General features: G+C 52.5%; 184 protein-coding genes and 1 tRNA gene (1 of these 185 only partly in view). 97 read left to right on the forward strand and 88 right to left on the reverse strand.

Translation table 11 applies throughout. The features are described from left to right. Both ACYQ8U_RS04980 and ACYQ8U_RS04985 read left to right on the forward strand, forming a co-directional pair. Positions 1–444, forward strand: partial view of a molybdopterin-dependent oxidoreductase gene (locus tag ACYQ8U_RS04980; protein WP_459944416.1) — the end only. It extends 1908 nt beyond the left edge of the window; only the last 444 of its 2352 coding nucleotides appear in the window; its start codon lies off the left edge, out of view; the stop codon is at positions 442–444. Positions 445–583: 139 nt separating this feature from the next. Further along, a complete protein-coding gene (locus ACYQ8U_RS04985) occupies positions 584–931 on the forward strand; it encodes a cytoplasmic protein (protein ID WP_459944417.1) in 348 nt (115 codons plus the stop codon). Between the two features lie 73 nt (positions 932–1004). Here ACYQ8U_RS04985 and ACYQ8U_RS04990 read toward each other — a convergent pair whose 3' ends face one another. Next, positions 1005–2264, reverse strand: a complete 1260-nt coding sequence (locus tag ACYQ8U_RS04990; RefSeq protein WP_459944418.1) for a tetratricopeptide repeat protein — start codon at positions 2262–2264, stop codon at positions 1005–1007. Between the two features lie 1002 nt (positions 2265–3266). Further along, positions 3267–5438 (reverse strand): catalase/peroxidase HPI, encoded by a 2172-nt coding sequence (katG, locus tag ACYQ8U_RS04995; protein ID WP_459944593.1) that lies wholly within the window; start codon positions 5436–5438, stop codon positions 3267–3269. A gap of 438 nt (positions 5439–5876) precedes the next feature. Between katG and ACYQ8U_RS05000 the strand changes: the two genes are divergently transcribed. The 3 genes from ACYQ8U_RS05000 (at position 5877) to ACYQ8U_RS05010 (ending at position 9789) form a co-directional block, all read left to right on the forward strand. Beyond that, entirely contained in the window at positions 5877–6803 is a 927-nt protein-coding gene (locus ACYQ8U_RS05000; RefSeq protein WP_459944419.1) for a sigma-54 interaction domain-containing protein, read from the forward strand. A 449-nt stretch (positions 6804–7252) separates the two neighbouring features. Beyond that, positions 7253–9412, forward strand: a complete 2160-nt coding sequence (locus tag ACYQ8U_RS05005; RefSeq protein ID WP_459944420.1) for a multicopper oxidase family protein — start codon at positions 7253–7255, stop codon at positions 9410–9412. A 113-nt stretch (positions 9413–9525) separates the two neighbouring features. Beyond that, positions 9526–9789: a hypothetical protein gene (locus ACYQ8U_RS05010; protein WP_459944421.1), complete on the forward strand. Its 264-nt coding sequence runs from the start codon at positions 9526–9528 to the stop codon at positions 9787–9789. Between the two features lie 87 nt (positions 9790–9876). On the opposite strand, the gene ACYQ8U_RS05015 is transcribed toward ACYQ8U_RS05010, so the two are convergent. The 3 genes from ACYQ8U_RS05015 to ACYQ8U_RS05025 all read right to left on the reverse strand — a co-directional run bounded on the left by ACYQ8U_RS05015 (position 9877) and on the right by ACYQ8U_RS05025 (position 11752). Then, on the reverse strand, positions 9877–10878 hold the full coding sequence (locus ACYQ8U_RS05015; protein ID WP_459944422.1) for a hypothetical protein: 1002 nt from the start codon (positions 10876–10878) through the stop codon (positions 9877–9879). 177 nt (positions 10879–11055) lie between these two features. Continuing rightward, positions 11056–11472, reverse strand: coding sequence for a type II toxin-antitoxin system RelE/ParE family toxin (locus tag ACYQ8U_RS05020; RefSeq protein WP_459944423.1), 417 nt, complete (start codon positions 11470–11472; stop codon positions 11056–11058). Continuing rightward, complete coding sequence (locus tag ACYQ8U_RS05025; RefSeq protein ID WP_459944424.1) at positions 11459–11752, reverse strand: type II toxin-antitoxin system ParD family antitoxin; 294 nt, start codon at positions 11750–11752, stop codon at positions 11459–11461. Before ACYQ8U_RS05025 ends, ACYQ8U_RS05020 begins: the two co-directional genes overlap by 14 nt. Before the next feature lie 592 nt (positions 11753–12344). On the opposite strand from ACYQ8U_RS05025, the gene ACYQ8U_RS05030 reads away from it, so the two are divergent. From ACYQ8U_RS05030 to ACYQ8U_RS05050, 5 genes are all read left to right on the forward strand, one after another. Then, the gene (locus ACYQ8U_RS05030) at positions 12345–12953 is read left to right on the forward strand and encodes a TetR/AcrR family transcriptional regulator (protein WP_459944425.1); all 609 of its coding nucleotides are present in this window, start codon (positions 12345–12347) and stop codon (positions 12951–12953) included. A gap of 325 nt (positions 12954–13278) precedes the next feature. After that, positions 13279–14673, forward strand: coding sequence for a putrescine aminotransferase (locus tag ACYQ8U_RS05035; RefSeq protein ID WP_459944426.1), 1395 nt, complete (start codon positions 13279–13281; stop codon positions 14671–14673). A 41-nt stretch (positions 14674–14714) separates the two neighbouring features. Continuing rightward, positions 14715–16442 carry an aldehyde ferredoxin oxidoreductase family protein gene (locus ACYQ8U_RS05040; protein WP_459944427.1) on the forward strand — a complete coding sequence of 576 codons (1728 nt, stop codon included), beginning with the start codon at positions 14715–14717 and terminating at the stop codon, positions 16440–16442. Positions 16443–16452: 10 nt separating this feature from the next. Next, positions 16453–16692, forward strand: a complete 240-nt coding sequence (locus ACYQ8U_RS05045; protein WP_459944428.1) for a MoaD/ThiS family protein — start codon at positions 16453–16455, stop codon at positions 16690–16692. 260 nt (positions 16693–16952) lie between these two features. Further along, positions 16953–18455: a Na+/H+ antiporter NhaC family protein gene (locus tag ACYQ8U_RS05050; RefSeq protein WP_459944429.1), complete on the forward strand. Its 1503-nt coding sequence runs from the start codon at positions 16953–16955 to the stop codon at positions 18453–18455. Positions 18456–18703: 248 nt separating this feature from the next. Here the strand turns inward: ACYQ8U_RS05050 and ACYQ8U_RS05055 are convergent, their stop codons facing one another. The 4 genes from ACYQ8U_RS05055 to ACYQ8U_RS05070 form a co-directional block, all read right to left on the reverse strand. Then, positions 18704–20026 (reverse strand): DUF945 family protein, encoded by a 1323-nt coding sequence (locus tag ACYQ8U_RS05055; RefSeq protein ID WP_459944430.1) that lies wholly within the window; start codon positions 20024–20026, stop codon positions 18704–18706. A gap of 67 nt (positions 20027–20093) precedes the next feature. Beyond that, positions 20094–21509: an FAD-dependent oxidoreductase gene (locus ACYQ8U_RS05060; protein WP_459944431.1), complete on the reverse strand. Its 1416-nt coding sequence runs from the start codon at positions 21507–21509 to the stop codon at positions 20094–20096. A gap of 10 nt (positions 21510–21519) precedes the next feature. Next, positions 21520–25986 carry a glutamate synthase large subunit gene (gene gltB / locus ACYQ8U_RS05065; protein ID WP_459944432.1) on the reverse strand — a complete coding sequence of 1489 codons (4467 nt, stop codon included), beginning with the start codon at positions 25984–25986 and terminating at the stop codon, positions 21520–21522. Positions 25987–26246: 260 nt separating this feature from the next. Further along, positions 26247–26480, reverse strand: a complete 234-nt coding sequence (locus tag ACYQ8U_RS05070; protein ID WP_459944433.1) for a DUF1707 domain-containing protein — start codon at positions 26478–26480, stop codon at positions 26247–26249. Positions 26481–26763: 283 nt separating this feature from the next. Between ACYQ8U_RS05070 and ACYQ8U_RS05075 the strand changes: the two genes are divergently transcribed. Continuing rightward, positions 26764–29100 (forward strand): DNA topoisomerase 3, encoded by a 2337-nt coding sequence (locus ACYQ8U_RS05075; protein WP_459944434.1) that lies wholly within the window; start codon positions 26764–26766, stop codon positions 29098–29100. A 102-nt stretch (positions 29101–29202) separates the two neighbouring features. Here the strand turns inward: ACYQ8U_RS05075 and ACYQ8U_RS05080 are convergent, their stop codons facing one another. From ACYQ8U_RS05080 to ACYQ8U_RS05090, 3 genes are all read right to left on the reverse strand, one after another. After that, positions 29203–30369 carry a radical SAM protein gene (locus tag ACYQ8U_RS05080; protein WP_459944435.1) on the reverse strand — a complete coding sequence of 389 codons (1167 nt, stop codon included), beginning with the start codon at positions 30367–30369 and terminating at the stop codon, positions 29203–29205. A gap of 229 nt (positions 30370–30598) precedes the next feature. Continuing rightward, positions 30599–31129, reverse strand: coding sequence for a rhodanese-like domain-containing protein (locus ACYQ8U_RS05085; RefSeq protein WP_459944436.1), 531 nt, complete (start codon positions 31127–31129; stop codon positions 30599–30601). A gap of 70 nt (positions 31130–31199) precedes the next feature. Further along, the gene (locus tag ACYQ8U_RS05090; protein WP_459944437.1) at positions 31200–31661 is read right to left on the reverse strand and encodes a MauE/DoxX family redox-associated membrane protein; all 462 of its coding nucleotides are present in this window, start codon (positions 31659–31661) and stop codon (positions 31200–31202) included. 217 nt (positions 31662–31878) lie between these two features. On the opposite strand from ACYQ8U_RS05090, the gene ACYQ8U_RS05095 reads away from it, so the two are divergent. Further along, on the forward strand, positions 31879–32256 hold the full coding sequence (locus tag ACYQ8U_RS05095; protein ID WP_459944438.1) for a hypothetical protein: 378 nt from the start codon (positions 31879–31881) through the stop codon (positions 32254–32256). Positions 32257–32362: 106 nt separating this feature from the next. Here ACYQ8U_RS05095 and hypD read toward each other — a convergent pair whose 3' ends face one another. From hypD to galE, 9 genes are all read right to left on the reverse strand, one after another. Continuing rightward, a complete protein-coding gene (hypD, locus tag ACYQ8U_RS05100) occupies positions 32363–33466 on the reverse strand; it encodes a hydrogenase formation protein HypD (RefSeq protein ID WP_459944439.1) in 1104 nt (367 codons plus the stop codon). Between the two features lie 124 nt (positions 33467–33590). Next, the gene (locus ACYQ8U_RS05105; protein WP_459944440.1) at positions 33591–33833 is read right to left on the reverse strand and encodes a hypothetical protein; all 243 of its coding nucleotides are present in this window, start codon (positions 33831–33833) and stop codon (positions 33591–33593) included. A 273-nt stretch (positions 33834–34106) separates the two neighbouring features. Continuing rightward, positions 34107–35459 (reverse strand): Ni/Fe hydrogenase subunit alpha, encoded by a 1353-nt coding sequence (locus tag ACYQ8U_RS05110; RefSeq protein WP_459944441.1) that lies wholly within the window; start codon positions 35457–35459, stop codon positions 34107–34109. A gap of 1 nt (position 35460) precedes the next feature. Next, the gene (locus ACYQ8U_RS05115; protein WP_459944442.1) at positions 35461–36402 is read right to left on the reverse strand and encodes an NADH-quinone oxidoreductase subunit B family protein; all 942 of its coding nucleotides are present in this window, start codon (positions 36400–36402) and stop codon (positions 35461–35463) included. Positions 36403–36414: 12 nt separating this feature from the next. Next, complete coding sequence (locus ACYQ8U_RS05120; RefSeq protein ID WP_459944443.1) at positions 36415–36834, reverse strand: hydrogenase iron-sulfur subunit; 420 nt, start codon at positions 36832–36834, stop codon at positions 36415–36417. 110 nt (positions 36835–36944) lie between these two features. Beyond that, complete coding sequence (locus tag ACYQ8U_RS05125; RefSeq protein ID WP_459944444.1) at positions 36945–40007, reverse strand: FAD-dependent oxidoreductase; 3063 nt, start codon at positions 40005–40007, stop codon at positions 36945–36947. Positions 40008–40030: 23 nt separating this feature from the next. Continuing rightward, complete coding sequence (locus ACYQ8U_RS05130) at positions 40031–41485, reverse strand: 4Fe-4S dicluster domain-containing protein (RefSeq protein WP_459944594.1); 1455 nt, start codon at positions 41483–41485, stop codon at positions 40031–40033. A 14-nt stretch (positions 41486–41499) separates the two neighbouring features. Further along, on the reverse strand, positions 41500–41994 hold the full coding sequence (locus ACYQ8U_RS05135) for a hydrogenase maturation protease (RefSeq protein ID WP_459944445.1): 495 nt from the start codon (positions 41992–41994) through the stop codon (positions 41500–41502). Positions 41995–42310: 316 nt separating this feature from the next. Then, positions 42311–43324 (reverse strand): UDP-glucose 4-epimerase GalE, encoded by a 1014-nt coding sequence (gene galE, locus ACYQ8U_RS05140; RefSeq protein WP_459944446.1) that lies wholly within the window; start codon positions 43322–43324, stop codon positions 42311–42313. Positions 43325–43454: 130 nt separating this feature from the next. On the opposite strand from galE, the gene ACYQ8U_RS05145 reads away from it, so the two are divergent. Then, complete coding sequence (locus tag ACYQ8U_RS05145; RefSeq protein WP_459944447.1) at positions 43455–43643, forward strand: tautomerase family protein; 189 nt, start codon at positions 43455–43457, stop codon at positions 43641–43643. 68 nt (positions 43644–43711) lie between these two features. Here the strand turns inward: ACYQ8U_RS05145 and ACYQ8U_RS05150 are convergent, their stop codons facing one another. After that, a complete protein-coding gene (locus ACYQ8U_RS05150; protein ID WP_459944448.1) occupies positions 43712–45679 on the reverse strand; it encodes a helix-hairpin-helix domain-containing protein in 1968 nt (655 codons plus the stop codon). Positions 45680–45818: 139 nt separating this feature from the next. Between ACYQ8U_RS05150 and ltaE the strand changes: the two genes are divergently transcribed. After that, positions 45819–46841 (forward strand): low-specificity L-threonine aldolase, encoded by a 1023-nt coding sequence (ltaE, locus tag ACYQ8U_RS05155; RefSeq protein ID WP_459944595.1) that lies wholly within the window; start codon positions 45819–45821, stop codon positions 46839–46841. Here ltaE and ACYQ8U_RS05160 read toward each other — a convergent pair. The 3 genes from ACYQ8U_RS05160 to ACYQ8U_RS05170 are packed head-to-tail and all read right to left on the reverse strand — an operon-like array spanning position 46825 to position 50749. Further along, positions 46825–48177: a protein kinase domain-containing protein gene (locus ACYQ8U_RS05160; protein WP_459944449.1), complete on the reverse strand. Its 1353-nt coding sequence runs from the start codon at positions 48175–48177 to the stop codon at positions 46825–46827. The genes ltaE and ACYQ8U_RS05160 overlap by 17 nt on opposite strands. A 3-nt stretch (positions 48178–48180) precedes the next feature. Further along, positions 48181–48906 carry a metallophosphoesterase family protein gene (locus tag ACYQ8U_RS05165; protein ID WP_459944450.1) on the reverse strand — a complete coding sequence of 242 codons (726 nt, stop codon included), beginning with the start codon at positions 48904–48906 and terminating at the stop codon, positions 48181–48183. Between the two features lie 7 nt (positions 48907–48913). Beyond that, positions 48914–50749 (reverse strand): ABC-F family ATP-binding cassette domain-containing protein, encoded by a 1836-nt coding sequence (locus tag ACYQ8U_RS05170; protein ID WP_459944451.1) that lies wholly within the window; start codon positions 50747–50749, stop codon positions 48914–48916. A 263-nt stretch (positions 50750–51012) separates the two neighbouring features. On the opposite strand from ACYQ8U_RS05170, the gene ACYQ8U_RS05175 reads away from it, so the two are divergent. From ACYQ8U_RS05175 to ACYQ8U_RS05190, 4 genes are read left to right on the forward strand one after another with little or no spacing between them, the layout of a single operon-like run. After that, on the forward strand, positions 51013–51975 hold the full coding sequence (locus ACYQ8U_RS05175) for a peptidoglycan DD-metalloendopeptidase family protein (RefSeq protein WP_459944452.1): 963 nt from the start codon (positions 51013–51015) through the stop codon (positions 51973–51975). A 23-nt stretch (positions 51976–51998) separates the two neighbouring features. Continuing rightward, the gene (locus tag ACYQ8U_RS05180) at positions 51999–52412 is read left to right on the forward strand and encodes a bactofilin family protein (protein ID WP_459944453.1); all 414 of its coding nucleotides are present in this window, start codon (positions 51999–52001) and stop codon (positions 52410–52412) included. A gap of 16 nt (positions 52413–52428) precedes the next feature. Beyond that, the gene (locus tag ACYQ8U_RS05185; RefSeq protein ID WP_459944454.1) at positions 52429–52692 is read left to right on the forward strand and encodes a hypothetical protein; all 264 of its coding nucleotides are present in this window, start codon (positions 52429–52431) and stop codon (positions 52690–52692) included. Further along, positions 52689–53468, forward strand: coding sequence for an ATP-grasp domain-containing protein (locus tag ACYQ8U_RS05190; RefSeq protein WP_459944455.1), 780 nt, complete (start codon positions 52689–52691; stop codon positions 53466–53468). The genes ACYQ8U_RS05185 and ACYQ8U_RS05190 overlap by 4 nt, the downstream gene beginning before the upstream one ends. A 156-nt stretch (positions 53469–53624) precedes the next feature. Here ACYQ8U_RS05190 and ACYQ8U_RS05195 read toward each other — a convergent pair whose 3' ends face one another. Further along, positions 53625–53942, reverse strand: coding sequence for a TusE/DsrC/DsvC family sulfur relay protein (locus tag ACYQ8U_RS05195; RefSeq protein ID WP_459944456.1), 318 nt, complete (start codon positions 53940–53942; stop codon positions 53625–53627). Positions 53943–54510: 568 nt separating this feature from the next. On the opposite strand from ACYQ8U_RS05195, the gene ACYQ8U_RS05200 reads away from it, so the two are divergent. Further along, a complete protein-coding gene (locus ACYQ8U_RS05200; RefSeq protein WP_459944457.1) occupies positions 54511–56406 on the forward strand; it encodes a peptidylprolyl isomerase in 1896 nt (631 codons plus the stop codon). 61 nt (positions 56407–56467) lie between these two features. Here ACYQ8U_RS05200 and ACYQ8U_RS05205 read toward each other — a convergent pair whose 3' ends face one another. After that, entirely contained in the window at positions 56468–57190 is a 723-nt protein-coding gene (locus ACYQ8U_RS05205; RefSeq protein ID WP_459944458.1) for a recombinase family protein, read from the reverse strand. Between the two features lie 269 nt (positions 57191–57459). On the opposite strand from ACYQ8U_RS05205, the gene ACYQ8U_RS05210 reads away from it, so the two are divergent. The 3 genes from ACYQ8U_RS05210 to ACYQ8U_RS05220 are packed head-to-tail and all read left to right on the forward strand — an operon-like array spanning position 57460 to position 64239. Beyond that, a complete protein-coding gene (locus tag ACYQ8U_RS05210; RefSeq protein WP_459944459.1) occupies positions 57460–61629 on the forward strand; it encodes a DEAD/DEAH box helicase in 4170 nt (1389 codons plus the stop codon). 4 nt (positions 61630–61633) lie between these two features. Further along, positions 61634–62467 carry a substrate-binding periplasmic protein gene (locus tag ACYQ8U_RS05215; protein ID WP_459944460.1) on the forward strand — a complete coding sequence of 278 codons (834 nt, stop codon included), beginning with the start codon at positions 61634–61636 and terminating at the stop codon, positions 62465–62467. Continuing rightward, a complete protein-coding gene (locus tag ACYQ8U_RS05220) occupies positions 62464–64239 on the forward strand; it encodes a hybrid sensor histidine kinase/response regulator (RefSeq protein ID WP_459944461.1) in 1776 nt (591 codons plus the stop codon). The genes ACYQ8U_RS05215 and ACYQ8U_RS05220 overlap by 4 nt, the downstream gene beginning before the upstream one ends. Here ACYQ8U_RS05220 and ACYQ8U_RS05225 read toward each other — a convergent pair. The 4 genes from ACYQ8U_RS05225 to ACYQ8U_RS05240 all read right to left on the reverse strand — a co-directional run bounded on the left by ACYQ8U_RS05225 (position 64229) and on the right by ACYQ8U_RS05240 (position 67414). Next, positions 64229–64642 (reverse strand): cereblon family protein, encoded by a 414-nt coding sequence (locus tag ACYQ8U_RS05225; protein ID WP_459944462.1) that lies wholly within the window; start codon positions 64640–64642, stop codon positions 64229–64231. The genes ACYQ8U_RS05220 and ACYQ8U_RS05225 overlap by 11 nt on opposite strands. Next, a complete protein-coding gene (gene cobA / locus ACYQ8U_RS05230) occupies positions 64632–66176 on the reverse strand; it encodes a uroporphyrinogen-III C-methyltransferase (RefSeq protein ID WP_459944463.1) in 1545 nt (514 codons plus the stop codon). Before cobA ends, ACYQ8U_RS05225 begins: the two co-directional genes overlap by 11 nt. A 228-nt stretch (positions 66177–66404) precedes the next feature. Then, complete coding sequence (locus ACYQ8U_RS05235; RefSeq protein WP_459944464.1) at positions 66405–67085, reverse strand: adenylate kinase; 681 nt, start codon at positions 67083–67085, stop codon at positions 66405–66407. Between the two features lie 167 nt (positions 67086–67252). Next, on the reverse strand, positions 67253–67414 hold the full coding sequence (locus tag ACYQ8U_RS05240) for a hypothetical protein (protein WP_459944465.1): 162 nt from the start codon (positions 67412–67414) through the stop codon (positions 67253–67255). A gap of 18 nt (positions 67415–67432) precedes the next feature. Between ACYQ8U_RS05240 and ACYQ8U_RS05245 the strand changes: the two genes are divergently transcribed. From ACYQ8U_RS05245 to ACYQ8U_RS05260, 4 genes are all read left to right on the forward strand, one after another. Continuing rightward, entirely contained in the window at positions 67433–68737 is a 1305-nt protein-coding gene (locus ACYQ8U_RS05245; protein ID WP_459944466.1) for a homoserine dehydrogenase, read from the forward strand. Between the two features lie 19 nt (positions 68738–68756). Further along, positions 68757–69977 (forward strand): cofactor-independent phosphoglycerate mutase, encoded by a 1221-nt coding sequence (locus ACYQ8U_RS05250; RefSeq protein ID WP_459944467.1) that lies wholly within the window; start codon positions 68757–68759, stop codon positions 69975–69977. 23 nt (positions 69978–70000) lie between these two features. Next, positions 70001–70456, forward strand: a complete 456-nt coding sequence (locus ACYQ8U_RS05255) for an acyl-CoA thioesterase (RefSeq protein WP_459944468.1) — start codon at positions 70001–70003, stop codon at positions 70454–70456. Positions 70457–70500: 44 nt separating this feature from the next. Then, positions 70501–70577 (forward strand) — tRNA-Met (locus tag ACYQ8U_RS05260). Positions 70578–71810: 1233 nt separating this feature from the next. On the opposite strand, the gene ACYQ8U_RS05265 is transcribed toward ACYQ8U_RS05260, so the two are convergent. Beyond that, positions 71811–71987 carry a hypothetical protein gene (locus ACYQ8U_RS05265; protein WP_459944469.1) on the reverse strand — a complete coding sequence of 59 codons (177 nt, stop codon included), beginning with the start codon at positions 71985–71987 and terminating at the stop codon, positions 71811–71813. Positions 71988–72514: 527 nt separating this feature from the next. On the opposite strand from ACYQ8U_RS05265, the gene ACYQ8U_RS05270 reads away from it, so the two are divergent. Both ACYQ8U_RS05270 and ACYQ8U_RS05275 read left to right on the forward strand, forming a co-directional pair. Next, positions 72515–74116, forward strand: coding sequence for an ArnT family glycosyltransferase (locus ACYQ8U_RS05270; protein WP_459944470.1), 1602 nt, complete (start codon positions 72515–72517; stop codon positions 74114–74116). A gap of 46 nt (positions 74117–74162) precedes the next feature. After that, the gene (locus ACYQ8U_RS05275) at positions 74163–74360 is read left to right on the forward strand and encodes a hypothetical protein (protein WP_459944471.1); all 198 of its coding nucleotides are present in this window, start codon (positions 74163–74165) and stop codon (positions 74358–74360) included. 71 nt (positions 74361–74431) lie between these two features. Here ACYQ8U_RS05275 and ACYQ8U_RS05280 read toward each other — a convergent pair whose 3' ends face one another. The 8 genes from ACYQ8U_RS05280 to ACYQ8U_RS05315 form a co-directional block, all read right to left on the reverse strand. Next, positions 74432–77653 (reverse strand): type I restriction endonuclease subunit R, encoded by a 3222-nt coding sequence (locus ACYQ8U_RS05280; protein WP_459944472.1) that lies wholly within the window; start codon positions 77651–77653, stop codon positions 74432–74434. Then, positions 77650–79017, reverse strand: coding sequence for a restriction endonuclease subunit S (locus ACYQ8U_RS05285; RefSeq protein ID WP_459944473.1), 1368 nt, complete (start codon positions 79015–79017; stop codon positions 77650–77652). Before ACYQ8U_RS05285 ends, ACYQ8U_RS05280 begins: the two co-directional genes overlap by 4 nt. Beyond that, positions 79007–80575: a type I restriction-modification system subunit M gene (locus tag ACYQ8U_RS05290; protein WP_459944474.1), complete on the reverse strand. Its 1569-nt coding sequence runs from the start codon at positions 80573–80575 to the stop codon at positions 79007–79009. The genes ACYQ8U_RS05285 and ACYQ8U_RS05290 overlap by 11 nt, the downstream gene beginning before the upstream one ends. A gap of 650 nt (positions 80576–81225) precedes the next feature. Continuing rightward, positions 81226–82479 (reverse strand): hypothetical protein, encoded by a 1254-nt coding sequence (locus ACYQ8U_RS05295; RefSeq protein ID WP_459944475.1) that lies wholly within the window; start codon positions 82477–82479, stop codon positions 81226–81228. 92 nt (positions 82480–82571) lie between these two features. Further along, the gene (locus ACYQ8U_RS05300) at positions 82572–82838 is read right to left on the reverse strand and encodes a helix-turn-helix domain-containing protein (protein ID WP_459944476.1); all 267 of its coding nucleotides are present in this window, start codon (positions 82836–82838) and stop codon (positions 82572–82574) included. Between the two features lie 217 nt (positions 82839–83055). Continuing rightward, positions 83056–83241, reverse strand: a complete 186-nt coding sequence (locus ACYQ8U_RS05305) for a helix-turn-helix transcriptional regulator (RefSeq protein ID WP_459944477.1) — start codon at positions 83239–83241, stop codon at positions 83056–83058. 174 nt (positions 83242–83415) lie between these two features. Then, on the reverse strand, positions 83416–84042 hold the full coding sequence (locus ACYQ8U_RS05310) for a hypothetical protein (protein ID WP_459944478.1): 627 nt from the start codon (positions 84040–84042) through the stop codon (positions 83416–83418). After that, positions 84042–85256 carry a tyrosine-type recombinase/integrase gene (locus ACYQ8U_RS05315; protein ID WP_459944479.1) on the reverse strand — a complete coding sequence of 405 codons (1215 nt, stop codon included), beginning with the start codon at positions 85254–85256 and terminating at the stop codon, positions 84042–84044. Before ACYQ8U_RS05315 ends, ACYQ8U_RS05310 begins: the two co-directional genes overlap by 1 nt. A gap of 713 nt (positions 85257–85969) precedes the next feature. On the opposite strand from ACYQ8U_RS05315, the gene ACYQ8U_RS05320 reads away from it, so the two are divergent. Next, on the forward strand, positions 85970–86986 hold the full coding sequence (locus tag ACYQ8U_RS05320; protein WP_459944480.1) for a DUF1214 domain-containing protein: 1017 nt from the start codon (positions 85970–85972) through the stop codon (positions 86984–86986). 117 nt (positions 86987–87103) lie between these two features. Beyond that, entirely contained in the window at positions 87104–87940 is an 837-nt protein-coding gene (locus ACYQ8U_RS05325; RefSeq protein WP_459944481.1) for a M48 family metalloprotease, read from the forward strand. 42 nt (positions 87941–87982) lie between these two features. On the opposite strand, the gene ACYQ8U_RS05330 is transcribed toward ACYQ8U_RS05325, so the two are convergent. From ACYQ8U_RS05330 to ACYQ8U_RS05345, 4 genes are all read right to left on the reverse strand, one after another. Continuing rightward, complete coding sequence (locus tag ACYQ8U_RS05330) at positions 87983–88942, reverse strand: sulfite exporter TauE/SafE family protein (protein WP_459944482.1); 960 nt, start codon at positions 88940–88942, stop codon at positions 87983–87985. A gap of 16 nt (positions 88943–88958) precedes the next feature. Further along, on the reverse strand, positions 88959–90884 hold the full coding sequence (locus ACYQ8U_RS05335) for a GNAT family N-acetyltransferase (RefSeq protein WP_459944483.1): 1926 nt from the start codon (positions 90882–90884) through the stop codon (positions 88959–88961). A 46-nt stretch (positions 90885–90930) separates the two neighbouring features. After that, positions 90931–92055 (reverse strand): glutamate 5-kinase, encoded by a 1125-nt coding sequence (gene proB / locus ACYQ8U_RS05340; protein ID WP_459944484.1) that lies wholly within the window; start codon positions 92053–92055, stop codon positions 90931–90933. 112 nt (positions 92056–92167) lie between these two features. Then, positions 92168–94270: an AsmA family protein gene (locus ACYQ8U_RS05345; protein WP_459944485.1), complete on the reverse strand. Its 2103-nt coding sequence runs from the start codon at positions 94268–94270 to the stop codon at positions 92168–92170. A gap of 201 nt (positions 94271–94471) precedes the next feature. Between ACYQ8U_RS05345 and ACYQ8U_RS05350 the strand changes: the two genes are divergently transcribed. After that, the gene (locus ACYQ8U_RS05350) at positions 94472–95119 is read left to right on the forward strand and encodes a YiaD family glycine zipper/OmpA-like lipoprotein (protein ID WP_459944486.1); all 648 of its coding nucleotides are present in this window, start codon (positions 94472–94474) and stop codon (positions 95117–95119) included. Positions 95120–95238: 119 nt separating this feature from the next. Here the strand turns inward: ACYQ8U_RS05350 and ACYQ8U_RS05355 are convergent, their stop codons facing one another. Further along, positions 95239–96111: a DNA ligase gene (locus ACYQ8U_RS05355; protein ID WP_459944487.1), complete on the reverse strand. Its 873-nt coding sequence runs from the start codon at positions 96109–96111 to the stop codon at positions 95239–95241. 417 nt (positions 96112–96528) lie between these two features. Between ACYQ8U_RS05355 and ACYQ8U_RS05360 the strand changes: the two genes are divergently transcribed. The 15 genes from ACYQ8U_RS05360 (at position 96529) to ACYQ8U_RS05430 (ending at position 112496) form a co-directional block, all read left to right on the forward strand. Beyond that, entirely contained in the window at positions 96529–97749 is a 1221-nt protein-coding gene (locus ACYQ8U_RS05360; protein ID WP_459944488.1) for a response regulator, read from the forward strand. Between the two features lie 34 nt (positions 97750–97783). Next, complete coding sequence (locus ACYQ8U_RS05365; protein ID WP_459944489.1) at positions 97784–98224, forward strand: response regulator; 441 nt, start codon at positions 97784–97786, stop codon at positions 98222–98224. Between the two features lie 142 nt (positions 98225–98366). Then, positions 98367–98921, forward strand: coding sequence for a CBS domain-containing protein (locus ACYQ8U_RS05370; protein WP_459944490.1), 555 nt, complete (start codon positions 98367–98369; stop codon positions 98919–98921). Positions 98922–98968: 47 nt separating this feature from the next. Beyond that, positions 98969–100477 carry a DASS family sodium-coupled anion symporter gene (locus tag ACYQ8U_RS05375; protein WP_459944491.1) on the forward strand — a complete coding sequence of 503 codons (1509 nt, stop codon included), beginning with the start codon at positions 98969–98971 and terminating at the stop codon, positions 100475–100477. Between the two features lie 277 nt (positions 100478–100754). Beyond that, complete coding sequence (locus tag ACYQ8U_RS05380; protein ID WP_459944492.1) at positions 100755–102152, forward strand: sigma-54 interaction domain-containing protein; 1398 nt, start codon at positions 100755–100757, stop codon at positions 102150–102152. Positions 102153–102163: 11 nt separating this feature from the next. Further along, positions 102164–102520, forward strand: a complete 357-nt coding sequence (locus tag ACYQ8U_RS05385) for a NifB/NifX family molybdenum-iron cluster-binding protein (RefSeq protein WP_459944493.1) — start codon at positions 102164–102166, stop codon at positions 102518–102520. Continuing rightward, positions 102517–104238 (forward strand): sensor histidine kinase, encoded by a 1722-nt coding sequence (locus ACYQ8U_RS05390; protein ID WP_459944494.1) that lies wholly within the window; start codon positions 102517–102519, stop codon positions 104236–104238. Before ACYQ8U_RS05385 ends, ACYQ8U_RS05390 begins: the two co-directional genes overlap by 4 nt. Further along, positions 104225–104620 (forward strand): response regulator, encoded by a 396-nt coding sequence (locus ACYQ8U_RS05395; protein ID WP_459944495.1) that lies wholly within the window; start codon positions 104225–104227, stop codon positions 104618–104620. The genes ACYQ8U_RS05390 and ACYQ8U_RS05395 overlap by 14 nt, the downstream gene beginning before the upstream one ends. 31 nt (positions 104621–104651) lie before the next feature. Continuing rightward, complete coding sequence (locus tag ACYQ8U_RS05400) at positions 104652–105305, forward strand: hypothetical protein (protein ID WP_459944496.1); 654 nt, start codon at positions 104652–104654, stop codon at positions 105303–105305. 461 nt (positions 105306–105766) lie between these two features. Beyond that, on the forward strand, positions 105767–106234 hold the full coding sequence (locus tag ACYQ8U_RS05405) for a hypothetical protein (RefSeq protein WP_459944497.1): 468 nt from the start codon (positions 105767–105769) through the stop codon (positions 106232–106234). Continuing rightward, positions 106231–107790, forward strand: a complete 1560-nt coding sequence (locus tag ACYQ8U_RS05410) for a two-component system sensor histidine kinase NtrB (RefSeq protein WP_459944498.1) — start codon at positions 106231–106233, stop codon at positions 107788–107790. Before ACYQ8U_RS05405 ends, ACYQ8U_RS05410 begins: the two co-directional genes overlap by 4 nt. 1 nt (position 107791) lies before the next feature. Then, the gene (locus tag ACYQ8U_RS05415) at positions 107792–108151 is read left to right on the forward strand and encodes a response regulator (protein WP_459944499.1); all 360 of its coding nucleotides are present in this window, start codon (positions 107792–107794) and stop codon (positions 108149–108151) included. A gap of 71 nt (positions 108152–108222) precedes the next feature. Beyond that, a complete protein-coding gene (locus ACYQ8U_RS05420) occupies positions 108223–110337 on the forward strand; it encodes a molybdopterin-dependent oxidoreductase (protein ID WP_459944500.1) in 2115 nt (704 codons plus the stop codon). Further along, positions 110334–110786 carry a 4Fe-4S dicluster domain-containing protein gene (locus ACYQ8U_RS05425; RefSeq protein ID WP_459944501.1) on the forward strand — a complete coding sequence of 151 codons (453 nt, stop codon included), beginning with the start codon at positions 110334–110336 and terminating at the stop codon, positions 110784–110786. Before ACYQ8U_RS05420 ends, ACYQ8U_RS05425 begins: the two co-directional genes overlap by 4 nt. A gap of 33 nt (positions 110787–110819) precedes the next feature. After that, complete coding sequence (locus tag ACYQ8U_RS05430) at positions 110820–112496, forward strand: GAF domain-containing protein (RefSeq protein WP_459944502.1); 1677 nt, start codon at positions 110820–110822, stop codon at positions 112494–112496. Between the two features lie 11 nt (positions 112497–112507). On the opposite strand, the gene ACYQ8U_RS05435 is transcribed toward ACYQ8U_RS05430, so the two are convergent. The 4 genes from ACYQ8U_RS05435 to ACYQ8U_RS05450 form a co-directional block, all read right to left on the reverse strand. Then, positions 112508–113182: a hypothetical protein gene (locus tag ACYQ8U_RS05435; RefSeq protein WP_459944503.1), complete on the reverse strand. Its 675-nt coding sequence runs from the start codon at positions 113180–113182 to the stop codon at positions 112508–112510. A gap of 95 nt (positions 113183–113277) precedes the next feature. After that, positions 113278–114366: a protein-tyrosine phosphatase family protein gene (locus ACYQ8U_RS05440; RefSeq protein ID WP_459944504.1), complete on the reverse strand. Its 1089-nt coding sequence runs from the start codon at positions 114364–114366 to the stop codon at positions 113278–113280. Between the two features lie 95 nt (positions 114367–114461). After that, positions 114462–117017: a PEP/pyruvate-binding domain-containing protein gene (locus ACYQ8U_RS05445; protein ID WP_459944505.1), complete on the reverse strand. Its 2556-nt coding sequence runs from the start codon at positions 117015–117017 to the stop codon at positions 114462–114464. Between the two features lie 133 nt (positions 117018–117150). Beyond that, positions 117151–118335 (reverse strand): sulfite exporter TauE/SafE family protein, encoded by a 1185-nt coding sequence (locus tag ACYQ8U_RS05450; RefSeq protein WP_459944506.1) that lies wholly within the window; start codon positions 118333–118335, stop codon positions 117151–117153. 611 nt (positions 118336–118946) lie between these two features. Here ACYQ8U_RS05450 and ACYQ8U_RS05455 point away from each other — a divergent pair. Beyond that, the gene (locus ACYQ8U_RS05455) at positions 118947–120377 is read left to right on the forward strand and encodes a sigma-54-dependent transcriptional regulator (protein WP_459944507.1); all 1431 of its coding nucleotides are present in this window, start codon (positions 118947–118949) and stop codon (positions 120375–120377) included. 5 nt (positions 120378–120382) lie between these two features. Here ACYQ8U_RS05455 and ACYQ8U_RS05460 read toward each other — a convergent pair whose 3' ends face one another. Further along, positions 120383–121561: an MFS transporter gene (locus tag ACYQ8U_RS05460; RefSeq protein WP_459944508.1), complete on the reverse strand. Its 1179-nt coding sequence runs from the start codon at positions 121559–121561 to the stop codon at positions 120383–120385. A gap of 95 nt (positions 121562–121656) precedes the next feature. After that, positions 121657–123465 (reverse strand): SpoIIE family protein phosphatase, encoded by a 1809-nt coding sequence (locus ACYQ8U_RS05465; RefSeq protein WP_459944509.1) that lies wholly within the window; start codon positions 123463–123465, stop codon positions 121657–121659. 427 nt (positions 123466–123892) lie between these two features. Here ACYQ8U_RS05465 and ACYQ8U_RS05470 point away from each other — a divergent pair, with 427 nt between their 5' ends. Both ACYQ8U_RS05470 and ACYQ8U_RS05475 read left to right on the forward strand, forming a co-directional pair. After that, positions 123893–125089 carry an ABC transporter substrate-binding protein gene (locus ACYQ8U_RS05470; RefSeq protein ID WP_459944510.1) on the forward strand — a complete coding sequence of 399 codons (1197 nt, stop codon included), beginning with the start codon at positions 123893–123895 and terminating at the stop codon, positions 125087–125089. 93 nt (positions 125090–125182) lie between these two features. Beyond that, the gene (locus ACYQ8U_RS05475) at positions 125183–127927 is read left to right on the forward strand and encodes a response regulator (protein WP_459944511.1); all 2745 of its coding nucleotides are present in this window, start codon (positions 125183–125185) and stop codon (positions 127925–127927) included. A gap of 53 nt (positions 127928–127980) precedes the next feature. On the opposite strand, the gene speB is transcribed toward ACYQ8U_RS05475, so the two are convergent. Genes speB through speA form a run of 4 tightly spaced genes read right to left on the reverse strand, consistent with a single transcriptional unit; the run spans position 127981 to position 133194 of the window. After that, positions 127981–128871: an agmatinase gene (gene speB, locus ACYQ8U_RS05480; RefSeq protein ID WP_459944512.1), complete on the reverse strand. Its 891-nt coding sequence runs from the start codon at positions 128869–128871 to the stop codon at positions 127981–127983. Positions 128872–128883: 12 nt separating this feature from the next. After that, the gene (gene nspC, locus ACYQ8U_RS05485; RefSeq protein ID WP_459944596.1) at positions 128884–130062 is read right to left on the reverse strand and encodes a carboxynorspermidine decarboxylase; all 1179 of its coding nucleotides are present in this window, start codon (positions 130060–130062) and stop codon (positions 128884–128886) included. Further along, the gene (locus ACYQ8U_RS05490) at positions 130062–131252 is read right to left on the reverse strand and encodes a saccharopine dehydrogenase family protein (protein ID WP_459944597.1); all 1191 of its coding nucleotides are present in this window, start codon (positions 131250–131252) and stop codon (positions 130062–130064) included. The genes nspC and ACYQ8U_RS05490 overlap by 1 nt, the downstream gene beginning before the upstream one ends. A gap of 16 nt (positions 131253–131268) precedes the next feature. Then, entirely contained in the window at positions 131269–133194 is a 1926-nt protein-coding gene (speA, locus tag ACYQ8U_RS05495) for a biosynthetic arginine decarboxylase (RefSeq protein WP_459944513.1), read from the reverse strand. 449 nt (positions 133195–133643) lie between these two features. On the opposite strand from speA, the gene ACYQ8U_RS05500 reads away from it, so the two are divergent. Further along, positions 133644–134015 (forward strand): hypothetical protein, encoded by a 372-nt coding sequence (locus ACYQ8U_RS05500; protein WP_459944514.1) that lies wholly within the window; start codon positions 133644–133646, stop codon positions 134013–134015. Between the two features lie 86 nt (positions 134016–134101). Here the strand turns inward: ACYQ8U_RS05500 and ACYQ8U_RS05505 are convergent, their stop codons facing one another. Continuing rightward, positions 134102–134638 (reverse strand): gamma carbonic anhydrase family protein, encoded by a 537-nt coding sequence (locus tag ACYQ8U_RS05505; RefSeq protein WP_459944515.1) that lies wholly within the window; start codon positions 134636–134638, stop codon positions 134102–134104. 430 nt (positions 134639–135068) lie between these two features. Here ACYQ8U_RS05505 and ACYQ8U_RS05510 point away from each other — a divergent pair, with 430 nt between their 5' ends. The 9 genes from ACYQ8U_RS05510 (at position 135069) to ACYQ8U_RS05550 (ending at position 147010) form a co-directional block, all read left to right on the forward strand. Continuing rightward, positions 135069–136337: a metallophosphoesterase family protein gene (locus ACYQ8U_RS05510; RefSeq protein ID WP_459944516.1), complete on the forward strand. Its 1269-nt coding sequence runs from the start codon at positions 135069–135071 to the stop codon at positions 136335–136337. Then, on the forward strand, positions 136334–139846 hold the full coding sequence (locus ACYQ8U_RS05515; protein ID WP_459944517.1) for an AAA family ATPase: 3513 nt from the start codon (positions 136334–136336) through the stop codon (positions 139844–139846). Before ACYQ8U_RS05510 ends, ACYQ8U_RS05515 begins: the two co-directional genes overlap by 4 nt. A gap of 91 nt (positions 139847–139937) precedes the next feature. Beyond that, positions 139938–141944 carry a PAS domain-containing sensor histidine kinase gene (locus tag ACYQ8U_RS05520; protein WP_459944518.1) on the forward strand — a complete coding sequence of 669 codons (2007 nt, stop codon included), beginning with the start codon at positions 139938–139940 and terminating at the stop codon, positions 141942–141944. Between the two features lie 5 nt (positions 141945–141949). Beyond that, complete coding sequence (locus ACYQ8U_RS05525; protein ID WP_459944519.1) at positions 141950–142702, forward strand: PAS domain-containing protein; 753 nt, start codon at positions 141950–141952, stop codon at positions 142700–142702. Between the two features lie 31 nt (positions 142703–142733). Continuing rightward, positions 142734–144542, forward strand: coding sequence for a sigma-54 dependent transcriptional regulator (locus ACYQ8U_RS05530; RefSeq protein ID WP_459944520.1), 1809 nt, complete (start codon positions 142734–142736; stop codon positions 144540–144542). A gap of 133 nt (positions 144543–144675) precedes the next feature. Next, the gene (locus ACYQ8U_RS05535; RefSeq protein WP_459944521.1) at positions 144676–145437 is read left to right on the forward strand and encodes a DUF1538 family protein; all 762 of its coding nucleotides are present in this window, start codon (positions 144676–144678) and stop codon (positions 145435–145437) included. A 13-nt stretch (positions 145438–145450) separates the two neighbouring features. Next, positions 145451–146245 (forward strand): DUF1538 domain-containing protein, encoded by a 795-nt coding sequence (locus tag ACYQ8U_RS05540; RefSeq protein ID WP_459944522.1) that lies wholly within the window; start codon positions 145451–145453, stop codon positions 146243–146245. Then, positions 146235–146582, forward strand: coding sequence for a P-II family nitrogen regulator (locus ACYQ8U_RS05545; protein WP_459944523.1), 348 nt, complete (start codon positions 146235–146237; stop codon positions 146580–146582). Before ACYQ8U_RS05540 ends, ACYQ8U_RS05545 begins: the two co-directional genes overlap by 11 nt. Positions 146583–146605: 23 nt before the next feature. Further along, positions 146606–147010, forward strand: a complete 405-nt coding sequence (locus ACYQ8U_RS05550; RefSeq protein WP_459944524.1) for a CBS domain-containing protein — start codon at positions 146606–146608, stop codon at positions 147008–147010. A gap of 93 nt (positions 147011–147103) precedes the next feature. On the opposite strand, the gene ric is transcribed toward ACYQ8U_RS05550, so the two are convergent. The 3 genes from ric to ACYQ8U_RS05565 all read right to left on the reverse strand — a co-directional run bounded on the left by ric (position 147104) and on the right by ACYQ8U_RS05565 (position 148906). Continuing rightward, positions 147104–147820 carry an iron-sulfur cluster repair di-iron protein gene (gene ric, locus ACYQ8U_RS05555; protein ID WP_459944525.1) on the reverse strand — a complete coding sequence of 239 codons (717 nt, stop codon included), beginning with the start codon at positions 147818–147820 and terminating at the stop codon, positions 147104–147106. A 95-nt stretch (positions 147821–147915) separates the two neighbouring features. Further along, on the reverse strand, positions 147916–148524 hold the full coding sequence (locus ACYQ8U_RS05560) for a DUF6448 family protein (protein WP_459944526.1): 609 nt from the start codon (positions 148522–148524) through the stop codon (positions 147916–147918). Between the two features lie 61 nt (positions 148525–148585). Next, entirely contained in the window at positions 148586–148906 is a 321-nt protein-coding gene (locus tag ACYQ8U_RS05565) for a cupin domain-containing protein (RefSeq protein ID WP_459944527.1), read from the reverse strand. A 194-nt stretch (positions 148907–149100) separates the two neighbouring features. Here ACYQ8U_RS05565 and norR point away from each other — a divergent pair, with 194 nt between their 5' ends. Next, positions 149101–150660 (forward strand): nitric oxide reductase transcriptional regulator NorR, encoded by a 1560-nt coding sequence (gene norR, locus ACYQ8U_RS05570; protein ID WP_459944528.1) that lies wholly within the window; start codon positions 149101–149103, stop codon positions 150658–150660. An 80-nt stretch (positions 150661–150740) separates the two neighbouring features. On the opposite strand, the gene ACYQ8U_RS05575 is transcribed toward norR, so the two are convergent. Further along, positions 150741–151502, reverse strand: a complete 762-nt coding sequence (locus ACYQ8U_RS05575; RefSeq protein ID WP_459944529.1) for a MipA/OmpV family protein — start codon at positions 151500–151502, stop codon at positions 150741–150743. 429 nt (positions 151503–151931) lie between these two features. On the opposite strand from ACYQ8U_RS05575, the gene ACYQ8U_RS05580 reads away from it, so the two are divergent. The 14 genes from ACYQ8U_RS05580 (at position 151932) to ACYQ8U_RS05645 (ending at position 169823) form a co-directional block, all read left to right on the forward strand. Then, on the forward strand, positions 151932–154469 hold the full coding sequence (locus ACYQ8U_RS05580) for a molybdopterin-dependent oxidoreductase (RefSeq protein WP_459944530.1): 2538 nt from the start codon (positions 151932–151934) through the stop codon (positions 154467–154469). Further along, the gene (locus ACYQ8U_RS05585) at positions 154466–155140 is read left to right on the forward strand and encodes a 4Fe-4S dicluster domain-containing protein (RefSeq protein ID WP_459944531.1); all 675 of its coding nucleotides are present in this window, start codon (positions 154466–154468) and stop codon (positions 155138–155140) included. Before ACYQ8U_RS05580 ends, ACYQ8U_RS05585 begins: the two co-directional genes overlap by 4 nt. A gap of 2 nt (positions 155141–155142) precedes the next feature. Next, on the forward strand, positions 155143–156372 hold the full coding sequence (nrfD, locus tag ACYQ8U_RS05590) for an NrfD/PsrC family molybdoenzyme membrane anchor subunit (protein WP_459944532.1): 1230 nt from the start codon (positions 155143–155145) through the stop codon (positions 156370–156372). Beyond that, positions 156372–156899 carry a TorD/DmsD family molecular chaperone gene (locus ACYQ8U_RS05595; protein WP_459944533.1) on the forward strand — a complete coding sequence of 176 codons (528 nt, stop codon included), beginning with the start codon at positions 156372–156374 and terminating at the stop codon, positions 156897–156899. The genes nrfD and ACYQ8U_RS05595 overlap by 1 nt, the downstream gene beginning before the upstream one ends. Before the next feature lie 205 nt (positions 156900–157104). Continuing rightward, positions 157105–158301 carry an efflux RND transporter periplasmic adaptor subunit gene (locus tag ACYQ8U_RS05600; RefSeq protein ID WP_459944534.1) on the forward strand — a complete coding sequence of 399 codons (1197 nt, stop codon included), beginning with the start codon at positions 157105–157107 and terminating at the stop codon, positions 158299–158301. Continuing rightward, positions 158298–159512 (forward strand): ABC transporter permease, encoded by a 1215-nt coding sequence (locus ACYQ8U_RS05605; RefSeq protein WP_459944535.1) that lies wholly within the window; start codon positions 158298–158300, stop codon positions 159510–159512. The genes ACYQ8U_RS05600 and ACYQ8U_RS05605 overlap by 4 nt, the downstream gene beginning before the upstream one ends. Then, positions 159505–160233: an ABC transporter ATP-binding protein gene (locus ACYQ8U_RS05610; protein WP_459944536.1), complete on the forward strand. Its 729-nt coding sequence runs from the start codon at positions 159505–159507 to the stop codon at positions 160231–160233. Before ACYQ8U_RS05605 ends, ACYQ8U_RS05610 begins: the two co-directional genes overlap by 8 nt. Positions 160234–160399: 166 nt before the next feature. Further along, complete coding sequence (gene hcp, locus ACYQ8U_RS05615) at positions 160400–162061, forward strand: hydroxylamine reductase (RefSeq protein WP_459944537.1); 1662 nt, start codon at positions 160400–160402, stop codon at positions 162059–162061. Positions 162062–162164: 103 nt separating this feature from the next. Further along, complete coding sequence (locus tag ACYQ8U_RS05620) at positions 162165–163190, forward strand: uroporphyrinogen decarboxylase/cobalamine-independent methonine synthase family protein (protein ID WP_459944538.1); 1026 nt, start codon at positions 162165–162167, stop codon at positions 163188–163190. Positions 163191–163366: 176 nt separating this feature from the next. Continuing rightward, complete coding sequence (locus tag ACYQ8U_RS05625) at positions 163367–164383, forward strand: CoA transferase subunit A (RefSeq protein ID WP_459944539.1); 1017 nt, start codon at positions 163367–163369, stop codon at positions 164381–164383. A 56-nt stretch (positions 164384–164439) separates the two neighbouring features. Further along, entirely contained in the window at positions 164440–165327 is an 888-nt protein-coding gene (locus tag ACYQ8U_RS05630) for a CoA-transferase subunit beta (protein ID WP_459944540.1), read from the forward strand. 201 nt (positions 165328–165528) lie between these two features. Continuing rightward, complete coding sequence (locus ACYQ8U_RS05635) at positions 165529–167733, forward strand: cache domain-containing protein (protein WP_459944541.1); 2205 nt, start codon at positions 165529–165531, stop codon at positions 167731–167733. 45 nt (positions 167734–167778) lie between these two features. Continuing rightward, positions 167779–168426 carry a response regulator transcription factor gene (locus ACYQ8U_RS05640; protein WP_459944542.1) on the forward strand — a complete coding sequence of 216 codons (648 nt, stop codon included), beginning with the start codon at positions 167779–167781 and terminating at the stop codon, positions 168424–168426. Between the two features lie 464 nt (positions 168427–168890). Then, positions 168891–169823, forward strand: a complete 933-nt coding sequence (locus ACYQ8U_RS05645) for a CoA transferase subunit A (protein WP_459944543.1) — start codon at positions 168891–168893, stop codon at positions 169821–169823. A 279-nt stretch (positions 169824–170102) separates the two neighbouring features. Here the strand turns inward: ACYQ8U_RS05645 and ACYQ8U_RS05650 are convergent, their stop codons facing one another. The 16 genes from ACYQ8U_RS05650 to ACYQ8U_RS05725 form a co-directional block, all read right to left on the reverse strand. Continuing rightward, positions 170103–171074, reverse strand: a complete 972-nt coding sequence (locus ACYQ8U_RS05650; RefSeq protein WP_459944544.1) for an undecaprenyl-diphosphate phosphatase — start codon at positions 171072–171074, stop codon at positions 170103–170105. 226 nt (positions 171075–171300) lie between these two features. Further along, positions 171301–172806: an ATP-binding response regulator gene (locus ACYQ8U_RS05655; protein WP_459944545.1), complete on the reverse strand. Its 1506-nt coding sequence runs from the start codon at positions 172804–172806 to the stop codon at positions 171301–171303. Between the two features lie 85 nt (positions 172807–172891). After that, the gene (locus ACYQ8U_RS05660) at positions 172892–173278 is read right to left on the reverse strand and encodes a response regulator (RefSeq protein ID WP_459944546.1); all 387 of its coding nucleotides are present in this window, start codon (positions 173276–173278) and stop codon (positions 172892–172894) included. A gap of 55 nt (positions 173279–173333) precedes the next feature. Continuing rightward, positions 173334–174260, reverse strand: a complete 927-nt coding sequence (locus tag ACYQ8U_RS05665; protein WP_459944547.1) for a methylenetetrahydrofolate reductase — start codon at positions 174258–174260, stop codon at positions 173334–173336. Beyond that, complete coding sequence (locus ACYQ8U_RS05670; RefSeq protein WP_459944548.1) at positions 174260–174925, reverse strand: methylenetetrahydrofolate reductase C-terminal domain-containing protein; 666 nt, start codon at positions 174923–174925, stop codon at positions 174260–174262. The genes ACYQ8U_RS05665 and ACYQ8U_RS05670 overlap by 1 nt, the downstream gene beginning before the upstream one ends. Further along, positions 174922–175374, reverse strand: a complete 453-nt coding sequence (locus tag ACYQ8U_RS05675; protein WP_459944549.1) for a hydrogenase iron-sulfur subunit — start codon at positions 175372–175374, stop codon at positions 174922–174924. Before ACYQ8U_RS05675 ends, ACYQ8U_RS05670 begins: the two co-directional genes overlap by 4 nt. A gap of 41 nt (positions 175375–175415) precedes the next feature. Then, complete coding sequence (locus ACYQ8U_RS05680; RefSeq protein ID WP_459944550.1) at positions 175416–179063, reverse strand: FAD-dependent oxidoreductase; 3648 nt, start codon at positions 179061–179063, stop codon at positions 175416–175418. Then, entirely contained in the window at positions 179060–179926 is an 867-nt protein-coding gene (locus ACYQ8U_RS05685) for a CoB--CoM heterodisulfide reductase iron-sulfur subunit B family protein (protein ID WP_459944551.1), read from the reverse strand. Before ACYQ8U_RS05685 ends, ACYQ8U_RS05680 begins: the two co-directional genes overlap by 4 nt. Then, positions 179923–180486: a 4Fe-4S dicluster domain-containing protein gene (locus ACYQ8U_RS05690; protein ID WP_459944552.1), complete on the reverse strand. Its 564-nt coding sequence runs from the start codon at positions 180484–180486 to the stop codon at positions 179923–179925. Before ACYQ8U_RS05690 ends, ACYQ8U_RS05685 begins: the two co-directional genes overlap by 4 nt. Further along, on the reverse strand, positions 180479–182026 hold the full coding sequence (locus ACYQ8U_RS05695) for a two-component system sensor histidine kinase NtrB (protein ID WP_459944553.1): 1548 nt from the start codon (positions 182024–182026) through the stop codon (positions 180479–180481). Before ACYQ8U_RS05695 ends, ACYQ8U_RS05690 begins: the two co-directional genes overlap by 8 nt. 6 nt (positions 182027–182032) lie before the next feature. Next, a complete protein-coding gene (locus ACYQ8U_RS05700) occupies positions 182033–182911 on the reverse strand; it encodes a methylenetetrahydrofolate reductase (RefSeq protein WP_459944554.1) in 879 nt (292 codons plus the stop codon). 176 nt (positions 182912–183087) lie between these two features. Next, positions 183088–184125 (reverse strand): energy-coupling factor ABC transporter ATP-binding protein, encoded by a 1038-nt coding sequence (locus tag ACYQ8U_RS05705; RefSeq protein WP_459944555.1) that lies wholly within the window; start codon positions 184123–184125, stop codon positions 183088–183090. Further along, positions 184115–184819 (reverse strand): ABC transporter permease, encoded by a 705-nt coding sequence (locus ACYQ8U_RS05710; RefSeq protein ID WP_459944556.1) that lies wholly within the window; start codon positions 184817–184819, stop codon positions 184115–184117. The genes ACYQ8U_RS05705 and ACYQ8U_RS05710 overlap by 11 nt, the downstream gene beginning before the upstream one ends. Positions 184820–184986: 167 nt before the next feature. After that, a complete protein-coding gene (locus tag ACYQ8U_RS05715) occupies positions 184987–185880 on the reverse strand; it encodes an ABC transporter substrate-binding protein (RefSeq protein ID WP_459944557.1) in 894 nt (297 codons plus the stop codon). 3 nt (positions 185881–185883) lie between these two features. Continuing rightward, positions 185884–186822 (reverse strand): substrate-binding domain-containing protein, encoded by a 939-nt coding sequence (locus ACYQ8U_RS05720; protein WP_459944558.1) that lies wholly within the window; start codon positions 186820–186822, stop codon positions 185884–185886. 352 nt (positions 186823–187174) lie between these two features. Further along, positions 187175–187330 (reverse strand): hypothetical protein, encoded by a 156-nt coding sequence (locus ACYQ8U_RS05725; RefSeq protein WP_459944559.1) that lies wholly within the window; start codon positions 187328–187330, stop codon positions 187175–187177. A gap of 65 nt (positions 187331–187395) precedes the next feature. On the opposite strand from ACYQ8U_RS05725, the gene ACYQ8U_RS05730 reads away from it, so the two are divergent. Beyond that, positions 187396–188358, forward strand: a complete 963-nt coding sequence (locus tag ACYQ8U_RS05730) for a roadblock/LC7 domain-containing protein (protein WP_459944560.1) — start codon at positions 187396–187398, stop codon at positions 188356–188358. A gap of 26 nt (positions 188359–188384) precedes the next feature. On the opposite strand, the gene ACYQ8U_RS05735 is transcribed toward ACYQ8U_RS05730, so the two are convergent. Beyond that, positions 188385–188780, reverse strand: a complete 396-nt coding sequence (locus ACYQ8U_RS05735; protein WP_459944561.1) for a roadblock/LC7 domain-containing protein — start codon at positions 188778–188780, stop codon at positions 188385–188387. Positions 188781–188936: 156 nt separating this feature from the next. On the opposite strand from ACYQ8U_RS05735, the gene dtd reads away from it, so the two are divergent. Together dtd and ACYQ8U_RS05745 are read left to right on the forward strand one after the other, a co-directional pair. Continuing rightward, positions 188937–189386, forward strand: coding sequence for a D-aminoacyl-tRNA deacylase (gene dtd / locus ACYQ8U_RS05740; protein WP_459944562.1), 450 nt, complete (start codon positions 188937–188939; stop codon positions 189384–189386). A 33-nt stretch (positions 189387–189419) separates the two neighbouring features. Beyond that, on the forward strand, positions 189420–192338 hold the full coding sequence (locus ACYQ8U_RS05745; protein WP_459944563.1) for an insulinase family protein: 2919 nt from the start codon (positions 189420–189422) through the stop codon (positions 192336–192338). Positions 192339–192400: 62 nt separating this feature from the next. Here the strand turns inward: ACYQ8U_RS05745 and ACYQ8U_RS05750 are convergent, their stop codons facing one another. The 3 genes from ACYQ8U_RS05750 to ACYQ8U_RS05760 form a co-directional block, all read right to left on the reverse strand. Continuing rightward, positions 192401–192577 carry a helix-turn-helix domain-containing protein gene (locus tag ACYQ8U_RS05750; protein WP_459944598.1) on the reverse strand — a complete coding sequence of 59 codons (177 nt, stop codon included), beginning with the start codon at positions 192575–192577 and terminating at the stop codon, positions 192401–192403. A 150-nt stretch (positions 192578–192727) separates the two neighbouring features. Then, entirely contained in the window at positions 192728–192811 is an 84-nt protein-coding gene (locus ACYQ8U_RS05755) for a hypothetical protein (RefSeq protein ID WP_459944599.1), read from the reverse strand. 24 nt (positions 192812–192835) lie between these two features. Next, positions 192836–193075, reverse strand: coding sequence for a sigma 54-interacting transcriptional regulator (locus ACYQ8U_RS05760; protein WP_459944564.1), 240 nt, complete (start codon positions 193073–193075; stop codon positions 192836–192838). Positions 193076–193281: 206 nt separating this feature from the next. Between ACYQ8U_RS05760 and ACYQ8U_RS05765 the strand changes: the two genes are divergently transcribed. From ACYQ8U_RS05765 to ACYQ8U_RS05780, 4 genes are all read left to right on the forward strand, one after another. Beyond that, entirely contained in the window at positions 193282–193974 is a 693-nt protein-coding gene (locus tag ACYQ8U_RS05765; protein ID WP_459944565.1) for an iron-sulfur cluster assembly scaffold protein, read from the forward strand. A gap of 10 nt (positions 193975–193984) precedes the next feature. Continuing rightward, positions 193985–194983, forward strand: coding sequence for a GGGtGRT protein (locus tag ACYQ8U_RS05770; RefSeq protein WP_459944566.1), 999 nt, complete (start codon positions 193985–193987; stop codon positions 194981–194983). Positions 194984–195063: 80 nt separating this feature from the next. Next, on the forward strand, positions 195064–195834 hold the full coding sequence (locus tag ACYQ8U_RS05775; protein ID WP_459944600.1) for an ABC transporter ATP-binding protein: 771 nt from the start codon (positions 195064–195066) through the stop codon (positions 195832–195834). A 13-nt stretch (positions 195835–195847) separates the two neighbouring features. Beyond that, the gene (locus ACYQ8U_RS05780; RefSeq protein WP_459944567.1) at positions 195848–196654 is read left to right on the forward strand and encodes an ABC transporter permease; all 807 of its coding nucleotides are present in this window, start codon (positions 195848–195850) and stop codon (positions 196652–196654) included. Positions 196655–196689: 35 nt separating this feature from the next. Here the strand turns inward: ACYQ8U_RS05780 and ACYQ8U_RS05785 are convergent, their stop codons facing one another. From ACYQ8U_RS05785 to ACYQ8U_RS05795, 3 genes are all read right to left on the reverse strand, one after another. Next, positions 196690–196899: a hypothetical protein gene (locus ACYQ8U_RS05785; RefSeq protein ID WP_459944568.1), complete on the reverse strand. Its 210-nt coding sequence runs from the start codon at positions 196897–196899 to the stop codon at positions 196690–196692. A gap of 91 nt (positions 196900–196990) precedes the next feature. Beyond that, a complete protein-coding gene (locus ACYQ8U_RS05790) occupies positions 196991–197821 on the reverse strand; it encodes an amino acid kinase family protein (protein WP_459944569.1) in 831 nt (276 codons plus the stop codon). 35 nt (positions 197822–197856) lie between these two features. Beyond that, positions 197857–198063: a hypothetical protein gene (locus ACYQ8U_RS05795; RefSeq protein ID WP_459944570.1), complete on the reverse strand. Its 207-nt coding sequence runs from the start codon at positions 198061–198063 to the stop codon at positions 197857–197859. Between the two features lie 275 nt (positions 198064–198338). On the opposite strand from ACYQ8U_RS05795, the gene ACYQ8U_RS05800 reads away from it, so the two are divergent. From ACYQ8U_RS05800 to ACYQ8U_RS05815, 4 genes are all read left to right on the forward strand, one after another. Further along, positions 198339–199085, forward strand: coding sequence for a hypothetical protein (locus ACYQ8U_RS05800; protein ID WP_459944571.1), 747 nt, complete (start codon positions 198339–198341; stop codon positions 199083–199085). Between the two features lie 87 nt (positions 199086–199172). Beyond that, the gene (locus ACYQ8U_RS05805) at positions 199173–199991 is read left to right on the forward strand and encodes a molybdate ABC transporter substrate-binding protein (protein WP_459944572.1); all 819 of its coding nucleotides are present in this window, start codon (positions 199173–199175) and stop codon (positions 199989–199991) included. 539 nt (positions 199992–200530) lie between these two features. Then, entirely contained in the window at positions 200531–201058 is a 528-nt protein-coding gene (locus tag ACYQ8U_RS05810; RefSeq protein ID WP_459944573.1) for a class I SAM-dependent methyltransferase, read from the forward strand. A gap of 141 nt (positions 201059–201199) precedes the next feature. Further along, positions 201200–201721 (forward strand): hypothetical protein, encoded by a 522-nt coding sequence (locus ACYQ8U_RS05815; RefSeq protein ID WP_459944574.1) that lies wholly within the window; start codon positions 201200–201202, stop codon positions 201719–201721. A gap of 42 nt (positions 201722–201763) precedes the next feature. Here ACYQ8U_RS05815 and ACYQ8U_RS05820 read toward each other — a convergent pair whose 3' ends face one another. Next, positions 201764–202474, reverse strand: coding sequence for a succinate dehydrogenase iron-sulfur subunit (locus ACYQ8U_RS05820; RefSeq protein WP_459944575.1), 711 nt, complete (start codon positions 202472–202474; stop codon positions 201764–201766). 23 nt (positions 202475–202497) lie between these two features. Next, positions 202498–204234: a succinate dehydrogenase flavoprotein subunit gene (sdhA, locus tag ACYQ8U_RS05825; protein ID WP_459944576.1), complete on the reverse strand. Its 1737-nt coding sequence runs from the start codon at positions 204232–204234 to the stop codon at positions 202498–202500. A gap of 283 nt (positions 204235–204517) precedes the next feature. On the opposite strand from sdhA, the gene ACYQ8U_RS05830 reads away from it, so the two are divergent. From ACYQ8U_RS05830 to ACYQ8U_RS05870, 9 genes are read left to right on the forward strand one after another with little or no spacing between them, the layout of a single operon-like run. Next, the gene (locus ACYQ8U_RS05830) at positions 204518–204817 is read left to right on the forward strand and encodes an MrpF/PhaF family protein (RefSeq protein WP_459944577.1); all 300 of its coding nucleotides are present in this window, start codon (positions 204518–204520) and stop codon (positions 204815–204817) included. Then, positions 204814–205119, forward strand: coding sequence for a cation:proton antiporter (locus ACYQ8U_RS05835; protein ID WP_459944578.1), 306 nt, complete (start codon positions 204814–204816; stop codon positions 205117–205119). The genes ACYQ8U_RS05830 and ACYQ8U_RS05835 overlap by 4 nt, the downstream gene beginning before the upstream one ends. Before the next feature lie 45 nt (positions 205120–205164). Then, complete coding sequence (locus ACYQ8U_RS05840) at positions 205165–206190, forward strand: hydrogenase subunit MbhD domain-containing protein (RefSeq protein ID WP_459944579.1); 1026 nt, start codon at positions 205165–205167, stop codon at positions 206188–206190. Beyond that, entirely contained in the window at positions 206190–206540 is a 351-nt protein-coding gene (locus tag ACYQ8U_RS05845) for a sodium:proton antiporter (RefSeq protein ID WP_459944580.1), read from the forward strand. The genes ACYQ8U_RS05840 and ACYQ8U_RS05845 overlap by 1 nt, the downstream gene beginning before the upstream one ends. Before the next feature lie 5 nt (positions 206541–206545). Further along, on the forward strand, positions 206546–208045 hold the full coding sequence (locus ACYQ8U_RS05850; protein ID WP_459944581.1) for a complex I subunit 5 family protein: 1500 nt from the start codon (positions 206546–206548) through the stop codon (positions 208043–208045). Next, positions 208042–209544, forward strand: a complete 1503-nt coding sequence (locus tag ACYQ8U_RS05855) for a proton-conducting transporter transmembrane domain-containing protein (RefSeq protein ID WP_459944582.1) — start codon at positions 208042–208044, stop codon at positions 209542–209544. Before ACYQ8U_RS05850 ends, ACYQ8U_RS05855 begins: the two co-directional genes overlap by 4 nt. Further along, positions 209541–211298, forward strand: a complete 1758-nt coding sequence (locus ACYQ8U_RS05860) for a complex I subunit 5 family protein (RefSeq protein ID WP_459944583.1) — start codon at positions 209541–209543, stop codon at positions 211296–211298. Before ACYQ8U_RS05855 ends, ACYQ8U_RS05860 begins: the two co-directional genes overlap by 4 nt. Further along, on the forward strand, positions 211295–211786 hold the full coding sequence (locus ACYQ8U_RS05865; RefSeq protein ID WP_459944584.1) for a Na+/H+ antiporter subunit E: 492 nt from the start codon (positions 211295–211297) through the stop codon (positions 211784–211786). Before ACYQ8U_RS05860 ends, ACYQ8U_RS05865 begins: the two co-directional genes overlap by 4 nt. Before the next feature lie 54 nt (positions 211787–211840). Then, positions 211841–212350 carry a type 1 glutamine amidotransferase domain-containing protein gene (locus ACYQ8U_RS05870; RefSeq protein WP_459944585.1) on the forward strand — a complete coding sequence of 170 codons (510 nt, stop codon included), beginning with the start codon at positions 211841–211843 and terminating at the stop codon, positions 212348–212350. Positions 212351–212352: 2 nt separating this feature from the next. On the opposite strand, the gene ACYQ8U_RS05875 is transcribed toward ACYQ8U_RS05870, so the two are convergent. Continuing rightward, the gene (locus ACYQ8U_RS05875; protein ID WP_459944586.1) at positions 212353–212664 is read right to left on the reverse strand and encodes a hypothetical protein; all 312 of its coding nucleotides are present in this window, start codon (positions 212662–212664) and stop codon (positions 212353–212355) included. A gap of 302 nt (positions 212665–212966) precedes the next feature. Between ACYQ8U_RS05875 and ACYQ8U_RS05880 the strand changes: the two genes are divergently transcribed. Continuing rightward, positions 212967–213278, forward strand: coding sequence for a type I restriction-modification system subunit M N-terminal domain-containing protein (locus tag ACYQ8U_RS05880; RefSeq protein ID WP_459944587.1), 312 nt, complete (start codon positions 212967–212969; stop codon positions 213276–213278). 7 nt (positions 213279–213285) lie between these two features. Here ACYQ8U_RS05880 and ACYQ8U_RS05885 read toward each other — a convergent pair whose 3' ends face one another. Together ACYQ8U_RS05885 and ACYQ8U_RS05890 are read right to left on the reverse strand one after the other, a co-directional pair. Then, complete coding sequence (locus ACYQ8U_RS05885; protein WP_459944588.1) at positions 213286–213933, reverse strand: flavodoxin family protein; 648 nt, start codon at positions 213931–213933, stop codon at positions 213286–213288. Between the two features lie 105 nt (positions 213934–214038). Continuing rightward, positions 214039–214665, reverse strand: a complete 627-nt coding sequence (locus ACYQ8U_RS05890) for a DUF1294 domain-containing protein (RefSeq protein ID WP_459944589.1) — start codon at positions 214663–214665, stop codon at positions 214039–214041. Between the two features lie 174 nt (positions 214666–214839). Between ACYQ8U_RS05890 and ACYQ8U_RS05895 the strand changes: the two genes are divergently transcribed. Together ACYQ8U_RS05895 and ACYQ8U_RS05900 are read left to right on the forward strand one after the other, a co-directional pair. Beyond that, a complete protein-coding gene (locus ACYQ8U_RS05895) occupies positions 214840–215163 on the forward strand; it encodes a phage integrase N-terminal SAM-like domain-containing protein (RefSeq protein WP_459944590.1) in 324 nt (107 codons plus the stop codon). 66 nt (positions 215164–215229) lie between these two features. Next, the coding region (locus ACYQ8U_RS05900) for a NifB/NifX family molybdenum-iron cluster-binding protein (protein ID WP_459944591.1) at positions 215230–215618 on the forward strand (389 nt) is incomplete at its 3' end.

Genomic DNA, 215618 nt, shown 5'->3' on the forward strand with positions numbered 1-215618 from the left:
GAGTGGTTGGCTGAAATTACCCCAGAAAACGAAGAAAAGGCCCTCGCCCCTGACCCGGATTATCCATTCATACTCAATGCCGGACGACACAAACCGGAAAATGCCAATACCTTAATGCGAAAGCCAGACTGGAATAAAGGACGACGGACAAGCACATTGGCCATGCATCCGGAAGATGCTGCGCGGCTCGGTGCTATCGATGGTGAGTTTGTCAAGGTAACAACAGAAGCTGCATCTGAGAAGCTTGAGCTGGAAATTTCAGATGCGGTACGGGTGGGACAAATACTTATCCCCCATGGTTTTGGTTTGAAATATGCCGGTCTCGTCCATGGGGTAAATGTGAATAGACTCACCAAGAATACTCACCGGGATCGGCTGGCGGCTACTCCTCTGCATCGACATGTTCCGTGTCGAGTGGAAACGATCCCGGTTGAAAGTAGTTGAACCTCTGGCCTGGATTTTATCCTTTTGCTCTTCGGTGAATACAGACAACTTGCAGCTTACATTCCGATTGAGTAAACAGTGTGTGACACCGTCACTGAACCGGAATGATACCTAACAGGCCCAAAAAAGGAGTTACATCATGAGAAAATTCGCACTTTTTGTCTACAACGGTGACCCCATGTGTTTCATCCATGTGCTCTTAAATGCATTAGACATGAAGGCTAAGGGATACGAATCAAAAATTGTCATCGAAGGGGCCTCGGTCAAACTCCTTCCCGAACTGGCGAAACCAGGAATGCCTTTAAACGGCCTGTGGAAAAAAACTTTAGAGGCTGGTCTTGTTGCAGGTGTCTGTAAAGCCTGTTCAAGCAAACTCGGAACGCTTGAGGCAGCAAAAGAGCAAGGGCTGACAATACTCGACGATATGTCCGGCCATCCCAGCATGGTGGCATACCGAGACAAGGGATACGAAATTATTACCTTCTGAGGTTAATATTGACAAATCGAAGATTTGATCAATTCATTCAGCTCATTTCTTCTGTCATCCAGTGCCGGTGCTTTTATTTCATCGCCGGGGCAGGCCCAAGAGGGAGATCATGCTCCAATATCGGCGGGGGCAGCAGGAATGAGGAGCTCGGCAGGTTATCGTCGGTGTTGATTTTGGTGACACCGTTATCGTTCCACCCAAAAATCTCCCCGTTCAGGATGATTTTTTCTTTATTGAACCACACTGTCAAATCATCTGAATCCTGTTTATTTTCCTTAATCTCGATGCTTGGTGTGCCAACTTTGAAGAGATCATTGGTATACCTTATCGTTTTGGCTAATTGCTCGTCGGATCGAATGATTTGCGATGTGAAGACCATTTCTATATCGTAGCCTTCTGTTTCGCTTTTGTCCGCCGCGAGCTTTTCACGAATAAGAGCGATAGAGATCTGCGCAGAACGTTTTTTCTTTATAAAAGATTTGATCGGCAAGACATCTTTAAAGGTCAACACAGTCATTTCCGGCAAGTCGGGCATCACGGCCGCATCGGCAGGATAGAAATCTTTCTCCCCGGCCTCATCCTTTAAACGCAGGGTCACCAGGGAATTTTCAGCCATCCAGCGCGTAGGTAAAAAAAGTGTGATATTGTCGCCCTTAAAAACATTGAGGGGGTTGACAAGAGACTTATCTGCAACCTGCAGCAACACGCGGTCAAATTCAGGTTGTATTTTTTTTAAGATATCACTGTTGCGTATTTGCCCATAGAGCCACAGCAGGTCGTAATTCTTCACCTTATCGTTTTGCAGCACCATATCCATAATGCGATCGAAAACGTCGGGTCGAGCATTCAGCAGCAGAGCCGGACCGACCGTCCGAATCATATCAGGAGAGTCGATAAATGCGATATGCCCGTTATCCAGATTACGCAGAATCAGCTTGGCCGCCGTATCAGAATCTCCCATACGTCCATATTGCAGGGCCACAAAAAGAATATTCCCCCAATCGGCATCATCTGAATTGGCTAAAATCAGATCCAAATCGCTTTTAAGCATGCCGGGAACCGACTGTTCCACTTGTAACATGGTTTTGCACATGGCAACGGAGGCCGCATAAGGATCCTTTCTCAAGATCCTCTGATTGATTTGCTGAAATTGGTTGAAGCAGTCAATCGCCTGCTCATTTTTACCAAGTTCCTGGGCTGCTTGACCGCGGTAATACCAGTAGGGCGGGAATTTTTGGAAACTGTTTTCAATCCGTTCCAGTTTGCGATACCGCCGCTCAAGGTCGGCTTCCTTTAAAATATCGGTATAATCACTGAGCTGTTTTTCATTCAATCGCCATTCATCCGGCAATTCATATCGCCGCATCAACTCCCAGGAATATTTCAGCAGCTTTTTGTAAAAACTATTCAGTCCCTGCATGGTTTTTGCTTCAATTGCCCATTTCCCTTCCTCTTTCTCTTTAGCGTATGTATCCATCTGGGATCGGTAATTAAAATAGAAGGACCCGGTGGAAAGTACCGCAGATAAAATGCCCGCATAAGGGTTGAGAACCATATCGGTATCGAAAATGCGCGACCTCACTCTATTCTTGAGCTCGGTTTGGACATTTTTATCAAAGCGGCTCAAGATGTAGTTCCTTTCATGATCTTGAATTTTCGAACTTGTCAGCAGGTCCATGAGTTCCTGAAGCAAGGTGATGATGTCGGCGTCAGGAATATTGCTTAAATTCAAGTTATTGATGATGGTATTGTATTCCTGGTCAAGAACCACCTTGTCATTATAAGTCATGATATGGGTCAAAGAGACCGCAATCAGGTTTAAGGATTGCAATACCTGGAGTTGGGTCTGTTCCTTATTGAGGTCCGCCCGAATTTCCCTGGGGAGAAACACCCCAGACAGCAAAAAGCAAATAAGAACTATAACCGACTGTAAACTCATGATAAATCTTCTTTGAAGGATCCACATGTTCATTTTTCCATCTGTTGATGCATCGGCTTGTGCCGCAGCCGTTAAAAAGATCAAACCACATTCTATATGATTGGAATACGCTTTTTGTCAAGGGAATCCGCAAGTATAATCTGGCTGCAGCATGCGGCAACAGCCTTCTCATGGGTTGTGAATAACATTCTTTGAAGGGAGTGGATGGTTTCCTGAAAATCCAAGATGCCTAGAATGTTCAGCAAGAAGATCTAGCAGGCCAAAAAAGAGCGCGGCGTTTCAGTAAAATCAGGAACGCCGCGCTGATATGTTGCTGTTCGTCGCCAAAGATGTTCGGAGCAACTCCCGACGTATGATACCGGTTAAAAAGTCGTTCCTCGAGAACTTGTAATATGATCAGGCGAGGTCAAATCGGTCCAAATTCATGACCTTATTCCAGGCTGCAACAAAGTCATTGACAAACTTCTCCTGGGCGTCAGCCGCGGCATAGACTTCTGCCAGGGCACGCAGCTCCGAGTTTGAACCGAAGATCAGGTCGACCCGTGTCCCTGTCCACCTTGGTTCACCAGTCTTGCGGTCGCTGCCTTGAAAAACGTCTCCATCTGCAGAGGTCGGCTTCCAGACCGTGCCAATTTCGAGCAGATTGACAAAGAATTCATTGCTTAAAGTTTCCGGACGGTCGGTGAAGACACCGTGCCTGGTCTGTCCGAAGTTGGTGTTCAAGACACGCATGCCACCAACGAGAACCGTCATCTCCGGAGCCGTCAGCGTCAGCAATTGCGCCCGGTCAACCAGCATTTCTTCGGCCGGGACGCTGTATTTGGTTTTGAGGTAGTTGCGGAAACCATCTGCCTCAGGCTCAAGAACGGAGAAGGCCTCAACATCGGTCTGCTCCTGCGTGGTGTCCATGCGTCCCGGCGTGAAGGGAACCGTCACCTGGTGACCGGCGTTCTTCGCCGCCTTTTCAACGCCCGCACAACCGGCCAGGACGATCAGGTCAGCTAGAGAGACCTTCTTATTGAACTCGCTTTTAATGCCTTCGAGGGTCTGCAGCACCTTGGCCAGTTGATCCGGCTGGTTGACCTGCCAATCTTTCTGCGGGGCCAGGCGAATACGGGCCCCGTTCGCCCCGCCGCGCATGTCGGAGCCGCGAAAGGTCGATGCCGATGCCCAGGCGGTTGCAACCAGCTCAGAGACAGACAGGCCGGAAGCGAGGATTTTATCTTTAAGGACGGTAATGTCACTGTCATCAATCAGTTCATGATCGAGCGCAGGGACAGGGTCCTGCCAGAGCAGCTCTTCGGCAGGAACTTCCGGTCCAAGATAGCGTGCACGAGGCCCCATGTCACGGTGGGTCAGCTTGAACCAGGCCCGGGCAAAGGCGTCGGCAAATTCCTCGGGATTCGCCAGATAGCGCCGTGCGATCGGCTCGTAGATGGGGTCGAAGCGAAGGGACAGATCGGCCGTGGTCATCATCGGTCGGCGCTTTTTCGACGGATCGTGCGCGTCAACCACCATGTCCTCATCATCTACGTCCTTGGCCAGCCACTGATTTGCGCCGGCTGGGCTCTTTACCAGTTCCCACTCGTATTTGAACAGTACCTTCAGGTAGCCCATGTCCCAGGTCGTCGGGTTCGGTTTCCAGGCGCCCTCGATGCCGCTGCCGATGGTATCACCACCTTTGCCACTTTTGTAGCTGCTCTTCCAGCCGAGCCCCTGTTCCTCGATAGGCGCGGCTTCGGGTTCAGGGCCTACATGCGATGCATCGCCTGCGCCGTGACATTTGCCGAAAGTGTGCCCGCCGGCGACGAGCGCGACGGTCTCTTCGTCGTTCATGGCCATGCGTGCGAAGGTCTCTCGAACATCAATGCCGGAAGCGACCGGATCGGGGTTGCCGTTCGGCCCTTCCGGATTGACATATATCAGACCCATCTGAACGGCGGCGAGGGTATTTTCCAGTTGCCGATCGCCCGAATAGCGTTTGTCATCCAGCCAGATATCTTCCGACCCCCAATAGATGTCTTTCTCCGGCTCCCAGATGTCCTCACGCCCGCCACCAAAACCGAAAGTCTTGACCCCCATCGACTCCAGCGCAACGTTGCCGGTGAGAATATACAGGTCGGCCCAGGAGATTTTTCTGCCGTACTTCTGCTTGATCGGCCAAAGCAGCCTGCGCGCCTTGTCAAGGTTGACGTTGTCCGGCCAACTGTTGATAGGCGCAAAGCGCTGGCTGCCGGTCCCTCCGCCACCGCGGCCGTCTGCCGTGCGATAGGTGCCGGCACTGTGCCAGGCCATGCGGATAAAGAGTCCGCCGTAGTGTCCCCAGTCGGCTGGCCACCAGTCTTGTGAATCTGTCATCAACTTGTGAAGATCCTTCTTCACGGCATTGAGGTCGAGACTTTTGAACTCTTCAGCGTAGTTGAAATCTTCACCCATCGGATTGGACTTGGAGGAATGCTGGCGCAGCATATCAAGCTGCAACTGATTCGGCCACCAGTCACGGTTCGACTTTCTCGCTGCGTGCTTACTCTTGTGGCCTGTTACGGGGCACTGACTGTTGTCACTCATAATACGACCTCCCTGATTGTTGAAAATTATTCCTTGTACTGATGTGGGTGTTACAAACATATCTCTGAAGAACTTTTCGGTGAGTTCGGTGGCGTAGTCTTTAGACGTTTGCTGGTTATTGATAATCATTATCGACAGTTTAACAAGGGGTATCACTTGAATTAATTTATGCTAATGGTTTTCCAACTATATAACGCGACTTTTCCATGGCCAGTTGTCTCTGCCGGCATCCGGTGAGGCACAGGCAGCAAGCCTGTTTTTTAGTTTTATGTTAATATGTTATATTTATTTTTTCCTAAAAGATATTAACAGTATTCCTGACATTTCCTGAAAGATGTCATACATTGTCAATGCAACTTCAGGGCTGATTCTTGGCAATGAATAAGCAAGAGAAAGGCACGACTTTTACTGGTCAAATGGTTGAAGCGGTAGGCAAAGATGGAAAGAATCATTGGCAGCAGCCACGCTCTGCAGTACCTGTTTTTTAAAATCAAACAGATCAGCAGCAGCGATGTAACTGTTCTGCTGTTTGGGGAAACTGGTACCGGCAAAGAGCTGTTTGCCCGGGCAATTCATGATTCAAGCCCACGAAAAGATCACGCCTTGATCAAGGTTAATTGTGCCATTCTGTCGGAAAGCCTTTTTGAAAGTGAGCTGTTCGGTCACGAAAAAGGCGCTTTTACCAGCGCTGATTCCAAGAGGATCGGCAGCTTGGAGCTTGCCCATAAGGGAACTCTCTTTCTCGATGAGATCGGCGATCTGCCACTCACCCTGCAGCCAAAACTGCTGCGGGTACTGCAGGAAGGCGAATTGCAAAGAGTGGGGAGCTCGACGACCATCAAGGTTGACGTCCGGGTCATCGCCGCCACCAACCATGACCTCTCTCTAGATGTGCGCAACGGCCTGTTTCGGAAAGATCTCTGGTACCGACTGAACGTCTTTCCAATCACTGCTCCGACGCTACGCGAAAGGGCTGAGGATATCCCCCTTCTCGTTCGCTATTTCCTCGATAGATTTGCTTTCAGATACAACAAGAAAATTACAGACATCCCGAGCGACGTTATGCAGCAGCTGGAAAATTACCACTGGCCGGGCAACGTCCGCGAACTGCAAAATGTCATTGAGAGGGCGGTAATCAATACCCACGGTGAAACTCTCGCCCTGGCCGATGCACTATTCCGTCCATCCGGAACCACCAGGCGACAGCTCCAGACCCTGGCAGAAGTTGAGCGAAACTATATCATTGAAGTTCTTGAAAAAACCAACTGGAAGATAAGCGGCAAAAACAGCGCTGCCGAGATCCTCGGACTAAAACGTTCCACCCTGCGGGCCAGGTTGAACAAACTCAACATCGACAAACCATGATTTTTTGTGCGGTTTTTTGATAAAAAATCACGGCACAGGCTGCCAGAGCACAATTCCGCAACAACGATATTTTTCCGCAATAACGGTCTGTTGGCTAAATTTGGCCTAAAAATGACGCGCAAAATAAGCCCCGGAGAAGTGTTTCCCTCCTCTGTTGCCCTCTAAAAGTAGCGCAATCTCTTGATAACACGAGAATACCAATCGGCTGGTACCACATCGTCACACCCTGGCATAGAATTTGTAAGAATAGTTCTCAAGACGTTTGGCCGACTTCTGTTCCCGCTTCAATCGTCGCTTCGGTCTGCAACAGGTGGTGCCACGATCTGGGTACCTTGCAGTCAATACTCCGCCGATGCCACAGCGGCTACTGAAGCTGGCTGAGTCTTATGAGTAATCAAAAGACACCTACATGCATTCAGCTGTTAAATAATAATTGGGAGCGGAGAATCATGAAAAAGAACCAGAAAGATACCCAACTGGGTCGTAAACTCGAATTGACCCGCCGAAAATTTTTGAAGATCAGTTTTATCGGCGGTGCGGCGATGTTCATTCCATGGCATTACAAGCTGCCGGAGGCCCTTGCGGCGATTCCCGGCGGTACTCTGGAACCTGATGACATTCCAAAATATCAGACGCCGATGCTCATCCCGCCGGTAATGCCACGAGCCGGAACGATCAAACTGCAGAACGGCAAAAACGCCGACTATTACGAGATCTCGATGAGACAGTTCAAGCAGCAGATTCTACCGGCTTCACTCCCCCTGACACCCGTCTGGGGCTATGGGGCGGTAGCCACGGCCATAAAAAAGGGCCTCCTCCTGCACAACGCCCCATCTCTGACCATTGAGGCCAAATGGAATCGGCCGGTGCGGGTGAAGTGGATCAACGGCCTGGTTGATGCTAACGGGAATTATCTGCCGCACCTCTTGCCGGTCGATCCAACCCTGCACTGGGCCAACCCGCCTGGCGGTGAACTGGGAAGAGATAGCCGTCCTGATTACACCGGACAACTGACACCGGACAGTTATGATGGGCCGGTACCCATCTGCACCCATGTACACGGGGCAGTGGGGGTGGGAGATGAGAGCGACGGCTACGCCGAGACCTGGTATCTGCCGGCGGCTGACAATATTCCTGATGGATATGCCACCGAAGGACGCTGGTACGCCTTTTTTGCCGGCAAAGCGGCCGCTAATTTTGAGGCCGCCTGGGGACCCGGTTATGCCATTTTCCAGTACCCCAACGCCAATCGTGCCTCGACACTCTGGTACCATGACCATACCCTGGGCATGACGCGGGTCAACGTCTATGCCGGGCCGGCTGGTTTCTACCTCGTCCGTGGCGGCCCGGACGGCGATGATGCCGTTCTCGACTCCCGCAATCTCTCACCCGCCGTGCTGCCGGGACCGGCACCGAATGAGAACGACAAGTTCCCGCCCAACAAAACGTACTACGAGATCCCTATCGCCATCCAGGACCGTGCATTCAATGAAGATGGGTCACTGTTCTATCCCGACACGCGTGAGTTTTTTGACGGAATTGTCGGCGAGTTCCTACCGGATGGAGAGTTTTCACCGATCTGGAATCCCGAGTTCTTCGGCAACACAATGATGGTAAACGGCAATACCTGGCCGTTCCAGACCGTCGAGCAACGGCGTTACCGCCTGCGTTTTCTGAACGGCTGCCAGTCGCGTTTTCTTATCCTCGATTTTAGCGAAATCCCCGGGGTAGAGGTGTGGGCAATTGGCAACGAAGGAGGCTTTCTGGCAGCACCTGTTAATCTCACCGCCGACCATGATAACCGTCTGCTCATGGGCCTGGCCGAGCGCGCCGATGTGATCGTCGACTTCACCAATGTAGAGGTGGGCAATTACGTGCTGGGCAATGTGGGGCCGGACGAACCCTTTGGCGGGGGTGTGCCGGGTGCCGATTTTAACGTGGCCGACCCATTATCCACCGGCCAGGTGATGGAATTCAGAGTGGTTCCTGCCTTAGCGGCGGATCCGACCACTCCACCACAGTTCCTGCAATTGCCGGCCATCACCCCCCTGCCGGCAGCAACCGTCACCCGTCAGCTGGCCCTGATTGAAATGATGGGCGAGGGCGTCGACGCTAACAACAACGAAGTTGAAGGCCCGATCGAGGCGCTCCTCGGCACCGTTGGTCCCGACAGCATCGATCCAGCTACGCCAGATGGGGTTTGGACGGAACGGAAATGGATGGAACCGGTTACCGAGAACCCGGATGTCGGTGCCACCGAGATCTGGGAGTTCTACAACACCACGGGGGACGCCCATCCGATGCATGTCCATGAGGTGGTCTTTGAAGTGGTGAACCGTGAAGGTCTTGTTTTAAATGAAGACGATGAAGTTGTCTCCCCGATTCAACTCGACGGCAACGTCACCCCACCCGAACCGTGGGAGACCGGGTTCAAGGATACGGTTATCGCCTATCCCGGCCAGGTCACTCGCATCAAGGCCCAGTTCAACACTCCCGGCCAGTTTGTCTGGCACTGCCACATTGTCGAGCACGAGGACAACGAGATGATGCGGCCCTACCGGATAGGACCAGAGCAACCCGGGCAGCCCGGGAATTCGGAAACAATGTAACAGTCTGTCGCGGGGTATACAACCCAAAAGGGCCGGCCCGGCAAGGCCGCCCTTTTGGGCACAACCTTGGGGCCAGGCAAATGTATCCTTCTCTACAGGTGCAGCAGGTAAACTTGATATTATTGGCGTTACTGCTCCTTGGCTTGACCATCTCTCCGCCATCCCTTATCGGGGGGGCAGAGCTGAACGGCCAGGCTGGACATACCACGGCAAACAGGTCTTCTCTTTTTGCCAGCAGCTCCACCAGGTTGATTGGCACCGCTGTAGGCAAAGATCCTGCAAACAATTTTGCTATTCCTGAAGATGGTACAAGCAGCCAGCAGTGGATGTACCGCGAAGGGGAGCTGATCGATGAGCGTCACTGTTTCTCTGCATAGACGAGCCGGATAAAGTAAACGATATTGTCTTGTCTGACTCAGGGATCCTGAAACAGAGAAAAATGCGCGGGAAGCCGGGTACTGCGTCTACTTCGTAGTGATTTCTTCTTTTTTCCCACGCAGGGAAACCTTGTCGACGGAGATCTCCATTGTATTGAGAATTATGCCGGTATATTGTTGTATTTTAGAGAGAATATACTCACGCAGGTCGTGCAGTTGCGCCCCCAGGCTTTTTCCGTAGGGCACGTCGATATACATGTTGATGCCATATCCGGCGCGACTGGACTTGACTTTAATTTTGCGTACCTGGATGTCACCGTCATATTCATCGACACAGTGGAGAATCATCTGCAGCAGGGCCGCCTCGGAAATCGAGACGGTGCCGGGTACGCCTTTTTTGTCGTTGAAATTCGATTGCACAACCGATTTATCCTGAAAAACGGGACGCACCAAGGATTTTTCGAAAAACCTCGCCCTTTTTCTGCCATCGGGATTATTCCCGCCTTGGAAAAAAATCCGCACACTATCCATCAGAATCAGAGAATAGTCCCTTTTTACCTCTATAGCCGGCACAGGGATGACATGTTTTCCTTCCTCTTTTCTCGACTTGATGGCATTTTCGATATCCTGCTTGCTGGCGATTTCTTCAATATTGATGATCTCACTGATGGGCGGCAGTTCCAGCTGTTCGGCAATCTTAATCACCATCTTGTTGGAGGTTCCCAACAGAAGAATTCTCTTTATTTTCTTTCTCTGAAGCACATCGACAACCTGCTGTCGATGATCAGGATCGGCAAATAAAGCGGTTTTGATGGCGCTGATATAATTTTTTTCATGTTTTGCAGACCTGCCGGCAAGAATAACTGACTCATAGATCAACAACCCGTCATCGATGATATATGGCACCCCGATCTTTTCCGCCAGCAGCTTGGCCCGAAAGCTCTTCCCGGTCCCACTCTTCCCCACCAGGGCGTAGACTTGAATTCCCTGCAGTCGTCCTTTCACCTTATGAAAAAACTGATAAATCTCTTTACCGGTCAGATAGATCCATTGCTGATCTTTGGCTTTTTCAAGGGGTTTACTGCTCATAGGGCCTCTAAAGAAAAGGGGGCAAAAAAAGGGGATCAAATTTCTGCTTGACCTTCCAGTACATAATTTCTTGCGGACAAGACCAACTTTACAATAAACTGTTGAAGAGATAAAAGCACTTGGAACAAGTAACCTCCTGGAAAATCCATATGCAGCCTACCGCCTTAGTGGCATCTATCAGCTTACCTCCCGCTTGTTGCGCACATTCAGCCCATCGACTGACGAGCTCCAAATTCGTTGCGAGCAAGTGGTGTCATGTTTTTTGTGGATCGCAGCTTTGGACGCAGTTATGAGGGCTTCATAATCTCTGCTGCCGTAAAATATATTGAGAATAAGGACGGCCTGGGTTTCTGCATCAACAAGGAAGGCGGCAACGGCCTTTCTGTCGAGCGGGATTATCCGCAGGTTTTCCATCAGGTCACTTCTTGGTTGCCCACGCAAGGGAGCAGTTTCCAGTTCGCAACATTTCCGGCCCAGTTCTTCAACGAACGCCCACGCTCTCTCGGGGGGGCCACTTTTGTCTGTTAAATCACTATAAATCGCCTCAAGTTCCTTGATCGCATCCGGCATCAGGTAAATATTATATTTTTTCATCAAGGTACTTTTTCATTCGCTCCTGGTGCAACCGCTCGATTGTTTTAAAAGCATCATCAAGTGGTACGGGGGCACCGCTTGTGGTCGAGTTTGCCAGACGGTTGCGAATCAAAGAAAGCCGCGTTTCATGTTCCTCTTCTTTTCTCTGCCACAGGCGCATCGCCTCTCTGATAAGTTCACTGGTGGAACCGTAGGCTCCAGACTGTACCTTGTCCTTGATCGATGCGAGCATTTCAGACGGCAACGTAATGGTGATCCTTTCAGCTTTATCCGTTTGCATTGTTTTTCTCCATGAACCAGTATGATTAAATCATACCCTCTCTCTTCCCTGGAGTCAATTGTTGCCACCAGGAAGATTGCCGCCTCCCCCGGTAAACGCGAAACTTCTCTGCCTCAAGTATAACTATAACATAATTAGTAAATACAATTACATAGACGGGTTGTCGAAATTTAAGCTACCTAAAAGATTGATTCAATCAATAAAATTAAACCATTATAACTCTATAAAATACACTGATTCAGCAAAGAATCAGTCTGGTCTTATTGAGTATGCTCCAAAGAACGCTTTTTTCTAATGAGCCGCATTTTGAGTGTGAGATTGGGATGAGTCGTTGAGACTCATCCAGCCAAAAAACAATTTTGGGAAGCCAGTACTCCTGAAAAGTATTTTTTTCAATTCACACCACAAGAAGAATTGCACTCAAAAATACATAGTTATAACTGACACATATACAGCAGTGTACGTGATCAAGATTATTGAATGACCAGTGAATAAACTATTGTTTGTTGTTGACAAATGAAAATGCAAGGAGTAATTGAGAATTATTGTAGCAATTCTGTAACCCAACCCTAGGCTTTTTTCCAGGACATTTATGGCTAGACGGAAAAACCAAAATGCTGAACTGAGAAAACCGGAAATTCTCGAAGGTTATTATCGTGTTCTCATTGCTGAAGGATTGGAAGGGGCCTCAATAAGTAAAATCGCCAAACACTTGGGAATACATCCCAGTCTTATACTGCATTATTTCAACAATAAAGAAAATCTGCGTCTCGCTCTTATCGAGTTGATGATCGATAAATTCAAATCGCAACATTTGCTCAACTTTGACCACATCAAAGATGATGCAGAACGATTTTCAACACTTATCGATACGATCTTCAGTTATAAATGGTCCCGCACCGTTGATCCGGGTGTCCACTTTGGATTTTATTACCAGAGCTTCAGGGACGCCAACGTCGCCACGTTATTTCGAGAAATGTTTCAGTGGTTGAGAAATTATCTTCACGATGAATTCATAATTTTCAACAAAAAGGACATTATCCAGGTCGGTGATGAACGAAAGGCTGCCGATTTCATAGTGACCCTTATGGAGGGTTTAGAATTTCACGCACATTTCCTAGGACAGGATATGCCCTTCGAGGATTTTGCTGAAACAGCCAAGCTGTCGGCTCTTGCTGTACTTAAAGGCGGAGTTATTTAACATAACAATAACAGTGTCTGTCCAGTTGAATATGGGTGATTACTGCTGCGGATTTCTAAGCCACTGGTTCTTTATTAACTGACCACACAGTTAATAAAGAACCAGTGGCTTAGAAATGAACTTTGATCGTAGTCGAATAAACTCGTGAACAAATTCAACCAAAATTTAACTGATCATTCAATTAATAAAAGAGAGCCATAAAAACAGTCGGTTATCAATTCGAGATTGATCGACAAAGTACAGAGTTCTGTTGAACTGGTCGTAATCGAATAAAAGAGATCAATTCATGCGGAACAAAGCAATAAATCCAAAAGGAGAATCTTACATGACAAAAGCATTAGAGACTAACAACATTATCGAGAAAACTGCTTGTACTCGTGATATGGCTACGGCTTTGAGTGAAGCAAAAAAAATGGTCGGTCTTATAAAAACTCCTGAGGCTGAAGTTACGGATTCTGATCGGAAGTGGGTGGCAGAATCAACGTATCAAAACTTTGCCGATCATATCAATAAGGGCTTTTTGGAATATCGCAAATCCGTTACCGAAACAAAGGATTTTGCACTTACAGATTGGCAGGGAGAAGGATCCATTCTCAGGGATGTGATGGGCCGTGAATACATTGATATGTTGGGTGGTTTTGGACTCTATTCCCCAGGCATCCGCCATCCAAAAATTGTTGCGGCAGCAAAAGCACAGCTCGACCGCAGTCCCCAGTACAGCCAGGAAATGCTTGATCCGCTACGGGCACATCTCGCAAAAGTCATTGCCAAACTCACTCCCGGCGACATTCAGTATGGATTTTTTGCAAACAGCGGAACAGAGGCAGTAGATGGGGCAATGAAACTGGCGAAACTCTACACCGGGAAAAGCGGTTTTATCTCTACCTTGAAAGGATTTCACGGCAAATCTCTTGGTGCACTCTCTCTTCTCGGCAAAGCAGTCTACCGTCAACCCTTACTGCCATTATTAGATGGGATTCATCAAGTGCCTTTCGGTGATGCCGATGCTGTTGAACAGGTACTCAAATGTGCGAAAGAAGTTGGCGACGGTATCGCTGCTGTAGTCGTCGAGCCTATCCAGGGTGAAGCTGGTGCGATAGAACCACCCGATAATTACTGGCCAAAACTCCGTGAAATTTGTGATAAATATGAAGTGCTGCTGATTGCAGATGAAGTGCAGACCGGATTCGGCCGTACTGGAAAAATATTTGGCGTTGATCACTGGGGTGTAACACCGGACATTATGTGCTTTGGCAAGGCGCTTGGCGGTGGTGTTATTGCCATGTCGGGATTTTTCTCAACAGCAAAAATATGGAAGTGCATGGAGCCGAATCCTTTCATGCATACAACAACCACTGGCGGCAACCCGGTTGCCTGTGCTGCGGCACTTGCCCAGATCACGGTCCTTTTGGAAGAAGACCTTGCTGGTCAAGCTGCGGAGAAAGGCGAATACATAAAGAAGAAAGTCTCTGCTCTGCAATTAAAATATCCACAGATCCTCAATGGCATCAGAGGGCGAGGTCTGCTTCTCGGCATGATATTTCCAAATGATGAAATTGGCTACAAAGTTGCCTCTGGTCTTTTCAGTCGAGGGGTGTTGACCGCCGGAACACTTAATAACGCGACAACTATCAGGCTCGAGCCGGCACTTAATATTCCCTATGAATTGCTTGACGAAGTGTTGAAACGTCTTGAAGAAACCTTTGCCAGTCTGCAATAGCCGGAAATATTCAGTCTCAAGACAGCATAACGGAGGAACAAATGAAATTCCTAAGAGTTAATATGACCACTCTCTCGGTACAGTGGGAAGATGTCCCGAGAGAGTATTCCACCCTGGGAGGGCGCGCACTGACCTCCATTATGGTGAACAGTGAAGTACCCGCCTCTACCGATCCCCTTGGTAATGAGAACAAACTGATTTTTGCACCCGGTTTTTTTACCGGCACATCTCTGGTCAATACAGGCCGTCTATCAGTGGGGGCAAAAAGCCCCCTTACCGGTGGCATCAAGGAGAGCAATGTCGGAGGTACTGTGGCTTTCTCACTTGCAAAACTCGGAATTAAAGCGATTATTGTTGAAGGGAAAGCCGCTGATGGGCGTTATTTTCTCCTGAATATCGAGGACGAAAACACCGCAACCCTGATCACAGCGGACGAGTTAAAAGGTTCAAGAACCTATGCGCTCTCTTCAAGGCTGCATTCCAAGTTTGGTGGGGAAAAGAGTATTACCTGCATAGGACCTGCCGGCGATTTTCAGCTCCTGTCGGCATCGATTCAATCCACCGATCTTGATGGTCGACCGTGCCGTGCGGCAGGGCGTGGAGGGCTGGGAGCAGTCATGGGGTCGAAAGGCCTGAAGGCGATTATTGTTGATCGCAAGGGCAATATTCCTGTGGAAATTGCTGATAATAATCGTTTTAAAGAAGCAGCAAAAAACTATGCAAAGGCCATCAAAGCGGACGAATTCAGTGGCCATATTCTGGCTGAATTCGGCACGGCAGTACTTGTTGAACCAATCAATGCCGCTGGTGCTTTTCCTACAAACAATGCACGAATGGGCCAGTTCAAAGGTGTTGACAAGATCAGCGGAGAAACGATGGCAAAAATCATCGAGGAGCGTGGTGGAAAAACCAGGCATAAGGGGTGTTCCCAATGCATCATTGATTGTTCCAATGAGTTTGTAACCAAAGAGGGTGAATATGTAACCTCTTCACTCGAGTATGAAACAATCTGGTCCATGGGAGGAATGATTGGCAATGATGATCTCGATGCCATTGCCAAACTAGATTTTCTCTGCGACGATATCGGTCTTGATACCATGAATACCGGCGCAGCACTGGCTGTGGCCTTTGATGCAGGATATCGGGAATTTGGCGATGCCGATGCAGCAATTCGCTTGGTTGAAGAAGTAGCCGCTGGAACAGAAATGGGTCAGTTGCTTGGCAATGGCCCTGACGCAGTCGGGAGGCACTTCAATCATGACCGTGTGCCCACTGTCAAAGGACAGAGCATCGCCGCCTATGATCCTCGAGCAATCCAGGGGATGGCTGTGACTTATGCGACTTCCCCAATGGGAGCAGACCACACTGCCGGCTGGGTTGTGGACCAAAACCTTGAAGCTTTTGGCGGAACCGTTGAGGCTCATGGCTCTGCAGGACAGGTTGAAATTTCCCGCAATACTCAGATTCATATGGCGGCAGTTGATACGGCAGGTATCTGTGACTTTGCTCAATCCGGCCTGGCAACAGAAGAGGGGATCAATAACGTCTTTACCATGATGAGTGCGAAATCAGGTAAGGCTTTTGGAAAAAATGACTGGGCCGAACTTGGCAGTCGTGTCATCAAAGCAGAGCGTGAATTCAACCGTAACGCGGGATTTACCAATATGGACGATCGGTTACCAGCGATGTTCTACAACGAACCGTTACCGCCATACAATATAGTGGTGAAGGTAAGTGACGAAGAAATGGACTCCACCTTTGATTTTTAAGGACTCTGTTATGCGTGTCCGTGTGAGACTTTTTGGAACTTTACCCCGATATTTTCCTGGAAACTACCCCAACTCAGGTTTGGATGTCGAAATCTGGAAGGATATATCTGTAGCAGAACTTGTGGATCTGTTGCAGTTGCCAAAGGAACAGGTTGCAATAGTGTCCATTAACGGAACGCTTGCCAATGCAGCCGATACAATACCGGATAACACTGAAGTCAAATTTTTCCAACCCCTGAATGGAGGATAGTGAGTAACGAATGAGAGTAACTTATTGTATTGATGTAATGTTTTCCGGAAAAAACTTACCCTAAGTTAAAAAGCAAGGAGGAACTATAGATTTTTGGCCGCCGTAACACACGCACCACACAGATGTAAAAGGATTTCTTTCAGGAATGAATCCGTGCTACTGTTTTTCTGTGAGTGCAAAGTGGATATTCTGGTTACAAACTATAAAGCTCAACATTATTCACAAACAGGCGTGCAGACTGTTTGTGTGGAGGAGAAGTAATGAGCGAATCAATAGGTTTGGAAGTCATTCAATCGACTGGTGATATTGATAAAAGTAAAACCAACAGGACACTGATAGAATACACCTTTCTAACAGTGGCTTTTCTAGCCATAACAATACTGGTACCTGACGATGAATCATCGTTTGGTATTGTCTCCGCTCTCCCCTCGGTATTTTTACTTTCATTTATATTTTACACAAAAAGAATTCTCGAAGGATTAACCCTGGCCTCTCTTTTGGCATTCTTCATGGCCCATAAACTGGATTTTTTTGGCCCAATGAGTACAACACTGACCGAAGTGTTGACTGACGAAAATACTCAATGGCTGTTTATTGTCTGTGGTCTAATGGGAAGTATAATAGCCTTAATCGAGAGGGCCGGAGGTGCATCTGCTTTCGGAGAATGGGTGGCTAGAAGGGCCAAGACCAGAAAAAGTACCCTCATGTGGACCTGGGTGCTGGGTATTGTGATATTTATTGACGATTACCTGAATTCCCTCACTGTCGGTTCCTGTATGGCCCCGATTACTGATAAATACAAGGTTTCAAGAGAAAAACTTGCATATATTGTTGACTCGACAGCCGCCCCGGTTTGTGTTTTGATCCCGATTTCTACCTGGGCCGTTTATATCGCTACTCTACTTGAGCAAGCAGGAGCTGCGCCCGAGGGAGAAGGGGTAAAGTATTTTATCCAAACAATTCCCTATAACGTGTATGGATGGGTTGCAGTACTCGTTGTTCCCCTTGTTATCCTTGGTTTCATACCTATCTTCGGGCCTATGAAAGAAGCTGAAAGGCGGGCAACGGAAGAAGGAATTCTTGCTCCCCCGGGATCAGATAAAATTGATATTCACAGCGGTCAAACCGTGAAAACGCCGAGCAAGCCAAGAGTATTGAATTTCTTCCTGCCGATTCTGGTGCTGGTTGGGTCGACGATTTACTTTGATATCGACATGCAGCTTGGAGTCCTCGCAACTGTTGCCTTTATGTTTGTTCTCTACATCTTTCAAGGATTGATGGGGCCTGAGGATTTTTTTGATACATGTGTTGTCGGTATCAAACAAATGCTGTTCCCCCTCCTCATGGTTATTCTTGCCTTGACCTTTGCAAGTGCTAATGAGAAAATCGGTTTTCTCACCTATGTTATCGATACCGCCAAGGTGTATATGACTCCGGAAATGATGCCTTTTGTTGTATTTAGCGTACTCGGTATCACGGAATTTATCATGGGACTGAGCTGGGGAATGTATGCTATTGCGATTCCGATAGTAGTACCCCTGGCAATCGCAGTTGGCGCCAATCCATTGGTAGCTGTTGGTGCTGTCTGTTCGGCAGGGGTATGGGGCAGTCATATATGTTTCTATTCTGATGCCACTATCTTAAGTTCGGCAGCAACTGGTTGCGATAATTATCGCCATGCGGTGACCCAGATGCCGTATGGATTTCTTGGCGCATTTATCAGTGCAGTAATTTTCCTCATAATTGGTTACATGGGAATCTAGAGTAATCAATTAGAGAACAAGACCAGTCCTGCTGTTTCAAACTGCCGGTGAGCAAGAAAACTATGCTTCACGACTTTCTTACTCACCGGCATTGATTATGTGTTTTGTGCACATTGATATCATAAAGGTTATGGAAATTTAATGGCCGAAAGAAAAACTACCTGGGATTCAACCGGAGCAAGTTCGGCAATTTAATTTCACATAAACCCTATTCTTTCTCCGCCAATATACAGCGAAAATGCGGCTTACTAAAATACCACCACCTGGCCATTCAGATACAGCTTGCCGTCTCTGGTCTCGCCCTTGTGACTGAGATAGTCGCCGTCCTGGACAAATAACCCGGTTGGCATGCCCGAATAGAGTGGCGACAAAAGCATGGGATTGTCACCGACAAGTTCTGCCGGAAGGCGTAGATTGGACTGCAGAGAAAAAATATCCACCACCTGCTCCGGTTGCTGCAAAAGTGGGACAAACTGCACAAAGGTCATATCCTGATTCAGGCTTATTGCCGCATCACCCTTCACTTCTCCCGCCGGCAATTTGGCGTACAAATCGGAGATTTGCAGCTCCAAGCCCTTTTTCATTAATTTTTCATATGCCGCAAAAACCTGCAATCGCCTCTGGGCCATCTGCTCCTGCAGGATTGTTGTCATTTTTTCAGGATCATCTTCTGCAGTGCTCATATCCTGCAAGACACTCTGCGCCATCTCGGTGTACAACTTCATGAATTCTTCAAAACCCTGGATATCCATATTGATGATGCCAAGTCGGACAAAACCGTTATCGACCTTGTCCGGCCCGGCCTGCAGTTGATCGGCGCCAAAGGTAGTGACGACGGATATTGTGTTTTCTTCGCTATCCGCATCGACAGAATAGTCGCCTTTAAAATTCACCAGCGCAAGCTGTTCGAGGTCCCCGTCAGTTTTGCTTTTTTTCACCGCCAGGGAGAGCGTACCGTCCCAGAGATAGGGGGAGATCTTTTCCAGCGTCGAGGAAATGACGATACCGTCCGCCTGCACTTTTTGTGGAACGGCAAAACCTTCCCAGAAGGCCTCGGACGAGAAATTTTTCAAGGTATCATCGCAGGAAAAAACGGCTCTGCCACGCTTAATTTCAGCAACTTCATCTTCTAGCGGCACAGAAAAAGCGTCGAGGATGATTGCTGCATCAATCTGTCCGGAAAAGGAGTATTCAGTGGTGATCGTCAAAGGGTTTTTACCGGAAAGCTTATTGTTGACAAAATCGGCGAACCATTTGTTTTCATCAAGACTGGTTGTCGAGACAATGCCGGTCAATCCATGCTTCGCATGGTCGACAAAAAGTATTTCATCAACGCCGTATATCGCCTGCAAGCTGCCCAATTTCATTTTCCACTCAATTTCTGTCGAGGAAAAACCTCTGTCATAATGCACTATTTCGATCGAGGCATCGGAACCATTCTCGGTATACATGGTATTGAGATTGTTAAATGACCGTTTGACAACTCTCTCCATAATCAGGCCGCTGAAAAATGGTGCACCAATTCCGGCAACTGCAATGAGTACAATAATACCGCCGACAATTTTTTTCATTCCTGCTCCTTGGCAGCTGAGAAATTCTTTGTTGTGTTCCTAGGTACAACGACTGTTTTTAAAAATGTCATACATCGAGATAGTCAAGAATGGATTCCGCCGCGCTGCGCCCTTCGGCAATAGCCGTAACCACCAGGTCGGAACCGCGAACCGCGTCGCCGCCGGCAAAAATCTTCTCGCTGCTGGTCTGGAAAGGAAACCGGCCGCCGGCAGGAGCGTCGATAAGCTGCCGGTCATTTACGAAAATTCCATTTTCCTTGAGCCATTCCGGCGGACTCGGCCGGAAGCCGAAGGCCATGATGATGCTGTCGGCATCGAGCACCACCTCGGTGCCGGCAATGGCTTCCGGCTTTCGCCTGCCCCGTTCATCGGCTTCGCCGAGCCGGGTGTTGACCACTCTGACGCCGGTGACATGTCCGTCTTCGCCGATAACAATGCCGAGCGGCTGGAGATTCCACAGAAAGCGCACTCCCTCGTCCTCGGCATTTTGCACTTCCCGGGCCGAGCCAGGCATATTTTCCCGATCCCGGCGATAGACACAGACGACGTCAATTGCCCCCTGGCGAATCGCCGTACGCAGACAATCCATGGCCGTATCCCCGCCACCAAGAACAACCACCCGTTTCCCTTGCTGATCGACATAGGGGTAGCGCTCACGCTTTAATTCCATTTGACGGTCGATGTTGCCGATAAGATAGTCGAGGGCGTCGTACACCCCTGTCGCTGCTTCGTTTTCCAGAGCGGCGCGCATCGACGTATAGGTACCGGTGGCGACAAAGACCGCATCATATTCCGCCAGCAGGCCGGCAAAGGGCAGATCAGGGCCGACCTCCACCCCCAGTCGAAAGGTAATACCCATATCGGTGAAAACTTTCCGCCGCAGCTCCATGACCCGTTTGTCGAGTTTGAAGGCGGGAATGCCAAAGGTGAGCAACCCGCCGATTTCCGGATGGCGGTCAAAGACCACCGGCTGCACGCCATTGCGGATCAGCACATCGGCACAGCCAAGACCGGCAGGCCCGGCACCGATCACCGCCACCCGCTTGCCGGTCGGTACCACCTTGGTAAGATCCGGACGCCAGCCCATCTGCAAGGCGGTATCGACGATGTATTTTTCTATACTGCCGATGGTCACCGCGCCATAATCGTTATTGAGGGTGCAGGCCCCTTCACAGAGCCGGTCCTGGGGACAGACCCGGCCGCAGACCTCCGGCAGGCTGTTGGTCTGGTGACAGAGCTCGGCCGCCTCGATGATCCGTCCCTCGTTGGCCAGCTGCAGCCAGTCGGGAATGTAGTTATGCACCGGGCATTTCCATTCGCAATAGGGGTTGCCGCAGTCGAGACAGCGGTCCGCCTGCATCTGCACCTGCGCTTGCTGCAGAGGATGATAGATTTCGACAAACTCATGCCGCCGCCGTTCAATCCTTTTCTTTTGCGGATCAACCCGCTCCACTTCGATAAACTGAAATAAATTCCGGCTCATACTCTTCCCCTTAAAAAACGACTGCCAGAGTTTCTCGTGGCGAGTTGCCCCGATGGCCGAGCAGGGTCGCGACATCGGATGTTTTTGGTTTCACCAGTTTGAAGAGGCCGGCGTACTGTTCATCAAAGCCGGTCAACAGCCGCTCGGCCCGCTCACTGCCCGTCTCGAGGAAATGTGCGTTGATCATTCCCCGCAGATGTTCGCGCAGGACCGCCTGGTCTTCCAGGGTGATGCTGTCAACCAGTTCCGGATTCAGCCGCGACTCCATGGCACCGAATTCATCAAGGACATAGGCAAACCCGCCGGTCATTCCTGCCCCGAAATTCACCCCGGTCTCGCCAAGGATGGTGACAATACCGCCGGTCATATATTCACAGCCGTTATCGCCGATGCCTTCAACCACTACCCTGGCCCCGGAATTCCGCACCGCAAAGCGTTCCCCGGCCCGGCCCGCGGCAAACAGCCAGCCGCCGGTGGCGCCGTACAGACAGGTGTTGCCGATAATCACCGCCTCGTGGCTTTTGTAGGCAACACCCAGCGGGGGTCGAACGACCAGCTTGCCACCGGCCATCCCTTTACCGACATAATCGTTGGCATCGCCGGTCAGTACCATATGCAGGCCGCCGGCATTCCAGGCGCCGAAACTCTGTCCGGCGGTCCCACTGAACAACAGATGAATCGGTGCATCCTTCATGCCTGTATTACCGTGCAGGGCGGCAATTTCCCCGGACAGTCGCGCACCGACCGTCCGATCAGTATTGCGGATGGTAAAACTGCCTCCCCCGCCGGACATGGTGGCAACGGCCTGACGAAAACGTTCTTCGATCTGCAGGTTAAGTCGGCCGGGATCGTCGGGAACATTGGCCTCCCGAAAAAAGAGGCTGCTGGTTGCCGGAGGCTGAAAGGTATCGAGAATGTGCCCAAGGACAAGCTTCTGCTGTTTCGCCGTGATGCCGGGCAGTTCTTCAAGCAGATCCGTCCGGCCGATCAGATCGGTCAGTTGACGAATGCCCAGCTCGGCCATATGCATTCGTGTTTCCTGCACCATAAAGCGAAAATAGTTCATGACCATCTGCGGCACCCCGGCAAAAAATTCTTTGCGCAGCGTCTCATCCTGCGTGGCCACCCCGGTTGCACAGTTGTTCAAGTGGCAGATGCGCAGAAATTTGCAGCCGAGGGCAATGAGCGGCCCGGTACCGAAGCCAAAACTCTCGGCACCGAGAATGGCCGCTTTAATGATATCCAGGCCGGTCTTCAAACCACCATCGACCTGCAGCTGCACCTTATGGCGCAGTCCGTTGGCCACCAGCGTCTGCTGGGTCTCGGCCAACCCCAGTTCCCAGGGACTGCCGGCATATTTTACCGAGGTGAGCGGGCTGGCTCCCGTGCCGCCATCGTAGCCGGAGATGGTTATCATGTCGGCATAGGCCTTGACCACGCCGGTGGCGATGGTGCCGACGCCGGGTTCGGCGACCAGTTTGACACTGACCCTCGCCTTGGGATTGACCTGCTTGAGGTCAAAGATCAGCTGGGCCAGATCCTCAATAGAATAAATGTCGTGGTGCGGCGGCGGAGAGATGAGCGTCACCCCGGGCACCGAATAGCGCAGGGCGGCTATCTGGGCGGTCACCTTATGCCCGGGCAGCTGCCCGCCCTCCCCCGGTTTAGCCCCCTGGGCCATTTTGATCTGGATCACCTCGGCGTTCATCAGGTAATGCGGCGTAACCCCGAAACGGCCGGAGGCCACCTGCTTTATTTTTGACACCCGTTCGGTACCGAACCGGTCCGGATCCTCCCCGCCTTCACCGCTGTTGGAAAAACCGCCCAGACGATTCATGCCGATGGCCAGCGCCTCATGGGCCTCCTGGCCGAGTGCGCCGATGGACATGGCGGCGGAGTCAAAACGATTGTAGAATTTTTCCGCCGGCTCCACCGCAGAAAGAGGTATTGCACCCGTGTCTTTTTTCAGGCGCAGCAGATCCCGCAGACAGGCAACCGGACGATCATTGACCAGGGCGGAATAGCGCTGATAGTCGTTGAACTCGCCGCTGCGTACTGCTTTTTGCAGGGCTTCAACCACATCGGGGTTATAGGCATGGTACTCGCCGCCATGGATATATTTGAACAGCCCTCCCCGGCCCAGCGGTTTATGGCGTCGCTTCCAGCCATACGCGGCCAGTTCTTGCTGATCCGCCTGAAAATCATCAAAACCTGCCCCGGCAATGCGGCTGGCCACCCCGTTAAAACAGAGCTCGGTCACCTCGGCGGCAAGTCCAACCGCCTCAAAAAGCTGGGCGCACCGGTACGAGGAGATGGTGGATATACCCATTTTCGACAATATCTTCAGCAAACCCTTATCGATACCTCGGCGGTAGTTGACGATAGCCTGCCTCAGACCGACCTGCACCGACCCTTCATCGACCATCTGGGCGAGCGACTCATAGACCAGATAGGGGTAGACGGCGGTCGCTCCCATGCCGAGCAGCACGGCAAAATGATGCGGATCACGGCAGTCGGCGGTTTCCACGATAATGTTCGCATCGCAGCGTAACTGATTGTCGACCAGCACGCGCTGCACGGCGCCTACCGCCATCGCAGCGGGAATGGGCAGAGTCTCCGGCGTAATATGGCGATCCGAGAGGATGAGCAGGACGGCCCCTTGTTCCACCTCTTTTCTGGCCATGCGGCAGAGTTCTTCAATGGCCTTTTTCAGCCCAAGCTCTCGGCGGTAGTTGAGATCAAAGCTCACCTGACGATAATGCTTCGGATCGAGCTGCAGAAGCTGCTGCAGATCGCTGTAGACAAGCACCGGCGATTGAAACATCACCCGGTAGGCGTGGCCCTGGGCCTCGTCGAAAACATTCTGCTCCCGCCCGACGCAGGTGGCCAGCGACATGACATGTTTTTCCCGCAGCGAATCGATCGGCGGGTTGGTCACCTGGGCAAACATCTGCCGGAAATAGTCGTAGAGGCTGCGCCGCTTCGAGGACAACACCGCCATCGGTGCATCATCGCCCATCGAACAGACCGGTTCCTGCCCGGTCTCGCCGAGGACCTTGATCATCTGCTCCAGCTCTTCATTGGTATAGCCAAAGAGCTTCTGATAGAGAAGCAGCCGGTCATCGTCAAGGGACCTGGTCCCCGTTGCCAGACCATCATCCTGCTCAAAAGAAGAGAGTTTTCGACAACATTTCTCCATCCACTTTTTATAGGGATGACGGCTCTTCAGCTCCCTGTCGATATCCCAGGAGGTCCAGCGTTTGCCGGACAGGGTGTCGATCACCAGCAGCTCGCCGGGTCCGACCCGACCTTTCTCCAGCACCTCGTCCGGTTCGTAGTCCCAGATCCCGACCTCGGAGGCGAGGGTAATGAGCTTATCTTTGGTGACCACATAGCGGGCCGGTCTCAGGCCGTTACGATCAAGGCCGCAGGCAGCGAAACGGCCATCGCTCATGACGATGCCGGCCGGGCCATCCCACGGCTCCATATGCATGGAGTTGAAATCGTAGAAGGCGCGCAGGTCAGCATCCATGTTCGGATGATTCTGCCAGGCAGGCGGGATGAGCAGCCGAAAGGCCCGGAACAGATCCATGCCGCCGGCGAGAAACAGCTCGAGCATATTATCGAGAGATGAGGAGTCGGAGCCGGTGGTGTTGACAAAGGGCGCGGCTTCGGCCATATCCGGCAGCAGCCGCGACCGGAATTTGTAGGAGCGGGCCTTCGACCATTGCCGGTTGCCGGTTATGGTGTTGATCTCCCCGTTATGCGCCAGATACCTGAAGGGCTGAGCGAGTGACCATCTGGGCAGGGTATTGGTGGAAAATCGCTGGTGAAAAAGACAGATGGATGACTGCATCCTGATATCGGCCAGATCAGGATAAAAAAGCGGCAGGTCGACCGGGCGGCACAAGCCTTTATAGACGATCACCAGGTTGGACAGACTGGCGATATAGAAATCGGCATCATCGGTGATCCGTTTTTCCACCCGGCGGCGAACCATGTACAGGCGTCGTTCGAGTTCCTTCGAGCCCCAGCCGAAGGGCCCGTTAAAAACAACCTGGACGATATGCGGCAAGGTTTTGCCGGCAAAATCGCCAAGTACCTCCGGGTCAACAGGGACGTCACGCCAGGCGACAACAGTAAGGGTCTCCTTCTCCAGCTCCTCCTCGATGGCCCATCTGGCCACTGTCGCCCTGGCGTCATCACGACTGAGAAAAATCATGCCGACGCCGTACCTGCCGCCGAGACTCCAGCCCTCCTCCGCTGCCAGCAATCGGAAAAAATTGTCCGGCTTCTTTAGCAGCACGCCGCAACCGTCGCCGGTTTTACCGTCGGCGGCGATACCGCCGCGGTGGGCCATTCGGGCCAGAGAAGAAATTGCCGTCCGCACCAGTTTATGGCTGGCTTCGCCCTCGAGATGGGCCATCAGGCCAAAGCCGCAGTTTTCTTTTTCTAATTGCCGATCGTATAGGGCCATGCTGTCCTCTTCAAACTCAGGAGAAATTCATTGTTTTTTCCATATGCGGTAGTACAATTTTATCTGTTGTAAATCAACCATATTGACCGGCACAAGTCACCATTCTTTTCAGCAATGGTTCTCATTACGGAAAATTTATAGTTGGACAATACCCCATCAGGGCATAGCCGGCTGGACGAACAGCTTATAGCTTTCTTTGACTTTCCCCGGAAAAACTCAAGGGGGACTGAACTGAGTGACAGGCGTTCTTGACTAGGGTACTAATAAACAATCGATCTGCTTTTGACTTCTTCTTTTCGGCGATTATATTCCTCCTCGGTAATCCGTCCAGCCCTGAAGTCCTCTTCCAAGGCGTCCATGGTCCGTTTATTTTGATATTCATAGGCAGCTCCGGCAGCACCGACGCCTACAGCTGCTCCACCAGCCATCTCCTTGCTGCAGCTCGAGAGGAACAACAGAGGGACAATCATTATCGACCACAGAATTTTTTTCATATTCTCACCTACGCTGAATTTTACTTCTGCTGACGCAGAGGCAGTTTGCTCGTTGCAATTGTCATAACCGTCGCAGGCAATCTCCTTTGCGCCTCCATACATTCATACCCCCAGGTTTTGGATTGGAATTTGCTTTGGCAAGAGAATCAGTTCGTTTGATAGAAAAAATGTAACTCTTCTCATCGGGGAGTCAAGCGGGTAATATTATGCGAGCATTTTGCTATTGCTGGTGACCGGATACGTGAAAATGACCATGAGATATTTCATATAATAAGAGTTTTACATGGGAATAACGCTGCTTATTGCGGAAAAACCGAGTGTTGGAAAAGATCTTGCCACATTCCTCGGAATAGTCGGCCGGGGAAAGGGTTTTTATAACTGCAAGGGGGATGTCGTCTGTACCTGGTGTATTGGACATCTCCTGGAGCAGGCGAATCCGGATGCCTATGATCCGCGATATAAACGATGGAGAGCTGAAGATTTACCTATTATTCCAGACAAATGGATACTGGACCCCCTCCCCCGTACCAGAGAGCAGCTGCATATAATTGACGGGTTGCTGAAAAGATCGGAAAAAGTCATTAATGCCGGCGACCCTGAGCGGGAAGGTCAGCTGATTGTTGATGAGGTACTCGATTTTCTTGGCTACACCGGTCCTGCCGAGAGGTTATGGATATCTGCATTGGATGTGCGGACCATAAAAAAGGGTTTTGCCAACCTCAGAGACAATGCCGAGTTTAAAAATATAAAAGATGCAGCCATATGCCGCTCCAATGCCGATTGGCTGGTCGGCATCAATGTCACCAGAGGTCTCACCATTGCCGCCGGCCAGTCCAACACCGTACTCTCAGCCGGACGAGTTCAGACGCCGACCCTTGCACTGGTTGTGGGCAGGGACCGGGAGATCGAGCAGTTCACCACAACACCGTACTGGGTACTCAGAGCATCTGTCGACCACGCAGCAGGTCAGTTTATTGCCACCTGGAATCCGGACGAACTTGCACCCGGTCTCGATGCGGAAGGTCGTCTTGTCAACGACAAGGTTGCCGAAGAGCTCATCCTGAAGGTTACCGGGCAGGAAGGTGTTGTCGTTGAAAAAAACGAGGTGTTGAAGACAAAATCTCCGCCGCTTCCTTTTCTGCTTTCCGATCTGCAGAAAAAAGCCGAGGACAAGTTTGGCTATTCCCCAAAACAAACGCTGGAGCTGGGTCAGGGGCTGTACGAAAGGCACAAGGCGCTCACCTATATGCGCACCGAATGCCGCTATCTGCCAAATGAAATGTTTGAGGATGCCCCGAGTATTGTGCAGTGCCTCCGCGCCCAGAACATTGAGGGAGCAGACGACGCCGATCTCACCATCCAATCGCCTGCATGGAATACCAAAAAGCAGGGAGCAGAGGCACATCATGGTATTATTCCCACCGAAGTCATTCCCAGAAATCTGACAGAGGATGAACAAAATATTTATCTGCTGGTGGCTAGACGATTTTTGAAACAGTTCTACCCGGATTACCAGTACTCTTCGAGCAGCATCATTGTTGAGGCAAAGGGTGAACTGTGGAAAGGTTCGGGCATTACCATCAACAATCAAGGGTGGATGGCCCTCAATGATCAGCAAACCAAAGAAAAATTTTTGCCTGCGGTGACCAAAGGAGATCAGGTAAAGATCGACAAAGTTGACAAGGAACAGAAATTCACCAAACCGCCGAGCAGGTTTACCGAAGCCTCGTTGCAGGTTGCCATGACCGAGGTCCATAAATTTGTCGAAGATCCGATCATCAAAGCCCGGCTGAAAGAGAATTCCGGTATCGGTACATCCGCAACAAGAACCAATATCATCACTGAACTGCAAAACCGGGAATATCTGCAAAAGACCGGGAAAATACTCATCTCGACTCCCCGGGGACGGGAATTGATCGATAAAATTCATCCTTCCCTGAAAAATCCCGGTATGACGGCGATCTGGGAAGATGCGCTTGACAGGATCTGTGAAGGTGACCTGGGCAGGGAAGCGTTTCTCGAAGAGTTGACCAAGCGTATGTCCACCATGGTCAAATATGCACTTCAAACCCGTTTCTCCGAGGAGGTGATGGGTAAAATATACCGTTGCCCCTGTGGCGGGCAGCTCTCGCGTCTGGAATCGAAAACTAAACGGGGGAAATTTTTCTGGATCTGCTCGTCCGGAAAGGAAAAAGACTGTCCGTTACGTTCCGATTTCAACGGCGCGCCCGGTGCTGCGTTCATGGACCGCCCGGAAACTGGTCCCCAATGCCCTCATTGTCGGACGGGATATCTCATTCGATATGAAAGTAACCATAAGATAGGGAATTATTTCTGGGCCTGCTCCACCGGCAAAAAAGGCAATTGCCCCCTGATCAGAGACGAAAACGGCAGTCCTGGAAAACCAGTCATAGACCCGGGTGCACCGAAGGCGCCATGCCCGGCGGAGAAGTGCAAAAACATGATGACCCTGATTCAGTCACAGAATAACAAAGATTTTTATTTTTGGAAATGTACCGACCCCTCACACCCCTTGCGACTCAATGACCACGGTAAGCCTGGCGAAGAAATGATTTTCGGTAAAAAGAAAAGTACACCTGTCCGTGACGCAGCCGGATGATGTGCATCCTGTCAATTTCCAGCCACCTGCGATTCTTTCATTAGCATAGAAGGGTTGACACCTAAGCATTATATCTAACCCCGGTAAACGGGAAATAAGGCACTAAATAAACCGCCTCATCAGTTCGTCAACCGCCTCATCGACGTTGTCCGGAGTGATACCACCACGCCGGCAGGCATTTTCCACATGCTGCCGCTTCGTTGCAGCTTGCATATCATCCAGGCCTCGAAACAGCCCCATCCTCCGGCCGACCTGATAGAGCATCCTTTCTCTTGGGTCCATCTCAAGAAAGTCTTGCACAATGCCAACCATTTTTTCCTTGTCCTGCGGATATTTCCCCTCAAGGTTCTCAAAAAGATTGAGGATGTGATCGCTTTTCAGGGTGCTGGTAATACCATCGAGGGTTTGAAGAAAGACGAGGAGTTCCCGGGCCGTCTCGACATCACCTAACTTCTGAAAATCCCCCCTGCTGTACTCGGCATACAGCTCGACATGCTCAGGGATGGCCAGCGTCCGCAGGCGGATGAAGTCCGGGTTGATCTGATTCAGGGCATCGGCACTCTCCAGGGCATGCTCTTCGGAAAGATCTTTTCCACCCAATCCTGGCATAATGTATTCCGAGAGTTCCATCCCGGCCTGTTTCACTTTTTGTCCAGCGACAATATGGGTCTTTTTATCGACCCCTTTCTTAATCCGGGCGAGCACCTTGTCCGAACCGCTCTCCATGCCGATATGGATCCGCGATAGCCCTGCCGCGGCCATAAGCTGGAGATTATGTGCACTTATCCTGGCTATGGTATGCGACCGACCATAGGAGGTTATCCTCTCCACCCACGGAAAACAACGCTGTAGATGCTGCAGAATGGTAATGAGACGCTCCGGTTTGATGATCAGACTGTTGGCATCCTGGAGAAAGATCGAGCGCATGCCGGAAGCCGCCCACTGCAGCGCGGCATTGAGCGCGGCCCTATCGCCTGCACCATCGAGGGCGCGAAGTCGCTCGATATCGGCCGGGTAGACCTTGCCGCTTTTGCCGGCGCATTTTCTGATCTCAAGCACATAGTGATGGACACGATTAATATCCTCCAACACGTCTTCCATGGACCGCAGGGAGAAATCCCGGCCCTTATACACCGGACAGAAGGTGCATCGATTCCACGGACAATTGCGGCTTATGCGCAGAAGCAGACTCCCCGCCTCGCTTGGCGGCCGAATCGGCCCCTGCTCAAAACCTTTGTAGCCATTTTTTTTAGGATCGGTTGCGTGCATGTATAGTCCTTATTACTGGTTTTACTTAATAATGCTGTACAATTGTCAAATATAAGGCTTCATCGGCAGAAAAACAACAATGCCGACGCGAGCAGATATACTCTTTCACACCCATTCCTGCCCAGGACCACTATTTAAATGAAGAGAAATGCCAAAAGGGCGCGGCAATCTATACTGATCGCCGCGCCCTTTTCCAGGAGTTACTGCTTTCGCTGAAACTTTTTACCGGTTATTTTACCTTTTCCATGTCAAAGTCCGCACCCTTCCAGGCAAAGATCCCGCCCGGATATCTATAAACGTTTGTATAACCAAGTTTTTTCGCCCAGAGTGCACCATTATGGCTCCGAGTGCATTTGACAAAACCGCAGTAGACAACGATCTTTTTTGCTGTATCCGGACCTAGCAGTTGCAGGTATTCTTGCTGGCTTTTGCCGTCGGTCTGTTGACTGTCCCATTCCACCATGTCGGGAATTGGAAAAAGAAACTGTTTTGCGGTTGGTATATGCCCTTTTTTGTAACTGTCTTCATAGGGCATGGTATCGATAATCAATATATCTTCCCCGGTTTTCATAAGCTCATTCAGTTCAGTGGTGGTAATAACATTATACCCACCCTCGGCAACATCACGGACCAGATTCACCGCTTCGATTTCCTTTTCCACTTCGTCTTTAAATTTGCCAGTGCCGAAAGCAAAGGCACTGGAGGCGGCAAATACCACCGCAAATACCATCATTACTGCTGCGAGTGCAATTTTCTTCATGGTTTTCAATCCCTATACATGGTTAATAAGCTGGGGGGGGGTACCTCCAGGAGGCTGGTACTCCTTTCCCTCAATGTGAAAAAGTACAATGACGGTACCGGTGGTACCAGAATGAGTAAAGGAGAGGGACGAACATAACAATATCCCGGACGAGAGCGGCTCGAAGACCCTGAAAAGCGGTATGCTCCGGATCCTCCGGGCCAAAACAGCCACAATCGATATCCAGTCCCTGGCCGATTGAATACGCTAAGAGAACAATGAAAAAGAGCAGCAGCAGTGCCACCCCGACCTTGCTTTTCAGGCTGTTAAACAGTAACCCCACGGCGAGACCTACCTCCACCACAGGCAACACCACCGCGGCTGGTAATAAAAGCATGTCCGGGAGAAGAGCGTAGGCATCAATTATCTCGGCAAAACCACGGACATCAAAGAGCTTAGGCAGGCCGGCAGCGAGGAAAATCAGGCTGATTATCCAGCGGCCAATGCGGTCCACCCACAGCAGCCTCTCCTGGAGGTTCTTTTTCTCGTCCATCGACAACTCTTCACATATGATTGATAAGCAATAGAGAAAATCATATTACAAAAAACATTCGCATCATGCCGAAATTTCAACAGATAGTCCAATAGTTATTTCCTATCGGAACACCACCAGCCATTGTTATTACTGATCTCTCCAGCGCCGTCTTCAGCCGAGCGACAGAAACATTAAACAGGTATTTAATTTTGGACTTTTAACGAAAGCTGCTTAAATGAAAGAAAAGAAAAAAATATTGCTGAAGGAGGGTTTCCTTATGGCTGCTGCAGGCTACCGTTTACCGCCGCTTTATCTTGCTGCATGGGCAATAGGCGCGCTGGGCATTGTCGGTCTTGCTGGTGTTTGGCTTCTGCATCCGCCCGCACACCTCTATACCGGTCTGGTCTATTTGTCTTTTGCCTGCATAGCCTTTGGTGCAGGCGAAATACTCAACCATCCAAAACCACCGCAGCTCCCCACCGAGGCAACCACTCCTCCTGCCGACAGAGAGCTCTGTCGTCGGCGCAATCCATGCAGTCTTGGCAATTTATTTGACATCGGTGGCCTGCTGCTTTTCTTCGTTGGCCTCTCAGCCCTGCTCTTTCCCCGGTAATTGCTACTCAGCGAAAACCGAAAAGTACACAGCGCAGCAATTGCCACGGGGAAGGTATTGCAGTTCCACCCGCAGGCAGGATAAGATTGCGTGTTGTGACAGCCTCCTAGGCAACAACCCGACTGCCTTGCACATTGTATTTGAAATAGGAAGAACAGATACCCTCATCGGAGATCATGCACGGACCGATAGGCGACTGCGGGGTACAGACCATGCCGAAGGCAGGACAGTCCGGCGGAAGGCCGCGACCGGAAATGATCGCATTGCACTGACACATGCACGATTCCTGACCTTCCTTAAACCTGACGTTGAATCTCTTGGTGGCATCGAACAGGGACAGCTCATCACGAATGACAAATCCGCTCTGCTCTATGGTGCCGAGGCCACGCCAGTCGGTATCGACGGCGAAGAACACCTCCGACACCATTTTCCTGGCCTTTTTATTGTCATCGGAAGAATAGATAAAGGCGGAGGTATCATCAAAAACCGACTCGCCCCGGCGTATCTGTTTCACCAGACTGAGGATGCCCTCGAGGATCTCGACCGGCTCAAAGCCGGCAATATAACAGGAGAGATTATGTCTTTTCGCCAGTTCGGTATAGGCCTCGGTATCGGAAATGGTATTGATATGATCGGAACAGAGCAGGCCGCGGATGTTCAGGTCCGGGTCCATCATCAGCACATCGATCGTCGGAGGCAATAACCTGATCGAGGGAATAACGCAGAAGTTTTCTATGCCCAGACGTGCCGCCTCGAGTATTGTTTCGGCGACACTCGGTGCAGTGGCCTCAAAACCGACCGCCGGATAGACCACAGTAAAATCAGGTTCCCGCCGGGCAATATCAAGGGCATCCATGGGTGAAGATATTATTTCCACCCTGGCGCCCTTTTTCCAAATGGAACCAAGAGATTCGTGGCTGCCCGGAACACGCAGCAGGTCTTCACAGGCGGCGGTGATGACGTTCGGCTGCATACCGACCTTGACAAAGGCATCGATATGCCCGGCCGGCATGACACAGACGCTGCAGCCGGGGCCGGCGACGAGATCAATTTCTTCCGGCAGCAGTTGGCGAAGACCGTATTTGAGAATGGCCCTGTTCTGTGTACCGCAGGCCACCATCAGCCGCATGGGCCGGTCGACCAGATGGTGTATTTCTTCAAGCAGTGCTTCCTGGAGATGAAGATTGTTCGTTTCTTTCCCGGCTTTCATTCGGTAGACCTCTCACCCCAGGTGAAATAAGGAGAACTTTCACCTGAACACCCTGATAAAATTTTGGAAAAAAGACCTGTCTTTTTCCCAAAAAGGACAACGGCACAATAAAACAACGGCACAATTATTCCGAGGCTTCCGCCTCGCTTTTCATTGTTTTATAGCTCGCGGAGTCAACAACTTTTTCGCTTTCCAGTTTTTCGATCTCCGCTCGAGTCAAGTGAAATTTTCCACATGCCGGACACGTACCGTCAAAATCATCGCCGACAGCCCGCGCTTTCAACTCGTCAATCGTCATGTGATCCAGTTTGCCGCATGCACCACTGGGATTTTCCGCCCGTACCTGCACTCTATGTGTGTGTGGCATGGTAACCTCCTGCACAATTATCTTTATTCCCGGTGGGGAACACAAATAAGTACGTTGTCTATACTACATTATCGACCAAAAAAAACAATAAAGACCACACAGAATATCTTTTCATCGGCGGCCGTCAACCGCCTGTCACCCACCGCCAGGACAGCGGCGGGTGACCCGGAAGACCGATCAGCTGACTATCCTGTCAAGCTCTTTTCCCTTGGCATCCACAATACTTACCGATACCGGTATGCCGCCATCCAGGCGGTGCGTTGCACAGGACATTCAGGGGTCGTAGGCGCGAACCGCCATCTCCACCTGATTGAGCAACCCTTCGTCGTATATGCCGTCTTTAATGAGGGTTGTCGCCGCCTGCTTGACGCTCATATTCATCGGTGCGATGTTATGGGTCGTGCCGACAATGAGATTGGCCTTGGTAATGCAGCCGTTGTCGTCGGTGGTGTAATCATGGATCAGGGTACCCCGGGGAGCCTCGACAATACCTATCCCACGACCGGCCTTCGGCTCGACATGGGCACGTACATTTGGATTGGTGATGCCTTCCCATTCAAGCAGTTCAATGGTCCGCTCACAGGCATAGACCATTTCAATCAGCCGGGCATAATGATACAGCAGGGTCTGCTGCGCCGGACGGCCAAAGGTACTCCGGAAGGCTTCAAGTGCCGCCTGCGCCCTCGGCGTAGAGATCTTGTCGCAGACATTGATGCGCGCCAGGGTGTTTGCCCGGTAAATTCCCTTCGGTGCGGTAAGACTCATGTCGAAGCCCTCGTTCCAGGATTTGGCATAGGGCATTTTCGAATAGCCCCAGGGCTCGACATGTTCGCCGATAAAATCGGTGTATGCCGCCCCTTCAAAGTCGACATAACTGCCGTCAGCCTTCATCAGCCGCTGCTTGCCGTCATAGAGGCGCAGTGCGCCGTCCTCACGGTCAACGGTGCCGAGAAAACCAGTCTTGATCACGCCGAGATCGCTGATGACGTCCATGTATTTACTGAACACATTGTCAATGGCGTAATCAAGGGCATAGAGGGCGAAATCAAGCAGCGTCCTGGTGCCTTCGAGCAACTCTTTGCGCTCCTCCTCCATCATCGGTTTGGCAAAGCCGCCGACCACGCCGGCAATCGGATGAATGGCCTTGCCGGCAAACTTGTCGAGCATCATCTGACCCAGCTGGCGCATTTTGACCACCTTGCCGGCAAGCTCCGGCGCCGCTTTCACCACGCCGATGACATTACGCACCGAGTAATCCGCGTCCGGTCCAAGGACGAAATCGGGGGCGGCAAGAAAGAAAAAGTGCAGGATCTTGTCGTTGATATGCGCCATGACCTGACACATTTCCCGCAGCTTGTGGCCGGTTTCCGTCGGCGTTACGCCGAAGGCGCCGTCAACCGCCTTGTTAGAGGCAAGATGATGCATCCACGGACAGATGCCGCAGATACGATTGACAATACGGGGCACCTCTTCCGCCGCTCTGCCCTCAATAAATTTTTCAAACCCGCGCAGGGACTGGATGTGCAGGAACGCGTCCTGCACATTGCCGTCATCGCCCAAATGGATGGCGATCTTGGCGTGCCCCTCAATGCGGGTAACCGGCGCAATATTTATTACCTTTCCCATCTTAATCCTCCTCCACGACCCGTTTTTTCACCGGTCGAAGTTGTCCGTGGGCTCCTGAAAATCGCAGTATCGACCGGCGGTCAACAACTGATTTATAGTCAATTCCGTTACTCGCCAGGGCATTCATCATATCAAGCAGTTGATTGCCGTCCTTACGCACCGGGCCAAAACATCCCCGACAGGGCACCCTGGCACTGATGCAGGCCGGTGCGCCACGCTTGGCACAGCCGGCTGCCGTCACCGGCCCCATGCACAAATAACCCTGCTCGAGCAGACAGCGCATCTCCTCGATCGGCGCCCCGGGCACAAAGTCGGCATTCGTGATAAAACGCTTCACCTGGCTGACATCGCCCTTCCCTTCGCGCCTGGTCGGGCAGGTATCACAGACACTTTTGCCCGGAAGCACCGGGGCCCTGCCCTCGACCAGCGACAGGATCACCTCGGCGATCAGTGCCGGATTGGGCGGACAACCGGGCAGCTGCATATCTATCTTCACCTTCTCGTCACAGGCATAGACCCGATCGAGCGGCGCCGGCACCTCAACGGTGGGTATCTTCGCCCCCGGATCAGTCGTCTCGGTGTGAAAAATCCCCTCCCAGCTCTCTGCCCGATCCTGGCCGTTCATCAGGGCGGGAATGCCGCCGTGCGTCGCGCAGGTACCAAGGGCAATCAACACCTTGCATTTGGCCCGCATCTCTTCGAGTACTTCCAGGTGTTCGTGATTGCTTACCCCGCCGGTGACAATGCCGACAACGGCCTCGGGTATCGTCAGGGTCAGCCCTTCGCCGCACTGACCAAAATACTTATGATCCATCAGTACGGGGCAATGGACAATGTCCAGGGCCTCGGTGATAATCGGCACGAGATCTTCGCCGATGTTCAGGAGGGCAATCTCACACCCCGAACAGGATCCCAACCACTCCATAGCAGTAGTTACAGCCATATCTCCCTCCCTTTATGCCACCGAGGCATCCTGACCGTTTACCGGACCTAATTTTTTGATGCGTGCGGTCATCTGTGTCACCGCCGCAACGAACTTATCCGGCTCCGCCGAGGAAACCCAGGTCAAGTTGAACCGTTCTGCCTCGTAACCAAAATCTTCCAACAGTTCAACCACCATGTCGGAACGGGTCATCGCTTTATAATTACCATCCAGGTAATGACATTCACCGAGGTGTCAGCCGAGGACCATCACCCCGTCCGCCCCCTGCGACAGGGCATCCATGATAAATTCAGGATGAACCATCCCCGAGCACATTACTCGAATTATCCGCACGTTATGTGGATACTGCATCCTCGCGGTACCCGCCAGATCAGCTGCGGCGTAGGAGCACCAGTTGCAGCAGAATGCAACAATTTTAGGCTCAAAGCTCATGTGTTTTACTCCTTCTCACTGTAAAGTTCATTTCGAAGAACTCCTCCGGACCACACAAGGAGAACGGTGCCGCACGGCCGGAGAAGCCTTCGATGTAATCAAGATAAAACTCAGACGGCCAGCGCCGCCTGAATCTGCGCGCTGATCTGCTTCATGGTAAATCCGGAGACATAGACGCCACGTTTGGGGCAGGTGCCCTGGCACAGACCGCAGCCTTTGCACTGCGCCTTGTTCACCGCAATCACCTTGCCGGCGGCCTGGCCGTCTTTGGCCGGTTTATCAACCAGGGTAATGGCATGATAGGGGCAGACATCGACACAGAGGGCGCAGCCATCGCAATACCGCTCATCGACGGCCGCTTTCACCGCATCGAGATAGACATGACTCTTCGACAGCAGGGTGGCAGCTCTGGCCGCGGCGGCCAGGGCCTGGGCGACTGATTCCTCGATCGGCTTCGGGTAGTGGGCCAGTCCTGCAACAAACATCCCGTCGGTGGAAAAATCAACCGGCCGCAGTTTGGCGTGCGCCTCCTGGAAAAAGCCCTGTCCATCGACTGGAACCTTGTAGAGTTTACCAAGCTCCGCGGCATCGGCCTTAGGCCGAATGGCGACGGCCAAGATGACCATGTCCGCCTCGATCTTTAAGGGGCGATGCAGCACATGATCCCAGACCTCGACGTCGATGACCGGTCCATTTTCGGTAACCTTCGGTTTGCCGTGCAGCTCATAGTTAATAAAGATGACGCCGAGCTTTCTTGCCTGCTTATAGAGGGCCTCGCGCTGGGCATAGGTGCGCATATCCCGGTAGAGGATATACACATTGCGCGCCGGGTTCTCTTTTTTCAGGGCAATGGCCGACTGTACGGAATGGGTGCAGCAGACCTTTGAGCAATACATACTGCCCTCTTCCCTGGAGCCGACACATTGAATGAAGACGAACCGCCTGGCCCTGCGCACATGGGCCTCCTTCAATTCAAAAAGCTTGTCGAACTGCACCGAAGTGACGACCCCGGTTATGGAATTATAGTTGTACTCGTGGGGAATAGAGGCATCTCCGCCGGTGGCGACAATTCCCGCCCCGTGCTCAATAACCTTGGTCTGGCCATCCTTGCCGGTGATTGTCGAGCGGAAATTCCCGACAAAGCCCTCCACTCCGGTTACCGTAGACGCTTTGTGAATGATGATTTTGTCGTTGTACACCAGTTTGTCGACCAGCTTGGCCACCTGGGTCGGCACATGTTCCCCGGCCCAGCTATGCTTCAGATTGAGGGCATTGCCGCCGAGGATGTCCGTCCGTTCAACCAGATGCACCTCAAAACCCTGCTCGGCGAGATTCAGGCCGGCGGTCATGCCGGCGACCCCGCCGCCGATGACCAGCGCCTTCTGGGTGATCGGCACGGAAATCGGTTTGAGGGAATCACCATACGTCACCTTGGCCGCGGCCATGCGCACCAAATCCTTCGCCTTGGCGGTGGCCGCTTTCGGGTTATCGGTGTGCACCCAGGAATTGTGATTTCTGATGTTGGCCATTTCCACGAGATATTCATTGAGGCCGGCGGCCTTCAGGGTTTCACGGAACAACGGCTCATGGGTACGGGGCGTACAGGCGGCGACGACAATCCTGTTCAGTTTCTGTTCCTGAATACGCTTGACAATCATCTCCTGGGTATCCTGAGAACAGGAGAACAGGTTGCGTTCGACATAGACGACATCCGGCAGAGTGGCGGCATATTCGTCCACTGCCTTGACATCGACGACCCCGGCGATATTCGAGCCGCAATGGCAGACAAAGATACCGATACGCGGCTCTTCCTGGGAGACGTCTCTTTCTTTGGGAAAAGTCGGCTCCCTGGTCAGCTCAAACCTGGCCGGCGAGAGCAGGTCGGCCACGGCAGCGGCGGCAGCGGATCCTTCAACGACCGACTGAGGAATATCCTTCGGTCCGGCAATGGCGCCGCAGGTGAAGATGCCTTCCCGTGAGGTCTGCACCGGGGCAAAGTCGGAGGTGGCGGCAAAATTGTCCGCCGTCAGCTTGATATCCGCGGTGTGGGCAAGCTCGAGGACATGCTTCGGCGTCTGCAGACCAACCGACAGCACGACCATGTCATAGAACTCTTCGAGCTGGCGACCGTCCTCGTTGACATAACTGAGGCGCAGGTCGCCGCCCGAACCATCGGGCTCCACGCCATTGACGCGGCAACGGACAAAGCGTACGCCGGAATCTTCCTTGGCCCGCTCCATATACAGATCAAATTCCTTGCCATGGGTGCGCATATCCATATAAAAGATCGACGTCTGCAGTCCCGGCGCATGGTCCTTGGCAATGACCGCTTCCTTGATGGCATACATGCAACAGACCGAGGAACAGTAGCCGTTATTGCACAGGTTTTCGTCCCGTGAGCCGATACATTGCAGAAAGGCAATCTTATTCACCGGCTTGCCGTCGGAAGGACGAATCAGATGTCCTTCGGTCGGCCCGGAGGCGGAGAGGTATCTCTCGAGCTGCAGGGAGGTGATGACATTGGGGTAGACGCCGTACCCCCAGACACCGGCATCGGTTGGATCGTAGGCCTCAAATCCCGGCGCCAGGATCACCGCGCCGACATTGAGCTGGTGCATCTTTTCCGTGTCATGGAAATTAATTGCCCCGGCATCGCAGACCTTCTCACAAAAACCGCAGGCCCCGGGCTTTTGCAGACGAATACAGGCAGCGGGGTCGATCTGATACTTGAGCGGCACCGCCTGGGCGTATTTCACATAAATCGCCTTGCGTTTGCCGGTGGCCGCATCGTACTCGCTATCGACCTTTTTCGGACACTTCTCGGTGCACGCCCCGCAGGCAATGCATTTCTCCATGTCGACGTACCGCGGAGATTCCTTCACGGTTACGGTAAAATTCCCAGCCGTACCATCGATTCTGGTAACTTCACTGAGGGTCATCAATGTAATATTCAAGTGCCGACCGCACTCAACCAGCTTTGGCGCGATAATTCACATCGAGCAGTCATTGGTCGGGAAGGTTTTGTCCAGTTGCGCCATGGCCCCACCGATGGCGCCGGTCTTTTCTATCAAATAGACGTAATATCCGGAATCGGCGAGATCCAAGGCCGCCTGCATCCCCGTGACGCCGCCTCCGACAATCATTACCGAGCCAATTTTTTTTGTGTACAGCATGACAGCTGTCTCCTCTCCATTTATTATTTTTTAGCCTTCTCCGGCATAATCAAGGCGTCGGCAACAAGCTCCCAGATGTACTTCACCTCGACCCCGAGATCATATTCCTTGTTGAGGGATTTCATGATCTGATCACGGCAGTTATGGCATGGAGCAACGACCAGCTTGGCACCGGATTCGGAAATCTGCCGGGCCTTGATGCGGCCGTAAAACACCCGCTCATCGGAATACGGCATGGCCCATGCCCCGCCACCGGCACCACAGCAATAGGCGCCATTGCGGTTGGGAGTCAGCTCACGCACATCGTCGCAGCAGGCTTTCGTCACTGACCGCCCTTCCTCGAAATACGCCTTACCGAATGCTTTCAGGGACTTACGACCGTAGTTGCACGGGTCGTGATAGGTGGTAGGTATGGCATGTTTCGACTTATCAAGCTCTATTTTGCCTTCTTCTATATAGTGCAGCAGTAAATCAAAAACAGTGACAATCTTGAATTCCTTGAGGGCTTCCGGATACCATCTGTTCAACCCGGACCGGGTTGCGAAGTAGGCGTGGCCTCACTCGGGAAGAAGGAGGACCTGACAGTTCAGCCTGCGCATGTTGTCGACGATACGGCCGACCACCGTTTTCATCGCTTCATCGTCCCCGGAAAAGAGTCCCCAGTTCACTCCCTCCCAGTTTTCCGAAGAGATGGTCCAGGATTCCCCGGCGGCGTAAAAGATTTTCCACCACCATTTCATATCGTCCGGCTCGGCAAAGGGCTCTTTCGAATTGACCGTCACCAGCAGCCGCGCTCCATGGACATCAATGGGCGTCTTAAAACCGGGACAGCACTCTTCGGCCAGTTCCTCGCCAAGATCCTCACAGAGAAAGAGAAAGTCATCCTTGGGGATACCCAGGTTATTGCCACGCTCAAGGCACATGGTGACACCTTTATGGATTGGCCCCGGCACCTCTGCTCGTTTTCTCGTTCCCCTGATTTTACGCATCAGGGCGACGATTTCAATATTCGCCGGACAGGACTCCTCGCACTTGCCGCACATGGTGCATTTCCATGGCCAGCTCGAGGCAACCAGCTCCTCATCCATGCCAAGCACCGCCATCCGCACAATCTTGCGCGGATCGAGGCCATCGACCCCGGCAATGGGACAGGCACTGGCACAGGTACCGCAGGTAAGACAGGCATCACCCCAGGACGGTTCGATGGCGATGCCACTTTTCCGCCCCGTGAGCAGCAGCGGCTCCCGGTCGGTTTCTTCCAGGGCTCCGAGAGCCTTCGGGCTGACATTGTTCGCCGGACGGACATGCGGCTCACGGCCGAACTTTTCGCAGAGTTTCTGGTAATCATGAAATTTCATGAGGTACTTGCGGCCTGGACCTTCCTTGGCTGGAAGACTGCCGGCATTGATCCAGTTCCTTATGGTATTTCGATGAACGCCAAATTCTTCTGCAAGTTCGCTGACTTTAAATTCATACATCATAAAAGGTCACCTCATTTGACAGTAAGAGAAAGAATTTGTGCTATTTTTTCACACGCTTCTGTAACAGCTTTGGACATGGCGGGCGAAAGGCCCGGGGCAATCTCTTCAGGGATGTATTCTATTTGAGCCGCAAGGATGAGAATTTCTATGCCGGTGTTCTGCTCAAGCTCCTGCAGTAAATTTACCGTAGGAAACTGATGAAGAGAAAAATCATGGATTTTTTTGGCGGGAATCTCGATCGGCAGAATCTGAAAGACTTCACCGGGTGAGCGATCCGGGAAATCAACCGCATCCAGGATGATTATTTTTTTCGGCCGACCTTCTTCGCTCAGCAGATAATCAAATAAATATTCACGCACGCAGGTGCCGACATCTATGGCCTCCAGCCCTTCAGGGAGTGCATAGCGACTGTTCAGTTCGTCTACTACGGCCGGACCATAGCCGTCATCGCCCATGATGACGTTGCCGCAGCCAAAAATCATCGTTACATTTTTCGTTAGTCGCATTGTGCAAACAGTGCCTCCACCTTGATTTTTCGAGAAAATACCATTCAGAACAGGCCAACGCAAGGCTATTTTTACCGATCAACACAACATATACGGCATATTAGCGAAACGACTAGCATAAAATGCACATTTATTTTTCTTGATGACTGGGCAACGGCACATGAACGCCACATTGTCGCACAACATACCGACATGAGGCAACTTCGGGAGAAACAAACGGGGGGTGAGGGGGGAGGATGCCGACAGGCGGCAGAAAAAAAACCAGCAGGCATGCACCCGCGCAAATGATCGGATGCATGATGTCCTGCGGTGTTGGTCAGAAACCCTGGGGATTATTGACCTGCCAGCGCCAGGAATCTTCACACATTTCGCGCAAGCCATGCCGGGCCCGCCAACCGAGTTCACGAAAGGCCTTGCCGGGATCGGCATAGCAGACGGCGATATCCCCGGACCTGCGGCCAACGACCTGATAGGGAATCGCCCGTCCACTTACCTCGGCAAAATTACGGATCATCTCCAGCACGCTGTAGCCTTTGCCGGTACCAAGGTTATAGACCACCACGCCCGGTCGCTGGGACAAGCGGTCAAGGGCCTTGACATGCCCCGCCGCCAGGTCGACCACATGGATATAATCCCGCACGCCGGTGCCGTCGGGAGTCGGGTAGTCATCGCCAAAGACGGAGAGTTGTGCAAGTTTACCGACGGCCACCTGGGTGATATACGGCACCAGATTATTCGGGATCCCACCTGGATCCTCACCTATTCGGCCGCTTTCATGGGCGCCGACCGGGTTGAAATAACGCAGCAGACAGACGTTCCAGTCGGTGTCGGCGGTGTGCATATCCCGCAGAATTTCTTCAACCATCAGCTTGGTTCGCCCGTAGGGATTGGTGCAGGAAAGCGGGAAATCCTCGGTTATCGGTACGGTTGCCGGATCGCCGTATACCGTGGCCGAGGAACTGAAAATAATATTTTTTACCCCGTTGGCAGCCATCACCTCACAGAGGACAAGGGTGCCGGTAATATTATTATGGTAGTAGAGCAGCGGTTTTTCCACCGACTCCCCGACCGCCTTTTTACCGGCAAAATGGATTACTGCGTCAAATTTTTCGGCGGCACAGGAAAAAACCTCCTGCAGCCCGGCCTGATCAAGAAGGTCCACCTCGAAAAAGGCTATTTTTTTCCCGGTCAGCTCCTCGACCCGGTTCAACGACTCACGGCTGGAGTTGGACAGATTATCCACCACCGTCACCTGGTAACCGCCGTTGAGCAGCTCAAGACAGGTGTGACTGCCGATGTAGCCGGCGCCTCCGGTCACTAGAATATGCATATGTCCCTCATTACAATGAAGTTAAGGTCTTTTTTTCCGACAAAAAAATGGGTACATTGATGATCGACGCAGATTACGAGCGCCTTTTCATTCCATCCATAACACAGACATTATACTTTAAGGAGGTATCATGCCCTATGTAAATATTCGGCTTGCCGGAACCCTCACCAGGGAACAAAAACAAAAGATCAGCAAGGGTGTCACCGAGGTGATCTGCAAGGAGGCCAACAAGCCGCCCGAGGCTGTTCTTATTTTTATCGATGAGGTTCCCCATGAAAACATTGCCAAGGCCGGGAATCTTCTCCAACCGCCGAAATAGTCTGACCGTTTTCTTGTTTTCTCGCTGGCAATGATCATCAGGCGACGCGCGCAATACCCGCGTCGCCTTTATTTAATCAGCGCCAGGTAGTCCGCCTCCGACAAACGCTGCACGCCCAGAGTCTCTGCTTTCTTCAGCTTGGCCGGCCCGACCTTTTTCCCGCAGACGAGCAGGTCGGTTTTGCCGGTAATTGCATCGCCGACCCGGGCGCCGAGAAGTTTCGCCTGTTTTTTCATGTCCTCCCGCCTGCCCTGCTGCATGGCGCCGGTAAAGACGATCAGCTTGCCGGCCAATGACCCTTCGCCGACGGCCTGTTCATCGGCGACAAGCGGTGTCCTGATCAGATTAAAGCCCATGCCGTACATCGCCCAAAAGAGCTCGGCCGATGCAGCCAGCCCGGACAGCATGGCTTCGGCAATTTTTTCGCTGAACCCTTTGATGACGACAATCTCCTCGCGACGCAGGGCAAAGACCTGCTCCAGAGGATACACGCTGAGCAGCTTCTCACAGTTGCCCATGCCCATCCGGTAGATGCCGAAGGCGGCGAGAAAACGCCAGTCCTCAATCGGTTCGACCAGACTCCTCTGCAGCTGACTAACCATGTTTTCCGCCTGCTTCGGCCCAAAGCCCAGGTTGACGAAGTCCTCTTCCCCCAGGCTGTAGATGCCGGGAATCGTGGTAATCCCTCCAGCATAGATCTTCTGGATCGAGGATGGTCCAAAGCCGTCATTATTGCCGAGAACCTTAAAAAAATGTTCCACGGACCGGGTGATCTGCGCCGGACAGTTCATATTGTTGACGCAGAGCAGAAAGTCATTTTCCCAGATAAGCCTGGACCCGCAGCTCGGACAACTCTCCGGCAGCTGGGGATCGACCGGGACCAGCACCTCCTCTATCTTCGGAATGACCTCGCCGCTGCGCGACAATCTGATTATTGCCCCCGGACCAACACCATTTTGCCGCACCATATTATAGTGGTGCGCCGTTGCCCGTCGTATCAGTGCCCCACTCAATCTGGTCGGCTCCACTTCGACGACCGGATTCACCCGGCCTGACCGCGAGGTCTGGGCCACAACCCGGAGCACCTCCACCTCGGCGGTTTCGGTATTTCTTTTAAAGGCTATCTGCCAGCGATGGTGATGCCGGGTGGCCCCCATATACTCCTTGATCCGGTCATCTTCAATCTCAATGACGATGCCATCGACATCGTAATCGGTTTTTTGCCACAATTCGTCGATGATGCGGTCAAAACCGGTCCAGAGATCCTGCCAGGATCCCTGCCAGCTCGGCAGCTGGCTAAACGGATAAAACACCGCATTTTTCGAGCTGATGGCCTCTGCCGCCGGGGCTTGCAGCTCCTTTTCCTTGATCAAACTGGCCTGGAAATTCCTCGAGTTATCAAACAGGTCGGCCAGATGTTCGCGGAAGTAGCTGCGGCTGACGACAATCTCCCCCGCCCCGAGCCCGCGTCGGCCGTCACCCGCCACCTGTAGACCACGGTCAAAAACCCGGCTGATATCCGTACCGCGCCGCCCGTCCCCCCGGGTATACAGCATCTGCCCGTCGTCGTAGGCGGCAAAACCATCGAGTTTTGGCGTGGCGCGAAAAACCAGCGAGGAAAAATCGATGCCGCAGTCCTCCGCCGCCTTGGCTATCCGTTTGGCCCACCTCTCGATTGCGGCAATTTCATAGGCTTTTTCGGTGGAAAGCATGCGCACCGGCAGCTCAACGGTTTTTGTCTCGAGCAGCGGTTCCGGTTCGACGGTGTGCAAAAACGGATGGTCGGGAAGCCTTCGTCGCAATTCTTCGAGAAAGATGAAGTCGTACTGCTCATCGGAGACCAGCGGCTCGCCCGCCCGATATAAGAGATTGGTCAGCTGAAGAAATTCCACCAGCCTGTCATCATCGACATCGGACACAGCCATTTCCGGGTCGGTAAATGTTGCCACATCATCTTCGCTCAGGTGGTTGAAGGCAAATTCAGCCTCGGCCAGAATCTGCTGTTGCGATTCGCTGAGCCTCTTTTTTTTTCCCATCGCTTTCTCACTCCGTCTATTGTACATACACGTTTGCGGGATTATACCTACCTACAGTGCATTCCTTGCCAAAAACAAGGAATGCACTGCTAAGGTATGTATACTTTTTTTATACAGTGTACAACCGGGAAGAGAAATGATGAAAAAAATCGACTTGCGCAGCGATACCGTTACCCAACCCTCCGAAGCAATGCGCCGGGCCATGGCCATAGCCGAGGTGGGCGATGATGTCTACCGGGATGACCCGACGGTCCTCAGGCTGGAAAATTACGTCGCCGAGCGGCTCGGCTTTGAGGCAGCCATTTTTACCACCAGCGGCACCCAGGCCAACCTGATCGGTCTCATGTCCCACTGTGGACGGGGAGACGAATATATCGTCGGCCAGCTGGCCCATACCTATCGATATGAAGGCGGCGGCGCCGCTGTTCTCGGCTCCATCCAGCCGCAGCCCATTGAATTTGAACCCGACTCGACGCTGTCGCACGCCAAGATCGAAGAAAAGATCAAGCCAGACGACATCCATTTCGCCAGAACGCGTCTTCTCTGTCTGGAAAACACCAGAAACGGCAAGACGCTGCCCCTCGAATATCTGCAACAGACGGCGGTTTTCGCCAACGAGAAAAACCTCCGCCTACATCTCGACGGGGCCAGGCTTTTTAATGCGGTTGTCAAGCAGAACGTCCCGGTCCAGGATATCACCCGACATTTCGATTCCGTCTCGCTCTGTCTGTCCAAAGGATTAGGGGCGCCGGTCGGCTCAATGCTCTGCGGCGCAGCCCCCTTTATCGAAGAAGCGCGGAAATGGCGGAAAATGGTCGGCGGCGGCATGCGACAGGCGGGGATCCTTGCTGCCGCCGGGATCTACGCCCTGGAAAATAACATAGACCGACTGGCGGATGACCATGCACATGCCGAAATCCTCACACAAGGACTGGCCCAGTTTGACCAGCTGGCGGTGGAAAGAGACCCCGCCCAGACCAATATGGTCTTTTTTACCACGGAGGCGGAAATCGCCAAAAAACTGGCCGAATTCCTGGCAGAAAACAATATTCTCATCAGCCCCGGCAAAACAACCAGACTGGTCACCCACCTCGACATCAGCCGCGAGGATGTCGCCTATACCCTGGGCAAGATCGGCGCATTTTTCAAGGAGCGGAGCTGACTGCACAGACCGAGGCCACGCCGTCCCGGTCAAGCCGGTCGAAAAAGCTCTCCACCACATCGACCATCCAGGCTTGTTTTTTGGTGCAGTGATCGCTGGTCCACAGCCAGTGCACCGTGTCATCAAAAAGCGGCCAGCCGGAACAGCGCACCCCATGCAGCGGGGGGCTGAGGATAGTGCGGGCTTCTTCAAGGGTGGGCAATCGCCAGCTGTTGCGGCCCTGCCAGGTGATGCTGTTGAGATGGGACACATATTCTTTTGCCTGCTGCCAGTCAAGGGTAAAGCCTGAACCACGCCGCTGCCAGTAGAGGCCGCTGTTGGTTTCCAAGGCCACCTGCCGCCCGATAACGGTGAAATTCTGCAGGGTATAGTGCAGCGGCCGCAGCAGGTCATCGAGGCCAAGGAGTTGCCGGATATCTTTATACATCACCCGGCACGGCTCCTTTCTGATTGCCCCGCACAGTGGCCGCCAGTCCTGCGCAGAGCGGCTCTTTTCCTTGTCGGAGCTGTTCAGCTTCGGGGGCGCAAGCGGCAGGACCTCAACGGCCAGGCGCATCTCCAGGGCCGTTGCGTGGCGATGGGCTGGATTTGCCGCCAGGCTTTTCATGATGCACGCATCCCATTCCGGTCCAAGTTCGGGATTCAAACCACTCGGAGGCAGAATCTTCCCCTGTCGATGGTCGACGAGTTGCCCGGTCAGCATCCGGTAGCCCATTACTCCCAGGCTGAACAGGTCGGCCCGGCCGTCGGTCAGCTGCGGATTTTTTTCCTGTTCGGGTGCGGCGTAGTAGGGCGAGCCGACCTGCATCCCGGGAATGGCCGTTTTTTCCTCCCCCCGGACCCGGGACAGGCCGAAATCGATAATTTTTATCCGGTCATCACTGGTCAGCATCAGGTTGAACGGCTTGATATCCCGGTGAATAATCCCGGCAAAATGCAACCGTTCAAGCCCCTTCAAGGCCTGCACCAGGTAGGATTTTGTTTTCGCCGCGGAAATAATTCGTGAGGGGGTTTCAACCCGATACGATTCGCCGATAAAGGCGCCGATGGAATGGGCAAAATACTCGAGGACGATAAAGGGCTGCCCCTCATGCTCGTCGCAGTCGATAACCTTGGCAACATGATCATGGGACAGATTGCCCATGATTTTTGCCTCTTCGATAAACATTTCCTTCAGCCGTGCCTCCCCGACCAGATCGACAAAGATCTCGTTTCTCGGCTGAAGTATCTTCAGGGCCACCAGTCGCCCGGTAATCGGTGCCTTCGCCTTATAGACGGTGCTCATGCTGCCCCGCCCCAGGCGGCCGATCACCTCATACCTGCCAATACGCTTCATCGGTCAACGCAGCCTCAGGGCATAGATATCCGGAAAACCCAGATCTCTGATTTTCTGCATGGTCTTCTCGTTGTCGTACTCGACAAATCGAACCTCGAACAGCCATTTTTCACTATCCCATAGAATATATTTGGCCCGCTTGTCGCCATCTCTAGGCTGCCCGACACTGCCGCAGTTGATGATATATTTTTTGTCCGGCAGCAGCACTACCGTTTCCCGCCCGAGAGCCCGGCGGCTCACTACCCCGTCGTGCCCGGTTACCAGCTGCAGCCGGTGGGTGTGTCCGACAAAAAAGAGGCTGGCTTGCGCCGAGGCGAAGAGCGCAGCGATCTTTTCATCCGACTGCCGGTCCAGATAGCGAAAAACCGAGTCCGGCGGACAGCCATGAACGAAATGTGCGTTGGCGACGAGAAGATGGGTCGGCAGACTACGGCAATAGTCCTTGCTTTCGCCGGACAAAAGCTTTTCCGTCTCGATATTGTTTTCCGCGGCCTGAAAATTGAGCCATCTCCTGCCGCGCGGATCAAAAAGGGCGAATTCATGATTACCAAGCACGGATTGATAGCCGAGCTGCCGCATGCGGCAAATCACCGCCTCCGGATCAGGACCATAGCCGATATTATCGCCAAGACAGATACCCCGCTGTGCGCCCTGGGCCTCGAGATCGCCACGCACCGCCTCGAATGCCTCGAGGTTGCCGTGAATATCGGCAAGTACAGCTATCTTCATTTGACGCTCATCCGCTCTTTTTCCCTTCCAGTTCATCCCAGCGATGGTACAACTGCTCCACCTTCGCCTGCGCTGCCTCCAGTTCCTGCCAGCACTGGGCCAGCTCATCCGGGTTGGAGACTATTGCCGGCAGCTCCATCTTCTTTTGCAGCAGCTCGACCCGCTCCTCTTCAGCCGCGATGGTCTCCTCGATCTGGTCGTACTCGCGCTGATCCATGTAGGACAATCGACCGCTGCTTTTTTTTTCCGCAGGCTCCTGGCCGCCTTTGACGCTGCCTTTCTTGGCGCTTTCCTCTCCTTTCCCACTCTCCGGCAGATCGGCCAGCCACTGCTCGTAATCCGCGTAATAGATGACCCCGCTCTTGCCGCCAAAGCCGAGCAGCCGCTGACAGACCCGGTCAAGCAGATACCGGTCGTGGCTGACCAGGACAAGTGCCCCGGGAAAATCCAGCAGGCTTGCCTCAAGGACATCCAGGGAGGCAATGTCGAGATCATTGGTCGGCTCATCGAGGAGCAGGATATCAGCCGGCTGCCGCATAAGTCCGGCAATGAGGATACGGGCCTGCTCTCCTCCGGAAAGTTGCCCGACCGGTGTTTCCAGCTGGTCAGGACGAAACAGAAATTTTTTTGCCCAGGACACCACATGCAGCGACCGGCCGTTGTACATGACCGCATCGCCCTCCGGGGCCAGTGCCCGACGCAGGGTAAGCGTCGGATCGATAGTAGCCCTGTTCTGGTCGAAAGAGACGATGCGGATGTTATCAGCAGCCTTGACACTGCCGGAGTCGGGGACTTCACCCGACGGATCGGCTGCCCCGGCGAGGATTTTCATCAGTGTCGATTTACCGCAGCCGTTTCGGCCGAGCAGGCCAAGCCTGCTGCCTGGCGACAGAACAATATCGAGGTCGCTGAACAGGGTTCGCTCGCCGAATGCCTTGGCAATGCCCTGGGCTTCGAGCAGTTTTTTGGTTTTCCTGCCGGTGGCTTCAAAGTCAATCTGCACATTTGACAGCGAGCGGTTTCGAGCTTTCACCTCCGCCAGCTCGCCGGTCAGTTTATAGGCTTCGTCAATGCGATATTTGGCCTTGGTCGACCGCGCCTTCGGGCCGCGCCGCAACCACTCGATTTCCCGGCGGGCTTTATTGGCCAGGCGTTCTTCCTCCTCCATCTGCCCGACGAGGAACTCTTCACGTTTCTCGAGAAACTCCGAGTAGGAGCCCTGTACCTGAAAAGTTCCTTCAGGGTATACCGCGGACAGCTCGACAATTCTGTTGCTGCAGTTTTCCAGAAAATGCCGGTCATGGCTGACCAGCAGGAAGGCGGATGGCCCGGCGTTGCCGGTGAGCATTTTTTCCAGCCAGAGAATGCCTTCGATATCAAGATGGTTGGTCGGTTCATCCATGACCAGCACATCGGGAGCGACAAGCATCGCCCGGCAGATCGACAACCTCTTGCGCCAGCCGCCGGACAGATTCTTTACCGGCGCGTCGCCGTCGGGAAATTCCGCGCGGCTGAGAAGCGTATCGATCCGGTAGTATTTTTCCGTCTCTTCGATATCTTCGTCACGCAGTGCCGCCATGAGGTTATGGCTGACGCTGTGTTCCTCATCAAAGAGATCCTCCTGGGCCAGGTAACTGAGACGGACAAATTTGCGGCACAGGAGCTGCCCGCTATCCGGCTCCTCTAAGCCACAGATAATTTTCAATAATGTTGATTTTCCCGAGCCATTCGGCCCAATAACCCCAATCCTGTCGCCATTACTGACCGTCAGGTTGATATTCTGAAAAAGAGCTTGGGCTCCGAAGGATTTGGCAACTGATTTACAGGTAATAAGATTTGACATAACGGACCAAAAAACGGAAGATGAAACACGGAAACGAGACCTTTACGAACCGTGACATTCCTGGCGGATGGTAAAAATACGTAGCAGATACAGTACATTCAGGGCGAATCGACACCAGAGGAAAGGCTTTTCTTGTTGATTAATTCATCCCACCCTTGTATACAAGAGGAGATTTTACTCATTGTATCCGGGGAACTCTTTCAATAGACTGCAGACATCATACTTATTGTTTTCCTGATTAACAACTCTTTTGGATTCGTATAATGGATGAACAGCTGCATATTATTATAGCCGGCAACAAGGGAAAAGTTTTTAAGCTTCCCTGTTCAAGAAAAAAAATATGCCTTATCATCTCGGCATCGGTCGTTGCTCTTTTGGTCCTCACGGTCACCAGCATCGTTTCCTTCTCTCTCTATAGCAAAAACTGCACTATTTCAAATCAGCTCGTCCGCCTGCAGGAAAAACTCCACACCAGCAGTGAACAGATGGCCAGGCGCAACATGTTGACAGAGGAAGAACGGCTAAAACTCGACATAAAAGTTGCCCGGCTGGAATTGAACAACATGAAGCAGGCCAGGGCTAAGAAGGAAAAAGAATCGCTGCTCTCCACTGCCATCGAAGAACTCAATGTACGCAATGAACTCATTGAGAAAATTATTGGCAGTATCGGTATCAAAATACCGCAGAACAACGACGGTGATTCAAAACACCGTGGTGGCCTGTTTATCGAGCAGCCCGATACGGAAACGGATGAACTTCTGTATAAGGCTGACAAATACCTCAATACTATTCGCTGCCTGCCTCTTGGTACACCGGTGCAGGGAAGTATCACCTCCAGATTCGGCAAACGCAAAGACCCACTGAATAAAAAATCGGCCTTTCATCCCGGGGTGGATATTCGCGGCAAAAGAGGGGAAAAAATTTACGCTACTGCCGACGGCGTCGTCATAAAATCCTTTCGAAACGGCGGATACGGCAACTATGTCGTCATCGACCACGGCAACGGCTACACGACTTCCTATGCCCATATGCAGAAATATCTCGTCCAGAAAGGCAACAGGGTAGAGAGAGGTCAGCTCATAGGTCTGGTCGGTAATACGGGCAGATCGACCGGCCCGCACCTGCATTACGAGATAGCGCTGGATGACAAACCAATCAACCCACATAACTTCATGAAGGTCGCAAGCCTCCTGAAAAAGACGTCTTCTTTGCCGGAGAAAAAATAACCATGGCCATGTTCGGAAAATCAATGAACGTAGAACAGGAAATGAAAAAAGTCGACGGCGAAGCCATTTCATCAATTATTGATAAAAGCATGACCATCAGAGGTGAAATGCGATTCAAAGGCAAAACACGGATCGATGGGACGATAACCGGCAATATCGACGGAGAACACCTCATCCTCAGTGAAACCGGCAAGGTCGTAGGCGACATACAGGCATCTTCCTTGAACTGCTATGGAATCTTTGAGGGGAATGTCCATGCCACCATGCTGACGGCGAGAAAGAACTGCTCCATACATGGGAAGATCGAGGCAGGCAGTTTGACTGTCGAACCCGGTGCATCGATCGAGGGAGAAATTAAAGCAGCAGCAAAAGATCTGAAACCTACGGAAAAGGATAGTTCAATTACCCTGCCCGTGAAAAAATCTGTTGAAAAATAAACTGTTATAGAAAAAGATGCAAAAGCGACCATCGTCTATACCATTTGATCCACCTACCGTTGCAAACCTACTCAAATGTCCGTACTGCGGCAACGAATCGGGTTTTTTCGAGATCACCGACGACGTCATCACCACAACGCATTATATCCAGAACAGCGACGGCAGTTTCACCATTGAAAGCAAAAGCTCCCAGTCTCTTGGCGATGTCAAGCTCTTTTGCGGCAACTGCGAGGAGGACATCACCGAATTCCACCAGCGGTTCTCGGAGATGATTTTTTGAACGATCCCCCGGCGCTCATCCTTGATAACCAGACCCTCTTTTCCTGCTACCAACAGCTCAAAACAAACGACATCATATGCGGCAGAATCCGTTTGAAGCCAGGCGAAGAGCATGTGCTGCTTGACCTGCTCGAACGGGGAATACGCCTTATTCCATCAGCGACGGCGCAGCTGGCAAGCAGATCAAAAACGTTCCAGGCCAGGATATTCAGTGAATTCATGCTGCCGGGTACCTTAATAATTTACGACACCCACGCATTACTCAGCGCCTCCTCTTTTTACCGACAGCAGCAGTACAGCAAAGTCATCGTCAAACACGACCGAAAAAACGGCGGCCTGGGTATACATATCTTCAACAACATTGAAGAACTGTACAACCATGCGGGCATGGGATCCTTTTCTTTTCCTTTTGTCATCCAACCTTACCAAAGCACAAGCAGGGACATCCGGGTGATTATTCTCGGTGACTATCTCGAGGCCTACGAACGGATTAATCCATACAGTCTGAGGAAGAATCTGCACTGCGGAGGACATGCGTCACCGTATGTCATTCCTGAGCAACAGCTGGATTTCTGTAGAAGAGTCATGCAGCGCGGGAAATTTCCCTATGCCCACATCGACCTCATGCTGACCGCGGACGGTGCATGCCGTCTCCTGGAAATAAATCTTCGCGGAGGGTTAAAAGGGGCGAAAATATCGGGGAGGGAGTATCTGGACAGGCTGGCAATGATCCACGAAGATCTTCTGACGGAAATGAATGTGCCTCGACAAAGGTAAACGTTTACAGCTCGAAGGATATACAGTTTTTAGGTTTTCCGGTGAACATTTAGCGATAAGGCATGACAGCAGGATACAGATGCGGAAGCAGAAAAAAGGGAGAATGCCACACAGGCATTCTCCCTTTTTTTCGTACGGTATCAGTGTGTTTAATTATTATACACAGCCTGTCGGCTTGGGCAGGCCAGCCATTTTACAGGCTCCCTTGCCAGGTCCTGATGGGAACAGCTCGTAAATTCTCTTCAGTGGAAAACCGGTGGTCTTGGAGAGAATACGAACCATTGGTGCGATTCCGTTCTTTTTGTAGTATTCCTGCAGGGCATCGATAACTTTCTGATGCTCGTCAGTCATTTCACTGATTCCTTCAACGCCTTTGACATAATCAACCCAATCCTGGTTGAAATCATCACCTTTCAGCAGGAATCCGTCTTCATCTACTTCAAATGTACTTCCGTTGTGTTCGAGAGTTGGCATTACAAACCTCCTTAGAATATTATTTTTTATAGCTTTCGCCGTTTTATAATCTAGAGCTAACTACGGCTTATTACTATAGCCGAAACAATTTGTCAAGTGATTGACGAACCATTTATACAGCTTAATTGGGCACCCGGAACGCCTGGAAAAACAACCTAACGTTCTAACAACATACAACAAATAACATCTACAGGCAAAAATGAACGCCTCACATGCATGGGCAAAATTGTCGCTGCACTAAGACAGTTCGACATACTGTTGCCGGGAAAACAGGGACTCATGTTAACAAGCTGAACAGCATACCTTTTTCGTTGCATATGTCTATTATTTTTTCATTCCGTATGTATTTCTGCGGAGATCGCTTCGCCCGCCACCCGTCAATCCACTTGGTATGACGGGAGCGGGAAATCGATTTTTACTTGCACAGGGGAACAAGAAAGAGTAAATCGAACAGACTGTTATATCCTTGGTTTGTCATGCCAACCTATTGCCGCTGAGTTTTTTCGCTCGTGATAAAATCAGCTCACAAGCCACCATAAACTTAACCACAAGCTCTTAATCTACTTTCATGCTGCAGATACTCCGCAAAAAAGCCCAATCGACTTTTATTCAAATCATCGTGGTCATTATTGCCCTGGTTTTCATATTCTGGGGTGTCGGTGCCAATCTCAGTGGAGACCGCCAGTCGGCATTGGTTGTCAACGGTGAAACAATTACCTTTCAGGAATTCCAGCAGGCCTACGACAGGGCATATCAACGGCTCAGTGACCAGTTGGGCGGCACTGTGCCAAAGGGACTCGCTGAAACCTTCGGGATCAAGCAACAGGTCATAATGCAGCTGGTGCAGACAACACTTTTGCGGCAGGGTGCGGAAGAGATGGGCCTGCAGGTCAGTGCGCAGGAAATCCGAAAGATTATTGAACAGATGGTGCAGTTTCAAGAAAACGGCGTGTTCAATATTGATCGATATAAAGCCGTGCTGGCGGCAAACAGAATGGCGCCGACAAAATTTGAAGACTCGATGCGGTTTGATCGCCTGTCTGAGGTGGCCGCCCTGGAAATCAGCAACTTTGCCGGCGCAGTAACGGATTTTGAAATCGAAGAGGTCTATCGCCGGCAGAATGAAAAGATCGCCGTCAACTATGTGCAGATGAGTCCCGAGCAGTATGTCGACCAGGTGACGATAGATGACACAAAATTGAAGGCCTGGTTTGAAACCGTCAAGGACAACTACAAATCCGAGCCACAGATCAAGCTGAAATATCTGGCATTTACCTATGACGCGGTCGGGCGCAAAGTAGCAATCGACACGAGCAAAATTGAGGAATATTACCGCAATAACGTAACAGACTTTCAAGTTCCCGAGCGAAGACACGCTCGCCATATTCTTCTGTCAGCAACTGAAGAAGACTCTGCCAAACGGCATCAGGAGCAGGCCGAAAAAGCAGAAGAAGTCCGCAAAATTGCCCTGACAGGCAAGGATTTCAGCGAAGTGGCCAAAGAATATTCAGAGGAGCCTTCGAAAGATTCGGGTGGTGATCTCGGATTTTTTTCCGCAGGACAGATGGTACCGACTTTCGATCAAGCTGTTTTTGCCATGCAGCCTGGCGAAATCAGTGAGGTAGTGAAAACACAGTTTGGCTACCACATCATTAAGCTTGAAGAAATTCAAGCGGCAAAAACCAGCCCTCTTCCTGAGGTCGCTGACGAAATAAAAACCATACTGCAAAGAAAAGAGGCGGAAAACCTGGCCTTCCAGGTAGCCAACGATGCCTATGAGGGAATAATCAGCGCAGGGAGTCTGACAAAATATGCCGAGATGCACCCGGATACAGCCATTGTACAGACCGACTTTTTCCCAAAAAGCAATGCTCCGGCTGCTTTGAAAACCGACACGCAGTTTTTAGACAAGGCCTTTGAGTTGAATAAAGGGGAACTGAGTTCCCTGATCAAAGGGCAGACCGGCTATGCAATTCTCTTTGCTGAAGATGTCAAGGAACCCGAAATCCCTGCCTTTGAGAGCATAAAGGACACCCTGGTAAAGGATTACCAAGAAGCGGAATCCATGAAATTAGCGGAAACGTCTGCCAACAAACTGCTCAAGAACCTCCGCGAAGGAAAAACCCTGGAGGCTCTGGCCAAGGAGATGGACCTCCCCGTTTTGGCGTCCGGTTTCATCAAGCAAAGTGGACAAAACGACCAGACGACATTCCCCTCTGCCCTGCTGGGCGATGCCTTTCTGCTCTCTGCATCTTCCCCCTTACCTGAAAAACCCGGTAAAGTCGGCAACGATTTTTTTGTCTACACCTTTGCCGACAGACAGGTCCCTGATTTGCCCGACGACAGTGAAGAAATCGAACAATATCGGCAAAATCTGCTAAGGGCCAAGCAGCAACAGCTCCTTTCCGCCTGGCTGCGTCACCAGGAAATGAATGCGAAAATAACCAGACATCCAAGCCTGTAAAAACGGTTGATGCCAGGGCAGAGAGCCGATGCGACGGAGTGAGGCGTGGAACGTTCCCGCCTTACTCTGCATTCCTCGCAGCCAGCAGGGCTGCCTTCTTCTTGATATTACTCTCCAGGACTCTCCGGACCCCCGCATGGGAGAGTTGAATATCGTAGTCGTTCTTCAGTTTTCTGGAAATATCGCGATAGGACCAGCGATCCTCACGCATAGCGCTTATCGCCTGGATGACTTGCTGCTGGGCAGCATTTTCGACCAGCTTTTTGTCATCATTTACCTGCCAGCCAAAGGGTACAGGTCCGCCGATATACCTGCCCTGTTTTTTGAGATTTCTCTTGGTCGCGCGAATTGCTTCGCCATGGCCGCAGTTTTCACATACAGCCAGGGCGGATAACAGTTTCCCGACGATCCCGGCACTCCCTTCCGAGACAACCAGCTTTCTCTTCTCATCGACGGTGATGTTCCCACCGAGATCCATGCAGTACACGGCAATGTCATTGTTTCGTAACGTCCTGAGCAGAGCAGCGCCCTCTACTGCTGAACTGAGCATCCACTCCGCTTTCAGGATGACAAGCGCATCCCGGGCGCAACATTCCTCAACCAGTCTGCGGCCTTCGGGCCTCTCCCTAAAAGGTCGTTTCAATCCGGCCCCCTCTTCGACCCGCATCTCATCTATTGCCAGACCGATGGTCCGTGCATACTCATGCAAAGCACTTTTCTGCTCTGCTTCCGCCACCAGATGGTCGTTTTCCAGGGCGAGAAATATATAGCCAAATACAGTCATTGTCCTATCTCACACTTTGTCATGGTTACCAGGCGAAAAGCCGTAAGCAGGTTGCCTGCGTCGCTATCACTTTCTGCGCAGGGGGCGATATATAGGCTATAACGGGGTTTTCCGTAGAGTTGCCGCTACCTGTCCGGGAAAAAAGGTACAGTTTTTGGTTCTCATTGGATACAGACAGTGATATAGTAACTGGTTCTCTTTTCGCTCCGCGCGAAAAATACCGACGATATTTACGGGAAAATTTTTCCGCCAAGACTACCCAGGCGTCTATGCAAACTCATGTCACCCTCCTCGAACAGTACCAGAAACTCTCGCCCTTTGAACAGGCCCTGCTGCAATTACTGTCAATTGTCTATGAACCGGCTCATTCAACGCTCGTCGTCAACTGCCTGCGCAAGCTGGATCTGAAAAATCCGCGGGGAAACAAACCGACAGCAGCCAATCTCAGTCACTATTTCAGCAAATTCGAACAACTGGGTTTTCTGACCAAGGATCGTCAATGTGTTGACGAAATAGTTGAAGTTCTCAGCAAAATAGCAGTAAAAGAACAGACTTTCAATATTTTTGCCAAAACCATCCAGGACGAGGCGCCGGTCTCCTACTATTACGGCAAATGGACAATCAGGTGCTGGCGCGGCATGCGTGAGATGCGGATCGGCGTCTACACGCAGCAGTTTGATCTTATCGATGACGCCTCCGATTTTATTGAAAACCAATGCACTGAGCTCCTCACCGATCCACCACCGACTGTGCGGATCATGACCCGGCCGTTTGACGCTGCATGGTTTAGAACGCTGCCTACATCTTTTCAGTTTTATCTGCTCAACAATGTCCTGCAATATGGCCAGGCAACCCTTTCCAATTTTCCGGATTTAATCGATTTTCTGAACAGTAAAGTTGAGTTTGCCCACCTGTCGATGGACGAACAATTGCCCTTTAAGCGGCTCCTTTTCAACGAACTGCTGTTTAGGGGCCGATTGGTGGAGGCAGAGGAGCTGATAGACGAGCACCGGGATTCTTTTTACGGCACCGGAGCGCGCGGCACCCTTTTGTTTCTTTCCGGGCACAGCGAAAAAGCATTGACCGCCTTTGCAGAAGACCTGCTCTTTCTTCAGAAATTCAGTAACGATGAGAAGGTCGCTTTTTTTGGACCGGCGGGAATTTTTTATATCCTGACCCAGTTGCAAAGAACCAGGAAAAAAGACTATTACAAAATTGCCGACAGCATCGGCGTGGCTCTTTCCCTGTTTCAGGGAGCCAGAGAAAACGTGGCGTACAATTACCTGGCCACGGTCATCAATTCGCATATCAACAAAGGACTGCAGGGGGAAGAGATTCACCTTCCCGAGGGGACAACACAAAACGTTTTGACCGTGGCCATTGCCGGCATCTGCCAGTACTGGCTCAACTCCACCGTTGAAGCGGATGTAAAGGCTGCAATTCTGTCTTTTTACCATCGATCCCGCGACCAGGGATATTCCTTATTCACCCTTGTGCTCGGTGAGATTCTCGCGACCATTCATCACGATAACAGCGACTACCTTGCCGTGACCGAAAAGTTACGTGAAGAGACGTCCATCGTCCCACTGCTGCCCATCCTCGAACCGGAAGAACCATGGAAACGCAGTCTACAGGCCCTCATTTACGCCACCAGTCAGGACGCGGAGATGCCGCAGCAGACCACCCGGATGATCTGGATGGTGGCCTTTACCGGCAAAGTAATAACCATCTCGCCGAAAGAACAGAAACTGAATCCGGATGGAGAGTGGAGCAAGGGCAGGCCAATCTCTTTATCGCGGCTGTACAAGACGAACAGGTTGAACTATCTGACCTCACAGGATCGCCGCATCTGTGCCGCTATAAAAAAGGCCAGTAATCCGGAAACCCACGCAGTAACCTTCTTCTTTGATATGGATAAAGCGCTGGTGGCGATGATCGGGCACCCCAACATCTACCTGGCGGAATCGCCGCTTACCCCGGTAGAGTTTGTCGCCGGCGAGCCTGAGCTGTTTGTCGAAGAGCGGGGCGACAACCTGCATATCTGTTTCGCTCACCCCATCACCTCCGACAACATTAATTATTACAGTGAGACACCCACCCGGGTTAAAGTTATCACCATTAACGACAACCATCGGCGCATCGCCCAGATTACCGGAAAAGACGGCATCACCGTGCCGATGTCGGCAAGTGAACAGGTGCTGACGGCCATCGGCAATATTTCCTCCTTTATGACCGTGCACTCGGCCATTGCCGTCGACAGTACCGGCAGAAAAACCGGCAATATCACCTTTGTTGAGGCCGATTCCACCATTTACATGCATCTCATCCCCTATGGAACCGGCTTTCGGCTGGAAATGTTTGTCAAGCCTTTTCAGGAAGGCGGCCATTACCTCAAACCCGGCCAGGGCGTGGAAAATATCATGGCCGAGGTCAACGGCAAACGACTGCAGACCAGGCGTAACCTCGCCCTGGAGGAAGAAAAGGCCAGAGACATCGAGGAACTCTGCCCGATCCTCGATCTGGCCATCGACATGGAGCAGGAAAACGACCGGGAATGGCATCTCTATGATCCCGACGACTGTCTGCAGGCCCTGATGGAACTGCAGGCTATTCGTGATAAAGTGGTGATTGAGTGGCCTGAAGGCGAAAAGCTGTCGATAACCCACAAGGTTTCCCTGGATAACCTGAACCTGAAGATTCGCACCAACCGCCAGAACTGGTTTGCCATGAGCGGCCAGCTCACCCTTGACCAGGGGCAGGTTGTCGAACTCAAGGAGCTGCTGGCAAAAGTAAAGAAGTCGTCAGGCCGTTTTGTCGAAATCGGCGACGGCCAATTCATCGCCCTGACCCAGGAGTTCAAAAAACGTCTCGGCGATATAAATCTTTTTGCCGAAGGTCTGGCCGACAATACCACTGACGAAATTCTCGTGCACCCACTGGCCGCCCTGCAGCTGGAAAAACTGACGAACCTGGCCAAAACCACGGCGGATGAAGGGTGGCGGCATCAGATTCAAAAAATCCGTGCCGCCCAGGATTTCAAACCGGAACTTCCCTCAACCCTGCAGGCCGAGCTCCGGGTCTACCAGCGCGAAGGATTCGAGTGGCTGGCCAGACTGGCCCACTGGGGTGTCGGCGGCTGCCTCGCCGACGACATGGGGCTGGGTAAGACCATACAATCCCTGGCGATTATCCTCAAACTTGCCGCCAATGGACCATCGCTGGTGGTCGCCCCGACCTCGGTTTCGACTAACTGGCAATCCGAGGTGAAACGGTTTACCCCGACCATCAACATCAAATTTCTTTCGACCAAAGATCGAGAAAAGAGCGTTGAAGAACTGGGAAAATTCGACCTGCTGATCACCACCTACACCCTGCTGCAGCAGGAAAGCGAGCTGCTCTCTACGGTGAAATGGCAGGTAATCATCCTCGATGAGGCCCAGGCCATTAAAAATTCCGCCACCAAACGTTCTCGGGCGGCAATGTCCCTGCAGGCCGAGTTTAAACTGATCACCACCGGCACCCCCATCGAGAACCATCTGGGAGAACTCTGGAACCTTTTTCATTTCATCAATCCAGGCCTTCTCGGCAGTCTCAATAGTTTTAACGAACGCTTTGCCGTACCCATTGAACGCTACCAGGACAGAGAGGCCAAACTCAAACTGAGAAAGCTCATCCGACCTTTCATCCTGCGCAGAATTAAATCACAGGTGCTGGAGGAACTGCCGTCACGCACCGAAGTCACTCTCGAGGTTGAACTGAGCTCGGAAGAAGCCCATTTTTACGAGGCTCTGCGGCAGAATGCCATTGATATGCTCGAGAGCTCAAGAGAAAAGAAAGGCCGACACCTGCAGATCCTGACCGAAATCATGAAGCTGCGCCAGGCCTGCTGTAACCCCCGGCTGCTCGATGCGAACAGCACGGTGGAAAGTTCCAAGCTCAGAGTGTTCGCCTCGGTGATCGAAGAACTGCTGTCCAGCAATCATAAGGCATTGATCTTCAGTCAGTTCATCGGACATCTCAGCATCATCCGCGAATATCTCGACAAACAGGACGTCAGCTATCAGTATCTGGACGGCAGTACCAGTTCAAAACAGCGAAAGTTACGCGTTGATGCCTTCCAGGCCGGACAGGGCGATCTGTTCCTCATCAGCCTGAAAGCCGGTGGGCTTGGCCTGAATCTCACCGCTGCGGATTACGTCATTCATATGGACCCGTGGTGGAACCCGGCCATTGAAGATCAGGCCTCGGACCGGGCGCATAGAATCGGTCAGACTCGACCGGTGACCATCTACCGGCTGGTCTGTAAAAACACCATTGAGGAAAAAATAGTCAAACTGCATCAAGAAAAGCGAGATCTCGCCGGAAGCCTTCTCGAAGGCAGCGATATCAGTGCGAAAATGACCTCGGAAGACCTCCTTGAGCTGATCAAGGACCAATGACCGCATGCCGAAATTCTCTCCACAAACAATTATCATCTTCTGTTGTGCAGGCTGTATTCTGTTCACGCTGTGGTTCAAATCCTCTCTCCACCCAATCACCAACCCGTCGTGGTATCGGGCCTCTCTACTCCCGGCGGCGACACAACCGGCTCCTAGGGGAATTACCGTCCATTTCCATGAACGCCGACCTCTTTATATAGCCTACAAAAACGAGGCTCGCGGCCTTGTCGCCAATCCCATCGGCCAGGCCTTCGCCTACGCCGACATCCCTTTTTCCTGGCAGGAGACACCGGCATCACGTCAACTGGAGATTATCAAGAACAACGCGGATAAAAGCTGCGCTGCCGGATGGTTCAAGACAGCGGAACGAGAGACATTCGGTCAATTCAGTCTGCCCATTTACCAGGACAAAGCTTTTGTAGCAATTACCCGGGCCGACAACACGCTTCTTGGTGACGTGGAAACCCTGGAACGGGTTTTCCAAGAAAGAAGGCTCCAGGTCCTGGTCAAAGACGGCTATTCCTATGGCCCCTATATTGACGACCATCTGCGCCGACTTGCTCCCCGACAGGTCACCACCACCGCCGATAACCAGAACCTGATGCGAATGATCCAGACCTACCGGGCTGACTATTGTTTCATGACCGAAGAGGAGGCGCAGGACCAGCTGCTCTTTTCCGGTCTGAAAAACTCGGATTTCAAACTGGTCCATTTTTCCGACATGCCCCGAGGCAATAAACGCTATCTCATCTGTTCGAAAAAGGTTGACCAGAAAACCATGCAACGGCTCAACGATGCATTGCGCTACGTCGTCCACCTGGAGGACAACACCGAATGACTCGGCAAAAAGGCCTCAGTCGGATCCCCATGTACGCCCTGGTCATCCTCACGGTGATCTTCTGTACTTTTACTCTCGGCTACGAAAAATACGCCGCCGAGCGCGCCCAGGACCGCCTTGACAAACATGCGCTGATTATTGCCGACGATCTGTGGAATTTCAATACGGAAGGAGTTGTCGAGTACCTGAAACTCGCTGCGGAAGCCGACCATTATGAAAGACTTGAGGTGGTCAACCACAATGGGGAGCTGTTTCAGTCTGTTACGATACATTTGCCGAATACACTGGAAGAGTTCCTCATCGGTATCCATCTCATCCCCCGGGTTGTTCTGGTTACTCCGGTGAGATCAAAAACAAATATCATCGGCTGGATAGAGGCCATCTGGATACCACAGACCCTCCAGATCCAGACCAATGTCTTGCTTTTTTTGTTTCTGGTGTTCGTCAGTATTACTCTCTCCAGCCGAATCCTCAGGGAAAAGCAGCTGCTCGAACAACGGGTGGTGGAAAGAACCAACGAACTCGCCGAAGCGAACAAAATCCTGCAGCAGGAATGCCGCGAACGTCTGCTGATAGAAAAGGATCGGGAGAAAATCCAGCAACAGCTTGAACGAGCGAGAAAGATGGAATCCCTCGGCTTGCTGGCCGGGGGGGTCGCCCATGATTTAAATAATGTCCTCTCCGGAATCGTCACCTATCCGGACCTCCTCCTTCTCGATATGCCCGAAGACAGCCCCCAGCGAAAAAGCATCGAAACAATCCGCAACTCAGGGCTGCGGGCCGCCGATATCATCCAGGATCTCCTTACCCTGGCCCGGCGAGGCGTGGTGCACAAACAGCTGCTCGATCTGAACGAACTGATCCGACAATACGGCGGCTCCCCGGAGTACCACAAGCTGTTGGACTATTACCCCAATATCGAGGTGAGCTATGATCTGGAGGAACCTCTTGCTCCAATACTGGGATCACCGACCGCTATGAAGAAAGTGATAATGAACCTGGTTTCCAATGGAGCGGAGGCACAACCGGAAGGCGGCCGCCTTTTTATTGTCTCAAAAAATATTCATCTGGACAAACCGCTGCAGGGCCTGCAACCGATTGCGGTTGGGAACTATATCCTTTTCCGGATTAAAGATGAGGGAGAAGGCATCAGTCCGACGGATCTGCAGAGAATCTTCGAGCCTTTTTATACCAGAAAGGTGATGGGAAGAAGCGGCACCGGGCTGGGGCTGACCGTCGTCTGGGGGACCATAGAAGACCACAGTGGCGGTATAGATATCTGCAGCAGTCCCGGAGCCGGGACAACCATCGACATCTATTTGCCGGTCAGCACTGAAAAAATCTCTCCGCCGGAGAAAGAACCGCCGGCCGAACTGTTTGGCAAGCATCAAACAATTCTCGTCGTCGACGACGAAGACCAGCAGCGAGATATCGCCTGCGCCATCCTGAAACGATTGCAGTATCAGGTATATGCCGTCGCCGGCGGGGAGGATGCGGTGGCTTTTGTGAGAAATAAAAAAGTCGACCTCGTCGTGCTGGATATGATCCTGACCGGGGCAATGGACGGATTCGAGACATACCGGCAGATCCTCGAGCTGCACCCTGGACAAAAAGCCATCATCGCCAGTGGTTTTTCGGAGACCGACCGGGTGCAGAAAACCTATGCTCTCGGCGCCGGGAGCTGCATCAGAAAGCCGTATACACTTCAGCAACTGAGTGTCGCGGTGTGGAAGGAACTACAGGTGGGCGAGCAGGAGACATTTACTCTGTAAGATTGGCCAGAATGAGGCCCCAAAATGCATGATCCCCGCTTGCAAAAGCCCAGCCAAGGTGGCTATTGCATCCCCGGCACAAGGCATAACGCCAGACATGCCCGGCAAACCAGGTGAACTCCAGCGAGGCGGCTCCGGCCTGGTAACAGCCGGGGGCAGTGCTGAAGCAGCCCAGCTCAAAAACTATTCCGGCAGGGTTAAAAAAGGTATGCGCATGGGAACCCCGTACAGCGATCTTCCGGTCCCTGCTCGTTACCGCTTTGCCGCATGCCCGGCAAAAGATGGCCTGCGCAGGATCGATCCCTTCCTGTTCCTCATCCTTTTCCACCGGCAGACCGGGCACAGGACTGCCCTGCCGGCCATCGGTCCGAAAGCAATAGCTGGTTGTAATGTTAGGCTGCATCTCCCCGGTAGTAATCAACAATGGCCTCAATCAATCCCGAGATGGTATATTCTTTCGGCTGAATGTCGACCTGCAGGCCGTTATCGGTGACCGTTTTGGCGGTGATCGGGCCGATTGCGGCTATCTTGATCCCTGACAGAATCTGCTGCAGTTCGTCCTGGTCCGCCGCATCAATCATGGCCAGAAAATTACGCACGGTGGAGGAACTTGTAAAGGTGATCATCTCCACCCCACCGTTCTTCAACTCTTCCCTCAGGCTCTCCTTATCGCCAGCAGCCGGGCAATTTTCATAGACCGGGGCAACCGTTACCTGGGCGCCGGCCCCGCGCAGGGTCTCAGGCAATATCTCTCTGGCCTGCAGAGCGCGCGGGATAAGAATATTACGCCCTTCAACTCCCTGATCGAGAAGACTTTCCGCCAGCCCTTCCCCGGTAAAGGTACTGGGGATTAAATCTGCATTGAGACCATAATTCAGGAGAAAATCGGCGGTACTCTTGCCGACGACGGCGAGATCAATCCCCTTCAGATCCCTTGCGTCCATCCCCCTGGCATAGAGGTGTTCAAAAAAATACTTCACGCCATTGAGCGAGGTAAAGAGGATCCAATGGTATTCATCCAGCCGCTCCAGTTCACTATCGAGGATGTCATAGCAATCAACCGGTTTGATGTGGATCGTCGAATATTCCAGGCAGTTGGCACCAAAATCTTCCAGGCCGGCAACAAGCTCACTAGCCTGCTCGCGGGTCCGGGTGACGATAATTTTTTTGCCGAAGAGCGGCCGCTTTTCATACCAGTCGATGGTATCGCGCAGCTTGACCACCTCGCCGACAATTATCAGGGCCGGCGGTTTGATCGCCGCATCGGTCACCACCTGGGTAATCGTCTCCAGGGTGCCGACCACCGAGCGCTGTTGCGGGGTCGAGGCCCAGCGCACGACAGCGACCGGGGTCTGCGGATCACGACCGTATTTTATGAGGTTGGCGACAATTGTCGGAAGGTTCTTAATGCCCATATAGATGACCAGAGTTCCGGCACCGGTCGACAATTTGGACCAGTCGATATTCGAACTTTCCTTGGTCGGATCCTCATGACCGGTCAAAAAGGCCACGGAGGCGGTATAATCCCTATGGGTAATGGGAATGCCCGCATAGGTGGCGGCGGCTGTCGCGGAAGTCACCCCGGGCACCACCTCAAACGGAACTCCGGCGGCATGCAGTTTCTCCAGCTCTTCGCCGCCCCGCCCGAAAATAAACGGATCGCCTCCCTTCAGGCGGACAACCATCTTCCCGGCCAGGGCGTGATCGACGAGCATCTGGTTGATTTCTTCCTGGCTGAAGGTATGCTTCACCCCGCCTTTTTTACCGACATAGATCAGTTCGGCATTGGCCGGTGCATGCTTGAGAAGCTTGTGGCCGGCAAGGTAGTCATAGACCACAACCTCGGCCCGCCCGAGCAGACTCTTTCCACGCACGGTAATGAGACCGGGGTCTCCGGGACCGGCACCAACCAGATACACCTTTCCGGGTTTTTTCATTTTGATTTTTTATCCATAATTAAAACGAACAGATATCCGCACGCCACCCTTCCTGTAAAAACAGACGAAAGAGGTGCGGGGTCCCTGGGCAACAGATTCAAAGAGCGAGAAGAGACTGCCGGCACAGTTTTTATCTGAAAGACAAAAAGGGCTTTCCCGCAACTCGGGAAGGCCCTTTGACGCAAAAAATATGAGAAAATCAGTTACGTTGTGACATCATGACAAGGACTACAGCTCACGCATAATGGCTTCGGTAACTTCTCCGATGGACTGGGAACCGTCAACGGAGATAACTTTCGGACCATCGATATTTTTAAAATAATTCACCGCGGCCATGGTCCCGGTGTTTTCATCATAGTAGATGCCATGACGCTTGCTGATCGCCTCTTCGTCCTGGTCATCGGCACGGGTTTTCAAATCGCCGCCGCAGACACGGCACACCAGTTTGCCGTCTTTTTCCACCGGCTTGATTGCCTCAAAGGCGATATGATTAGGATGATTATTGTCATTGACACAGAGACGACGGCCCATGATACGCTCTTTGGCGATCTGACGATCAAGCTTGATCTCGATAACGTAATCAAGAGCCATCCCTTCTTTTTTCAAGGTCTCGGCAAGGGTAATGGCCTGGTCTTTGGAACGCGGAAAACCGTCGAGAATCCAACCGTCCTTGCAGTCTTCTTTCTGCAGCCTGGCCACCATCATCGGGATGGTGATATCATCGGGCACCAGGTCTCCTCTGTCAATATACTCTTTGGCCTTTTTGCCAAGCTCGGTACCGCCGACGATATGCTCTCTGAAAATGGCCCCGGACTCGATATGCGGGATATTGAATTTTTTCTGTACGATAGCACCTTGTGTACCTTTACCACTGCCGTTCGGTCCGAAAACCAGAATGTTCTTGCCCATAGTGTTAGTCTCCTTTTAAACTTTACATTTAGTACTACGTTATCGGGAAAAACCGTGTTTGACTATGCAGTTTAACGGAGGCGGCCCCGATTTCACATCGTTTACAGCCTGGGGCGGCAAAGTTGCCTTCCGAATCGTAACAAGCTGGATACTATAGACCAAATTAGTCAAACGAGCCATAAAAATATCTCCGCATAGATTTTGACATTCATCAGCAAAGCGGTTATTTTCACGATCATTGCAGGATGAACATGCTCCTCAGGTGCTGAAATAACTGACAGCACCGGCAATCCATACTTTTTCTCCGCGGACGCGGTAATATCAACCATGAACAGTCATCAATAATTATGAGAGAAATACGTGTTGGTCTCATCGGTTTCGGGACGGTGGGCAAAGGTCTGGCAAAGGCTTTGCTTGCCCAGAAAGAACGGCTCCGCCAGAAAACCGGGACTGTTTTTGTACTGTCGACGGTTGCCGATATCGCCGTGCAGTCGTTACCGGAGGAATTCAGTGATGTCACCCTGACGAAGGACGCAGACGATATTTTTTCCGACCCGAAGATTGATATCGTCGTGGAACTGATCGGCGGCATGGAACCGGCCAAAACCTTTATGCTCAAAGCCATAGCCAGCGGCAAGCATGTGGTTACCGCCAACAAGGCCCTGCTGTCAGTCCATGGCCGGGAGATTTTTCAGGCCGCCGCCGAAAAAAATGTCGAGGTCGGCTTTGAAGCCAGTGTCGGCGGCGGCATTCCGGTCATCAAGGCGCTGAAAGAGGGACTGGTCGCCAACCGGATCAACTATATTAAAGGGATCATGAACGGCACCGCCAACTATATCCTCTCCCAGATGACCGACCACGGCACACCCTTTCAAGAGGTGCTCAAAGAGGCGCAAAAACTCGGCTATGCCGAGGCGGATCCAACCTACGATGTAGAAGGTATTGATACCGCCCATAAGCTGGCCATCCTGATGACCATCGCCTATGGCCTCAGTGTCCAGCTCGACGACATTACCGTCGAAGGTATCTCCAGCATAGAACCTATCGATATCCAGTTCGCCAAGAAATTCGGCTACCGTATCAAGCTGCTGGCCATCAGCCGGAACCACGGCGACCATGTCGAGGCCCGCGTGCATTCGACCATGGTTCCCGAAGACCATATGCTGGCAACCATCAACGGCGCCTTCAACGGAATCCAGTTCCAGGGTGACACCGTCGGTGACGTGCTGCTCTACGGCGCAGGGGCCGGCATGATGCCCACCGGCAGTGCGGTGGCCGCCGACGTGGTCGATATCGGCAGAAATATCATCAATGGCTGTATCAACCGGGTACCGGCCCTCTCCTACCTGCCGGAATATATCGGCAAACCGACCATCACCCCGATGCAGGACCTGGTGTGCCCCTACTATTTCCGGATTACCGCCCTCGACAAACCTGGGGTTCTGTCGATCATCACCGGAATCTTTGGTAAATACGGCATCTCCATCCGGTCGATGATGCAGCAGGAACGCGATGCCAACGAGCCGGTCTATATCGTCTTCCGGACGCACCGGGCAACCGAGGGTGCAATTATCAAGGCTATCGCCGAGATCGATGCCCTGGATGTCTGCACCGTGCCGACCGTCAAAATCCGACTCCTCAACCCGGAATAGGCCGCATAAAGGTACCATTATGAAATACCTGATACTTGTCGGTGATGGCATGGGCGATTATCCCCTCGCTGAACTTGGTGGCAAGACCCCGCTTGAGGCGGCCGATATCCCGATGATTGATGAGTTGTGCGGCAGGGGAGAATTCTTTCTCAACCATACCGTGCCGGACGGCTACCCGCCGGGCAGCGATGTGGCCAACATGTCGCTGCTGGGCTACGATCCGGCCGCCTATTATACCGGCCGGGCACCGCTGGAGGCCGCGGCAATGGGCATTAGGCTGGCCGCCGATGAAATCGCCTTTCGCTGTAACATGGTCACCCTCGATCATGGCGAAGGAGGCCAGGTCGCCATGCGGGATTTCTGTGCAGGCCATATCACCAACAAGGAATCCCATGCCCTCATCGCCGCCCTGGAAGAGGAATGCGCCACCGAGCAGTTTCATTTCAAGGCCGGGGTGAGTTACCGCCATCTGCTCATTTTCAAAGGGGAGCATCCCGGTTTTATCACCGTGCCGCCCCACGACTACATTGAACAGGACGTCACCGAACACTTCCGCAAATACCTGGCCGAGCCGCAATGGAAGACGCTTTTAGACAAGGCAAAAACGGTGCTGGCCAACCATCCGGTCAACCGCAAACGCATCGCCGCGGGCAAAAATCCGGCCAGCCTCGTCTGGCTCTGGGGCGAAGGGAAGATGCCCACCGTACCGACCCTGACCAGCCGTTTCAATATCACCGGGACGATGATCAGTGCCGTTGACCTCCTCAAAGGGCTCGGCGTTCTCGGTGGGCTGTCGATCGTCGATGTTCCCGGCGCCACCGGCTATATCGATACCAACTATCAGGGCAAGGCCCAGGCGGCCATCGACGCTCTGACAACGCAGGACTTCGTTTTCGTGCACCTGGAAGCCCCGGACGAGGCCGGCCACCAGGGATCGCTCGCGGACAAGATCACCGCCATCGAAGACTTTGACGCCCGCATCGTCCGACCGATTGTCGAGGATCTGCGCAATCGCCGCGAAGACTTTCGGGTCGTGGTCACCATGGACCATTTCACCCCGCTGGCGCTGAGAACCCATGTCACCGATCCGGTCCCCACCCTGCTCTACGATTCCCGTGAAACAACCAAGGGATCGGGGCAGCCGTTCTCAGAAAAAAGCTGCACGGAGTATGATGCCATTGCCAGGAACAGCATCAAGGCCGGTCATGAGATGATCGACAGGCTCTTTGCCCAAAAATAACGAAACATTCAGGGTAACGCATCATGCCGGAACATATATTTACCACGACGGTCAGGGTACTCTACGGCGATACCGATGCCGGCGGTGTCGTCTACAACGCCAATTATCTTCGCTATTTTGAGATCGGCAGGAGCGAGCTGATGCGCGCCTGGGTCTGCTCCTACAGTGATATCGAAAAGCTCGGCTTTGTGCTGCCGGTCACTGAATGCTGGGCCCGCTACAAGGCTCCCGCCTACTACGATGATATGTTGACCATCGAGACGACAATCGCCGAAATCAGTAAACTGAAATGCAAATTCAGTTACCGTGTCGTACGAAAAGAGGCAGGAACCGAGCGCCCCAAACTGCTGGTGAAGGGCTATACCGTACACGCCGCCGTGACAAAGACAGGCAAGCTGACCCGCCTGCCGGGAGAAATTATCCGAAAAATGGCACAATTCTCTTGTGATACCGAAAAGATAGACAGCATTGCCAAATAACCTGTTGACAATATTTTCTACGGGTGTATATTGGACAATCTCAACGCGGGGTGGAGCAGTCTGGTAGCTCGTCGGGCTCATAACCCGAAGGTCATAGGTTCAAATCCTATCCCCGCTACCAAAACATTTCAAGGCCTTACAGCTTAATTGCTGTAAGGCCTTTTTTTGTTGGTTCTATGCCGGTTCTATGCTGGACACAAAACAGCTGATTTAACACAGACAATTAACAGCTCTACATTTACCCAGCACATACTTCTTAATTTTTGATCCGGTCACCGCATAACACCGATCGTAGTTTCTTCTTCCCTGGCCGCGTTAGCGGGAAAATAAGGGCCGGTGACCAAACCACCAGCAACGCAACTACGAAGCCCGGGCCACTGTCGCATAATGCTTGTTATGTTTGAATTTTTGCTCTGAACGGATGTGAAAAAATTAAACATAATAACATTATGCGATAATGGCAGACGAGAGGCCCGATGCTTTTGATCGGGCCGGTTGTGGAGGATCACGGGTGGGCGGGTTCTATTACTGGCTGTTTGGGCGGCTGTATCGCCCACTTACTAGCCCAGCCAGACCAACCACACTCAACAAATCAGGCTGGCTGGGCGCTGTTTCCGTAAGTGGTTAGGAGCGGAAATTCTGGAGCGACACACACTTCCCTGCAAATGCCCTAGCATTTGCACACTTTGTCAGTTCACCTCTGTACAGTATGAGTACTCGAATTCTGTGCCTTGCTAATCTGAGTGTAAGTTAACTCTCGTGGTATCTGGGCAGGGCTATTGCAGCCTGCTGGGACGCGCGGCTTTATGCGTGTCACAGTTGGCGGAGATCGCACTACCAGCAACTGACTGCCGGCATTAATAGGACGCAGAGGAAGTAATCATGTGATCGATCGGATTGGCCTGATTTGTTGTTACAGCTTATGACCATCGAACTAGCAATGGTGATAGCGGAAGTTGAAGCCAGCGTCAAGAACGAGCCATCAATTAAGCTCGTCGAAGGTGCTGGCTTCGACTGGAGCGTGAAAATAGTTCTACAACAAGGGTGATAGAATATAGGCTGTATATAGAAAAAACTGGCTGTTTTGTATTTTTTAGTCTGCAGGAGTTGGAAAAAAGCAAAAGCCCCGTAGTGTATCGGTTGTATATAGGTTTCTTGAGGTTGGAGAATAGTATATCGGTATGGGCGACAAACAGGGCTAACCAATATTTCGATACAGACATTCCGATCGACACCATAGACAATTATTCAATTGCAACTTAAGTTCATGATATTAATGATCTTCCTTGTGGGCTTACTATCTCAATGTGTAGATGTGTTAAAGGTAATGGGAGCCCGTAGGCTCCACATTATTTTAGACCTCGTCGAGTTCCTTCAATTCTTTTAGCCTAGCGGCAGTTGCCAGGTCGACCTCTTGCTCGACATACTCACCAGCCTTGCGGATGGATCTGACCCATGGCAGGAATGCACCAGTGGTCTCAGTTACCAGTTCAGCAGCATTGTCCGATACAACTCCCAATAATTTACGCATAGCGAATCTCCTTGAAGGTTAAATTAATGCGGATAGTCCCATTTTTTTTACCGGCAGGTAGCGTATAGGGGGGGGGGGAGGTTTGGATAGTGTGCCGTGGACAGTGTGTACTGCAGTCAGGCTTTAGTGAATATTTTTGATGCGGGTATTTAAGGTATTACTTAATTATAAATTATTCAATATCATTTTCACTTCATACTGAGATATTTCTGTTCCTGGAATAAATCTTGTTTGGCTCCTTTAATAATATGGCTGTGTCCAAAATTATCTGGAATAATCAGCGATACGAAACTCTCGTTTTCATTTCAAGAAAATCTTCCTACTTAAAAGGACAAGAAGACCTTTTTATGTTGCTAGGTTTTCAGCCAACCTCTTGATTGCATGTACATGAAGGTAGAGCTTCGATCGGTAATAAATTAGTCGCGATTCGATTTGCAAATTTCAACCATGTTCTCTCGGCGAGACCGCAAATTGTGGGTTACCGAACAGCAACAAAAAAAAAATTATCAGCCAGGAACATCTCAAAAATGAAAAAATACGTTCCTTTTTTGCTCTTACTACTCCTTGGTTATTGTACGGTTTTTGCCAATAATGGCCTGTTCGATACAGACGTTATGGAAGCCCGTAATATCGTCACTGCCCGGGAAATGGTGACTGAGCAGAACTGGCTCATTCCCACAATGAACGGTGTAATCCGAATTAACAAACCACCGCTGCCGACATGGCTTACCGCACTTCCTCTCTTGTTCGGCAAAAGCGACGACAATCTTCATGCCATGAGAACCCCAGCCGGTCTCGCTGCCATTGTGATGATGGTTTTTATCTATCTGTTGGTGACAAAACTGACAGACGACCGGGCAATTCCATTTATTTGCGCCGCAGTAATGATTTCCAGTGAATTTCTCTTCACTACGAGCAAACAAGCATCTTGGGATATTTTCTGTCATACTTTTATGCTTGGTGCTCTTTGGATGTTTGTCTCGGGATGGCAGAAAAAAGACAGTCCGTTGCATCTCTTTTTCTTTGCAGGACTTTTAATGGGGCTGTCGTTCATGAGTAAAGGCCCTATCTCCTTTCACTCAATGCTGCTGCCATTTTTGCTGAGCTATATCCATATCTATGGATACAGAACCATTTTGATGCAGTGGAAAGGCACCCTGTTGGCGGTCTTCATTTGCTTTGTCATTGCAGCAGCATGGCCTTGTTATCTTTACTTTAACATTCCCGAGGTATTGGTGCATGTGGAAGCTGCGGAGGTACATACTTGGTTAGAAATTGTACGTAAACCTTTGTGGTATTATCTGTCATTTCCGGTTCATGCCGGCTTGTGGATATGTCTGTTGGTCGCCGCAATTCTTTATCCTGTCTTTCCCAATAAACATGACCCTTTCAACTCCAGTAAGACCTATAAATTTTTATTGTTTTGGCTTATCTGGACCGTGGTTCTGTTAACCCTCGTGCCGAAAAAGAGCACCCACTATCTCTTTCCTGTAATTGTCCCGATATCTATCCTTATCGGTATGTATATTAAATACTTAATCGATATTTTCCATGAAAGGCGGCAGAGTTTGCCTGACCGTGTGGTCATTGCAGTTCATGCGATTTTAATTTTCATTATAGCTATTTCCAGTTGTGCTTTTTACCTCTATGTAATCATTAAAATTGACCATATTTTTTCTATTGATAAATTTTCTATAGCAATGATATTTTGTTTTTTGGGACTGTTATCTTTGTTCTTTTTGAGAAGATTGAAAATTTCAGCCTTGATGATCGTGACTGCGATTTTGATCTGTTTTCTTAGTATTACCATGCCTCCAGTAATTGCCCAGAAAGTACATCATCGCAGTTTTATGGTCTTAACAGCGAGCCGTACGCAAACAAAGGGAAGGGAGTTATCTTTTTATAGTTCGTACCAAATGAATATCAAAGAGATATGGGCAATAGGGCGACGGGTTACAAAAATTGATCCGGTTCAGCTAACATCACTATCGAAACCCCTGGCGTTTTTCAGCAAGGAGCACCCAGAAAAAGCAATGGAAACATTATCGGCGAGTGACCATTTGAAGATAACATCCTACGAAGATAAACATTCGCACGATGTGTGGTATTTAAGTTTAGTCGAAAAATAACATGGCCAACGGTAAGACCGACCACGGGATAAGGAGCAGTAACGAAATGGGTGAAAATGGTTGGGGTGGCCAAAAGTTTGTACAGAGCGTGATTTCAAACATGCAGACTGCCATCGGCAAGCTTCGATATGGAGGCACCCCTATTGAGTTAAGCTTCCTAATCAGATCAAACGCGGGCTTGATCCGGAAAGCGCCAGAAATGGAGCATCTTGGCACTCAACAAGATCAGAGAAGATTTTCCTAAAAAGTAGCGAAAAAGGAGCAGTTTGAGATCCGAGAAAACTCCAAATCACCTACCGTGCCGAGTAATCAAAATTAATTCATCTGATATTTTTTAAAGTTCTCCGCCTGCTCGAAGATCTCCTTATACACCTCATCCCGGTCGACTGGTGGGTAGCCATGCTCGGCCAGTACCAGAATGAGCCCAACCTTCAGCTCGGCCTTGATGTCGTCTCTTTGGTTCCAGTCGGTATATTTTACCTTATCATCCACCACTGTCTTCACAGCTTTTGCCAGAACCAATAGCTTATCCTCCGGGTAGGTGAAATCGTACTTGATCGCCAACCCCTTCAGGATGTCGTAAAAAGCCTTTTCCTCCAGGTCGATGCCCATGTCGGCATATGACTCCCGCTCCTTCCTCAGGGCGTGGATCAGGTCAACGATCTCGCTTGAAAAATCTTCCAGCACGTTGCTGACCAGCACATCGTCTTCCTTGCGCTCGTTATACAAATCGACCAGCGCCTTGAACTTTTTGGCAAAGTCTATGCCCTTCGTCTTGTTCACCTGCTTAAAGTCGGCAATCGCCTTGGCCAGCAATTGTTGCAATAGTTTGATCTTGGTATTGGGCAGCTTGATCTTTTCGATCTTGGCCAGGTAATCATCATCAAAGATATCTATCGCCCCGGCCTTATCGTCTCCCATCTTAAAGATCTCTTCGACTCCGTCGCTCTGCAGTGCCTCTTTTATCATTTCTCGCACCTTGGCGTTCATCTGCGCAGCATCAGGGGCGTTGCCTTTGGTGAGCTTGAAGACGATGGTTCGGACTGCCATGTAGAAGTGAATCTGGTCTCGCTCTTGCTGGTTCAAGCCATCCGAACCACAGCAGATGTCATACGCCGCCTTGAGCCGTTTAACCAGGTGCATGAATCGTTTTTCGATCTTTTCGGTAAGCTGTGCATATTCCGCCGCCATGTTCAGGCAACCCAGTTGTTCCAGCTGGCTCCCTTGATAGTAAGGGGTGGTGTCGAATTTGAAAAACATCTTATTCAACAGATCGAGGTGATCCTTTACCACGATGATCGACTGGGTAACTTCTTCGATGTTTTGCTGGTCGGCTTTATTGTAGTGGGCCAGGGCAAGGTTCATCTGCTTCTTGATGCCGATATAATCGATCACCAGCCCCTTTTCTTTACCCTCATACTTGCGGTTTACCCGGGATATGGTCTGGATCAAGTTATGGCGCTGGATTGGCTTGTCGATATAGATGCTGTCCAAGAAAGGCACGTCGAAGCCGGTCAGCCACATATCCACCACGATGGCAATCTTGAAGTTGGACTTGGCGTTCTTGAACTGGCGGTCAAGCTCCTTTCGGTACTCCTTGGTTCCGAGCAGGTCATACATCTCTTTTGCATCGTCCTGGCCACGGGTCATGATCATCTTAATCCGTTCCATCGGTTTAATGGTCTTCTGCTCCTGCTCTGTCAGATTCGCACCTTCTTCACAGGTCAGCACCTGGTTCCATGCAGGCCGTAGGGCGATTACTTCCTTGTAGAAAGCATAGGCGATCTCTCGCTTGCTACTGACAAACATCGCCTTGCCTTTGACCGTTGAGCCCTCCTCCAGGCGTTTTTCGTAGTGCTGGACAAAATCGGCAGCCAGTGCCTTTATACGGTCCGGATCGCCGAGGATTGCGTTCATCTGGGCGCTGGCTTTCTTGCTCACCTCGATCTGGTAGTCGCTGGCGCCATCTTCTGCGCACTGGGCATAATAGGCTTCGATCTCTTCGAGCTTTTTGTTATCGAGCAACACCTTGGCCGCACGTCCTTCATAGACGATACGCACGGTGATTTCATCCTTCACAGACTCGGTCATGGTGTAACTGTCGACCACTTCGCCAAAGACATCCAGGGTGGCATCAATAGGCGTGCCGGTGAAGCCGACATAGGTCGCATTGGGTAAGGAGTCGTGCAGGTACTTGGCAAAGCCATAGGTGCGTAGGACGCCCTTTTCTGTAACGCGCACTTTCTGATCTAGATTAACCTGGCTACGGTGTGCCTCATCCGAAATACAGATGACATTATCGCGCTCGGTCAGCAGTTCGGTGTCTTCGGTGAACTTGTGGATGGTGGTCAAGAAGACCCCGCCGCTATTGCGCCCCTTGAGCAGTTCCCGCAGCTGGGCGCGGTTCTCCACACTCACCACGGCCTGATCCCCGATATAGTTCTTGGCATTGGTAAACTGTCCGGACAGTTGATCATCCAGATCGGTGCGGTCGGTAATCAGCACAATAGTCGGGCTCTCAAAATCGACGCTCTTCATTAAAAGCCGGGTAAGAAAAAGCATGGTAAAGCTCTTGCCGCAGCCGGTTGCACCGAAGTAGGTGCCGCCCTTACCATCGCCCTCCGGCTTACGGTGTTGCTTGATGCTCTGGTAAAGCTTGATTGCCGCGTAATACTGCGGATAACGGCAAACCACCTTTGCCTGTTGCTTCGACACATCGGGAAAATAGATAAAGTGACGAATCACCTGCCGCAGCCGGTGCTTGTCGAATAGCCCTTCCAGCATGGTGTACAGGCCATTGATGCCATCCTGCCCTATCTCCTCGTTGCCGGTCACCTTGCGCCAGGTGTAGAAATACTCATAGGGGGCAAAGAGTGAGCCCATCTTGCTGTTAACGCCATCACTCAGCACACAGAGGGCGTTGTACTTCATCAGCTCGGGTATATCGCGGGCATAGCGGGTGGTAAGCTGCACATAGGCATCGTGAATGGTCGCCTCTTCACGGATGGCACTCTTGAACTCAAACACCATCAGCGGCAGACCATTTATATAAAGAATGGTATCGGGAATACGTTTCTCGCGTCCTTCAATTTCCAGCTGATTGACGACCTTGTAGATGTTGTTGTCGCTGCCGTAAAAGCTCGATTCTTCCGCAACGATCATTTCCACTTCACCGGTGCGGGGGGTGCGCTGTTCCGGCAGACCGGCATAGTCGATAAGCTGAACGTAGAGGTCTTTCCGGCTGCGGTCTTCCCGTTTGAGGAGAAATCCGTCAGAGACCAGTTTGCAGATGGTTTTGTTCGAGTCGTAAAGGTCGGCGGGGTTTAGTGTCTCCAGCCGGCGGATGATTGACTTGATCTCGCCTTCGGTGATATTGTCGCTGGAGTACTGATGGGAGAGGAAAGCGTGCAGGTCGGGCTTGATCAGTACCTCGCTTGGCTGGCGAGGGATAGACTCGCCTTTGTGGTGCGGGTAACCTTGGTTCTCCAACAGGGTAATAATTGCCTGTTCCAGCTTTTCCTCGGTGAATTTGCTCATAGGGCTTCTGCCATAAGTTTTTCGGCCTCGGGGACGCGGAGTTTGCCGGAGAGGAGTTTAGGGAGGAGGGTATCACGGAGCTTTGCCAAGTCAGATGATTGTTCGATATTTAACAGAATATTGTCCATATAAGGCCCAACAGTCTTATCGAAACTTGCTGACAGCTTTGCTCCACAATTTAGCGTCTTAAGTGTTTTAAAAGTATCACGGGTAATTGTATTGAAAACAGAACCATGACCACGTTGCTGTAGGTCTGCGACCCTCAGCAAAATTGTGTAGTAAACGAAGTAGTCAGTGATGTTATTTTTGCCACGAATCCCATAACATGACTGATTCATAGCCATGGGTTTTGCAACGACAGCGCATTTGCCAACAGTTCCCCGAGCACTAATGATAGTAGTACCCTTCGGCAGCAGCTTGGCTGATGAGTTATCCAATCCCTGCAACGTAATCTTTTTTTCTGTGTTTATAACAAAGACGTCAGATGCGTTGGGCGCATCTACCACCGAAAACCAAGGAATGTTCCCTCCCCAATACTCATCAATAGATGTTTTTGGCGTGCCACCTCCAATAAGCTCGATCATATTGTCAAGAGTTTGCACTTTCCACCCCTCAGGAAGCCAACCCATCTCCTCGCTGAAAACAAAGCGACTGGGGAACTCTTTTTGAATTGCTTCGGGTAGGGGCTTGCGCTTGTCACCCATAGCTTTGCGGGTCTTGGCTCGGGCGTGCAGAGGTTCGGGGATGGGATTGCCAGCGGCCAAGGCATTGTCGATCACTGGGTCAAAATCGACAAACCAGCTCTTGAACAGTGCCTGGGCCATCGACTCCAGTGTGGCGTTCATCTGGCGGTTGAGTTCGATTTTATCGTCGAGGGAGCCAAGGATGTGGGCGATGGCTTTTTGTTCAGCAAAGGTTGGAAAGCATAACGTGACTTGACGCAATTCAGATTGTTTAATTCCTTTTACTGTTGTCCCTGTGCCTCTGCCATCTAGCTGATGCTGCACTTCATGTGAAATCAGCAAATACTTAAGGAAAGTATTATCCAACAATCCGTTTTTCCCTCGAAGAGTAATTACCCTTTGTGCGAGTGCAACTTTTCTATTATCCAGCTGAGCAACTTCACCAAGCGGAGCTTCCGTTGTCAGGACAATATCGCCGGGCTTAGGGATTCCCCGACACATCCATGAATTGTAATCGGCCTCAGCGATAAATTCTGTGACGGTTTGAATCGCCCCCTCCTTAATTATCTTGGCTGTTATTAGGGGAATGCCACTTGTTGTCTTTTGTGGAGTTTTCCCTCGATAATCAATGATTGCTTCCATGCACTCTTCTAATCGACACTCAATCCAATCACTCCTCATAGCCCAATGCCTCCAGATTCTGACGAATCACAGAATCAAGCCTTTCCGACTCTTCCATCTGTCGGTATAAGGTCTGGGTCAACTCAGTCATCTTTTCCTCGAATGGCACCCCATCATCTTCGATCTCTGCCGCTCCCACATACCGCCCCGGGGTCAGCACATAATCATTAGACTTGATATCCTCCTGCGTAGCCGCTTTGCAGTACCCCGGCACATCTTCATAGCTGCCATCTTTAGCTTCACCCCGCCAGGCATGGTAGGTGCGAGCAATCACGGCAATGTCTTCAGTCGTCAGTTCTTTATGGGTACGGTCGACCATGGAGCCCATGTTGCGGGCATCAATAAACAGGGTCTCGCCCTGACGGTCACGGTGGCTTATTTCGGTGTGTCCTTTGACCACCTGCGCCTTCTTGTTCTTGGTAAGGAACCAAAGACAGACAGGAATCTGGGTGGTGTAGAAGAGCTGCCCGGGCATGGCGATCATGCAATCGACCAGATCGTTCTCGATCATCTTCTGGCGAATCAAGCCTTCACCGGTGGTATTGGTGGACATCGACCCGTTCGCCAAGACAAAGCCTGCAACGCCGTTTTCTGATAGCTTGGAGATCATATGCAATATCCAGCCATAGTTGGCGTTACCGGTGGGAGGCACTTCATAGCCGCTCCAGCGCGGGTCATCTATCAATTCATCGTTGTTGCGCCACTCCTTGAGATTAAAAGGCGGGTTGGCCATTATGTAGTCGGCCTTCAGATCCTCGTGCTGATCCTTGAAGAAGGTATCGGCCGGCACTTCGCCCAGGTTGGCGGCGATGCCGCGAATGGCCAGGTTCATCTTCGCCAGTTTATAGGTGGTGCTGGTCTGCTCCTGTCCGTAGATGGAGATGTCCTTCTGGTTGCCGTGGTGGCTTTGCACAAACTTAACGGACTGGACGAACATACCGCCTGAACCGCAGCATGGATCGTAAATCTTGCCGCTGAAGGGCTCGATCATCTCGGCGATCAGGTTGACCACACACTTGGGGGTATAGAACTCACCGCCGCCTTTCCCTTCAGTCGCGGCGAACTTCCCCAGGAAATATTCATAGACCCGGCCAACGACATCCTCTTCCTTATCTCCGACAGTATCGATGTTGTTGATTGAGTCGATCAGCGCCGCCAGCTTGCTGACATCAATGTCCATGCGGGAAAAATAGTTGTCCGGCAGTGCTCCCTTCAATGACTTATTGTTTTTCTCGACGCTATGCAGCGCGGTGTCGATCTTGATCGAAATATCATCCTGCTTGGCCTGCTTCTGAATATAGGACCAGCGTGACTCCTCCGGCAGGTAGAAGACATTCTGCATGGTGTAGAACTCTACCATGTTGATATAAGCCTGCTTCCCCTCGTCGATCAGCTCCTGGCGCCGTGCCTCGAACTTGTCGCTGACGAATTTCAGGAAGATCAGACTGAGGACAACGTGCTTATATTCGGATGACTCTACCGTGCCCCGCAGTTTGTCGGCGGTGTCCCAGAGGGTTTGTTCAAAACTTTTCTGCTTGTTGTTCGATTTTATTGCCATTTCATTCCTTGATATGACCACCAGTGACTATGATAGCAGTAATTAATCCATCATCTTATTGAGTAAATAAAGGTATCAGCAGATCCAAACAACCTCCCGGTAACTGCACATTGTCAGTGATACTAGAGGTGGGAGAGTTTTTCAATGGATAAGGAACAAGTTTTCAGTCAGGCGGGGTTACTCTTATCGGGAAGGAAGTCTTGATCAATGTCTTCAGTGCTCAAGGTTTTAGAGGATCGTTATCATCTCCAGAAACATCCTGTATAAAATATTACTAACTTAAGTCATTACTTAAGTCGCTATATATTTAAAGTAATGTTTACCGCTTCGACCGAAAGGGATCAATTTACACTGCTCACTGTCGGCTCGAATTAAGTCCCGGCATTAAGGCTTCGCCTTAAGCCGGGGTCTTAATTCTTCACCTCCAGCTGCGCTGCGCATTGATCCCTTTCGGTCGAAGCTGGAAGGAGTGTGTACACCGATAGACAGATACTATAGTGTGCACACTCCTTCCTCCTGGGCTTGTTGGTTTCAGCTCACTATTTTATCACAATATCATACTGTTAAGCTGTTATGACTGCCATCCATCCTGCCTTGGCTTACCGGCTTTTTATCGAAAGTAGTGTATATCTCAACCGGATGAAATGACTTTATGCCGCTAATTTGAGCTTCTGGTCCTGCCGTAAAATTTGCCGTAACTCTTCCTCTGGGAGTGGGATCAGGTGCTTCTGGTTTTCTGCTGCCTCGATCCCTTGTTCGTTGAAGAGTTCCACTACTCGGGATTTTGCCGACCTGGGACATAGGCAGCCGTCATGAACGGGCAGTATGGGGATATTTTCTTTCATCCCGGCCTCCATGATATTCATCATAATCTGGGCCTCAACCATCTGCAGTCTGCCCCAGTTGGATTTGTACAGGTAATTGATTATCGGCTCGTGACACTGCTCCAACTCCTTCATCAATGCGATTAGCCGATCCCTGCTGACCTTTGGGCAATCTCGACTTTTTGCGTAGGTGTACGCCACCGCTTTCCTGCCTTTATCCCGATCTTCATAATCTTTTTTGGTGTTCATCATCAGGAGCATCAGCTGCTTGGTTATGGTCCGCGTCTCATCTTGGTAGACGTATGGGTCATGGTCCGGGAATTTCACATTTGCTTCGCGGTACAATAGCTGGACATGCATTCCTCGACCGTCGACATCTGAAGTGAGTTCTCCATTAATTGTTGTTTGTTTGCGGAGTCTTTTATTGGCTCCGGTCCACCAGGCGCCGTACAGTCGTCCGCCCTTGGTCATCTCCTTGTTGTTGAATGAAAAATATGGTTTTATTTTCGTCTGCTCTGGATAGTTCAACGGTTCTTTTTTACAAACTTCGACCTGATATCGGTTGAGCAGGTCAAAATATTCCTGGCTGATATTGTGCTTTATGTCCTGCTGCTCGATAAAATGCCACCATGCAGACAGGCGTGCTGCCAACTCCTTCTTCTCGGGAGTATCAAGATTCATATGAGTTCGGTTCTCCTTTTTTTCTGGTCTGTAGTAGATTTGATGCCGAGGCGTGTAAACTATTCCTGCAGGGAGATAAAGCTTGGCCAGTGGTTGATATTTGATCTCTGAAGACAGCATTGTATCAACACTCCTGGTGATCAATCCATGCTCGACCATATGATTGAACACCTGCAAAAGGATTGTCCTGCCTGGCTCTTTTGAGATGTTCCGGACCTTGAGGACATCCCCTTTAATCTGATTACTGAGGATCGTGTTGACGGCGATAAGCCTGCTCTCTTTCACAGCTTTTTTGTTGGTCGCCGGCATAGGGTAATACTGCAGAAGTGCCTTGGCTGTCTCTGGGTTCCCCCTCAAACCCATGCTGAAGTATTTGTTCGGTTTGTCATCAGTGCTCATTCATTCGGGTTCTCCAATTGAAATAAAGAACCGGGTAAGGTATAGTTACCTTACCCGGGTAGTAGAATATCTCTTGAATTGTCCTGGAAGACTCAGATTAGGATATTCTGCTGTTCGGGGGTTAGTTTTTCCCTCTGCAAATAATATTGTGCGGCCCTGTGCTCAACCCCACGTGCATCAATTTGTTGATAGTAGTTGGTTCCAATCGGCCAGCCCTGCTTTCGTAAATCCCTTATTCTCCCTGCAGGGTGCATTATTGAAAGTTCTTCATGGCATTGCAGAGCTGTGGCTTTCGTGTTGGCCTGTAAGTATTCGAGTAACCGTGCTGACTGTGTTTTTCCTTTTTTTACCTTTTTCATAATTGCTCCGTAGTCGTTAAATTATTTGTTTCCATCCCTCGCCTGGTGTTTCCCATGCGGAAGGGGTAAAGTGCGCAAGATTGCGCAGTACACCGCCTGATTTCAGCTTCCTGCCAGCAACAACAGTCAAGGCACTTCTGCCTTATTGCTTTCCCCCTTGTGAAGTTGTGGTCCATTTTGGGACCGTTTTTGGTTATGAAGGTATGTGATATTGCCATCATGCTACCTCCTGTTCTTTTAGCCATTCCTGAACAGCACCATCGGCATAACGGATTGCTCTTCTCGAAATCCGGATATACTTCGGTCCGGTTCCGTTGTGTCGCCATATGCCGAGGGCGTTCTCGGTGACTTTTAGTTTTGCTGCTAATTCATCTGGTGTGTACAATTGTTCATTTTTGTTCATAGTGTTCCTTTCTTTTTTGATTTTTAGTTACGAGCGCTCGTCTGTTACTGACTGTTATGACACACACACCCCAAAAAAAAGAGGGCATCTGTGCCAAAACACAGATGCCCTCTGAAGGCTCAAACCATTTCTCAGGTTTTAATATGTTATCGAAATTCTTCCCATAGACCTATCCTATGGCTTAAATCTCTCGTATAGCTCATTTCGCCTCTTTAAATTTTTTTTGTAGGTTTTGGTGTATCTCAATCTCATTCTTTCTCCAACGCCAGATCCACTCTCCTCAAAAACAAGACCTAATAGCTTGCCGAAGACCTCATACAATTCTTCTGATGTCAAGCGTCTTTTATTAGGGAACTCTGCTCTTAATTTTTCTAGCAAAGAGTCAGGATAAAAAGATTGAATAGGTAGAAATACAGAGGAATCATCAGGAGAGGATTCATGTAAAATCTGCCAAAAATGATCAGGGTTTTCCTTTGCACAATGAAGCAGGGCATAAACAGGTTCTTCTTGTTCCTGCTTAGTGAGCGATCCCGGAAGGGAACGTCCTTTGTCAGCGCCAAATTGATATTGTTCGATATCGTCTTCAATGATACGAATCATACGTTCCATTACTTCGCGTGGAATACTTTGTCCCTTCTTGCTATACTTTAGCCATAAACACTTAGCGCCAATGTCTGTTGGATTAACAGTAAATTTTTCCCATGATACACTCATATATGAAGGCTCATTTTCCAGCCTTTCAAGCTCATGCTCAAAGCGAGCTTCCGATTCTTCCGGAGATTCATAATATTCTTCCTGCACTATTTTTCACCTAAGTTAACAACCTTCTTTATCTTGCTAGCTTCAACCATCGCTGCAAACCCTCCAGCCAATGAGTCGCGTATCGGATTATTATCTCTTATCCGAGCATAGATTCTCGTTGATTGAGTAGAGCTGTGCCCCAAGGATTTTCCTATGATAATGTCACTGCTGCCAATATGGGCTTGCCAGCTGCCAGCGGTCCGCCTCAAATCGTGAAAAACAAAATCAGTTATACCTGCTTTTACAAGCAGAGCCGACCACGACCGGCGAATATCCACTACATGCCCTTTTTTCCCACTAGACGGGAAAACAAAGATCGATCTCGCTGCTTTTTTTCGACGCTTTAGAATATCAACTGCTTCGGGAATTAATGGAACCCCCATGGACTTTTTGTTTTTGCTGATAGCTGCAGGAATGATCCACAGCATGTTCGGAAGATCAACATCGTTCCACTTCATTGACAGCAGGTTCATCTTTCTTGCTCCGGTTGTCAAAGCCAGCAGGACAATATCTCTAAGTTCTTCGGCTGTGTCCTTGTGTTCGAGCGCTTCAAACAGGCAGGCCAATTCATCGCCAGACAGGTAACGCTCTCTGCTCTCTTCTGGAAAATGTTTGATGGTTGCAGCCGGGTTGGTGCTTGACTTGGCGACAAACACAGCGCTCACTATTTCCATACAGCGATTAGCAGTAGTATTGCTTATCGTTCCGTTTCCTTGAGATTTTTTTCTTTTTGGTAGTTGTAAGAACCAACTACTAAGATATTTTTCTGTCAAGGCAGATGGCCGCTTGTTCCCCAGGGTAGTTTTGATGTGATTTTCATATCGCGATCTAACATTGATCAGATCACGCTTGCCCATGGTTTGTTGATCCTTAAACCATGATTCAAACAGATCGGCGAAGGTCTGCTCCAGACGCTCAGATTGCAAATCTTCAATGACGGCTTTACCTCGCAGAGAGATTTCACCAGCCCACTCAACGGCTTTCTTCCTGGCATCAGCCAGGTTGACTTTTGGGAACCGACCGATGGTAATGGTCACCGGCCCGTGATTTTTCACCCAGGAATAATATTGAAAAGTTTTTGCACCAGCGGGAGTCACCTGAACACGGAGTCCTTCCGTTTTTGTGTCATAGACGTAGCTTCTCTTTGTTCCTGGCTCTATATTCCTGAGTCGCTCTAACGTGAAAGGGAACTTCTTTGTCTTGTTTTCACTCACTTTTTCCTCCTGTCTAGTTTTATGCTGGTTCTATGCAGGTTCTATAAATTAACAAAAAATCAACAAATTTCAGGAAATTTCTAGAACTCATAATATACTTATATCTAACTGATGTCAAAGACATAATAAGTTATTATTGGTGAAAAAAAGACGAGGAAAACTTATATACATAGGGCTCATAACCCGAAGGTCACAGGTTCAAATCCTGTCCCCGCTACCAAGTATATTCAAGGGGTTAAGATATTTTATCTTAACCCCTTTTTTTGTGCCTGCAGTTCTTTTCCCTGAATTTTCTCTAAAAATGGAGTGGTTTCCATCCCTGGGCTCCCTGTGTCATCCACCACAAAATCAGCACAACCATACAAACATTGAGTGCCGGTGAGAAGTGCGGTAGTATTGCGTGGTGAAAATTCTCCTTCGACATCAACCTTAATCTGCAGGACTGAGCAACGCGGGCCTGGGCTAACTATGGCTAACACAATAGGCAGGGAGAAAAGAAAATTCGGTGGCTTATGATGACATCATATTGTATTTCATTCATTTTTATGATTAACAGACTATACGCTGGTGCTACCTCGGCACCCTGTCGCCGCTGATTCGTATGCCGGAGGTGTGTCCGGGACCGCCGACACTTCCCGGACGAGCACATATTCACGCGCTGCTGAATTTTACCTTGGCCGCAAAATTTCAATGACCTCAATGGAAATAGAGAAATGAAGAAAACCGGATACATCACCTTATTGCTGGTTGTTTCCCTGCTCTGTCTGGCCTCGAACACCTTGCGGGCAGCTGAGACGGTAACAGTCGACAATTTCGTGCGGGCAGAAACTGATCAAACGCTGAAACGTTACGTCGCTCAGGGTGGCTTCGGCACAATCGTCCATATCCGACACCCCGTCCCGATCGACCAGCAGGATGTCATTCGAATGAACCGGGACACCCTGTATTCCTTTGGCGTTTTCGATCTGACCAACCCGGTCAGGATTACCAAACCGGACCCGGCTGGGCGCTACCAATCGATGCTGATCATCAACCAGGATCATTCCATGCAGCCCGTGGAGCACGGATCCGGCGAGTTCACCCTCACACTCGAAAAGATTGGCACGCGCTACATGATCGTTATCTTCCGCACATTCATGGACGCATCGAATCTGGACGACATCAGGAGCGCAAACGCTCTGCAAGATCAGATCAAGGCCGTGCAGGACAATGCCGGTTCGTTCGAAATTCCGGATTGGGATGAGGCATCGCTTAACAAGATGAGGGTTGTCATCAATGTGCTGGCGGCGACGAAAGCCAATGCTGCCGGCATGTTTGGCGACAAAGCGAAGCTGAACCCGATCGACCACCTGCTGGGGACGGCATTCGAATGGGGTGGCCTCCCGGAAGCAGCCGCCATGTATGTCAATGGCGTGCCGGCACAGAATGATGGCAAAACGCCTTATGTGCTGACGGCAAAAGATGTGCCCGTCGATGGTTTCTGGTCGGTGACAGTGTACAACGCCAAGGGCTTCATGGAAAAGAACAATCGAGACGCCTATTCGATCAACAGCATAACCGCCCTAAAAAACGAAGGCGGCAGCATTACCATTCACTTTGGCGGCGACCCTGAAAATCAGAACTATCTGCCCATCAGCAAAGGTTGGAACTACATGGTGCGCCTGTATCAACCCCGGAAAGAGCTCATCGATGGCACGTGGGAATTTCCTGAGGCAATGCCGGTCCAATAACGGTTTGATCATTGGCCAACACGCTTACAATTACCTGATGACAATGCAGTAATTACTTTTAAGGTGACAGTCTATCAATAGTAAACTCCAGCGTCTTTTGTCTTAAAAACTATCTCCATGAGTCGATTTGTTCTCGCTATTGTCTTTGCGATTTTTCTTGCATCCTGCGAAGATACCAATGTTCTGCTGATGACGGATGCGGCCACGGACGCTGTGACTGCCATTACCCTGACGGATGAAGATGTCAACAATCTGGCCCGGCGTGCCGCGCAGGCTGCAGACAGCCGGCAGCGTGTTGCTCCAACGGGAAACCCCTACAACACACGACTTCGAGGGCTGGTTGCAGACTTTTCACAAAGAGACGGGAAATCCTTCAATTTCAAGGTGTATCTGACCGGAGAGGTGAATGCCTTTGCTATGGCGGATGGCACGGTACGGGTTTACAGCGGGTTGATGGATCTTATGACCGATGCCGAACTTCTTTTTGTTATCGGGCATGAGATGGGCCATGTGGTCAAGGACCATTACAGGAGGAAGGTGGTGCTGGCGTATGCCACGAGCGCACTGAGAAAAGGATTGGCATCCCAGGAAAATCAGCTCGGTCAAATTGCCGGTTCGGTGATCGGCAGCTTTGCCGAACAACTCACCCATGCGCAATTCTCACAGCACGAAGAACGACAGGCAGATCAATACGGTGCGGCATTTCTTCAAGCGCAAGGTCATGGCATATCGCCTGCTGTTTCCGCACTGAACAAACTTGCCGTCCTGGCAAAGCAGCATACCTTCCTGTCAAGTCATCCCGACCCTGCGGCAAGAGCCGAGAAGCTTCTGCGGGGCGAAAAAGACGAGCCGGATTCTCTTCTCGGCAAGCTGTTTGCATATGGCCAAAAGGTTGTGCTTGGTCTGCTTCATTTGGTTCGCTCCTTGCTGAACGGGTTGATTTCTTTGCTGTAATATATAAGCAACAGAAATCGGCTTTTGCCGAAGGAGCATCAATCACTTTACGGCATCAAGTATATATTTCAGGGCGGTAAAGACCAAGATACTCGAGAGCATCCATTTAATTGCTTTTGCCGGCACATGTTTTTGACATCTGGCCCCGAGATACATACCGGCCATCCCCCCTACCCCAAAAAGAATGCCCAGCATCCAGTCCGGGGCAATGGACATGGTTGGATAAAAAGGTGCCATCGCCTGATAGAAGATGACTCCGGCGATGGAAGTTACAAAAGTGCCCATCAACGCCGCGCCGGCAATGGTGTAGACAGGCAGCCGAAAAAACGTCACAAAAAAGGGGGCGATAATCGATCCGCCGCCGATGCCGTATATCCCTCCGACAACACCGACCAGCAGGCTGAGTGAAAAGATGCCCCAGGTTGATACATCAAACTGTTCATCATAGAAGGTATAACCGAATCGATGCACATTGAAGTGGGTTAATCTGACCGCAGCCCGGGCGGCGGGATCCAGGTGTCCAGCCGCCTCTCCACCACCCCGGTGTCGTTTGACCATCTTCTGAAATTTCTTCTCACTCTCGGTCTTGGTTTCGCTGCCGGTATTTTTTCCCAACAGATCTCGAATCATCCGAAAGCCGATATACAGCAGGACTGCAGCGGCAAATAACTTGAAGTGTTGCGGATCAGGTAAATATGTGACACGGACGATGGCCCCGAGCAGTACCCCCGGCAGGGTGCCGAGCACCACTATCCAGGTAAGCGGCCAGACCATCCTGCCTTCCTGCCAATAACGATAGACCCCGCTGGGAATGGCCACTATATTGAACAACTGATTGGTGGCACTGACTGAAGGCGCGGTATAGCCAAGAAAAGACATCTGAAAAGGCAGCAGCAGAAAAGCCCCCGACACCCCGCCCATGGAGGTAAAAAAAGAGATGACGAAGGCGACAAGCGGGGGAATCCAGGCTTGCACTTCTATTTGAGCAGCATGAAAGTACATGGCAGCATCCTGAGGATTAAGACGGAGTTACACCGCGATGAGTATCGACCTCGTCACCGCCGCCCTCTTTGCAGGGGGCAAAAGGCATGGTGACAACAATCTCCCCGGTCGGAGTGGGATGCACTTCAATATGGGGATAGCGCTTCCTGAAAACAGCGAACATCGCCTGATTTTCCCCCATGACCCTCGCCACAAAACCAACGAAGTTGTTCTCTTTGGCGATCTGTTCGAGATACTCGAGCATATGACCGGCGATCCCCTGTCCCTGGTAGTCGTCGTGCACGACAAAAGCGACCTCTGCATAGCCGTCTTTGTCAAGAGTGTAGGAGCCGATGGCGATCACTTCGGAATGCCCCTCGCTCTGGACCCGGCCGATGAGGGACATATTGTCATGGTAGTCTACCTCCGCCCATTGTTCCTGGACAACCTCATGGGAAAAAAGCCGTATTTTATAAAAAAATCGACGGTATATGGTTTCTTCCTTGAGGGAATAGAAAAAGTTTCGGTAGTCAAATTCATCGGAGGGGTATAAGGGTCGAATGAATGCCGGCCGGCCGTTTTTTAAATCGATCCGCCAGTAGTATTTTTCCAGAAAGATGAGATCCTGTTCCAGAGGCGGCAGCTGATCAGCGAAAATGTAGTGGTGTTTTTTTGCCGCATTGATCAGCTGGGCGCGAAACCTGGGATGGGCGATCTGCGCCAGCTCCATGACTCGCTGATAAATACCCTTGCCCTGCAGTTCGGCATAGCCGTACTCGGTGACAACAAAATTCACATCGCCGCGGGTGGTCGCCACCCCTGCCCCTTCGGAAAGGTGCGAGACAATTCGAGAAACTTCACCGTTTTTCGCGGTCGACGGCAGGGCAACGATGCTGAAGCCGCCTTTGGACATAGCCGCCCCGCGTAAAAAGTCAACCTGATCGCCGATGCCGCTGAAAAAACGATAGCCGAGGGAATCGGAACAGACCTGTCCGGTAAGATCGACCTCCAGGGCGGAACTTATGGAAACGAGATTGTCGTTTCTGGCGATCACCAGGGAATCGCTGACAAATTCCGAGGAGCGAAAATAAAAAAACGGATTGTCGTCGACAAAACGATACAGCTCTTCCGTGCCCATACAGAGCGAGGCGACGACCCGGCGAGGCAGCAGGGACTTCCGTTCATTCGTCACGACCTGCTGCCTGAACAGCGGCAGCATGGCATCGGTGATGAGCTGGGTGTGCAGGCCAAGATCTTTCTTCCCAGCCAGATAGGGGAGAATGGCATTGGGCAGCATGCCAAACCCAATCTGCAGGGTATCCCCGTCACGAACCAGCTGGGAAATAAAATGGCCGATACGCCTGGTCACCTGATCATCCTGCAAATTGGGCTGATAGGTGACCAGCGCTTCTTCATGGGGAATAAAAAAATCAACTTTATCGATATGTACCAGACTGTCGCCCCAGGTGCGCGGCATGCGCGGATTGACCTGCGCGATGATCATTTTGGCGTTTTCGATGGCGGAACGGGTGATATCCACGGAAACCCCCAAACTGCAAAAGCCGAAATGGTCGGGCGGGCTGACCTGGATCAGGGCCACATCGAGTCCGATCTGCCGGCTGTCAAATAATTTGGGGATTTGCGACAGATAGGTCGGCAGATAATCTATTTTCCCTTCAAAAGCGGCATTACGCATCGGTTCGCTGATGAAAAACAGTTTGAGGGAAAAACGCTTGGCAAAGGTCGGGTCATCGACATATTGCGCCAGGGTATGGGAGAGCATCTGGTAAATCATGATGTTCTGAAAACTCATATCAGCCATCATGGCGTGGATCAGATGCTGGGGTTCGCCGCAGCCGGTGCCCAAGAAAACACGGCAGCCGTTTGTAACAGAGGCCAGCGCCGTCTGCGCGGTGACGGTTTTGTCCTGAGGCAGTTTCTGCTGCCATTGCGGCACTCCCATGCGACCTCCTCTTTACTACAAAAAGATTCCGACCGTGGATCGGCTATCAGAAATCCTTCAACACAAGATTGTTTCGATGAATGATTTCATCGTAGTGTTTGCCGCCAAGACAGGCTTTGATTTGCGATGTTTTTAATCCTTTTATCAAATTGATATCCGAAGAACTGTAGTTGACCAGGCCGACCCCGATGACTGTATCGTCGGCTGTCTTGAAATCAACGGCGGCGCCTTCTTTAAAATTTCCTTCAACGGCGACAATGCCTATGGGCAGCAGACTTTTTCCATTCTGTTGGACGGCACGAACAGCCCCTTCGTCAATGATGATGCTCCCTTTAGGGGCCAAGGTGTGGGCAATCCAGCATTTCCTGCTGGCCATTTTTCCTTCTTTCGGCACAAAATAGGTTCCCAGCTCTTCGCCGGCAAACAGCCTCAACAACACATTATCCGTGTTCCCCCTGGCAACTATCATTGGAATTCCGGCTGAGGTGACTTTCTGAGCGGCCAGGATTTTGCTGAACATGCCGCCCGTACCTAGTGAACCCGGCATATTACTTGCTGACTCTTCAATTTCTTTTTTAATTTTTCCAACCTTTGGAACCAGACAGGCGTCGGAAAATTGCCGTGGGTCTTTATCATACAGGCCATCAATATCGGTTAAGATGAATAAGAAATCCGCATCCATCAGCAAAGTGATCAAGGCGGCAAGATTGTCGTTATCCCCCAATTTTATTTCTTCAACCATGATGGTATCGTTCTCATTGATAATGGGCACGATTTTCCATTCCATAAGGGTGTGCAGGGTATTTCTCGCGTTCAGATATCGTTTCCGATTATTTAAATCATCTCCGGTCAATAGAATCTGGGCAATTTTTTTATCATGCACCGCAAAACTTTTCTCATAGGCGTGCATAACGCCGCTCTGGCCGATAGCGGAGATTGCCTGGCGCTTCGGTATCTCATCCGGGCGGCGATCCATGCCCATTTTCCGCATCCCGGCCGCCATGGCCCCGGAGGATACGAGGATCACCTCGATCCCTTTGTCCATGAGCGTACTGATCTGATTGGATATGGCCTCGATCACATCCAGATTCAAGCCGTTCCTGGCTGTAATGACATTGCTGCCTAATTTTACAACTATCCGTCTGGCAGTTATCAACCGTTGCTGTGGCATATGGTGTCTCTGATTGAAATTATCTTAGAAGGTATTGTTTATGAAAAGTAGCAACCGGCATTATAATCCAGGTAACGTTCCTCATTGCAATCATCTTTATCATTTTCACTTTTTATTTACCGAATAGCCCCTTCAGCAAGCCCTTGGCCTGTTCGACATCTTCTTTCAATTTTTCTTTCGTCTCGGCAGGAACCTTGCCCGTCTTGATGATTTCACCCAGTTCCTCTTCGCTCGGCAGCCGGTCCCTGGCCAGAGCTTCAAGGTCGGGCCTGAATTTCGGGGCCTTGAAGGTTCCCCCGACGAGGATCGGCACTGTCACTCCCTGCCGTTCCTCCACGTCGCCCTGTCCTTTAATCGTACCGACCAGGGTTGGCTTGACCTTCATGTCCAGCGACTCGCTAACCAGATCGGCATTGCCCGTGGCAGATACCCTGATAAAAGGTGAGCGCAGGATCGTTTCCTGGGTATTGACCAGCCCGTTGGTTATGGTAAACGGGGCGTGCAGCTCGGCAAAATCGGTTTTTGGCTTTTCCCCCTGCTGCTGCAGGGTAAAGCCGGACTTGATGGTTCGGGCCATCTGGGCCAGGTCCAGACCGAGCAAGGCGCCATCCAAAAAGAGCAGATCTCCTTTGCCGTTCAGGGACTCTTTAATACGCGGCGCGGTATCCCCCTGCAGGGTGACAGCAACCTTCGCCTTCAGCTTGCCTTCAATGATCTCTTTTTCCGCAAAATCCTTGAGTAGAGGGCCTGCCTGAACGTTCTGCACTGTAAGGTTAAGGGCAGTGACCGGGATGTTTTTTTGCACATTGACCTTTCCGGTGGCGCTGATGCTCCCTTCATAGAGCTCCATAAGAAGAGAATTGAGCGTAAAAAGGCCATTCTTTCCAGCAAGGTCGACAGTAAGGTTGTTCACCGTGCCGCCGTGTACCTGCACCTTGCCAAGCTTCGCCGTCGCCTGCAGCACCATTTTTCTTAAGGGTTCGTAATTCACCGGAGGTTTCTTTGCAGGCGATGAGACAGCGGCGGTCGGTTGTACCGGTGGTTTTGGTGGTGTCCCGGATTGCTCCTGCCCGGAAGACGGTTTGCTTTCTGCTGCCGCAGGCGGAAGATAACGATCGACATCAATGGCATCAACGACCAGGTTCATGGCCAGATCAGGGCGGGAAAAATCTTTGGCGGTCAGGTCGAGAGTAATGGTCGAGTCGTCGAGGATAATTTTTGCACCCGACAGGGCGACCTGCCCGGCATCACCGGCGACAGTTGTCTGAAGACTGATCTCGTCAAGAACCTTCGGGTCAGCGGTTGCCACCGGAAAAGGCATATCGAGGACGGAATACAGCTTTTTGAGGCTGAATGTCGGTACATTGACGTCAAGGTTATATTTTTTTTGTCCTTTCAGGTCATCGACATAGCCGCTGGTCTCTACGGTCATCGTTTCAAGGGCCTCAACGACCAGATCCAGCTCAAGTCTGCCTACCCCGGGGTCGGAGCCAACAGGCCCTGCCCAGCCTTTCAGGCTCAGTGGTTTTCCATCGAGGTGGCTCGACATGGTTATTTTGATGGGGGTATCGAGGGAAACGTCGTCAAGCTGCAGATTGAAATCAGACACCTCATGTTTCACCTTGTTCTGCAGATCGTTTACATGAATGCGGCCGTCGGTTATGGCAAATTCGCCAACAACAAGTGACTGCAAAACAAAGCCATCCTGTTGCAGACTCTTCTCGGCAGGCTGTTTGCCACTCTCACCGGCCACAGGTAACGGAGCGCTTGCAGGTGCCGCAGCGGGCGGTGTAGCGGGCGGTGTCTTGGTTGACTCGGACAGTTTCTGCCAATTCCAGATACCGTTGGCATTCTTTTCGAGAAATATCTCCGGCTGCTTGACGACAAAGCTGCTTATTTCCACATTACGTGACAGCAGGGGCAGCACCTTGAGCCGTGCCTGAAAACTATCGATACGAACAAACTTTTTATCGACAAATCCATCAGGATTATCCAGCTGCAGCTCGGTGAAGCTCAGACCAACCCAGGGAAAAATCGACAGGCTGATCTCGCCGCCAAGGGTCAAGGGGTACCCGGTTTTCTCGGTGACCAGTTGTTCGATTTTAGGCTTGTAGCGTTCGATGTCGACAAGCATTGAAACGGCCACTACTCCGGCAATGATTACTATACCGATGCAAGCAGCAGCTATCATAAAATATTTTACCGGTTTGCTCATACTGGTCACCTGTCTGCAGTTTATATGGTGAAAATGGGCGAGAATAATCTGGCTTCATGCCAATCTCAATTTTCAGTAAGACTTCCATACTTCATGGACATGTGATACCATTATTACTACGATAGGGATCAAACAAAAACAGAAAAATTCACAGCAACAATAACAATACCAACAACAACCGTATTACTTAAGGGAGTCACAATGAAGAAGACATTACCACACATTATTGTTTGTTCAGCCTTAATCGCCTCGCTTACCTCCTGTGCCAGCCTCGACACGGACCAGAAACAGGGGACGGCAGTAGGAGCAGGAGTGGGGGCCGGCTTGGGCGCCGCCTTGGGTCAGGTCATCGGCGGGGACACAGAAGGGACACTGATAGGGGCAGGAATTGGTGCCGCACTCGGTGGAATAGCCGGCAACCAGGTTGGCAAGTACATGGATAATCAGGAACAGGATCTCAGAAATGTCATGGCCTCCTCGGACGCATCGAGTGTTCGCCGGAGCGAAGACGTTCTAGTCGCCTCTTTCAAAGGAGAAACATTTTTCAATCATGATTCCGCCGTTCTTTTACCTGGAGGATACTCGGAAGTTTCAAGAATGGCCGGTGTCCTGAACAAGTATAATCAAACGCAGATAGAGGTCGGCGGCCACACCGATTCCACCGGCCCGGAACAATACAACCAGCAGCTGTCAATGCGCCGGGCCGAAGCGGTTGCTAACGCCCTGGCGCAACAAGGAGTCAACCCCGCACGAATAAGGGCCATCGGTTACGGAGAAAGCAGGCCGATCTCCTCCGATCCGGCCATGAACCGCCGGGTAGAAATTACCATCCTGCCCGTGACCAGCTGATTGCCGGAAAAGAGCATATCGGTTATACACTGTACCTTTCCGGACAGAGAGCTGCTGCTTTCTGTCCGGATTTTTTTTATTGCAGGCACTGCCCTCGATGCAGGTGTTGCAGAACAGGATCAGAGCAGATCCTTATCCCCCCTGATGCGCAAAAATGAAGGGAACCGGGGAATGCCGGACCGGTGATAGCCGAAATATTTAAAGGTAATGACCTCCCCGAGGGATGGGGGAGTGTTTCGTTCGGCATCGGTGAAGCCGGTGCCGATTTTAAAACGGGTGCCATTCGGTAGTTCGACCAGCAAGGCACCAAGCCTGCCGAGGTTTCTTCCCTGACCGGGCAGGTGTTCCACCACCACCGCCTCCGCGTCTTGAAACTCCTTGACTTTGAGGATCTGTATACTGCGTCCCCCGGTGTACAGAGCAGCAGGGTCTCTGACGATCAGCCCTTCGCCCCCGAGTTCCTGGACGCGCTGCAATTCCTGCTGGAGCTGGTCACCATGGCGAAGGGGCATCTGGTCAATAACAAAGGCATAGGGCGAAGGATGATCGGCAAACCAGTCCTGGGCTTTTTTCAGACGCAGAGTGAAAGGCCCGGGCGTCTTCGGTACATCGAAAATGGCGAACCTGAGCTGCAGCCAGCCATCGTGGGCTTCTTCCTGTAAAACAATCGACAAGGTTTTTTCAAAGGTGCCGCGGCCGGCCCAGATTTCCCCTTCCAGGGCAAAACCAGGGAGCCCCCTGACAAACGCCGCCGGCGGCTGAAACCGCTTGCCGTTTTTCGACCACAGCTTTTCGCCATCCCAGTAACCACGTACTCCATCGAGTTTTTCGCTGAACATCCACCCGGCGACGTCGTCCCCTTCGACATAGACTCCGGGCAGCATCATCTCCGGTGATGCGCTCTGCACAGAGACTGCGGAAAACAACCAGCAAAGCAGGAGGAAAACACTGCCTGCCTTGCCGAATGCCTGAACAAAACGTGAAAGTATCATCGTTGCGTCATCCTCCTGGTGACCTGCCACACCTCTATTTTCTTGCGGTAGAGTCCGAGCTGCTCGTCAAGAGCAAGATATTTATCGGATTGTTGTCACCTCGTGGTGCTCGACAATCAGTTACTTATTGATACAATATCTCCCTTAAAAAACAAGCAGCACATCCGGCAAAGGCGAAAAAATTGATGCTCGCACCGTCATCACCAATACACTAAGTTACATATCGTAGCATTACGTTACAACAAGACAATTTGATACATATTGCCATCCGAGACCGAAAATAATTTAACATCTTTTATTTACATGACATTTTCCATTATTGACTGACTGGCACGGAAAGTGCTTATATTATGTAAAAACACTTTATACACGGCTTATTACTGCATGTCAAAATTGTTTCACCAGGGAGGATCCAACATGTCATCAATTGCATTATTTCCATGTCTACCTACACTTGAGTCGGGCATTATCGGCGAGTTATCCAGCACTCTCACCCTGAAGATCTATACCGACGAAAATCTATTACAGGAAACCGCCGCCCAGTTCGACGCCAACCCGGAACGACTGCGAAAGATGCTCTATTCGAAGACATCTGTTTTCAACCAGTTCACCCTTGAGAGAGAGAAAACCGTCAACATGTTTCGCCTGCTGCTGGCCGACAAACTCGCCTCGCCCGACGAGTATCTGTTCTACGGCTTTCTCACTTCTCTTATTCCTCCTCAGATAACTGAAGTTTTACGGGTTGTACTCGTTGACAAAAAGGATCGGCGCATAGAACGTGCCATGGCCGAAGGGCGGTCAAAAAAAGAAGCGCAAAAAAACATCCGCAACCACGACATCAGTGCCTTCGCCTGGACCGATTTTCTCTTTCAGAAAGAGGCCTATGACAGCACGCTCTATGATCTGGTCGTTCCGGCCGAGGATCTGAATCATCGGCAGATCACCAAAGAAATTCTCGGATATTTCCATAAAACCTCCGTTTTGCGTACAGTCGAGTCCCAGAAGGCCGTACAGAACATGAAACTGGTGGCGCAAACAGAACAACTCCTGCTCAACAATGGCCACAAGGCGGAAGTCAGGGCGGATGGCGGCAACATCACCCTGGTCGTACCAAACACCGCCTTGAACTTCAGCGGGTTGAAAAAAGAACTGACGCAGCTTGTCAAACAACTGCCGGGAGTAGAGGACGTTGCCGTGGAAACACGCAAGACCTATGCCGACAATGTCTATCGACAACAAAAGTTTGAACTTCCTTCCAAGGTGCTCTTCGTCGACGATGAACGGGACTTTGTCCAGACGGTTTCACAACGCCTTATCAGCCGTGATGTTGGTACTTATGGTGTCTACGACGGTAAAGAGGCACTTGAACTGATCGCCGAGGATCAACCCGAGGTGATGGTACTTGATCTGAAGATGCCCGGTCTGCACGGTGTTGAGGTGTTGCGCAAAACAAAAGAACTGGCGCCTGAGATAGAGGTGATCATTCTCACCGGCCATGGCACCACCAAGGACATGGATGAATGCATGCAACTTGGAGCATTCGCCTATATGAACAAACCGGTAAATATTGAAGAGCTCTCGGCAACGATAAAAGCAGCCAACGATAAAGTTCACTCTCAAAAGTTGAAGACAGCCTAACCGTTTAAATATTCTTTCAAAGGAGCGACACATCATGGAAAAAAATCTTAACGCCAAAGTTCTGCTGGTGGATGACGAGGACGATTTTCTCAAAACCCTCACCCAGCGACTGGAAGTACGAGGTCTCAAGGTAACCGGAGCAACCCGCGGAGAAGAGGCGGTCGATCTGGTCGACAAACAGGAGTTTGACGCCATTGTCATCGATCTGGCCATGCCCGGCATGGACGGCCTGGAAACCTTGAAGCAGATCAAGGAAAACCACCCGGAGGCGGAGATCATCATGCTCAGCGGCCAGGGTTCCATCAAGAAAAGCACCGAGGCAATGAAGCTCGGGGCCGAGGACTTCCTTGAAAAACCGGTGGACATCCAGGAGCTGCTCCAAAAAATCGCCGAAGCAAAAGGCAAACGAATCCTAATTCTGCAGGAAAAATCCAGAGAGGAAATCGAAAACATCCTTAGAAGCAAGGCATGGTAGCCACCCTGCGCCGGAAATGAATTCCGGCAAGGCAATGTGTTCGACCAAAACAGCTGCAGATATTTTCTGCAGATAACAGATTTTTGCGCCTTTTTCCCAGCCAAAAGGGAGGCAGGTCATTGCAAGAAGAGGAGGATGTTTCTTGGATACTTTAAAAATCAGTGAACTCATGAGCCCCGTGGACCAGTTTCCACGGATCTCCGATCGGGCCAATTTTTACGAGGCCCTCATGGCTCTGGAGACCGCCCAGAAGTCATGCCGCGATGGCAAATGTAAGGAATGCGTCCTATTGGTGGAGGATCAGGATGGCAACGTCATCGGCAAGATCTCGCCTGTTGATGCCATCCGTGGCCTCGAGCCCAAGTATGACAAAATCGAAACTCTCAGGGAGGATATCCGTTTCGGCCTGCCCCAGGTCTTCGAAACGATGAAGGACGATTACCGACTGTGGCAGGAACCCCTCGGTGACCTCTGCCGCAAGGCGGTAAACATCAAAGTGGAAAGTATGGCATGCCTTCCTGGTGAGGTCGAATCGGTAAAAATTACCGATAGCATGGACAATGCTCTCCATCTTTTTGCCACCACGCGCCATCACTACCTTTTTGTCATGGAAGACAACCGTATAGTCGGCCTCCTGCTGTTGACCGATGTATATACAGCCATCTGCAAGATCGTCAAAGCATGTGAGATCAAATAAGCATGCTCCAAATATGAGCTGAAGAAACTATTTTTTTCATTTTTTATATGTCCATCAACGATTTCTCAAGTAATTCAAAGGAGGACGAGGTGAGCGCTACCCAAACAACCCCGACAAAACCCGATTTCAAGAGACTGTTTTTTCTCTTTCTCGGTATAATCTTATTTGCCATTGTCAATTATTCACCGCCCTGGCCCGATGCCATCGATCCCATGGGCAAGGCCTTTACGCTTTCGCCCGAAGGCAAGGCGTCCCTGGCCCTCTTTCTTCTTGCCGGAACCTGGTGGGTCTTTGAGGTCCTGCCTATCGGTATCACCGGACTTACCATCGGTGTCGTCCAGGCCCTGTTCTTTATCCGCCCGGCGGCCACGGCCTTCAAGGATTTCATGGATCCATCGGTGCTCTTTATTTTCGGCTCCCTGATCATCGGCGCCGTGTTTACCAAGGTCGGTATCACCAAACGTCTGGCCTATAAGATGCTGATGATCGTCGGTGAACGTACCTCAATGATCTACCTCGGCTGTTTTGTGGTCACCGCCCTGCTCACCCATGTCATGGCCCATACGGCCGTTGCTGCAACCATGTATCCGTTATTGCTCTCTATTTATGCTCTCTACAGCGACGACGACAAACCGACCAAATTCGGCAAGGGGCTGTTCATCGGCATGGCCTTTGTCGCCGGCGCCGGCAGTATCATCACCCTGCTCGGTGCCGCCCGCGGTATCGTCGCCCTCGGTTTTTACCAGGAGATCACCGGCAAGACTATATCCTTTTTCGAGTTGACCTACTATATGTTCCCCATCGGCTGGCTCATGGTTTTTGTCATCTGGGGCTTGATCATGGTTCTCTGTCGACCGGAAAAGGCCACCATCCCCGGCCTGCGGGAAAAGGCCCGCAGACTCAGTGCCGAGATGGGTCCCTTTACCCGTAACGAGATCCTGGCCTCCGCCATCATCTTGGGCGTTATCCTCTTCCTCTCCCTGCAGTCCTTTGTTCCGGCCCTGAAGGCATTTAACAAGGCGGCGGTTCTTTTGGTCTCGACCATTCTCTTTTTTATCCTGCGGATTCTCGATATCAAGGACCTGGAAGACGTACCCTGGAACATCATCCTCCTCTTTGCCGGTGCCATGAGCATGGGTTTCTGCCTCTGGCAGACCGGGGCGGCGGAGTGGCTGGCCATCAACTGGCTTGGCATCTTCAAAGATGCCCACTGGTTCATTTTCGTTATAGCCATTGCCTTCTTCGTCATGGTCATGACCAACTTCATCATGAACGTCGCCGCCATCGCCATCTCCGTACCGGTGGCCCTGGTTGTTGCCCCCTATCTGAATGTGGCCCCGGAGGTTATCGTCTTTGCAGCCCTGGTAACGGCCGGTATGCCTTTTCTACTGCTGGTGGGCGCGGCGCCCAACGCCATCGCCTACAACTCGAAGCAGTTCACCAGCGGTGAATTTTTCGTCTACGGTATTCCGGCGAGTATACTCCTCATGGCTCTGGTGGCCCTGGCCGTACTTCTGGTCTGGCCGCTGTTGGGTATGCCCATTCTTCTGCAGTAAAATAATTCTCCTGCAGGAGAAAGTACAAAGCCTCCCTCGGAATCGATTGACCCCGAAGGAGGCTTTTTGTTTTTTGCCGCCGGTATGCCGTTTATCCTGCTGAGGGTAGTGGTATGGCTGGCGGTCACGGTGTTCTGGCCGCTCATGGGCATGACGGTGATGGCCCCCGCCGGCGGTTGAAAAGAGTTGGCCGGGAGACGTTACAGTATGGTATATTCCACAAGAAGTGATATGCAGCGTTCACCTAACCAGCGGCAATGAAGCCACGTAGAGACCTATGAACGTTCCCCTCAATCTCAATATCCCTGTCCTTTTGGAAGGCATACCTCATCCGGCGATGATTCTTGACGATTCGTTCAGGATCATCGTCATGAATCGATTGATGGAAGCGATGACCGGCTACTCCACCGATCGGGTGGCCGGCATCCATGGCGAACTGGTCGTCCGCAGCAACACCGGCAACAACAAGGGCCAGCTCTACAATAAAGTCATGCAGACAGGAGAGGCTTTGTCGGTAACAGGCGATATCATCAACTCCTATCGGCGCAAGATAGCCGTGCAGTACAGCATTGCCATTCTCGATCAGCATGGGGGCAGCCATTGCGGCCTGCTGGTCGTTGTCGAAGATCTTTCCGCCCGGGAGGTGGCACACAAATCCGGCATGAGGAATTCCGCCTCGCTCGAGCTTGTCGGTTACAGTCCGAAGATGCAAAAGGTGTTCGATATGATTCCCCTTTTGGCCCAGACCGATGCATCGGTGATGATCACCGGAGAAACCGGCACGGGAAAGGACAAGATCGCCGAAATCATCCACCAGAAATCCGCACGGGCGAGACTGCCTTTCGTCAAGATCAACTGCGGCGCCCTGCCGGCGGGACTGCTCGAATCGGAACTCTTTGGCCATGTCAAAGGGGCCTTTACCGGGGCCAGCCGTAACAAGCCGGGACTGTTCAGCCTGGCTGACAAAGGCACGCTTTTTCTCACGGAAATAGGCGATATGCCGCTGCCCCTGCAGGTCAAACTGCTCTCCGTGCTCGATGATCGGGAATTTATCCCGGTAGGCGGCGAACACAAGGTCTCCGTCGATGTGCGGATCATTGCCGCGACGCACCGACCGCTCCGGGAGCAGGTGCGCAACAGCACCTTCCGGGAGGATCTTTTCTATCGCCTCAACGTTCTCCATATCCACCTGCCGCCCCTTCGGGAACGCGACGGAGATGTCCGCTACCTGCTCGATTATTTTCTGCAGAAATTCACCAAGGCACTGAACAAAACCATTGTCGGTTTTGCGCCAAGTGCCATGGAGGTTCTCCTGCCGTACAGCTACCCCGGCAACATACGCGAACTAAGCAATATTATTGAATATGCGGTGAATATCTGTAACCGAAGAAAGATCAACACCGATCATCTCCCCCCTTACCTGCTGGAGCAGCAAGCCGCCGCAGAAGCCCCGACTCCGGAGCCAAAAGTTGGCCATGTCAGGGACGATAAGCCATCACCGGACAACGATACGACAAGAGCTGACACCCAGGAGAGCTGGACGGATATCGAGCGTCGGCTGATCGTCGAAACTCTCAAGGAGCATGGCGGCAATAGAACCAAAGTTGCCGAGAGCCTCGGCTGGGGACGGATGAAGCTCTGGCGGAAAATGAAGAAATACGGCTTACAGGAGTAACAGGATACCTTATGCAGAAGCTTTTAATCCCCGTACAGGGCGATTTTATCGCCCCGCGATTTGATCTGGCGACGGAAATCCTCATCGTTCGCTTTAAAAACGGCGCGACGACCAGCGAACCGAAAATTATCATTCTGGAACGGCCCTCCGACGAGACCCTGTGCCAGATGGCTGTTGAAGAAAACATCACCGATGTTGTCTGCGGTGGGATAGAGGATGTGCATTACAGATTCCTGGTCTGGAAAAAGGTTACCGTACTCGATGCAGTCATCGGCAGCTGGCAGAAGGCCGTGGAAAAAATTGTTTCCGGCACCTTGCAACAAGGCGACATACTTATCAAAAGCAATGATCAAAGGCTGGCATTATGAGCATATTCTCCGATTTTATCCATAAAATATTCCCGTATGTGTTCGAGGATTCGATCCAGACAGGTATAAAAAGAAGGAGCTATAAACAGTTCAGCTTCATTCTGTTTTCGGTTATGATTGCCATTGCTATGGGTCCAGTCATCATGACCGCCGGTCTCGGTTACAACAACTACAAGGACCTGCTGGAAAAAGAAGAGCGGGGCCAGCTGGAATCGCGGCTCGACGGCTCGAGCAGGGCAATCGAATCAATGGTCGAAAGCCTGAAGTCGGTGGTACTTTTTGTCGCCAGACCGAACCGGTATATCGAACTCACCACCGGTGACAGCCTCGAACGACTTTTCATCAGACTCAAACGCCAGTATGATTTCTTTGCCGACCTCGGGGTCATCGATGATGCCGGCATACAGCAGGACTACTGGGGGCCTTACGACCTCAAAGGGCAAGACTATTCCGAGGAAACCTGGTTCAAGGAAGTAATTGCCAAAGGACTCTATATCAGCCATGTCTATGCCGGTTACCGGCAGGTGCCTCACTTTTCCATTTCCGTCTCCCATATGGACCCAACAATCAAGAAAGTCTGGGTCTTGCGGGCAACCATCGACGCTATTACCCTGCAACGCTTTGTCGACACCATCAAGACCAATGTATCGGATGATCTTTTTCTGGTCGATGAAACTGGTCTGCCACAGACCCGATCGGAATATTACGGCCAACATTTCTCGCAGATCGGCCTTGACATGACCCCGGGAATCCATCATGGATTCTCCAAGGATGAAGAAAATATTTTCTATGCCATAGGCAAGATCAAAAACACTCCCTGGTCCCTTATTCTGGTGGAAAAACAATACATCCATCACCAGGACTGGGTGGCCTTCCAGGCCAGGCTTGTCACTATCGTCCTGGCCTGCCTGGCCCTCAACCTGCTCATTGTCTATGCGCTGGTGACCATGCTGACCAAGCTCATCCGCAAGGCTGACGAGCTGCAGATCACCATGCTCAAGGAAGCGGAACATACCGACAGGCTCGTTTCCATCGGCCGGTTAGCGGCGGGAGTCGGTCATGAAATCAACAATCCGCTGGCCATCATCAACCAGAAGACCGGCCTGGCCGAGGATCTGTTACTCATGTCTCCGGATTTCGAGCATAAAGAGACTATATCCGGCTGCCTGAGGGGGGTTAATAAAAGTGTCGATCGCTGTAAGGCAATCACCCACCGGCTGCTCGGCTTTGCCAGACGTGCCGATGTGCATAACGAAACCCTTCAGGTCAATGATATTTTAAAAGAAGTCTTGATTTTTCTGGAAAACTCGATGATGCATAACAGGATTTTAGCAGACCTGCAGCTGCAGGAAGATCTGCCTCTGATCTCCAGCGATCATCTCCAGCTGCAGCAGATATTTTTAAACATCATCAACAACGGTATTGACGCTATCGGTAAAGATGGAACAATATCAATAACAACGCACACGGTTGCCGGAGATGTCCGAGTAGTCATTCAGGACACCGGCCACGGCATTGCTCAAGAGATTCTGCCGCATATTTTTGAACCTTTTTTTACCACCAAGGAGACGGGAAAAGGAACCGGCCTGGGGTTATCAATTACCTATGGACTGATTAAAAAACTCGGCGGCGATATTACCGTACGATCACAAATTGACAAGGGAACAGCCTTTACAATAACTCTCCCCATACAAAGGGATGGACATGACACAGACTGAAAAACACCACCTGACAGTATTGATAGCCGACGACGAAATCGAATTTGCCTCGACCCTGGTCGCCCGTCTGCGACTCCGAAATTTTCGGGCTGATATGACCAATTCCGGCAAAGCGACACTGGCGGCAATTGAGCGGGAACAACCGGATGTACTGGTTCTCGACCTGAAAATGCCTGACCTCGATGGCCTTGAGGTTCTGGCCAGCCTGCAGGAGAAGTATCCCGCCCTGGCGGTGATTATGCTCACCGGCCATGGTTCTTTTGCCGCGGGTCAAAAGGGCATGGAGCTGGGCGCCTACGATTATGTCATGAAGCCGGTTGACCTGAACCTGCTGATCGAAAAAATCGAAGGGGCCTTTCAATCGAAAAAGACGACACCGTAATACGTGTAAATCTTAAAAATGAGACAATGCTATGGAAAAATCAACTCCCGATAGGGTCTGCGTCCTGGTCTTTGCAAAAATTTCGGCAGCCATCTCCCATGAAATTAAAAACACCCTGTCGATCATTAACGAGAATGCCGGCCTCCTCGAGGACTATGCGCAAATGGCTGAACAAACCGGCGGTTTGCCGCTTGACCGTGTCTTGTCAATCACCCAGACCATTGCCAAACAGGTTGACCGGTCGAACATCATCATGAAAAATCTCAATCGTTATGCCCATAGCGGCGATACCAGCCTGGCCCATGCGAACCTAAAGGAGACGCTGTCTCTTGTGGCAGCTCTGGCCAGCCGCCAGGCAGCCATGAAAGAGATCCGGACAACCGTCGAATGCCCACCGGATATTGCCATCTGCACCCACCTTATCTCTCTTGAATCCCTTATTTATCTTACCCTGCTGACTCTTTATGAAGATTGTGCGGCAGAAAGCTTCGTGACAATGGCGGCAGTGGCGGAGAAAGAAAATATTGCCATTTACTTCAAGATTGAGGACAAGAACATTTTGCCGCCCGACAGGTTTCCAGACCATGACCAGCAGCTTCTGGCGGAACAGATTGGGGGTATCTACCGTCAGGACAAGAATACGCTCTGTTTTACCTTCCCGGCACACAAAGACCGCGCAGTGTAACAACGAGGTCGTGAAAAAAACGACAGCCTCTTCCGCACGACCGTACTCCTGTTCTCTACGACACAATGCACACCGTGGCAGGAGCCGGTCAGCAACCTTCTTGTTGCACTTTGCTGTCGATCTCGCGCCTGGTAATCGACATACCTCCCTTTCTTTAGGCACTTTCCCCAACTGCATCATCTATGTTGCACCGCACCGGACGCGCTTTTATCCGCGAAGATAGCAACAAACCGTATTTTTTTGACCAGACAGCTTCGGCTTTTCTAAAAAGCGGCTGCACAGTGTGCAACATTTTCGTTGCACAATTTTGCCATAAACGATAATCTTTTCTTTATTGAACCTCTCTGCACGCCAACCATGTTTCACAAGAAATTGATAATACATTATATTTTTTCAATCTCGACACTGTCGTATTTACAGGCACAAATCATGCAAGTAATAATCAACACAGGAAAAATACAATGAAACACACCCTTGTCATACAAAGCATAGGCTTAACAGTGCTCCTCGTACTCGGTCAAACCGAGAGTGCATGGGCCCTTCAGGCGCACGGTGCGCCGGAGGGAATCTATGTCCATCAGATGGCCCATCTGCTCTTTATGGGGGCGTTAGCCTATCTCTACTGGCACACTCGCCGGTCACCGGTTCTGGTCAGCAAGGGATGGAAGTACCTGCAGCTTTTCTGTATTCTGCTGTTCTGCTGGAACGTGCTGACCTTTGTCGGCCATGCCACCTTTGAACACCTTTTGGCGACCGATTTTATACAGCGAGAGAGCTGGGGCGAACAGCTTGCCCCTCCCCTTTCGGTTACCAAAACACTCTATTTTATCAGCAAGATGGATCACTTTCTTTACCTTCCTGCGCTCATTGCCCTGGTGATCAGTCTGCGCACTTTTTATCTCGAAACACGGATGGAGGCGGCGCGATGATCGGCCTGCCGCTTCTGCCGGTTATAACCGTTGAGTTTTTCGGCTCCGGGTTTGCCATTGTCCTCTCCTTCATGGCTCTCGGTTATGCCTGGTCGCTCGTCAGACTGCAGCCCGACAACTTCATATGGGGATTTCTTTTCTACTTCTGCATCGCCCTAGCCGCTTTTTCCCTTTCGCGGGGCGTCGGCCATATGCTCCGTATCATCCTGGTGTACAGTGACCATGGCGCCATCTGGAAAAAGCTCTCTCCTTACTCCGGTGGTTTCAACACCATGTTGATTATTTCCGCCTCGGCCGTAACCATCTATTACCACAAAGGGTTGCAGGCGTATAAGGCAATCCGCTCAAAGGCCGAAATGCTCACCGAAGCAAACACCAAACTGGCGACAAGTGCCGAACAACTGCGGCAACTCAACACCCATCTTGAAGAGATGGTCGATGAACGGACCCGCAATCTTTCTGAATCAGAGAAAAAATTTCGAAATTTTTTCGAAAATTCTAAAGATATTATTTATTTTTGTGACATAAACGGGACCATCACCAGTATCAACCCGAGCGGCAGACGCCTCCTCGGCTTTAATGCGCCCGAAAACAGTGTCAATTTCCACGACCTCTTTAATAACCCGGAGGATCTTCGGCATTATCTGCGCCAGCTGCGTGAAACCGGGTCCGTCAGTGATCTGGAAATGGAATGTACCGGCAAAGACGGTACAATCCGGCATATTCTCCTCTCCGCCAACGCCCTCTATGACCACCACGGCGCCATCGTCGGCTGCGAAGGGATCGGCAAGGATATGACCCGGATGAAGACCATCACCGAACAGCTTATCAGCCACGAAAAAATGGCCTCCATCGGCCAGATTGCCGCCGGGGTTGCCCATGAAATCAACACCCCGCTCGGCATAATCCTCGGTTACACCCAGCTGATGATGGACGACTTCACACCCGACACGGAGACAGGGGGCAATCTGCAGGTGGTCGAGCGACAGACCAAGGCATGTCGCCGCATCGTTGCCGACCTGCTTAAATTTTCCCGGCAGGCGGAAAGCATCAAGGCCCCTATCGACCTGAACAAAATCATTGAAGAAGTGTTGTCCGTCACCGAGCACACCCTGCACATCCACCATATCAGGGTGGTTCGCCGGTTCGCACCGGAACTGCCGCTCGTTTACGGTGATACCGAAAAACTGCATCAGGTGTTTATCAACCTGTTCAACAATGCCCAGCACGCCATGGAAGAAGGCGGCGAGCTCATTGTTTCCACCGGAAAAACCGCAGAGGATGTCCAGGTCTCGGTGCAGGATAGCGGCAGCGGCATCCCGGATGCCATCAAAAACAAGATATTTGACCCTTTTTTTACCACAAAAGAGGTCGGCAAAGGCACTGGCCTGGGGTTGTCGGTGACCTACGGCATCGTCCAGGAACATAACGGCAGCATTGAAGTTGAAAGCCCGATAGTCGACCCGATCACCCACACACATTTTTCGGGAACCGCCTTCCATATGCGCTTCCCGACAACCGGAAAACAAAACGTCAATGACGAGGAGCATCAGTAAGATGGCCGAAATACTGGTATTAGACGATGTACTGGATGCAGTGATCCTGATCAGGAAAATACTGACCAAGCAGGGACATACTGTGCACACCTTCACCGAAGAAGAGGAGGCGATCAGCTTCGCCGGCAGCAATCATATCGACCTGGCCATTCTTGACATCAAGCTCAAGAAAATGAGCGGCATCCAGGTCCTGGAACAGCTGAAAAAGGTCAGCCCCGAGATGAAGGTCATTATGCTTACCGGCTACCCGACAATTGAGACCGCCCGCGAGGCGATCGAACTTGGCGCCGGAGAATATTGTGTCAAACCAATTGACAAAACCGAGTTGGAAGAAAAAGTGGCGGAAGTACTCGCCCGTTGAACAGTCTCCGTTTGGAAACTTCTCTTTGCGAAGAGACACTCATAACCAGAACCGAAACCGAGGAGAGTTGCATGAAGAAATCAGTCTACTCCATGTGTGGTATGTGCACCGTCCGCTGCCCCATCCGCGTGGAGTCCGAAGACAACAAGATCACCTGGATCGAAGGGAATCCGCATTTACTTGGCGGCGCCTTATGTGCCAAGGGAACGGCCGGCATTGCTCTGCTCAATGACGATGAACGGCCCAAGCAGCCATTGATCAGAGTCGGCGCCCGCGGTGCCGGACGCTGGCGTGAGGCGAGCTGGGATGAGGCCCTTGATTATGTGGCCGGCAAACTGGCGGCAATCAAGGAGCAGTACGGCCCGGAATCGGCAGTGCTTTCTTCCCGCGGAGGCCCATGGCAGCAAATGTACAAGGCCTTTATTCATGCCTTCGGTTCGCCTAACTACACCAACCACGACTGCACCTGCGGCCGGAACACCCATCATGCCAGCCTGTCCATCAACGGTGTCGGGCGCAAGGGTTTTGCCTACGATATAAAAAATGCCAAACATCTGGTCCTCTTCGGCCGCGACATGTTCTCCGCCCTGCGCATCGCCGAAAATCACCAGACCCTCGACATGCTCGACAAGGGCGGCCGACTGACCTATGTCGATGTCCGTCAGACCATGACCGGCACCAAGGCGACACGATTTTTCCAGGTTCGTCCCGGCACCGATTATGCCCTCGCCCTGGGCGTTATCCATCAGGTTATCAAAAAGGGCTACTACGACAAGGATTTCCTCGAGCAATTTGTCACCGGCTTTGACGAGCTCTGTACCTTTGTCGAGCAATACACCCCGGCATGGGCCGCAAAAGAATGCGGTGTGAAGGAAAAGGATATCATCGCCTTTGTCGAGGAGATCGGTGCGGACAGACCGAATGTCATTTTTCATCCAGGCTGGAACCTGGCCCGGTACAGTGATTCATTTTATGCCAGTCGCGCCATGCACATTCTTAATGTGCTGATGGGCAACATCGAGATGAAGGGCGGTCTGTACATTCCCAAAGGTGCCGGAGACTGCGGCAAGAAAGGCATCCGTTCCATCGACTGCGCCAAGCCGGACATCAAGCGCGGCGACGGCGTCGGCTGGGAGTACACCCATTTCGACAAGGGACCGGGCCTGGCCCATCTGTTCTTTAACCATATGATGACCGAGGATCCCTATCCGATCAAGGCCTGGATCGCCATGCGCCATGATCCTTTCAGCGGCATGCCTGATCCGGAGCAGCAGAAACTGGCCATGGACAAATGTGACCTGCTCGTTTCCATCGATACCAACTACAGTGAATTCGGCTGGTACAGTGATGTGATTCTGCCGGAGTCCACCTATCTCGAGCGCGACAATTTCATTGTCCAGCAAAAAGGCCTCAAACCGCGTCTGGCATTGCGCAGAAAAGCAGTTGAGCCGAAATACGACACCAAGTCTTCCTGGGAAATTTTCACCGCCCTGGCGCATCGCCTCGGTCTTGAAGAAACCTTTCCCTTCAAGACCATCGAAGAACTCTGGGCCTGGCAGCTCGAGCCCACCGGGTACACCATGGCCGACTTCGACCAGAAAGGCTTTGTCGAACTGGCCGACAGCCCGGTCTTTTATGACCGTGAAAAGCTCGCCGGCCAGTTCAAGACGCCAAGCGGCAAGATTGAGATCGTCAGCGAAAAGTTGACCAAGGCCGGTTTTCCATCGTTGAAGCCGTTTGAAAGCCCGCAGGCCCCGGAAAAAGGCATGCTGCGCCTCATCTCCGGCAAGGTGGCCGTGCACACCCAGGGACATACCATCAATAACCCGCTGCTCTCCGAGCTGATGCCGACCAATACCGCCTGGATACACAGCAAAAATGCCAAGAAACTTGGTATAGAAACCGGAGATCTGCTTGAACTGTCGTCCGCCGACAAATCGTACCATGCGACGGTGGCCGCGCATGTCACCGATCACGTGCATCCGGAAGCAGTCTTTGCCACGCACGGTTTCGGCAAGGAAATCCCCCGCCAGACCCGCAGCTTTCTGGCAGGAGTCAGTGATCAGAAACTGATGATCGGCAAACTCGACGATTGGGATCAAGCAGGCGGAGGCGTCAGCCTCTGTCAGGTTTTTGTCTATGTGAAGAAGAGTATCCGTAATACCAAGAGGAGAATCGCACTGTGAAGAAATATATGATCCACCTCAACTCAAAAAGGTGTATAGCCTGTCATGGCTGTGAGGTTCATTGCAAGGTCAACAAGAACTTGCCGGTCGGCCCTTTCCTCTGTGACATCAGCAGTACGCCCTTGAAGATGATCGGCGGGGTGCCGAGAACCGAGATCACCTTCTCCACCTGTCGCCATTGTGACGATCCGCTGTGTGTGCCGGTCTGCCCGACCGATGCCATGATCCAGCGCGCGGACGGCATCGTCTACATCGACCAGGAAAAATGCATCGGCTGCATGGCCTGCCAGAAGGCCTGTCCATGGAGCATCCCGGTACAAAATCCCGATGACGGCAAGGCGGTGAAGTGTGATTTCTGCATGGACCGCCTCGATGCCGGGCTCAAACCGGCATGTATTGCCAAATGCACTACCCATGCGTTGAAACTGGTGGCGCTGGAAGTGGTGTAATTGCCCCATAATCGACTGTGACCGCAGATACCCATGACTACTGAAAAAAGGCATAAAGAGAGTGACTTCCTGGAGGTATTCCAGGAAGTCACCCGTCTCATCAGTATGGTCCACGACCCGCAACAGGTCATGGACCTGGTGGTTCGACGCCTGCCCGGACTCCTCGAGGTGGATGCCGCCACCATCAGGCTGCTCGACAGCGGCACCAACACCTTTGTGCTTGGTGCCGCCTGTGGGGTATCCGATGAGTATCTGTCCCGCGCCACCATCGATTCCACCGAGGTCATGTCGGCACTCATGCGCGGCATGCCGATAGCCAGAACGGGCATCGATCTGCACTGCGACCATGACAGCTGCGCCTTTATCTCCCGCGAGGGAGTAAAAAGTGCCCTGTCCCTGCCGATTCTTTTCAAAGGGGAGGTCATCGGCCTGCTGCGGCTGCTGACAAAAGACACTAGAGTATTTTCCGAGGCGGAGATCGCCTTTTCCATGTCTCTTGCCGAGCAGGTCGGCGTTGCTATCTCTAATAGCCGTCTGTTTCAGGAGATGGAAAACCAGGTGAATTTCTTCCGGGAACTGCGGGAGATCTCCAGACTGGTCAACTCTACCCTTGATCTGGATCGTATTCTCAAGGCTATCGTCGAGAAACTTCCCGGTATCACCGGGGTAACAGGCTGCACCATCCGTCTGTTACATCCGGCAACCAACCGGCTGGAGCTCGCAGCCGCCTACGGCCTGTCGGAAGAATACCTGTATCGCGGCAGCATCAGCCGGGAAGATTCCATCTTCAAGGTATTGAAGGGGGAACCGGTTTCTATTTACGATGCCCAGAATGACCCGCGGGTTGATTATCACGAGGATATCAAGAAAGAAGGTATCAGGTCTATTCTGGCTATCCCCATCAGCAACGAAAGTGAAGTCATCGGGGTATTACGCCTGCTCTCCACCGAACCCCACTTCTTTACCGCCATGGAGATCAATTTCGCGGTCACCGTCGCGGAAGAAGGCGGCAACGCCATCCAAAAAGCGCGTACCTACCGGAAAATCACCCTGCTCTTCAACCAGATAGAGGAGCACGAACGGTTCCTGCAGACCATTCTCGACTCGCTGTGGATGCAGTTGCTGGTCGTTGACCCTGATAAACGGGTCATCATGGTCAATAAACATTTTCTCGAGACGAACAACAGTACCGAGGCGGAAACACTCGGCCGGCTCTACCGGTTCGTCTCGCCCTGGCAGACGCTGGACACCTCGGTTTGTCCGGTTGCGACAGTGCTTACCGAGCGTAAGCCGATCACCGTCCTCGCCCAGCGTGAATCCAAGACCGGTCCGCAATGGTTCGAGCGACATCTGGCGCCGATTCTCGATAACGACGGCAAGGTCAACTTTGTCGTTGAGGCGGTACGGGATATCACCGACCAGAAGCTGCTGGAACAGGAAAAAATGGAGCGGATGAAGCTGCAGGGGGTCATCGAGATGGCCGGCACCGCCGCACACGAACTGAACAGCCCGCTCTTTGCCGCACTCGGCACCGCCCAGCTGCTGCGGGACGACCTGCCCACAGAGGAGATGATCGAAGAAATGGACATGATCATCCGCAATATGAAGACCATGTCCGACCTGACACGCAAAATGACTGCGGTGACCGGTTTTGAAAGTCAGGAATATGTCGGTGAGACAAAGATTGTTTCTTTAAAAACAGAAGAGTAACAGCAGTATTTTTAAGATAATTTCTCCTGTTGCCGTTGTTGTTCCTCTTGTTCTCCCTTGTCTTCTTTTTCATCCCTGTTCCAGAATCTCTCCGGGATCCCTTGTTGTTTTCCGAGATCTTCCCAGCTGATCATTTCTTCTTCTCCCTCCTCCAGACCGCTTTTCGGACCCGTACGGAGAAAAGAGATGTGCGGTTTGACCTTGCCCCAGATTATTCTGCAAAGAATATACATATTGACCGGTACGACGGCAAACCCGAGGGTATCGCCGATAATCGGCAGCGAGAAGGGAAGTTCAAAGGATACCTCGGAAAACCTCGTGCCCATCCAGGCCAGGGCAAAGGGTACCGGCCAGAGCAGTGCAGCCCCCTGGGTGATCATATTGAAAAAATATTTACTGAAGGCATCGTTGGCCTCGCTGTTGCAGGATCGGTAACTCTCCTTGTCCTTGACGGCAATAGCCTTGATGGAAAGATTATGCATTTTGACGGCTTGAGATCGTATTTTATTCAAATGGTTTTTGTTGGCCCTGGCCGCCGTACGAAAGGTGATTTCGCCAATGACGATACACCACATGCACAGCACAAAGGTACCAACGTAAAAGCCGATAATGGGTACTTCGGAAATCCGGTAAGGTGCAATAAGCAGCGCGTCGAGGTAAATATATATTTTATCTAAAAATTCCATGATATTGCGCCAAACTCCTTATATGACTTTTTAACTGTACTCCTGCGAATACAACGATACAGCAACCCACCACAGACCATAAGGCCTCTAAGGCCTCAAGGTACCTCGGCCTTGGCCCGGCCGGCCTCATCGGCAAGCAAGTGGAAGAAAGACTGGACAAATTTGCCGGAAGCCACATCCACCAGGGGAAAACTGATCCGATCGCGGCTGGATAAACCGCCGACCAGGGCCAGGAACAGTCCTTGGGAAATTTCCCTGGCCCGGTCGTGGCACGAATCAATAAATCCGGCGGTGGGATCCTGCGACAAAGATAACAGGTCAAAAAAACGACAGGACAGGGGCCGGGACGGTGAAATCAGACAGATACCGTCTCTGGACAGGGGACAGAGGATATTGCTGTCGGCATACAACCGGCTGAAGTCCTCCTGCTGGTCGGCGGAGAGCCTGCGTACTTCACGGATGGATTGGTTGGCTCTGCCGCAGCGTTCGATGACCGCCTGGCGTTCGGCACTGTGCAGCCTTCTGTTCAGATGATGCATCAGGTAGGTAGCCTCGACCAGGGATACTTCGACATATTGCCTGCAACATCGGCCATGACCGCTGCCGCACAGAACTTCCACCCGGTTCTGCTTGAGATGGTCATCGATTTCAGTCAGCAGGTTTTCGTAGTCGGTGAAGAAAGGACTGAGGTCAACGAGGCTTTTCCACTCCAGCGATGGCTCGCGGATAGTCAGTCGGCCTTCCCTTTTGCCGATCTTACGAACCAGCCACCATTGATAGAAATTTGCCGGTCGGGAGCGCATTTTTTTCAGTTTCTGCTTGACCAGCTTACTGCCGAGACCGCGGCGCAGCAGGTAAGCGGAAACGATAGTCCCGGTGCGGCCGATGCCGTAGCGACAGTGGATATAGACCTTTTTGCCCAGATATATGGACTCATCGAGCCAGTCCATGGCCGCATCGAGCGCCTGTAACTGCGGTGTTTCTTCGTCCTCGATGGGCAGATAATACACCTCAAAGCCCTGGCCGGACTCGATGTCGTGAAGATCGCAATACTCGGCGCAGAGGTTCATAATCGCATCAATGCCGACAGCCTTGAGATGATCCAGATGGTCATAGGACATCGGGGCCGGCCCGGTGGCCAGGTTCTCGGTAATCCAGTAGACGGGATATCCAGTTTCAGTCATTTTTCTTTGGTCCTTTCTTTACTGATCTTTTTTCTTGGCTGAAAAGACTATAAACCTTTCCTGCTCTGGCAACAGTAAAATAAATATGTCCGGGGCTATGGTTTGTCCTGTTCACCGGTTGACGGCTGCCATTTTTTTATGAACTGCTCCGCCATGTTCAGTGCATCGGTTTCGCTTTCCATGGCCATGTCCAGCAAGGGCGTGCGCCCGAGCAGATAGCCAAGGATCCGCAGGCGCAATGCCGAGTCTTCGCTGTCCCGCCGCATACATTTTGCCTCGAGCATATCTTCCTGGATATGTACCACAAATCCGAAATGGTGCAGCACCGTGCCCAGCATGAGCAGCCGCCAGGCTATTTTTTTCGAACTGCCGCCGCCACCCTTGAACCGGAACTGGATGTGGTTTTCTTCCGGACGCTCGCCACAGAGGGCGTCAACTACGGCGAAGTGATAGCCGAACCGCAGGAGCAGATGGGCGTAATTCTTGGCCAACAGGGCATAGCTTGCCAGCAGAGAAGAAGATTTCAGACTGAAAATACCGCCGCTGACCTGATCAAAGCGCTCCCAGTCAAGGTGCAGCAGCCCCTCTGCCCACGTGACCTCCTTATCCGACAGCCCGGCCCAGACCGCCTGCATGGGCGAGCTTTGAAAATCGGCGGGTGACACACTCTTTTTCTTGTCGGCAGCAGCGGTCAGCCCCTGGCCCAGATCGAGCACCTGCATGACGATGGGTATCTCCGACTCCAGAGTTTTTGCCCGATGCAGGCCACGTCCCTTGGCATCGACCAGGGAAAACATTTCCCAGGTGCCTTTTTCGTGCACAAAACGAACCACATCATGGAAGGTCCGGCAGTTGCCCGGGACAAAATCCGCCGCCGCTGGATCGGTCAGGGTGAGATGGCTGATGAGATCCATAAGGGGGGCAATTTTCCGCTGAAAGGGGCTGGGCGGCCTAGCCTGTTGTTTTTCCTGCCAGACAAGCAGCTCACTCACCTCCCCCTCATACACCACCCCCCGATAGGCATCCACGGTGACCACCTGGCCATGCCCGAGAGAGTCCGCCACCTTGCCGAGCCCGACAATCAAGGGCAGACCAAATTCCCGGGCCACCGAGGCAAAATGACTGGCTTTACTGCCATGCTCCGAGAGTACCGCGCCGACCTTGTGGGCCAGGGGCACCAGAGAAGGTGGAATGCCCGGCGAGAGGAGAATGCTCCCCGGTGCGACCAGATGCAGATCGCCCTCATTTGCCAGACGATGCACCGGCCCGGTGGCAATACCGACGCTGGCAGGTGTGCCCATTTCCAGAAGCACTGCCGTGTTGGCGACAGGCGGCAGGGTATTTCCAGTTTCATCCTGCGGCAAAATTTCCGGCAATGCTTCCTGCGATAGCTGGATGGGTCTGGATTGCAGGATAAACAGCCGGCCGGCCTGATCCTGGGTCCATTCAACGTCCTGGGGGACGCCGGCCAGGGCTTCAAGTTCCAGGCCCCATCTGGCCAGCGTCGAAGCAACGGCATCGTCGAGACACATCGCTTTTTTTTCGGCCGAACCACGCCCCGGTGCGGCCATAGCCTGTTGCCGGGGGGCTGCCCTTTTGGCCCAGAAATGATCGGGGTTTTTCCGGGAGACGAGAAAAGTATCCGGCACGCTGCTGCCGTCGACCAGATAGGTACCCAGACCACGGACCGCGGTGATGACCAGGTATTCCCCCTGGCTGGTATCCAGTGGGTCCAAGCTGTACATTACCCCGCTGGTACGTGAGTCAATCATCGGCAGGACAAGCACCGCCATGGGCACCTCGGAATCGGCCAGCCCGCAGTGCAGGCGGTAGGTCAGCGCGGTCGGGGTATATTTACTGGCCAGTACCTTTTTATAGGCGGTGAAGATGTCTTCCTGTTTGACGCCGAGCACCGTTTCGTACTGGCCGGCAAAGGACGACTCCCCGTCCTCGGCGATGGCACTGCTGCGCACGGCCCAGGAGGTAGACGAATCCGTGTGGGCGATATGGTCCATGGAATCGAGCACGCTTTGGCGGACCTCTGGCGGAATTGTCCCGTCCATGATCACCTGCTGCAGGCGATCGGCGATCTTGAGCAGCCGTTCCGGATCCTGCAGATTCACGCGGCGCAGTTCCCTGGCAAGGATCGTCTGCAGGTTGTTTTCTGCCAGGAACCGGTGAAAGGCATGAATGGTGATGACGAAGCCGGTCTGTACCGGGATTTCGGTTTCCCGCAGAATATGAGCAAGGGCCGAGGCTTTGCCGCCGAGTATGTCAGGATATTTCCATGCCTTTTCCAGAAGCAGGGCATAGGGTGGAGATGCGGTAATCTCAGGGTGGGGCAGCAGCGTGCCGAGCAGCCCAGTGATGCGCCGATAACTCTCGGTGAGCTCGGCATAGGCGGCCGGCCGCATCGCCTGCAGGCTGTTGATCAATCGCTCTATTGTCGTCGACAGTGCCCCGACCAGCAGGGTGATGCGCGACCAGTCGGTGGGAACCGGCCGCTGGGCAATCTCTTCAAGCTGGGTGATCAGCTTCAGGCAGCTTCTGTCCTGCCGCAGCAGGGCCTGAAAGAGAGCAAACTGCCGTTGCACAACCGCATCCGGCGTAAAGGTTCGCTCTGCCCAGCGGGTGATTTTTTCCAACACCATGCCCGTATCCCTGTTGGTTGTTAGCGGATGATTCAGAATCATACTCTTCTAACAAAAATGGGCAACCTCATCTTTCCTGAGGTTGCCCTTGACATAAGCTGATTGCCGTTACTGCGTTGATAATTTTGTACAATCAGCCAGTTACTAGTTTTATCAAATTTGTTCCAAGGAATCCTCGGCACATAAAGTCGATACCGACATAGAAGGCCAGAACAATAAACATCCTTGTCAATATTTTATCCGGGATGTACTGAGAAGTTCTCGGACCAATCATCGAGCCGACGAAAATACCAACCAGCTGAGTGCCGATCAATGGCCAGTACACCAGTGCTCCTGCCGCCAGGTAGCTGAGGATACTGGTGATCATGCCGATAAGAACGGCCATGGCCGAGGTGCCCGCAGCCAGGTACATGGGTAATCCGGAAATACTGGTCAGAAACGGCACCAGCATGAAGCCACCGCCGACACCGAGGAACGCGGCAATGGCAGCGATAAAGAAACCACCGATAATGGGCAGAAAAGGGCTGAAAGAAAATTCAACGCCGTAAAAATTAAAAGATATTTTGCCAAGGCTCCACTTGTTCATCTTCACACCAAGTTCACTGGTGTCGACCGCTTCTCCCGCTTTTTTTCTTTTCATGGTTGTTTCGAAAGCCTGGGCCGCTTCCTTGGCTTTTTTCTTTCTCTTGGCGCCGGCGGGGGTCGACTCATAGAGCATGTAACAGCCGAGAACGAGGACAAAAATACCAAAGTAACCGACATATTCCTTGAAGGAAACCTTACCGGCGGTAAGAGTCGGGATCAGGTAGGAGCCGGCGATGGAACCGATGGCCAGAAAAAGTCCAACCGGCCACACCAGTCGTCCAAGCTTAAAGTAGTTAAAAGTTGAAACCAGCGCACTGAAACCGACCATGAACTGGTTGGAGACACGGATGGAGTCGGTTACCGCTTTATTTAACGATGGGGCGGTCTGCTTGAACGTACCGGCATAACTGCCCAGACCATAAACGGTGATATGACCGATACCGGCCATGATACCGCCAAAGGCGCCGACGGTGGAGAAAATCCAGCCTACCCATATGGCCCAGAAAAAGGCCACGATCAGATTGATCTGCGGTCCCCCGGGAATGCCCAGATAGCCGGGTTCAGCATCAGCCGCAATTGTTCCTGCCTCCAGGGCCTTACCGATGCCTTCCTTCAAACTGTCGGCAGTGGCCGCCAGCGATGTCCCTGCCATGACAACCACCAGGGCCATCACCGCAAAGAGTGATATCAGAAAAAGTTTTTGATATCGGTTACTGCGTAACTTTATTAACATCGTTTCCTCTCCTTTTAACTGTAAAATTATAGACTGTCCGCCCATTCCAAATGCGTTCTCCGGTTACCTTTTTCCACCTCCTTGTTCAACACCTGCACCCGTCTCTGGGAAAAGACAAGCTTTACCGACTTCCGGTGAACAATTACGTTTCTTGTTCCATAGATGTAATGGAACAAGCATCTTTTATGCCTGATTTGCATACTGCTGCAAATAAATTTAGCAATACACGTAATATCAAGACGATATTTTTGACAGCCTGGTTTTGTCGTCCTCCCTTTTGTCCCGGCTTGCCATGTATGCAGCGCAGAGATGCAACTCTACTGTTGCGTTCCTTATTTGTTTTTCTAAGAAGGTGCTCCTGTCATTGCCGCAGAGTACACCATTTGCCTATCTCTCTGCCTTTAGAAAGCCGCAATTTCATGTGCAACACATATGATGCTTCTGCCATAAAATTTTTAATTACAACATGTTACCATAATTTCTCTGGTGACCGAGACAGCACTCATGCCACATTTCAGTTGCACTCCAGTGCACAATGTCTTATTCATGGTTGTCTGATCGACACTTTATCCAGCGTTACCTTAACTCTCACACTGCCCGGAAAAAACCTGATGAACGACCCTCATTCCCTGGAAAAAAACGGCCACCGCAAGCTGGTGATGATCGTCGACGACGAACCGGACATGCTCTCCATGCTGCGGCTGACCATCGAAAAAAAATGTACCTGCGAGGTCATCTCCGCCACATCCGGCCTCATTGCCCTGGAAAAATTAGGTCAATGCCGCCCCGACGTCATTTTGAGCGACATTAAAATGCCTGATCTCGACGGGCTGGAGCTGCTGAAGAAAATACGGCAACATGACCAGACGATCTCCGTCGTCATCATGACCGGCTACGGCACCATCGATATGGCGGTCCAGGCGCTCAAGGACGGGGCCTATGATTTCCTGCAAAAGCCCTTCGACAAGGACCATATCGTCCGGGTCATCCGCAACGGCCTGGAACGCACCGCCTTGCTGCGGGCAAACTCCCACCTTCGGGAAAAGCTGAGCGATCTTGCCCAGCCGGACGGTTTTATCGGCCACAGCCCCGCTCTTAAACGGGTACTGGATCTGCTGGCAAGGGTGGCCGATACCGATGCCACGGTGCTGATCCGGGGCGAAAGCGGTACGGGAAAGGAACTTGCAGCCCGGGCGCTGCATAATCTGAGCAATCGCAAACAACGGCGGATGATTACCGTTAATTGTCCTGCCCTGCCGGAAAATGTCCTGGAAAGTGAGCTTTTTGGCTACAGTAAAGGGGCGTTCACCGGGGCCTTGCAGGAGAAAAAAGGGCTTTTTCTTGAAGCCGACGGGTCGACCATTCTCCTCGATGAGATCGCCGACATCCCCGTCTCTGTGCAGACCAAGCTGCTGCGGGTCCTCCAGGAAAAAGAATTCCAGCCGTTGGGACAAAATAAAACGATCAAAGTGGATGTCCGGGTCGTCGCCTCCACCAATCAGAACCTGGAAGCGAAGATCCGCGTCGGAGAATTCCGCGAGGATCTCTTTTATCGTCTCAATGTCGTCACTGCGGTGATGCCCAATCTCGAGGAGATGCGGGAAGATATACCCCTCCTGATTCATCATTTTCTCGCCCAGTTTAAACGGCAATACGATCGGAGGGATCTCGTCCTGTCGACGGACTTACTGCAGCATCTCTATCAAAGGAAATGGCCCGACAATGTCCGGGAACTGCAAAACACCATCAAGCGGATCGTCCTTCTTGCTGATAGCGGGCGTGTCGACCTTGCCGATATCCACATTCCGCAAGAGAGCACAGCACAACTCTCGACCAACCAATTCCAAGATCTCTACAGTTCCAGCTATAATGACGCCAAGGCGGAAATCGTCAGCCGATTTTCGGTGGACTATCTGCGCCACCTGCTCATCAGGCATGAGGGCAATGTAACCAAGGCAGCGGCGGAATGTGGCCTGGAACGACAGGCCCTGCAGCGGATCATGCGGCGCTACGATATTGTTTCCACCGATTTTAAATCATAAGGGTATCAGTGCTCATCTCGCCGCCAGCCATGCAATCCCCAGACAAATGACCCCAGGCCCAGCAGGGTAAAACCGGCCGAACTCCAGGCCACAGCGGTGATTCCGCCGTAACTCCACAGCACGCCGCCGATAAGCACGCCGATCATCCTGCCGACACCGGCGGTGGCATAGAAACCGGACATCATCGTTGCCCGGGCCTCCGGCATCAGCTCGGTGCTGAGGGAAAAACTGGTGACTATGGTGAATTCAAAGGCGAGAAAGACACAGAACATGCCGATCATCGCCAACGGCAAGGTCCGGCCGATAAAGGGCAGCAGCAGATAGGCACACATTACCAGACAGAGCCCGCAGATAACCGCCCGCTTCAGGCCCAGCCGGTCGGCAAAAAGCGCGGTTATTGATTCACCGAGCAGTTCGGCGGCGCCGATTGCCACGGTACTGAAGCCAAGTGTGATCAGGCTGACCATAAAATCCTGTTCAAACCATGCCCCATAGACGACGAACAGGCTGTCATTGGCGATAGATATCCAAAAGCCGAAGACAAGCATGCCGGCGGCTGGACGAATCTGCACCAGTTGCTTCAGGGAGGCGATCAACGATCTTTTCTCTTGTGTCACCTGGCGGATCGGCTCGTCCGGTGGGATGACCCGGCTGATGAGAACCCAGCCTATGGCGCCGAGAAATGCCAGGATATAAAAGGACGAATTGAGTCCCAGCTGGGCAATTATCAGCCCAAGGGCGGGAATGCCGATCAGGGTGCTCCCCGCCCAGGCGGTTTCCACGGCACCTATCACCCGGCCACGCCGTGCAAAAGGGACATTACGACCGATAAAGGCCTGGATGGCCGGATCGAATATCGTTTTACCGAAGCTGGCGATCACCAGACCGGTAAACACCGGCCAATATGTCGGCAAGAGCCCGCACAGCAACATCCCCACGGCCAGCATCGCCAGTCCGGTACGCATCATAAAACGATAGCCGATTCGATCCGCCAGAGGACCGCTGAAAAACCCCAGCAGAGAGGTCATCTGACTCGTGGCGATAATCGAGGTAATTGCCGCAAGGGGCACCTCGAGTCCCCTGCTGAGCGCCGGGGCAAAAGGATAGACAAAACGCCTGCCGGTATTAAGTAACAACCTGAAAAACATCACAGCGAGTATCTGCCGAACGAGGGGGGATTTCATCCTACTCCATTTTTTAACGGTGCCCGGGGGCAGAGCCAGTTGCCATACCCTGCCGTGCCCTGCCGTATCAAGGTATTTGATCACCTGCAGGACAATCAGCAGGTTTTGACGACGACCAGGGTTATATCATCCTTTTGCGATGCTTCACCCCTGAATGCGCCAAGTGCCGCCATAATGTTCCGCAGTATTTCATCCGGTTGCAGGTCGCTGTTTTCGGCAAGCAGCTGACTCAGTCGCTCTTTCCCGAACTGTTCGCCGCTGCCGTTTTCCACTTCCCAGGCCCCGTCACTGCCGATGAGGATAAGTTGCTCCTCATCGGCAAGGGGCTGTTCGTTGTACTCAAAACGCCAATCGGCATCAACCCCAAAAGCCAGTCCATTGCCTTTCAGCTCGGAAAATTGCCGGCTGGCCGGAGAATACACCATGGCCGGATCATGCCCGCCCCGTACCCAGCGGATGATATTTTGTCGGCAGTCAACCTCCAGATAAAAGAGCGTGACAAAATTGCCCGACTTACTTGTATCCTGCCATAACAGGCTGTTCACATCGTTCATTATCTGGTCCAGGCTGCCGGGCAGAAAGACACGGCAACGCAGCAGAGCGCGGACGGTCGTCATCAGCAGGGCGGCGCCGATACCATGACCCACCACATCGCCGACGACGACGGCAACCTTTCGATCATTCTCAGGAAAGGTAATGATATCGAAATAATCCCCGCCGGTTTCATCACAGTAAAGGGCGATCCCGCCGGCCGTAATGCCCTCCGCCGAGAAACTGTCATGGGGCAGGAGGTTCTGCTGCACCTCCCTGGCGACATTGATCGCCTCTTTCATGGCCAGCCGGTGTTTGAGCTGTCCGGCCATCTGGTTAAACCTTCTGGTCAGTTCGCCAACTTCATCACGGCTGGTAATGGCCAGAGGGGGGCCGAATTTTCCTTTGGCCAGGTCATCGGCTGCAGCGGAAACCTCCTTTATCCTGGTGGTTATCTGAGAGGTTGTCTGCCTGATAAAAAACAGAATAAGCAGAATACAGGAGGCAAAGGTGAGGATATAAAAAAGCTTGAAACGGATGATAGGCTGCAGGACCTGTTCACCTTCGGTAACCACCACCATAGTCCAGGGCGCTTCAGCCAGATGATAAAAGCCGCTTATCTCTTCAGGCGGAGAACCTGAACCGAAAACCGTGCCTGAAGTGTTCTTCTGGGTTGCCAGCAAGGTTTCTTTTTCGAGGGCGTTGACGGTGCCGAAGGCGCGCTTGGGGAAATAATCCTCCAGCTCCAGATGCACCGCGGTGCTGGCCAGAACATTCCCTTCACTGTCTATCAAGAATGCCCTGTTGCCTTTCCACCAGGGAGAATGAATGATCTGATCGATCAAGGTATCAAAGGATAGGATAACCTCGACCCGTCCGACCACCTTGTCATCCTTGTTCTTAAATTCCGAGACCAGCGACACGGTGCGATTGTTCAGGCGGCTGTTGTAGCTGGGTTTGCCGATTTCAAATGGTTCCAGGAGATTACCGTGCAGCACATCCATCGGTGACGCTATCTCCATTCGAGGTGCTGTTTCTTTTGCGAAGGTCTTTTCCGGCCACTCGACGTTGACATCGACGACTCCCTCCAGTTCTTTTATCTGTCTGATAATATAGTCAAATAGTAGTCGTTTATCATTCACGTCATCGGAACTCCGCAGGAGAAGAAGCAGATCTTTCGGTTGGCGCAACTGCATATCGACGAGATGGGCGGTCCGCTGTAATTTGACCACGGCCGTCTCACCCCATTGACTGAGCAGCATATCCCTGACAAAGACAAAGCCACCGACAGACAGGGTTATCAGGAGCAGAAGGGTTGGGGCCAGAACAAATGCCAAAGTTCGCTGCTGCAGACTTTTCGGTTGAAATATCATCGTTTTCTATCCTTTGACAAACGCGTAATAAGTCGGATTTCAAGATGGCTAAGCCATTGTCAAAACGCAACATGGCCAACGGTAAACCCGGAACTGCACAAGGAGCCGTAAGGAAATGGTTAAAAATGGCCGGGATATTACGTAACCACTTCTCAGTAAAAAACGTAGCCCTGGTGACCGTGGTCGACAACACTTTAAGGGTTTTTGCCCGGCAGGCACCCATTGCCAATTACACAGAATCCCCGGCGAACCTTTCGACGGATATCATTTGCCCTCTGGTTAACAGCGAATTACTTCACTTTTCAATACATTTTACGTATACTGTCGAAAAATGGACAAAACACCACTGTCAATGTTGATGGACTCGTAAACGAGCCCCCTCCACAGGCTGCCTATGTTACCGGATTTTAATCAAGAACTCTTGCCCATGACTAGGTCGAATCCCCTGCACTTTTATTATGACACCTTTCTCCTGCGCTTTGGCCAACGGCTCTATCAGGTCTTTTTATTTCTGACGCTCCTCTCTCTGCCTGTGCCTGGGTACACTGCGGCGGGAGAAACCGACGCAAAAGAGCCCATTAAAATCGGGGCCATTTTCTCGGTAACAGGCCTTGCCGCGCCCCATAATCAGCCGATGCTCGAAATGACCCAGCTGGCCGTCAGGCACGTCAATGACAGTGGCGGGGTCCTCGGCAGACCTTTGCAACTGATCGTTTTCGACAATCTCAGCACGCCAATAGGCTCGGCCCAGGCTGCGCATCACATTGTTCAGCAGGACATCACCGCGGTTATCGGGGCGCACTGGAGTTCGCATTCCCTGATCATCGCGCCGATCCTCGAGAAGGCCGGTATACCGATGATCAGTCCCGGTTCGACAAATCCTGCGGTGACCAGGGGCAGAGAGTATATTTTCCGCGCCTGCTTTGTCGATTCTTTCCAGGGAGTCGCCATGGCCAAATTTGCCTCGGAGGAACTGCATGCAAAGACTGGTGTTATCATCACCAATATCGACGAGGATTACAGCACCACCCTCGGCCTGTTTTTTAGTAACGCTTTTCAGAAAACAGGCGGCCGGATTCTCGCCGAACTTTTCTATCGAGGCAACGCCACCGACTTTGCAAAAAACATCAACAAGCTCATCCGACTCAAAGCCGATGTCGCCTACCTGCCCGGATATACCAGGGATAGCGGACTTTTCATTAAACAGGCGGCCAAGATGGGGCTTTCGACAATTTTTCTTGGCGGAGACGCCTGGGATGAAATCGAAAAATATGCCGGATCGGCCATCAATGGCAGTTACCAGTCCGCACCATGGCATCCGCAGGTTCCTTTTGCGGCAAGTCACCGTATGCAGGAACTCTATTTCGCTGCCCATGAAAAAGAGATTGCCAACAACAGCAGCCCGCTGGCCTACGATGCGGTCATGCTCCTTGCCGAAGCGATTACCCGGGCCGGTACGCTTGACCGTAAAGCGATCCGTGACGCACTTTCGTCAACAAAGGATTTCCCTGGAGCAACCGGAATAATTACCTTTGATGATAACGGCGATCCTCTGGGCAAGGGTATCATAATTATTGCATTCGAGGATGAAAAAGCCGTTTTCAAAAAGGCCATTATCCCCTGACCGATTCACCCTCTGTCTCCACCATTCGAAAATGGTCGTCTCTGTTTATTGCCCGTTGCCATAGCTCAATAAAGCTGACCGAAACGAACTTCTATGAAGATATATAGCCTTCCTTTTAAAATAAACATGGCGACCATTGTTACCGTGCTCCTCGCCGCTCTGGCAGGAATTGCTGTGCAATATCCTGTGCTGCAGAACAGCTTCAATGAGCAGATAGCAAAGACGGAACTGCTTGTCGATACCCTTTTCCAGCAGAAACGTGATGACCTGGCAAACGAGCTGTTTGCCGGCCAGGAACAGGCCCTGAAGACATCGCTTGATGATATCCAGAAGGCCATTGAAGAGATCTCCCTGGCCTGCCTCTACTCTGCGGAAGGGGAAAAAAAATTCTGTTCAGGGGTGCAGAACACCCATGTTTCCAAGGCGGAAGATGTCCCGAAACACGACAACGGTCATTCTTTCAAACAGTTCGACCTCGACGGCCGGCTGATCGGCGTGTATCAGAACCGCCTTGAGGTGATCGGGGAAAACCTGGGCTATGTCGCCATTTATTACGATCTGGCAACTATCAGAGACGTAAAAATAAATAGTCTGATTTTTTTTGGTGTTACCACTTTTGCGGCGAGTATTCTCATCCTGCTCCTTTTTAATTATTTTCTGTTTCATTCCATTATCACCCCTCTCACCGTCCTCAGAGATGCCATGCACAGGGTGGCAAGTGGTCACCTTGGAGAAACAGTCACCATGACCCGACATGATGAAATCGGCGAGATCGGGCAAGCCTTTAACGACATGTCCAACAATCTTCAGAAAAGTCGGGCCGAACTGAAACAACATCGAGACCACCTTGAAGAGATAGTGCAAAAGCGAACGGAGGAACTGACCCTGGCCAAAGAACAGGCGGAAAGCGCCAACAGGGCCAAGAGTACCTTTCTCGCCAACATGAGCCATGAACTGCGTACGCCGATGAGCGGGGTCATCGGCATATCGTCACTGCTCATCGATACACCCCTGAATGTGACGCAGCGGGAGTATGTACAAGCCCTGCAGAAAAGCAGCAGCTCTCTCCTGTTTATCATTAATGATATTCTCGATTTCTCGAAGATTGAAGTCGGCAAACTTGAATTAGACCGGCTCAGTTTCGACCTGCATGACCTGCTGGACGGTCTCATCGATATGGTCAGTGCCAATGTCAACGACAAAGAGCTGGAGCTGATTGGAGCCATCGCACCGAAAACCCCGACTCAGCTGCGCGGTGATCCTGGGCGTCTGCGCCAGATTCTGCTTAACCTGGTCGGTAATGCCTGCAAGTTTACCACACGGGGTGAAATTTCCATCCTTATTGACAGCCGCGAGGAGTCCGTCGAAGATGTCCTCCTGCATGTTGCCGTCAAAGACACGGGGATCGGTATCCCTCTGGCAGTACAGGGCAACCTCTTTGACTGTTTCACCCAGGCGGACAGCTCAACCAGCCGAATGTTCGGTGGCACCGGCCTTGGACTGGCCATCTCCAAGGCCTTGGCGGAGCTTATGGGCGGCGAGATCGGTGTGGTAAGCAGTGAACAGGAAGGTGCTCTTTTCTGGTTTACCGCCCGGTTCGATAAACAACGCCTGCCTGACCCGGAGCCGCAATTATCCAGGTGTCTGGAGGGTCTGCACCTCCTCGTGGTCGACGACAATGACACCTGTCGGGCCATGCTTTGCCGGCAGTTCGAACAGTGGGGTGCCCGGGTCAGCGAGAGCAGCAATGGTCCCTCGGCCATGGCTCTGCTCCGGCAATTCGCCGACCAGACCACACCGCTCGATTTCCTCTTCATCGATCAGGACCTTATCGCCGGCATTGATATAGAGGACACCTTCTCTCCGGCGCGAAAGAGCGTGCTGTTGATGCCGCCTGTTCCGTCTGCCATCGATGGGTACAGCCATGCCGGCCTTTTCTCCGCCACTCTTAAAAAACCAATCCGCTATGTTGATCTGCTGCATACCGTCAACTCGCTTCTCGCCGCATCACCCGTCGACGCCTCTGTATATCCGGCCGCAGCAAAACCACCTCCCGGCGAGAACCGCAGGAGAGACGAACACATTCTTCTGGTCGAGGATAATCTCATAAATCAGATGGTCATCAGCGGGATTTTGCAGACCCTTGGCTTTCACAACATCAATATCGTCAACAATGGAATCGAGGCGATCAGAACATTACAGCAGAGGCGCTACACTGTTGTCCTGATGGATATCCAGATGCCGAAACTCGACGGAGTGGAGACGACCAGACGGATCCGCTCCGGTACCTCGGGGGTTCTCGATGACGCCGTTCCGATCATCGCCCTGACCGCCCACGCCCTGAAAGGCGACAGAGAACAGTATCTGGCCGCCGGCATGAACGACTATATCCCCAAACCAATCGATCCGAAACGGCTGAAAACGGCTGTGGAATGTTTCCTGGCAAGCACCTTGTCAGGAGAAATTGTCGAGGACGAGGACCAGCCATCCCCCGTCGGCCCGGAGGTGCACGTGCTCGATTACGAAAGTTTCGTTACCAGGCTGCTTGGCGATCGTCCTCTGGCCATGCACATTTTTTCTGCCTTCCTGACCAATCTCACCAAGCAGGTCGAGCAGCTGGCAACGGCCCTTGCCGACCTGGATTTTCCGGCAATACAGCGGATTGCCCACCAGCTGAAAGGGGCCTCCGGCAATGTCTGTGCCGACATGCTCTATCAGATAGTGTGCGAGCTGGAAACAGCCGCCAAGGCAGAAGATTTAGAGAAAATCCAGCCACTTTTCGAAAAAACCAAGGAGCAACGGACATTGCTGCTGACCTTGCTGCCGCAACAATCCTGACGGCTATCCAACAATTGCGGCAATGACCTGTGTTGTCGACGGGTTACGAAGACCTAATGCATCCCCAGATTACGGCAGATCAGACCCATGACCGCATAGACCAGCTGCGCGGCGGCGAAATCGGAACCATGATCGCCCTGCCTCGGGGCCAGCTCGACCAGGTCAAAACCAACAACGTTCCTGCCGGCGATGGCCCGTTCGAGAATGGTCAGGGTCTGGTACCAGCCTGGTCCCCCGGGCACGGGCGTTCCAGTGGCGCCGATAACGGAAGGATCAAGACCGTCGACATCGAGCGTCAGATAGATATGGTGTGGGAAATCAGCGGGCAGGACAAAATCGGCCAGGTTGGCGGTGGCAATGGCCCGGCCGTCGAGATGGTCGATCCGATGGGCGGCGCGGTATTCGACCTCCGCCCGGCACAGAGCGCGCACACCGAACTGAAACAACCGGCAGCCACACTCCTCCAGGGCCCGGCGCATGACACAGGCATGGCTGTAGGGCGAGCCCTCATAGCTGTCGCGCAGGTCGGCATGGGCATCGAGCTGGACAATACCGATCGGTTCGGAATATCTCCTGGCCAGAACCCGTATCGGCGCCAGGCTGACCGTATGTTCGCCGCCGAGCACCACGGGTATTTTATCACCTTCGGCAATGGCCGACACGGCCTGTTCAATGCGCCCGAGAATGACCGAAATATCCCCGGAACAATCGATACATGGTCCGGTATCGATTCCGGCAGTTATCGGCTCGGAGAAACCGTCCCAGCGCTCCAGTTGCTGCGAGGCCTCGAGGATGGCCGCAGGGCCCCCGGCGGTTCCACCGCCGTAGGAGACGGTCTGTTCCAGCGGCACGGGGATGATATGAAAGAGCGCATCACTCTTTGTCTGCCCTTCCTGCCCGGCTGACTCCGACTGGAGAAAAGCGGGGAAATTGTCCGTCTGCACGATGTACTTCTCCTACGACAACCTGTTTTTAAAATCTTCATAGCCAAACGATCGCACACACTCATAGCTGTCGTCATCCGGCTCGTAGAGGTAGATGGATGGCAAGGCGACCCCGTTGAAGGTGTTATTCTTGACCATGGTGTAAATGGCCATGTCACTGAATACCAGGCGGTCTCCCACCACCAGCGGCCGGTCAAAGGAGTACGTTCCCGCCACATCGCCGGCCAGACAGGAAAGGCCACCTATACGATAAGAATACGCTTTTTCTCCCGACTCGCCCGCCCCGATGATATGCGGCCGATAGGGCATCTCCAGCACATCGGGCATGTGCGCCGGTACCGAAGCATCGATGATGGCGATATCGCTATCGCCGCGCAGCACATCGAGCACCGTACTGACCAGATAGCCGCAGTTGAGCGCGACCGCCTCCCCCGGTTCGAGGTAGACCTGCACGCCCCATTTTGCCTTGAATTCGTTGACCACCCGGATCAGCAGGGGAAGATCATAGCCGGGCCGGGTGATATGGTGCCCGCCGCCGAAATTGACGTAACGCATCCGGGGAATCAGCTCGCCAAAGCGCTCCTCCACGGCGCGCACCGTCCGTTCGAGACAGTCGGCATCCTGCTCACAGAGGTTATGCCAGTGCAGGCCGGTCACGCCGTGCAGCAGCTCCTGGTCCGCCTCGCGCAGCTGCTCCAACCGAATACCGAGGCGCGATCCCGGAGCGCAGGGATCGTACATCGCCACCGCCCCCTCACTGTGCTCCGGATTGATACGAATGCCCAGCTCGATTTCCTTGCCGGACCGGGCAGCGTGGTCGATGATCATCGGTTTGAATCGCGCAAGCTGCGCACAGGAGTTAAACAGAATATGGTCCGAGGTGCGACACAGTTCCTGCATATCGGCCAGGGAATAGGCGGCACCGAAGGTATGCACCTCTTTGCCGAATTCCTCGAAACCAAGACGCGCCTCATGGGGAGAGCTGGCACAGACCCCGTCCAGCGCTTCGGCAATAAGCGGAAACAGCCGGAACATGGCAAAACACTTCAAGGCCAGCAGAATCTTGCAGCCGGTCTGCGCTTTCACCTCGCCGAGGATTCGCAGATTGTGCCGCAGCAGACCGACATCCACCAGGTAACAGGGGGTGTTCAGCCGGGCGGGATCAAAACGGTATTGACGAGCACCGTTCATCATAATTCAACAACGGTCCACGGCAGGCCATAGCGATTCAGGGCGTCCATAAACGGATCGGGATCAAACTGTTCCATATGCCACACCCCGGGCCGATGCCAGGTTTTCTCGAGCATCAGCTTGGCGCCGATCATCGCCGGCACGCCGGTGGTGTAGCTGATCGCCTGCGAGCCCACTTCCCGGTACGCCTCCTCGTGGCTGCAGATATTATAGACATAGAGCTTTTTCTCCTTGCCGTCCTTGATGCCTTTCATAACACAGCCGATACAGGTCTTGCCTTTGGTCAACGGACCAAGCGATGAAGGCTCGGGCAGCACTTTTTTCAAAAACTGGATGGGCACAATTGGTCGGCCGTCGAAATCCACCGGATCGATACGGGTCATGCCGACATTTTCCAGGACGCGCAGATGGGTAAGATACTGCTCGCCGAAGGTCATCCAGAACCGCGCCCGCTTCAGGCCGCGCAGATGCATGACCAGTGACTCCAGCTCTTCATGGTACATGAGAAAACATTTTTTCGGCCCGATGCCGTCCGGGAAATCATAGTTCATCGACCAGGACAGCGGGTCGGTCTCCACCCACTCGCCATGCTCCCAGTAACGCCCCCGCTGAGTGATCTCACGGATATTTATCTCCGGATTGAAATTGGTGGCGAAATGCTGCCCATGATCCCCGGCATTGCAGTCAATGATATCCAGCTCATGGATTTCATCGAAGTGGTGTTTCTGTGCCCAGGCGCAGAAAACATTGGTCACCCCCGGATCGAAACCGGAACCGAGCAGGGCCATCAGTCCGGCCCTCTCAAAACGATCCCGGTAGGCCCACTGCCATTTGTACTCGAACTTGGCCTCATCCGGCGGTTCGTAGTTGGCCGTATCGAGATAATCGACACCGGTGGCCAGACAGGCATCCATCAGCGCCAGATCCTGGTACGGCAGGGCCAGGTTGACGAGCAGATCCGGCTGCACCTCCTTGATCAGCGCAACAGTGTCTTCGACCTTGTCGGCATCGAGCTGCCGCACGTCAATGGTTCTGCCGGTGCGCTCCTTGATGCCCGCGGCAATCGCCTCACATTTGGCCAGCGTCCTGCTGGCGAGGACAATTTCCGAAAAACTGTCCGCAAGAAAAGCGCACTTGTGCGCCGTCACCCCGGCAACTCCGCCAGCGCCGATAATCAAGACCTTCGCCATCATATCCTCCCTGATGTTATCGTTCAAAATAAGTATAGCCGCGCAGTCCGGCCTCATAGGCCTGCATCACCTCTTTCCGTTCAAGGGGCGAGATCAGGCCTTCCTTGACCGCGGTCTCCGCCGTTTTTCGAAACTTCATCAACAGCCGTTTCGGATCGTATTCGACATAGGACAGGATATCGGCCACCGTATCGCCCTCGAGTTCGCCGGAAAAATCATATTTCCCGTCCTGATGCAGACTGACCGTCACCACGTTGGTATCACCAAGAAGATTATGCAGATCGCCCAGGGTTTCCTGGTAGGCACCGACAAGAAAGACCCCCAGATAATATTCCTCGGAATCGTTCATTTCATGCAGCGGCAGAAAACGTTTGGCGCCGAAGCGGTCGACGAAACGATCGATCTTGCCGTCGCAGTCGCAGGTGATATCGGCAATGATGGCATTTCGCGTTGGTTTTTCATTGAGCCGATGAATAGGCATGACCGGGAAGAGCTGGTCGATGGCCCAGCTGTCCGGCAGGGATTGAAACAGGCTGAAATTACAGTAGTAGATATCGGAGAGCAGGCGCTCGATCTCATTGATCTCGGCCGGGGCGTTTTTCAGCTCCTTGCCGGTCTTGAGGATGCGGTTGAGGATGGTCCAGAACAGATTTTCGGCAAGGGATCTTTCCCGCAGGGTAATCTGGCCGCGGTTAAACAACTGGCGGACCTCATCGCGATAGTAGATGGCATCGTTCAAGGTCTCCTGGAGATTACGGATCGACAGATTCTCCATCGATTCGAGCATATTGATCAACTGGGGTGGACCGTCTTCCGGCAGTTTCTCCGGCAGGGAGTCCGGTTCAAAGACCGTCTTATCGAGGACATTGAAGAGCAGGACGGAATAATAGGCGACCAGTGCCCGGCCGGTTTCGGTAATAATTGTCGGATGGGCAATGTCTTCCTCGTCGAGCGTGGTCATCACCGCTTCGATAATATCCGTGCAATATTCGTTGAGGGTGTAGTTCCGGCTGCTGAGAAAATTCGACTGCGAGCCATCATAGTCAACGGCCAGGCCGCCGCCCAGATCGATATATTGCATGCCCGCACCTTCTTTCACCAAGCCGGCATAGACCCGGCATGCCTCGCCGACCGCCGTGCGGATTTCGCGGATATTGGATATCTGTGAGCCGAGGTGATAGTGCACCATCTGCAGACAGTCGAGCATGCCCTCTTTTTGCAGCAGGTCGACCGCGTGAATCAGCTGGGTGGTATTCAGACCGAAAATAGATCGTTCCCCGCCCGATTCCGCCCAATGCCCCCCCCCCTGCATGGCCAGTTTTATACGGACGCCCAGAACCGGTTTCGCCCCGAGCGCCCTGGAACGCTCGATAATCAGCGGCAGCTCACTCGGCATTTCCACCACCAGAATGCAGCGAAAACCGAGTTTCACCGCATGCAGGGCCAGATCAACAAACTCTTCATCCTTGTAACCGTTGCAGATAAGCGGTGCCTGCTTGTCGACCATCATGCCCATGGCGGCAATCAGCTCGGCCTTGCTGCCGGCCTCGAGACCATGGTGATACGGCGCACCATAACGGACCATGGCGTCGATCACCTGTTTCTGCTGGTTGACCTTGATTGGATAGGCCCCCATGAAATTGCCCTGATAGCCAAGATCTTTCATCGCCGCGATGAAGGTTTCATTGAGTTCGGAGATCTGCGCGTCAAGGATGTTTTCTATGCGCAGCAGGACAGGCATGTCAAGGCCGCGTTCCTTCAGCCCTTCGACAATTTCCGGGATTGAGACGGCCCGATCGGTAGCCTTCGGTGAGGGCTGCACAAGCATATCCCCATTTGCCGAAACCCTGAAATATCCGCCGCTCCATTCAGCTACCCGATACAACTCCGACGACTTATCTACCGTCCAACGTTCAAAAAAATCGACCAATTCTTCCACCATTAAAAAAAACGCCGGACCAGAGTACTGCCCCAGCAATAGAAACAATTAAAAAATACATGTTGACCGGATCCGGCCAGCACTATTTCCCCCTCCCCCTTGCAATGCGACAGAGGATGAACGCCACCTTGTTCTTTTCCCTCTACATAAACTTTATAACGTACTAGAAACCGGCAGTTGTCGTCAATGAAATCCACTGAAAACTCATGGAAAATTAATAGTAACCGACTCTCTTTTTGTGCAATTTCTCTTGGTTTTAATGCATTGGCTGGGGCGATGACCGGATACCTTGCTCAAATGATAGAGTGACTCCGCGTTTGCAGCAATCGTCGTCCTGCTTTACATCACCTCGTCGAAGGATTATGCTCTGCAGCCATATATTTCAAGGAAAGTTTACAACCAGAATATGCGCTGTCCATGTGCTGTCGCATACAACATATCAGGAGATTTTCATGGTCAAAAAGACAAGTCAAACCGGGTCAGGAAAGACAATCGCCAAACTGAAGGAAAAAGCGGCAAAAAAACAGCAACCGGCCAGACAGCCGATGATTCAGGCCCTGGTCTGGTATAAAGAGGAACATTATGCACAGCTTCTCGGCATGTTCGACGATGCCGCGCTGCTGCCGCCGACCTATGCGCACTGGCTCAGCCGTGCGGAGGAGAAAAAAGCGGAAATCGAGGCGGCGGGGGATCAGGTGATCAAGGTCTTCATCGATCCGGAAACCTTCCCCGAGTGGTGCGAAAAGAAACAACTGCCGATGGATGCCAACTCCCGCTCGACGCTGGCCATCGAGGTTGCCCAGTCCAGATCGTTCACCCTGTAACGGCAACAGATGTTTCGCTTTCTACATAAACGCGAGATAGTGGCGGATCATCCAGGTTCGTCAGGGCAATCTCATATAAAAACCGTTCAAAGTGCCTGACGGTTCTGCGCTTTTTTATATTCGTCGATTAAAGGCTTGTATTCTTCATACGCGCTTTTGGCCCACCAGAGCTGCTCTTCAGACGGTCGGCCCTTGATCTGACCAGGGGCGCCGAATACCAGGGAATAATCCGGGATGATTTTTCCGGCACCCACCAGGGCGGCGGCGCCGATGAGACAAAAATCACCGATGCAGGCTTCATGCAGCAGGGTGGCATTCATACCAATGAGCACGTAATTGCCAATGGACCGGCAGTTGAGAATCGCCCCATGGCCGATGACCACCCGGTCGCCGATCATGACATCCCCGTCTCTGCCCTCCGGGGCACCGGCGTGGATCACGCAGTTGTCCTCTACAATGCATTGTCTGCCGATGGTGATTTTTCCCAGATCGGCCCGGATCACGGCCCCGGGCCACACACTGGAGTCCTCACCGATTTCGACATCGCCGATAAGCACGGCGGTGTCATCCACATAAGCGGACGGCGCGATGTGGGGTGTTTTGCCTTTAAACGATCGTATCATGGGTGGGTTGGCCTCCTTGTTTATCATATAAATACGGTTTCCCGGTCGAAGCCGCTTCATTTACGTTTTGCATCGTATTCTTTTCAGATCGATCTCACAAGATTTTTTTCTGTCACCCCGCATCCGGTTTGAGTACCAGTCCACATACCTCAACATCTGCACCATATTTTCGGAAATAAGTTGCGTGATTGCCGCGATACATTCCCAGGGCGAGAATCTGTCATGGCGAATACATGACGCTTTTCGCTATTGACTTCCAACCCGCTGTTTTGTAGAAAAATAGTACTCATACCGTGGTCTTGCTGGAAACGGCAAGAGGCAACTCATGGCTTTGCCCCGGACTCCAGACGAAATAACGACACACTCCGCCAGCTCCGCGTCAGGTCCGCTAAATCGATTTCAGGGAATCTTTTCCGTGTAAAGGCAACAGATGTTTCGCTTTCTCCACACCGCCGATATCCATCTTGACAGCCCCTTGAAAGGACTGGAGGCCCATGAGAACGCCCCTGTGGAGGAGATTCGCGGGGCAACGCGACGGGCCTTTGACAACTGCATTGACCTGGCCATCGATGAGGCCGTCGATTTCCTGCTCATTGCCGGGGATCTCTATGACGTTGACTGGAAAGACTACAACACCGGCCTGTTCTTTGCCGGTCGCATGGGGCGGCTGCACCGGGCGGGGATTGCTGTTTTTATCGTTTCCGGCAACCACGACGCCGCCAATCAGATCACCAGAACCATGCCGCTGCCGGACAACGTGACACTTTTTTCTTCGCAAAAAAACCAGTCGATACGTTTGGATACTCTCGGCGTCATCATCCACGGCCGGAGCTATTCCTCCCGCGTGGTGACCGAAAACCTGGCCCTGCAGTATCCCCCCTGCCAGCCCGGCTATTTCAATATCGGCCTGCTGCACACCTCTCTCACCGGGCGACAGGGACACGAGGAGTATGCACCGTGTACGCTGGATGAATTGCAATCAAAGGGCTATGACTACTGGGCCCTGGGGCATGTGCATAAACGCGAAATAGTGGCGGATGATCCATGGATTGTTTTTCCCGGTAATATCCAGGGCCGCCATATTCGGGAGACCGGGGCGAAAGGGGCCACGCTCATCACTGTCGTGGAAGGCCGGATCACCGATGTCCGGGAACACGAACTTGACGTCCTGCGCTGGACCGGCTGCGAAGTGGATCTGTCCCACTGCGATACGGCACAGAGTGTCTACGATGCCGTCCGGCGGGCCTTTGAGATCGAACTTGCCGAGGCAAACAGCCGACCTCTCGCCCTGCGCCTGATTCTGACCGGCAGCTGTCCGGTGCATACCCTGCTGCTTGAGCGTACCGCCCAGTGGACCGAAGAGTTCCGGGGCATTGGCGCGGGACTTGGTAATATCTGGCTGGAAAAGGTGAAATTCCAGACGACCCGGCGAGTCAGCCCTGAGCAGACCGCCGAGAGCGGTGGTGGTGATACCGCCCTGACCGGGCTCCTGCACGCCATCGAGCACTTCGAATTTGGCAGCGATACCCTGGTTGAACTGGTCCCGGAGCTCGGCAGTTTAAACAACAAGCTACCGGCGGAGATCTCCGGCGGGGACGACCCTTTCCTGGCCTCCTCGCCGGAGAGAATTACCGAGCTGCGCAGCCAGGTGCAGGAGCTGTTACGCGCCCAGCTGCTCCGGCACGGAGCGCCAAAATGAGACTGAAAAGCCTTGGCCTGAAGGCTTTTGGTCCCTTTACCGACCGGAAGCTGGAATTCAACTCTGCAGCGCCCGGTCTGCACATCATTTACGGCCCGAACGAGGCGGGGAAAAGCAGCTCCCTGCGGGCACTCAAGGCCCTGCTGTACGGCTTTGCGCCACAGACGCCGGATAATTTCCTGCACAATTATGACCAGCTTCTCGTCAGCGGCTGCCTGGAAAACAGCGACGGCAAAAAACTCGTCTTCCAGCGGCGAAAAAAACGCATCGGCGACATCATCGACGAGGCGGGCGATCCTCTGCCGGCAGACACCCTGGCGCCGTTTCTCCATGGGGTGGATGTGGAAATATTTGGTTCCCTCTACGGCATTGACCACGACACCCTGGTACGCGGCGGAAAAGAAATACTCGCCCAGAAAGGCGAGGTGGGACAGGCCCTGTTTGCCGCTGGAGCGGGCATATCTTCTCTGAAAGAGGTCATCGATCAGCTGGAAAAGGAAGCGGGGGAGCTGTTCAAACCAACCGGACAAGTGCCGCAGATCAACCGAGCGATAAAAAGGTTCAAAGAGTTACAGAAAAAGGCCAAGGCCGCCGGTCTTTCCTGTCGGGAGTGGAAAGAGCATCACCAGGCCCTGAAAATGGCCGAGGAGGAGCGAGCCACGCTGGAGCGGGAGCGGGATGAGAAAAACATCGAACTGCGCCGCCTGGAGCGTCTGGCGCAGGCCATTCCCGAACTGGGACGGCTCAAATCCTACCGCGAACAGCTCGAAATACTCGGGCCGGTAATTATTCTGCCCCCGGACTTTGCCGAGAACCACCGCCAGGTTGTCCAGGCAATCCGTGAAGCGGGACTGCAGCTGCAAAAGGATACCGAACATCTCAAGAAGCTGGAGGCAAGACGTCAGGCCCTGTCTTTTAACAGATACCTCCTTGAGCACGCTGAAAAAATTGATGATTTCCACCAGCGTCTGGGGGAGTACCGCAAGGGGCTAAAAGACCGACCGGAAAGAGAAGGCATGCGCATCAGCCTGCGCCGAGAGGCCGCCCAGCTGCTGCAGCAGGTACGGCCGGACCTGAGCCTGGAGGCCATTGAATCCTTACGCGCGGTGCTGCTGAAGAAAAAAAGCATCCAGCGCTTAAGCGCCGAATATGAGGCCATCAACCAGCAGCTTATCCAGGCAAAAAGCCAGGCGGCAGCTAGCGGCGAGGAACACCGGGAGGCCATGCAGGACTTGACCGGTTTAGGTGCTCTGCCGGACAGCGGCAGGCTTTTTCAGGCGGTAAAGCTGGCACACAAGAGCGGCGATATAGATGGGCTGCTGGAAAAAAACCGCCGCGAAATCGACCAGGGCAAAAAAGATTGCCTGGCGGAACTGAGGCGCCTTGGCTTCTGGTCGGGAGATCTGCAGACGCTCATCGAACTGCCTCTGCCGCTGTCGGAAACCGTGCAGCGGTTTGACAGACAATACCGCGAGCTCACCGATGAAAAACGGGTACTGGAAAAAGAGCAGAAAACCATCGCCCAGGAGCTGACCAAGGCCCGGACGGAAATGAAAAAAGGCGCCTATGCCGGGGAAATTCCCTCCGAAGAGATGCTGCTGCACACCCGCCAGAAAAGAGAGCATGGCTGGCAGCTTTTGCGCCGCCGCTGGCTCGATGACGAGGATGTGACCAGTGAAAGCCTGGCCTATGGAGCGGACCAGCCGCTTGACAAGGCCTATGAGGGATATGTCGGCCAGGCGGATGGTATTGCCGATCGCCTGCGCCGGGAGGCCGACCGGGTAGCCACCGCGGCGGCCCTTCAGGCCCAGATGGAAAGCCGGCAGGAGCTGCTGGCCGGCCTTGCCGAAAGCAGCACGATGCTCAGCCGGCGGCAGACGGAACTCGATGCGGCCTGGGTCGCGCTCTGGCAGGCCGCCGGGATAACCGGAACAGCCCCGCTCTCGCCGAAGGAAATGGGCGGCTGGCTCGCGTCGATGGACAAACTCCGTTACAAGGCGGGTGATATCTTAAATAAAAAGCAGGAAATCAACAGAGTTCTGCAGCAGCGAGACACTCTCAGACAAGCCATCGTCAGTGAGCTGCACAACCTGCACGTGCAGGCCATACCCTGCGGGGAAGCACTTGGTCCGGTGGTTGTCCTTGCCGAGACAGTCCTCGAGACCGCCACCCGCAGACAGGCGGCAAGAGACACCTGCACCGCGCGGCTACAAAGCGCAGAAAAAAACCTCCATCTGGCCGAAAAACAGCTGATCACGGCTCGGCAAGCCTTGGAAAAGTGGCAGGAGCAATGGCAGAAAGCCCTTGCCGGTCTGGGTCTTGGCAGCGAGATCGCAACCTTTGAAGCGATCGACCTGCTCGACATCCTGCAGAGCTGCTTTGCCAGGGTCAAAGAAGCAGCCGATCTGCAAAAACGCATTGACGGCATAGACCGAGACGCCGGGGAGCTCGAACAGGAGGTGCGGGCGCTCCTGACGCAGGTGGCTCCCAAGGCATTAGAGCTGCCGCTTGACCAGGCAATTGTCCATGTGCGCACGCTCCTTGGCCAATCCCAAAACGATTGTACCCTGCACGATAAACTGGCCGAGGAGATCGATGCGCTGCAGACCGAGGTGGCAGCGGCCGAAAGGACCTTGCTGAGCGCCCGGGCACAGATGGAGGAAATCCTCTTGATTGCCCGCTGTGCAACACCGGACGGGCTGACCGCCGTGATACGCACCTTCGAGACCTACACCAGGTTGACGGATAAAATTTCCGACACGACCGCCAACCTGGCCAAAATTGGCGCCGGGGTCGACATCGAAGAAATTTCCCGGCAGGCGGCGGCAATCAACGCCGACGAATTACCGGGGCGGACAGAAGCCCAACGACTCGATATCATTGAAAGAATCCACCCGGAAATTAATAGAATTTCCCAGGTCATCGGCGAGGAGACCAGCAAACTCGCCGCCATGGACGGCAACGCCAAGGCGGCGGAGATAGCGGAGGAGATGGAACAGGAACTGGCCGGAATACGACGTCTGGCGGAGCGCTATACCCTGGTCAAGCTGGCCGCCAAAATCCTCCAGCTGGAGATTGAACGCTACCGGGAGGAACATCAGGATCCGGTGCTGCTCATCGGCTCGAAATATTTTCGCGAGATGACCCTCGGCTCTTTTACCGGTCTCCGCACCGACGTCGATGATCAAGGTTTACCGGTGCTGATCGGCCTGCGTCCGGGCAACAGACGGGTACCGGTCGAAGGGATGAGCTCCGGCACAAGAGACCAGCTCTACCTGGCCCTGCGTCTTGCCACCCTGGAGTATCGTCTGGAATCGCACGAACCAATGCCCTTTATCGTCGATGACATCTTAATCAACTTTGATGACCGGCGTTCACGGGCTACCCTTCAGGCCCTGGCCAGGCTGTCGACGAGAAACCAGGTCATTCTCTTCACCCATCATCGGCAGATTGTCGATGAAACAGCACATCTAGCCGATCAAGACGGTGTCGTCGTGCATACTCTCTAGCCTGACATCCATGGGGAGAGGATAAAGCAGTTCTTGACGCAGGAAGCAAGTGTATGGTCGTATAGAAGAACAGATCTACGAAAGGCGACATATGGCAAAAAACCTGACAGAACGAGACGCGGAAGCCCTCAAGCTGTTTCAGCACCGCAACCGCTTACTGACGACCATCAGGGAGCACAGTCTGTGTGATCCTGAAGATCAGAGCTATGCCATCATTTTTCAGCATTGCTGCAATATTCTGGCCGACGCCTTTCACTGCCATTTTGTCTGGGCCGGAGATATCGACAGGGAAAACAAGCGTCTTATTCCCTTCGCCGCGACCCCGCCGAACACGCTGCTTGACTTTTCCATACAAAGCTTTCTTACGAGCCTCCTCGTTGAGCAGATGGACCGCGAGCTTTCTTTTTTCACCACACCCATATATGCCCACTTTTCTTCCGGAAAATTTCCCGAAAATGACACCGCCGCCCCCAATTGCATTGTCTGTCCGGTGAGGTACCAGCACAAAGTCTATGGTTTTGTCGCCATGCACTGCCGGGAGAATAGAGAGATATTTGATCTTAAACAAGAATTTATCGCCCATGTCAGCGACGATATAGCCTTGGCGCTGTATTCCCAGGATACCGCGCGAAAGCTGAAAATAGAGCGGGACTTCAACAAGGAGATAGTCGACACTATCCAGGCGCTTATGGTGAGCATCCATCCCTGTGGCACAATTGCCTCCTTTAACCGCAGAGCCGAAGAGGTAACCGGGTACAGTGAAAAGGAAATACTGGGGAAATACTGGGTTGATGTCATGATCGCCCCGCATAACAGACTCGAATTCCAGCAACTCTTTTCAGAGACGCTGAAAGGAAAACAGACGAACATCAATTTCACCGCCCCCTTACTCACCAAAAATGGGCTGGAACGCTTTATAAACTGGCACGGTTCCATCCGGCATAACATCGAACAAGGCAAAGTCGGCCTGGTCATGCTCGGCATTGACGAAACGGAAAATCTGGCCGCTGACCAACAGCTGAACATGTTTACCGCTCGCTGGGAAAAAATCTTCATTGCCATCCAGGATCCTGCGCTGGTGGTCTCAAAGGACTTCAGAATCCTCGAGGCCAATCCAGCCACCTGTGCCGCCGCCAAAAAACGACGCAGCGAAGTCATCGGCAAAACAGTCTGCGAGATTCTCCACGGCGGCCATGGCAGCAACAATCCCTGTCCGCTGGATCAGTTCATCGGCGGCCGGAAAACACAGATATCCGAGGTGGAGCTGCACGGCCTGCATGGTACATACATGCTGACGGTGACGCCGCTGCTCGAGGAAAATGGCGAAATCAACGCCACTCTTGTCGTCGCCCGCAATCTTACCGAAGAAGAAGTTGTCCGGGCAGAGGCGATTCGCATGGCCCAGCTGGCGGCAATCGGGGAACTTGCCTCCGGCATTGCCCATGAAATCAATAATCCGATCAACGGCATCATCAATTATTCGCAGATCATCCTTGACGCCCCGGATGATCCGGACGCAGCGGAACATCTGCGCAACATCATCAGTGAAGGAAAACGGATCGCCGGCATTGTCGCAAAATTACTGGACTTTGCCCGCCGCCGAGAAGAGGTTCTGGCTCCGTCGGATATCACAAAAATAGTCAACAACAGCCTGCAGCTGGTCGACCATCTCCTGAAGAAGGATGGTATCACCTGTTTCCTGGAGCTGGATGATTCCCTGCCGCCGCTGATGTGCAATGAGCAGCAGCTGCAGCAGGTTGTCTTGAACATGATCAGCAATGCACGCTATGCCCTGAACCAGAAATACCCCCAGCCCAACCGGGAAAAACGTCTCGAAATCAGAACAGAACTGCATAAACAAGAGGACAGGGAATGTATCCGCCTGACCTTCACCGATTACGGCGTGGGCATCGACCCGGAAGTCCAGGACAGACTGTTCGATCCGTTTTTTTCCACCAAGCCGAAAGGCGAAGGCACCGGCCTTGGCCTCAGCATCAGCCACGGCCTGGTGCGCGACCATGGCGGGTATATCAGGGTACAGAGCAAGCCGGGAGAATGGACCCGCTTTACAATAGATTTACCAGTACAACCCCACTAAGGAACATGATGAAACATCAAGTACCGAACCCACCGATATGGTTGATAATACCAGGACAGTTCCTCGTCTTCGCCGGGCTGCTCGCCCTTATGCAGCGTCTGCACGGCGCCGCCGGCACCACGAATCTTTTTATGCTGGAAACAGGCCTGCTCACCGCCGCGCTGCTGCTGTCGATACTGGTCACCATCCACTTTTTGATAAAACAGCGGGAAAACATCATCTTAAGCCTGAAAAAGGGATTGGCCGCTGAACGGGAGGAATATCGGGCCATCCAAATTAAATTTGATGAAGCCATCGAAAAAAGAACCTTTGAACTGCAGCAGGTGAATGGGGCATTAAATAGGGAAATTGCTGAACGAACTCAGGCAGAAGAAGAGGTTCGTGAACTGCAGAAACAGTTGCACCTGATTCTCGACTGTGCCGGCGAAGGTATTCTCGGCCTTGATAATCAGGGCAAGGTCACCTTCATGAACAAGGCCGCATCGCTGATGCTCGGCTGGGAGGCGGAGGAGTTGCTCGGCAACACCCACCATGAACTCATCCATCACACCCTGCCGGACGGCACGTCTCATCCTGTCGAAAGCTGCCCTATCTATATGGCCTACCGGGATGGACTCGTCCACTATAAAACCGGAGATATTTTCTGGTGTAAAAACGGCTCCAGTTTCCCGGTGGAATATGTCAGTACGCCGATTCGCGATCGCGGCATGCTCACCGGAGCGGTGGTGGTTTTTCGCGACATGAACACCTATAAATGAGTGACAAAGGCCTGTAAACCAAGGAAGCTCAATGACAGATACAGCTGCACAAAAAACTTCTATCCTCATTGTTGACGACGAGACAAGTTTACGCAATACCTTCAGCATCTTCCTGAAACGGGCCGGCTACGAAACGGTTATCGCCGTCGGCTCATTCGAGGAGGCGGTCAAGGCGGTATCCTCACGGATGTTCGATCTTATCATCAGCGACATTGTCCTCGAAAGTCACTCCGGCATAGAGCTGTTAAAACGGTTCAGGGAACTTGGCGTTACCTGCCCGGTGGTCATGGTTACCGGCTATCCCCAGGTGGAAACGGCCTCGGAAGCAGTCCGGCTGGGCGCCTTCGACTATCTGCCGAAACCGGTCGAAAAGGAGGCGCTGCTGAAAACCGCTCGCCTGGCCATTCGCCAGTACCATCTGGAGCAGGACAAAAAAGAGGCGGAGCTGGCCCGGGAGCGGTACCGCCGCTTTCTGGAAACGCTGTTCAAGAGTGTTTCCGACAGTATCATCTCCGTCGATAATGATCTTAACATCCTGAAAATGAACCATGCCGCCGGTGTACTTTTAGAAAAGCTCCACCCGGAGATGGGTGAGGGGAAAAACCTTGGCGAAATCTGTCAGCAGGTGGAGCTGGGCCAGCTTACCGACAATATAAAAAAGGTGCTGAAAAGCGGCAGAGAACTGATCGATCACCGGGTGGAATTTCCTTTGGCGGACAGGCGCAAGATAGTAAGCATCTGCATTTCCCCCCTGGACAATGGCACGGGGGATCCGGTGGGCGCCGTGCTGGTGCTGCGGGATATGAGCCATAAAATACCGCAACCGCTACAGGGGAGAAGCCATTTTCACAAGATGCTCGGGGCCAGCGCGGCCATGCAGAATGTGTATCTGCTGCTGGAAAACATCGGCCGCGTCGATACCTCCGTATTGATTACCGGGGAGAGCGGTACCGGGAAAGAGCTCGCCGTCCACGCCCTGCACCAGGAAAGTCCACGGCACGATCGGCCGCTGGTGATGGTTGATTGTACCGCCATGACCGACAGCCTGCTTGAGAGTGAATTGTTCGGCCATAAAAAAGGCTCCTTTACCGGGGCCGATGAAAACAGGATGGGCAGAATTCTCCAAGCCGATGGCGGCACCTTGTTTCTCGATGAAATCGGCGATATCTCGATGACCATGCAGCTGCGACTGCTCCGCTTTCTGCAGGAGAAAACATTTTATCCGGTCGGCAGTGACAAGGAACTGCACGTTGACGTCCGGGTCGTCGCCGCAACCAATGTCAATCTCAAGGAAAAGGTGAAAAACGGCAGCTTTCGCGAAGATCTCTACTTTCGCCTGCTGATCATCGATATCCACCTGCCGCCGCTGCGCGAACGCGAAGGCGACATTCCCCTGCTCACCAACCATTTCATCGGGCGCTTTGCCAAAAAGCTCAACAAAAATATCACCGGCATCTCCGAACAGGCCATGGCGCTGCTCAGCCGCTACGCCTGGCCGGGAAACGTTCGCCAACTCGAACATACCATCGAAAGGGCCTGCATTCTCTGTCAAGGCACAACCATTTCTTCCGAACAACTACCGGAGGAACTGGTGGGCCGCAATACGGTGGACCAGTCCCCTCTTCTCCCGGAACCGGCAAAAACCGACGAGACTGCTCTTACTGAAATTAGCCGACTGGCCCTCAGCAAAGAGGAGGAGCAGGTCACCGAAAAGATCCTCGCGGCGCTTAAGACAGCCGGTGGCAACAAGGCCAAGGCGGCGCGGATTTTAAATATCGATCGCTCGACCCTGTATCGAAAAATGCGCGAGCTGCATATTGATACGGATATCTTTGGCTGAGACAATGATGCTTCCGATCAAAATGGTCACAGTAGAGAGAAAAATTGGCTTAACCGCACATCATCCGGTACCATAATCTAGAGTAGAAACATGAGCATGAACATTTTTCCATAGTGTTTTAATGAGGGCTGGTATGGCTTTTTACGAAAGATGGGTAAAAATCATCATTTCGATTATCCTGAAGAAACTCAAAGATGCCCTTACCGACCTGCTGCCGATTATCATCGTTATCGCCTTTTTCCAGATTGTGGTTCTCCGGCAGCCCCTGCCCCATATTGAAGATGTTCTTTTTGGTACTGTTCTCGTCGTTATCGGACTTGGTCTCTTCGTTCAGGGGCTGGAAATGGGGCTTTTCCCCATAGGCGAGACACTTGCCCATACCCTGGCCAGGAAAGGCAGCCTTTTCTGGCTTCTCTCTTTTGCCTTTGCCCTGGGATTCTCAACTACTGTCGCGGAACCCGCGCTCATTGCCGTTGCCGCCGAGGCGGCGGAAATAGCCAGTAGCAGCAACCTTATTGGCCAAACCCCCGAGGCAGTCAAGCAATATGCCTTCGGACTTCGTATGACCGTCGCCTTTTCCGTCGGCCTTGCCATCCTCATCGGTGTCCTGCGTATTATCCGCGGCTGGCCGATTCATTATCTGATCATCGGCGGCTATATGATTGTCATGCTGATGACCATCATTGCACCGCAAGAGATTATCGGCATAGCCTATGACGCCGGCGGTGTCACCACCTCGACCATCACGGTACCTCTGGTTACAGCTCTTGGCGTGGGGCTGGCCGCTATTATCAGAGGGCGCAGTCCGCTGCTGGATGGATTTGGTCTGATCGCTTTTGCCTCCCTGCTGCCGATGATTTTTGTCATGGGCTATGGTTTGATGGTTTTTCGATAAACAGGGTACCGTTATGGAATTTTTCTCTGATTTTTTTACAATGCTGCTGGCGACCGGGCGAGACGTACTGCCGATCATAGCCCTGATCACCGGCTTTCAACTGTTCGTCCTGCGCCAGCCGATTCCCCATCTCGGTCGGCTCCTTGTCGGCGGCGTCTATGTCGTCATCGGCCTGACGTGCTTTTTGCTAGGACTTGAAAAAGCACTTTTCCCCCTGGGAAAAATCATGGCGGCGCAACTGTCCGATCCCACTTTTATTCATGGGGCCGGGAATGTCGGCAACGCCGGGGATTGGCGCGCATACGGCTGGGTGTATCTTTTCGCACTGCTCATCGGCTTTGCCACGACCATCGCTGAACCGTCGCTTATTGCTGTCGCCTATAAGGCAAATGAGGTCTCGGCCGGGACAATAAGCCAGTGGGGCTTACGAATTACCGTCGCCATCGGGGTCGCTGTAGGCATAAGCCTCGGCGTTTTCCGAATCGTCAGCGGTACGCCGCTTTATCTGTACATTCTGGCAGGCTATATGATAGTTATCGTACAAACCTTTTTTGCCCCAAAAAGCATTATCCCCCTCGCCTACGATTCAGGCGGCGTTACCACCTCGACGGTAACAGTACCACTGGTGACCGCCCTCGGCCTTGGCCTTGCGGCCAGCATCCCCGGGAGGAACCCGGCCCTGGATGGTTTCGGTCTTATTGCCTTTGCCAGCCTTTTTCCAATTATAGCCGTCATGGGATATGCGCAAATAATGCAATGGAGTCTCAGTAGAAAAATAAAATCGCAGGAGAAGAAACATGCGCTTTAAACTCATTTTATCCTCGGTCAAAACAGCTATTACCGATAATGTTGTTGATGCGGCAAAAGCAGCCGGCGCTACCGGCGCGACTATCATACCCGCCCGGGGGACTGGTATCCGCGAGGCAAAAACCTTTTTTGGTCTTTCCCTGGAGGCGCAGACCGATATCATCATGCTCCTTGTCGAAGAGCATGTGGTTGGAAAAATTATGGAAAGTATCAAGACAGCCGGGGAGTTCCATAAACCTGGAACCGGCATAGCTTTCGTGCTCCCTGTTGAACAGGTGATCGGACTGGAGAGCCAGATGGAAAGATTTAAAGAAGAGGTTCGTGACAGTTATTTATAAAAATACTAACGGAAAAGGATACCATGACACAGGAAAAAACACCAATACTTCGGGCAAGAGACGTGATGCAGAACAAGATTGTCTCCATTGACGGGATGGCCACGGCCCGGGAAGCTGCCGCTCTAATGCGCTCTGAAAAGGTTTCATGCCTGCTGGTCCAGAAGCGGCATGACGATGACGCCTGGGGCATCGTCGTCACCCAGGATTTTATCAGAGGGGTCTTCATCGCCGGCCGCCCTTCGAGCGAGGTAAATGTCTATGAAATCATGACAAAGCCAGTTATCAGCATACCGGCCGATATGGATATACGCTATGTCGCCCGCCTGCTTTATAGAGCCGGTATACGAAGAGCCCCCGTGGCGGATGGAGAGGAAATTATCGGCATGATATCTCTTTCCTCGCTTATTCTTGATAATGAACTCTTTTAGGACGGTTGGCCAGGATCGGCGGCAAGCATCGACCCCATAAGTTGCTGATATGCAAGTTATGGGGAAGTTGGAGAAGAATTTTTCACGAGGCCATCAAAGCTGCATCGCCTTTAAGAAGAGGATATTGTTTTCAAGATGGACATGTTTATGAAGATCGTCTTCGAATTCCTTGAGTTTCTGATACGTGACCGTGAAGGTATTACAGACATCATCCGGTATGGCATAGCCCTTGGCCAGGTGACGGATTTTATGGACTGCATCACCAACTACCTCATGTTCCTGAACAAGGTTTTCGAGGGAATTTCTGACCTTCTCCGTATCATCGGCTGAAGGTGCGCTGCCTGCCTTTCCGGCCGCTTCTATTCTTTTCAGAGCCGGAAAAAACTCTTCCTCCTCTGTTTTCAGGTGGTCCATCAAATCACCTGCTATTTTATCGAATATTGAGGCAATCTCTATCACTTCAGGATGATGAGCCCCATGAACGGAGGCAATCTTGCGGGTATACCCGGTTATCGGCCCGGTGTTTTCCTTGATATACGTGTGGTGGACATTGATTATGTAATCAATGAGAAAGGACAGATCCCAGGAGGTATAGTCCTGGCTTCGATCGATCTGGTCTTTCTTCACAGCCTCTATTTCTTCTGCGATTATTGCAGGATCGATCCCTTTTTCCCGGCAGCCGGCCTGGAGTGAAACGTTTCCACCACAACAATAATCAATGCCGTGATTTTCAAAGACCTGTGCCGTTCGGTAATCTTCTGCGACAATCTCGCCTATTGATTTATCTGATATATTCCCTGCTCCAGTCATTTTGTTCACCTTTTGCAATCATTTTATTTATATAAAAGACAATCTGGGGAGAAAACCCGCTCAAACACCTTCACATCATCTTCTCCCCCGGTCGTTTAGTGTTCGCTGTGATCTCCAGCTCCTTTTATCATCCCATGAATCCCTTCAGCAAAATGGGTAAACTCGACATACGCCTCGACATATTCGCGCCCTAGTTCAACACTTTTATCAGCTTGTTTGCCGGCATCGATCACTTTGTCAAACCGAGTTGTTAATCCATTCTTCAAGGCGGTAGTCAGCACATTTGCCAATTGATCTACAGAACCATTTTCTATAGCCTTATCAGCTAAGGCCACCGCGGGATCAATGGATGAACTGGGTTTTAAACCTGTATAAGGAGCACCTTCACCAGCGCGATGGATGCGGACCAGTGTTTCAAAAAAATAGGCGTCGGCCAGCGTTTTCGCTTCATCGCCCAGCTGCCTGACTGCCAGAGTATGTTTGTAGACAGCCTTGATGGCACCTTCTTGGTCTTTTGAAACCCATTTTAAAACCGGGCTAACATCACCGGTCTGAAGAGCCTGCCGGGCATCAGCCACAACAGGACCGTCCAGAGTATCGCAGTGAGCAAGTGCGTTGCCTGCATTTGCCATAACAAAAAATACGATTAATGCGATTATTGCTCCCGGCAGTTTTATCGTTGATAAGGTAAATACGTTTTTCATTACCATCTCCATTTTCTTTTTATATGGTTATAATTCCGCTTTTTTTGGTTTCTGTGGGCCGTCAAATTGGCGGGGCTATTGTCACCAGGATTCTCATTTGAGTTTTGGCTCTTACTCCATGGGGCTCCCGAATCTGCGATATAAGGATATCGCCCTGTGCCGCCGGTAATTCCGTGTCTCCCTCCCCGAGAAAGTAGCCCTCTCCCTGCAACACCTGGATTGAAAGTTCGCCATCCAGATCATGACTATGAACCGGAAAGGTGACGCCTTCATCGAGGTTGAAATTGACTATTTTAAAACTCGGGGAATCTTCTACCAGAAAGAATCGCTTCAGTGCTCCGGGTGTGAATTCGTCTGTATCTGTTAATTTTAAAATTTTCATGATTTCTCCTTTTGCGGGTTGCGGTGAGTCAGCCTGGGTGGAGCTGTTATCGGTATTCTTTTTCTTACTTTTGGTATTGCAACAGGTATGCCAATTATTTATTCATATCATTCCAGAGAGTTAAAAACGGTGTCTCCGTTTTTACAACAGATCAATGTTGCGATTCACATAACAGTGTTGTTATATTGGCAACCATGGATAAACTACATACCCTAACGGCCATAGCCGTCGACCTCACAGCAGTAATGAGCGCGAAAGACCGTTATCAGCGATTATTGGACGCTCTGCACCGGGCCATTCCTTATGATGCGGCGACACTTTTACGAGTCCAGGGGGACAAGCTCACGCCAATCGCTGCAAAGGGTTTGACGCCGGATGCCATGGGACGGGTGTATACCAGGAGTGAACATCCTCGTTTGGATCTGATCTGTGATTCCACCGTACCTATAATCTTTCCAGGCGACAGTCCTCTCCCCGATCCTTTTGACGGCATGCTCGTTGCCGACCCGGAAGCCATACATCACATCCATGCCTGCCTCGGCTGTCCGCTTTATGTCAATGACAACCTGGTTGGCGTTCTTACCGCCGATTCTCTTGAGATTGGTGCTTTTGACGACCTTCCCAAAGAATATTTACAGACCATCGGCTCGATGGCCGGCGCCCAGATGCAGGTCGCCGATTTGCTGAAAGCTCTTGAAGAAAAAGCTGAGCGGCAGGGCCAGATTGCCTCAGATCTGATGCAGGATGTGGCAACCCAGAGAGGATGGGAGATTCTTGGAAAAAGCCCGGTCATTGAAGAAATGCGGCGGGAAATCGAGCTTGTTGCCAAATCCGACTATACCGTTCTCGTTCTTGGCGAAACAGGTGTCGGAAAGGAGCTGGCTATCAGAGCCATCCACCGGCTTTCGAACCGCAGTGATAAGGCTATGCTGTATCTCAATTGCGCTGCACTTCCAGACTCGCTTGCCGAAAGTGAACTTTTTGGCCATGTTAAAGGGTCCTTTACCGGGGCAAGCAATGACCGGGCCGGTAAATTTGAACTGGCCGATGGCGGGACGCTCTTTTTGGACGAAATCGGTGAATTGTCCCTTGAGATCCAGGCCAAAATTTTACGAGTCATTCAAGAAGGTGAAATACAACGAATCGGCTCGGAAAAAATGCTCCATGCTGATGTTCGCCTCCTGGCAGCGACAAACAGGAACCTCGAAACAGAGGTGCGGGCAGGCCGTTTCAGGGCCGATCTTTATCACCGGCTCAATGTCTATCCGATAAGGGTGCCGGCACTCCGTGAACGAAAAGAGGATATTGCAATTCTTGCCGGATTTTTCGTTACGCAGGCAAAAAAACGGCTCGGCCTCGGGGAAATCAGAATAAGTGATGCCGCATTGCAGCTGCTGAATCGCTACAGCTGGCCGGGCAACGTCCGTGAGCTGGAGAATATATTGTCAAGAGCAGTGTTGAAAGCATCGCAGGGGGCAAACCATGAACAGCACCTGAAAATACAGCCCGAACACCTGGCCGGAGATCTCGGATCCGCGCTCTATGTGCACCCGGCGCCTGAATACCAAGCTCCCGTTCAAGCGCAGGAAAAACTTTCGTTTCGTGACGAGGTCAAATCATTTCAAATACGTCTTATACAATCGGTACTAGACCAAAACGATGGCAACTGGGCTGCTGCAGCTCGCCAGCTCGATATGCACCGCAGCAATCTCCATAACCTTGCAACCCGTCTTGGCATACGGGCTAAGAAGTGAGTCGATAACAGTCAATCGTCCCTGACTTGCAGGAGGATGAGCTGGTCACCGAAAAGATCCCCGCAGTATATAAGTGATGGCTAAAAATGGAAAACACCGGTTGCTCCAACGAAAAATTGCCCATCATCTTCAACGATCGGGCTGTCCTCGGCATCACCAAGAAGCATCTTGTAGCCAAGATTTCCGACCATCGACCATCTATCACTGATGCTGTAGTCGACAACCATATGCACGGTGACATCCTTAAACTCTCCATCATCAGCACTATAGTCGGGAAGTGTGCTGGTACCCCGGTTACCCGAATCCACCTGGAAATAGGTCTCCATATAATTGTCGCTGGCATAGGTCGTCGATGCACCTAAGGTTATTGCCGTTACTTCGCCGCTGTATACTTTGTAGTCTCCGCCAAGAGTGACGAGATAGCCGTCATATTCGTCTGAGACGTCGGCAACAAATTCCAGAGTTGTACTCCAATTACCGAATACGCCGGTAAGGAAGAAGCCTGCCTCGAATGCATCATCAATTTTTTCCATCCTGTCAACATCATCGTTGTCAACGTCATCACGTTCAGGGCGATATTGGAGAAGGGGGCCAAACTGGAATTTATCATTGAGAATATTCCATTTCAGTTGATTGCCACGCAACATGACAAACGATCCATCCCCATAGGAATACTTGCCAAATACAATAGGATACGCTTCATAATCTTCAGAACCTTCATAATCCGGGGCCATGCCGACACCAAGCCCAACGGCGGAATTGTAATCCGCAGCCAGTGCTGACTGGCAAACGAGCAGACCGCCTACGACTGAAGTAAGTATAACCTTCATGCATTTTTTCATTTTTTTCTCCTTGAATGTGCGACAGTAAGGTGATCAGCAGGTGCTTTCTCCGGGGGTCGTAAAATTACCTTTTCTAACAAAGAGCCGTCCAAGCTAATGCTGCATTATCCTACCCTTCCACAGCAGTTTGCGCAATTATTTTGTCGCTGATGCCAGTAACCGCCATATGGACACAGTCAAGTTTTCAAGAATAACATTTCTCCCTGGTTTTCTTCCACCAGGCGCTATTAGCCAATCGCTGCCTTTTTTCCTGTTTTTTAGACCGAAGTAATTTTGCTGTTGTTTGACTTGAGTCAAGTTTTAATCAAACGGCCTGAAGTATTATAAAAAAAACTCTGATATCGAGGCTGACTCTCGCCCCGGAAAGAGCAGGTGTCGTTCATCGGTTATTACTTATTCGATCGTTACTTATCACAGGAGCAGATCGCCATGCATATTGACAGACGAGATTTTTTGCGGGGGGCGGTTGGCGCAAGCTGTGCCCTGGCTTTCGGTTTGAAATTCTTTCATTTTTCAGATGATGCAGCCGCCTACGCGGCAGAGGTCGATCAGCTGATCCGCTCGACCTGTTCGCCGAACTGCACCGGGGCCTGCGGCTTCAAGGCCCGGGTTACCCAAGGACGCCTAAGCACCCTGATTCAGGCGGCGGACTACCCGGAGGATTCCTATAATCCCCGCGGCTGCCTGCGCGGCCTGTCGATGATGGATTTGATCTATGGTAAAGACCGGCTGAAATATCCGCTGATCCGTACCGGCCCCCGGGGCAGTGGTCAATTTCGTCGGGCAAGCTGGGATGAGGCCCTCAACTATACCGCCGACAAACTGAAAGAAATCACCGGCAAATACGGCCCGGAGGCGATAGCCACGACTATCCAGGTGCCCGGCACCGGCTACGTCCAGAAGGGGGCAATGGTCGCTCTGGCCGGCCTCGCCCACTGGACCATGCATCACGGATACGATCAGAACGGCGATCTGCCGATGTTCTGGCCGATGACTTTCGGGGTGCAGAGCGAGGAACTGGAATCCCTGGAATGGGTCAATGCCCGTTCGACCCTCATTTTCGGCTCGAATGTCATCCAGACGCGGCTGCCCGATGCCCATCACCTGCTCGAGGCGAAAAGACGCGGCCGGGTTGTGGTCATCGATCCGGATTTCTGCAGCACCTCGGCCAAGGCCGACGAATGGATGCCGATCAAGGCCGATACCGATGCCGCCCTCGGCCTGGGCATGGCCAAAATCATCATCGACCGCAAACTCTACGATGCGGAATTTCTAAGGGATTTTACTGATTTTCCAATTCTTGTCCGCCAGGATACCGGCAAACGGCTGCTGGCCGGCGATGTCCAGTCTCTTGCCCTGCAAGCCGAAAGCCAGACCATTCCCGACTATCGCCGACTCTTTGTCTTCCACAACGAAGAGGGTTTGCAGATACTCAATCCGGAAAACCTCAGCCCGACCGGGGCCGATCTTGAAGGGGAATATGACATAACCCTGGCTGATGGCCGGTCGATCAAGGTCGAGACGGTCCTCACCGCCCTGCGCAAGACGCTGGTTGACTATGAACTCGACCAGGTCGCCGCCATTACCGGTCTCGATCCGGCACAGATTGAACGGGTGACGCTCGATACCGCTACGAATACGCCGGTGCATGTTATCTACGGCGCCAGTAATTACCAGTGGTACAATGGCGACCTCAAGGGCCGAGCTCTTTCCTTACTGCCGGTTTTAACCGGCAGCATCGGCAAGAGCGGGGCCGGCATTTCCACCTATGCCGGGCAGTATCGTATACGTTTCGATCTGGCGAGCTGGTGGTTTCCGGAAGGGTCAAAGCTGAACTGGGTGCCCTATCTGCACTTTCTCCAGGGCGAAGGTCCGAGATATCCAAAGAACGGTATCAAAGCGATGATCGGGGGCTGGGGCAATCCCTTTGACCAGCACAACATGAGCAACCGTTTGAAAGAGCGGGCGACATCCGGCGAGCTGGAGTTCATCCTGACCACCGACTTCCAGATGTCCACCAGCTGCATGTGGTCCGATGTGGTATTGCCGGTGCCCTCCTGGTACGAAAAACATGATCTGACCGCCACCATCCTTCATCCCTATCTGCAGCTGCAGCAGCCGGCGATCAAGCCGCTGTTTGAAAGCCGGTCGGAACTGTGGATTTTCCGCGAACTGGCGAAACGGATCAATCCGGCCTTTGAGAAGCACTTTTTCCCGGAGCTTGACGAGAATGAAGCGGCCCTCAAGGTCATTGAAATGCTCCTGGAAAAGGGCGGCTTTGAAACGAAGGGCATTACCCTGGCCATGCTGCAAAAGGGGCCGGTCCGGCTGCATTCAGCGGCACCGGGGGATCGCCAGGTACCTTTTTATGAACAGGTCCACCACCGCCAGCCTTTCCCGCCACCGAGCTACCCCGCCCCGATCAAGGCCACTGCCCAGTTTCTGCGCAGCGGGCGGATTGAATTTTACAAGGACGAGGATCTCTTTCTCAGCGAAGGCGAGCAGCTGCCGGTGCACAAGGAAACGTTCGCCGAGACCGAGTATAAAGTCAATCCGGCAGCCCGGGACAAATACCGCTTACGCTACGTGACCAAGAATTCCCTGTACCGGGTCCATTCCACTCACTCGAACAACAGTATCCTGCTCGAATTGCAGGACAATAAGCCCAAGGTCTTTCTCAACCGCCAGGATGCCCAGGAACGGGGCATCAACGATGGCGATCTGGTACAGATCTTCAACGATCGGGGCCAGACCCGCGCCCATGCCGTGGTCGATCCCGGCTGCAGCGCCGGCACGGCAATCTTCGAAGAGGGCTGGTGGTCGCGGTATCTGGCGGAAGAGGGGTATAATTCATTGACCTATCCCTGGATCAAACCTTTGCATGAAATTTATTTCGTCCCCGGTATGTGGTCCCCGACCACGGTGTGGAATGAATGCCTGGTGGATGTCAGGAGGATGAGCGTATGAAGATGGGCATGGTCATAGATCTGGAAAAATGTATCGGCTGCCGATCCTGCATGGTCGCCTGCAAACAGCACAACGCCCAGCCACCGCAGACCTGGTGGAATCGGGTGTTCACCCCCGGCAGCCACCGCCACCTGACGCCGCCGGAGGCCGGGGTCGAGTTTTTCCTGCCGGTACACTGTCAGCACTGCGAAAATGCGCCCTGTGCAAAGGTCTGTCCGGTTGGAGCAACCTATCACGCCGAAGACGGCGCGGTACTCATCGACTTTGAGCGATGCATCGGTTGCCGCTACTGCATGTCGGCCTGCCCCTACGGTGTCCGCCAGTTCAACTGGGAAGATCCGGCAGAGGCGCATAAAAGATCCGAGTACCAGGATAAATACCATTACGGCTACCCGGAAGAACACCGTCATGAGGGGCGTCTGGTCTATATGCCGATGCGGCCGAAGGGTATCGTCGAAAAATGCACATTTTGCACGCAGTACCGCGATAAGGGCGAGCTGCCGGCCTGTGTGCAGGGCTGTCCCGGCAAGGCCCGGTTTGTCGGCGATCTCGATGATCCGCACAGTGACGTGAGCAGGATGATCAAGGCCCGCAATGCCTTTAATCTTTTGCCGGAAAAAGGCACCAAGCCCACCGTTTTTTATCTGCCGCCCAAGGCCAAGGAGGTGTAATCATGTCGTTGAAAATGAGAATAAGTATGTGGCTTTGCGCTGGTGTTTTTCTCGTCGCCCTGGTCGCCTGGGTCTATCAGCTGTGGCAAGGCCTGATCCTTACCAACATGCAGAATTCCTATAGCTGGGGGCTGTATATCTCCGGGCTGGCCTTCTTTGTCGGCAATGCCGCCGGGGGTCTGGTGCTGACCTCGTCGATCTACCTCTTCGGCGTCAAAAAGCTGAAACCCCTTGCCAAGCTCGGCGCCCTCACCGCCTTTGCCAATGTCACCGCGGCGATGCTCATCGTTCTGCCGGATATTGGTCAGCCGATACGGCTTTACAACCTCATTCTTCACCCAAATTTCATGTCGCCGCTGGTCTGGGATGTCATCGTCCTTAATCTGTACGCCCTGGCCTCGGCCATCTATCTCTATATCCTGCTGCTTCCCGACCTTACCGGCAAGCTGAGTCGGCTGGCAATCAAGGTGGATAATCCGCACGAATTTTCCGAAAAGTGGGCGAAACGTATCGCCCCCGTGGCCCTGCTGTTTGCCATCGGCATCCATGTGGTTACCGCCTGGATTTTTTCCACCCAGGGCAGCCGCGACTGGTGGTTTTCACCGGCGATGGCTCCGGATTTCGTTTCGGTGGCCATTGCCGTCGGCACGACCGTCGTCCTTTTGGCCGGCGCGCTGGCCTACGGCACCGGCGAAAAATACCAGGATGCCTATGGCATTCTCGCCCTGATCATCTTCATGGCCACCTGTGTGCATCTCTTCTTGATGATGAACGACCTGGTCATCCATGCCTGGTACGGCAATGCCGAGACGCACCGGATCATGGAAATTGCTTGGGGCGATTTTGCCTGGGCGCATATCTTTGAAGTTGCCTCTCTGGTGGTCGCTGCCGTTTTGCTCATGCTGAAGGCGGTGCGACGCTCCCTGCCGTTACTGATGCTCAGCTGCGGATTATTCATTGTCGGGGTTTTTGTCCATCGCTTTTTGATTATGCCCGCAGCCTATAACGCAATCCCGATGACCATGGTACCCTTCGGTCTGCCGAATAGTCACTGGTCGCTGCCCATTGCTTCGGGCCGGTTTTTCCCTGGCTTAAGTACCTTTGTCGACCAGTACAGTTATATGCCCTCGTCGATCGAAGTGATCATTCTGCTGGGTATCGTCGCCTATGCCCTGTTCCTTGTTCTTCTGGCCATCGACAGGTTGCCGATTCTCGTTAAGGAGAGGATGTAATGACCGATAGCGCCAGGCAGATGCATCCAGGGCTGCAGTGTATTTCCTATCTGTTCAGCTATCCGGCAGTACAGGCCGAAGTTCACCCAGTGCCGGAAATTCCCGGCATCGATGTCGGCACCCTGCTTGGCGAAAGAAAAGGCATCGATCACATCCTGCTCGAAAACGAGTATGTCCGGCTCTTTATTAACGCCATGCCGGAAGTACCCTGCCCGCCCTATGGTTCCGTCTATCTGGAAGGTTCGGTGATGGGCGAGTCGACGCTGAAGGTTGCAGCCATCTACCAGAAATACGGCGTGGCAAGCGAGGAACCGGCGGATCATATCGCCGTGGAAAGTGAATTTCTCGCCTGGCTGCATGGACGGGCGGCGACAGATGGTGATGCCCAACAGGATTTCACCTACCTGCTCGGTCACCTGCGGCAATGGACCGACCCTTTTTTCAGTAAAGTTGCCGAGCACGATCGACTCGGCTGTTTTCGGCACGCTGCTGAAACAGCCCGCCGTGTCCTTGCTACTCTCGAATAATGACCGATGCAGGAGTCTGTCGGAGAAAATGGTTATTTTCCGACAGACTCCAAGGTCATTGAAATAATACGAAGGGCCTTGCGGCAATAATTTTCAGTAACCAAGGATTAATCATGCAGTCTATCCTGTCCGGAGATATCCAGCGTATCCGAACCGATGCGCCGGGACTCTTCAAGATCTATCAACGCGGCATAAGGAGCTGAAAATGAGAAGGTTCCTGGCAAAAAACGGCAAGACCCTGCTGCTGGTTGGAATTTTGCTGCTTCTGCTTGGTCTTTTTGTCTCGGTTCTCATGCGCTCCGGCCCCCTTGCACCGGTACCGGTCAGCCTGGCAACCGTCGAGTTGAAGGGCATTACCCCGGCACTTTTCGGCATCGGCACCGTTGAAGCCCGGTTTATTCATAAAATCGGTCCGACTTTGGCTGGACGCATCAAACATATCAACGTCGAGCCGGGGGATCATGTCCAGGCCGGCCAGCTGCTCGGAGAAATGGATGCCGTCGATCTGGTCGACAGGATCAGCGCCCATGACGCGCTCATTAAGCGTGCCGATGCCGCTGTTCTGGCGGCCAAGGCGCATATCCAGGAGATCAACGCCCGAAAGAAGTACGCCGAGGCCCAGGCAAAACGCTACGAGCAGTTGTTTCTTACCGCTTCGATAAGCAAGGAATCGGTTGAAAACAAAAGACAGGATTATCAGATTGCCGAGGCAACCCTGGCGGCCGCCACGGCAGATCTGGAAGTCTCCGTGCAGGATGCCGCGCGGCTGCGGGCGGAGCGCGACGGTTTGATCCGGCAGCGCGACAATCTGCGCTTTATCTCTCCCGTCGACGGATTTATCACCCGGCGTGACGCTGATGTCGGAACCACTGTTGTTCCGGGCCAGACGGTTATCGAGGTGGTTGAGCCGGGCAGCATCTGGATCAATGTCCGCTTCGACCAGCAGCGGGCCGTCGGCCTTAGGGCCGGCTTACCGGCGCAGATTACCCTGCGCTCCTCGGCCGGCGGGATACTGACCGGACAGGTTGAACGTATTGAGCCCATGGCCGATTCGGTCACCGAAGAAATTCTCGCCAAGGTGCGCTTCGATAAGCTCCCGGCAACCCTTCCGCCCCTTGGCGAACTGGCGGAAGTCACCGTGCAGCTCGATGTGCAAAAAGTACTGCCGGCGGTAAGAAATGCCAGCGTGCAACGGGTCAATGGACATCTTGGCGTGTGGCTTGTCGATCAGCAGGATCTGCGCTTTGTTCCGGTAAAAACCGGGGTATCCGACCTTGACGGCTGGGTGCAGATTACCGACGGTCTTGTTGGCGGCGAACAGATTGTCGTCTACAGCCGGAAGGCGTTGCGAGCAAGCAGCCGAGTGAAGATTGTCGAACACAACAAGGATCAATCGTCATGATCAGCCTCGCCGGACGCGATATTCTCCATGCCTGGGGCAAGTTCGTTTTCACCGGAATCGGCCTCGGTCTGCTCATTGGTGTGACCCTGACCATGGCCGGGGTATACCGCGGCATGGTCGATGACGCCAAGGTGCTGCTCGACAACAGCGGCGCCGATCTCTGGGTGGTGCAGCAGGGGACTCTTGGTCCGTACGCCGAATCATCAAGCATCTATGACGATACCTATCGGGGAATTCTCGGCATGACCGGAGTGGCGCGCGCGGCCAACGTCACCTATCTGACGATGCAGGTGCGCCAGGTCGGCGGAGTGACGCCGCGAGATGTGCGGGCGATGGTGGTCGGCATCTCCCCCGATGGGCCAGGCCATCCCGGACAGCCTGGTTTTCTTGTGCAGGGGCGGCATATCACCCGCGGTCACTACGAAGCGGTTGCCGATATCGCCAGTGGATTTGCTCTTGGCGACCGCATGCAGATTCGGCGTAACCTCTACACCGTCGTTGGACTGACCCGGCGCATGGTGTCATCCGGCGGTGATCCGATGGTGTTCATTCCCCTCAAGGACGCCCAGGAAGCGCAGTTCCTCAAAGACAACGACGCCATCGTCCGTCAGCGCGCCCGCACCGCCCTGAATCCAGCACTGAACCCTCCCGGCATGCCCGGCATGCTCGATGCGGTGATCGCCTCGCAGAGTACCAATCCCTATGTCAATGCGGTGCTGGTGCAGATCGACTCCGGCGCAGACCCCGAAGCGGTAGCCGAACCGATCCGGCGCTGGAAGCGGTTAACCGTCTACACCAGGGCGCAGATGGAGGAGATCCTGATATCTAAACTCATTGCCACCTCGGCCAAACAGATCGGCATGTTTCTGGTGATTCTCGCGCTGGTCAGCGCCGCTATCGTCGCCTTCATTATCTATACCCTGACGCTCGGAAAAATCCGTGAGATAGCCGTGCTCAAGCTTATCGGCACGAAGAACCGGACCATCTCCGCAATGATCCTGCAGCAGGCCCTGGCCCTGGGATTTATCGGTTTTGTCGTCGGCAAGATTGCCGCCACCTTCTGGGCGCCGTTTTTCCCGAAGTACGTCCTCCTGACGCCCCCTGACGCCCTGCGGGGTTTTGTTGCAGTCATGGTCATCTGCGCGCTCGCCAGTGTTCTGGCTATTCGCGCGGCACTCAAGGTCGATCCGGCGGAGGCTATCGGTGGATAAACAACTCCAGACAGCAACAACCGGCATTCATATCGAAGGGTTGCGAAAACGTTACGGCAAGGGTGATACCGCCGTGGACGCCTTGAAAAGCGTTGATATGGCGGTTGCTCCCGGGGAGGTGGTCGGTTTGATCGGCCCATCCGGCTCCGGCAAAAGCACCCTGCTCAAATGCCTCGGCGCCATAATCGAACCGTCGGCCGGCAGGATGACGCTGGGGGCCGAGGTCATCTACGACAACAAATGGAAAATCAACGACCTGCGGGCATTGCGGCGTGACAAAATCGGTTTTGTGTTCCAGGCACCCTACCTTATTCCGTTTCTGAATGTTACCGATAATGTCGCCTTACTGCCGATGCTTGCCGGCACCTCCAACAGGGAATCGCGCCGGCAGGCAGTTGCACTTCTACAGGCACTGGAAGTGGAACATCGTGCCGACGCCATGCCGTCCCAGCTGTCCGGCGGAGAACAGCAGCGGGTCGCCATCGCCCGCGGTCTGGTCAATCGTCCGCCGGTCATCCTCGCCGATGAACCGACCGCCCCTCTTGACAGTGAACGCGCCCTGGCGGTCATCCGGATTTTAAATGAGATGGCGCAAAAATTCGGCACGGCAATCATCGTTGTTACCCATGATGAAAAGATTATCCCCACATTCAAACGCATCTACCATATTCGTGATGGGGTAACCTACGAAGAAGCGGGAGAGGGACGTGATTTAAGTTGATTGTTCCCGATATTGCACTACTTTGATAGTGATCGGCAGCATGCGCATCAACCACAAGGATCTGCAGTTGCACAGCCCACGCAGAAAGGAAAAAGTGTTCGACAGCCCACCGGCTGAATAATGACAAGAAGTATTCCGATGAACAACTACCAAAAGGGGGACCACCATGTTTTGCTTCCAGTGTCAGGAAACCGCCAAAAACACCGGCTGCACCATCAAGGGTATGTGCGGCAAGCCGGAGGAAACCGCCAACCTGCAGGATCTGCTCATCTTTGTGCTGCGGGGCATTGCCGTGTACGGTGAACAGCTCAAGGAACTGGGGCAGCCGGACCACAGCAATGACGACTTCGTCCTGCAAAGCCTCTTTACGACCATCACCAACGCCAACTGGGCCGATTCTCGTTTCGTCAGTATAATCCTCGATGGCCTGGTTCGCCGCGACAAGCTGAGAGATGCCTTCATGGCCGCCTACAAGGCGAAAAATGGCCGGGATTTCGATGGCGTACTGCCGGAAGCGGCCACCTGGACCGGCGCGGCGACTGATTTTGCCGAGAAGGCCAAATCGGTTGGGGTGCTCAGTACGGCCAATGAAGACGTTCGTTCCCTGCGCGAGTTGCTGATCATCGGCTTAAAAGGCATTGCCGCCTACGCTGAGCATGCTGCGGTACTCGGCTTTCGCAAGGACGAGATCGATGATTTCATGCTTGAGGCCCTGGCGTCAACCACCAAGGATCTCACCGTCGATGAAATGGTCGCCCTGGTCATGAAGGCCGGCGGCATGGCGGTGACCACCATGGCGCTGCTCGATGAGGCGAATACCACCACCTATGGCCATCCGGAAATCACCGAGGTGAATATCGGCGTGGGCACAAATCCCGGCATTCTCATCAGCGGCCATGACCTGAAAGACATGGAGGAGCTGCTCAGGCAGACCGAGGGAACCGGCGTCGACGTCTACACCCATGGCGAGATGCTGCCGGCCAACTACTATCCTGCCTTCAAAAAATACCCGCACTTTGTCGGCAACTACGGCGGATCATGGTGGCATCAGAATGTCGAGTTCGAGTCGTTCAACGGCCCTGTGCTGCTGACCACCAACTGCCTGGTACCGCTGAGAAAAGACAACACCTATCTCGATCGTCTCTATACCACCGGGATTGTCGGCTATGATGGGTCAACATATATCCAGTCCCGACCTGCGGGAGGCACGAAGGATTTCTCGGCGATGATCGACCAGGCCAAGACCTGTCCACCGCCGGTGGAGATCGAAACCGGCTCCATCGTCGGCGGCTTCGCCCACCACCAGGTTCTCGCCCTGGCCGACAAGGTGGTCGAGGCGGTCAAGTCCGGAGCAATCAAACGCTTCGTCGTTATGGCTGGGTGCGATGGCCGTCACAAGTCCCGCACCTATTACACCGAAGTGGCCGAGAATCTTCCCCAGGATACGGTCATTCTCACGGCCGGATGTGCCAAATTCCGCTACAATAAGCTGAGTCTCGGCGATATCGGCGGCATTCCCCGGATCCTCGATGCCGGACAGTGCAACGATTCTTATTCTCTGGCGCTCATTGCCTTAAAGCTCAAAGAGGTATTCGGTCTGAACGACATCAACGAGCTGCCGGTTTCTTATGACATCGCCTGGTATGAACAGAAGGCCGTGGCGGTGCTTTTGGCATTGCTCTCTTTAGGCGTGAAAGGGCTCCGGCTTGGGCCGACGCTGCCGGCATTCTTGTCACCGAACGTGGCCAAGGTACTCGTCGATAATTTCAACATCAAGCCCATCGGCACGGTAGAGGAAGATATTGCTGCAATGATGGCCGGTCATTGATCAATCAGCAACAGCTGCCCCCAGGCAACTCTCTGCCTGGGGGCCATAACGCCAATTTCTGCTGGCCTGCCCTGTACAAAACTAAAAAAAAGGAATGCTCCCCATGCCGATACCCGGAAATCTTTTGACCACGGCGATGGCCGTCATGCCGCATAAAAATGTTGCCGAAGCCCTTGAAATTGCCCTGAGCGTGGATGTACCATTCTGGCCGCAATTACCCAATCTCAACTATTACGAAGATATGTATGTCCAGGCGGCGGAGCATTTTCCCGGCATACTCCTTGATGTGGAAAAAAAGACCCTGCGTTTTTCAATGGACAAATTTATTGCTGAATTTGAAGAAACCATGAGCCACTTCGAAGAGCCGTCCTACTTCGATATCAGCACGCAGTACTCACAGGTCTATCATGAGTTTCTCTCCCGGGACCTGTCCGACAGACCGGCTATCCGCGGACAGCTTGAAGGGCCGATCAGCTTTGGTTTCAATGTTCTTGATCAGGATGATCGGCCGATCCTCTTCGATGACTCGATTCGACCTTTTATGTTCGAGTTCATGGCCAAAAGAATCAACGTGCAGCTTGCCCGCTTGAAACAGCGCAACGACAACGCCTTCATGTTTGTCGACGAACCGGGCCTGCAGTTCATCTTTTCGGCTCTCTCCGGCTATGGCGAGCAAAAGGCCAAAACCGACCTGGATAATTTCTTTGCCATGGTTGACCGGCCGCGGGGCATTCATCTCTGCGGCAATCCGGACTGGGATTTTCTCCTCAGCCTGGATATGGATATCCTCTCGATGGATATCTACACCAATGGTGACATTTTTTCCTCCTGCGCCGGATCAATTAAAAACTTCCTGGACAGAGGCGGCGTGCTTGTCTGGGGTATCATCCCGACTGGTTTTGAAACATTTTCCAAGGAAAGTCTTGGTTTTCTCAGCATGAAACTCGAAGGCATATGGCGACATTTAAGCAAAAAAGGACTGGATATCGACTATATAATTTCCAGAAGCATGCTCTCGCCGGCAACCTGCTGCCTGGTCAATCCGGACCAGGGGCAAACGGTTGCCAGGGCCTTTGACATGCTCAACCATCTCTCCCGTACCCTCAGGGAAAAATATCGCATCGTCTGAATAAGCATGCTGTAGGATAATTACCTACAGCCCCTGAAGTTTCGCGTCCTCACTCCCTGTCTCTTTTCACTTGAAAACATTCAGTTTTTCAACGATTTACAAGTCCCAGCCAACAAGATATCCTTCCTTTCCAAATGGTAGGTTCAAAATAAGTGAACAACAGAAAGAGGTGACGCGTGGAAAAGAAATCTGATATGTACTGGACAGGTCTGTCCCCCGATGAGGCCCGAGAAAAACTCGTCAACAAAGACAAGTCCATGCGAGACAAGCGAATGACGCTGAAGCAGGCGGTGGCGCAATTTATCAAAGATGGCGATAATGTCGGCATCGGCGGTTTCGTAAATATTCGTCAACCCATCGCCATTACCCACGAAATGGTTCGTCATGGCTTCAAGGAGTTGACCCTTTCCTGGCAGTCCGCCGGCATGGCCCCGGATTACCTGGCCGGGGCGATGATGCTTGCCCCGGAGAGATTTTCCATCAAGCGTATCGAAATGGCCTATTGGGCCCATGAGGCATTCGGTCTTTCGCCGATGTTCAGATATCTGGCCGAGCGTGGTCTGATCGAGATTGAAGACTGGAGCAATTACAACATGTCCGCCCGGTTCAAAGCCGGCGCCATGGGACTGCCCTTTCTGCCCACACGTGGTCCTTTAGGAGGGGATATCACCCAGACAAGCCGTACCACGATTGTCGACTGTCCTTTCACCGGCCGGCCAATAGCCTTGGTGCCGGCATGTAATCCCGATGTGGCCATCATCCACGTTCAGGCCGCGGACATGTACGGCAACTGTATCATTCGCGGTACGGATTGTACCTGCGCCGAGATCGCCATGGCCAGTGCCCATACCATCGTCACCTGTGAACAACTCGTTGCCCATGAGCTGGTGGTAAGCAATCCCAAGGATGTCATTATTCCCTTCCTCGCCGTAGATGCCATCGTGGAAGTGCCTTTCGGTTCCTATCCCGGCGCATGCCGTCGGCATTACTACTTTGACGGCGAACATATCACACACTTTCATGCAGCCGCGGAGGTAATGCGTAAAGAAGGCAGAACCGACCTGCTGCAGGCGTACTATGATGAAAATATCCTTGGCGTAGATACCTTCGGCGACTTTATCTCGAAGTTTCCCTTTGATAAAATATTGGCAGCCCAGACAGCGGAGTCTTTCAACTATGAACGGCTCGCCTGAGCCTTTGCGCCCGCAAAATTCATGCACACAGACACTACCCTAAAAAAGGAGTTATTATGACAGTTTCAACCGACTACACCGCCCAGGAGATCATCGTTGTGGCGGGATCAAAGATACTCGAAGACAGAAAGGTGGTCTTTGTCGGCACCGGCCTGCCGATGGTTGCCTCCCTTCTTGCCAAACTGACCCATGCCCCCGGCTTGATCCCAGTCTTTGAAGCAGGGGCGGTTGGGCCTCCGCTGAAGGTTGGCCTCCCGCTCTCGGTAGGTGATTCGAAAACCTTTACCAGTTCTACCTATTTAAAAGGGTTGAATGCAGCCTTTGAGATGACCCAGCGCGGCTTTGCCGATATCGGCTTTATCGGCGGAGCAGAGGTGGATATGTACGGCAACCTCAATTCCACCATGATCGGGGATTTCCCGGATGGGTATCAGAAACCGCAGGTACGTCTGCCCGGCAGCGGCGGCGCCAGCGATATGGCGGCCTCCTGCGAGCGCACCATCCTCATCGTCCCGCACGACAAGCGTAAATTCAACAAGAAACTCCAGTATATGACCAGCCCGGGTTTTCTCGATGGGAGCCCCAATGCCCGTTATAATGCCGGCCTGCAGGGCAAGGGTCCCTATCGGGTCATTACCACCAAGGCAATTCTCGACTTCGACGAAGAAACCCACCGGATGCGCATCCTGCACCTCTTCCCCGGAGAGACCGTTGCGTCCGTGCAGGCTGCGACTGGTTTTGAGCTGCTCGTCGCCCCGAACGTCTCCACCTTTCCCGCGCCAACCGTGGAAGAGGTGCGTATGATCCGTGAAGATATCGATCCTACCCAGGCCTTTGTCAAACGCTCTGCGAAACAGACCAGCGACAAGCTTGACAGCAATGACCAGATGCCTTTTCTCACGCCGAAAAACGAAAGAATGCTGCACGCTTCCCAGCAGAGTTGACTTGATTTTTGCCCATGCTTGGAATACCCAGGAGAGGCGATAGCCTACGGAGCACTGCTGGGTATTCTTCTTTGACATTGCCGTCCTCAGCGTTTGCTGCATATCCTTTGGGCGCTTGCCGTGCTCGTGGATTTACCGTATAGTGCCCTTCGGAGAGTATGTTACGTGTCCTTTGCAGAGGAGCAAGCCGGAATCAGGTCGATGAAATCATTTCAATTCAACATCAGGACGAAGCTGTTCGTCAGCTATTCCTGCGCTTTTCTCTTCATTCTAATTACTCTGAGTCTGGGCATCTTCTTTTTTTCCAGGGCGACTATCGAACGAAATATCGAGAGAGAACTCGAACAATCGACCAGCGCCCTGCTCAATATGGTGGAAATAGCCACCGAGGTTTCTCTGAAGAATTACCTCCGGGCAACGGCGGAAAAGAACCTGGAAATTGCCCGCTACTATCAACAGCGGGCGAGCCGCGGGGAACTGAGCGAAGCGGAGGCAAAGCGCCAGGTGGCCGAGATTTTTCTGCACCAGCACATTGGCGAATCCGGCTATATCTACAGTATCGACAGCGACGGCATCCTGCAGGTCCACCCCGAACGATCCCTGGTCGGCGTTAATATTTCCAACTATGATTTCGTCAGCAACCAGAAAGCACGCAAGAACGGCTACCTGGTCTATGACTGGCAAAATCCTGGAGAAGAACGCCAACGCGGCAAGGCGCTGTATATGGCCTATTTTGCGCCCTGGGACTGGATTATCTCGGTATCAACCTATCGCAGTGAATTTGCCCAGCTTGTCAAGGTTGACGATTTCCGGGAGAAGATTCTTGCCCTGAGCTTCGGACAGACCGGCTACAGTTTTGTCATGGACCACAAAGGCAACCTGGTCATTCATCCACAGCTCGAAGGACATAATATCTTCCAGGAGAAGGATGCCACCGGGCGGTTCTTCATCCAGGAAGTGTGCCGCGACAAGAAAGGCAAAATCATCTACCCATGGAAAAATCCTGAAGACCTCGAGGCCAGGGAAAAGCTGGTCATTTTCAACTACATTGAACAATTTCAGTGGATCGTCGCCTCCTCCAGCTATCTCGATGAGTTCTACGCGCCGCTGCATACCATCCGCAGATTTATGATCGGGGCAATTGTGACGGCGCTGCTCCTGCTCCTGCCCCTGACCTTGATAATCAGTCGTACGATCACCGCGCCGCTGCAGGAACTGATGTTGCACTTCTCCAAGGTGCCCAATGGCGATTTCACCCCGCGCATAACCGGCGAATACAGCGGTGAGATAGGCAAACTTGCCGGATATTTCAACACCTTCATGGCGCGCCTGGAACTGTACAGCAATGACCTGAAAAAAGAAATCCAGGTGCGAACCAAGGCGGAACTTGCCCTCAGGCAATCCGAGGAGATGTTTTCCAAAGCCTTCAGCGTCAGCCCCATCGGCATAATGATCCTGAGCTACCCCCTTGGACAGATAGTCAGTGTCAACGACACCTTCGTCAAGGCAAGCGGCTTCGAGCGCAGGGCACTGCTTAGTCACACTCTTTTTCGCACCGGTATTTTGTCGTCTGCCGATACCCTCTTGGTCTTGCAGCGTGAACTCGCCCTCAATAAGCATATCCGCGAACGGGCCATTACCTTTCATACCCGCAAAAAGGAAAAGAGGCAGGCCCTGGTCTCGGCCGACCTCATCGATCTCTGGGGGGGGACCTATGTCCTCGTCATTACCGAAGATATAACCGAGCGTCAACAGCTGCAGGAACGTATTCTTGATATCGGCGAAACAGAACGTCGCAAGATTGGCCAGGATATCCATGATGATCTCTGTCCCCATCTGATCGGCACGGAAGTCATGGCGAAGATTCTTCTGAACAAACTGGCAGAGGAAAACTCGCAGACGCTGCAGCTGGCGGGAAAAATCCGCACGCTCATCAAAGAGGCTATCCGTAAATCAAGAGGAATGGCGCGGGGACTCTGTCCGGTCTTTCTCGTTGATCGCGGACTTGAGGCAGCTATCGAGGAACTGGCGACCACTACGGAAGAGGTGTATGGCCTGGCCTGCTCCTTTGAAGGGTGGGGCCATCTGTCCTTTGACGACAGCAAGGATACTATCCATATCTTCATGATCGTCCAGGAGGCCGTTTCCAATGCGGTCAGGCACGCGGAGGCGGGCAGCATTACCATCCGTCTGGAAACGGTGGACGGTCGGGTACGAATCGTCGTCGAAGACGATGGCAAGGGGATATCCCCCCGGAATGATGCAGCCGGCATGGGCTTGAAGATCATGCGCTACCGGGCGGAACGAATCGGCGCGGAGCTGACGGTACAGCCCGGCGAGGAAAAAGGAACGCAGGTCATTGTCGTCCTCGACGGTGTAACCATCGAGGACGACAATGATGTCTAAGACATGTACCCTCTATCAACACCTTTTGAGGAAGACACAATAGCTATGACTCGTATCGTAATTGTTGAAGATCACCCGGTTTTTCGTACAGGGTTAAAAGAGTTGATTGAAACGGAAAAAGACCTGCAGGTCTGCGGGGAGGCGGACACGATCAATAATGCGCTCAGGGTCATCGAAGAAAAGCAGCCGGACCTGGTCATTGTTGATATTACCTTAAAAGGACGAAACGGCATTGAACTCATACAAGAGCTGCATCGAGACGCTCCCCTTCTCCCGGTGCTGGTGCTGTCCATGCACGATGAGTCGCTGTATGCCGAACGTGCCTTTCGCGCCGGAGCCAGTGGCTATATAATGAAGCAAGAGACCTCGGAATCGATTATCGAGGCGATCCGGATGGTCAAAGGGGGCCAGAAATACGCCTCGAAACAGTTCCTGGCCAATGTCCTCAATAAATTCCTCGGTCACTCTCCCGAGGATACACGTTCTCCTATTGATCGGCTCACCCACCGCGAACTTGATGTCTTTCGCCTCCTCGGCAAGGGCATGACCACCAAGGATATCGCCGCGCAACTTGATCTCAGCGCCAAAACCATCGGCACCTACCGGGAACGCATTAAGGTAAAATTAGACTTGCAGAATGCCTCGGATCTAATACACTCCGCGGTCCGCTGGCTGGAGCAGGGTGAACTGTAGGCTACTGATAAAGTTTTTACGCCTGCTCTGCTTGCTCAACTTTCTCGATGACTGGCACTGCCATTTCGCTCGTCCCTGATAGCCCATTTCCACCCGCTATATTCCCGTAGGTTACAACCTACATCTTCGGACGTTTTCAACGCACAGCCGCTGTATCTTTTTTTCCCGGAATTTTTGCGGTTGCCGCTGATTTACAACTCTTGAAGAATATCTTACGCTGCAACGGTCTTCATACATACCGCAAAGTCGTATTTGTTACCAAGGACGTTGCCTCGATTTATCGCCACGTACAGCAAAAAAGTAGAACACGGGAGTCGGCTATGCAAGAGCAAGCACATTCGGATACGAGAAAGACAATCTTCCTGTCGGATACAGCGAGGTTCTCGCGTGGAAAAAAACGCTCTCCCTTCCGTGAAACAGTTTTTCATAATAAGCCTGCCGAAAAAATTGCGAAAAAGAAAGGTATGTATGATAAACGAACCTCGTTATCAGAGGCTGTGCGTCGCTGTCTGAAGGATAAGATGCACATCAGCATCGGTGGTTTAGCCGACACCCGCTTACCGGTTGCGACTATCCATGAGATTATTCGCCGGGGAGCCCGTGAACTGACGCTCTCTGTCCAGTCCGATTCGATCTGCTGTGAACTGCTCGCAGGTGCGATGCTACTCAATGCCGACCACTTGTCTCTTCGCCGCATCGAGCTTGCCTGGTCCAGCCATGACACCCTGGGCAAAGCCCCGCTGCTCCGCTATCTGATCGACAACGAAATGGTGCAGGTGGATGAGTATACCGGTTGCGGCATGTCGGCTCGTTTCACGGCCGGAGCAATGGGAGTACCTTTTCTGCCGACCACGGACCATGGCAGTGATATGGCACTGAACAATCGAGGTAAGATGACCGTCTGCCCCTTCACCGGGGAAAGCATCTATCTGGTCCCGGCCTGCAGTCCGGATTTGGCCTTGATCCACGTCCAGGCGGCCGACATGTACGGTAACGGCCGAATATTCGGCGATCACGGCTCCTGTCGGGAGATGGCTCGGGCTTCGGTCAACACCATCGTCACAGCCGAGGAAATTATCAGCAACGGCAGTATGCAACACTATCCAAACCTTACAGAAATTCCCTTTTACGTGGTAGATGCGGTCGTTGATCAGCCTTTTGGCGCCACTCCCGGGGCCTGTTACGGAAACTACGGAATCAACATGCCGGAGATCATGGAATTTATCGATATTTGCAAAGATTTTTGCACAACCAACAACAAAGAAAAACTCAGGGACTACTACAACAGATATATCTTCGATATGGAAAATTTTGACGATTTTCTCGAGCAGAAACCCTATCCTGTTTTACAACGACTCTGTCAAAATGACAAAGACCAGCCGATTATCCTCGACTGAACAGTGTTCCTGAGTATCCCAGCGCGGATGCGTATCCAGCGCGAGATATATAACAATTGCCGCGGCACACAATCGCTTGCCCGGAAGGAGTTGTGAGAAGACGGAACGCCGTTTCGTGAAGTGTTACTGAATTTTGGATCATGACTCAACTATGGAAAAAGACCTCCTCCTTACCCTTGCCCATGTCGCGTTGAGGCCAGTCTCAAGTCCAACCCCGGTATCTTCAACACCTCAACGAAAAAGGCGTTCCGTCTCTCCAACTCCCCGGCGGGCGTCGTTTTAAATAACGTTTGCCATAAGCAGGGCGGCAGTCAGCACAGCCAGCACGACCCGGTAATAACCGAAGATGGCCAGACCGTGGCGGTTCAGATAGGCGACCATCCATTTCACCGAGATCACCGCCGAGATAAAGGCAAAGAACAGGCCGATGGCAAGGGCCTGCGGTTCGAAGGTGTGCAGCATGACCTGGCCGTGTTTGAGTCCGTCATAGGCGGTGGCCGCGCCCAAAGTGACGACGCCGAGGAGAAAACTATACTCGACGGCGGCAGGCAGGCTGAGCCCGACCATGATCCCGCCGACGATGGTCACCAGGCTGCGGCTGACCCCCGGCCACATGGCGATACACTGAGCAATGCCGATAATAAAGGCCATTTTCCAGGTGAGGTCCTCAAGCGCACTGCCGCTCCGTGCAGTCCGGTTGTTGCGGTTTCGGTAGCTGACCGCAAGAATTGCCAGCCCCCCCACCAGCCAGGCGGCCACCACCGGCCATGGCCCGAAGAGATATTCCTTGATGAGATTGTTAAATATCAGGCCAAGCACCGCTGCCGGCAGAAAACCGGCCGCCACACCGATCAGCAGACGCCGACCAATCGGATCACGACCGAACAGCCCCGCAACCATTTGCCTGACCCGGCGAAAATAAAGCCCGAGCACGGCAATGATCGCCCCGGCCTGGATGCAGATGGCATAGGCGTCAGCGGCCTGTTTATCGCGGGCCCGCTCGCTTTCGGCAAGTTCCCGGCCCTGGCCGATATCCATGATCCGCTGAGACAGAAGCAGATGGCCGGTCGAGCTGACCGGCAGATATTCAGTCAATCCCTCGACAATACCAAGGACAATCGCCTGCCCATTAGTCATCTGATCTTTGTTGGGGATACTCTCTTTTTCCGGCGGTGGTGCCGCGCTTATGCTGCTGGCAGTGAGGACAATGGTGAGCAAGGCAAGGTACAGCAGCTGTTTTTTAGTAATCATTTATTTGGCTCGGCAGGAAAAGGCGGTTTGTCTTGAAGTGTATCGTTTCGGTATCAAAGAGTATCAATCAGGCGGGACCGCATCGCCCACCCGTAAGCGGCGGCAATACCGAACATGCTAGAAAAAGGCACAACCTTACCATTTTTGCCAGCACATTCCATTAAAAAAAAAGAGCCCCCGATGTGTTTCCACATCGGGGGCTCTTTACTCTCTTTGTCATGCAAAATCAACCAGCAGGCAGCTTGTCCGCTAGGGTAGATCCGTTTGCTTTCGCAAGGGGAAAGCTAAGGGTAAAAGTGGTCCCCACATCGGGGGTTGACTGCACATCAATATAGCCCTGATGCGCCTCGACAACCTCCTTGACCAGGGCCAGGCCAAGGCCGGAACCGGTTATATGCCGGGTCGCCTTGCCTTTGACCCGGAAAAAACGGTCAAAAATATGCGGCACATCGTCCTTGCTGATGCCGATACCTGAATCTTTCACCGAAAAATTGGCAAAGCCTCCCGATACCGAGGTCGAGAGGACGACCTGTCCCCCATCCGGGGTATATTTTATGCTGTTGGAGACGATATTCATTATCGCCGTCCGCATATGGTCGTAATCGACATTTATCCACCATTCTTCGCCACACGGTTCATAGCTGAGGCGTATGTTCTTTCCTTCCGCCTGCGGTGTGCTGATGTCGATGACATCTTTTATAATATCCTCACCTTTTACCGGCTCAAGGTTAAACACCACCGTGCCGCTTTCCAGTTTGGACAGGTTCAACAGGTTATCAATGAGGCGCAGGAGATCTTTGGTTCGGGTGGTCATCCGTTTATGCAGCGCGTTACAGGAACTGGCGGCCTCGTGGACACAGCCGACCTGCAGGGCATAGATCATCTGTTCAATGGATGCCAGGGGTGATTTCAGCTCATGGGCGACCATGGCGACAAAATCGGACTTCATCCGGTCAATTTCCTTGTGCGCGCTGACATCCTCAAAGGTGGTGACCGAGCCGATCACCTCGCCATTCTCAGTTTTCACCGGAGAGCAATAAGCGCGAAGGTATTTGCGGGAAATGGCGCCCGGGACAAACTCCCGGGTCACCACCACCGATTTACCCACCGCCTCGGTGACCATGGCTGCCGCCGCCTGATCCCGGATGGACGCGGAGAGCGGTTTGCCGATTACCGGATCGGTCTGTATTTCGAGGATCTTTATTGCCGCCGGATTATGCAGCACGACAACGCCATCGGCATCGGTAATAATAACGGCCTCGGCCATGCAGCTGAAAACCGATTTCAACCGGCTCTGGGATTTGTCGATGGCCTCGAGTCCGCGATTCTTTTCTTCGCGGAGCTGTTCCGTTTCAGCACGCATCGACAGCTTATCGATGGCCCGATCAACCACCACCCGGATATAGTCCGGCGTAAAAGGCTTACCGACAAAATCAAAGGCGCCCTGTTTCATGGCGGTGACCGCCTTGGATACCGTGGCAAAACCGGTAATGACGATCACCTGCACCTGGGGCTGGTTTTCCCGTATCCAGTCAAGGACCGCAAAGCCGTCGAGCCCGGGCATCATCAGATCGGTCAGCACAATATCAAAATCGTGTTCCTTGAGTAAGGCCAATCCCCGATTCCCGTCTTCAGCTTTTACGATATGGTAGCCCCTCTTGGACAAGGCGCGTTCGACACCTTCCCGGATAACCTTCTCGTCATCAATGATCAATATGCGCACATCTTCCATAGCGTTTTCCAGGTTACTGAGGGCAAAACACGTTGATGAGTATTCCACCTGCTGCTTGTTGCGCCGGCAGCAGGTGGAATGGTATCTATTTCAACCAGCTTTTAATCAACTCAAGCAGTTCTGCCGGTTCCACCGGTTTCGGCATATAATCCTCCGCTTCACTTTCCAGCATATCCCGATGGGTATAGGTGCTGGTGGTCACCCGGTCGGCGACGGCGGTCAGCAGGATAATCGGAATCTTGGCGGTTTCCGGGTTGCCCTTCAGACGGGCACATGTTTCATGGCCGTTCATGACCGGCATCATGACATCGAGGACAATGAGGTCCGGTTTTTCTTCCTCAACCGCCTCGAGCCCTTCCTTCCCGTCATAGGCCACCCTCACCTCGTAGCCGCCGCTTTCCACGATCACTTTTACTGCTTCTACAAAATCAGGATCGTCGTCAACCAGCAGAATCTTTTTTTTCTCAGCCATTTCTTTCCTCCGTTATAAATGCTTCTTGATATGCTCCATAAATTTTCTCTCTTTGTTACTCCACTACAGGTCGGGGCAGCAGTCCGGCGCCGCCGATGATCTCTGCCAGCTTTTCTTCCCATTCAATGGCCATCACGTGGACCCCGGCAATCCCTTCCATTTCTTTTAGTTCCTGGATCTGCTCGATACACATTTCGATGCCTTTCGCCGCCTGTTTATCTTTCGGCTCGGCGGCAATTCGGTTAATCACTTCATCGGGAATATCCATACCGGCAACCATCTTGCGCATGAATTTGGCCATTCCCGCCGATTTGAGCGGCGTGACGCCGGCGAGAATTTTAATTTTATCAGGCAACCCCTCTTTTTTGGCCAGCTCGAGATATTTTTTAAACTTGTCCATATTGTAGATGCACTGGGTCTGTACAAAATCGGCACCGGCCTCCATCTTCAACTTCAGACGCGGCACGCGAATTTCAAAGGGATCGGCAAAGGGATTGACCGCGCAGCCGATATAAAATTGCGGTGCACCCTGAATTTTATCCCCGGAAGGGAAGACCCCTTCATCGCGCATGGTTTTCACCATATGAATGAGCTGCATCGAGTCGATATCAAAGACATTTTTAGCCTGCGGATCATCGCCGAATTTCTGGTGATCGCCGGACAGACAGAGCAGATTGCGCACGCCCATGGCCGAGGCCCCGAGCAGATCCGACTGCAGGGCGATGCGGTTACGATCCCGCACCACCATCTGAATAAGCGGCTCGATGCCCTCCTCCTTGATCAGCAGGCAGCCGGCCAGCGAACTCATGCGCACGACGGATGTCTGATTGTCGGTGACATTACAGGCATCGACATTGCCTTTGACAAAGGCCGCCTTTTTCCGGACGATGTCCGGGTCGGCACCACGGGGAGGACCGCATTCCGCTGTGACTGAAAAGTGTCCCGCGGCCAGTACCTTTTCCAGATTGCTTCCCGATTTCATTAGATCATGTCCTCCCTGATAATTCGGCGTGGACCGCCGTCTCTTGAGGAATTCCACCCCTTGTACGGCTTCAGCTTGCCGTAGTTTTCCATCTGTCCCAGGGCCTTCAGCCTGTCGATGATCAGCTGCCAGCCGCATTGCACCTCTTTATCCACTTCACAGATCCCCTGCACGGAACCACCGCAGGGGCCGTGGAAAAGCGATTTGGCGCAGCGGGTGACGGGACAGATGCCGCCGGTCAGGTGCAGCACGCAGTCGCCGCAGCCCTGACATCTCTCCGACCACTCGCCCTGGCGTACGGTGACGCCGAGAAAGCCGGTATTGATGCCCGGCAACAGCGGCGTGGTGGTGAATTTTTCAGCAAGAAACTGGATGCCGGCGCCGCAGGCAATGGACAATACCGCCTGATAATCGTTGACATAGGGTCGCATCTGCTCGATATATTCAGGATCACACTGACGCTCGAGGCTCACCTCGCGGATAGTGATGGTCCTGCCGGCCGCTTCTCTTGCCAGCCGCAGAGTCGAGGCCAGCACCTGCACCTCTTTCTCCCCGCCGACACGACAGACAGTCACACACCCATGACAACCGGCGACAACGATATTATCATAGGGTTCAAGCATCTCCAGGATCTCTTCGATGGGTTTCGGTGTTCCTGTAATCATGTAGCCTCCTTCTCGGTTACTCCCTGATTGCCGGCACGTACCAGATTGATGGGACTCGGTCCGATCTCGCGGATCTGGTCGACAAATTCATTGGCAAATGCGGCAAATTTCGAGCCTTCTCCCGCACTCAAATTGTACATCCTGATGCGATTGGGGCCAATCTTGATTCGCTCAAGAATGGCATAGACCCTCTCGACGCGCGCCCGGGCACGGATATTTCCCGAGACATAGTGACAATCTCCCTCCAGGCAGCCGATCACCATCACGCCATCCGCACCGTTCTCAAAAGCCTTGAGCAACAGTGACTCGTCAATCCGTCCGGTACAGGGCAGCATGACGATACTGATTGCCGGGGGATACGATCTTCTCTCCGAACCTGCCAGGTCCGCGGCAGAGTACGCTCAGTGGCGGCAGGCAAAAACAATGACACTGGGTGAAAAGTCATGCATGTTTTTTATTCCTCCTGAAGGTTAGTGCCTTTCATTCCAATTTAGGACGCGCAGTACGATTCGATCTTTGCTCTGATATTCCGGTCGTCATATCGACCCATAAAAATAGTCTTGGCCGGACACTCGGCCACGCAGATGCCGCAGCCCTGACAGAGGGCTGGATTAATCTCCGCGGCATGCTGATCATTAATAAATGGTACCCCATAGGGGCAGGCCCGAACACAGGTCAGACAGACGGCGCAGTTGGTCGGATCAACCCGGGAGACGATGCCGGACAACTTTTTACTGTCTTTTGACAGCAGGGTCGCGGCCCTGGCCACCGCCGCCTGGGCCTGGGCGATAGTCTCGCTGCTGCTCTTCGGCCCATGGGCGGTACCGGCCATGAACAGCCCTTCGCTGGGCAGGTCGACCGGCCGCAGCTTGGCATGCGCCTCGATGAAAAAGCCGCCCTCATTTCTCGGTACGAGCAGCATCGAGGCGAGCTCTTCGGTATCCCGGGGTTTCATGCCGGTGGACAGAACCAGCAGGTCGGGTTGCAGGCGGACCTGCAGTCGAATTGACGGGTCGGTTACAGTGATGTCAATCCCGGTCTCACCGGTGCTGATTGCCGGAGGATTCTCGACCGGATCAAAACGGATAAAATTCACTCCCGCCTGACGGGCCAGCCGGTAGTCGAGCTCGCCCAGGCCGTAACAGCGCATATCGCGGTAGAGCACATCCACTCGCGCCTCGGGGAACATTTTCTTGAAACGTAAACTATTTTTAATCGCATGATTGCAGCAGATTCGCGAACAATAGGGCAGATGCTCGTCATCGCGGGATCCGGCACACTGCAGCATGACGACACGGGCATGGTGCCAGTCGGCTGCTGTGCCGTTTTCCAGAGCCGCCTCGAAATCGGTCTGGGTCATCACCGAATCAAGGGTTCCGAGACCATGGATTTCCGGCCGATATTCCTCTGCCCCGGTGGCGACAAGGATCGCCCCATGTTTGAGCGTCCGGGTTGCGCCGGAGGGCATGACGATCTCCGTCTCAAAAGAGCCGACAAAACCGGACTGTTCGACCACCTGGCTGCTGGTAAAGACCTTGATCCGTTCATCGGCAATAATTTTTTCATTGAGGCTGAAAAGGAAATCGGCGAATTTCCGGCCATCACCACTGCGCTGCAGGTGCAGCAGCTGGCCGCCGAGAACCGGTTCCTGTTCGATCAGATAGACGCCAAAACCCTGGCGGGCCGCCTCGATGGCCGCAGTCATCCCGGCGACACCGCCGCCGACGACAAGCAGCCGTGAGTCAACCGTAAACTCAAGTTCGTCCAGAGGTTCTCCGGCGGTGGCATTGGCCACAGCCATGCGGGTCAGCCTTTTTGCTTTTTCCGTGGCCAGGACCGGATCGTTGGCGTGGACCCAGCTGCACTGGTCACGGATGTTGGCCATATCAAAGAAATACTTATTCAGCCCGGCCTGCTGCAGGGTTGACTGGAAAAGCGGTTCGTGGGTCGTCGGCGAACAGGCAGAGGTGACCACCCGGTTTAATCGGTGCTCTTCGATGATTTGCCGCATCCGTTCCTGGGAATCCTGCGAACAGGTATACAGCGGATGCTCGGCGTAGACTACCCCCGGCAGCGTCCTGGCATACTCGGTCACCGCGGCGACGTCGACCACCGAGGCGATGTTGGTGCCGCAGTGGCAGATAAAAACCCCGATGCGCAGCTCGTCATCCGGCCCCGGCGTCCGTTCGGGAGGCAGGACCTCCTTGGTGATCAGACTGCCGCGGGCCTCGGCCAGACTGGCGGAAGCAGCTTCCGCTGCCGCCGAGGCCTCACAGACCGTCTCGGGGATATCCTTTGGTCCCTTGACCGCTCCACTGACAAAGATGCCCGGCCGGGAAGTGGCCAGCGGCTGGTAGCAGTCGGTCACGGCAAAGCCGTAGCGATCGAGTTCGATATCGAGTGTACCGGCCAGCTCTTTCGTCTGTTTGGCGACCTGGATGCCGACGGACAGGACAACCATATCGAAGGCTTCCGTCTGTCTCTTGCCGGATTCGTCGACATAGCGCAGTTCGAGGTCGCCGGTCAGCGGATCTTCGAAGACCCGGCTGACCATGGCCCGGACAAAACGCACCTGGTGTTCCTTGGCTCTCTTGACATATTCATCAAAATTCTTGCCGAAGGAACGCATGTCGATATAGAAGATGGTCGGCTCGATGGAAGAATCATGTTCCCGGGCGATATATGCCTCCTTCGTCGCATACATACAGCAGACCGACGAGCAGTAATCGCGATCGCAGGAATGATCCCGGGAACCGACGCACTGGATCCAGGCGATCTTCTTCGGATGTTTGCCGTCACCCGGCCGGGCTACCGTGCCGGAGGTTGGCCCCGAGGCGGAAAGAAGCCGTTCAAATTCGATGCTGGTGACGACATTTTTATACAGGCCGTAGCCGAACTCGCCGCGCATGCGGGCATCAAACACCTCAATCCCCGGCGAGAAAATGACCGAACCGATGTCGATCTCCGTTTCGGTCTCCCGGTGGTCATAATGGATGGCCCCGACGCCGCATATCGTCGCACAGGTACCGCAGGCGCCGGTATTGAGCTGCACACAGCTCGCGGCATCGATGACCGGAACCCGTGGCACCGCCTGGGGATAATGAATATTGATCGGTTTTCGCCCGTTCAGGCCTTCGTTGAAAAGATTGAGCAAAGGTCGCGGCGTCCGGTTGGTGACCTGGTCTATGGTGAGAAAATTCACCGGACAGACGGACACACAGGCACCGCAGACCTGACAGATGTCGACCCCGGTCTCAATCCCCTCCTCGACCATCTTCAGCGCGCCGATGTGCATCACCTTCTCGCAGGTAATGGCGCAGAGGCCGCAGCGGATGCAGTCCTTTTTCTCCGAAACGCCTGCTTTTGTCCGGCCGAATTCTCTCCCGAGGATTTGTGACCGGGCATGAACGGCGGCGCCGATGCTTTTATCGAGATCAGGAGCATCATCGACCTTGATGGCCAGAAACTTTTCCGGACAGGCGACGAAGCAGGCGCCGCAACCGGTACATTTGTCCTGAATGACAACCGCCTTCTGTTTTTTCTCCCAGCTGATCGCCCCATGCAGACAGGCGCGGTGACAGCTGCCGCACATGGAACAGGCCTGTTCATCAACGGTAAAGGTCCATTTGTGCGACGAGGTGGCTTGCGGCAGGCCTGGTCCTTTGATAACCCTTTTCTCCTTTGCCTTCGCCCGACTCTTTTTCTCTCCTTCCCCTGGCATTTCCGGGAAATGAGAAATCTGAGTGACCGGGCAGACCAGTTCGCACAGGCCGCAGCCGGTGCAGGCGGCGACATCGACATAGCGGGCATGACGGACGATGGTGGCCTTAAACCTGCCGGCATCCCCCGACAGGTTTTTCACCTCACTGTGGGTAAACAGTTCGATGTTTTTATGGCGGCCGACCTCGACCAGTTTTGGCGAGACGATACACATCGAACAGTCATTGGTCGGAAAGGTCTTATCCAGCTGGGCCATCTTGCCGCCGATTGCCGGGGAGCTTTCCACCAGGTAAACCTTGATACCGGCATTGGCAAGGTCAAGCGCCGACTGCATGCCGCTGATGCCGCCACCGATAACCATGACCGCACCGGTTGGATTTTTCGTACTGCCTGCAAAGGTATTGAGGTTTCCTGTCATGCCGAATCCTCCTTTCTGGTTGACGCATCAGCTATTACATTGGCAAGAACCGCCGGAGAAATCAGATGGACCTTCTGCTGCCGGGCGGGATAACTGCCGCTCAACGCCGCAGCAATCAGCTCGGTGGCAAAAAACACCGGCATTCCCGCAGGCACACCACTCTCCGGAGCCTGGCGACTCTCAACATTGGCCTGACACATGGGACAGTCGGTGACCATCGCCTCGGCCCCTGCCCTTTTTGCGGCGGTGACGATGTCACCCACCAGTTTTTCGGCAATATCCGGCCGGGCCATGGTCAGACTGCCAGAGCAGCATTCGGTCCGGTGCGACCAGGCAACAGGTCTGGCACCGATGGCGGCGACGATCTGCTCCAGGGTTTCCGGCATCTCCCAGTTACGCGCATCGGTGACGCGCGGATTACGCAGGGACAGGCAGCCGTAGTAACAGGCTATGGGCAGGTCGCCAAGCGGCCGGGCCACCTTATCTTTTATTGCCGCGAGAATTTCAGCTCTAGCGAGGAAGGTGCTGATATGGACGATCTGCAAACGCGGGGCATATTCCTTGACGTCCCAGAATGTCGGATTTTCCCGCAGGGTCTTATCCGCCGCCTTCAACCTCTGGAAACAGGCGGCGCAGGGCACAAGGATGTCGAGATCGGCATCCACGGCCTGCAGCAGGTTACGCATGGGCAGACGCATGCCCACTTCATGATCGGTCATATGCGCGGAAGACGCTCCACAGCAGTTCCAGTCGGGAATGTCGACCAGCTCAATATCAAGTGCCCGGCAGATTTCCCGTACCGACTGGTCATAGTCAAGCGCTGTCCCTTGCAGGGAGCAGCCGGGGTAGTAAGAAAGTTTCATCGGTCATACTCCTTTCCCTTGCCGGAAAATATTTCTTTGATTTCCGCTTTACCATCAATCGAATGGGGCACCAGCTTGAGCTTGCCTTTTAAAAACATGCTCATGCCAAGTTTCATATCGCCCATCAGATCTCCTGATTTCACTTTGTAATTGGCTATCATACCTATCTCGTAGGCCTTTCCCCACCTGCCGACGGAACCAAGAAAGGATTGATGAAACAGGGGAATCCGGGGTTCGGCGGGTGCTACACCCTTTCTCAGCGCAAGTTCGCGCAGGACGTCCATCAGGCCGGCGATTTCGATCTCATTCGGGCATCGTGTCGCACAGGTTTCACAGGCGGCGCAGAGCCAGATGGCATGGCTGTGCAGCAGCCTGTCCTCCTGGCCATAGGCGGCAAGCCGGACAACCTCCATGACATTGAGGTCAAAAAAATCTCCTATGGGACAGCCGGAAGAGCAGCGGCCGCACTGATAGCAGGCCTGCACATCGATATCCCGTGATTTCAGTTTATCGAGGAATTTTTCACTCCGTTCATCGGGGGAAATACAGTTTTTATCCATGGTTCTCTCCAGTCATAGTTTCCATGACAACCGGAAACCTGAGGGTGAAGGTGGTTCCCGTCTCAGGCGAGGAAGTTACCCTGATTGACCCTTTGTGTTCCTTGACTATCGCATAGGAAACCGACAAACCAAGCCCGGTCCCTTCGCCTGCTGCCTTTGTGGTAAAAAAGGGATCGAAGATTTTTTCGAGAAGGCCGTTGTCGATTCCGGGACCGGAATCCTCGATGAGAATTTCGTTGATATCCTTGTTGGCTCTGGTCCTGCTGGTAATACGCAGCTGCCCCTTGCCTTCCATGGCCTGAACGGCGTTGACAACGATGTTCATGACCACCTGATTCAGCCTGATGGCATTACCGTAGATCGGCGGCAGCTCGGGGGTCAGCTCGCGGATGATAGTGATATTTTGGAAAAGCGGCTGATGCTGCAGAACGGTCAGGGTTTTATTGATGACATCATTGAGGTTGACCAGCTCCATCTCATAGGTGGTCTGATGGGAAAATTCCAACAGGTCGGCGACGATGACCTTGCACCTCTCCGCCTCATTGACAATGGTCTGCAGGTCGCTGGCCAGCGGATGATCCGCGCCCAGATCCTCCTGTACCAGATTGGCATAGAGCATGATCCCGGACATCGGATTGTTGATTTCGTGGGCCACTCCGGCGGCGAGACGGCCAAGGCCGGCCATTTTTTCCGACTGCATGAGCATACGGTGGGTCTGTTCGAGGTCTTCTTCAATCCGCTGCATCGCTCGAAGATCGGTGAACAGGCCAAAAGTGGCAATCTCCTTGTCACGGTCGTAAATGATTCCGCCGGAAAAACTGACCGGGATATCGTGACCATCCTTGTGCTTGACAATCAGTTCATGGCGCAGCAATTTCCCTTTGCCGCCGAAATGATCGCTGCGCATTCTTTTAATCAGTTCGTAGGCCACCCCCTCATTGTACAGCTGGGTGACATGCAGCGACTGAATGTCCTCTTGATTATAGCCGAGCAGCGACTGGGCCTCCTGGTTAAACAGGACGATCTTCCCCTTCATATCCGAGGCAATAATACCATCGACGGAACTATCAATGAGATTGTGGAAAAAGGCGTTGCTGCGCCTGAGCTCGCCTTCAAGATTTTTTTGTTCGGTGATATCGATAAGATAAAGAAGGTAATATTCCGTTGCGGCTGGAGGAAAAACAACCACGGCACTTAGGATGCACCATTCGTTTTCCCGGGTAAATTCTACTTCATAGCGTATCTTGCTGCCGACCTTGCCGCCCCGCTGTTCAAAATGGTCTCGTATGAGGAGAAAGAGCTCACTGTTGTGTTCTCCGAGGATTTCCTGCAAACTCGCGCCGTCGATCCTGCCGTACGGAACACCGAGAAATCTGCTCGCTGCCGGATTGGCATGGATGACGGTATGGTCCGGCCCGACAACGATCACGCCGTTGGGCGTTTCTTCGAGGATGGTATGCAGATAGTGATACGGACCCAGATCTTCGATCAGGGCATCTGCTTCCCGGTTTGCTGTTGAGAGAACGGCTACGCTCTTCACGGCGTCCTAGCGACCGATTAAATCCAGAAATTCAGGTAACCTGTCCCTCCACCCCATGGCATGTAAAACAACTCCGTCGCCAAGAGGGGCCAGATCCCTCATAAGATCAGCGGCAACCTGCATTCCGGCATCTTTTTTCACCGGAGCCTCCATCATCTTTTTCAAAAATTCCTGAGGAATCGACGGTACTCCCGGCAGGTTATTGAGGTAACGCACCATTGTCACCGATTTCAAAAACATCACCGAGGAAAAAAGCTTGATGCCGGTCTCCTCGGCAAAAGGCAGGAACTGTTCGACAATATTCAGGTCATAGGTCGGTCCCAGGGTCACCGACTGCACACCGTACTGGCCAAGCTGTTTGAAAAACTCCGCCCGTTCCCGGTTAAAATTCACATCGTCGGACAACTCGATCGCCACACCTAAATGAAAGTCGGTGGCCCCGTCCAGGGTTTCACCGGCCAGATCCTTGCCGTTATTCAGGGCGGCGACGCACTGCAGCATGGAGACCAGATCGAGATCGCCGCTGGTCCTGGCCACCGGCTGATCGCCTTCCGCCGGATCATGGCCTTCCTTGATGACGATATTTTTAATACCCAGTGCCGCAGCGGAAAGGAGTTCGGCCTGAAACGAGATCCGGTTTCTGTCCCGGCCGGTAATGATCATTTCCGGTTCAAGGCCTTTTTCCTTGAGCGCCAGGCAGGGAGCGATGGGTGACATGCGCATGATCGCGTGTTCACAGTCAGTCACCCGGACACCATCGACGCGCCCCCTTACCTGCAAAGCTGTAGTGAGGAAAGTGTCCAGATTCACCCCCTTGGGCGGATCAATCTCTGCAATAAGCGAATACCTTTTGTTGGCGGGCGTGGTTTTTTCTGCGGCGTCCATTGAACCTCCTGTAAGATGAGAATGAGAAGCTGCTTCTTAGGGAGAGTGGAGATTTTGTTCTTTGATATTAACTGTCGACTCGACCATGTGCTGAAAATCGGCCTTTTCGTATCAGTTTCATTTAACTTGTTATTCAAGACAATATCAAGACAAAAAATAATAGAAGAAGCTCTGCGTTACCTCGCCAGATCTATTCGGGTAAAATGGGTGGCGTCGTGGGGAATAAAAATCGACATTTTATCACCTATGGCCGGTTTTTCCAGGCGATACTGCTCCATGGAAAGCACTGCCGTCAGCTTTACGCCGACATCAATGACAACACGTATCCGGCCGCTGTCCTGGGCAAGATCGGTGATATGGCCGCTCAAAAGATTTCCTTCGGCGGGGTTGGTGGTTTTCGGGTTGAAAACGATACGGTCCGGATCGATATGGATCTTGGCGACCTTGGTCTCAGCAGGGCAGGTATGTGCCGGAAGCCGCAAGAAAAGCTGCCCGGTAAGCTGACAGAGACATCCTTCCTCCGACGCATCAATAACGTTTACCCGGTAGATATTATCGCTGGCGATATCCGACAGGGTACCGTTCTGCAGCAGCAGCGTATGGTCGGCGAGCCGCTGCCCCTGGGAGAGATAGTGGGTTGAAAAAATGATCGACCCCTGCCGTTCCTTGTTGATTCTCTCGATAATATTAAGAATAATTTCCTGATTCTCATTATCGACATTGGCGGTCGGCTCGTCGCAGAGCAACACCTCCGGTTGTAAAACCAGGGCCCTGGCCAGGGCGACCCGCTTCGTCTCACCTCCGGACAACCCTCGGGCGTCATAATCGAAAAAGTTTTCCATACCAACCAGCTCGAGGGCCTCCTCGATGCGCTGCCGGCGGGTCTTAGCGTCGACCTTGCGCACCTTCAGGCCGAATTCGACATTTTTCCACACCGAACCGGTAAACATGATCGGGTTCTGATCAAGCAGCACCACCTGACGGCGCAAGGCGTAGAGCTGCTTTTCGTCAAACGACACCGGCCTGTCCAGAAAATGCACCCTGCCACTCGTCGGCTTATCCAGAAAGGCGAGGATCTTCAACAGACTGGTTTTTCCGGCACCGTTCGGTCCGATCAAGGTGTAGATCCGATGCGGGCTGATCTCCAGGGCATCGATGTTCAAGATAGTCCGGCTGCCGTGACATCGTTGCAGTTTTTCCAGTTTATACAGCATCGTGTCCGGTCCTGCCCTGCAAGAGGTGAAAGAGCATATTGATGGCAAAGGCAAAGGTCATCAGGGTGATGCCGAGGGCCACGGCGAGAACGAATTCACCCTTGTCATACTCCAGGGCCATGGCTGTGGTCATGGTTCTGGTGAACCCCTTGGCGTTGCCGCCGAGCATCATACTTATGCCCACCTCGGCGATAACTCGACCGAAGGCGGCGATGACTGCGGCGAAGATACCATAGCGCGCCTCTTTAAGGATGACCAACGCCATCTGGCTGCGGTTCGCGCCAAGGGTCAGGGCGGTCATCCGGTAGCGCTTATCGATCCGGCTGATGGCGGCAATGGTCAGGGTCATGATGACCGGCACAATGAGAATAATCTGCCCGATAATGATCGCCTTCTGGGTATAGAGAAGATCGAGGGGGCCGAGAATGCCGCGCCGGGAGATAAAGGAATAGACCAGCAGGCCGATAACCACGGTGGGCAGGGCCAGCAAGGTGTTTAAACAGGTTAACACCAGCCGCTTACCGGGAAAAGTGCCATAGGCGATAACAAAACCGCCCGGAATACCTAGAATCGACGCTATCAGGGTCGCCGAGAAACTGACATTCAGTGAAACCAATACGATTTCAATAAGTTCGGCATCAAAGGACATGAACAGCAGGAACGCCGACCGGACACTGTCAAATAACAAATCCATCCGATAACTCTACTCCAAGAACATGAAAATAATCGAAACAACAAAGAAAAACGAGGCACCTTCACTGCGATATCCCTTCAATATAAGGCGCCATGGTAAATAAAAAGGGAGGCGTTGTCAACATAGCCTCCCCAGGGTACGAATTAAAAGAAAATCACACGACTAACTTATAAGGCATCCGGAAAGAAAAGTTGTTTCCCTTCAAGCTGATAGCCGCCAATCAGTTTTTGTCCCTTCTCGGAAATAATCCAATTGACAAACTGCATGGCCAGGTCGTTTTGCACGTGGGGATGTTTCGCCGGATTTACCGGGATAATGCCGTACGGATTGGCCAGCGCTTCACCGCCTTCGCAGAGGATCTCAAGCTCAACCGCCGGAGTTTTGCCATATTTATATTTGATATAGGTACCGCGATCGGTCATGGTATAGCCTTGTTTTTCTTCTGCGAAAGTAATGGTCTTGCCCATGCCCTGGCCAATGGACATATACCAGTCGCCGCCCTCTGCCGGGACGCTGAAGCTGATTTCCTTCTCTTTTCCTTTACTGATAATTTTTTGACTCTGCTTGGCAAGAGCAACACCGGATTCCACCCAAAGCGCCTGCTCTTTGGTATGCGTGCCGCTATCATCACCGCGGGAGACAAATATTGCCTTTACCGCGGCAATCTTTCCAAGAGCCTTACCGGCGTCCGACATCCCCTTAATCCCCGCTGGGTCGGCATCAGGCCCGATAATAACAAAGTCATTGTGCATAACCGCATAGCGTTTTGTGCCAAAACCATCGGCGACAAACTTATCTTCCGGTACCCTAGCGTGAACAAAGATTACATCCACATTACCGTCCACACCATCTCTTATTGCCGCTCCCGTTCCTTTGGCAATGACCTTTACCTCTATACCGGTATCTTTTTTAAATTCCGGAAGAAGCACATCAAGCAGACCGGACGACTCCGTGCTGGTTGTCGTCGACATCTTCAGGACCTTCTCTTCAGAGGATGCATTGCCGGCAAAACAGGCGATCAAACAGAAAATTCCCAACCAGGTGATTACCTTTTTCTTCATACCTTATTCCTCAATTGTAAAATTATCGGGAAAAAGCATTTTCCCACACAGTGATACATCATAGCCTTCATACGTACCGGCCAGCTGCCTAAAGGACTCCTCATGGAGCAGGCCGATGAAATTCTGAATTGCCCGTTCAAAAAAACGTTCCCGCAAGATAAGCAGATCAAACCGTTCCCAGCGCAGGGGAATAAAATCAAGCCCGAGCAGACCGGCAACGGCTTGAATGGCCGGGGCGACATCGGCGCGGCCGGCAAAGACTTCCAGACCTGCATCGAGATGCCGGGAAACCTCGTGGTGGTAGCCGGAAATCTGCCCAGAAGAGATGTCCGATTTAGCAATTTCATAGTCAAGAAGCAGCCGCGTTCCCGTGCCCAGCGGACGATTGACCAGCGTGACATCTTTTCTGGACAGATCAGCTATGCCGGTGATTCCCTTCGGATTGCCTTTCTTTACCAAAAGCCCCTGCCGGCGAAGGCTGAAATTGACAAAGACCGGTGCCTTATCGAGTTCCTGATTGGCGAAATCAAAATTGTATTCTTCATTGTCATCCTGCAGCAGGTGGCAGACGCCTATGTGGCAGATGCCCCGCCTGAGGCTTTTCAAACCGCCCATGCTGCCGAGATTGGCAAAAAATCCGACCGTCGCGGGAAATTTTGCATGGAAAAGCGACAGGGTTTTCTGGAAGAGCAGATCATCACTGCCGGCCAGCAGCAGGATTCCCTCGTCCGAAGAACCGCTCAATCCCGGTTTACGATAGTTGAGAATATTCGTCTCCAGCCAGTCCTCGACAAGTCTTCTCGGAAAAAGCCATTTGCCGGTAATTTTCGTCGCGGGCAGTCCTTTGTCGTTGACCAGTGCATAGATCATCTTGTCGTTGACATGAAGCAGCTGGGCGACTTCTCTGGTCGTAAGAAATTTCTCGTTGTGGATCATGCTCATGGGGCTTTTTCTACTCCTTGGGAAGACATAAATACTGTGCAATGCATTACTCAAAACCACGGATTTAATCCATCATTAGACGTTTTATTACTCAATAATAACCAAAAAGAACCAATACCGACACCTTACCGACACCTGACTTCGATTTCCCTGTTCATTTCGTCCGTTCGACGAGGTTTCAACATTCTGCCGATTTTTCCACATGACCAAAATGGCAATTTTCGGCGTGAACAATTGTTTTCTTGTTTTTTCAATAAAAATCAATGTAGTATGTAGTTGTTGCTGCCACAACAAAGCCTGCTGCCGCCATTCATGAAGAGTAAACTCAACATCTATTCGCATGTATCAATGATCACGCAACAACAACCGACTGATCAAAAATCATATCACGCTCCATGAAGAGATAGACAGCGACTTGCCGAAAAGCATTGTTGATCCGCACCAGCTGCAACAGGTTTTTCTCAATCTTTTTTTGAATGCCATCGATGCCATCAAGGAACAGTGCCACATCGACGTCAGGGCGAGCCTACCGAGCAAAAATCGGCTCCGACACTACAGAAAAATGGTGCAACTATGACAAGAGTGCTGGTAGTAGATGATGAAGAGGATATGCTCTGGATGCTCCAGAGAAATCTCAACAAAGACATGAAGGATGTTGAAATTCTCGCCGCCAAATCCGCAGAAGAGGCGCTCAAGGTAAATGACGGTTTCCAGGGTACTGTCGACGGGGTTGATTTGATCGATATCGTCAAGTTCAACGCACTTTCCCGGGCAACCGCGGCGCTGAAGGTGACATCCGGAGAACAGGAGGGCATGATTTTCTTCAAGGATGGCGCGGTAGTCCATGCCATGTACCGGCAGCAGATCGGGGAAGACGCTTTTTTTACAATCCTCGGCTTTAATGGCGGTTCCCTGCAAAACATACGCGGCATGCAGCCGCCCATCGTCAGTATCCGCAAAAGTATTGATGCTCTGCTCTTTGAAGCGGCGGTGCAAAACGACGAAAATTCCGCCCTGCAAAGCATCCTTATGGACAACGCCCGGTCGGCGGCCGATCCAGTTGCCCAGTGCTCGGACAACGAGCAACCGCAGCCGACACAATCAGCGCGGGAAGCCGATAAGAACCTGAGCGTTCTCTTGGAAAATATACCCGAAATGCTCACCAAGAAATATGCCATGACGGAAATTCAGACTATTTTAGCCGAATTTACCAACATTGAAGGCGTGCATACTGCCTGCCTGGTCGGTCGGGATGGATTTTTACTCGATAGCCTGGCCCGGGCAGGCATTGACGCGGAAATGGTCGCCGCCATTGCCTCTTCCGGGTTAGGGTCGGCTGAATTCCTCGGCAGGCAACTTGGTCAGGGATATCTGCGCATGACCATGTTTGAATTTGAAAACGGGCCGGTGATGTTCGCTCCCGTCGGCGAGAACGCCTTTCTGGTCATCGTCGCCGACCAGGAGACCAATCTCGGCTGGATCAGGATCAGTATCAAAAAATATTCGACCAAAATCCAGGAACTGGCATCGCTGTGACAATACGGACAAGCTCCTCGTTATATTTATTGGTAGTTCTTCTGAAAGTAACTGGCAAAGCCGGCAAACTGCGCCTCATATTTTTTGATGAGCAGCCGCGCCTTGCCTAGCCATTCCTCTTTTGTCGTCATGACAAAGATAAAAAACGGCTGGTTGTCAGTGTGCCTGATGATAAAATGATAGTGGAGGGTGGTGATAAGAATATCCTCCACGACCTCGTCGTCGGCCAGCAGGTTGATGGCCTTGGCGTTCGACTTGACAATTGACGCCAGATAGGCGGCGGCGACGGCCGGTTCGACATCCTCTCTCCGGCTCACTTCGGCAATGGACATGCCGTCTTCAACGGTCACGACGGCGGCAGCGAGTATGCCGGGAAGTTCCATGGACATCTGATCGATGAGATTCTGGAGCAATTTTATCATCTGTTTTCCTGCATAAAATCCAATCTGGCAAAGAACCGACTTTAAATACCTGTTGCAAATGAGTATACCATTTGACTTAGTCAATATGAAATGATTTCTTACCATTACCACAGGAACGGCAGGCGGAATATCATCCATGCACGACGGGGAGACTACATGCGGGCGGTAATTCAGAGAGTACGCCGGGCGTCGGTGACCATAGACGGGTCAATCCATGGTGAAATTGGCCGGGGCATGGTGGTTTTACTCGGCATCCACGGCAACGACACGCTGACCGACCTGCAATGGCTGGCGGAAAAAGTCGTCAATCTGCGAATATTTGACGATGCGCAGGGAAAAATGAACCTTTCCCTTGCGGAAATTGATGGGGCAATGCTTATCATTTCCCAATTCACCCTGTACGGTGATTGTCGCAAGGGGCGAAGACCGGGATTTTCCTCGGCGGCTCCCCCGGAGATTGCCGAGCCGCTGTACCACCGATTTATTGCAGAGATAAAAAATAAACAGGTCAAGGTTGCCAGCGGCATCTTTCAGGCCGCCATGGACGTCGAGCTGGTCAATGAAGGCCCGGTCACCCTGCTACTCGACTCGGAAAAACAATTTTGATGGCGTCGCTCACTTTAAGCATAAGGATTTATAATGATATTCACACCAGGCTCCACCTATTCCGGTTTTACCCTCAAGACCCACACGTTTATCCAGGAAATCGATTCGGATGTCTATGTATTTGAACACGAATTGCTGAAATGTCCGCTCCTGGCCATCAAAAACAGCGACACCAATAAAACCTTTTCCGCCGCCTTCAATACCATCCCCACCGATTCAACCGGGGTTGCCCATATTCTCGAGCATTCGGTGCTGATGGGCTCAAAAAAATATCCGGTCAAGGATGTCTTCGGCGAGATCAACAAGGGCGGTCTGACCACCTTTCTCAACGCCATGACCGGTGCCGACATCACCTATTATCCCTTTGCCACCAGGAACCTGAAAGAATATTTCAACATCATGGACGTCTATTGCGACGTGGTTTTTAATCCACTGCTCGCCCGCTCGACATTCGAGCAGGAAGGCTGGCATTATCACCAGGAAGGCCCGGATCAACCGTTGAAGTTTCAGGGCGTGGTCTACAACGAGATGAAAGGCGCCTTTTCCGACCCGATTCGCTTTATATTCCACCACATCTTTGCCGGCCTGATGCCCGGCTCCACCTATGCCCACGAATCCGGCGGCGATCCGAAAAATATCCCTGATCTGACCTATGAACAGTTCTGCGACTTCCACAAAAACCATTACCATCCGTCCAACGGCTTCTTTTTCGTCTACGGTGACGCCCCGCTGGAAGATGAGCTGGCCTTTCTCCAGCAGCGATTTTTTTCGGCCTTCAAGCAGCCCGTGCCCCAGGCCGTCATCGAACAGGGAACCCTGCCGACCGAGCCGGTGTTCATCACCGACAGTTACGCAGTCGACTCAAGCGATATTTCCGGCAAGACCTTTCTCGCTGTCGGCACCAACGTCTCTACAGTCGCCAACCGCGAGGAAAACAGTGCGTTTCAGATCATCGCCAACATCCTCTTCAACTCCGACGGCTCTCCCCTGAAGAACGCCATAGTCTCCAGCGGCCTGTGCAAGGATTTCGGCGGCTTCTACCTGTCCACCTCCTCGTACCGCACCCTGATGGTCACCTATGTGGTCGGCAGCGAAGCGGAGCACCGCGACAGTTTCCTTGAATTGTACCGGAGTTCGCTGCTGCAGATGGTTACCGAGGGTCTCGACCGGGATCTGGTCCTCAGTGAGCTGAACAAGTTCGAATTCAATTTCCGCGAGGAGGCGAGCAAGGCCCAGCGCGGCCTTGATCTTATCAGCAAAGCGATGACCGGGCTGAAATATGCCGGCGACCCCATCGCCCATCTGATGAGCGAAGAACTCATCCAGACGCTCCGCCACAAGGCACTCAACGACGGCTATTTTGAAGAATTGATCAAAAAATTCCTCCTCGACAATCGGTCAACGGTCACCGTCACCCTGGTTCCCGACCCCACCAAACAGCAGAAGAGTCAGGCCGAGGAACAGCAGCGGCTGGCCGACTATGACAAGTCGGTGTCCGACGAGGAGAGGCAAAAACGCATCGAGCGCACCAGGGAACTGATGCAGGAACAACAGCAGCCGAACAGCCTTGAAACGCTGTCCCTGCTGCCGCAGCTGGACCTGTCCGACCTGTCGACGGAGGTCGATTTTCACGCGGTGGTGCCGACCGAGATGTTTGGCCGCGAGGTGCTGGTCAGCGAACTGATCACCAATCACATTTCCTATATCGATGTCGGTTTTGATATCTCCTGTCTGCCCCCGGACCTGCTGCCCTGGCTTGACCTCTTCGGCACCATCGTCACGGAAATCGGCACCAAGAGGCTCAACTACCAGCAGTTTGCCAAGGAAATAGCCACCTGCACCGGCTCCTTCTCCCATTCTCTGACCAGCTACACCAGGAGGCAGGATCCGGAGACCACCCGGCCGATGTTCTGGCTGCACCTGAAATGTCTACCCGACTACCTCGAGCGCGCCCTGCAATTGCTGGCGGAAATCTTCTCCTCGGTATCGTTTGCCGACCGGGCCAGGATCCGTGAAATAGTCGGCCGCGAGTTTGCCTGGGCGGAACATGCCGTGCAGAGTGAGGGCTACAGTCTCCCAGCCACCCGCGTCTTTGCCCATTTAAGTCTCGGCGGGCGATATAATGAAATGTTCAATGGTGTGACCTCGTACCTGGCCACCAAGGATCTGGCCCTCAATTATGACCGCAGGGAAGAACAATTCCTGGCGGCTCTGGCGCAGATGTCCACCCTGTTGTTTAATAAACAGAACCTGCTGCTGGCCGTGACGGCGGACAGTCAGGAACTGGGCCACCTGTCCAGGATAGGCAGCTGTCTCACCGACAGCCTGGCCGACACCCCGGTCAAAAGCCATGCGCTGCCGGAGCTGCAGCTGGCCGACCACGAGGCGTACATCACCGCGGCCGAGGTGGTCTTCGTCGTCCAGGGCGGCAACCTGCTGCCGGGCGGCAGGGGCTACAACGGCCACTTCGAAGTGCTGAAGACCTATCTGTCTCGGGATTATCTGTGGAATACCGTGCGGCAGTTAGGTGGCGCCTACGGCTGTTTCATTCAATTTGGTCAGATCAGCGGCAATCTGGCCTTTGTCAGTTATCGCGACCCGCAGGTCCAGAGAACCTATGACGCCTACAGCAGTGTCCCGGAGGTTGTCGCCGGACTTGATCTACCGGCCAAAGTCATGGAACAGCTCATTATCGGCACCTACGGCAACTTCGATCCCCTGCGCAGTGCCGCCGCCAGAGGCGCATCGGCCCGAAACGACTATTTGAACGGTATCGACGCGGAATACAAGCAACAGCGGCTCACAGAAATCATCTCGACCACCTCCGCCGACCTGCGCAGCTTCGCTCCGGCCTTTGCCGAGATGATGCCGAAGAGTTACCGGTCGATTATCGGCAACCGCAACAAGATCGAGGCCGATCGGTCGCTGTTTGACAGCATCACTGAGCTGTAACCTGAGAATATCATCAATAGGCCAGGGCTCTTGTTAGGACCCGCACAGCACAGGGACTCAGTTCAGTCCCTGTGCTGTGCAGGATGCTCCCCCCTTTTCTTCCCATGCGGGATCCCATATTTTCTCATCCGTGCCCGCAAGGTACTGGGGTGAAGGCCAAGTTTTTTTGCCGCCCCATTTTTTCCTTCGATCCTGCCTGCCGAACTGTCCAAACACCGCCGGATGTGTGCTACGATCACCTTATCCAGCGGCAAAATGGTATCGGCGCTCTCGACGAGAGTTTGATTTTTTCCGTTTTCCTGCCTTGTTGAAAGCGGGTTGAAGCGTAACAGGTTGTCACTCTCCGTTCGCTGGCTGAGAATCAATGCTCGCTCAACAAGGTTCTCCAGCTATCGCACATTACCCGGCCAATGATAGGCCTGCAGCCGCTCCAACGCATCCCAGGCCAATCCCGGAACATTGCGGATCTTCAACTCCTTTGATTTTTGCTCGATAATCTAATGCACAAGGGCCGGGATATCGTCGATTCGCTGGCGCAACGGTGGAATGATGGTGGGGAAGACATTGATGCGAAACCATAAATCCTCGCGGAACTGCTGGGCATTGACCAATTCTTCCAGGTTCCGATGGGTGGTGCTGATCAGCCGCGCACGTCCACCGTTATCGATTCGAGAGGGTCGGCTGAACAATCTTGTCACCTTGTACCGGGCGCTCGGGGGCGAAACGGTATAATCCACGGAATCTCACCGATTCCCCATCTGGAGATGGAGAACCATTAACCGTCCCGTCAGTTCCAGCTCTTGTAATTTGTTACGATCCTACTATAATACGTCGACCAGAGAGGGGGACGTGTCGAGCAGCCGCCGCATGGCGGTCGGCTCCCCGCCTGACCTTCTTTACTTCCAGAAGTATTAAATAACTACAATTTCCCAAGGAGAAACGAATGCTCTACTCTTCTGAAGTTAAGGAAATGTGCCGCGTGGCCCAGGGGACGAATCACGGTCCGGCCCCTATTCCGCAGGAAGGCGCATGGACTCAGGCCAGAGAAGTCAGTGATATCAACGGACTTACCCACGGTGTCGGCTGGTGCGCACCGCAGCAAGGCGCCTGTAAACTGACCCTCAATGTGAAAAAAGGCATCATCGAGGAGGCTCTGGTCGAGACCATCGGCTGTACCGGCATGACCCATTCGGCGGCCATGGCCTCGGAGATTCTGCCGGGCAAGACCATCCTCGAGGCCTTGAACACCGACCTGGTCTGCGACGCCATCAACGTGGCGATGCGCGAATTGTTCCTGCAGATAGTCTATGGCCGCAGCCAGTCCGCCTTTTCTGAAGGCGGCCTGCCCATCGGCGCGGGCCTGGAAGATCTCGGCAAGGGCTTACGCTCGGTGTGCGGCACCATGTACGGCACCAGCGCCAAGGGCCCGCGATATCTGGAAATGGCCGAAGGCTACGTGACGAAAATCGCCCTTGATAAAAACGATGAGATTATCGGCTATGCCTTCGTCAGTCTTGGCAAAATGATGGCCGCCATCAAAAAAGGCGTCAGCGCCGACCAGGCATTACAGGATGCATCCGGGACCTACGGCAGATTTGCCGATGCTGTCAAAACCATCGATCCACGCAAGGAATAAGGAGAATACCATGGCACTGTTTGAAAGTTATGACAGGCGGATCAACCAGATTATTCCTGTCCTGGAAAAATACGGCATGAAATCTCTCGAAGAAGCGAAAGAGATCTGCCAGACCTATGGCGTAGACGTCGGCAAAATCGTCCGGGGCATCCAGCCGATCTGCTTTGAAAATGCGGTCTGGGCCTACACCCTCGGCGCGGCCATCGCCATTAAAAAAGGCCTGACCAAGGCTTCGGAGATTGCCGCAACCCTCGGTGAAGGCCTGCAGGCGTTCTGCATTCCCGGCTCCGTCGCCGACGACCGCAAGGTCGGCATCGGCCACGGCAACCTTGCCGCCATGCTCTTACGAGAAGAGACGAAATGTTTTGCCTTTCTCGCCGGTCATGAGTCGTTTGCCGCGGCGGAAGGCGCCATCGGCATCGCCCGATCGGCCAACCGGGTGCGTGAAACCCCGTTGCGGGTCATTCTCAATGGTCTGGGCAAGGACGCCGCCAAAATTATCTCGCGGATCAACGGCTTCACCTATGTGCAGACCAGGTTTGATTATGCCACCGGGGAACTGCATGTTGTCGCCGAGACCCAATATTCCGAGGGGGAACGCGGCAAGGTGCGCTGTTTTGGCTCGGACGATGTCCGTGAAGGTGTGGCCATCAACCATCTGGAAGGCGTCGACGTGTCCATCACCGGCAATTCGACCAACCCCACCCGCTTCCAGCATCCGGTGGCCGGGACCTACAAGAAAGAATGCCAGCAGCAGGGCAAGAAATATTTCTCGGTAGCCTCCGGCGGCGGCACCGGCCGGACCCTGCACCCGGACAACATGGGCGCGGGCCCTGCCTCCTACGGCATGACCGACACCATGGGCCGCATGCACTCGGACGCCCAGTTCGCCGGCTCGTCCTCCGTCCCCGCCCATGTGGAGATGATGGGGCTGATCGGCATGGGCAACAATCCGATGGTCGGGGCCTCGGTGTCCGTCGCCGTGGCCCTGGAGCAGGCGGCGGGGTAACAGGGAAAGAGCATTCCCGGACAGCCTCCAAGGAGACCGCCGCAGCCGTGGCCGTCTCCTTGTTTTGTTCTCCCCGTTCCATGCAGCATCAAGAAAAAGGATCCAGCACCGTGGGCAATATCCTCAGCGTCAAACATCTGTCTAAAAATTACCAGAACATTGCCGCCGTGCACGATATCTCCCTGGCCGTCGAGGCGGGCGAGATCGTCGGCCTGCTCGGGCCGAACGGCGCCGGCAAGACAACCACCATCTCGATGATCCTCGGCATTCTCGAACCGAGCAGCGGCACGATAGAAATCATGGGTAGATCCATGGCCGAGCATGCCGATGCCATCGCCGGCGACATCAACTTCTCGGCGGTGTATACCCAGATTCCCCCCAACTTAACCGTCCTGCAGAACCTGAAAATATTCGGCCTGCTCTATGCGGTTGCCAACCTGCCGAAAAAAATAGAAGCACTTTTGCAAGAATTTGATCTGCAAAAGTTCCGACACACCAAGGCGGGAGTCCTGAGCTCAGGAGAAATGTCCAGGCTTAACCTGGCCAAGGCCTTGATCAATACGCCGAAACTGCTGCTGCTCGATGAGCCTACCGCCTCGCTTGACCCCAGCGTCGCCGAGGATATCCGGCTAAAAATCCGCAGCTATGCGGCGAAGACGCGCGCGGCGGTGGTCTGGACCTCGCACAATATGACCGAGATCGAAAAAATGTGCACCAAGGTGTTCTTTCTTTCGCGGGGGAAAATCCTGCTGGTGGGCGACCCAAAAACCCTGCCCGGGGAAAACGGCCAGAATACGTTGGAAGAACTGTTCATTGCCATTGCCCGGGAACCTCTGTCAACCAAACACTGAGCCGGAAGCAACCATGAAGCTGAAACGAAGTTATGCGATCTTTCTCCGTCAGTTCTATCTGCTCGGCAACAATCCCACCCGGCTGGCGGGAAATTTCGTCTGGTTGACCATCTCCATCATTCAGTGGGGGTTTATCACCAAGTATCTCGGCACGCTGGGCAAGGCCAACTTCAATTTCATCACCGTCATTCTCGGCGCACTGATCCTGTGGGAATTTCTCACCCGTATCCAACAGGGCATGATGATGGCCTTTCTCGAAGATATCTGGTCCAACAATCTGATAAACTATTTTGCCTCCCCGCTCAGGGTTTCCGAGTATACGACCGGCCTGGTGGCCAGCAGCCTGTTCACTGCGGTTATGGGATTTGTCGGCATGTCCATCATTGCCGGATTCGGCTTTGGCTATAATATTTTTATCATCGGCCTGAGCATGATCCCCTTTATTGCCATCCTGTTTATTTTCGGCATGGCCCTGGGGCTTTTTACCTGCGCGATGATCTTTCGACTCGGCCCGACCGCCGAATGGCTGGCCTGGCCGTTACCGATGGTCCTCTCCCTTATTTCCGGAGTCTTTTATCCGATCGACACCCTGCCCCGCTCCCTCGGCCTGGTCGCCGACCTTTTCCCCCCCGCCTATGTTTTTGAAAGCCTCCGCGCCCAGCTGGAGCAGGTGGCAACCGGACCGATGCTCATGTATAATCTCCTCCTGGGACTTGGCCTGGCCTTATTCTACCTGTTTCTCGCCTATCATTTTTTCCTCAAGGTCTATCGGTACAACCTCAGGACCGGCAAACTTGCCCGTTTCAGTGCCTCCATCTAGCCTGTCTACTTGAATTTATGCAATGTATTATCTCTTCAAAAAATATCAGACAGGAGTATGAAAGGCAAAATAACGAAAAGCAGAATGATCGGCAGCAATTGGGTGAAAAAATGCTTCGGCGAAAGTCGAGTTGGCTGGTCGCATTTTGCCGCATAACCAATCTCGGCATTATACACATCGATACAGGAGCCCAGCACTACCTCTATGACAAAAAGCACAAGGATAATTAAAATGACATACATCATTGAACGACTCCGATTACTTTAAGACCGCTCCTGAAACGCCGATGCGTAGAAGAGCGACTGGAAGTAATTTTAGAGTTGCCTAGAAGGCTGCCTATTGCCTGTAAATAAAAGTACCGACGTGCTCACCGTTCAGCGCCTTGGTAATATTACCCTCTATCATGCCGTTTATTATCTGCACCTTATCTATCACCTCACTGTTCTGAATAATCTCCAGACAAGGTCGCTCGATAACGAGATCATCCTGATCTCGGTCGAGAAGATCCTGCGCTCCTATCTCGGCAATAAAAGACGCATCCGGGTTCTTCTTCGGATCATCCGTGTACAGTCCATTTTCATCTTTTACGAAAACTACGGTTTTTGAGCCTATAAAATCCGCCAGAATGACTAAACCGACGTCGGTACGGTGGATTGGTATCCTGCCGACCTTGGGCTTTATGGCAAAATAGTCATAGGGCGGCATGCCGTGCATAACCGGAATAATCTTCTCTGCAAAATAGGTCGGCAGCTTCACGATATCCGCATGAGAAATCTTTACACCACCCCAGGGGGAGAGGAGGGTGGCAATCATCAAGGCGTTCTGCTCGGAAACCATGCTGCCAAACTTGGCAATGACACCGGTCGGCATGCCCATTTCCAGTCCGATGGTGTAGATATGCCGACTCCGTGTGCCACCTCCGGTCGTCAAAAGCATCTTATGGTCCGCCCTGTTTCTGACCAGCTCTTTCAGAATTGCCGGCAACGCTTTGACGCCCCGGTCACAAATAGACTGGCCGCCGATTTTCATTATTTTGACATCGGGGTAGAGTCTTTCCTGCGGGGCGATATCAAGCTGGTCAATAAATTCTTTACTGACGAGGCTCTCTCCCATCAGAGCGCTTTTTACATGTAACCTCTTCCCATCCTTTTCCCGCACCAAGGCCATTGTTTCTCCCCCTTGAAGGTAAAATAAAAATCTAACTATTTATTGATCCCGGCATTTTTGTCCCGTTCCAAAGCGATCAACTCCGCATCGGTTGCTTTGGCGATCTGTTCCAATTCTTTCTTCCGAAAGTGATTGCCATAAATTTTCAGATCAATCCCCTGCACGGCGACAACTCTGAAGCGGGGAGATCTCGCCCCTTCTTTTGCTCTTGTTCTTTCACGATAAAATATTTGACCAGCCATTCTGTTAGCCTCCAAAAGAAATATAGGAATCCGCATCACTACGCGGTAGTGATACATAATAGGCCCTCTTGCAGGAGATCGCAAGAAATTCCCGCGCTTTATTTTCCCCCTAACTATTTGAAAATAGATGTTATTTACGGTTTGTTTTGGTTATTCTTTGTCTCAGCGGCGACTTTCAATTACTCGTTCTTGACACTTACTTTCCTGAAAGGTTTATTGCAGATCTCAATGAAGCCTTACCTAAAATTTTCCGTCTAAGACGAGGAGCATAAAAAGTGCAGATTTATCTCAGTATCGATGATACAGACAACCTTGACAGCCCAGGTTCCGGACATCTTGCAGAAGCTATGGCAAAGGAACTGCAGCAGTTAGGCCTGACCTCGCAGTGCGCAAATATTTCCCGACACCAGCTGTTTGTCCATGAGCATATTCCGTACACCTCACACAATAGCTCCATGTGTTTTCCAGCAGTCATAAATGAACATAACCTCGCCAATGTTACCCAGTTCGCCAAAGAGTTTCTCAAAAAAGCTGCCGCTCCAGGATCCGATCCCGGCCTCTGCATTGCTGTCGAGAGAGAATCTTTAGATCGTCAGACCCTCATCGACTTCGGGCTGCAGGCAAAAAAGACGGTTTTCACCAAGCAGGATGCCTACGTACTTGCCGAGAGGACAGGCGTGCACTTGTCGGAACACGGCGGAACCGGTGAGGGTATTATCGGTGCACTCGCCGGCATAGGGCTCCGACTGCAGGGAAGTGACGGGAGGTTTCGCGGCTGGCTGAGCCTTGGTAATGCTGGACAGACGACCAGCCATAAATCGCTGTGTTCTCATGCCGCGGTTGATGCGGTCGTGGATGAGGCAGGGATGATTTTACCGGAGGATGCCCTGGTCACCTTTGCCGAGGACAAGGTTAAAACTGTCTGTCTCAACCACCGCCAGGTTATCCCCGTGAGCCGCTCAAGCCACGTCGATGGTCCGGCATGGACGACGTTGACCAGAGCCGAGGTAAAGCATTTTTGAGGTGTTTAACTCCGCCCATGGCTCCTAGGTGATTTGAAACCTATGGGTAACCAAGATAATTATGTTGAAAATACAAAGGAAAATGTCATGAGAAACTGGAATAAACACGCACTTTTTACTGCTCTCCTCGGCCTTTTGCTGCCTGTATGCGTATCGGCCAATTCCCTGCAGCTTTATGCCGCCGGCAGCTTAAAAGCAGCCCTTGGCGAAACAGCGGCTGCCTACGAAAAAATCTACACGACCAAAGTAACGACAAAATTTGGCCCCAGCGGCCTTTTGAAAAAAGCCATTGAAGAAGGCGAAAATCCGGATATTTTTGCTTCGGCGAATATGAATCACCCGGAAAGTCTCGCAGCCAAAGGATGGGGAGGTCCGGTTGCCCTCTTTACTCGTAACCAGCTGTGCGCCCTAGCGCAGCCTGATATCGCAGTGACAACGGACAATCTGCTTGAGACCCTGCTGGACGAAAAAGTCCACCTGGGAACCTCGACGCCTAAGGCGGATCCAAGCGGAGACTATGCCTGGGAGCTCTTTAACAGAGCAGAACAAACCAAGAAGGACAGCTTTGCCAAGCTTTCCGGGAAGGCGCTCCAGCTCACCGGAGGGCCGGACAGTGCCAAGCCTCCTGAAGGACGCAACCAGTATGGCTGGGTTATGAGCGAGAAGAAAGCCGACGTCTTTCTCACCTACTGCACAAATGCAGTCCTGGCGCAAAAAGACGTACCCGATTTGAAAATTGTCAAAATCCCCGAAGAGCTTGCCGTCGGAGCCGATTACGGCCTACTCGTCAACAAAGGTGCATCCGCCGAAGGCTGGCGTTTTGGTATGTTTATCCTGTCGCCCGAGGGGCAGAAGATTCTTCGAAAATATGGCTTTGAGGCAACAGCTATTCCGCAAGGAGAATAAAAAAATACCCATCTGCATTCTTGACAGTTTTTTCAATGCGGCCGTGCAGCAGTTTTGCAGCCTGCTGTACGGCCTGGCAATTATCAAACCAGGAAAGCTCCCTATTAATCCCCCACGCCTTTGCCTTTTCTCAGGAAAGTGGTAAACGAGCGCAGTTCAATGCCGCCATATAACATTGCCTCGACAGAGGGAAGGGGCGGATGATCCTTTGGCACCCGCAGCACCCAATATGTTCTTCGTTTATGGTAATCCAAAGCGTCTGAGAACTGTCGAGCTGTCCAATTGGACGGATAAGGCAGTTACTGGCCCAGGAAACGAACCAGACAGTGAGGACATGGAAATTTTTCTTCGATATTTTTTCAAAAACAACGGTCGAGTGCGCGCTGGTTGTTTATAGTTGAACAAACAGGATAATTAATGGAGTAAATTTGTCGGTCGCCCTGGCCAAAAACCATTACAATATCGGGTAAAACCAAATGTCAAAAGACAAACTAAATAACTCACAACTGAATGGCCGCCTGGTTTTCATTCAGGAGTTCTTGAAACACCCGCTTCAAATCGGCTCGATTATCCCAAGTTCTCGTTTCCTGGAACGAAGGATTGTCGAGGCAGCCAGGGCAAATATAGCCGATGTTATCATCGAATTAGGCCCAGGAACAGGCGGCGTGACACAGGCAATGCTGCGGGCGATGCAGCCGGATGCCAGACTGCTGAGCATCGAAATCAACCCGAACTTCAACAACTTGGTGAGCGCCATTGCAGACGATCGACTCACCGCACACCTGGGGAGCGCTTGTGACTTGAAAAAAATTATTTCGATATACGACCTCGATCCGCCGCATTCAATAGTTTCCGGTATCCCCTTTTCTACCATGAGCCGCAGTGCCGGCTCGCAAATTATCGAGGCCATAACTTCCGTGCTTCCGCCAAACGGTCGCTTCGTCGCTTACCAGGTGAATACTCAAGTAGCGACACTGTGCCGGCCTTTCCTGGGGCAGGAACAGACTTGCCTGGAGCTTTTCAATATCCCGCCGATGCGAATTTTCCAGTGGACAAAAAGAGTCTGACAACGGCTTAGCGACACAGAGACATTGCACCACCCCATTTCCGTCACCATTGCTTGCAAACCTGCTCCGGATAATTACCTTAAAACGTAGTGTCGCCTATCAAGAGAATTCTTCTCAAAAAAAACCGTGCGGGAGGTTCATATGCTGACATTAAAGACCATAACAGTTGAAGCGGTACCGACAGCCCTGGAGAAAGCACATCAATATCGAAGACTCAATGAACCGAGTGATGCGGAAAGCATCTGCCTGGATATTTTAGCGGTGATGCCGGACCACCAGGAGGCGTTGAAGACCCTGCTGCTGGCCCTGACCGACAAATTTGCCACCTTCGGGGTCAATCCCTCGTTTGAACAGGCCAGGGCGATCGTCGACAAGCTGGATGCCTCCCATTGCAAGGCCTATTATTCCGGAATTATTTTTGAACGCCGGGCCAAATTCCATCTCAGGCAGGGCGGGCCGGGAGCCGGTCCCGTTGCCTATCAGTGGCTGGTCAAGGCGATGGACGCCTTCAATACGGCGATCGCCGAATGCGACACGAAAAATCAGGAAGCGGTGCTGCGCTGGAACTCATGCGCCCGGATAATTAACAGTGATCCGGAAGTTCACGCCGAGGAGCCGAACAGGGAGGAGATGCTGCTCGACCCATTTGATACGCCGCACTGAAACAGTACCGGCGTTCCCACTGCTCCCCCGCCAACTGCACCTTTACCGTCGATGTTTCTTGATCAGCTCCTTGGTCTGATTGATCCTCTTGGTGATGAGAATCGACCGGGGACAGGCCTCGGTGCACTTGAAATGGTTCTGACAGGGCCAGACCCCGGTTTTGTTATCCAGCAGCTCCAGCCGCTCGTCTCTGGCCCGGTCGCGGGAATCGGCAATAAAGCGAAAGGCCTGGGCGATGGCCGCCGGGCCGACAAAGCCGGGCTTTTCCCCGAGCACCGGACACGCAGAATAACAGGCGGCACAGAGAATGCAGTTGGTCGTATCATCGAATACCATCCGCTCCTCCGGTGACTGCAGACGTTCTTTGCCCTCGACCTCCTCGTCATTGATCAGATAGGGTTTAATAAAGCGATATTTGGTAAAAAATGGTTTTTGATCGACGATGAGATCCCGTTGCACCGGCAGATAGCGCAGCGGTTCGACGGTGATCGTCTCGCCCTCCTTTGTCGCCACATCTTTCACCAGGGTCTTGCAGGCCAGGCCGTCCTGGCCGTTGATACGCATGGCGTCCGAACCGCAGACGCCGTGGGCGCAGCTCTTACGGAAGCCGAGACTGCCGTCCTGAAACCGTTTGATGCGCATCAGGGCGTCGAGCAGCCGTTCGTTGGGATCCGCCTCCACCTCATACTCCTGAAAATGCGGTGCCCTATCGATGTCCGGGTTGAAACGCTGTATTCTGAGAATAATCTTCATTTCCGCTCCTTTACTTCCTTAGCCTAGTAGGTGCGAGGTTTTGGTTGCCAGATGGACGTATCCACCGCCTTATAGTCCAGCCGGACCGCATCCTGGTCCAGGAAGGCCAGGGTGTGCTTGAGCCAGGCCCCGTCATCCCGATCCGGGAAATCCTCGCGGCTATGGGCGCCGCGGCTTTCCTGACGGGCCACCCCCGAGGCAGCAGTGATCAGACAGAGATCGAGCATATTGCCCAGTTCGATAAGCTCCAAGAGGTCGGTGTTGAAGCTCTTGCCGGTATCCTGGACCCGGACGTGCTGGTAGCGCTCGCGAAGCACCTGGATCTCGCCGATGGCCGCCCGCATGTCGGCTTCGTTGCGGTAAATGCCGACCTTTTCCATCATGACCGTCTGCATCTCGTCGGTGATTTCTCCCCCATGCGGCCCGGTTCGGCCGTCGGTGAGGCGGGCGATCCTGGCGCGGGCTTCATCCGCCGCGTCCTTACCCGGCATGACCAGGTCCGCCTGCCTGACATAGTCGGCGATATGCCGGCCGGCGCGGCGGCCGAAGACCACCAGGTCGAGCAGGCTGTTGGTGCCGAGGCGGTTGGCGCCGTGGACCGAAATACAGGCACATTCCCCGGCGGCGTACAGGCCGTCGACGATGGTCCCTTGGGCATCCCCGAGTACCCGGCCGTGGATATCAGTGGGAATACCGCCCATGGCATAATGGGCGGTGGGCAGGACGGGGATGGGCGAATCGGCCGGATCGATGCCCAGGTAGGTCTGACAGAAGCTGCTGATATCGGGCAGTTTACTGTGCAGTACCTCCTTGCCGAGACCGGTTGCATCGAGATGCAGATAATCATCGATTTTACCGTCGCCGCGGATGCCCTTGCCGGCGCGAAGCTCGGTGATTATGGCGCGGGAAACGATATCCCGTGGGGCGAGATCAAGCAGGGTCGGCGAATAGCGCTCCATGAACCGCTCGCCGTCACGGTTACGCAAGATTCCGCCCTCGCCGCGCACCGCTTCGGTAATCAGAATACCGAGGCCCATGATGCCGGTCGGGTGAAACTGGAAAAACTCCATGTCTTCAAGGGGAATGCCCCGCCTGGCGCAGACGGCGGGACCGTCGCCGGTACTGGCGTAGGCATTGGAGGTGATCTTGAACATCCGGCCGAAGCCGCCGGTGGCAAAGAGCACCGCCTTGGCCACGAAGGTATGGATCTCCCCGGTGGTCAGTTCGACAACCACCACGCCATTGCAGGTACTGCCGTCGAGCAGGAGGTCAATGACCTGGTACTCATCGAAGAAGGCGACGTTGTGCTTGATGCACTGCTGGTAGAGGGTCTGCAGGATCATATGACCGGTCCGGTCGGCGGCGTAACAGGCGCGGCGCACCGGGCCTTCGCCGAAATTGCGGGTATGCCCGCCGAAGCGGCGCTGATCGATGCGGCCATCCTCCGTCCGGTTGAACGGCAGGCCGCGGTTTTCCAGATCGTAGACCGCCTGAATCGCCTCTTCGGCCAGGATGTGCACTGCCTGCTGGTCAACGAGGTAATCGCCGCCCTTGACGGTATCAAAAGCGTGCCATTCGGCCTTGTCCTCCTCGACATTACCGAGCGCTGCACTGATGCCTCCCTGGGCGGCGCCGGTATGGCTGCGAATCGGGTAGAGTTTGGAGAGCACCGCCGTCTTCGACTTCTGGCCGGCCTCGAGCGCCGCATAGAGTCCGGCGCCTCCGGAGCCGACGATGACCGTGTCAAATTGATAGATCACGTGTATCTCCTTCTGGTGAATTTTTTGGGCAATGGACAGCGAGGATGTATCTGCATTTATAGCGACCTGGATGATATGTAAGCGTACAGATGAGCCGACCGGCCAAAGTAATGGTGAGGTGACGGTCGCCTTACCCGAATTTCCTCTGAGCCCATGCGTTAAAACTACACATTCATGTTAGACACTGCAACAGGTTTTTGCCCGACAGATCTGCAAGGTGGGCAATCCGCCATCGGTAAAAATCCATGCAAACCTATCGATTATGAATATAGTAGTCGTACTAATGTCAACTACAACCCCGGAGCGTGTAGTCGTGCAATACTTTTACCTGCTCATGGCCTTGTTTTTATTTCTCAACATTCTGGCCGGTCTGATCCGTGTCTTTATCGGCCCCACCAGGTCTGATCGGATGCTCGCCGCCCAGCTCTTTGGTACGGCGGGCACGGCTATCTGCCTGCTCCTGGCGGAAGCACTGCACATGGAGGGAGTCAGGGACACCGCCCTGGTTTTCGTCATTCTTTCCGTGATGGCTGTTATCGCCTTCGTGCGGCGGCTTTCAGCAAAAAATGAGCGAAACGAATGATGACCATTCAGGAGATATTTTCAGTTGTTTTCTGCGTCATCGGCGGGTTTTTTTTTCTGGCCGGAACAGTGGCCATGATTCGCTTTCCCGATGCCATGAGTCGCATGCACGCCTTGAGCAAGGCGGATAACCTGGGGTTGGGATTCATTATTCTGGGGTTGTCTGTTCGTTCGATGGTGCTGCCGATCATCATCAAGCTGACCATTATCTGGCTGATGGTCATGCTGGCCAGTTCCACCGCCGTCTCTCTGATTGGCAACTCTCTTTTTGAGGACGAAAAGAAGGCGGGGAAGGGATCATAATCACCTTCTCCAAAAATACCCCTCAACCTGAAGGATTCCAAAGGCATGAGTGACCCGGGAATTCTACTCGATCTATCGCTGTGCATAGCCCTTGTTCTCCTTGGCTGGAGGCTTCTCCACTCTTCCGACCATTTCCAGGCGATAGTTCTCTTTATCACCTTTGGATTGATCCTTTCTCTGACCTGGGTCCGACTGGAGGCCCCTGATATCGCCATTGCCGAGGCAGCCGTGGGAGCCGGTCTCGCCGGGGTGATGCTTGTCGATGCCCTGAGAAAGATAAAAATCCCCTCTGGGTATCAAGTGACAGGCGACTGGCAGCGGGCTGCCAGGCTGCCTTTACTCCATAAAATTGCTGCCTTGGTAGTTGTTCTGATCCTGATGTCCCTGCTTCTCATGACCGTATGGACCCTGCCCCGCACGGGAAACGGATTGGCGGGACGGGTCAATTCCACCCTTGCGGCAAGCGGGACAGAACATCCGGTGACGGCGGTCCTGCTCAATTTTCGTGGCTACGATACCTGGCTGGAACTCGGCATCCTCCTGCTCGCCGTTTTCGGTGTCCTTTGCATTCGGCGATCTTCCGGGCTGGGCGCGGTGGCTCTTCCGGCAGCGACCACTCCCATTCTGGAGAGCATGGTCATGCTCATCACGCCTTTTATTCTTTTAGTCTCAGGGTACCTCCTCTGGCGTGGCGCTTTTGCGCCGGGAGGTGCCTTCCAGGCCGGGGTCGTCCTTGGCGCCGGCAGTATACTTTTATGGATGGCCGGCTACCCCTCCTTAACCATTCTTCCCGACAGGGTATGGCGAAGTCTGATCATCCTCGGATTTCTCGCTTTTCTCGTTTTTGGCAGCTTGTCCTTTCTGGCCACCGGAGTCTTTCTTGCCTATGATCCCGTGCACGGAGCCGTGCAGATATTGCTTCTGGAGACAGCGGCCACTGTCTCTATCGGCGCCGGTCTGGCCGGACTGATGCTTGCCCTCCAGCCTTTACACAATACGAAATTAACCGTGGAGCAGCAGAACCGTGCCGCAACAGACCGGACATTCGCAAACAAAGGGGGAGGCGAGTGATGATCACTGTTTTCGGGGATCCGTTCCTGCTCTACGGCATATCAGCCATAGTCCTTTTTGCCATGGGCCTGCACAGCCTCCTTAGCCGGCGGCATCTTCTGCGCAAGATAATGGGTCTCAACGTCATGGGAGCGGGTGTCTTTCTCCTGTTCATCTCCGTGGCATACCGTAACCGTGAGGTTTTTGCCGATCCCGTGCCGCAGGCCATGGTCATAACCGGTATCGTCGTTTCCATCAGCGCCACCGGTTATGCTCTGGCGCTGGCGCGGGAAATCAGAAAAAAAACCGGTTTGACATCTCTTGGCAACCAAGGTGCTTCGACAGAAAAGCAGGAGGAAAAGGAGGCATAAGATCCATGATGATTACCGTGGTTATCATTCCCTTTTCCGGCGCCCTGCTGACCTTTCTTGTCCATGGCAGGATGAAGGCGGCGATCGGCACGGCTGCCGCCGCAGGTACATCGCTGGCGGTTTTCCTGCTGGCCTTTATTCCCGGCGATGCGACCAGATTCAACCATGCGCTCGGTGGATGGGCCAGTCCCCTCGGCATACAGCTGCAGGCCGACGGCCTGAGCATCATCTTTCTTTTCCTTACAGCTCTCACCGGCCTCTTCGTCACCCTGTACGCCGGACCCTATTTCAGCTGCCGCCCTGAAAATCAACGGATCGATACCTATTTCTGGCCATTGTGGATGCTGCTGTGGGGGGGATTAAATGCCCTGTTCCTTGCAGCGGATATCTTCAACATGTATATCCTGATGGAGTTGATCAGCCTGGCCGCTGTCGCACTGACCAGCCTTACGGGACGGGCCGAAGCTCTGATCGCCGCTCTTCGCTATCTAATGGCGGCCATGACAGGCTCGCTGGTTTTTCTGCTTGGCGTGGGATTTCTCTATGCGGAATACGGCATCCTCGACATCTACACTCTGGGCCTGCGGATTACCTCCAGCCTGCCAACGCTTGTGGCCTTCGGACTCATGATCTTCGGCATGCTCATCAAGACCGCGCTGCTGCCCTTTCATTTCTGGCTGCCGACCGCCCACGGGAATGCTCCCGCTCCGGTCAGTGCGATTCTTTCCGCCCTGGTGATCAAAGCCTCTTTCTTCATGGTAATACGAATCTGGTTTGTCATATTTCCCCATATTACCAGCTATTCAGCTGCTCAATTCCTGGGAACGCTGGGTGGCCTGGCCATCCTCTGGGGTTCCTTCCAGGCGGTGCGGCAGAAACGGCTCAAATTCCTGTTGGCCCACTCCACGGTCAGCCAGATCGGCTATCTTTTTCTTCTCTTTCCGTTAACCATTTCCCAGACCACCGGAGAAGCCACCACTCCCTGGAACATGCAGGCATGGACAGGGGGAATATGTCAGGCGATCTCCCATGCAGCCGCCAAGGCCGCTCTTTTTCTCGCCGTGGGAAATATCATCCAGGCGCTGGGCACCGACAAACTGAGCAATCTTCGCAACATAAAAAGACGTCTGCCACTGACTGTCTTCACCATAGGCATTGCCGGGGTGAGCCTCATGGGCTTGCCGCCCAGCGGCGGCTTTGTCGCCAAGTGGATGCTGCTTAATGCGGTTATCTCCAGCGGACAATGGTGGTGGATACCGATCATGGTCATTGGCGGGCTCCTCACCGCCGGATACGTTTTTCTCATGCTGGGGCACACCTTTGCCCCGTCCAGAAAAAAAGTCCACCTCCAGCCCGTCCCTCGTATCCTGGAGATCTGCGCTTTTACCCTGGCCCTTGGCGCCATCTTCGTCGGTTTTACCACCTCGGAGATAATCGATCTGCTGCACATGGAATTACCTACCGTATCAACGCCTGCGGTTGTCAGCGGGAGAGTATCGCCATGAACTGGGACTATGCGTTGCCGCTGATTACGCTGGCCACTTCCCTGGTCACCGGCATTGTGATTTTTTTCCTCTCGGAAAAGCATTCCACCCAGCGTTCTCTTTTGAACATGCTCGGGGCAACCCTGAAAATTCTTGTCGTCTCGGCCATGACCTGGGGATTTCTGGCCTATGATAAAGAGTATGAGACACGCTTCACCCTGGCCCTTGGTTTTGATTTTCTTCTGCGGGTCGACTTTCTTTCCCTGGCCTTTCTCGCCCTGTCCAGCACCCTCTGGTTCGTCACCACCATCTATGCGATCGGCTACCTCGAGGGGTCGCCGCACCGCAGTCGCTTTTTCGGCTTTTTCAGCCTCTGTGTCACTGCCACAACCGGTATTGCTCTGGCCGGCAACCTGATCACCTTTTTCATCTTTTATGAATTTCTGACCCTGGTCACCTATCCCCTGGTGGTGCACCGGGGCACGGAAAAGGCCCTCAGCGCCGGACGCATCTACCTGTGGTACAATGTCACCGGCGGGGCAGTACTTTTTGTAGCTATCGTCTATCTCTACACTCTGGCCGGACCCTTTGATTTCAAGGCAGGCGGCGTCCTGGCCGAGCTGACCGGCAAGGACTCCCGGGGGCTTCTTCAATTCCTTTTTTTCCTGCTCATTCTCGGTCTCGGGGTCAAAACCGCCCTGGTACCGCTGCACGGCTGGCTGCCGGTCGCCATGGTCGCCCCGGCCCCGGTCAGCGCTCTGCTCCACGCCGTGGCCGTTGTCAAGGCCGGTGCCTTTGGTATTTTTCGGGTAATATTCTACGTCTATGGCCAGAATTATGCGGCCTCTCTGGGAGTGCTTTTTCCCCTTACCCTGGTCGCGGCCGTAACCATCCTCTATGCATCACTGCGCGCCTTGACGCAAAACGATGTAAAAAAACGGCTGGCCTATTCCACGGTAAGCCAGGTCTCTTATATCATCCTGGGCGCAACCCTGCTCAGCCCCCTGGCGGTGATGGGCGGCCTGGTGCATCTCATCCATCAGGGTATCATGAAGATCACCCTGTTCTTTTGCGCCGGGAATCTGGCAGAAACCCTCAACCTGCACAAGATCGATGAACTGAATGGTATCGGTCGCAGGATGCCGTTGACAATGGGCCTTTTCACCATCGCCGCCTTTGGCATGATGGGCACGCCGCCCGTCGCCGGGTTTATCAGCAAATGGTACCTGGCTCTGGGCGGATTACAGACCGGACAATTCTGGGTGGTGGGGGTTCTTGTAGTAAGTACGCTGCTCAATGCCGCCTATTTCCTGCCTGTTGTCTATATTGCCTGGTTCAAGGAGCCTGATCCTCATCTGCCGCTTCAGTCGTACGGCTCTCTGGAGACCAGATGGACCCTGCTCCTGCCAGTCTTCGCCACGGCTTTTTTCTCTCTGGCCGCTGGTCTCTGGGCCGGATGGCAATGGAGTCCCCTGGGCGTGTCGGACAAGATCGTCCAAGGTATGGGGATACTGCCATGATATACACACTCAGTATCTGTCTTCCCATAATTATCGGACTTCTCGTGCTCCTGCCGCCAACGAGAAAACCAGCGATACGGTTTCTCTTCCCCACGGCAGCTCTTCCGGCGCTTATTGCCGTCCTACCCGGCGCGGCCGAGGATATTACATTTCCCAAAGTGCTCCTGGGAATGCGATTCAGCCTGGATATCTGCGGTCGGACATTTCTTTTCGCCACCGCCTTGGTCTGGTTTGTCTCATCGCTGTTTACCCTGGCATATATGGCGAAGAATCCACGTCTTCCTTCCTTTATTTTTTTCTTCCTGCTGACCATGAGCGGGAATTTCGGCCTGATCCTGGCCAGGGACATTCCGTCCTTTTACACCTTTTTCGCCATCATGACCTTCGCCGTTTACGGACTGATCATTCATGACCGCTCGCCAAAGGCGCTTCAGGCCGGCAACGTTTATCTGATCATGGCCCTTATTGGAGAAGCGGCGGTGATAACAGCAATATTTCTTACCATACACTCGGCTCGGGGGATTGGTATTGAAGACATCGCCCCGGCCCTGCAGACTTCGCCCCACAGAGGGACCATCCTCGTCGCCGCCTTTATCGGATTTGGCGTTAAAGCCGGTGCGTTTCTCCTGCATTTCTGGCTCCCCCTGGCTCATCCGGCCGCGCCGAGTCCGGCCAGTGCCGTTCTGAGCGGATGCATGATCAAGGCCGGGCTGCTTGGCTGGCTCCATTTCTTTCCGGCAGGGATAGTTGATTTTCCTTTATGGGGGACGGTCTTTGCCTGGTTTGGCATAATCGCCCTCTTCTACGGCGCTCTGCTTGGTCTTTTTCAGCTCGATCCGAAAACCATTCTGGCCTACTCCAGTATCAGCCAGATGGGACTCATGACCCTTACCCTGGGTATGGGCTTACGGGATGCGGCACTCTGGCCGGCACTGCTGCCGGTGCTTCTTGTCCTTGTTGTCAACCACGCCCTGGCTAAGGGAACACTCTTTCTGGTGGCGGGCACGGCACCATCCGCCGGCACAAACAGCTTCTCCCAAGCGGTGCTCCTTGGCGGGGCGCTGCTGCCCATCCTGGCCCTGGCCGGATTCCCCTGGACCGGCGGCGCTGCTGCTAAACATGGGCTGCTGCAAGCTGCCGTGTCGAGCACTCTTTTCCGGTCTGTCGATCCGGCAATGCTTTTTACGCTGAGCGCTTTTGCCACGGCGCTGCTTCTTGCCCATTTTCTTATCAGGTTGCGAGAATCGATAGACCGGCCAGAGAAACAACCGCTCTCTGGCCTGTGGTTTTCATGGATCGCGCTTTTACCGGTACTTGCCGCGGTGATGACCATCGCCCCCTATTTCATGGATCGCATGGCAATGGCAACCCCGCTTGCGAAAATGACCCGTTATGCGCCATGGACCACAGCCTGGCCGGTGCTCGTCGGTCTGCTTTCCGCCCTGCCCTTTCGATTTTTCAGTGCCAGGTGCACGCTGCCCGACCTCGACCTGGGACAAAAGACCCGGCAGACGGTTGAACCCTCCGTGCATCTCATCCTGAGGGGCATGTTTCGTCTTGAATATTTCAAAAAGCTGCTTGTCCGGCTTTTCCGGAGACAGTATTTCAAACTCTTTGGTATTGGGGAAAATTCCCCCCATGCATTTACATGGCTTGAACGACGTTTCATGCACTGGCACACCGCAGGCCTGCTCTTCGTCAGTCTGCTGGTGGCCTTTTTGCTCCTGACTCTTTTTCAAGAGGGGCTGTTATGAAACGTACCCCAAACCAGCTACGGGCAGTGCTGTTTCGTCTGGTTCTGTACACCGTTCTCTGGTGGGGACTGAGCGAGGGCAGGCTGCCCAATATCTTGCCGGCTCTCGGCGTTATTGCCCTGACTACCGGCGTCAGCTTCTACTGCATACCGCCCGGCAGGTGGAACATACGGGTGACAGAACTGCCTGGATTTCTCCTTTTTTTCCTTGTGCAGACCTTTCTGGCGGGAATGGATGTTGCCCGCCGGGCGTTTCATCCCCGACTCCCCCTTGCACCGAAGGTAATTACATATACTCTGCAGCTGCCCCGGCAATCGGCAAAAATTTTCTTTGTCTGGACCGTAAGCCTGCTGCCCGGCACCGCCAGTATCTCCCTGAAAGGAAATCAGGTACTGATCCATGTTTTGGATAAACACCAGGCGCAACAGGAAAAATTACAGAGTATTGAAGAGCGCATCGCTTATCTTTTTGGTTCGTTTCCATCGTGAAACAGGAGGCTCGTGCAGCATCAACAAAAAAAATTTACAGAAGGAGATATCACCATGGCCAAAAAAATCGCTGTAATACTTACGGATATGTTCGAAGATTCGGAATATACCGAACCGGTCAAGGCCCTTGAGGCAAAAGGCCACGAAGTGATCAATATCGGTCTGGTAGCCGGGAAGACGGTCAAGGGCAAGAAAGAAGGCACGGAAGTGAAAATTGATAAGGCCGTAGCTGAGGTCACTCTCGACGATTTCGATGCGCTGCTGATTCCGGGAGGCTATTCTCCCGACAAGCTTCGAGTCGACGAAAATGCGGTTCGGTTCACGGCTGATTTTGTCAAAAGCAACAAGCCGGTTTTCGCCATCTGTCATGCGGGGCAGTTGCTGGTCACGGCCCAGGTCCTGCAAGGGCGCAAATTTACCTGTTATAAATCGATCATCCAGGATATTAAAAACGCCGGAGCTGAATTTATCGACAGCGAAGTGGTGGTAGACGGCAACATTGTCAGCAGTCGCCATCCATCCGACCTGCCCGCCTTTATTAAGGAATCGCTGAAAAAGCTGTAGTGTTAATCCCCCACGCCACTCCCAGCTTTGAGTGTCGAGGGATCTTTTTTGAGAATCTCCAGAGCGTGTGCTCTTTTCTGTTCTGCGGTCAACGCGGGATCCTTGTAGACTTTATCCACCATGTCGACAATGATTTCCGCGTCGGTCTCCATGTGTATTTTACGGTGTTTTTCATATTGTGCATGTGCTTCCGGATCGGGGCAATACCAGTCATGTCCTAGATGATCCTTTGCTTTTGATACCGCAGGGCTTGCAAGTGCTATTACCACGGCTGCAAACAGGATTCGTCCATGTGCTGCGCTTCTTTTCAGCATTTTTCAATCCTCCTCATCTCTCGGCTTTTTTTACTGGGAATACATCGTCCTATTACAAACATATGCTCGAAATGTACCCGTAGTATTAGTCGGAAAACGGTTCGGTTGTCAAGCTGAAAAACTCCATCCTGTGGCCATGAATTGCAAGCGGCAAACGTGCATGATCCGACGCCGCCATATAACATTGACTCGGCAGCGGAAGGGGAGTAATGATCATATCGCATTATTTCAATGGAGAAAATGCGCAGACCGTGCTCAGCCACCACTCCCCGCACAATTACGTCAGGTTTTAAGGATTACCCATGGCCAGGAAAAACATCTTCTACCTGCCGGAGACCTCCCGCTGGAGCCATATCCAGCAGCACGCCAAGCAGGGCGATATCGTTATCAGGGTCGACTCGGCCCTGACCGCCGTGGAAAAAAGCAATGCCTCGCTCAAGTACGCCCTGCCGGACAACTATTTCTCCCGCATCGGCCTCGATGGCAGCAAGCTCTCGGCCCTGATCGATACGATCAACGACATCGAAACGGCAAAAGACAGGGACGAGGTGTATACGGAGATTTTGAGCAGACGGAGAATTTCAAGAAGAACCGTGGGTGAGTGCTTGGGTTAACCAATTCTTATTCTGATGCTATTCTGCGACCTAATGCGAAGGCACGTTGGCAATCCAGTGGAAACACCTCTTTGTGGCGCTTGATTTTTTCTTCCTTGTCGAATATTTCATGTTCGTACTTGTCATAGTCCTTGTATTGTAGGGTATCTGTAGAGAGCAGTACCTCACATTCACCGAAAATTGTTTCAAGGCTCATTTTTGTAGTAGAAAAATGTCGATCGTACCCCATCGTTTCGAGCAATTCTTCATTAACATTCATGGTATAAATTAATGCAGTTCGAATTTTTCTTGGAAATAGGGATTTTCTATCTTTTGAGTATGTATAATAGGGAAAGAAAAGCCTTTCTAATAGTGCACGCGTAGCCGCTGTTTCGGTACCGAAATATATAGGCGTTCCTATGACGAGAGCATCCGCTCTTCTTATTCGCTCAAGTACCGAAGTAAGATCATCCTTCACAGCACAGAATCCATCCTTCTTTCTACTGATTTTCTTGCATGCAAAGCAGCTTATACAACCAGAATAGTTCAGATCGTAAAGCTGAATAAGTTCTATTTCTGCACCAACTGAAGCAGCTCCTTTTAAAGCATTTTCAAGTAAAGTGACGGTATTCCATTTCTTTTTTCTTGGACTGCCATTAAATGCCATTACCTTCATATTTGAAATCCTTCTGTTTGTGCTTTGTACATAACAAATTGATAATCTTGAACGGCAAACGTGGAGTTGAGCAGCGCACATTAGCGCGTCCGCTCGAACGACTGGTTAGCCAAAGTTTATACTATTTAATATATTTTTCAGCAACATATTGCCTTTTGGAGTAACAAGCCAATACAGTGCACCGCAATTAACTGCTACTGTTATCCAATACGTGATTCGGAAAGATAATTTTTTGGATTTATGCCTCAAAAAACTCTGGGCAATCTTTGCACCTGGCCACCCACCTAAGAGTGACAATGTATGCAAAGTCCCTTCAGAGGTTCGCCATTTACCCCATTCAGCAGCATTTTTGTCTTTCGCATACATTAAGAATGCTGCGACACTCATGATTGCATATAAGAAGACTAATTCAACTGGAATGAGCTTTGAATCAAAGAGGTAAAATAAAACGAAAGAGAAGGTACTGAATAGAACTAACGCAAAGAACTTTTGCTTCAGTTCTTTGCTGTTATTCTTATGTCCTTTTATTGGAGCAACATCAATTGCACATACCCGGCCTTTTTGATCAGTAGCAGTAGAGTATTGCACCTCTAGATTTTTAAAAGGACGTTTATGGCGATAGCTATAATCATTAATGTGGAAAAATAATGGCTTACCACCTGATCTTGGGGTTATGAAGCCAAAGCCCTTCTCTGCATTCCAGCTTGATATGATACCATTCTCTATATTCATTTCGGTTTCATATGGTTAACAGTTGTAATACATGAAAAATGTCTAGCATATCATCTTATATCTGCAGTAATTCTCCATGCCCTACGATATCAAGTCATTTAAATTGGAAAAAATTGTCCATCTATTGCTTATCTGTTTGAATTTTCCACAATAATTGATATTATCATACGTAATATGGAAAACAAGGAAAAATTCAAATTAATGGTTCAGGTAGCTGAAACCCTGAGACATTATCATTATGCCCGATCCACCGAGAAAACGTATAGCCAATGGATTCCGCGCTATATTTGTTTTTATGTCAAAAAACGTCATCCAAAAGATATGGGTACCCGGAAATTGAGCGTTTTTGTCCCATCTGGCAACCAACGAAAACATTGCGGCTTGCAACGCAAAAACAGGCTCCTAATGCATTCTAGCGGTGGTAGAGAATATTTACAGTTTGCTCAGCAATATGCAGGGGCGAGAGTAGGAACAGGAGAAAGAATTTTAACCCGATGAACCCTATCTCAATTATTGTTGAATATCAATCACTTGAAAAGAAAAAATATCTACAATGGTGAAAAAATGAAAAACAAAATCAAAACTTTTTGCCTGCTATTATTCTTCGGCGCTCTGTTTTTTCAAGTTCAACCGAGCCTTTCTGTTACCTTAAATAACATCGCCATCGCTGCAGTTGGGGATAATGTAGATTCGGAAATAAGCATGACTGCGGGGAAGGCACCATATTATCTGATATTTGACGCAAACGGTGTTCTTGTGAAATCTGTTAAAAATACAGGTCAGAGTACCAGGCGCAATTCCAGTTCGGTAGTGATCGATCTTCTTCTGGAAGAATCCTGCAAGACCGTGATTGCCGGCAAGTTTGGTGAAAAGATGCAACACCAGTTAAAAGCGAATACAATTGAATATTACCAGCGCGAAGGTATTGTAAAAAATGTAATACAGACACTGGG

It is taken from the genome of Desulfocastanea catecholica, assembly GCF_054657295.1.

Coding starts and splice junctions, on each gene's coding strand:
- ACYQ8U_RS04985 (WP_459944417.1), top strand. CDS start 584: ATGAGAAAATTCGCACTTTTTGTCTACAACGGTGACCCCATGTGTTTC.
- katG (WP_459944593.1), bottom strand. CDS start 5,438: ATGAGTGACAACAGTCAGTGCCCCGTAACAGGCCACAAGAGTAAGCAC.
- ACYQ8U_RS05000 (WP_459944419.1), top strand. CDS start 5,877: ATGGAAAGAATCATTGGCAGCAGCCACGCTCTGCAGTACCTGTTTTTT.
- ACYQ8U_RS05005 (WP_459944420.1), top strand. CDS start 7,253: ATGAAAAAGAACCAGAAAGATACCCAACTGGGTCGTAAACTCGAATTG.
- ACYQ8U_RS05015 (WP_459944422.1), bottom strand. CDS start 10,878: ATGAGCAGTAAACCCCTTGAAAAAGCCAAAGATCAGCAATGGATCTAT.
- ACYQ8U_RS05020 (WP_459944423.1), bottom strand. CDS start 11,472: ATGAAAAAATATAATATTTACCTGATGCCGGATGCGATCAAGGAACTT.
- ACYQ8U_RS05025 (WP_459944424.1), bottom strand. CDS start 11,752: ATGCAAACGGATAAAGCTGAAAGGATCACCATTACGTTGCCGTCTGAA.
- ACYQ8U_RS05030 (WP_459944425.1), top strand. CDS start 12,345: ATGGCTAGACGGAAAAACCAAAATGCTGAACTGAGAAAACCGGAAATT.
- ACYQ8U_RS05035 (WP_459944426.1), top strand. CDS start 13,279: ATGACAAAAGCATTAGAGACTAACAACATTATCGAGAAAACTGCTTGT.
- ACYQ8U_RS05040 (WP_459944427.1), top strand. CDS start 14,715: ATGAAATTCCTAAGAGTTAATATGACCACTCTCTCGGTACAGTGGGAA.
- ACYQ8U_RS05045 (WP_459944428.1), top strand. CDS start 16,453: ATGCGTGTCCGTGTGAGACTTTTTGGAACTTTACCCCGATATTTTCCT.
- ACYQ8U_RS05050 (WP_459944429.1), top strand. CDS start 16,953: ATGAGCGAATCAATAGGTTTGGAAGTCATTCAATCGACTGGTGATATT.
- ACYQ8U_RS05055 (WP_459944430.1), bottom strand. CDS start 20,026: ATGAAAAAAATTGTCGGCGGTATTATTGTACTCATTGCAGTTGCCGGA.
- ACYQ8U_RS05060 (WP_459944431.1), bottom strand. CDS start 21,509: ATGAGCCGGAATTTATTTCAGTTTATCGAAGTGGAGCGGGTTGATCCG.
- gltB (WP_459944432.1), bottom strand. CDS start 25,986: ATGGCCCTATACGATCGGCAATTAGAAAAAGAAAACTGCGGCTTTGGC.
- ACYQ8U_RS05070 (WP_459944433.1), bottom strand. CDS start 26,480: ATGAAAAAAATTCTGTGGTCGATAATGATTGTCCCTCTGTTGTTCCTC.
- ACYQ8U_RS05075 (WP_459944434.1), top strand. CDS start 26,764: ATGGGAATAACGCTGCTTATTGCGGAAAAACCGAGTGTTGGAAAAGAT.
- ACYQ8U_RS05080 (WP_459944435.1), bottom strand. CDS start 30,369: ATGCACGCAACCGATCCTAAAAAAAATGGCTACAAAGGTTTTGAGCAG.
- ACYQ8U_RS05085 (WP_459944436.1), bottom strand. CDS start 31,129: ATGAAGAAAATTGCACTCGCAGCAGTAATGATGGTATTTGCGGTGGTA.
- ACYQ8U_RS05090 (WP_459944437.1), bottom strand. CDS start 31,661: ATGGACGAGAAAAAGAACCTCCAGGAGAGGCTGCTGTGGGTGGACCGC.
- ACYQ8U_RS05095 (WP_459944438.1), top strand. CDS start 31,879: ATGAAAGAAAAGAAAAAAATATTGCTGAAGGAGGGTTTCCTTATGGCT.
- hypD (WP_459944439.1), bottom strand. CDS start 33,466: ATGAAAGCCGGGAAAGAAACGAACAATCTTCATCTCCAGGAAGCACTG.
- ACYQ8U_RS05105 (WP_459944440.1), bottom strand. CDS start 33,833: ATGCCACACACACATAGAGTGCAGGTACGGGCGGAAAATCCCAGTGGT.
- ACYQ8U_RS05110 (WP_459944441.1), bottom strand. CDS start 35,459: ATGGGAAAGGTAATAAATATTGCGCCGGTTACCCGCATTGAGGGGCAC.
- ACYQ8U_RS05115 (WP_459944442.1), bottom strand. CDS start 36,402: ATGGCTGTAACTACTGCTATGGAGTGGTTGGGATCCTGTTCGGGGTGT.
- ACYQ8U_RS05135 (WP_459944445.1), bottom strand. CDS start 41,994: ATGCGACTAACGAAAAATGTAACGATGATTTTTGGCTGCGGCAACGTC.
- galE (WP_459944446.1), bottom strand. CDS start 43,324: ATGCATATTCTAGTGACCGGAGGCGCCGGCTACATCGGCAGTCACACC.
- ACYQ8U_RS05145 (WP_459944447.1), top strand. CDS start 43,455: ATGCCCTATGTAAATATTCGGCTTGCCGGAACCCTCACCAGGGAACAA.
- ACYQ8U_RS05150 (WP_459944448.1), bottom strand. CDS start 45,679: ATGGGAAAAAAAAAGAGGCTCAGCGAATCGCAACAGCAGATTCTGGCC.
- ltaE (WP_459944595.1), top strand. CDS start 45,819: ATGAAAAAAATCGACTTGCGCAGCGATACCGTTACCCAACCCTCCGAA.
- ACYQ8U_RS05160 (WP_459944449.1), bottom strand. CDS start 48,177: ATGAAGCGTATTGGCAGGTATGAGGTGATCGGCCGCCTGGGGCGGGGC.
- ACYQ8U_RS05165 (WP_459944450.1), bottom strand. CDS start 48,906: ATGAAGATAGCTGTACTTGCCGATATTCACGGCAACCTCGAGGCATTC.
- ACYQ8U_RS05170 (WP_459944451.1), bottom strand. CDS start 50,749: ATGTCAAATCTTATTACCTGTAAATCAGTTGCCAAATCCTTCGGAGCC.
- ACYQ8U_RS05175 (WP_459944452.1), top strand. CDS start 51,013: ATGGATGAACAGCTGCATATTATTATAGCCGGCAACAAGGGAAAAGTT.
- ACYQ8U_RS05180 (WP_459944453.1), top strand. CDS start 51,999: ATGAACGTAGAACAGGAAATGAAAAAAGTCGACGGCGAAGCCATTTCA.
- ACYQ8U_RS05185 (WP_459944454.1), top strand. CDS start 52,429: ATGCAAAAGCGACCATCGTCTATACCATTTGATCCACCTACCGTTGCA.
- ACYQ8U_RS05195 (WP_459944456.1), bottom strand. CDS start 53,942: ATGCCAACTCTCGAACACAACGGAAGTACATTTGAAGTAGATGAAGAC.
- ACYQ8U_RS05200 (WP_459944457.1), top strand. CDS start 54,511: ATGCTGCAGATACTCCGCAAAAAAGCCCAATCGACTTTTATTCAAATC.
- ACYQ8U_RS05205 (WP_459944458.1), bottom strand. CDS start 57,190: ATGACTGTATTTGGCTATATATTTCTCGCCCTGGAAAACGACCATCTG.
- ACYQ8U_RS05210 (WP_459944459.1), top strand. CDS start 57,460: ATGCAAACTCATGTCACCCTCCTCGAACAGTACCAGAAACTCTCGCCC.
- ACYQ8U_RS05215 (WP_459944460.1), top strand. CDS start 61,634: ATGCCGAAATTCTCTCCACAAACAATTATCATCTTCTGTTGTGCAGGC.
- ACYQ8U_RS05220 (WP_459944461.1), top strand. CDS start 62,464: ATGACTCGGCAAAAAGGCCTCAGTCGGATCCCCATGTACGCCCTGGTC.
- ACYQ8U_RS05225 (WP_459944462.1), bottom strand. CDS start 64,642: ATGCAGCCTAACATTACAACCAGCTATTGCTTTCGGACCGATGGCCGG.
- cobA (WP_459944463.1), bottom strand. CDS start 66,176: ATGAAAAAACCCGGAAAGGTGTATCTGGTTGGTGCCGGTCCCGGAGAC.
- ACYQ8U_RS05235 (WP_459944464.1), bottom strand. CDS start 67,085: ATGGGCAAGAACATTCTGGTTTTCGGACCGAACGGCAGTGGTAAAGGT.
- ACYQ8U_RS05240 (WP_459944465.1), bottom strand. CDS start 67,414: ATGGTTGATATTACCGCGTCCGCGGAGAAAAAGTATGGATTGCCGGTG.
- ACYQ8U_RS05245 (WP_459944466.1), top strand. CDS start 67,433: ATGAGAGAAATACGTGTTGGTCTCATCGGTTTCGGGACGGTGGGCAAA.
- ACYQ8U_RS05250 (WP_459944467.1), top strand. CDS start 68,757: ATGAAATACCTGATACTTGTCGGTGATGGCATGGGCGATTATCCCCTC.
- ACYQ8U_RS05255 (WP_459944468.1), top strand. CDS start 70,001: ATGCCGGAACATATATTTACCACGACGGTCAGGGTACTCTACGGCGAT.
- ACYQ8U_RS05265 (WP_459944469.1), bottom strand. CDS start 71,987: ATGCGTAAATTATTGGGAGTTGTATCGGACAATGCTGCTGAACTGGTA.
- ACYQ8U_RS05270 (WP_459944470.1), top strand. CDS start 72,515: ATGAAAAAATACGTTCCTTTTTTGCTCTTACTACTCCTTGGTTATTGT.
- ACYQ8U_RS05275 (WP_459944471.1), top strand. CDS start 74,163: ATGGGTGAAAATGGTTGGGGTGGCCAAAAGTTTGTACAGAGCGTGATT.
- ACYQ8U_RS05280 (WP_459944472.1), bottom strand. CDS start 77,653: ATGAGCAAATTCACCGAGGAAAAGCTGGAACAGGCAATTATTACCCTG.
- ACYQ8U_RS05285 (WP_459944473.1), bottom strand. CDS start 79,017: ATGAGGAGTGATTGGATTGAGTGTCGATTAGAAGAGTGCATGGAAGCA.
- ACYQ8U_RS05290 (WP_459944474.1), bottom strand. CDS start 80,575: ATGGCAATAAAATCGAACAACAAGCAGAAAAGTTTTGAACAAACCCTC.
- ACYQ8U_RS05295 (WP_459944475.1), bottom strand. CDS start 82,479: ATGAGCACTGATGACAAACCGAACAAATACTTCAGCATGGGTTTGAGG.
- ACYQ8U_RS05300 (WP_459944476.1), bottom strand. CDS start 82,838: ATGAAAAAGGTAAAAAAAGGAAAAACACAGTCAGCACGGTTACTCGAA.
- ACYQ8U_RS05305 (WP_459944477.1), bottom strand. CDS start 83,241: ATGAACAAAAATGAACAATTGTACACACCAGATGAATTAGCAGCAAAA.
- ACYQ8U_RS05320 (WP_459944480.1), top strand. CDS start 85,970: ATGAAGAAAACCGGATACATCACCTTATTGCTGGTTGTTTCCCTGCTC.
- ACYQ8U_RS05325 (WP_459944481.1), top strand. CDS start 87,104: ATGAGTCGATTTGTTCTCGCTATTGTCTTTGCGATTTTTCTTGCATCC.
- ACYQ8U_RS05330 (WP_459944482.1), bottom strand. CDS start 88,942: ATGTACTTTCATGCTGCTCAAATAGAAGTGCAAGCCTGGATTCCCCCG.
- ACYQ8U_RS05335 (WP_459944483.1), bottom strand. CDS start 90,884: ATGGGAGTGCCGCAATGGCAGCAGAAACTGCCTCAGGACAAAACCGTC.
- proB (WP_459944484.1), bottom strand. CDS start 92,055: ATGCCACAGCAACGGTTGATAACTGCCAGACGGATAGTTGTAAAATTA.
- ACYQ8U_RS05345 (WP_459944485.1), bottom strand. CDS start 94,270: ATGAGCAAACCGGTAAAATATTTTATGATAGCTGCTGCTTGCATCGGT.
- ACYQ8U_RS05350 (WP_459944486.1), top strand. CDS start 94,472: ATGAAGAAGACATTACCACACATTATTGTTTGTTCAGCCTTAATCGCC.
- ACYQ8U_RS05355 (WP_459944487.1), bottom strand. CDS start 96,111: ATGATACTTTCACGTTTTGTTCAGGCATTCGGCAAGGCAGGCAGTGTT.
- ACYQ8U_RS05360 (WP_459944488.1), top strand. CDS start 96,529: ATGTCATCAATTGCATTATTTCCATGTCTACCTACACTTGAGTCGGGC.
- ACYQ8U_RS05365 (WP_459944489.1), top strand. CDS start 97,784: ATGGAAAAAAATCTTAACGCCAAAGTTCTGCTGGTGGATGACGAGGAC.
- ACYQ8U_RS05375 (WP_459944491.1), top strand. CDS start 98,969: ATGTCCATCAACGATTTCTCAAGTAATTCAAAGGAGGACGAGGTGAGC.
- ACYQ8U_RS05380 (WP_459944492.1), top strand. CDS start 100,755: ATGAACGTTCCCCTCAATCTCAATATCCCTGTCCTTTTGGAAGGCATA.
- ACYQ8U_RS05385 (WP_459944493.1), top strand. CDS start 102,164: ATGCAGAAGCTTTTAATCCCCGTACAGGGCGATTTTATCGCCCCGCGA.
- ACYQ8U_RS05390 (WP_459944494.1), top strand. CDS start 102,517: ATGAGCATATTCTCCGATTTTATCCATAAAATATTCCCGTATGTGTTC.
- ACYQ8U_RS05395 (WP_459944495.1), top strand. CDS start 104,225: ATGACACAGACTGAAAAACACCACCTGACAGTATTGATAGCCGACGAC.
- ACYQ8U_RS05400 (WP_459944496.1), top strand. CDS start 104,652: ATGGAAAAATCAACTCCCGATAGGGTCTGCGTCCTGGTCTTTGCAAAA.
- ACYQ8U_RS05405 (WP_459944497.1), top strand. CDS start 105,767: ATGAAACACACCCTTGTCATACAAAGCATAGGCTTAACAGTGCTCCTC.
- ACYQ8U_RS05410 (WP_459944498.1), top strand. CDS start 106,231: ATGATCGGCCTGCCGCTTCTGCCGGTTATAACCGTTGAGTTTTTCGGC.
- ACYQ8U_RS05415 (WP_459944499.1), top strand. CDS start 107,792: ATGGCCGAAATACTGGTATTAGACGATGTACTGGATGCAGTGATCCTG.
- ACYQ8U_RS05420 (WP_459944500.1), top strand. CDS start 108,223: ATGAAGAAATCAGTCTACTCCATGTGTGGTATGTGCACCGTCCGCTGC.
- ACYQ8U_RS05430 (WP_459944502.1), top strand. CDS start 110,820: ATGACTACTGAAAAAAGGCATAAAGAGAGTGACTTCCTGGAGGTATTC.
- ACYQ8U_RS05435 (WP_459944503.1), bottom strand. CDS start 113,182: ATGGAATTTTTAGATAAAATATATATTTACCTCGACGCGCTGCTTATT.
- ACYQ8U_RS05440 (WP_459944504.1), bottom strand. CDS start 114,366: ATGACTGAAACTGGATATCCCGTCTACTGGATTACCGAGAACCTGGCC.
- ACYQ8U_RS05445 (WP_459944505.1), bottom strand. CDS start 117,017: ATGGTGTTGGAAAAAATCACCCGCTGGGCAGAGCGAACCTTTACGCCG.
- ACYQ8U_RS05450 (WP_459944506.1), bottom strand. CDS start 118,335: ATGTTAATAAAGTTACGCAGTAACCGATATCAAAAACTTTTTCTGATA.
- ACYQ8U_RS05455 (WP_459944507.1), top strand. CDS start 118,947: ATGAACGACCCTCATTCCCTGGAAAAAAACGGCCACCGCAAGCTGGTG.
- ACYQ8U_RS05460 (WP_459944508.1), bottom strand. CDS start 121,561: ATGAAATCCCCCCTCGTTCGGCAGATACTCGCTGTGATGTTTTTCAGG.
- ACYQ8U_RS05465 (WP_459944509.1), bottom strand. CDS start 123,465: ATGATATTTCAACCGAAAAGTCTGCAGCAGCGAACTTTGGCATTTGTT.
- ACYQ8U_RS05470 (WP_459944510.1), top strand. CDS start 123,893: ATGACTAGGTCGAATCCCCTGCACTTTTATTATGACACCTTTCTCCTG.
- ACYQ8U_RS05475 (WP_459944511.1), top strand. CDS start 125,183: ATGAAGATATATAGCCTTCCTTTTAAAATAAACATGGCGACCATTGTT.
- nspC (WP_459944596.1), bottom strand. CDS start 130,062: ATGAACGGTGCTCGTCAATACCGTTTTGATCCCGCCCGGCTGAACACC.
- ACYQ8U_RS05490 (WP_459944597.1), bottom strand. CDS start 131,252: ATGGCGAAGGTCTTGATTATCGGCGCTGGCGGAGTTGCCGGGGTGACG.
- speA (WP_459944513.1), bottom strand. CDS start 133,194: ATGGTGGAAGAATTGGTCGATTTTTTTGAACGTTGGACGGTAGATAAG.
- ACYQ8U_RS05500 (WP_459944514.1), top strand. CDS start 133,644: ATGGTCAAAAAGACAAGTCAAACCGGGTCAGGAAAGACAATCGCCAAA.
- ACYQ8U_RS05505 (WP_459944515.1), bottom strand. CDS start 134,638: ATGATACGATCGTTTAAAGGCAAAACACCCCACATCGCGCCGTCCGCT.
- ACYQ8U_RS05510 (WP_459944516.1), top strand. CDS start 135,069: ATGTTTCGCTTTCTCCACACCGCCGATATCCATCTTGACAGCCCCTTG.
- ACYQ8U_RS05515 (WP_459944517.1), top strand. CDS start 136,334: ATGAGACTGAAAAGCCTTGGCCTGAAGGCTTTTGGTCCCTTTACCGAC.
- ACYQ8U_RS05520 (WP_459944518.1), top strand. CDS start 139,938: ATGGCAAAAAACCTGACAGAACGAGACGCGGAAGCCCTCAAGCTGTTT.
- ACYQ8U_RS05525 (WP_459944519.1), top strand. CDS start 141,950: ATGATGAAACATCAAGTACCGAACCCACCGATATGGTTGATAATACCA.
- ACYQ8U_RS05530 (WP_459944520.1), top strand. CDS start 142,734: ATGACAGATACAGCTGCACAAAAAACTTCTATCCTCATTGTTGACGAC.
- ACYQ8U_RS05535 (WP_459944521.1), top strand. CDS start 144,676: ATGGCTTTTTACGAAAGATGGGTAAAAATCATCATTTCGATTATCCTG.
- ACYQ8U_RS05540 (WP_459944522.1), top strand. CDS start 145,451: ATGGAATTTTTCTCTGATTTTTTTACAATGCTGCTGGCGACCGGGCGA.
- ACYQ8U_RS05545 (WP_459944523.1), top strand. CDS start 146,235: ATGCGCTTTAAACTCATTTTATCCTCGGTCAAAACAGCTATTACCGAT.
- ACYQ8U_RS05550 (WP_459944524.1), top strand. CDS start 146,606: ATGACACAGGAAAAAACACCAATACTTCGGGCAAGAGACGTGATGCAG.
- ric (WP_459944525.1), bottom strand. CDS start 147,820: ATGACTGGAGCAGGGAATATATCAGATAAATCAATAGGCGAGATTGTC.
- ACYQ8U_RS05560 (WP_459944526.1), bottom strand. CDS start 148,524: ATGAAAAACGTATTTACCTTATCAACGATAAAACTGCCGGGAGCAATA.
- ACYQ8U_RS05565 (WP_459944527.1), bottom strand. CDS start 148,906: ATGAAAATTTTAAAATTAACAGATACAGACGAATTCACACCCGGAGCA.
- norR (WP_459944528.1), top strand. CDS start 149,101: ATGGATAAACTACATACCCTAACGGCCATAGCCGTCGACCTCACAGCA.
- ACYQ8U_RS05575 (WP_459944529.1), bottom strand. CDS start 151,502: ATGAAAAAATGCATGAAGGTTATACTTACTTCAGTCGTAGGCGGTCTG.
- ACYQ8U_RS05580 (WP_459944530.1), top strand. CDS start 151,932: ATGCATATTGACAGACGAGATTTTTTGCGGGGGGCGGTTGGCGCAAGC.
- ACYQ8U_RS05585 (WP_459944531.1), top strand. CDS start 154,466: ATGAAGATGGGCATGGTCATAGATCTGGAAAAATGTATCGGCTGCCGA.
- nrfD (WP_459944532.1), top strand. CDS start 155,143: ATGTCGTTGAAAATGAGAATAAGTATGTGGCTTTGCGCTGGTGTTTTT.
- ACYQ8U_RS05595 (WP_459944533.1), top strand. CDS start 156,372: ATGACCGATAGCGCCAGGCAGATGCATCCAGGGCTGCAGTGTATTTCC.
- ACYQ8U_RS05600 (WP_459944534.1), top strand. CDS start 157,105: ATGAGAAGGTTCCTGGCAAAAAACGGCAAGACCCTGCTGCTGGTTGGA.
- ACYQ8U_RS05605 (WP_459944535.1), top strand. CDS start 158,298: ATGATCAGCCTCGCCGGACGCGATATTCTCCATGCCTGGGGCAAGTTC.
- hcp (WP_459944537.1), top strand. CDS start 160,400: ATGTTTTGCTTCCAGTGTCAGGAAACCGCCAAAAACACCGGCTGCACC.
- ACYQ8U_RS05620 (WP_459944538.1), top strand. CDS start 162,165: ATGCCGATACCCGGAAATCTTTTGACCACGGCGATGGCCGTCATGCCG.
- ACYQ8U_RS05630 (WP_459944540.1), top strand. CDS start 164,440: ATGACAGTTTCAACCGACTACACCGCCCAGGAGATCATCGTTGTGGCG.
- ACYQ8U_RS05635 (WP_459944541.1), top strand. CDS start 165,529: ATGAAATCATTTCAATTCAACATCAGGACGAAGCTGTTCGTCAGCTAT.
- ACYQ8U_RS05640 (WP_459944542.1), top strand. CDS start 167,779: ATGACTCGTATCGTAATTGTTGAAGATCACCCGGTTTTTCGTACAGGG.
- ACYQ8U_RS05645 (WP_459944543.1), top strand. CDS start 168,891: ATGTATGATAAACGAACCTCGTTATCAGAGGCTGTGCGTCGCTGTCTG.
- ACYQ8U_RS05650 (WP_459944544.1), bottom strand. CDS start 171,074: ATGATTACTAAAAAACAGCTGCTGTACCTTGCCTTGCTCACCATTGTC.
- ACYQ8U_RS05655 (WP_459944545.1), bottom strand. CDS start 172,806: ATGGAAGATGTGCGCATATTGATCATTGATGACGAGAAGGTTATCCGG.
- ACYQ8U_RS05660 (WP_459944546.1), bottom strand. CDS start 173,278: ATGGCTGAGAAAAAAAAGATTCTGCTGGTTGACGACGATCCTGATTTT.
- ACYQ8U_RS05665 (WP_459944547.1), bottom strand. CDS start 174,260: ATGAAATCGGGAAGCAATCTGGAAAAGGTACTGGCCGCGGGACACTTT.
- ACYQ8U_RS05670 (WP_459944548.1), bottom strand. CDS start 174,925: ATGATTACAGGAACACCGAAACCCATCGAAGAGATCCTGGAGATGCTT.
- ACYQ8U_RS05680 (WP_459944550.1), bottom strand. CDS start 179,063: ATGACAGGAAACCTCAATACCTTTGCAGGCAGTACGAAAAATCCAACC.
- ACYQ8U_RS05685 (WP_459944551.1), bottom strand. CDS start 179,926: ATGAAACTTTCTTACTACCCCGGCTGCTCCCTGCAAGGGACAGCGCTT.
- ACYQ8U_RS05690 (WP_459944552.1), bottom strand. CDS start 180,486: ATGGATAAAAACTGTATTTCCCCCGATGAACGGAGTGAAAAATTCCTC.
- ACYQ8U_RS05700 (WP_459944554.1), bottom strand. CDS start 182,911: ATGGACGCCGCAGAAAAAACCACGCCCGCCAACAAAAGGTATTCGCTT.
- ACYQ8U_RS05705 (WP_459944555.1), bottom strand. CDS start 184,125: ATGCTGTATAAACTGGAAAAACTGCAACGATGTCACGGCAGCCGGACT.
- ACYQ8U_RS05710 (WP_459944556.1), bottom strand. CDS start 184,819: ATGGATTTGTTATTTGACAGTGTCCGGTCGGCGTTCCTGCTGTTCATG.
- ACYQ8U_RS05715 (WP_459944557.1), bottom strand. CDS start 185,880: ATGAAGAAAAAGGTAATCACCTGGTTGGGAATTTTCTGTTTGATCGCC.
- ACYQ8U_RS05720 (WP_459944558.1), bottom strand. CDS start 186,822: ATGAGCATGATCCACAACGAGAAATTTCTTACGACCAGAGAAGTCGCC.
- ACYQ8U_RS05730 (WP_459944560.1), top strand. CDS start 187,396: ATGACAAGAGTGCTGGTAGTAGATGATGAAGAGGATATGCTCTGGATG.
- ACYQ8U_RS05735 (WP_459944561.1), bottom strand. CDS start 188,780: ATGATAAAATTGCTCCAGAATCTCATCGATCAGATGTCCATGGAACTT.
- dtd (WP_459944562.1), top strand. CDS start 188,937: ATGCGGGCGGTAATTCAGAGAGTACGCCGGGCGTCGGTGACCATAGAC.
- ACYQ8U_RS05745 (WP_459944563.1), top strand. CDS start 189,420: ATGATATTCACACCAGGCTCCACCTATTCCGGTTTTACCCTCAAGACC.
- ACYQ8U_RS05765 (WP_459944565.1), top strand. CDS start 193,282: ATGCTCTACTCTTCTGAAGTTAAGGAAATGTGCCGCGTGGCCCAGGGG.
- ACYQ8U_RS05770 (WP_459944566.1), top strand. CDS start 193,985: ATGGCACTGTTTGAAAGTTATGACAGGCGGATCAACCAGATTATTCCT.
- ACYQ8U_RS05775 (WP_459944600.1), top strand. CDS start 195,064: ATGCAGCATCAAGAAAAAGGATCCAGCACCGTGGGCAATATCCTCAGC.
- ACYQ8U_RS05780 (WP_459944567.1), top strand. CDS start 195,848: ATGAAGCTGAAACGAAGTTATGCGATCTTTCTCCGTCAGTTCTATCTG.
- ACYQ8U_RS05785 (WP_459944568.1), bottom strand. CDS start 196,899: ATGATGTATGTCATTTTAATTATCCTTGTGCTTTTTGTCATAGAGGTA.
- ACYQ8U_RS05790 (WP_459944569.1), bottom strand. CDS start 197,821: ATGGCCTTGGTGCGGGAAAAGGATGGGAAGAGGTTACATGTAAAAAGC.
- ACYQ8U_RS05795 (WP_459944570.1), bottom strand. CDS start 198,063: ATGGCTGGTCAAATATTTTATCGTGAAAGAACAAGAGCAAAAGAAGGG.
- ACYQ8U_RS05805 (WP_459944572.1), top strand. CDS start 199,173: ATGAGAAACTGGAATAAACACGCACTTTTTACTGCTCTCCTCGGCCTT.
- ACYQ8U_RS05815 (WP_459944574.1), top strand. CDS start 201,200: ATGCTGACATTAAAGACCATAACAGTTGAAGCGGTACCGACAGCCCTG.
- ACYQ8U_RS05820 (WP_459944575.1), bottom strand. CDS start 202,474: ATGAAGATTATTCTCAGAATACAGCGTTTCAACCCGGACATCGATAGG.
- ACYQ8U_RS05830 (WP_459944577.1), top strand. CDS start 204,518: ATGTCAACTACAACCCCGGAGCGTGTAGTCGTGCAATACTTTTACCTG.
- ACYQ8U_RS05835 (WP_459944578.1), top strand. CDS start 204,814: ATGATGACCATTCAGGAGATATTTTCAGTTGTTTTCTGCGTCATCGGC.
- ACYQ8U_RS05840 (WP_459944579.1), top strand. CDS start 205,165: ATGAGTGACCCGGGAATTCTACTCGATCTATCGCTGTGCATAGCCCTT.
- ACYQ8U_RS05845 (WP_459944580.1), top strand. CDS start 206,190: ATGATCACTGTTTTCGGGGATCCGTTCCTGCTCTACGGCATATCAGCC.
- ACYQ8U_RS05850 (WP_459944581.1), top strand. CDS start 206,546: ATGATGATTACCGTGGTTATCATTCCCTTTTCCGGCGCCCTGCTGACC.
- ACYQ8U_RS05855 (WP_459944582.1), top strand. CDS start 208,042: ATGAACTGGGACTATGCGTTGCCGCTGATTACGCTGGCCACTTCCCTG.
- ACYQ8U_RS05860 (WP_459944583.1), top strand. CDS start 209,541: ATGATATACACACTCAGTATCTGTCTTCCCATAATTATCGGACTTCTC.
- ACYQ8U_RS05865 (WP_459944584.1), top strand. CDS start 211,295: ATGAAACGTACCCCAAACCAGCTACGGGCAGTGCTGTTTCGTCTGGTT.
- ACYQ8U_RS05870 (WP_459944585.1), top strand. CDS start 211,841: ATGGCCAAAAAAATCGCTGTAATACTTACGGATATGTTCGAAGATTCG.
- ACYQ8U_RS05875 (WP_459944586.1), bottom strand. CDS start 212,664: ATGCTGAAAAGAAGCGCAGCACATGGACGAATCCTGTTTGCAGCCGTG.
- ACYQ8U_RS05880 (WP_459944587.1), top strand. CDS start 212,967: ATGGCCAGGAAAAACATCTTCTACCTGCCGGAGACCTCCCGCTGGAGC.
- ACYQ8U_RS05885 (WP_459944588.1), bottom strand. CDS start 213,933: ATGAAGGTAATGGCATTTAATGGCAGTCCAAGAAAAAAGAAATGGAAT.
- ACYQ8U_RS05890 (WP_459944589.1), bottom strand. CDS start 214,665: ATGAATATAGAGAATGGTATCATATCAAGCTGGAATGCAGAGAAGGGC.
- ACYQ8U_RS05895 (WP_459944590.1), top strand. CDS start 214,840: ATGGAAAACAAGGAAAAATTCAAATTAATGGTTCAGGTAGCTGAAACC.